Consider the following 230,686-nt stretch of genomic DNA (forward strand, 5'->3'; position numbering starts at 1 on the left):
CTAAAGAGCCTATCGCTGACGATGAGCCAGTTTTAGCTGAGATAGAAAAGCATGAAAAGCCTCAAATTAGTGAGCTTGATGAGCCTGCAATTGAAGAGCCTAGCTTTACTGCATCTTCATCGTTTGGGTTTGATGAATACTCAACTAAAGAGCCTATCGCTGACGATGAGCCAGTTTTAGCTGAGATAGAAGAGCTTGAAAAACCTGAAATTGACGAACTTGAAAAGCCAGTAATTGAAGAGCCTAGCTTTACTGCATCTTCATCGTTTGGTTTTGATGAATACTCAACTAAAGAGCCTATCGCTGATGATGAGCCAGTTTTAGCTGAGGTAGAAGAGCTTGAAAAACCTGAAATTGACGAACTTGAGAAACCAGAAATAGAAGAGCCTAGCTTTACTGCATCTTCATCGTTTGGTTTTGATGAATATTCAGCTAAAGAGCCTTCCGCTGATGATGAACCTGCAAAAGATGAGGTACCTGAGTATGACTTATCTTCATTAATGGATGATGATTTATCTTTTACTGATCATTTCACTGAACAAGATCAAACAGTCACTGCACCAAATACAACAGCTGTTCAAGACGATATTAGCGATGATGATTTAGCTAAAGCTTTACAAGCACTTGAGCAAGAGCTGCAAGATGAACCCGCTTCATTTAGTTTAGAAGAGCCGACACAGCCAATTGAAGAAACGGTTGATGTTTCTAAAGAGTTAAATGACGACGATGAGCTTAAAGAAGCTGATAAAGAGTTAGAGCAACAAGATGATAAGCCACATAACCCATTTGCCAACTTATCACTTGACCCTGCTTGGGATCCCAGTTCAGACGAGAAGCCTGTGATTGAAAGCAAATCCAAACAGCCAAAGTCACAAGCCTTGATTGACGCAGAAGAGCGCGCCAAACAGTTTAAAACGGATGAGTAATAAAAATTAGCAAGCTTCAAGGGGAAAGTTACAAGTTTCGAGGCTAAAGCCCGTAGGACTGGCTTTAGCCGGGAATTGTCTTAAGTTACGAGGGAAAAGTAGCGAGAAACGAGATGCGAGTCTGTAGCAGCGATTTTACATAGCGTCCTAGCGCCTAAACCCTTACGCCTATGCTTCCCCCGTAGGCGTGAAACTTGTTTCGCGCGTCTGAATATAGAAAATTTGAAAAGGTTTACATGGATTATGTTTGATTCTATTCGGCACTAAAGTACCTCCTACAAGGCTTAAATCGCTGAGGAGAACACCCGACCTAACCAACCCCACAGCTCGGCTGACACTTAACATCTAACGACTAAAAACAGTGTTTATCTTGCCTAGAACCTTTCTCCTTTACTCTCGCTAACTTCCCATTTGGCTCACTTTACAATTGGACGTGGGCGCATTATCCAATGAAACACAAATATCAAACCAAAAAACACCAGTACAGCTAAAACACACAACACAATAATGTTAGTTGGTAAAAACGAATCTGTACCATAACTGTAGCGCTTTAGCTCTTGTTCCATACTAATTTTTGCGCGCTCAGCTTTACTGGGTAATACAAACTCATGAAAAGGGTCAGTAGGCTTTGCTTCTGTTCGGGCAAGTTGAGCATTTTTTTGCTGCCATAACATATCAAACTGCTGAAACTGAACTTGCTTATTTTCAAAGCACGACTCTAGATTTTGCAGCTGTAGTGAGCGAGCAGCACAACGTGGCGGCATAACATAAAAGCGCTCCCATGCAGCTTGTTTGCTAATGTAGGCTTGCTCAGTTAGTGGCTCTGCCAAAGTGTTTTCAAGCTCATTAATGTCAGGGTTATACAAAGACGATTTAAGCTCTGCTATTTGCTCTTCACTAAAGCATGTTTCAGATATTCGTGCCGACAAGCTTTGAATGCGTTGTTTATAAGCTTCAATTTTGTCGAGAAGATTGGTTTTGCGCAGGGCTATTTGTAACTCTACACGTTCTGCTTGCATAGATTGGCAAGCTTCTGAAGGAGTTGATTGCTGCGCACAGACAAAACTAGGCAACAACAACGCTGTTGTCATTAAAATCCGTTTAATCATTAATTTACGTCACTGTAAAAGTTAGGGGTACAGATTAGCAGTTTCTAATAAAACTGCAAGAAATCTGCGCTAAACCCACCTAAAAGACTGATAAATTACCAGTGCAAGCTTTTACATATCCCACGAGCAATACTCATTAAAAGTCTTCAGATTGATTATTTCCACTATCAAACTGCTGATCATCCATAGCAAACTGCTCAAGCAACCAAGCTTTAAACAGCCGTACTTTTTGCCATTTAAAATGATCGGGCGGCGCAGCAAGGTAATACTTAAATTGGCATTGATATTCAAAGTTTGGATAAATCTCTAGCTGACCAAGTTGAAGTTGAGTTTCGATTAAGCGCCGTCTTACCAATGCAATACCTTGCCCTGCTAACGTGGCTTGAATAACCAATGCTGCATTATCGATTTCAAGTGCGGGGAGCGCATCTGGACTGACAGCTAGTTGCTGAGCCAAAGTTAACCAGCCTCTCTCTGCATCTGGGCACACATCTTTAATTAATTTTTGTGCCAGAACCTGTGGTTTTAGGGGCTTATGAACATCAATGGCACCAGGTTTATAAGCCAAAAATAGGCTGTCGTCACTGATAAGCTCACTATGCAAACCCGGGTAACTACCTTGCCCAAATCGAATACCTAAATCGACCTGTCCAGATGAAAAGTCAGCAAGTTGGTCACTAGGCTCTATACGCACTTTGATATTGGGGTATTTGTTTTGAAAATCGCTAATACGACCAAGTAACCAGCCACTGGCAAAAGAAGGTAACACAGTTAAGTTTAACGTATTTGGGTGGCTATCTTGACTAACAGCCTGTACGCCTGCCTGCAAATGACTAAAGCCCTTAAGTACATGGGGTAAAAGTTGTTCGCCTTGGCGAGTTAGTTCTACATAGCGGGTATGACGAGTAAATAAACTGCAATCAAGCTGTTGTTCTAACAGGCGAATTTGTTGACTAACCGCAGCTTGGCTAACAAATAATTGCTCTGCCGCGAGCTTAAAACTACCTAACTCTGCCGCGTGCTTAAAGTACCAAAGGCTTTTTAATGGAGGTAACTGCATACGCACTCATGGTTAATAAAAACTTAAGCATAGGGAATTTTTAATTGTTTGTCAGTAGTCGTAACACAAGTAATACTCATACAGCCAACCGCAACAAGACAAGGACAACCACCATGAAATACTTAATTATTTTATTACTTTTGTGTGCCTCAAGCTTTAGTTATGCCAATCAACCGGTAATAACGCAGCTTGATACCGATGAAGGCTACCCTTATAAAAACTTAATTCAAAAAGTAGAACGAGTAGAAATTCGTTATGTAGAAAACACAAATTCGGTGACCTGCAAAGTCAATGTGCAAACTCTGCACAACCAATACATGGGCAAAGAGCATACTGTCTCAGCCAAGCTGTTTGCAAAACGCCCAATGGCCGCTTGTTTAACCCGAAAAAAAACCAAGCAAATTCTCTATATGCTGTAACCCTTTCAACCTTGTTAAACTAGGCTACGAATAGCAGTACTTCCCCAGTAGCCTAGTTTTTTCTGTATGTATGAAACGTGTTTCGTGCGTTTAAATGAAGAAACGAGCGGTTTGCTAGATCTTTTTTCGAACCACAGAGGACATAGAGAGCATAGAGGAAGACAAGGAGTTATCTATAGCGCAGCGCCTCATAACCTCTTTGTGAAATTACCTTCTATATGTAGCGCAAAGCGCCTCGGTGCCCTCTGTGGTTCAATTATCTTTATTCACAAAGAGAAGTGAATGAGAAAACAATGAGATACTAATTAAGCCAATTAGTTAATTGTCTCTAAAGCGTAGCGCCTCATAATCTCTTTGTGCATTAAGTTTCTCTGTGTAGCGCGCAGCGCCTCGGTGCCCTCTGTGGTTCAAATATCTTTATACACAAAGAGAAGGGAGCGAGAAGACAATTAGTTAACCATAGAAGCCAGTTTAATCTTTCCTCTAAAGCGCAGCGCCTCTTATCCTCTTTGTGAATATTAAATCTAAAACTCCTCCACCACCTCTACCTCAACCGGCTCCGCCAAAGCATTTTCATAAAACGCGAACACCGCTTTGGTATAGGGCTGAGCATAATGCTCATCAAGGGCGGCTTGCGATTCAAACTGCTCAACTAAAAACAAACAACGCTGCTCTTTGCTCGCAAACAGCTCAAAACGGTTACAACCAGGTTCTGCGCGAGTGGCTGCTAATATGCTCTGTAAACGCCCTTTACAGTCGTCAAATAATGCCGCCTTTGGGGTAATTTTTGCCACGATATTAATCATACTGACTCCTCACTAAATAACTTTAAAACCAATGCCCGAATTGGCGGGGCGACCGTAAAAGCCACCACAAACGCAGCAGGCCACGCATTGGCAAACGCCTTCATCCAACTTAGAAAAAATGTATCGCTCAGCCCTAAGTTGACATAAGTGACCCATGCCGAAAGTAAAAACGACATTAAAAACGAAAATGCCGCAGTAAAAGTAAAATGAATTTTCATATGTCCTCCTTGGCGTTACTATATTTGTACAACGCAAGTGGCAACAGTCACGAAAATGCAAACTAAGATTGAGGGAGTCGTATGCTGGATGATCTGCATTTATTTATTGAAATAGCGCGCCGTAAAAGCATGAGCCAAACAGCAAAAGATTTAGGACTGAATCTATCGACCCTATCACGGCGCATTCAGGCGTTAGAAGAAAAGCTCGCCGAACCATTACTGCAACGCACAGCCCGAGGCATTGTGTTAACCGCCAAAGGCGAATCACTGTATAACGAGTTAGGCGAGCAAGTACTTGCTCTTAACATCCAGCTTGAGCAATTAAATAACTCGCCCGCCGCAAAAGAGTTTTACCTGTTGTGCCCACAAAACATCATTGCAGGCCCACTGATGGGTGCGGTTAATCAGTTTGCAATGGCAAACCCTGAGTTAAATCTCCACATTTACCCAAGTAATGCCAACAGCCAACTAAGCCAAAAACGCTTTGACTTAGCCATTCGCATTGGCGAACAACAAGACTCAAGCTATTTTCAAAAGCGCCTAGGCATGATCGCAATAAAGCTAATTTCAAAGAAAGATGCCCCAACATCAAGGTTGATACTGCCCTATTCAGAGTCACAACTACCCAGCGGTTTACTTAACAAATTAAAAACCGAGTATGAACACATAAGCTTTTGTTTTGATATTACAATCGCCAGAAAAATGGTTGAAGCAGGCTATGGCATTGGCTTGCTACCCATGAGTGAAATTTGCTGTATAGACGACACCAGCAACTTTAGTTATATCGACTCCCCCCATAATATTCCTGCAAGGCCAATTTACGCCCTTTGGCCACATTCACGCACGCCATCAGCAAATGCCCAGTTGTTGATAGAACAACTCCAAACCAGTATTGCAGACTCACCGAGTTTACAAGGAGAGGTGTTGAAACTGTAGTTGTTAGTCATCGTAAGTCGGGCTTTAGCCTGTATAACAACTCAATCTTTAAACCAACGATAAAGACCAAACACAAACAACATAGCCGCTAAGCCTGCCAAGGCTAATTGCCAAATTTTAAGATCACTCAACTTATTAGATTGCTGACTAACACTATCAGTTAAAGGTGCCGTAGCGTTTTTAACGGGTGCTTCGATTATCGGGCTTTTTATCACGTCTTGGTTTGTGGCTTTATTTGTATTTATTTCTGTAATCGTCGGCTTTACTGTAATAACAACATCTTTATTGTCTGCTTTTGCTTTACCGTTCCAAGCCGATTCAAATAGCGCCTTTTGCTCAGCTTTATTTTCGCTACACCATACAAAATCAGCCTGCTGAATATCCTTCGCTCTACAGCGATCAGGTAATTGATAAAATTGCCCCCAAGCATGGCGTTTTTTATCGTCATTATATGAATTTGAATACACCGTAGAGTTATGTACTTTGGTGTTTAAAAGTGAGGTAGGGTTTGAGCGATACGTATAATTACCGCCATTACCAGAGCTTCTTTTTGGGTGTTTGCAGTGTCTCGCAAGCAGCGTAAAAAGCTCATCTAAACGCTGATTCCAACGTTCACCTTGCCTTGCCGTGTAGCTACGATTCATTCTTTTACGAATACCCTCGCGCTCAGCCTCAATACTATCGCAGCGACTTTTTGAATATTGCTCATCAGCAACTGTGTTGAAACTCGCAATCAAAGTAGCGAGTAATAAAATCCATTTATTCATAACATTACATCTGTGTAATTTGGTTGTAATTACTCCCTATGTGTTAGCTAGGGAAGTACTTATTCGATAAAAGCTAGCTAAAACAATTGCTTTAGAAAACTTTCGATGCAAATTGCCTACTCAAACTAAGCATTAAATTTAGTCTCTATCAATTAAACCTTAGAAATATTTAAGCTTCTTTGCACAGCTTGATAGCAAATAGCTTTTTGCATAGCTCCATCTATTTGGTTTTGGCGCATCGACAGTATAGTTTTTGCTAACTGTCTATGGGAAACAATAGGAAATGGTGGTCGCTGCTTCAACTCTATAAACCAACCTGGAAAGCACAATATTGGGGTTATTTTTGTTTGAAAACCAGTTGCTTCACTTAACCATTTATAAACCCAATTTGCTTGTATTTCTGCTTGTTCAATTGGCTTGTTTTCATTCCAAGATGGAAAGGCTAGTAGATTATTTTCGAATCGGACTTTGTAGTTTGTATCATCTTTAATGCGCTTATGCCTTCCTTTTGTTTCAATCGCAAAAACACCATTAGGCCCAATAACTAAGTGATCAATATTAAACCCATCAGCTTGAATATCATGAAATATTTGATACCCATGAGATTGAAGCTCAATTAATTCAGATGCAACAGCTAACTCAGCGTCTCGCCCTAGTTTTAGTTTAATTAACTGGTCTGATTCAAACCACGATTTTCTGGCGGTGTAAATTAAACCGACAATAATTACAATTATAAAAAAGTAGTTCAATTGACCGCTTGCCAACATTTCGGTAATCCCTTTGAGGGCAAACGGCATTGTAATAATCAATGCAGCTAAACCTATGTAACCAACAACATTAAAGACCTTATCGTTTACTTGATCGTTAAGTGTTTGTGCGGCTACTCGAGTAAATTTTTTTCGATCTACAGGTAACTTGGCTTGCTTCTGATGAAGCCATACTCTTAAAAAAATAACACCTAATATTGAATATATTCCTCCTATTACAAATAAGAGGCTGAGTCCTTGTGCTATGAAGTTATCCATTTCAGGTCCTTGTTCTGTTAACTCCCTCTTTATACATCAATTATTTAATAATGTCGCGTTGGCGACGGCAACCAAAGAGAAGTAAACGCCGACTTCTCTTTGGAATCTCTCGGCGCCCCGAGGTTCACACTGTTCCCTCAATTTGAATTAATTAAATGAACGTAAACAGCGTAGATAGGCCATCCGTGGCCAAGCTACGCTTTTAACAGCATCCATGCTGTAAATTACTCATAATTAATTCAATTTCGGGTGTGAACACGGGAAAAACCTCAGCAATCGCCTACAACTGAACAATGAGTTATTTCTTGTTTTCATTAGCTATTTCAGTAAACTGGCTGTAAATAACAGGGAGTGGTTTATGGAACAGGTTGGCATTTACGAGCAGCTTATTACTCAAGTGATTGAGCAGAATTTAGATCGTAAGCAATTTTATGTAGGAGAACGCCAACTAGAATCTGCCGAAGCCGCAACTTGGTTAGCTCGATTTTTAGGAAAATTAGTCGCACATGCGATTGATGCCATCCCCAACTCTAAAGATCGATTAAGCGAACAAATTGATTTAGCTAATAACTTAGTTTTATGGCTTAAAGATCATATTAAAGACGATGAGCTAATCAATGAAAACCTCATAGATAGCCAAGGCAAAATTCTTACAGCTCTATTCAATACTGAAAACCCTGTAGCCACTAATCTCAAAGACTACTCAAGCAGCATTTTCCCACTAACAGGTCTTACACAAAGTGAGTTATTTAGTGGCGCAAATGCCGGCCTATCTCTTGAGACTGAGCTTAAAAGAGAAATTAAATCAGCTGATACCATTTATTGGCTCGTTTCATTTATCAAATGGACTGGACTGCGGATTTTTAAAAGTGAGCTAGAAGCCTTTACAAGACAAGGTAACAAACTAAAAGTTATCACCACCTCATACATGGGGGCAACAGATGCTAAAGCGGTTGAGTTTTTGGCAAGCCTGCCAAACACTGAAGTAAAACTAAGCTATAACAATCAGCAAGAACGTTTACACGCAAAGTCTTACTTATTTATGCGTAACACTGGTTTTCACACTGGCTACATTGGTTCGTCTAACTTATCGCATTCGGCTCTTACCAGCGGCCTTGAGTGGAATTTAAAAATCACCGCGCAAGAAATTCCTCATATTATCGCTAAAACCAAAAGCACCTTTGAAACCTACTGGCAATCACCAGACTTTGAGCTGTTTAGTGGTAAAGTTGAATGTAAAGAAAAGCTAATAAACTCACTGAATGAACAGCGTGGTAAAGGACAAGCAAGCAACCAGTTCTATTTTGATATAACTCCAAAAACCCATCAATTAGCTATTTTAGAAAAACTAAATGTTGAACGAAGCGTTCATAATCGATTTAGAAACTTAGTGGTGGCTGCAACAGGCACTGGGAAAACTATTATATCGGCATTCGATTTTAAAACTGTGTATGACAAAAAACCAAATGCCAACTTTTTATTTGTCGCTCACCGAGAAGAAATCCTCACTCAAGCACAAAGCGCATATCGTGGTGTGCTAAAAAATAATGATTTCGGCGAGCTTTGGGTTGGCAACTACAAACCTCAAAGATACAACCAATTATTTGCCTCAATTCAAACCCTTAACAACCAAATCGACAACATAAAATTGAGTGCTGATTTTTATGATTATATTGTTATTGATGAAGTGCATCACGTAAGTGCTAACAGTTACCGTGGCATTCTGAATTGCTTCAAGCCAAACATTTTATTAGGGTTAACGGCCACACCTGAAAGGCAAGATGGGGCAAATATTTTAGAAGATTTCTGTGGTGTTATTGCCGCTGAGATCCGCTTACCAGAAGCCATAAATCAGCGCCATTTATGCCCGTTCCAATACTTTGGCCTTGATGACGATACAGATTTAAGCACGGTAACGTGGCGGGGCGGTCGTTACGATATTAGTGAGCTTAGTAATTTATATACAGGCGAGAATAACCGCGCGAATAAAATCATATCGAGTCTCAACGACATCGTTACAAATATCAATGCTATTAAGGCATTAGCATTTTGTGTAAGCCAAGATCATGCTGAGTTTATGGCCAGTAAGTTTAACCTTGCAGGTATAAGTGCAGATATACTTACCAGTAAAAATACTAGTGAACGAAAACACAAACAGCAGGCGCTTAGACGAGGTGAAATACACATACTCTGCGTTGTTGATATTTTTAACGAAGGAGTCGATATTCCAGAAGTAGATACCCTGCTCTTTTTGAGACCAACCGAGAGCCTAACGCTATTTTTACAGCAATTAGGTCGTGGCCTACGTTTACCCGACAACAGTCAAAAGCAATGCTGTACCGTACTCGACTTTGTTGGTAACGCTCGCCCCGAATACGACTTTGCCAATAAGTTTCGCGCTCTAATTGGCAAAACTAACCAGCCAATAAAAACCGAAATAGAAAATAATTTTCCGCACTTGCCGCTGGGCTGTCGTATTGAGCTGCAAGAACGCACGCAAAAAACTATTTTACGTAATATACAACAAGCAACAAACAGCAAACGCCGTTTACAACAGCTTATAAACAGTTATTCTCATCATACAAGCGACAAGCTAACACTAAGTAACTTTTTACGCATAAACCCACAAGTCACATTAGAAGATATTTATAAACCGAAAGATACAAAGCATGGCGGTTGGCATTGGTTAAAAGACGATGATATTCCAGCAGATCAAGTTGATATATATAGTGCCTATTACAGAGCTATAAATACGCAATTACTTAGCTGTGATTCGCTCAGTTATTTATGCTTCTTAAGAGATTTATGCAATAACGACTTTAGCTTTATACCTACACAACAAAATCAACAATACGCTCTAATGGCTCATTACAATTTTTGGGATAACACTGGCACAAGTTTAGGATTTAAATCTCTTAAGCAAAGCTTACAAGCACTAAAAAACCCGCTATTACAACACGAGTTATCAGAAGTGATTACGCTTTTAATAAATCGTATTCACCAACAAGAAAGTGATTTAACGTGCCTCCCTAATCACGCAATAAAATTACACAGCCGTTACACTCGCCAGCAAGTATTAGCTGCATTTGGTGCACATACGTTTAATAAAAAATCGACTGCACGTGAAGGCGTATTAGAGTTCAAAAAACAAAATTTAGAATTACTTTTTGTAACTCTCAACAAATGCGAGAAAACCTATTCGCCAACAACGCTATACCATGACTTTGCGATCAGCCCCACTCTGTTTCATTGGCAAACGCAAAACAGCGCCCGACCAGAACACGGCCGCGGTCTAAGCTACATTCAGCACCAACAAACAGGCAAAACCATCTTGCTGTTTGTACGTGAACAAAGCAAAGATGAAAACGGCCGAACCATGGGATTCGTTAACTATGGCGAGGTTAAATATCAAAGCCACAGCGGCAGCCAGCCAATGAACATAACATGGGAATTAGTAAGCCCCATGCCAAGCGAAATGTGGCATGAAGCAGGGAAGTTAGCGGTTGGTTAAAGCATTAGCTTAAAGAATCATATTTGTACTTTGTCTGCGCGACTAGATCTAACGCGTGGACATTTTTACTTCCCGCCAACTCGAACCTATCCTTTGCTAGCCAGAGTTTAGCGCCATTGCTGCTGGCAACTTGGTATGCCCAGTTGCTTACTGCAAGGGATTTGTCTACATCACAATGAAAATAGCGAGTTAGTTCATCAGTGAGTAGCTGGCTGTGACGATCTAGGTTTTGATCTTGCCAACGTTCACGGTGCAGCTGGGCTGCTAAAAAGTCGCGTTTGCTGTTATTACAACTTCTATGGGCAGCAACAAAATTATGACCTAAATCGTTAGCGTAGCGGGCAAATGGAATAAAGTGATCAACTTCTATCGCGCTAGTGAGTGGCTTTTGACAATAAAAGCACTGGCCTTTTTGTATTTCGACTAAAACTGGTTTTGCTTTGTTAAGTGCTGCGCGGTCGAAACCAAATAAAAAGTCATGCAGTTGGCTTTGCGGGCCAATAAGTGCTTGATTGTGCTTAATGCTTTGAATCTTTTGTAGCCATGCATTTTTAGCTAAATAGACAACTAAATCGTAAAAGCGTCTAAAACAAGCGGCTATGCCTGCGTTTAGAGTGATATATCTTTTTCCTTTTGTGTGTGGGTATAAAAAGCACTCTTCTTGTTTGGCGAGAATTTGTAAGCGCCACAACGGGCCTGTTTTTAAAGTATCTAAAGCTGCTTTGTAAGTAGTGTGCCAGTAAGGGCTTAATTTGAGCTGGCGTAAGCTACGAATATTGTTTTGCTGGCACTCATATAGCACCGCAATTACCTTTGATTGCGCCCCCGAATTTTGTTTTAGTAAAGCACTTTCACCACTATGGGCAGAAGAAAATGGCACTGCATGGTGCCAATAAAGCTCTATTAACTTTTCAGCAAGCTTAGCAAGATCAATGTTTAACTCGCTAGCTTCATACATCATTGGCTGCTCAACACAAACATCAGCCAACGCATGCAATAGTGCAAACTTATAGGTAGCACTAAAATCACCTTCCACCAGCATACGCTGAATGTAAGCAATAAAATCGAGTTGCTGCTGCATGGCTATCATCAATCAAGCCTTGTATGTACTTTTGAATAGTGCATTAAAGTTCATGAACTGTTCCCTGTTTACGCCGATTTATTTGCCATTTATGCTCATAACGCATTGTTGTGGCTTGAATATTGGCTATTTAGTTTAGGAACAATCTAGCATGAAAAGCTATTGCAAATATAGGATTTTAGGTAGAGTCACTCTTTAAAACCCATACAATATTGGGAGAATTGCGGTATAACCTGCTATACCGCATTAAACTACTATATCGTTCTTCTGTGCAGAATGGCGTTTAGCCATGTTTCTGTGGCGCGCTCTGGGCGTTGATCGGCGCTTTGCCATGACTTGAGAATAAACAGGTCGGTGTTTTTAATAATGCTCTCAAGGGCTTGTTCGTTTACGTCGGTAAATTCACGGCCGTTGTGTTCGCGCTCGCCGTCGCCGTATTTAAACGATACATACACGATGCCTTGTGGCTTTAATGCACGGGCAAGGTTGTTGAATGCTTCGGTTAAGTCGTTTTTTGCTACGTGAATAAGGCTTGCGCAGCACCAAATGCCGTCGTATTTGGCAACGTCGTTTAGCTCTTGAAAACTGCTTACTGCAACGTCTTGGTTTAAGTATTCTGACGCCAGCTTTGCCATAGCAGGGCTGATATCGAATGCATCTACGCTATAACCACGCTCTTTAAAGATGAAAGCATCGCGGCCAGAGCCACAACCGGCATCAAGTAAAGCGCCTTTTTTTGGGATCAGCGGTAAAAATTCGTCGTAAAGTTCATTGAGGTCTACATCGAGTGTGGCATCTACAAATGCTTGTGCATTTTGGTTGTAGTATTCGACGGTTTTGGATGCCATTTTACTTCCTTTATATTGGCAAGATTGCTTGGCGCTAAAATATCATTAAAGCTAGGTACTAAAAAGATATCAAATTGATTTTAAGTATTTTTAACGGGAAATTTTTATATATTCAAGCGTAAGTAACGAAGCGCTGTATAGAAGAAATAATACTCACAAAGAGGATAAGAGACGCTTCGCTTTAGAGATTACAAAACAAGTAGCAGCCTATTTCGGTCACTCATTGCCTTCTCGTTCACTTCTCTTTGTGCGAAAAACAAAAGCTGATCGCTACACAGAGAAAAACTTCAGTTACGAATTTTCCCTATAGTTTTATACTTTTAACTCAACAACATTGCACAATTGACAATTTACTAGCACTATTATGTATTAAGAAGACTTTAGTCTGAGGTAAGCATGCACGACAAGCAAACTCATTGCCAGCCTACTGGTTGCAATAACTGTAAAGACAATTTAGAACTTGGCTTTGATTTTACAATGGCTTTTCAGCCAATTATTGATTGCACCGATAAACATATTTTTGGCTATGAGGCTTTGGTTAGAGGGCCTAATAATGAGTCGGCTTATTCTGTTATCTCACAAGTTAACGATGAGAACCGCTATACCTTCGACCAGCTTTGTCGCATTAAAGCTATTTCGCTTGCAGCTAAGCTGAAGCTTGATTCGATTTTGAGTATTAACTTTTTACCTAACGCGATTTACAAGCCTGAGCGCTGTATTAGAACAACCCTTGAAGCTGCTAAACAATATGGCTTTCCGGTAGAACAAATTATGTTTGAGTTTACCGAGGTTGAGCAAGTTGAAGACAGTACACATATCAAACGTGTGATCGAATATTACCAATCACTCGGATTTATTACCGCAACCGACGACTTTGGTTCTGGGTATTCGGGTTTAAACTTATTGGCTGATTTTCAGAGCAATATTATTAAACTGGATATGGAATTAATTCGTGATATTCACCTTAATAAAGCGCGCCAAGTTATTGTTAATCATTGTATTGCTATGTTTGAAGAACTCAACATAACCGCCCTTGCCGAGGGGATTGAAACAGTTGAAGAATATCAATGGTTACGCCAAGCCGGCGTAAGTTTGATGCAAGGGTATTTCTTCGCCCGCCCGGGGTTTGAGAGCTTGCCAGAAGTTGATTTTAGTAAGTTTGAGTAAGTAAGCACAACGAGAATCGAGTTGCGACAAAGCAAGAGCTTTCAGACGCGTGAAACAAGTTTCACGCCTACATGTAGCAGCGGGTTTATCCCGCGTCATTAGGTGCTAGGCTCTAGGACGCGATGTAAAATCGCTGCTACCTCGAATCTCGTAACTTTACTCTTTCCCCTTGTAACTTGCTAACTTAAGGCATTTCCCGGCTAAAGCCAGTCCTACGCGAGAAACATTAGGTTTTGGGCGCTAGGCTCTAGGTCGCGATGTAAAATCGCTGCTACCTCGAATCTCGTAACTTTACTCTTTCCCCTTGTAACTTAAAACTTGAAACTCGCAACTTTATCCACTTTTAGTCCCTTTTTTAGTAAAAATAGCAACTTATTCGTTGATGTAGTTACAAATTATCTGTAACTTGTGTCGCCCATTTCGCTACGCACGACTATAATATTAAGTGAAATCAACATTTCCATACTAAATACTAGGGATACACAATGAAAAAACTTCCTATTGCATTGGCTCTATGTGCTGCTTTTGTGTCTGCAAACACAATGGCAGAAGTTCGCATAAACGGCTTCGCTTCAATTGTCGGCGGTAAAGCCCTTGACGACAACGCAACCCTCTATGGTTACGATGATGATATTTCGTTTAAAAACGAAAGTATGTTCGCATTACAGCTCTCCGCTGACTTACAAGAGAAGCTAAGCGCTACAGCACAAATTGTGGCTCGTGGCAGTGATGATTTTGATGCTGAGTTTGAATGGGCTTATTTAACCTATGAGTTTACTGATGAGCTACAAGTCAGTGCGGGTAAATTACGCGTTCCTTTTTATCGCTATTCAGACTTTTTAGATGTTGGTTACACTTACCGTTGGGTTCGTCCGCCACAGTCTGTTTATAACTTACCATTTTCAACGTATGAAGGTATTAGCCTTTTACACAATACGCAATTAGGCGATTGGGACTCAACAGTCCAAGTTATCTACGGTAGCTTCGATGGCAATATTGCAGTGGTATCTGTTAATGGCGATACAGAACTTAACGATATTGCAGGTATTAACTGGACGATGAGCTATGACTGGTTCAGCGCCCGTGCTGCATATTTTGTAGCAGATACAAGCATTGCCATTGAAAACGACACTGACGCGGGTATTGCGCTTAATGGCCTAGAGCAAACACTGAGAGCCGCAGGTTTTGTTGATCAAGCAGATGATATTGCTGTAGACGAAGATGATGGCTCTTTCTTCGCAGTGGGCTTTTCGATTGATTACAACAACATTCTGTTTGACGCTGAATACACTGAGTTTGAAGTAGAAAACAGCGCTCTTGCTAAACAAACTCAATACTATACATCTGTTGGTTACCGTATGGATGAGTGGATTGTGCACTTAACTTACGAAAATAACGACGACAAACACGATAGCAACCGCTATAACGCACTACCTACAGTACCTGCTTTAAATGCCGGTATTAATCAGGTTCTTGAGGGCGTAAAAGCGAAAAGCAATGTGTATACCATTGGTACTCGTTATGACTTCCACCCATCAGCCGCTTTAAAAGTGGATTTCAGTCGCTTTAAAGATGACATTTCAGATACAGAAACCGACGTTGTTGCTGTTGCTGTTGATTTAGTTTTTTAATTGGAGTTCATGATGAAAAAATTATTAATCGCTACAGCGGTCACCTTATGTTCGCACGCAGCTTTTGCTGACGTTGCTGTAATTGTGAACCCTGCAAATGGCAATGCTATTGATGAAGGTACAATCAAAAAGATTTACCTCGGTAAAGCAAAATCGTTTGATGATGGCACGAAAGTAAACCCGGTAAACCAAGACGGCAACAGCGTAAGCGATGAGTTTAACGATAAGGTGGTTGGCAAGTCGAGCAGCCAGCTAAACGCTTATTGGTCAAAACTGGTATTTACAGGCAAAGGCACTCCACCTGAAAAACTTGGCAACGATCAAGCTGTTATTGACTTTGTTGCTACCAACAGCGACGCCATTGGTTATATTGATGCTGCAAAAGTCACAGACAAAGTAAAAGTGGTTGGTACTTTTTAAGTACCAACTCCTGATAATAAAAAACCAGGCATTGCCTGGTTTTTTATTCGCTTAAATTACTCAACTTTAAATTTTGCAGTGGCGTCGAGTAGTGAATCAGATAAGTAATGAAGATTCTTCGCGACATCACGTACCGCCGACAATGAGTCCATCGTTTCTTCAAATGACATATGCATGTTCGACACATTTTCGACTACCATGCTCGCAACCGATGTTTGCTCTTCAGTTGCTGCTGCAATTTGTGAGTTCATACCGTTAATTTCTAAGATCTGTTCAGAGATCTTATCAATAGACTGCCCAGTACTTTCAGCAGCCTCTGCATTATTTGTAGCCATGTCTCGTGCTGAATTCATCGCATTTACAGCATCACTTGCCGCAGTTGTTAAGGTAGAAAGTAGCTCTCTGATCTCGTTTGTTGAATGCGATGTTCTAGAAGCCAGTTCACGCACTTCATCTGCAACAACCGCAAAGCCCCGTCCTTGTTCACCTGCACGCGCGGCTTCAATAGCCGCGTTTAGCGCTAGTAAATTAGTTTGTTCGGCAATTGAGGTGATCACATTTAAGATTTGCGTCACATTTTTGGTGTCATTAGCTAGTTGATTAATCGTTGATGAAGCTTGATTTATTTCTTCACTCAATGTGCGAGATTCGGTTACAGAGCGCTGTATTTGCGTTTTACTCTGCTCAACCTCTCGCTCGGCTGTTTGCGCAGCTTGTGATGCGTTTGCCGCCGAATGAGAGATATCAGCAACACTTTGACGCATTTCTTCCATCGACTGCTTAACAATATCAGCATCTGATGTTTGTTTAGTTGTCGCGCGTTCAGCTCGCTCCATACCTTGCACTAGTCGCGTTGAGTTCTCCATTAATGGTTCACAAACAGCTATTACTTCAAGTACCGCAGCTTTTAACAGTTGAATAAACGCGTTGAAGTTAATCGATACCTGACCAATCTCATCTTTTGCATGTACTTCAAGTTGCGTGCTTAACGACCCTTTACCATCTGCTAATAGACGTAAGTTATTTGCTGCAGCACTTGCTGATGAGCCAATTCCACGAGCAATCCAAATAGAGGTAACAATTAGTAAGATCAGCGATACAACAGACACTACAAGCATTAAATTAAGTGCGTTATCTGAACGAGCTTTAGTTGCTTGAACCAGTTCAAAAAAACGATCATCTGCGCGAGTTTGTGCTTGTTTAAAGCCTGCTAGTACAGCCTCATATTGCTGTGTTTTTTGCTGTGCTTGCTGCTGAATTTTACTGAAATCGGCAGTACCATCGATCATTGAGGTTGCAATGCTCGACGAGGTTTGTGCGTAAAGCTCTAATTGTTTTTTGGTATCGGCATGCACATAGCTGTCGTTAATGCTGATGATATTTTGTAGATTTTCATTAATCGTTTTATACGTTTGCGCAGCACTATCAACTAAGTCTGATTCACCAAACGTGACCGCTTGAGTGTATAACTCATCTAGTTTTTCAAGTAGCGCAACGTTTGCAGATGTAAGTTTAACTACCTGATATGACGATTTCTCTAGCTCGTCGAGCGAGATTTTGTTGTCATTCATCGCTATAAAATTAGTTACTACTATGATCACGAATGCCGTTATAGCAATGCATGTTATGGCGTGTATTTTTTTTGTAATGCTCAAGTTATTGAAAGAAATACCTGCAGACATTGAATCCACCTCTACTGTCATATTACTTAGTATTATCGCCCGATTTCCCTAAAGTATTAACTATATTTATATATTTTCAGGTTTTTTTTCATATTTGTTTCATTTGTAGGAGGTCTTGTAGGAGGTACTTCAGTGCCGAACCAAAAATAAGAGCTTTAAGCCTTCAGCTTTTAGACGCGCGAAACAAGTTTCACGCCTACGAATGAAACATAGGTGCTAGGTTTTGGGCGCTAGGTTCTAGGCGCTGGGACGCGATGTGAAATCGCTACTACCTCGCATCTCTTATCTAGCAACTTTCCCCTTTACTCTTTCCCCTCGTAACTTAAGACACTTCCCGGCTAAAGCCAGTCCTACGAACTTCATTTTCGTAACTTTCTTCTTTTTAATAGCGTTCTTTGGGGCTGATCTGTATAATCCGCGGCCTATTATTTACCCTATTGCTTGTTTATTTTCGCAGTTGCTGCGCCCATAACCCTGTCAGTATTTTTCTAGGAACAATTCGTTGATTTCAACCGCAAATATCACCATGCAATTTGGTGCAGAGCCCCTTTTTGAGAACATTTCAGCTAAGTTTGGTAACGGTAATCGCTACGGTTTAATTGGCGCAAATGGCTGCGGCAAATCAACCTTTATGAAAATTTTAAGCGGTGCGCTTGTTCCAACCTCTGGTAATGTGTCAATTGCTCCGGGTTTAAAGCTAGGTACGCTAAGTCAAGACCAGTTTGCGTTTGAGCAGTACACAGTGGTTGATGCAGTGATCATGGGTGACGCAGAACTTTGGAAAGTTAAACAAGAACGCGACCGTATCTATTCACTACCAGAAATGAGTGAAGAAGACGGTATGAAAGTAGCTGAGCTTGAAAGCATTTTTGCTGAAATGGATGGCTACACAGCAGAAAGCCGTGCAGAAGAAATTTTGCTCCAAGCGGGCATAGAACAAGAGTTTCATTATGGTTTAATGGCAAACGTTGCGCCGGGTTGGAAACTACGTGTGTTATTAGCACAGGCACTGTTTGCAAACCCTGATATTTTGCTACTTGATGAACCAACCAATAACCTCGACATTCATACCATTACTTGGCTAGCTAACGAGCTTAACCAGCGTAAGTGTACGATGATTATCATCTCGCACGACCGTCACTTCTTAAACTCGGTATGTACTCACATGGCCGATATCGACTACGGTGAGCTTAGAATTTACCCTGGTAACTACGAAAAGTGGATCGAAGCTTCAAGCTTGCAGCGTGAACAACTGCTTGCTGAAAACGCAAAGAAGAGCGCTGAAATAGACGAACTACAAGAGTTCGTAAACCGCTTTGGTGCTAATGCATCAAAAGCAAAACTAGCTAGCTCTCGTGCTAAGCGCATGGATAAAATTAAACTTGATGAAGTAAAAGCATCAAGTCGTATTAGTCCATCACTACGTTTTGATGAAGGCAAAAAGATGTATCGCCAAGCGTTAGAGCTAACTAAATTAGGTCATGGCTTTGATGGTGAAACCCTGTTCAGTGGTGGTGAGTTATTACTTGAAGCTGGCGCTAAGCTTGCGGTTATTGGTGAAAACGGTGTTGGTAAAACCACCCTACTTCGTTGCCTAGTGAATGAATTACAAAGCAACGAAGGCATAGTTAAGTGGTCTGAAAATGCCAGCATTGGTTATTGTCCGCAAGACAGCAGCAAAGACTTTGATAACGACTTAACCCTATTCGATTGGATGTCGCAGTGGCGCACCGCTAAACACAACGATTTAATGGTACGCGCTATGTTAGGCCGTTTACTATTTACCGCAGATGACGCTAACAAAAAAGCGCGTAACTGCTCGGGTGGTGAAAAGAACCGTCTATTGTTTGGTAAGTTAATGATGCAAGACATCAATGTGCTAATTATGGACGAGCCAACCAACCACATGGATATGGAAGCCATTGAAGCACTCAATAACGCATTAAAAGATTACCAAGGCACACTGATTTTTGTAAGCCACGACCGTGAGTTTGTTTCATCATTAGCGACTCGTATCATCGATATTAAAGACCAACAACTTATCGATTTTCAGGGCACGTTTGACGAATATATGGACCATGTTGCGCAACAAGCGCAATAACCCCTTCTTCGAAAAGGTGAGCAAGTTAGCTCACCTTTTTTGTTTACGTTCAGTTATATATTCACTTTACTGAATTACCCATTTTAGGTAACTTAAATTTCTTTGACTTCAATAGAACAATAAATTTAAGGGACCTAAATGAAAAAGCTCCTCAGCGTATCGGCACTGACTCTGGCTCTAACAGCCTGTGGTGGCGGTTCATCAACAGATAAAACGCCTGATGTAAAAGTAGAGCAAAATACTGCACCAACGCTTTCTGGCTCGCTCACTCTCTCTACTAAAGCACTTGAATCAGCTAATTTAGTTGTTGATTTAAAAGATGAGCAAAACGACAGTGTTACTACAACGATTATTGATAAGCCAGAGTGGCTAAATGTAACCACCAGCAGTAATCAAGTAACTTTTAGTGCACAGCCAAGCCTATTCGAAGTAGCTAACCATGCTTTTACTGTGGAAGTCTCTGATGGTAAAGCAAGTAACCAATATACCCTAACCGTTAATGTTGCCGAAAACCGTGCAGCATGGCAACCGATTGAGCTTAGCAATAGCGAAGTAATGGGTAACTGGCAATCAAGCGATGGTAGCGTAAAGCTGGCATTTGCTACTGAAGATGCCGGGGTGATTGCTCAAAATGGTGAGTTAAGCCGTTTTGAATGGTCAAATCCTGATGTGATTGCATTAAATACCCAAGCGATTGATTGCTTGCATGAGTGTAATCAACAAGCTCTTCTTGAAATGGAAGTGTTGGCTAAGCGCGATGATGCTATTCGTGTTGAGCTTTTTAATGTTTCAACCGATAAAGGCGAAGTAGTTACCCTTTATAAATCAAATACAGAGCTTAGCTCTGCGTATTATGCTGATATGGATCACACTACTTTTCACACGGTGAATCATTTAAATACCGAAGGTGAAGAGAGCTATTTTGAAGTATCGATAGCAAGCTATATTTCGACGGCTTCAGGCAGTACCACATCATTCCCTTATGCAGAGTTTTCGGCGACCTTACAAGGTAAAACGTTAACGATTAATGGCGACAAATTTCTTACGAACACCTATGCAAATCAGCTAAATAAAGAAGGCTACGAGGTGAATGTAGAGTTTGACCTTAACCTCGTTAATGCCGAAGTTGTTGCGCAGTTCGATGATTTTGCGGTGCTAAAACTACAACATGTTCTTAGCTATCATGATGAAGCTGACGCTGCGAATATTGTTGAGTCAGAAGAGCTAACTGAAGCTATGAAGGTGCAAACATCGGTTGTTGCATTACAAAAACTGACACCTATTGCGGTTCCTGATCTTAAAGTGGGTAAAACGTATACTGGTCGTTTAAATAATAAAAATTCAGATACAGGCGAAGGGTTAACGATTCGTTATTTACCAACATTTTTCACCATCACAGCAGCCAACACTGCAACGGTAACATTCAATACGCCAAGAAGTACTGACTCGTTCAAGTGGCATTACAACTTAGACAATAATGGCGAAACCGTTAAGGTAACCGGCAATGGCCTAGATACCAGCTTACAATTTTTCACTCTGCCTGATGGTAAAACACTCATGGTGCGCGAGCGAAATAAAGAAGAGCGTCAGGCTCGCTTAGGGTATGAATTCATGGAAGTGATTGATGATTCAACCATCACTCTTGATGACTATAAGCACCTATTTAGCTACTTACGTCAAGGCTACACCAGCGGTAACCTGAAAACATACTGGTTTATAAATGATGATGGTAAAGGCAGCTTTTATTATGCTGATCAATATGGCCTTGAAAACAGAGCTAACTTTACGCCAAATACCTATTGGCAATTTGAAGCTGATAACAGTATTAGTTTTGCAATGATGTCTCAGTGCCCAAGTGCAGTTGATTACTCTAGCTGTAAGGATGATGTGTTAGGCGATGATGAAAATTTATATGCTTCTTTAATTAATTTTAAAATTATTCATAAAGATGCAGATAAATTCATTTTCGACCGCCTGTTTTGGCAACGTATCTATAACTACAGCGATAAAGAAGTTGAAGAAAACATATACCAAAACAGTTATTGGTTAGGTATTGAGAAGTAAAAGCACTTTCAGCTATCAGCCTTCAGTCAGACGCGCGAAACAAGTTTCACGCCTACATGTAGCAGCGGGTTTATCCCGCATCCTTGGCGCTAGGCTTTAGGTTCTAGGCGCTAGGACGCGATGTAAAATCGCTGGCTTTTAGTCGTCAGATGTTAGATGTCAGTCGAGCTGTGAGGCTGGTTAGTTCGAGAGTTTTTCTCTGCTATGAAAGCCCTGTACGAGGCATTGTAGGAGGTACTTTAGTGCCGAATCGGATGTCGAAAAGAGCTTGCAGCGCGCAGCCGCGCGAAACAAGTTTCACGCCTACATGTAGCAGCGGGTTTATCCCGCGTCCTTGGCGCTAGGCTTTAGGTTCTAGGCGCTAGGACGCGATGTAAAATCGCTGCTACTTGTTCGGCGTTAAAACGCCTCCTACATCTCGCAACTTTCCCCTCGCATCTCGCATTTCGTAACTTTACTCTTTCCCCTCGTAACTTTACTCTTTCCCCTCGTAACTTTCCCCTTTCCCCTTGTAACTCGCTAACTTCTTTAAATAAAAAAGGCCACACAGTTCAGCTGTGTGGCCTTTGTACTTAACGGAATTTTAAGTTAAATATCGAAACGGTCGGCGTTCATTACTTTCACCCATGCGTCGACAAAGTCTTTTACAAAACGTTCGTTGTTATCGTCTTGTGCATAAAACTCTGCGTATGAGCGAAGGATTGAGTTTGATCCAAATACTAAATCAACGCGCGTTGCTGTCCACTTAGTTACACCAGTACTGCGCTCAATGATGTCATAATAGCCTTTCGCTATTGGCTTCCAAGTATAAGCCATGTCGGTTAGGTTCACGAAAAAGTCGGTACTTAATGTGCCTACGTTATCTGTAAATACACCGTGTAAAGTACCATTATGATTAGTACCTAGAACACGCATGCCACCGACAAGGGCGGTCATTTCTGGTGCTGTTAAACCCATCAATTGCGAACGCTCTAACATTAGCTCTTCTGCAGATACCGTGTATTCTTCTTTGAGCCAGTTTCGGAAACCATCATGAATTGGCTCAAGTACGTCGAACGAGTCAGCATCTGTCATTTCGTCTGTGGCATCACCACGACCCGGCGCAAATGGGACTGTTATATCAACGCCCGCCGCTTTTGCGGCTTGTTCAACAGCAGCTGACCCACCAAGTACAATTAAATCAGCTAGGCTTACTGGTTTACTTAAACTCGCTTGTACTGACTCAAGTGCGCTTAATACTTTAGCTAAACGCTTTGGTTCATTGCCCTGCCAATCTTTTTGCGGCGCGAGGCGAATACGTGCACCGTTTGCACCACCGCGATGGTCTGAGCCACGATAAGTACGGGCGCTATCCCATGCTGTTGCAATTAATTCTGCTTGGCTTACACCACAGTTAAGTAGCTTAGTTTTAAGTTCACTAATTTCGCTGTCTGATAAGGTGTAATCTACCGCTGGGATCGGATCTTGCCAGATCAGATCTTCGCTTGGTACATCAGCACCTAAATAACGTGATTTTGGACCTAAGTCACGGTGCGTTAGTTTAAACCAAGCACGAGCAAACACATCACTAAAGTATTCAAAATCATCGTTAAAACGCTCAATGATCTTACGATAAGTTGGGTCCATCTTCATTGCCATATCGGCATCGGTCATAATAGGATTTAGACGAATTGATGGATCTTCAACATCAACTGGTTTGTCTTCTTCTTTAATATCAATTGGCTCCCACTGCCACGCACCCGCAGGGCTTTTCTTAAGCTCCCAGTCGTAGTTAAGCAGCAAGTAGCAATAACCGTTATCCCATTTTGTTGGGTGAGTTGTCCACGCACCTTCAATACCTGAGGTCATGGTGTCGCGACCAATACCACGTGAATTATGGTTGTTCCAACCTAAACCCTGCTCAAACACATCGGCCGCTTCTGGTTCTGGACCAACGTTTTCTTCGCTACCATTACCATGGGTTTTACCCACAGTGTGACCGCCAACTGTCAGCGCAGCTGTTTCTTCGTCATCCATTGCCATGCGGGCAAATGTTTCGCGAACTTGCTCAGCAGTTTTAAGCGGGTCTGGGTTACCATTCACCCCTTCAGGATTAACATAAATTAAGCCCATTTGTACCGCTGCCAATGGATTTTCCATGGTATCTGGCTTGGCTACATTTGAATAACGCCCATCACTTGGTGCTAACCACTCTTTTTCAGCGCCCCAGTAAACATCTTTTTCTGGGTGCCAAATATCTTCGCGGCCACCTGCAAAACCGAAGGTTTTTAAACCCATTGATTCGTAAGCCATATTACCAGCTAAGATAATTAAGTCGGCCCAAGAAAGCTTGTTACCGTATTTCTTTTTAATTGGCCAAAGTAATCGTCGAGCTTTATCTAGGTTAGCGTTGTCTGGCCATGAGTTTAACGGTGCAAACCGTTGGTTACCTGTACCACCGCCACCACGGCCATCTTCTAAACGATATGAACCTGCTGAGTGCCACGCCATTCGGATCATCAAACCACCGTAATGACCCCAATCGGCTGGCCACCATTCTTGGCTTTCGGTCATTAGGTTTTTTAAATCGGTTTTAACGGCTTCAAGGTCTAGTGATTTGAATGCTTCTGCGTAATTAAAGTCTTTGCCGTAAGGGTTCGTTTTGCTGTCGTGTTGATGAAGAATGTCGAAATTAAGTGCGTTTGGCCACCAGTCAGTGTTCGATTGAGCTGTGACAGTATTACTACCATGCATTACCGGGCACCCGCCCGTTTTTCCATTACTCATTGCGTGCTCCTAAAAAGCTAAAATATGACGAAACGCTAGAAATTACATTTATCTCTTTCGTCATAAAGAGAGATTTTCTACTAGTTATGAATAACTAATAGCGAATAAGTTCCTGTTGTTTGAAACTATAGGAGTTGTATTTAAATAAAGCTAGATGCAAAAGATGGTTTTAAATCGATTGCACCGATAGGAAAATTTGATTTGATTCATTTTATTAAAGCGTCCATTTTATAAGGGTATTTTTTACAGCGAGTAGCCCTTATGAAAACAATTAATCCTGAAGTTGCTAGACAGCTAAGTATTAACTTTTTTATCGCCCATTTACCTATTTGGATGTTATCGGGATTTGTGGTGGCGTCGCTTGTGGGGCTAATTTTCAGAAGCTCTGCATTGTTTTGGATAGCACTATTAATTACGCCTTTCAGCATTAATTATTTATATTCTAAAAAGCGTATTAAGCAATTTTGTAAAGACAACAAATGCACTGATATTTCTTGTCTTGCTAAGCAAACTGATTAATTTTTAATTTTATTACCCAGTCACCAGATTATTTAGCCTTCAATTTGTATAAATATTAATTAGTTATGCGAGTTTTTGCGGCAATTTAAAGGTTAGCGTAACACCATGATCAGGCATGCTATCAATGCTCACCTCACCTTGCAGTGCTTGGGTTGCAAGGTTATAAACTATCGACATACCCAAACCACTACCGCCACTACCACGTTTAGTAGTAAAAAATGGTTCGAACACTTTATGCATTACATCTTCACTCATGCCATGACCATTGTCTTTGTAGGTGACTGTGTAGCTGTGGGTGTCATCATCAATGCCTACAGTAATATCGATTCGATTTTGCTCACGCCCTATAAACCCATGAACACAGCTGTTATTCACAAGATTTAAGAATATTTGGCTAAGGGCTCCCGGAACGGTAATGAGCGAAAAATCATCAACGCAGTCAATGTTCACTTCAACATTATTACTGCGGGTTAGTGGCATTAGACTGTGTAAAATGTTTTCAAAATAGTCTTTAATATTCGTTTCGAGTAAATTGAGTGATGATTGATCAACCGCCGTTTGCTTAAAATCACTAATGAGCTTTGCAGCTCGCTCAAGATTCGCAAAGGAAATTTTGATGCACTCGTTTAAATGATTCATACCCTCAAGTAAGGCCACTTTTGTTAGCGTATTTGCCTCTATAAGTTGATTAAGGCTATTTAGCTTATCCTTAGCCGAGCTATTTGCTGTTACAGCGATGCCAATAGGCGTATTTACCTCATGAGCAATGCCCGCCACGAGATTACCAAGTGACGCCATTTTTTCGGCTTCAATTAGTTTTTCTTGCATTTCAGTAAGCTCAGATAAGGTTTTTTCAAGGGTACGAGTACGCTCTGCAACACGTTGCTCTAAATGCAGATTAGCACGTTCAAGCTCAGCATTCATGCGTTCATTCTCTTGTGCTGAGAGTGCTCTGCCATATAAGTCAGCTAATGCACCAATAAAGGAGCATTCATCTTCTGTCCATTGCCTTGGTCCACCTATATGCTCACAGCAAAATATCCCGATCATTTTACCTTTATAGCGAATTGGTGCATCTAACATAGCGCCAATATTAAGTGGTTTTAAGTAGCTTTCACTAAACTCAAAGGTGGCAGGGTCAGTATGAGCATCCTCTGCGGTGATAGTACGCTGGGTATCGAGTGCTTTGAAATAAGCTGGATATGCATCACGAGGCAATACTAACATTTGAATTTCTTTGCCGTTTTCTCTATCAAGTAGTAATCGGCACTCAATCGCGGTATTTTCGGCATTTAACAACCATATCCCTGCTCTGCCAATTTCAAGGCCATCTAGTACCGCATTCAGAATTAAGCGTTCAGCTAATTCAACATTGCCACTGTCAAGATCGGAAGAAATTGATACTCCATACAGCAGTTGGACTAGTTGTTGGCGCATACTCTCACCTTTTAGTTTTACGACACTTTAAGTCTAGACGAACATTATAAATCTGACAGAATGAATATAAGTTTTTAAAAACTCATTTAGTATTAAGTAGTTGTTCAGATAAATAAGAGTATATTGTACCCAACTCCTGTTAATACCCTTTACGACTTTATGTTGTTTAAGCAGTTTGGCCAGCTCTCCCCCGAGCTGGTTTTTTTTTGCCTAGTCCACAGTGCTAACGCATGTTACAGTTACCTTAGAAATCATCAAAAATTAATATCTCATGCGTTATACCTTAATTTTAATCACATTTTTAATGAGCTTTAGCACTTTTGCAGTTGCTCAAAATGAACCTGAAAACCGCCCTGCGTTAACCGATGTTGAGCAGCAACAAGCTCTCGATAAGCTTCAAGAACCAATGTATAAGCCATTGTTAGAGCGTTATATTCTTGATGAATTAAAAGCAGTGCGCCAAGACCAGCAAAAATTACGCGAAGACGTAACTAAGCAAGTAGCTCATACACAACTTGATACCGCAGATCGTGCGATTACTTATACAACAGACACCATTAATAATGTGTTTTTCATTATTACTATTACAGCTTCAATTTTGGTGTTAGTTGGTTGGAATTCCCTGCGTGACGTAAAAAACAAAGTAGAAGACATTGTAAACACACGTGTTAGTGCGATTACACAAGAATACGAAGATCGCTTGAAAGTACTTGAAGAAAAGTTACGTGAGCGATCTGAAGAGATCTTATTAAACCAACAAAAGATCTCGATCACTAACGAAGTTCATTCTTTATGGATGCGTGCCAACTTAGAAAGCGATGTTGCGAATAAGATCGAGATTTTTGACGAAATATTAAAGCGTAAACCTGAAGACGTTGAAGCAATTGCCTATAAAGCGGATGCGCTATTAGAAATTAACGAAACAGGTGAAGCCATTGAACTTTGTAATCAAGCGCTAGAAATTGATAGCGACTACGGCTATGCCTACTGGCAACGTGCTTGTGCGTATGCATTACTGCATAAACATGCTGATGCAATGGCAGACATTCGCATGGCACTTGAGTATTCTCCAAACCTTCGTAACGAGCTATTACACGAAAGCGCTTTTGCCAGCCTGCACGACAACGACAGCTTTAATTCGTTGTTAAACGAAATGGCTTAGCCGAAACCCATGTAGCAGCGGGTTTATCCCGCGTCATAGGCGCTAGGGTTTAGGTTCTAGGTTCTAGGCGCTGGGACGCGATGTAAAATCGCAGCTACCTAGTACCTCGTAACTTTCGCCTTTCCCCTTGCAACTTGAATTCAACTAACTTTCACCCATAAAAAAAGAGCAGCTAAGCTGCTCTTTTTTCTAACGGAAGAATAACACTTTGGTTATTTTACCATTTTCTATTTTATAGCTGGTGACAAACTCAGAGCGCTTGTCGACGACTTTGGGGTCTTGTGAACATGTTTCAGAGAGTTCATGATCAATCACGATGTTGCCAAGCACAATGCGTTTAATTGGTGATGACTTAATGCACTTTAGCTTTTTAAACATGATGCCATATCGAGCAATAAGCTTTTCTTTACCTTTAAACATCAACTCATTCGGGAATGTATAAAACTCTACGTTTTCGTCATACATCTTAATGAATGCATCGATGTTTCGTGCATTATAAGCTGCAATCAGCTGTTCAATCACCGCCATCGATTCACGTGACTGACGCGCTTTTTCTTGCTGCTTAGCTGTAAGGGCTTCTTTAGCTTGGTTAACGGCTTTTTCAGCTTCTGCAACTGCTTGCTGTTTTTCAGCAACTGTTTTTGGTTGCTCTGCAGGTGCGGGAGTTTGCGTGCCTAGCACTTTGCTGTCATCAACTTCTGCAGCCGCTTTTAAAGCTTCTGCGGTGGCTTTTTGCTCATCGCTGCTTTGAGTTTTTTCGGCTGTTGCTTTCGCTGTTTCAGTTTCAGACGCTGATTTTTGTTCTGTTGCAGGCTTTTCTTCAATAAACTCTAAGCTAGGTACGTCCTTCTTTTCGGCTTTTTGTTCATTGCTAATTTGAGGTTGGACTTGCTCTACTGTTTCGTCACTTGCAATTGACTGCCAAGAGAATAATAAACTGATTGCAAAAAATAACGGTTTCATAGTTTTCCTAAATGCATCATGCCTGATTGAGGCGCTAAGGTAGCAAATTATGACTGCTTGGCATAGTTTTTTACCAATATTGCTCTACTGTTATCTGCCCAGGTTCGCGGCGTCTGTTGCGGCTAAAACCCAGCTCTAATAAAATAGCTGTGGTGTCTTTTACCATTTTTGGATTACCGCAAATCATAAACTGTGCGGTATCAGGTACAGTAGGATGCCCTATTACATCAAACAAACGATGGTCTTTAATTACATCTGTGATCCGGCCATTAAAACCTACTTCGGCTGACTCTCGGCTGACTACGGGTGAATAGTAAAGGTTCGGGTACTGTTGCTGAAGCGCTTTAATACGCTCTTGATAGCTTAAGTCCTCGTTAAAACGAACACCATGCACTAGGTGAACATGCTCAAATTTTTGCCACACTTCACCCTGCTCTAATATTGAAATAAAAGGTCCAAGCGCTGTACCAGTACTCAGCATATAAAGTTGTTCGCTGCCAGGTACTTCATCAAGGGTAAAAAAACCTGTGGCGCGACGTTCAATTGTAACTGAGTCACCTGGTTTTAATTGTGCTAGCTGCTGAGAAAGTTGGCCGTCTTTGACGTTAATAAGATAAAACTCAAGATCGGGATTATTAGGCGCATTCACATAAGAGTATGCGCGTGCAACACGTTTATCACCCACTTGCATAGCTAACTTAGTAAACTGCCCTGCCGTAAATGGCTCAACATCGGCATTAACGATTAAGCTAAATAATGACTCAGTCCACCATTTAACGTCTTTAACCTTAGCTTCAACCCAATTAGACATACACATCCTCAATTGTTGTTCCTCTATTAAAAGTGGCAACAATTAGTTGAATTTTCAAGTTTTAAGGGGCGGTTGCAAGTTGCGAGCAGGATTTTACGCGAGGTAAACAGGCAGCTATAAAAAAAGCCGCATAAATGCGGCTTTGAGGTTAGTCTCACTTCACTTTGGGCGTGTTTCCAAATTTCAGTGAATACGTTACCAAGGAACTTATTTAAATTGATTCTAAAGCAATTTTAACCATTTCGTTAAAAGTGCTTTGACGCTCTTCACTTGGTGTTGCTTCACCAGTGATTACGTGGTCACTTACAGTAAATAGTGCCATCGCTTTTGCGCCGTATTCAGCGGCTACGCCGTACATGCCAGCTGTTTCCATATCAACAGCAAGTACGCCTAGCTTGTCTAATTCTTGATAAAAAGTGTTATCTGCTTGATAGAATGTATCTGTTGTAAATACATTACCTACCTTCGCTTCAATACCTAATTCTTTTGCTGCGTTTACACCATTTAGTAATAAACCAAAATCAGCAATTGCGGCAAAGTCGTAACCACGAACGCGCGCACGGTTTACGTTTGAATCAGTACTTGCACCTTGTGCAAAGATAACGTCACGGATTTTGATATCGCTACCAATACCACCACAGGTACCAATACGAATTAGATTTTTAACGCCGTAACTAACGATCAATTCACGGGCATAAATTGACATTGATGGAATACCCATCCCAGAGCCCATAATACTTACTGGTTTACCTTTGTAGGTACCGGTAAAACCATACATATTACGAACGCCTGTTACTTGTTTTGCGTCATCTAAAAAGTTTTCAGCAATGTATTGAGCGCGAAGCGGATCACCCGGCATTAATACCGTTTCTGCAAATTCGCCTACATCGGCGCTGATATGAGGAGTACTCATTATTGGTTTCCTTTTTTGTTCGCTAATAGCTTGTCGTTAAAGCTATCACCGTATTCAAGTGCAGGAAGATTAAACCACTGGGCAAGGGTTTGACCTATGTCTGCAAAACTAGCTCGTTCTCCAAGCGGGGTGTTTGTCATTCCCGGTTGGTAAGCAAGTACTGGCACGTATTCACGTGTATGGTCAGTGCCTGCTGCTGTTGGATCACATCCGTGATCGGCGGTAATGATTAACACATCATCGCTATTTAGCTGATTTAAAATGGTCGGCAGATAATCATCAAACTCTTTTAATGCTTTAGCGTAGCCAACTGCATTACGGCGATGACCGTACTTTTCATCAAAATCAACTAAATTTGTAAAAATCAAACTATGATCAGGTGCACTTGCGATAACTTCTGAGGTTTTCTCAAGTAAGTTCATCAGCCCTGGCGCTTTGTGTTTTTGGGTGATGCCTTGGTGCGCATAAATATCGGAAATTTTACCTATACTGATCACTTCACCACCGTCTTGCGATAATTTATCTAGCAAAGTTGGCGACGGTGGAAGCACCGAGTAGTCACGACGATTACCTGTACGGGCAAAATCATCGCTGCTCGAACCCAAAAATGGCCGCGCAATCACTCTTCCTATGTTCATTTCATCAAGCAGCGCCCGTGCGATTTCGCAAACCTGATAAAGTTTCTCCAGTCCAAATGATTCTTCGTGCGCGGCTATTTGAAACACGCTATCAACTGAGGTGTAGCAAATTGGCATGCCAGTTTGCATGTGCTCTTCACCTAGTTGTTCTAAAATGGTCGTTCCTGAGGCATAGCAGTTACCTAAGATGCCAGGAATACCTGCGCGAGCAATAAGCTCATCAACAAATTCTTGTGGAAAACACGGCTGTGTATTTGGAAAATAACCCCAATCAAACAACACAGGTACACCGGCCATTTCCCAATGTCCAGAAGGTGTGTCTTTACCACTTGATAACTCTTTAGCGTAACCCCACGCGCCAGTAGGTGCTTGGCGGTCACTTACTAAACAAGGTTCTTTACCTGCGGCTTCGCATGCATCAGCTAAACCTAGACGGGTAAGATTGGGCAGCGATAAATGCTCACCAGTTTCTTCTGCATAGGCTTTAAGTAAATGAGCAAAAGTATTTGCGCCTACATCACCAAACTTCTCTGCGTCAGGTGCTGCGCCTATTCCTAGGCTATCTGCCATTAAGATGAGTGCTCTTGCCATGGGTACCTCGTTATCAATATGTGAATACTTTATATGCTCTTCGAATTTTTGGTACAGGACATAAGTCCTGTTTCATAAAACAGAAACATTATAAATTTGCATCCCTAAGCGAAGCAAAAGAGATTAATCGTGTCTTTTTTGCTATTGTGATCTACCTAACAATGTTTCCTTCTGTGTGGGCGAGAACTTTAGTGACACGAACAATTATAGCTATTGCTGGCGCATCTGCGTCGGGCAAGTCTCTTTTTAGCAAGACAATTTATAACGAATTAGTCAATGAGCTTGAACCGGGCGCGATCGCAGTGATCGAAGAAGATGCTTATTACAAAGACCAGTCGCATTTGCCGTTTGACCATCGAACGCAAACCAATTACGACCATCCTGATGCTTTCGAGCATGAGCTTTTGCATGAGCACTTACTTCAATTGCGCGCTGGAAAATCGGTAGACGTACCAACTTATGACTATGCAATGCATACCCGTAGCGATGAAACGCGCCGAGTTGCATCTGCAAAAGTACTTATCGTTGAAGGTATTTTGCTACTGAGTGATCCGGCACTTCGAAAAGAATTTGATATTAAGGTGTTTATTGATACACCGTTAGATATCTGCCTTATGCGCCGTATGCAACGAGATATGGAGCAGCGTGGCAGAACATTACAGTCCGTTGTTGATCAATATCAAGCGACAGTGCGACCTATGTTTTATCAGTTTATTGAGCCATCAAAACACAAAGCTGATCTCGTAGTCACTCGCGGCGGTATGAATCGCGTTGCCATTGATATAATTAAAAGTAAAATAAAATATTTACTGCAACAATAACAACGGGAAATAGTCAGTATGACAACATTTATGAGCTTAGTAGGCATTGTTGTGCTACTAGGCATTGCTTTTGCGGCTTCAACTAACCGTAAAGCGATTAATTTAAGAACAGTAGGCATCGCCTTTTTACTACAAGTGTTAATTGGTGGCTTTGTCTTGTTCTTCGAAGTGGGCAAAAACGTACTAGCAAGTATGTCACGAGGAGTTTCATCGGTTATTGGATATGCCAATGACGGTATAAGCTTCTTATTTGGCTCACTGGCATCGCAAGATACTTTAGGGTTTATTTTTGCGATACAAGTATTGCCCGTTATCGTGTTCTTCTCAGCATTAGTTGCTGTGTTGTATCACATCGGAGTAATGGATTGGATAATCAAGATTCTCGGCGGTGGCTTACAAAAGCTATTGAAAACCTCTCGCCCTGAATCGCTTTCTGCAACCGCCAATATTTTCGTTGGCCAAACAGAAGCACCATTGATTGTTAAGCCATTTATTGCCAGCATGACTAAGTCAGAGCTGTTTGCGGTAATGGTCGGTGGCCTTGCTACCGTAGCAGGTTCTGTTATGGCGGGTTACGTAACAATTGGTGTAGAGCTTAAATACTTAATCGCAGCCAGCTTTATGGCGGCACCAGGTGGTTTCTTAATGGCAAAAATGATTGTGCCAGAGACCGAAACACCAAAAGAAGATTTAGCTGATTTAGACGTACAAGAAGAAAAACCGGTTAACGTAATTGATGCTGCTGCATCAGGTGCCGCAAACGGTATGCATCTAGCACTGAATGTAGGTGCTATGTTACTTGCTTTCGTAGCACTTATTGCACTTCTAAATGGGTTATTAGGCGGTATTGGTGGTTGGTTTGATCATCCAACATTAACGCTACAAGAAATTTTAGGTTACGTATTCGCGCCAGTTGCATGGTTATTAGGTGTACCTTGGAACGAAGCAGTAATCGCAGGCAGTTTTATAGGTCAGAAGGTTGTAGTAAACGAATTTGTTGCTTACCTCGACTTTATTAATTATCGCGATACGTTAAGTGCGCACACACAAGCGATTGTCACATTCGCGTTATGTGGGTTTGCTAACTTATCATCGATAGCAATTTTACTAGGTGGATTAGGCGGTATGGCGCCTAGTCGGCGAAAGGATATCGCACGCTTAGGGCTCAGAGCAGTGTTAGCAGGATCTATGGCTAACCTCATGAGTGCAGCAATTGCAGGTTTTTTCCTCTCGCTAGCTTAGAAACTTAATGAGATGAGCCGTAGTTGCAAAACAATAGGATAGGACTTTAAGGGGTTAAAGGTCTATCTGACTTGAACGATACTTCACCAAGGGCCGCAAGGCCCTTTTATCGTTTTATGTGCTAAGATTTAATTACTAAGTCTATTTAAGTACATAAATGAAATTTTTACGAGTTTATATACTAATCCTTTTCTTTAGTTGGCCAGCACTTTGCGAACCGACCCTGACCGTTGTGACTGAGCTGTCGCCACCAAACCAAACTTTAATCAATAACCAAGTTTCCGGTGAAAGCACCGAATTAGTTAAAGCTATTTTTGCCAAAGCAAACATAAACCCAAATATAGAGCTTTATCCTTGGGCCCGTGCCTACAATATGGCACTTAAGAGACCTAATATCTTTATTTATAGTATGGCGAAGACCCCTGAGCGCGAAAAACACTTTCATTGGATTGGTGAAGTGGCTACCTATCAAATGGGCTTTGTTAAATTAAGCTCTCGCACAGATATAAACATCACCTCAAACGAGCAAGCAAAAGATTACAAAATAGCCGTACAACGTAATGATTTAGCGGCACAGCGCCTAACAGACCGTGGTTACACTGTAGTCTATACTTCGGATATCAATAAATCATATCAACTGTTGATGTCGGGCAAGGTTGATTTAATTATCGATGATAAAAATTATATTGCAGCTATGGCTGAGCAGCTGGCATTAGATGAGCGTCGCTTTAGCTTTACGCATGGTATCGACTTTTTAACCATGAAAGGCTACCTCGCGGCAAATATTAATACCGAACAACGCTATGTGGATGCGTTAAAAAAAGCATTTAATGAAGTGATGGTGACGCCAAAATACAATACCGTGATGTTACTACAGCGACCTTAATTCGCCTTATATTGCTCAATATACTTTTCTAGTAGTCCTTGTTTACTCAGCTTGTTATAACTTGCTTGAAATCGAGCAACTAACTCATCAGGTAATGCTTTATTTAGCGCTAGAAAGTTACCCACGGCGCCATTCAGAGGCAATTCAACTAACTTAACCACTTCTCTGCCTTGGTGACCATACTGCATTAATTGATATTTAAACGATAGCTCTGAGCCTATGATCAGCTCAATTTTATTTTTAAAAAATAGGTTAATACATTCGTAATAGTGACTCACTTTTAGAAGATTTTTATCACCTTCATAGCCAATGCTTTCTACGAATTTTTCGTAAATGCTGTCTCTGACAACACATAAACTATGATCTTTTACTTGAGATAAGTCGATAGGATTAATGCGATCATTTGATTGTAAGCGATAAAAAAAGTTACGTGATGAAGCCAGTGGACCAACCCACTTGAATAACTCTTCTCGATCAGGAACTCGTGCCGTAGAGACTAGGCCTGATTGTGGTTTTTTCTGTGCAAAGTGATATGCCCTAGACCAAGGTAAAAGCTCGAAGTGACATTCAATGTCTGCATCAACACACATTGCTTTGACAAATTTAAGATTAATGCCTTCTAGGTGCCCTTTGTTTGAAAAATTATATGGCGGGAATTGCTCGGTGTAGATGGTGACACTATCCTTTGCCATTACTACGGGTGCAAAACTTAGGCATGCTAACAACAATAATTTTAAGATAATTAATACACCCTAATTAAATAGCTGCATTAAATATAGAAATTTTCATTAGCTCAGTCAATTTTTAAGCACAAAAAAAGCAAGCCGTAGCTTGCTTCTTCTTAATTTTTACTAAAAGTAAAAATTATAACGGAGTGATGTTATCCGCTTGTGGGCCTTTTTGACCTTGTGAAAGAGTGAACTCTACACGTTGGCCTTCAGCTAAAGTTTTGAAACCGTCGCTTTTAATAGCGCTGAAGTGTGCGAACACGTCTGGGCCATTTTCTTGCTCGATGAAACCAAAACCTTTAGATTCGTTAAACCACTTAACTGTACCTGATACGATGTTAGACATAGTATTATTCCTGATATAAAAAATTAAAAATGCCCTAATGGGCGGGTGTAGCAAAAAATGAGATGGTACTTAAAAACTTCAGGACGGTACTACAAGTATTACTTATACAACAACGAAATAAAGATTTATTAATTACACGCTTTCTTTCTAGCTGGTGCCCACTATATAGAGTTACTAAGATAAGTCAAACACTATCGTCATTAAAACTCAAATTCCAATGCTAAGCGAAAGCTATGATCTTTACCGGATTGACTCAGTTCGCTGATAAAACCAGCTTCCCATTTTAACTGACGTTTTGGACTAAACCTATGTAAACCAATAAAGCCGGGACCAACCCCAACAAAATCCTCACCAGCGTAAATTTCTATTGATGGTTGAAACGCTGATCGATAGCGATAACGATACTGCAAACGAAACTCGCTTTCCCACTCATTCTCGATATCTGCGCCCCATTCATACACTAAAAATGCATTCATAGTCAGGCTTGTACGGCCAAACTCTTTTTCCCATAAAAAGCCAGTCGTTGCTTCGTAAGCATCCACTGTATGTTGTTTTTCAAGCTCAAATAGTGCCCCCCAGTCAGCCCATAATCGTCCCTGTTCAACAAGCTGCCAACGTAACTCTACCTCGTATGAAGATAACCCAAAATCGCCGTTATCGTCTCGTTCGCCAACCAAATAACCTTCAAGACTCATGGTGTCATTAATTGCCCCACCAAAACCTGCACGCTGCGCTAACACATTGCCGCTATCAGTTTGTCTCGACACTAAACGCCACTCTACTTCGCGTTCAAAAGGCATTACATAAGGGTGATATACTTTATCGACCACCATGCCATCAGCATGTGCGACTTGACTAATAGTTGCTAACAGCAAACAGCTTAAGCTAATCATTAAGAACCGCATACTGGCTCCTCTGTCTTTTTAATTTTTAAAACACGCGCTAAGGCGATAAATACCAACGCTGCAACTACATACACCCAAAGCGCTGTTTTACTTGGTGTGGCTTCGTAACCCAATAAGGCTTTTAATACCCGCCCTAGTTCTGAGTTTTCAACTAGAAACCCACGCCAATCTAAATAATTTGAAGTCACATCGAGTAGGTCTACCTGACTTGCTAAATCAAGAAGTATCAATAACTTTGCTGTTGCATTTAAGGCAAGCAACACAACTAAAGGCTGCACGCCTGCGCGTTTAACAACACTTTCAAGTAAAAAGAACAGTAACACACCAAAGCTAATACAAATACCAACCCCTAATAAGGTACCAAGTATCAGAGGCTCAGCAGTATCTTTGCTGTGCCAGAAACTGACTAAATAAATCATGTAGTGACTTAAATACAACGTCATGGTAGCAACCAATGCGACAGCTGCGGCCTGACTTCGTTGCTGACAACTAATTAATGCAGCTGCAAAAATCACAATACACAGCAACATTTGCATGAACTCTAAGCCTCTATGATCAAATAACTGGCTCACCCATGCAGCGCCTTGTACAAACACTAAGCTCATCAAAATACCAATAACGGCATAAATACATAGCTGACGCTGATTTAACGGCACAATCAAACCCAAAAGCACAGCTAAAATCACCACTGGCAGAAGCTGATTTATACTCATCAGCAGACTAGTTATCAGCATCATCCACCTCCGTAGCCACAACAGTCCCTCGAGCAGTGTTAGGCGAAAATTCACCAAAAAAATCATAACGCCCAGGGCTTAATGGGCCGATATAAATCACACTGGTGCGGCCTGGATAGAGCACTTTTTCGCGGTTTAAGTCAAAGCTATCGAACTCTTCAGGAGTGTCATCTTGATTTTCGATTAAAAGTCGCAGCTTTTTATTGGCAGGTACTTTAATTTCAGCGGGGTAAAATAGATGATCTCTTAAGATCAGTTTGTACTCTTTGGCATAAGCAAGCCAAGACGACATACATAGTAGCAGCATAGAGAATGCCAAAATCCATTTATTCACTAATCTCTCCTTGCATAAAAGAGACGCTTACTCGCAAGCCACCGAGGTGACTATCTGCAAGCGCAATATCAGCGTTATAAATCGATACTATGTGTTCAACAATAGCCATACCAAGCCCGGCTCCTTGCTCACCGGATGGATGTTTATCGCCACCCACGCGGTAAAAACGGTTAAAAATGCGCTGCTTTTGAGCTTCATCAATACCTGGACCGGAGTCATCAATTTGCCAGATAAAACGATTACCTTCGGCTTTAAGAGTAATACAAATCTCTCCCACAGCTGGTGTATATTTTATGGCGTTACTCAGTAAATTGCCAAATAAAGTGATCAAAGTGAATTCATCACCAGCAATAATAAAATCATCACCATCTATGCTAATTGTATGCTCTTTTTCATCGATACGGTCATAAAGTTGTGCTACAACTTGCTGGCTAACCTCTAATACCGATACAGGGCTAAATTGCGCCTGCCACTGCTCTGGGTATGTTCGCCCTAAAATCAACATCTGCTCAACGATATTACTCAGTTTATCAACGCCTTTTTCCATCGCATCAAGTTCTACACTATCGACACCTTGGGCAAGTAAATTATGTACATTTATTTTTAAGCTACTAAGCGGTGTGCGCAGCTCATGGGCCGCATCTGAGGCAAAAAATCGTTCTCGTAAATAGGCACTTTCAACACGCTTAAATAGATCATTTAAGCGGCTGATTACGGGTTTAATTTCTTGTTCTGGGGTCTGCCAAGGGATCGCAGTAAAGTCATTTGCTTGTCTATGTTTAAGTTGATTAGATAACCGAGTGAGTGGCGCAAGCCCTTGTTTTACAAAAACACTAATAAGCAGTGCTAAGATTGGTACGCTCCATAACAATGGCGTCATAGCCGATAAAATCACTGTTTCTGTTAGTGCCACACGTTTACTCAATGGCTCAGCAATAAGCACCCGCTTATCTCCTTCGCTTAAACGGTATACTTTGACTCGTTGCCCTGCCAAATTCTCAACACTAAACCCGGTTTGCCAGTGACTTTGATTGATTGGGTTATTTTGTAATGACTTTGAGCTTGAGACCAAACTGTCATCCACCCAAACCTGAAATAATAACTGCGGTAAATTACTCGTATAGGCAGGAGTTTCTTTATTTAACGGCTGTTCAATCAACACATGCGCAAGCGTTACCAACTCATTATCAAGCAGTGCTTCAGCCTGATTCATACTTTCTCGATAACCTTTAGTAAAAGCCAAAAAGCAGGTTAAGATCACCATAGACAAGATAAGTAAGGTGAGTCGCTTACGAATTGACACTAGCGTTTACCTACCACATAACCAATGCCGCGTAAGGTTTTTATGAACTCTTTCGGAAATTTTTTACGTAAGTGATGAATATGCACTTCGATGGTATTTGATCCCACCTCTTCGCCCCACTCATAGAGTTTACTTTCTAGCTGCTGTTTTGATTGCACGCGGCCCTGATTTTCTAACAAAGCTTTAAGGAGCATGAACTCTTTACGCGGAAGATTAACGGGCTCTCCTTGATAACTCACGGTAAAAGCCGCGGTATCCATTTCAACATCACCGACTTTTAAGGTGCTGGTTTGTGCTTGTGTCAGGCGCCTGCTTGCAACCCGAAGACGTGCAAATAATTCAGCGGGATCAAACGGTTTTGCAAGATAATCATCAGCCCCTAAATCTAAACCCATAACTTTATCGTCGATACTACCCCTAGCAGTTAAAATCACTACAGGAATGTTTTTACGATGTTTTTTTATATGCTTTAAAATGTCGATGCCATCACCGTCAGGTAGCCCTAAATCAAGGACTACCAGCTCAATTTCATCGTTGTCCAGCCATTGCATCGCTGACTTAACGGTCGAACTATGTTCAACACTATATCCTTGTTGACGCAAAGAGCGACACAGGCCTTCAGCCACTAAATGGTCGTCTTCAACGAGCAATAAATGCATAGTTTATCTCTTTATTTTTTTCTCTACCTTAGCCAATAGTTTAGTAATTTCTTGTTGGCGGTAAAGATCTGCTTTTGGTCTATCAGGGCGCGCTGGCGCTTGCTGAGCAACCAATAAAAATTCTTTAGCTGATTTATACTTACGCTCGTCATATAGGAATGAAGCATATAAATAGTTACTATCGATACCACGAGGATTTAGCTCAAGCGCTTGCTGAAACAGCTTTTTCGCTTCATCATCATCACCAAAACCAATTGGCCAACCCGGCACTTTACCGTACAAGGTAGCAAGGCTGGTGTATGCTGAACCGTCGAGCGCTTTTGGATCTAAGCTTAGCGCTTTTTCAAATTGCGCTTTAGCATCTTTTGCAAGACCAAGAGCACCTAAGCCCCCTTTCGCTCCCGCATAACTCGATAGCACGATACCGTACCAAATATGACTTGCAGCCTGCTGGTCATTCGCTTTTGTAAATTCAGCCGTTTCGTTGGCTAGTTTTTCAAAGGCATCTAATTGCGCATCATCAACTAATTCGTAATTAACCACTGCCCACTTTTTTTGCACAGAACTTAAATCACTATTAAAGTCGGCTTTTGCAGGCGCGGCCATGATAACACCTAACATCATTAGGGCTTTAAAATTTAGTTTAGTCATAATCATTCACCTTAATCAATTTAGTTCGCAAAAAAACTTTTAATTTTAGGAAGTTGTTTTGCTATTGCGTTATCAACTAGTGATGGAAATGCGCCGTTAATACGGGCAAATAATGTTTCAGGGAAGCCGATAAAACGGCGACGTTTTTTTGATTTAATTAAATCTATTAATGCATCTGCCACTTTTTCAGGCGGATCCATCGTGTTACCAAGCTCTTTGTTCATCGCACGCACTTGTGGCGAGTTGATCGCGGTATCAGTCGCGCGAGGTGCTAAATACAATATTTTCACATCGCTGTGGCTGAGCTCTCTGGCAAGGGCTTCTGTCATACCTCTAAGTCCAAACTTGCTGGCGCAGTACAAGGTTTGATATGGATATCCGATGCTACCAAACGATGAACCTATATTCACAATCGTGCCTTTGTTGCGTGTAATTTGTGGTAAAAATAGCTGGCATAATTTAATTGGCACATGCAGGTTGATATTTAACAGGTGATCTATTTGCTGCTCACTGATTTCACTAAAGCCCTGCATCACATTGACGCCTGCATTATTGATAAGTAATGTTGCACCACCAATTTGCTGAGCAAACTTGGCAAGATCATCACGGGATTCACTGTTACTTAGATCAGCCTGAAAATACTCTGCGTCATTACCACACTCCAACTTAAGTGCAGCAAGTTGCTTAACATTTCTGCCTACCAGCAATAAACGCCACCCTTCTTTCACAAGGCTAAGAGCAATAGCACGGCCAATGCCCCCAGTTGCGCCGGTTAGCACACAAACTGGGCTACTCATGCGCTTTGCTCCATGTCCGCCTCTGTAAAGAAAGGCTCTGAGTCGAGGTCACGAAAAATATTGCCGTATAGTTTGTAAAAACATTTAGCGGCGTGAATAATGGCTTGTTGGTCGTCCTCGTTGTCTATTTTATTCATTAGTGATTCGAAGAACTTAACGTGTTCAATATCAAGTGCGCCGTGCGAAGTAAGGTATGAAAAAGCCTTTTTAGGTAGCCCAACAACCTCACGGATTTGTCCTGCAGCATTATCTGCTAATGCAATAGAAGTACCTTCAAGCACATGAACCATACCAAAGAAAGCTAAAGGATTACCGCGATTAATTGCATCATAGGCATACGACACCATTAATTCGGTCGAAAACTGTGGACGAGAATTACGTACCAACTCTTTATCAAAACCGCATGCAGCAATATCATTTAATACCCATTCTTGATGACCTAACTCTTCTTCAATGTATTCTGCAACAGCTTCACGCAGCCACTCTTGTTTATCGGTAAGCTTTGCACCCACAGCCATTAGTAGTGGCACTGTGTGCTTAACATGGTGATATGCTTGAGTTAAAAACGATGCATATTCACTAAGGCTTACTTCACCTTTAAAAACTCGGCCAATAATCGGCGCTGCTAAAAGATAGTCGCGCTCATTTTGTGTTTCGGCTTGTAATGTATTGAAAAATTGACTCATGCTCGTCGCCTCTTTGTAAAATGCTGAAATTTCTCTAGCAAAAAATTGGTTAATAACATCGCGTTTTGGGCGATTATTGCTAGTTAATAAACCTTGGGTTTGGCTCATTGGCTCTGCCAGACGATGCCATTTTTTTATCTGTGCGTATTCGGGTAACTGCGCGTTTTGTTTAGCAATGTGTGCTGCAAGCTCATTGTCACTCATCGCTTGGTTTGCAAAGATAAGCGCAGCTAAAAACGCTTGGCCTTCGCCAATAACGACAGCTTGCTGTACCTGACTGTGGCTGAGCAATAATGACTCCGGCCACTCAGCACTGATATTGCGTCCAAAGCTCGTGATAAGCTGATTTTTCAAGCGGCCTTGGATAACCAAACGGCCTTCTTGCTCAGTAACTAAGTCTCCAGTGGCATACCAATCGTCGGTATTTTGTGCAGCTTGACCTAAATAACCTAAAAATAATGAACCTTTGATATAAAGTTGGCCATTTTCAATTTTATATTGAATATGTTTAAGTACTCGGCCTGCAGTTTCGATGTCATCATCATTACTAGTGTTTAAACTCACCACGGATGAAGACTCAGACAAACCATAACCTTGATACACAGGTAAGCCACATTTACGGGCTTGCTTAATAAGCTGCTGACTTACAACCGCGCCACCTACAGCAATAAACTTTAAGCTTTTAGGCGCTTGCCAGCCTTGCTTTGCAAAAGCCACCAAACAGGTAAGAAGTTCTGGCACTAAAATAAGAGTATTTGGCTCAGTACGTTCAATTGCAGCAATCAATTTGTGAGGTTCAAGTAACTGCGCACCAGAAAAACCAAGTTCAGCTAAAGGGACCAAATTAACCGTACCACCAGCTAATAGCGGCGCATAAACACCTGCTAAGTTCTCAAGCAAAACCGGTAACGGCAATAAACACAAATGGTTTGGTTTTTCTAAACCAATGCTTTGATAGAGTGATGTAGCTACCTGCATTTGACTTTCAAGAGATAAACACACGCCTTTTGGTGTACCCGTTGAGCCCGATGTAAAGGTAATCTTTTGCGTGTTAGCAAAATAAGGCACAGGCTGTGTATTACTCAGTTGATAAACATATAAAGGGTAATGCTTACACACGTCAACTAACGCCACTAACTTAGCATGCTCACCTTCGTATGCGCGGTCACATACAAATAGCCCTGCCCCACTGTTTTGCAAACCAAATGCAATTTGCTGAGCAGTAAAAAACGTTGGTAGCGGAATCGCGACTCTTTTAAGATCGCTAATCGCGGCTTCCAATACACACCATGCTGGCGTGTTATCTAATTGATAAGCGATGCCTTGGGCATCAAATTCAGCTAAGGTTGGCAGTAAACGAGTTACTTGCTCAGTAAACTCTTGTTTAGTTAGTGAGCGTACACCATCACTTTGATGGCAAACCATCAAGGTGTCGCTATCCTTATGCGGTAATTGTGTTAACCAGCTCATAACGCCTCCAAAAATACAGCAAGCTCAAGTGATGACTGCAAACACTGCTGTTTGATATTGAATAAAACTGGGGTGTTTAATACACGTTGATGTGCTTCGTTTAGGTCAACCACACAAATGGTTGGTTGATTGTCGTAATAGCTACCCCAGCTAGCTGGATCTTGAAGTGCTTGTGCATTGGCAACACCGATTTCTTTGCAATTCACACCAAGCATTTTTAATAACGCTCTCACTTTACGGGTTGCGCAAAACACTAAATATTTTGCCCCTGCTTGATAAAGTGCTTCGTTCATTAAAACAAAATGTGCCAAGGTGGCTTTTCGATGCGTTGAGCATAAATTACCTAGCTCAAAAATGTGCTCACGCTTGGCACTGACAAAGTGCTCAATAGACGCAGGGAGGTATTGTTCAATAAACAAAGGCTGTGATGCAGAGCGAAGACCTAAAGTACATACTTCATCATCAACATTAAGCTCGCAAAGTAGCGGCATGAATTGCGAAATTTTCGCGTCATACGCAGCAGCAAAGCCTTGCTTGATATTGCTCTCAAGGCGGTCACGGAATTGACCTCCTTCACGAGTGCAAACAAAGGCTGGCTCTTGAACTTGAGTTTGTTGTAATTGTTGAACTGAAAGCATAATTGTTCGCTCCACTTAGGTTATGTGTAAAATTTATCGAGCGAAACTTAAATAAAACTTAAGAAAAATTAATTTTTATAAATATTTTTCAAACTAATGAAATTTAATGATTTTATTTTTATTAAAAACAAAAATGCCAGTCTGTTAGACTGGCATTTTAATGCTTAAATTAACGTTAAACTTAGATTACTTAACGATAGTCATCTCTTTCAGTAAATTTTGCGCATTATCAACTTTATCCATCACCCATAACATGTATCGTGAATCAACGTGAATTGAGCGATTTAAGTTTTCATCGTAATCCCAATCACCAATAATGCTTTCGTAAACACCATCAAATAATAAACCAACCAGTTCAGCATTACCGTTTAAAGTTGGTGAGCCTGAGTTACCACCTGTGGTATCTACATTTGATAAAAAGTTAACCGGAACAGTATTCATACCGCCAGTGTAATCGCCATAAAGCTTTTGCTTAATTAACTCATTTTGCTTTTCTGGTGAGTTGAATGGTTCAACACCGGTGTTTTTAGCAAGCAGTCCCTCTAAAGTTGTAAAGGGGGTTGCCACTAAGCCATCTTGCGGTGAATAGCCGCCTACCGTGCCGTAAGTTACACGTAGGGTGCTGTTCGCATCAGCATAAACAGGTTTATTAAGTGCCTTGTTATAAGCGATAATTGCTTCCATTAATGCAGGGCGAGCGGCTTGCTGTTTACCGGCCAGCTCTTTTTTCGCATCTTCTATATCTTTAGTGGCAGCAAAAATAGCCTGAGCGTACTGAATGAAAGGATCGCTACTTTGTTTTAACTGTGCAAGATCAAGGCCTGCCATCCATAAGCGTTTACTCTCATCAGCAAGAACAGATTTAGCATACATTTCATCAAGTAAAGCTTGTTGTTTTTGCTTGTCAAAACCGTTTGTTAAACCAAGCGCTTTATCAACTTCTGCAACACGTTGGTCCTTTGGTAATGCCGCATACTGCTCAATAAAGTACAGCAATATTGCTTTATCAACAGCTTCATCATAACGACGGCTCATGCTTTTTAAACGTGACTCGATACGTGGCATATCACGCTCTTGATAACCGCTTTCGCGCTCAGCATCTGGCTTTTGTTTTTCGTACGCTAAACGATATAAACGTCGAGCAGTTGAAATCATTTGTGAGCGGTGTACGTAACCTAACATACGGTCGCGCTGGTTATGCTCTTGCGACTGTGCAACTAGCGCTGATAAATCAGCAAGTACATGTCCGTATTTAGCTTTGCGCTTACTATCTTGATTGATCCACGCTGTGAGATCTTTTTCGAATTGTTGCTTACGGCTATACATTGAACCTTTATTAAAGCTCTCAATCATTGAGCCATAGTTTTTAATGTAATTGTTGTAACCCGCAATCGTGCTTTCGTAAGCGATACGTGCCTCTGAACCCTCTGGGGCATTTTCTTCAATTAACGAAACATATTTAGAATTATATTTACGCGCTAATGGGTAGGCTGTATTAAACACGTAGTCAACTTCAGGCGATATACGGTAACGGTTTGTGCTACCCGGATAACCGGTAACCATCACAAAATCGCCTTCTTGTACGCCTTTAGCACTTACTTTTAAAAACGCATCACTTTGGTACGGCACGTTGTCTTCTGAATATTCAGCAGGCTTGCCATCTTTGCCAACATACGCGCGATAGAACGAGAAATCACCCGTATGGCGCGGCCACATCCAGTTATCGATATCACCGCCGTATTTACCCACACCCATAGCGGGTGCATACGCTAAACGTACATCTTTAATTTCTAGTGATTTGATGAGGTAATACTCAAGACCACCATGGAAAGTGTACACATTACAGCGATAGCTTGGATCTTGCTCACATTCACTAACAAGTGCTTTTTCATTTGCTTCAATAGCATCAAAACGTGCTTTACCTGTTAGCTTTTCAGTCCCTTGGTTAACTTTATCAGTGACTTCGGTTACTTGTTCTGTCACATAAACACGAGACCCCGGCGCAGCAGGTACTTCTTCACCTGTTGACTTAGCTAAAAAGCCATTTTCTAAAATATTATTGTCGGTAGTTGAGTTATATTGAATCGAACCATAAGCACAGTGATGATTAGTTACCACTAAACCTTTTGGAGAAACAAACGAAGCGGTACAGCCACCAAGGCTAATTACCGCGTTCATCGGAAACTCAGTCAGTTTTGAAATTGATTGTACATCAATGCTCAAACCTTTCGCTTTTAATATAGATTCAAGTTCCGGTAGCTGGTGAGGTTGCCACATGCCTTCGTCGGCAACAGCAACATTTGCTACAGCAAGACCTACTGCAGCAGCAATAAATTTAAAACGCATAGTCATCCTTTTTGTTATGTTTATCATTTTTAGCGCTCATATAATTATCATGGTGCTAGTGAATAGCAATAATTTGCGACCGCTAATGTCAAAATTTGTAAACCACTCAGGTTTCATGAGCCTAATATTTAGACTCATGAACCACTGCATTATGGCCATGTAAGCTTTCTTGATGCTCAACTTTAAACTGATAATCAGTAATTACATCCATTGTTTCGAAGCACTGCTTTAATCGCCTTGCTGCATCTTCGCAAAACAGTAAATTTTTTGCGTTAAGAGCAGCAAATGCTTGTTCATCTTCACGCTTCACGGCGGTTTGTACTGGGGTGCCTATAGCTTGCTCACATACTGTGATAAAGCCGCCAATATCAGGTAGCTTTTCACTACTAAAAGTGACATCGACATACGCATAAGAGCGCTGGCTATGAGGGGTTGCAATTGAGCCCTGTTCACTTGCAAGCCAGTTAAGGAATGATGCTTTATCAATCGCTGCATCGTTAAATTGTTTATCAACCGCCTCGCTCAAAAGCTGCCTCGACAATGCCGCTGAGCACGGGCAAGTGCTGCTGTAGGTAATATCTACTTTTAAGTTAATAGTCAGTGATTGCTGCTTAGTAATCGTTAAAATAACAGGGTAAGCATTATAACCAGCGTTGTCGCTAAGTAATGCTGGTTTTAACTGAGGTAAATCAAAATCCAGCACCAGTTTTGCGCCTTTACTTAAGCCTTTTTGTGATGCTAAAACGGCCTCCATAAACTCGTTAACACGCTGAGTCGTTAAGCTTTGTTTAGCCAATAGCTGATTAAGTAGTAAATAAAGACGCGACATATGAATGCCTTTAGCATCGCTATCAAGGCTAACGAACACATCGGCTTTGGCATTAAGGTGCACATCAACATGAGTTTGTGCAAGCTTCAAAGGCAATGCTATTTTTTCCATACCGACCCATTTTAAAGGCGACTGAAAATCTACATTAGAGTGCGAGGTAATATCGGGTAATTGCATATCAACTTCTTTTAACGATTAAATGTTAAGGCCATAGCAGCCTGTTTGTGCGGGTATACGTGCTGCCCATCAAAGACACACTCCCCATTTACAAAGGTATGTGTAATTCGGTTTGAAAAAGTAGTGCCATTGAATGGCGTCCATTGGCATAAATAATGAGTGTTTGTGTGCTCAACGTGCTTTTCTGCATTTGGGTCAACCAGTACTAAATCAGCAAAATAACCCTCTCGTATAAAGCCACGGCCTTCAATAGCAAATCGCTTTGCCACGTTATGCGCTGTTTTTTCAACGATTTGCTCAAGGCTCAACGTACCGCGTTTTACCTGTTCAAGTAACATTAATAAGGCATGCTCGACGAGCGGAAGCCCTGCTGGTGCAGCGTTGTATTGTTGCTGTTTTTCTTGCCAAGTATGAGGTGCATGGTCGGTGGCAATAATATCAATGCGACCATCACGCACTGCTGCGAGCAGCGCTATGCGGTCTTGCTCTGATTTTATGGCGGGGTTACATTTAATTTGATTGCCATAGTGTGCGTAATCGTCTTGGTTAAACCATAAATGATGCACGCATGCTTCTGCGGTTATGTGCTTTTGCTCTATCGGGGCATTACTAAATAGTTCGAGCTCTTTTGCCGTTGTTAAGTGTAAAACATGTAGCTGTGAACCATAACGTTTTGCCAGTGATACCGCATACGATGATGATGCATAACAGGCTAACTCATCACGAATTAATGGATGATGTTCGATACGTAGTTCGCCAAAACGTTTTGCTAAACGGCGCTGATTTTGCTGAATAACCTCGCCTTGCTCGCAATGGGTTGCAATAAGTACTGGGCTTTCACGAAAAATGGCTTCTAGTGCATGCGGATGCTCAACGAGTAAATCGCCTGTTGATGCCCCCATAAATACTTTCACGCCGCAAACTTTTTTTGTATCAAGGGCTTTAATTTCTTCAAGATTGTCAGGGGTTGCACCAAAGTAAAACGCATAATTCGCAGCGCTAGTCTGAGCTGCTATCGCGTATTTATCTGCAAGAGCTTTTGCCGTGGTGGTCGACGGTGAAACATTGGGCATTTCCATAAAACTTGTAATGCCACCCGCAACTGCGGCGGCGGACTCTCTGGCAATAGTGCCTTTATGCGTCAGGCCTGGCTCTCTGAAGTGAACTTGATCGTCAATCATGCCAGGTAATAGCAACAGGCCGCTTGCATCAATCACCTGATCATTGGCCTTTGCAGTGATATCAGAATCGATTAGAACAATTCGTTTATCGACTATTTTTATATCGTTTGTTTTCCGCTGTCCTTCATTAACTACGCTCGCATGTTTGATTATGATAGCCATACTGCTCCTTGCTTATTCAGCAACATTTGCAACTTATCGTAAAAAAATGCACTCCATGGCAAGATTGATTGCAGATTAATATGTTACAATATAACATACCATAAAGTTTTTATTTGGTAACTGTTATGAGTCAAAAAGATCATTTTATCGGGCTATTTAAGCTGCTAAGTAATAAGCCGCTTTCCGATCTTAGAGAATTTTAACAGCTTATCGCAGCCAATAATCACCTTATCGCAACGTATGAGGTCAATTGTAATAAGACACAGTATGCTGGGCTCATTGATCACATGCTGATACCTACCCCATATGAGTGCATTTTTGTAATTCGTTTTAACCGCTTTTCAAATCAAGAGCTTATAAAGCGTATGTGCAAGGGTATATCGACACAATTTAATTTTAAAAATGACAAGAGAAATACTATGAAACACCTAATCGCAACCGCGATCAGTTCAGCGCTGTTACTCACAGCCTGTTCAGAACCACAAACGACAACATCAACGCCTAAATCAGAACAATCAGCACCAGCTGCTGCCGCAGAGCAAGCTAACCCACTGTTTGTAAAAAGCGTATTACAATACGAAACGCCTGATTTCAGTGCGATTAAAGATGAGCACTTTATGCCTGCTTTTAATAAAGGTATGGCTGAGCAAATGGCTGAAGTACAAGCTATCATCAATAACCCAGCAAAGCCTGATTTCGCTAACACCATTGTTGCTCTTGAGAAAAGTGGTGAGCTACTGACTCGCACACGCAGTATTTTTTATAACCTAGCAGGTACTGACTCAAACCCGGCTCGTCGTGAATTACAAAAAGAATTAGCGCCAAAACTAGCTGCTCATAGCGACAATATTTTCTTAAATAAAGCACTCTTTGAAAAAGTAGCCGCTATTCACAGCGAAGCTGACAACCTTGCCTTAACTGCTGAAGAAAAACGTTTATTAGACGTTTACTACAAACGTTTTGTGCGTGCAGGTGCAAAATTAAGTGCAGAGCAAAAACAACAAATTCGTGATATCAATACGAAGCACTCAAGCTTAACAACTCAGTTCTCACAAAACTTATTAGCACTGACTAAAACAAATGTTGTTTTAGTGGATGACAAAGCAGAGCTTGAAGGCTTACCAGCAGGTCAAATTGAACAACTCGCCAATGCCGCAGCAGAAGCAGGCCACCCAGGTCAATACCTAATTAAAATCACAAACACCACGCGTCAGCCAATTTTGGCAACACTGAAAAACCGTGATTTACGTGAAAGAGTATGGCGTGCATCGGCTGAGCGCGCATTATCGGGCGAAAATAGTAACCGTGAGATCGTGGCACAGCTTGCTCAGTTACGTGCTCAAAAAGCGAAACTATTAGGTTACGACAGCTGGGCTGATTTTGGTTTAGAGTCACAAATGGCGAAAAAACCACAAGCTGTATTTGATATGTTTGCGAGCATGATCCCTGCATTAATGCAAAACGTAAACGCTGAGGCCGCTGCAATTCAAGCTAAGATTGATGAATCAGGCGAGCAATTCAAATTACAGCCATGGGATTGGTTATTCTACGCAGAGCAAGTTCGTAAAGATAAATACAACCTTGACGAAAATGCAGTGAAAGAATACTTCGAGTTCAACCGCGTTCTAGAAGACGGCGTATTCTTCACCATGAACCGTTTATACGGCATCACCTTTAAACCACGTAACGATATTCCGGTATATCACCCAGATGTAAAAGCCTATGAGTTATTTGATGAAAATGGTAAGAGCTTAGCCATTTTCTTTGCTGACTACTTCGCTCGTGAAGGCAAGCGTGGCGGTGCATGGATGAGCTCATTCGTTAAACAATCTGGCCTTAAAGAACAAAAGCCTGTTGTTGTAAACGTTATGAACATTCAAAAAGGCGCGAATGGCGAACCTACGCTTATCAGCTATGATGAAGCAACAACGATTTTCCACGAGCTAGGTCATGGCTTACACGGCATGTTCTCAAACGTGAAGTACCCTACTCTATCTGGCACCTCAGTATCACGCGACTTCGTTGAGTTCCCATCAACATTTGAAGAAGATTGGGCAATGTACCCTGAAGTTATCGCTAACTATGCAAAACACCATAAAACTGGCGAGCCAATTCCTGATGAGCTACTGAAAAAAGTAATTCAATCGCGTAGCTTTAACCAAGGTTTTGATACCCTAGAGTACGTTGCAGCTGCACTACTTGATATGGAATGGCATTCACTTTCTGCTGATGCACCATTACAAGACATTGAAAAGTTTGAGCAACAAGCGCTTGCTAAACATGGTGTTGATGTACCATTTGTACCACCACGTTATAAGTCAGCCTTCTTCTCGCACTCAATGGGCGGCGGTTACTCAGCGGGTTACTACGCTTACATGTGGAGTGAAATCTTAGCGGCAGACGCCTTTGCTTATGTTCAAGAACAAGGTGGTTTAACTCGCGAAATGGGTGAAAAATACCGTAAAGAAATTTTAGAAGTCGGTAACTCCCGTGACCTGATGGAATCGTTCAAAGCGTTCCGTGGTCAAGAGCCAGACACTTCAGCGTTATTAAAACGCCGCGGCCTAAAAGCAACGGTTCAATAGCTTTAAGAGGAAAGCGCTAAGCCGAATTGTGGGGTTATCGAGTGTTGATAACCCCGCAACGATAGCAAAAGGAGCGGTCAGCCTTCAGCTATCAGCGGTCAGACGCGCGAAACAAGTTTCACGCCTACTTGTAGCAGCGGGTTTATCCCGCGTCATGAGGTGCTAGGTACTAGGCTCTAGGACGCGATGTAAAATCGCTGCTACCTCACATTTCGAAACTCGCTAACTTTACTCTCGCTAACTTTACTCTCGCTAACTTTACTCTCGCTAACTTTACTCTCGCTAACTTTACTCTCGCTAACTTTACTCTCGCTAACTTTACTCTCGCTAACTTTCCTCGCTAACTTAAAAACAAAAAAGCCCTTACAGTAAGCTGTAAGGGCTTTGTTATCACTATTTAACGTTATTATTTACGTTTACGGCGACGGCCGATAAGCGCTAATGGTGCAAGTAGTAGTGTTAAGAAACCAAAGCTACCATTGCTAGATTTAGTCACTTTCTTCTCTTCTACTGGCTCAGCTTCGTTAGTTACAGCAACAGTGAATTGCTCTGATACAGAGTCTGTACCATCATTAACTGTTACTTCAAATACCAACTCGTCATCGCTTGAGATAGCGCCTGGCGTGAAGCCTAAAGTAGCTGTATCAGCACCAGTTAATGTAGCAGTTGTACCGCTTAGTTGCGTCCATGTGTAGCTTAGTGCGTCATCATTACGGTCTGTAGCTGTTGCAGTTAATGTGCCTGAAGCAGACTCAGAAACTGACTCATCACCCGATACTGAAAGTAATGGTAATGCGTTATCACATGCTAATGCATCACCAGCAATCACATTTGAGAAGATTGGTGAAGTCACGTTGCTTACCGTAACGTTATCAATCCACCAGCCGAACTCACGTACTGCGCTGTCTGATGACATACGGAAACGTAATTTTGCACGGTTACCGTTTAGTTCAGTACCGAAACGAATTGTTTCGTAGTTACCATAAACACCGTTACCATCAACATTGTTACCTGTGAAGGTATCGCGATCTTGTAGTGCTTGCGCGTCGTTTTCGATTAGTGGGCCATCGTAACCTACATCAAAAGTACCGCCCATCTCAGTAACATCTACCCAGTTACCGCCGTTTACGCTGATTTCTACAACACCACCATCCCATTCGTTTTCGATTAGGTAGAAGTGCCAGAATGAAACTTCAAAGTCACCAGCAAAACCGATATCAAACTCTCTTGATTCAACCGCAACATCAGACTGGAAGTCATTGTTGTTTAGGTACATTGTTTGCTCGCCAAGACCGAAGCCAAAGCTGTTGAAGAAGTTAACATTACCGCCGGTTGCCATGCTTTGCGTGCCAACAGCTAAGTCATCACCTGTCATTACGTTTTCTTTCCAATCACGTAATGATGCACCTGCTACTTCCATATCGTCTGCCGTTTGTGAGCTAACTGGTGCTTTATCTTCAAAGTCCATATTCACAAGGTAAGATACTGTATCGCTTGCTGCTTCAACAATTTCGTCATCAGCAGAAAGCTCTGGGAATGACACTTCGATTTTAAGTGTATCCGCAGTGTCAGCATCATTTAACGTGAAAGTAATCGGCGCGCTTGTTTGTGAAGCATATGGGTTTGTATCGTCGAATGTGATTAAACCATCATTTTCGAAAGTTACATCGTGGCCACTTACAACCGTTAACTGAGCTTGTGTGCCAGTCAGTACTTCACTACCTGTGTTCATGATGCTAACAGTTAATGTACCTGTTTCACCTTTATCTAGCACGTTATCGTTTGAACAATAACCTAACTCAGCACCGTTATAGTTTGCATTCATTGCCACATCTTTAAATGTGAAGCTAGCAAGTTTCATTTTGTCTGATTCAACAACACCTGTTAAATCTTCACTGAAACGCTCTGGTGCTTTAGCTCCTAAGCCCATACCACGCTTAGCAAATGCACCTAAGATTAGTTTGTAATCTTCTGGGTCTACAGCATACGCTGCAGCTAAGATAGCATCACGTGCTTCTGTGTATAACGGTGCAACAGGAGTCAGCTTGTAACCAGCAACTAAGTAGTTAGCCATACGGTTTTGAGCATCTTCAAAGCCGTGCTCGTTGATAAGCGCTACATAGCTTTCCCAAAGCATAGTTGCCCAAATTTCACCTGCTGCGTGTGGTGAAGCAACACTTGTTGGTGAAATACCTACATCATCACCAGCATTTTCAGTAATGTGACGGAAAGACAATGGGTTTACTTCCATATTGGTAGAATATGGAACACGACGAATACCGTAGTAGAAGTCTTCTACGAAAGTACCGCTACCGTATGCTTTTTGGAACTTGTCGTTACCAGGGATGTTAATGTCACCTGCTTTAGCAATGAACATTAGAGAGTGGAAATCACCCCAACCTTCACCCATCGCGCGGCCCTGGAAGTTGATAAGGCCTGATGAGTTACCCACTAAGCGGTTACTGATATAGTGACCCCATTCGTGAGCAATAATACCGTTATCTAAAGTACCGTCTTTTAACGTTGCTTTATTGAACATATTAACAGTGACAGTTTCGCCTGCAGCGATACCATCGTAAAGCGCATGACCGTCAGCATAGTTCAGACCCATGTTAGGAATGATAACTGCATCGTCTTCACCGCCCATTGGCGCTGGCTCATCCGTATCTGGGTTGTTGTTTACAACGATTGCCCCAATTGCACCGGCTTCTTGTGCGTGTAGTACTTTTGCTGTGAAGTTACAAGAACCACGATCTACAAGCGCAATTTTGCCAGCGAGTTCTGCTGCATTTGTTGCAGGTTCACAACCATCGTTTACGCTACCAGAATCTACGTTATTACCGTCAACTAGACGAACAACTTCCCCTGCGATATCAGCAAATTGCATTTGACCAAAGCCAGATACTTTAGAAGATTCTAGAAGACCAATCGTTGCATCAGATGTTACAACCACACCGTAGTCAACGCCTACTTTTGCGTCTTTTGAGTTGTATAGATACATTTGCATGCGTGGGCTTGCACCGTCAGCAGGCGTAGACATGTTCGCGTTGTTTAAACCGCTATTATCTTGTGCTTGCGCTTCGATTGGATCGCCTTCAACACCACCACGACCGTAGTTAGATACTTGCGCAACATTTGATGTTTCGTCAAAACCATGATCATAGAAAAAATCGTGTAAGAAGTTGTTCATGTAGAACAAGTTAACGATCGCCGCTTTACGGTTGTCGTAGCTGTTTGCTACTTGATCAACTCGGTAAGGGTAATCGAATGTGTAATCTGATGTTGTTTCTGCAGTGAAGTCACCTTCTGTGTAACCTTGAGGTGCGATAACATCAGCATAAGCAAATACGTTGTTACCTGATGTTGTTGTAGCATCATCAGCAAGCCACGGATCCATCGTGCTTAATTTTTTGTAATAAGACAAGCTTACAAGTGGTGCATCAAGGATTTCTGTTTCATCAACTTGATCAGGGCCATCAGCTGGGATTACGTCACCGTGTGGGCCTTCCCACGGGTAACCATCTTCATCAGCCCAAACACGGTAGTTAAAATCTGCCGCGTGAGCTTTTAAGTCTTTCTTGAAGTAAACTTTGTTGTTTTGCGCGCCAATAACATAACTGAAGTAATCGCTTTCTAGGCTATTTTTGTCAGCTACTTCTACTTCAACATAGTATGCAGATTGCAACTCACCCGCTACTTCAAAGAATACTTTCTTAGCACGTGGCTGACCTAATACAACTTTGTCACCATTTTGGTTAGACACATTGTATTTAACATAGTCGCCTTGTTCAGTTGACTTAGTTAGCGATACATTGATATCTGCAAGCTCTTTAATAGCACGCTTGATACTTTGCTCAGCGCCTACAAAGTCAGCTAAAGGTGCAAATGATTGTGTTGCGTTTGAGCTTGTATTAGCGAAGTAACCAGAACCTGCAACTAGGTTGTACTCTTTGTCCATGATCAGGTTGTATTCACGGTTGAATACTTCAATGTCATGTACTTTTTGCTTGTATTTAGCAGTGATTGAACCAAGCTTTTGTTCAGATAAATCTGTTAATACAGCGCTTGATACACCTTTTTTAGCTGTGCTAACGCCAGTTAAGGCATTTAAATAAAAATCTGCGGCATAAGCATTGCGTTGCTCAGGAAGTACCATAGCCATATCTGGCTTAGCTTGACCTACTGCATTCCATAGGAACGTGGCTTTACCTAATTGCGCATCGAAAATAGATTTATGACCCGATACTGTGCGACGCTCAGCTAATGCACGTTGCTGAGATACTTGAGGATTAAATTGTACTTGCGAGCTAACACTTGAGGCATTATAGAAGCGAGTTTGTTCACTTGCCTGTAATTGAGATGATGCCAAGATAGCCGTTACCATGGTAGCAACAGCTGTTACTTTAAATTGAGACATTCCTTACGTTCCCTATTGTTATATTTTTATTTTCGGTTAACAATCATAACCGAGGCCAATGTACCCAATATGGCAATTAAAAAACAGAATTAATTGTAAAAAAAAGTAACAAACAAGCAGGAACATAATGAATCAAACAATTAAGATACAAGCACTTACACTAGCATTAGTACTAGTATCAGGCTGTCAAAAAAATGAAATAAGCGAGCAAAATACAGCACAACAGCCAACGACCAGTTCACAAAAAGAACAAGTTTTAGTTAAAGATGTTAAAAAAGCAGTCGAAATCAACAAACAAAAATCTACTAACGCTTTTAGTAATAATGGCGAAAAAATTACCTTTGATGCGCCTAATTTAGTCAAAGGCACAGAAGTCTTTAATCATGCAATGCAAGAGCGCGGCATCGCTACTGGGGCAATTTATTTAACTCTAAAAGAAAACAGTTTACCAATAGAGCTTAGCAGCCAATACACACTGAAAAAAATGACCAACAAAAATTATCGATACATTGCAGATAAAAACACTGATTTATTAAAAGTACAAAACGCTTTTAAACAAAATGCCAACGTAGATGTTGTTGAAATTAAAATTGATTATTCACCGATTAAAGAAGTGATGTAGGACAGGAGCTCTCAGCCTTCTGCTATCAGCCGTCAGACGCGCGAAACAAGCTTCACGCCTACTTGTAGCAGCGGGCTTATCCCGCGTCATCATGCGCTAGGTTCTAGGCCCTAGGCTCTAGGACGCGATGTAAAATCGCTGCTACCTCGAAACTCGCTAACTTTACTCTTTCCCCTCGTAACTCGCTAACTTACTACTCCACCACAAAGTCAAAATAGGTGGCTGGGTATGCTTGAGGTTGATAAGTAAAGTGCCACCACTCCATTGAATATGGGGCGAACCCGGCATCTGTCATAAGGGTTTTTAGTTTATACCTATTTACTTTTTGCTCTGCATTAATACGCGGATCGTCGGTGTTAGAAAGGGTATCGAACATATCAAACGGTGAGCCCATATCAAGCTCTTTGCCTTTTGTATCGACTAATGTTAAATCAATCGTTGAGCCACGACTATGGCCCGATTTAGCAGCGATGTAATCACCAAGCAGCTTATCTTTGCCTAAGTTTGGATAAAACTCAGCTTTAGTACCTGTATCCTCTAAATCGTTAACCCAACGCACAAAGTGGTCAACGGCGCGCTGTGGGCGGTAACAATCAAAGATTTTTAAATTAAGGCCTTGTGTTTGAGCTGCTGTTTGCACATTTTTAAGAGCGGCAGCAGCGCTATTATGCAATAAGCATTTAGGCGCGTTGTAGCCATCAACAGGTTTGCCTACAAAGTTATGATGACCAAAATAACGAATATCTAACACGGCATTAGGAAGTAAAGCACCTACATCCACAAATTCACTTCGCTTATCATCACTTGGGTTTGCATAATTTGCATAAGCAGTGCTTGTGCTAATAAGCGCTATACTTAGCAAAGAAGAAGGTATAGTTATACGTGCCAACATAGTGAATGCCATTTTAATTTCTCGTAAATAACTTAATACCACTCACTATTGCATATTAAATAACTTATTCCAAGATTAAAGACTCAGAAACAGGAGTAATATTTTGGCTATATAATTCATCTACAACTGAGCGGTTGCGACCCGTCTTTTTAGCCTGGTATAAAGCTTGGTCGGCAAGTTTAAATACTTCATCAATGTTTAATTGCTCGATTGGCCAGCCTGAAATACCAATCGATACATTAATGCAGCCAACAGGGTCAATGTAGCTTTCGGACACCCGCATACGCAAACGTTCAGCGAGTTGATACGCTCGTTTTGCTTCGACTCTTGGCATGATCACAATGAACTCTTCACCGCCTGTACGGGCAACCACATCACTATCACGAGTGACATCTAACAAAATTTTAGCTAACGACTGTAGTACCACATCACCAATGTCATGACCAAACTCATCGTTCACCCGTTTAAAATGGTCGATATCGATAGCCAACACAGCAAAAGGACAACGCTGAGCTATAAAATGATTAATTTGTATATCAAGGCTACGGCGATTGTGCAGGTTAGTTAATGGGTCTGTTTGCGCTTCTTGGCGCAATAAACCTATTTTACTTTGTAGTAGCCCCACTCCTTTTAACATGGCTTTTCTTAACTCATTACTTTCAAAATACCATGAGCGGATTTGTGTCAACTCTAGTGACGTTGAAGGGCGATCTAAGGTATTTGCAGTCTCAGCTAATTGCCTTAACGGCTGTGAAATTAAACGTGCTAATACCCAAATAAACACAAATGTAAGTAAACCAATTGGGGCTGTCTTTACAAACACTTGCCACATTAAGTCATCAAGCGGTGCAAGGGTGTTTTCAAGCGGTCGCTGAGTGACTACCCCCCAAGAGGCAACTGTCATTGGCGCGTAACCGGCAAGCATTCCAACGCCTTTGCTGTTGGTAACAATCTGTGTGCCTGAGTTACCTTTTAATACCTCATCAATTACTTGGTTATCATATACTTGCTCACCAATTCGGCTTTTATCAGGGTGATAAAGTAAGCGATGATTTTCATCAACCACATACAGATAGGAACCGTCTTGATAGTAATGAACTTGCAGCAATTCATTTAAAATACTGGTCCGCTTTAAGTAAAGGGTGCCGCCAACATAACCAATAAAATTGCTATTTTTGTCAAATAATGGCTGCGAAATAAAGATCAGTAAATTACCTGCCATCGAAATATACGGCTCACTGATCATTGGAATCCGATACGACAAAGCTGCCTTAGTACCAAAACTATCTACTTTTCGGTTTTGTAGTTTCAGTGACTTGGGCGAAACACCTAGAATATCGCCTTGTGCATTAACAATAATTGTCGAATTAAAACTATTGGTTTGTAGTCTTAACCTGTCTACCTCAGAATTAATTAACCCTTGATTATTAAAATCATCCTCAAGAATTTTACCGACATAAGCAAGTTGTTGCTGAGCAGCCAGTAAAAAGTTATCGGTCGCCGACACCAACTTAGCGGCATAGGCCTTATGATTATTAAGGGTTTTATCTATTAGTTGTTGCTTTTGAACTTGGTAGCTCGAGTAATAACTATTTAGAAAGGTAATAAGCGTTGCAGAAAACGCTAACAATAAAATTAAGCGACGTAGGTTTAAACCTTTACTTAGACTCTTAAGCACGATACTTCTCACATATGGGGCCCAAAGTCCATATCGGGTACATCTAATACCTTTATACTAGCAAGATGTTTTGTGTACCTCTATAAAACTTTTGTCATAATTTGATTTAGCGCAAATAAATGAGTGCAATTACTCTAATTAATTAAAGTAACTTTGTTTAATAACTTCAGCTACCAAGCACTCGTTGAACATGAACGGCATCAAAGCCTCTTACCAGCAACCTTCGTTATTTAACATGTTGAATTTAATAAACTATAAACTTAAGACAGTTAAAAGAATGGCTAATACATGCGATTTATATTGTTCAAAAGCAGCTTGCTTTGATGTAATAATTTATTACACTATAAAAACAAAATAACAATAAAGTTTTCCTATGCGTCAACACTGTGCTGAAATCATCAATAAACTCCCTTCACATCGACTTATGGCGTTAGATGTAATGCGGGGCTTGACTATTACTGCCATGATCTTAGTGAACAACCCGGGCAGCTGGAGCGCTATGTATTGGCCGTTGAAACATGCAGACTGGCATGGCTGGACACCTACCGATTTAATTTTTCCCTTTTTTATTTTTATTGTCGGCATGTCTATTACGCTATCTGTAAATAACCTGCGTGGTAAAGGGGTAAGTGATCAACAAATATTAAAAGCAGGTGTTATTCGCACCATTAAACTTATTGTGCTGGGTTGGTTTTTAGCCTTGTTTTATTACAATTTTCAAGACCCTTCTTTTAGCTGGGTTGATGACAAATTATTGCAACTGCGCGTGTTGGGTGTGCTACAACGCATCGGTTTGGTGTATTTAGCAGCCCTGTGTTGTTACCTCTATTTATCGCCGAAAAAAATAGCCATTACTTGCATCGCTCTTTTATTATTTTATGGCGCCGCCATGCTTTATATCCCGTATACCTTGCCAAACGGCGAGGTAGTGAGTGGCTTATGGTTACATGGCAATAACTTAAGTGCTTCCATAGACAACACCGTACTTGGTAGTCATCACCTGTATTATGCCAATGCTAAGCCACTGCCATTTGATCCTGAAGGGCTGTTCTCAACTCTTCCTGCGATTGCGAGTGCGCTCAGCGGCATTTTGACTGCAGTTTACTTAACCAAACAACTCGACCTTAAAAAGCAAGCACGTACACTAATCTTAGCAGGCATATTAAGCGTTATTGCCGGCTATGCTATTTCGCCAATAACGCCTATCAATAAAGCATTATGGACTCCTAGCTATGTGTTACTCAGCTCAGGGCTTGCTGCGATTTTTTATGCTTTATGCAGTACTATTTTAGATATTTATAAGCTGCGCAGCTGGAGTGCTCCATTTATTGTTTTTGGTGCTAATGCGATATTATTTTTTATGTTTGCAGGCGTGTTCGCACGCCTATTAATTATGGTTTCGTTAGGCGATAGCAGTTTAAAAGGCAATGTTTATGGTCTTATACAATTAGCGATCAGTGATGATTATTTGGCATCTTTTATATTTTCGCTGCTGTTTTTAGCAGTGTCTTATATTGTGATGTTCAGCTGCTACCGCAAAGGCATTTTTTGGAAGGTTTAGTCTTTGAACAGATGAGCCAGTCAGCAACTGGCTCATCTGTTCAGCAATTATGCCTGTGGTATTGCATGGCTTTGCTTATCGAGTAGATACAAAATTGACTGATAACTAATGCCACTGTGCTCAGTTAAACCAATTTCGCAGCTACGGCTATTAGATACGCCGCGACTACAATTTTTTGGCACTTGTTGTTTAAGGGTTTTTAGCGCGTTGCTATTGAGTTCTGGCAAGTTAAAACCCTTATCACCAGCAAAACCACAACACTCAATATCGGCTGGAATAATTACCTCATTACTACATGCCTTGGCAAGTGATACTAGGCTTTGCTCTTTACCTAATCGCTTTGAGCTACAGGTAACATGGAGCATCACAGGCTCATTCACAGGCGTTACTTGCAAATTAGGCAGTAAGTACTGAGCTGCAAAGTCGGCACTTTCGTAAATTTTGAGTGCAGTATTTTGCGCAGCATTAAGGGTGGTGAGCGCACAGGGGCTGGCATCAAAAACGATTGGATACAGGCCATTATTTGAAAGCGCCTCGAGCTTAGTAAGTAATTGCTCACTTTTATTTTTAGACTCTTGATTAAAACCTTTACTAGCAAATGGCATACCGCAGCATAGTGAATCAGCTTGTTTAGGTATCACCACTTCATAGCCTGCTTTTGCAGCTAATGAAAAGATTACATCAAGCAGTGGACGCTTATCATCGGCAAGTTTATCGGCCGCAAAAACCCGGCTTGCGCAGCTTGGCATATAAACTAACTTTTTCGCTTGTTGGGGTTGTTGACGTTTTCTATTAATTGGCTGCTCGGCCCTTGGCCATGCCGAATAATATAGCGGTGTACCAAGCAACTTATTAGCAGGTTTACTCAGGTTTCTTAAGTTACTGCTGCCAATTGCTTTTTCTAGCACCTGCATGACGGATAAGCCAAACCGAGCACCAGAGGCGACAACCGCAAAATGCTTGCTGGCAAAGCGTGATAATGACCGCGCTACCTTGCTTGAGGAAACTTGCTCAGCCCTAAGTGATTTTATAAATTCACCAGTGTTTATCCCCACTGGGCATTTAAGTCCGCAAAGACCGGTTGCTGCGCACGAATCAATACCAAGGTATTTAAAGTCGGCCTCGATAACACTGAGCTTTTGATTTAACTTCTGCTTACTCGCTAAATCATCGGTTGTTAGCAATTGATTGTGTAATTCGGTGCGGTGCCGCCATAAAGTAATACGCTGCCTAGGTGTTAAGGTAAGCCCTTTTGATGGGCAAACCACTTCGCAAAAGCCACACTCAATACAGGTGTCAATAATATCATCACTTTTTGGCATGACTTTTAAATGCTGAGTGTGAGCATTTTTGTCGTGATTAATAATAACCCCAGGGTTGAGAATATTCTGCTTATCGAATAATGCTTTAAGCGCAACCATCACCGAGAAGCCATCATCTCCCCATTCGGTGGCAACAAACGGAGCCATGTTACGACCTGTGCCATGCTCTGCTTTTAATGACCCTTTTAGTTCAACTGCCACTAAGTTCGCCACATCAGCCATAAATTGCTCGTAACGGCTTACTTGCTCGTGTGTGTCGAAGGCTTGAGTAAATACAAAATGCAGGTTTCCGGCCAGTGCATGACCAAAAATAATGGCTTCGTCATAGCCATATTTAATAAATAACTGATGCAGCGCATTTACGCCCTCAGCTAATTTATCAAGAGCAAAGGCGACATCTTCAATAATCACTGTAGTGCCAGTTTCACGCACCGCGCCAACCGCAGGAAACGTTCCTTTGCGGATATTCCAAAGTGCTGCATTACGGGCACTGTCAGCAGAAAACTCAATCGCTGCCAGCTGGCTTTGCTTAAACTGAGCAAGAAGTTGCTCGGTGATCTTAGTAAGTGCATCAAGAGCCTCTGCATTTTCAGCTCTTAACTCAATTAAAAGTGCCGCTGCTTGCTCTGGATAGTTGGTCACTTCTTTTGGCATTATGGCATGTTCAGACACCGACATCAGGGCACGTTTATCAAGTAGCTCAACCGCAGCAACATCAAGTTCACTCAGTCTTTGTACCAGCTCACAAACCTTACTGATATCGTCAAAGATAAAAAAACCTGTGTGTTTATACTTATGCTCGACCACTGTGTGGTAGGTAATATCTGCGATAAAAGCTAACGTACCCTCAGAGCCAATAATTAAATGTTTAATGATTTCGATTGGATCAGAAAAATCCAGTAACGCATTTAAGCCATAACCTGTGGTATTTTTTAAACGATATTTATGGGCGATGCGTTCACTCAAATCTGGGTTCTGCTTTACGCTATCAACAAGGTTCATTAGCTCATCAACCCAGCTACTATGGCTTTGCAAAAAGGCGTTACAGCTTTGGTTATCAGCCGTATTAAGCACAGTGCCATCGGCAAAAATTAGGGTCATATCTTTTACTGTATGGTAGCTGTTTTGCGCCACCCCACAACACATACCCGATGAATTATTTGCCGCCATCCCCGCTATTTTGCAACTATTAATTGAAGCGGGATCAGGGCCAATTTTTTTACCAAACGGGGCTAATACTTGATTCACTCTAGCGCCGATGATCGCCGGTTGTAAGCGTATTGCATCGGCATCATCAATAATCTCAAACTTGCTCCAACTATCGCACAATAAAACCAATACCGAATCTGTAATTGCTTGCCCAGATAAACTCGTCCCTGCAGCTCGAAATGTGATAGGTATTTGTTGCTCGTTTGCAGCAATGATCACTTGTCGTGCTTGATTTTGATTGCTAACTAATACAATTAACTCAGGAATTAATCGATAAAAGCTTGCATCTGTTCCATACGCATAACGGCGCGAGTAATCTTCTATTAATGCAGACTCTGGTAAAAAAGGTGCAATTTGCTGTTTGAATGCGTGCAATCTTGTTAAAGCCATCTCGCCCCCAGGCTTGTCATAGTTACGCTGATGATTATGGAATATATTATTACTTTAAATTGTACTAAAAAGCGACCCATTAAATTGATAAATTATCATCTTCAAGCATTTTCATCAGCATAAAGGTTTGGTTATTTAAGCATATCAGCCCTATTTGGTGATCTAACTTAGCTTTTTGCAGTCATGCAGAAAAACCGCTAGGGTAGCAAAAAAAGACTGTATTTATATTTAAAAACCCATTAATATCAAGAATAATTTATTCTAAAAACTAAATAAGCGTTTTGCTTTGGAGCTTGCTGTGTTAAATAAGTTTGCACTATCGTCACTGGTTATCGGATTAGGATGTTTCATGCCATTACAATCATCATTTGCTGAGTCTGCATTAACTTTAAAACAACAGTTAGGGCAAAAGCTCATGCTCGACCTGCGCTATTACTGTGAGCAAGACCCTGGCGAGCAAAAATGCCGTACACCGGTCACTCAGCTGCCAGCCGATTTAGCCAATATCATCACTAAACATAACATTGGTGGTGTGATTTTATTTGCTGAAAATATCGATACCGTGCCACAGGTGATCAAACTTAATAATGATCTACAAAAAGCTGCTGCTAAGTCTGAGTTAGGCTTACCGCTGTTTATTTCGATAGATCAAGAAGGTGGCCGAGTAGCCCGAATTCCTCGTGATGTAGGCACTTCATTCACAGGTAATATGTCGATTGGCGCAACCTACAAAGAACATGGCACATACTTCGCGACTGAGTCTGCGCGCATTATCGCCGACGAGCTTTTAGCACTGGGTGTTAATGTTAACTATGCACCCACGGTCGATGTAAACATGAACCCTGATAACCCTGTTATTAACGTACGTTCTTACGGCGAAGACCCGCAACTGGTTGCGAAACTAGGTGGTGCACAAGTCGCAGGGTTCGAAAATAACGGCGTTATTTCATCGTTAAAGCACTTTCCGGGGCATGGCGATACTAATGTAGATAGCCACACAGGCTTGCCAAAGGTAATGCATGATAAAGAAACCATTTGGCAGCAAGACCTACCACCATTTAAAGAAATTATTAAGAATCAACAGCCGGGTATGATCATGACTGCACATATCCAATATCCAGCCCTCGATGACACTACGTTTGTCAGTAAAGAAGGCAAAACCATGATCAAACCTGCAACAATGTCGCGCAAAATCATCACCGACTTATTGCGTGATGAACTCGGTTATCAAGGTGTTGTGATCACCGATGCACTTGATATGGCGGGGATTAGCCACTTCTTTGAACCAATTGAAGCAGTGATAAATACCTTTGCAGCGGGTGTTGATATTGCGCTTATGCCAATTGAAATAAGAAGCCCTAAAGACTTGGCGGTACTTGAAGCCCTAATTGACAGATTAGAGCAAGAAGTACAGCGTGGCACTTTAAATGCTGACGAAATGAGTGCTTCAGCAACGCGTATTTTAAGACTTAAAGAGAAGTTTAAACTCACCTCTTCACTTGACGACGAAGCAGCTATCAAAAAAGCGCAGCTTTTACTTGGTGATCAAGGTCACAGAAAAGTAGAAGCCGAATTAGCATTAGCAGCTATCACCGAAGTTAAAAACGAAAAAAATACCCTACCACTCGACATTAAATCAGGCAGCAAAGTGCATATTATTATGCCAGATACCCGCAAGTGCTATGCCCTACAGCAGGCGTTAGTTGATAACACTGATAAGTTAATCAGCTTTAGCTGCACTAGTTTGCAAGGCTATGAGAAGCTTGCCACGTTAAAAGAAATTAACGAAGCCGATATAATCATTGCCGCAAATGCGTCACCAAAACAAAGTGCTGTTGAAGTAGGTGGAATGGACGATTTAGCTGATAACCCAGAGTTTGCAATTGCTAAAGCAGATCAATCTGCGGCATTAGAATCATTGCTAAAACAAGCAAAATTAGCCCATAAGAAGACCGTATTTGTAAGCTTACGTGCCCCTTACGATATTGCTCAATTTGGAAAATTTGGTGATGCTGTACTTGCCACCTATGCTTACAATATAGATGTAGATACAGATGAAAAGATTGCTGGTCCTGCATTCACAGCGCTAGCAAAAGTTTTACTAGGGAAGGCCCCTGCTAAAGGGCAGCTGCCCGTTACTATTAATGACCTGAACTGAGTGTTATTGTAGCAACTATGGGCAAGTGTTAACTTCAAGGAGAGTCACATGCAAAAAAATGCATCTTTAACCACTCCTGCGGCTATTCGTAAAATGGTACGTGAGGGTGACTACAGTGGAAATACATCGGGTTTTGCACCGGGTTTTGTGCAAGCAAATTTAGTGATTTTACCTAAACAATATGCGTTTGATTTTTTGCAGTTTAGCCAAGCAAACCCGAAAGCTTGCCCGATTATTGCTACTAGCCGTTTACCGGGCGTTACCGATATGCCAACCGTTGGTGAAGATATAGATATTCGTAGCGACTTCCCTCGTTACCGCATCTTTAAAAATGGCCAAATGGTTGAAGAAGTAACTGATATTACAAGCCATTGGCGCGATGATTTAGTCACCTTTCTAATTGGTTGCTCGTTCTCGTTTGAAGAAGCGCTTATTGCCGCGGGTCTTGAGATCAGAAATATCAGCGAGCAAAAAAATGTGCCTATGTATGTAACCAATATGGCCTGCCAGAGTGCAGGGATTTTCCACGCCAATATGGTCGTTAGCATGCGCCCAATGAAACCTGCAGATGCTATTCGGGCAATCCAAATTTGCAGCCGTTTTCCAAGTGTACATGGTGCGCCAGTGCATTTTGGTGACCCTGTAGCAATTGGCATAAAAGATATTAACAAGCCTGAATTTGGCGATGCGGTTACCATCAAAGCAGGTGAAGTACCGGTGTTTTGGGCCTGTGGTGTTACTCCACAAGTTGCGATTGCCAACGCAGCACCTGATTTTTGTATCACGCATAGCCCAGGACACATGCTGATCACTGATATTCCAAATAGTAAAATGGCAGCGTTATAAATGACGATGAAACTAAATTGCGACCTTGGCGAAAGCTTTGGGATGTGGAAAATGGGCTTAGACGAGCAAGTTATGCCACATATTGATATGGCAAACATTGCTTGTGGTTTTCATGCTGGCGATGCCGATGTGATGGCAAACACCCTAGCCCTTGCCAAGCAATACAAGGTAATGGTTGGCGCACACCCAAGTTACCCAGATAAGCAAGGCTTTGGTCGCCGTTCTATGGCTATGAGTGAAAAAGAGCTTACCAATTGCCTGCATTATCAAATTGCTGCAATTGATGGTATGGCTGCGGTACATGGCTTAACGCTCGAATACGTAAAACCACATGGCGCCTTATATAACGATATGATGAGTGACGAGCAAACCTTGAATATCGTTATGCGTGCTGTGGCTAGTTATGCAAAGCCACTAAAATTAATGATTTTAGCCACCAACCAAGCAGCCGAACACAAAGTACAAGCAAAAAATCTTCAACTAGAACTCATTCTAGAGGCGTTTGCCGACCGTCAATACACAGACGAAGGTAAACTAGTCACGCGCTCTTTAGCTGGCAGTGTACACGATAAACCAGCGCTAATGGCGCAGGTTAAACAGTTAGTTGAACATGGCACAGTCACAACGCGAAGCGGTCAGCAGCTTGCGCTTGATGCCGATAGCCTGTGTGTGCACGGCGATAATGAAGCGGGTATTGCGCTCATTCAAGAGATCAAAGCACTATGTCAGCAAGCCTAAGTGACGCTGCGCTCAGCCAACAAATTGAAACCATGATGGTTGAACAAAACCCGCGTGGTATGCAGCATTTATATGCAAAACAACTAACGGGTACGTATTTACGCGCAGCGAAATACCTTCATCAAGCACAAGGTACTGTATTGATTGGTACAGGCTTTGCAGTCAACAATACCTTCGAAACCGACGGCCCAGTTGGAGCGATTGCACTTTACAAAGTACTCAAAAAACTTGGTAAACAGCCCCTTTTGGTTACTGGCAACCCCCTTTACAGTGCCCTTAAAAAAGACTTCAACTGCTTTGAGCTGCCAATTAATAGCATTGATAATGCCCACACTTTTAGCATTAAAGCCCTTGCACAGCTGAAACCTGATTGTGTTTTATCAATAGAACGCCCGGGGCTGAATCAGCATCAGCGTTATTACAATATGCGCGGTATTGATATTTCTGAGCATTGCGGCTGCTTTGATTTTTTTGTAACAGAAGCACGTTGCCCCACCATAGCGATTGGTGATGGCGGTAACGAAATAGGCATGGGTAACCTTGCACAGCACATGCAAGCGCTAAACATTACTCCTTGTTTAACTCCTTGCGATGAGCTTTTACTCGCCGATGTATCTAACTGGGCGGCGTACGGGCTGATAGCCTTTTTAAGTCGCTGGCATAACACCGATTTGCTGGCTGAAATTGAGCCACTCAATATTTTACATTATCTAAGTGAGCGCGGTAGTGTCGATGGTGTCACCCATAAAAACGAGCTCACCGAAGACGGCCTGCATGCAATGCATGGTCAACAATTAATAACTCGGCTTCGCCAACTTGGCGGCTTTACGACAGAGAATGAGGTTTAACAATGGGCACGGTATACCTAAATGGTGAATACCTTGGCGCTGATGAAGCAAAGATTTCACCAATGGATCGCGGCTTCTTATTTGGCGATGGCATTTATGAAGTGATCCCATCATACCAAGGCAAAATGCTAGGCTTTGGCGCACATATTGAGCGTATGAATAACGGTTTAAACGAGCTTGAAATTAAGCTCGATTACAATGCCGATACGTGGCGTAAAATCTGTAATGATTTATGTGAAAAAAACCAAGGTGACAACCTAGGGATTTATTTGCATGTGAGCCGCGGCGCTGATACAAAACGTGCCCACGGCTACCCAAGCAATATTACTCCGACCGTATTTGCGTTTGCTTTTGAAATTCCGGCAGAGCCAAAAAGCGACATCGATAGCGCAACAACTTACACCGTATCACTTGAGCAAGATCGTCGCTGGCAACGTTGCCATATAAAATCAACGGCACTGCTTGGCAACGTGATCCATTACCAACACGGTGCAGCAGCGGGTAATAAAGAAACCATTCTATTTAATCGTTTAGAAGAAATTACCGAAGCCAGTTCAAGTAATGTGTTTATCGTAAAAGATGGTGTGATCAGCACGCCACCACTTGATAACCAAATTTTACCGGGGATCACCCGCTGGTTAATCCTCAATATTCTTCACAGTTACAGTGATTTTAAAGTGCAAGAGCGCATTATTAGTAAAGAAGAGTTACTTGATGCCGACGAGGTATGGATCACCAGCGCCACTAAAGAAGTTGGCCCAGTCGTAAAAGTAAATGGCAAGTTAGTTGGCGATGGCAAACCAGGTGCAATTTGGCAACAAGTGCAAAGCCTGTTTACCAAGCATAAGTTTGATTACTAATTTAATCGCACTTTAAAAAAACGCCTACTTAAAGTAGGCGTTTTTTTTAGCTATTATTTAATTGCTTATTATATCAAATGGCCAAGCTTGCAGTAGGCCGTCACTGGTTTCTGAATATAGCAGGTTACCATCGTATGCCACACTCAGTACTGACGTACGCTGGCGCTGTTGTTTAGCTTCGTATTCAGCGATTAGTTCACCATCTGCAACGCGATATAAACGCATCTTCATTTTTGGCGAACCCGTTAATAGCCATTTATCTTGATTAATAAATTGCGATGCGGTGAACTCAATAAAGTTAGCGTATGAGGCCACTTCTGATAGTTCTTTTTTATTGGCTAAATCAAAAAATACTCGATCATCAACCGAATCAATTGCAAAGGCCAAGCTCGCTGTATCATTTAAAGTAACGTGATTTACTCTAGTAGCTAAACGCTCTTCAAAGCGAGTGCTGCCATCGCTCGTTGACCAAAGCTTTACGTATTTGTCGCTCGAGCCAGTAAACGCCCACTGACCATCAGCCGATAACGCCACGCTATTAATATCTAAGCGATGAATATCAAAACGCTTAGTATCACCTGTGCGGGTATTTATCACCTCAGCCTTACCGCTACGATAGGCTATAACCAAAGTATCGCCTACAGCTGAAATAGCGATGTCTCTGGCGATTTCTTGCCCAGTGAGCCAAGTGCCAATACTACGCCCGGTGCGAGTATCGTATAAAGTCACTGATAACCGGTTTGAAATGAAAAAACGAGATTTGTTGGCGCTAAAGCCCGCAAGCTCAACATGTTCAGCGCCCTGCCCTGTTATACAATCGTATAGACGCGCTTTTAACTGATTATCCCAAACGCACACCTCAGATTGGGTTGCCACTAACGCGTGACTAGCATCTTCACTAAGCGCCGTGGCACTTAATAGCTCATTGCCATGCGCAAATTCACTACTAGCAGAGGCAGTAAAAACCTCACCTCCACCACAGCCCACAAGGCTTAGTGCAAATACACAGCAAAGAGATTTAAGCAGTTTCGACGTCATGATCATTCTCATTTTTTATAATTATATTGTATAGGAGCAGTGTAATGAAAATAAGCGGAAGTTGGTAGGAAATCTCGCTGCCAGCTTTCAGCCGTCAGCCATCAGTTTTTGTAGGCGTGAAATTTATTTCGCGCGAAGTGCCGGCTGTTCGGCGATGCAGCGGCGCGCCATGCAAGCATGGCGCCTACAAGAAACGATTATTGGTCTGTTCTGCTAACGATTTCGTAGCCTTCAGCTTCATAATCATTGATGCATTTTTGAAATTTATTTTGAAGTTTTATTTCATCGAAATAGCCAAGTGAGTATACATCACACTTTACTTTCATATGTTCACTGTTTTCCAAAACCGCATTAAGTTTAAGCTCAGCAAAACCAAATTTATAGGCTAATTCTGTGAACTGTGAATACAGAACCAAAAGCAGTACAGCAAGAAGGGTAAGCGTTAGTGTATTTTTCATTTTTATTTCCTTTAAAAGTGTTGGTAAAAAGTCTGGAGCAATTATCGAACCAACAATATAACTTCATATAAATCAATACAATGAGAGATAAAAGCAAAAGCATAGTTGATATTTTCACCAATAAATAGTGAAAAAGACAACTTTTCCCTAAAATAAACACAATATGGTGATAATGCTTGTTTTAAAGTACTAGAAATGAGCTTCGAGGTGTGTGAAAGATAGGCGAGAAGCGAGATAGGAGGTGCTTTAGCGCCGAACAAAAGCCTCCTGATTCTCTGCTTAATGTAATCCCACGGTTTTCTTGTAAACGTGAAATTTATTTCGTGCGAGGGTTCTAACTTTCCCCTTGCTAACTCCCCTCACCCATGCGTAAAACAAAACACATTAAGTTTGTTACCGTCTAGGTCTCTAAAGTATCCCGCATAAAAGCCCGGCATTTCACGTGGGCCGGGAGCGCCTTCGTCAGTGCCACCTAGTTCTATGGCTTTTTTATAAAAGGCATCTACTTGGGCTGGAGTTTCGACTGCCAGAGCGATCATAGTACCGTTACCAACTGTGGCTTTTTCATCATTATGGGGTTTAGTAACCGCAAAACCGGGCTTATCTTGACCTGTACTCCATGCGACAAAGCGATCAGTTTCTAAAAAGCGCTCGGCGTTTAGAGTGGCGAACAATTCATCGTAATACTTTACTGCTTTAGCTAGGTTGTTAGTGCCTAACATGATGTAACCTATCATTGTGTGCTCCTTACATTTAAAAGTGTCTTTACTCAACATAAAAGGGAAATGACCATCTGTCTATTGATTTCTTCATTCATCGCAATGGACTATATTTCTGATGGTTGTTACTTTATAACAGGTCAACACGCCCTAATCTCTGCTCACTAACAAGGAAATAAAATGAAGTTTAAAACATCTTTAGCACTGCTTGCAGCAGCTAGCTTTTACAGCCACGCAGAAGCTAGCAATACCTTTGACCTCGAAAATGTTTTTGATCTTGAATACGCCAACCAAATAGAAATGACAAAAAATGGCGATACAATTTACTTTGTGCGTAATCGCATGGATATCAAAAGCGACCGTAAAGTCAGCAATATTTGGTCAGTAAACCCAGATGGTAAAACCATGCTACCGCTAACGTCTGGCGTGCATATGGATTACTCTCCGGTGCTGTCACCGGATGAAACTCGCTTAGCGTTTATTTCTACCCGTGATGGTAGCAGCCAAATCTATGTAAAATGGTTAAAAACCGGTAACGTAGCGAAAATTAGTAACCTAACGCAAAGCCCTGGTGGATTAACTTGGACACCAGATGGCAAGCAATTGGTGTTTAGCCAGTTTGTACCAGCAAAATCAGCAAGCCCTGTGTCATTACCGGGTAAGCCTGAGGGCGCTAAGTGGGCAGAGCCAGCTAAATATATTGACGATACCTATTACCGTGCCGATGGCGGTGGCTACTCTGAAAAAGGCTATCGTCACTTTTTTATCATCAGTGCAACTGGCGGCAATGCACGTCAATTAAGCTCAGGTGATTTTGATCACGGCGGAGCAATCAGCTTTAACGAGCAAGGCGATGCGTTCTATTTTTCGGCTAATCGTTATGAAAACAACGAACTACACCCAACTGAATCTGAAATCTATAAACTTAGTTTAGCGGATCGTTCAATTACCCAAATAACAAACCGTAAAGGCCCAGATTCACGCCCTAAAGTCTCACCAAATGGTCGTTACCTTGCATACACAGGCTATGACGACAAAAAGACTAACTATGAAAATAACGACATTTATTTACTTGATTTAAATTCAGGTAAAACCTCAGTGCTCACTGCTGATTTAGACCGTAGCGTCGAAAGCATAAAATGGGATGATAGTGGCAGAGGTCTTTATTTTAGCTACGATAGCGAAGGTAAAACACACCTAGCTTACCAACCTCGTAGTGGTAAACATAAAGTGATTACCTCAGAGATTGGTAGTGTCGCCTTTGGCCGTCCGTATTCGGGTGGTGACTTTGACGTGAGCGAAGATGGTGAAGTTGCATTCACACTTGCAGATACCCAACGCCCAGCTGATGTAGCACTAATTAAGCGCGGTAAAACAGCGCGTTTAACGCAATTAAACGAAGATGCGTTGGGCGACAAAGAACTCGCTAAGGTTGAAGAAATTTGGGTTAAGTCAAGCCACGATGGCTTGGCTATTCAAGGTTGGGTTGCTTACCCACCAGGTTTTGATAAAAGCAAAAAGTACCCACTTATTTTAGAAATCCACGGTGGTCCTGTTGCAAACTATGGCCCTCATTTTAGCCCTGAAGTGCAATTATATGCAGCCAAAGGTAACGTTGTGCTTTATATGAACCCACGCGGCAGTGATTCATACGGTAAAGAATTTGCGCAAACAATTCATCATAACTACCCAAGTAATGACTTTGATGACTTGATGACAGGTGTTGATGCTGTCATCAATAAGGGCTTTATTGATGAGAGCAAATTGTTTGTTACCGGCGGTTCAGGCGGAGGTGTTTTAACAGCATGGATTGTGGGCCATACAGACCGCTTTGCAGCAGCGGTAGTTGCTAAACCTGTCATCAATTGGATCAGTTTTGTACTAACTGCTGACTTCTACCCTTTCTTTGCTGATTATTGGTTCCCTGGTAAGCCATGGGACAACATTGAGCATTACATGAAGCGCTCACCAATAAGCTATGTTGGCAATGTTAAAACACCAACCATGCTGTTAACCGGTGAATCAGACTATCGCACCCCAATTTCTGAAACCGAACAATTTTACCAAGCCTTAAAGCTACAAGGTGTTGATACAGCGATGGTGCGTATTCCTAATGCCTCACATGGTATTACCGCTCGCCCATCAAACCTGATGACTAAAGTAGCCTATATTCAATGGTGGTTTGATAAAAACAGTGGAAATAATTAACGACATCGAGCGAAGCGAGAACATTTCGTTTGCACAAGGTGAACGAATTTCGTGACGCAGTTTCGTTTAACTTATCTCAAATTGCATTAAGCGCGGCTTTATGCCGCGCCATACACAAAACATAAAATAGTTTCACACTTACCTGTAGCAGCGGCTTTATGACACGTCATTTAATAAAACTATAACGCGAGGTAAACCCGCTGCTACTTTCTCCTTTCTAACTTTTGAATTTCAATCTGATAGCTGACGGCTGACAGCTTTCTTTTCTCTGTAAACCCCCTTTACACTTAAAATGTGATTAACTCCTTACATACTTTTCTCAAATATCGGACATTACCCAAAAAGCAGTTAGTAAAAAATCGGTTTATAGCCAAAATCAGTAACTTGAGTTAGTAAAAAATCGGTTTGTGCCGCTAAAAACCTAGCTTCAGTTAGTAAAATTTTGGTTTGTAAGGGTATGGAGTTGGTAAAAAATCGGTTTATGGCTTGGGTGAGTTAATAAAAAATCGGTTTATAAATCGCTAGATTCTACAAAACAACATTAAATTGCCGTTTATATTACCCATTTTTAACCATTCTAGAGGCTGTACTCAGGCAATAAGCCCTAAATTAAAGCTCATAAGACGGAGCTAGTTAAATCCTGATCTAAAATTATGAGGCTGGTAAATGCGTGATCTGTATTTTTATAAAGCTAGTAAATGGCTGATCCAAGACTTGGTTAAAGAGTGATCCGAACCTACGAGATGAGAGTCTGAAAGCTGATAGCTACAAATGAAAAAGGGCCCGAAGGCCCCTAACAACATTATTGAATAGCTATAAAGGAAATTACAACTTGGTTAGAACTGGTTCATGGTATTTGCTTCACCACCGGCTTTAAGCGCATTTTCACCAGAGAAGTACTCTTTATGAGTATCACCAATGTTAGAACCTGCTAGGTCTTGGTGTTTCACTGATGCTTGCTCACGGCGGATTTCTTGACGTTGTACGTCACGAACATACGCTAGCATCCCTAGGTCGCCGAAATAGCCTTCTGATAGAATATCAGTGCTTAGCGCCGCTGTATGGTATGTTGGTAGCGTGATTAGGTGATGGAAGATACCCGCTTCACGTGCACCATCTTTTTGGAAGTTTTGCACAAGTACGTCTGCTGCCGCTGCAAGCTCTGTGTCATCCATTTCTGGTGCCATTAATGCCTTATTATCATCGATGCTTGGGTAAGCAGATAAGTCTTTACCTTGCGCTTGCCACTCAGCATATACTTGCTCACGGAATTTAAGTGTCCAGTTGAACGACGGTGAGTTGTTGTATACCAGCTTAGCATTTGGTACTTGCTCTTTAACGCGGTTAACAAGCTCAGCGATTTGTTTAACGTTAGGCTTTTCTGTTTCAATCCACAGTAAGTCTGCGCCTGATTGTAAGCTAGTTACACAGTCTAGAACTACGCGGTCTTTCTCTGTGCCTTCACGGAACTGGTATAAACCATTATCTAAACGTGTTGGTTTGCAAAGTTGACCATTAAGCTTCATTGCTGTGTCGCCTTCGTTTAAGTCATCCACACTGTTTACTGGTGTTGTTTCAAGGAACGACGTGTATTGGCTAGCAAGGTCGCCAGGTGTTTTAGATACAGGCACTTTTTGAGTAAGGCTTGCACCTAGTGAGTCTGTACGAGCAACGATGATACCGTTATCAATACCAAGCTCTAAGAATGCGTAACGAACTGCGTTAATTTTTGCTAAGAAATCTTCATGCGGTACTGTTACTTTACCTGCTTGGTGACCACATTGTTTTGCGTCAGATACTTGGTTCTCGATTTGGATAGCACATGCACCTGCTTCAATCATCTTTTTAGCCAGTAGGTAAGTTGCTTCTTCGTTACCGAAACCCGCATCGATATCAGCAATAATTGGCACAACATGGCTTTCGAAGTTATCGATTTTATTTAGCACAGCTTGAACGTCACCGCCGTTTGTTTTCGCTTCGTCTAGGTCTTTATAAAGGTGGTCAAGTTCACGTGCATCAGCTTGCTTTAAGAAGGTGTAGATTTCTTCGATTAGCGCTGGAACAGATGTTTTTTCATGCATACTTTGGTCAGGTAATGGACCGAACTCAGAGCGAAGTGCCGCAACCATCCAGCCACTTAGGTAAACGTAGCTGCGTTTAGTTGTTTTGTTATGACGTTTAATTGCCATCATCATTTGTTGTGCAGTGAAACCATGCCAACAACCTAATGATTGTGTGTATTGGCTGTGGTCAGCATCGTATGCAGCCATGTCTGCACGCATAATGTCTGCAGTGTATTGTGCGATGTCTAGACCCGTACGAAAACGGTTTTGTAAGCGCATACGGCTTGCGTATTCTGGGTTGATTGACTGCCACGTTTTGCCTTGTGTTTGACATAAAGTAGCTAGGTTATCTGTTTCGCGTTGATATGTTGTCATAATAAAATCCTTCGAACGGGTTATCTATTTTTGTTAGTGAGAGTGGCTACTTGGCGTTTGCTTCGTAGCGCTTAATTCAACATTAGGCGGATTTTAAGGATTTAGTAAATTTATAGTTGTTATTGCCACTATATATCTAGTGAATGACAAATAGCCTGCTTATTAGCCTTTTTTACGATATGGTTTAGCCATGAATGATCAATTTAAGCTCGTTTAAAGGACATTATTATGACCACTCTCTCACTTAACGGTTTAAGCGTTGATCAACAACTAGCACAGTTTGTTGAGCAGCAACTTTTACCAGGAACAGGCATTAGCACAGACACCTTTTGGCAAGGTTTTGCTGAAATCGTCAATGAATTAACGCCAATCAATCGTGCGCTTTTAGAAAAACGCGAACAACTGCAAGCTAAGATTGATGACTATCACAAGCAGCAACCGGTATGGGATGCAGCTAACTATCAAGCATTCCTTGAGGACATTGGCTACCTAGTTCCCGAGCCAGCTAGCTTCAGCATAGAAACAGAACAGGTCGAGCCTGAAATCGCTAGCACTGCGGGGCCGCAGCTTGTTGTGCCTGTGAGCAACGCACGCTTTGCCTTAAACGCAGCGAATGCCCGCTGGGGCTCTTTGTATGATGCACTGTATGGCACTGATGTATTAAGTGAAGATGACGGCGCAGAGAAAGGCTCTACATACAACCCTGTACGTGGCTTTAAAGTAATGGCTTATGCCCGCCAGTTCCTTGATAAAGCATTACCTTTAGCAAATGGCTCGCATATCGAAAGTACTAGCTATTCAGTGGTTAACAATGAACTTTTAATAACATTACGTGACAGCAGCCAGGTTCGCCTAGCAAACCCTGATCAACTTATCGGTTACCAAGGTGAAGCGCAAAACCCAACCGCTATCTTACTGAAAAATAATGGCTTACATATTGAACTGCAAATCGACCATCATCACCCAATAGGTCAAGCTGATAAAGCAGGCCTTAAAGATGTACTACTAGAAGCAGCCCTCACAACGATTATGGATTGTGAAGATTCAGTTGCCGCTGTCGATGCCGAAGACAAAGTAAACGTATATCAAAACTGGCTTGGTTTAATGCAAGGTAACCTAGTAGAAGCATTTAACAAAGGCGGTAAAACCATTGAGCGTCGTTTAGCACAAGACCGCCAATATCAAGGTGTGAATGGTGAAACACTTACGCTAAAAGGCCGTAGCATGATGTTTGTGCGTAACGTTGGCCACTTAATGACAAACCCTGCAATCCAAGATAGTGAAGGCAATGACGTGTTTGAAGGCATTATGGATGCCATTATCACCAGCACAGCAGCTCTTCATGACTTAAAAGGTACAAATAGCCTAAAAAATTCAACGGCCAATAGCATTAATATTGTTAAGCCAAAAATGCACGGTCCAGAAGAAGTGGCATTCACTAATACATTATTTACCCGCGTTGAGCAGCTATTAGGCTTGCCAGCAAACACCATTAAAATGGGTATTATGGATGAAGAACGCCGCACTTCAGCTAACTTAAAAGCCTGTATTTTCGAAGCTAAAAAACGTGTTGTGTTCATTAATACTGGCTTCTTAGACCGTACCGGTGACGAAATTCATACTTCGATGCAAGCTGGTGTTGTACTGCCAAAAGGCGCTATCAAACTTGAGCCTTGGATCAGCGCATATGAAGATCGCAATGTTGATATTGGGCTTGCTACAGGACTAAGTGGTAAAGCACAGATTGGTAAAGGTATGTGGCCAATGCCAGATAAGATGGCATTAATGATGGAACAAAAAAGTGGTCACCCGAAAAGTGGTGCAAATACCGCATGGGTGCCCTCTCCGACAGCTGCAACCCTACATGCAATGCATTATCACGATATAGATGTGTTTGCCTGTCAAAAATCGCTTATGGACCGCAAAGAAGCAAGCCTTACCAGCTTACTCACTCCACCGCTTATGAAAGATGCAAGCAGCTTAAGCAAAGAAGATATTCAAGCCGAACTTGATAACAATGCACAGGGTATTCTAGGTTATGTTGTACGTTGGATTGACCAAGGTATTGGCTGCTCTAAAGTACCAGACATCAATCATGTTGGTTTAATGGAAGACCGTGCCACACTGCGGATTTCAAGCCAACACATGGCTAATTGGTTGTATCATGGCGTTTGCTCTGAAGAGCAAATTAGAAAAACTATGGCGCGTATGGCAAAAGTTGTTGATGGTCAAAATGAAGGTGATCCAGCCTACAAGAATATGGCAGATTCTGCCGAAACGTTAGCGCAAAGTGTGGCTTATCAAGCAGCGCTAGCCCTTGTACTAGAGGGAGTTAAACAACCTAGTGGCTATACTGAACCATTATTACATGCGTTCCGTATAAAGTATAAGTCGTTAAATTAGCCACTACACAACTCCCCTTCGAGTTTCATGTGTCGTTCCTAGCAGCCTAAGGGCTGCTTTTTTTTGACTAATATCAATTGATACCAATCCGCAATAATACTTAATTATTTTGAGGGATTAAACCTGTCGCTACCTGCGTTAAAAATTTCTGATTTAGAACAACTAAATAACGAAATTTTTGCCTTGTTATCAACGAGGTTTTATTGCCTAAAAAATAGACCATTAAAATAAGCGTATTGGTATAAACTCATAACGACAGTGAATACTCATCATTCATAGCATAATAAAAATCTATTAAAAAAGGGGGATTTGTTATCAAATCCCCCTTTTTTACATGCTAATTTCTTAAAAATTAGTTTTTGACAATCGCATTGTGATAAACGTTTTGAACGTCATCACAGTCATCAAGCATAGAAATAAACTTTTCAAAGTTTGCGATATCATCTGGATCAGTGATGTCAGTATGAACTTGTGGAACAAACGTAATCTCGTCTACTTCAAAGTTAATACCTTCAAATGCTTCTTCCAGTGCTGTTTTTGCTTTGTAGTACTCTGTATGAGGAGCGAATACTGATACTTTGCCGTCTTCTACTTCTACATCTGTTACGTCTACATCCGCCATCATCAGCGCTTCTAGCACGACTTCGTCGTCATCACCTTCAAAGCCTAAAACAGCTAAGTGATCGAACATATGGGCTACACAACCAGGTGTGCCAATTTTTGAATCTGTTTTTGTGAACGGTAAACGTACATCTTTGATAGTACGGTTAGGGTTATCAGTTAAACAGTCAACAATAACCATACAATTACCAGGACCGTAACCTTCATAACGTGCTGGTGAATAGTCTTCCCCTGCCCCACCGGCTGCTTTTTTGATCGCGTTATCGATTACATGTGCTGGAACTTGGTCTTTCTTGGCACGCTCAATAATACGCTTTAGCGCTTGGTTAACTTCTGGATCTGGTTCGCCATTTTTAGCAACTACGTAGATTTCTTTTCCGTATTTAGAATTTACTTTTGTTTTTGCATTGGCTGTTTTAGCCATGGCGTTTTTGCGGACTTCAAATGCTCTGCCCATCTTATGCCTCTATGAATACATTTGATAATTGCCGATATTTTAGCAACTCATGACCGCTTGGGCTAGTACTAGGACATTTTGAAAAATAAAAAACTAACAATTAATCTCGGGAAAAATAAAAAACAAGGCTATTTAACATAACACCTTATTTTCTTGGAATGAGTCAACCAAAATAGGTAGTTCTGAAAAGTGATGCATTACATAATCAGCTTGATTTGCGTATTCGGGAATTTCGTCTGGTGCATATAAACAAGCTCGCATATTAGCATTATGGGCTGCTTGTATATCAAATAAATAATCACCAACATAGAGTAACTCTGACTGGTCAAGTTCCCATAATGTAGCAATGGCATTTAAAGCACTTGGGTCAGGCTTAGCTGGCGCATCAGAACGAGTTAACACTGTTTCTATAGGTAAGGGGTTATTCTTTAATTTAATGGCAGCAGCCCGATCGTAATTACGGGTAACAATAGCCATTGGGATATTATTTTCTTTTAGCCTAGTAATAGCTTCAGCAACACCAGGCAATAAATGAGCGTGCTGAGCATCAATAAGTTCATGTTGATGGACAATATTCATTGCTTCTTCACGCATGTAAGGCGAAGGTAATGATGCAATATAAGCGAGTAAGTCATTCTCGATAGGACAACCTACCTGTGCTTTAATTAACGAAAAATCTAACTCCGATGAAACCAAAGTACCATCTAAATCAAAAATTACGCCACGGATTTTATTGTCATGGATAGTCATATAAATCCCTGTATATGAGAATTGGGAAAATTTTGAAGCCCACTAATAAGATAGTTTACGAAAGAAGTTAATTAAAGGATCAAAGGATTAAAAAAGTAACTTTTTTAATCCTTTAGGATTGCTATTACTCTGGATTTACCGATTCAAACCTTGCTTCAAGCCAGGTATCATCTTGGCTAAAGGTCAGTGTTTTTACCTTACCTTTACCTTCAATATTAACCATATTCACTTGTGCCGGCCAAAGATCGCGAAGTGCACCGTTGCTCATGCGTATGCCATGAATCCCTTCTGGTATCGTGACTTCTTGATAAACCCAAAAGAATTTACCATCAACTTGCGCACCTACATCTTTTAGCTCAAGTGGCTTGCCATCTAAAGTTTGCAGAGCAATATGTGACTCAACGTAGTCAGCAAAACGCTTCTGATCTTCTTTATTAGATAGGATATCAGCATTGCCATCAAATAAATGTTCAACGGCGTGCTCTGTATCGTGTAAATAAAAACGATGCATCAGCTCTATGTTGTTAGTGCGTTTATTAAATAGCACAGTTGTCACAGACGCTTTTAACTGGTGCGCCATGCTTGGCGCACTCAGTATTAAAGCAAGAATAATGGCCGCGAAGCGCATTATTGTTGCTCCTGGGCATCTTTTTCGTCGTCCTTTTTCAGCTCAGTTTTAATATCTTGCATGATATCGCGGCTAACTTTCGCTTTACTCTTTTCACGTTTGTACACTTCAATGCGTGATGGAATAATACGACGCGGGTAGTTATTGTTTTCTACATCAACGTCCGCTGTTTCCCAGCGCGGATCGACTGTAACAGACACTAGGTTTTTACCTTTATCGGTTACAATTAGCTTTTGTACATGCTTGTGGTTACGACGCCAGATTTCAGCCGGAATGTACTTTTCTTCTTTAGTACCATCTTCATAAGTAAGCTCTAATAAGATAGGCATTACTAAGCCACCTAAGTTTGAGAACTCAAGTACGTAGTAGTTTTTATCTTCTTTGATTGCACGCTCAAACGTTTTACGTTCCCAAGGCTCTAAACCTTTAAGGAATTTGTTATAAGCGTTACGCTCTTTGTTAGTTACTGTGAAGCGGTCGTTTTCGTCGTAGAAGTCAGTCACATCAGGATTTTCTTCAACCCATAGTTTTTTACCTTCTTCTTTATTACGTTTTACGAATAACGGCATTGGCTTGTCTGCTTCGATATCACGTAAACGATTAAAGTCGATATCAGGGTTTTTCGTATCTAAACGCAGTTGGTAAACCTTGTCTAGCGAGATATCAACGTGATCTGTGGTGTAGAACCAACCACGCCAGAACCAATCTAGGTCAACACCTGACGCTTCTTCCATTGTACGGAAGAAATCAGCAGGAGTAGGGCGCTTGTACTTCCAACGCTGTGCATATTCTTTAAATGCAAAGTCAAATAGCTCTCGACCAAGGATCACTTCACGTAAAATGTTAAGTGCGGCAGCAGGCTTAGTGTAGGCATTAGGACCTAAACGTAATACGCTGTCAGACTGGGTCATAACTGGTACTTGGTTTTCAGACTTCATGTATGCAACAACATCGCGAGGCTCAACACCCCAAGGAATTGTGTGGTCCCACTCACGACCAGCAACACCATCTAAGAAACTGTTAAGACCTTCATCCATCCACGTCCACTGACGTTCGTCTGAGTTAACTACCATTGGGAAGTAGATGTGACCTACTTCGTGGATAACAACGCCGATTAAGAAACGCTTTTCTGCTTGTGAGTAAGTACGAGTACCGTCGTCTTGTAAATCAGTTCGCGGACCATTGAAGGTGATCATAGGATATTCCATACCACCTACAGGGCCATTGACTGACTGAGCCACTGGATAAGGGTAGTGAAACGAGAAGCGCGAATACACTTCCATTGTATGAACTACAGCTTCAGTAGAGTACTTCTTCCAAAGGTCGCCACCTTCTTTCGGGTAGAAAGACATCGCCATAACTAATGGCTGATCTTTACCACCTTGATGATAGCCTTTGGCATCCCACATAAATTTACGCGAAGACGCCCACGCAAAGTCACGTACGTTCTCAGCTTTAAAATGCCATGTTTTAGTTTTATCGGTGCCTTCTTTCTCGTTTTCTAACGCTTCTTCTTCAGTCACGATGAAAACAGGGCGCTTAGCATCTTCAGCTTGCTCAAGGCGCTTACGCTGCGTGCTAGTTAGAACACGGCTTGGGTTATCAAGTTTACCAGTTGCAGATACAATGTGATCAGCAGGAACGGTTAACTCAACGTCATAGTTACCAAATTCAAGAGTAAACTCACCACTACCTAAGAAGGCTTTATTCGTCCATGCTTCATAATCAGTGTAAGCAGCAAGACGAGGGAACCATTGCGCTAATAAAAAGATATCATTGCCATCTTCTTCAAAATGTTCATAACCCGAACGTGCACCAACGGCATCTTCTTCAACAATGTTAAAGGCGAAGTCCATGCTGAACTCAACGTCTTTACCCGGTTTAAGCGGTTCGTTTAAGTCGATACGCATTAATGTATCTACTACAGTAACTTTAAGCTCTTTTCCGTCTTCGTCTTTAACATTGGCGATTTGATAACCCAGCTCGTTGTCGGCCATAAATTGCTGACGACGTAGCTGTCCTAAACTCAATTTAGTTGATTTTGGCTGAGGGTCACCTTGCAATGTTTTACCATTAAAAGTTGATGTCATTTCAGCAATTGAGTCAGATTTAAAGATATTTTGGTCTAGTTGTAACCAAAGATACTTTAAAGTGTGCGGCGAGTTATTTTTATACTCGATAGTTTGGCTTGCTGTTAAGCGGCGTTTCTTTTCATCAAGCTTTGCATCAATTTCGTAGTTTACTTGCTGTTGCCAGTAATGCTCAGCAGGTTCACCTGCTGCACTACGGTAAACGTTTGGAGTTGGAAGTGCTTCATCTAGCTGACGGAACTTGTCAACGAATGAGCCTTTAGTTTGCTCAACAGATGACGCCATGACAGCTGAAGATACTGCTAAAGGCAATACCAAAGCACTCAACTTGAGAACTGCTTTTTTCATTGTTAATCCTGTAATTAATTTGCAAGCATACCATCGCAAACTGCTAACAAAGTTGCAATAAAATAACGATAAAGCGCGGTATTTTTCGGGTAGTATTCGATGTTTTACTGAGGTCCTATTTTTCACAAAAAAAATAGCTTCGATTAACTTCCTGTAAACCCCCTTTACAAAACACTGGTTAATTTTAGTTCAGCACTAATTCATCCCAAAGTATTACAGTTAATAAGTAAATACTCTGCTTAAATTCTAGTTAATGATGAAAGGGTGATTAGATGAAGTTTTATATTGTAAAAAAAGACTCTCGTTTAGCAGCCATTCCTGCTCAAGAATCGATTCTAAACGAGTACAAAGAACGCGGATTTGAATTTGTTGAAGTCATTGCTGCATGCGATGAGTCAGATGCATTGTCTCGAACCACTCCAAGTGTAACTGGGTCTAAAAAATGGTTAATTTACCCTACTGCACTAGTAATTTTATCCTTAATTGCCATTATTTTTGCAATAAATTAAATTTTGCGACATTTGCTATTGAAATTCACTGCCATTTGTATTTAAAATCGCCCACTTTTTTGATTTTGGGGTCTGTTGTGCGTTTGTTCAAACCCCAAATGTTTTGGTAATCAGCATAGAATTCGGTGAGCTTATGGATTTCTATATCCTAAAAAAACAACAAGAACTAATTGCAATTCCAGCGGACGAACAAAATTGTAAACAGTACCTAGATTCAGGGTATTTTTATATCGACAAAGTAGCGGCATGTAATGAAACAAATGCCCTTAAAATATTGCAAGCTAAGCAAACAAAAGCACTTAAAGTACCTTTGATAATGGCATTATTAGCTCTGCCTATGGTGATTTTTGCTTGGTATAGCTTAAGTTAACAAACCAGGCTGGGCATCTTGCCTCAGCTTAGGTATATTGGCGCTCTTACTAAATAATAAGAGCGTTTAATGAAAGTCCTTCATACATCTGATTGGCATTTAGGCCAACAATTCTACGAGCACTCCCGATTCGATGAACATCAAGCATTTTTTGCTTGGTTAACCGATACGCTTGTGTCAGAACAGATCGACTTACTACTGGTTGCGGGTGACATTTATCATACGGCAACGCCACCTGCCAGCGCAGAAAACCAACTCTACCAATTTATTAAAACCACTAAGCAGCATTGCCCAGACTTACACATAGTGATTATTGCTGGTAACCATGATTCAGCAAATCGAATTATGGCGGCAAAGCCCTTATTAGCTCAGTTTGATACCCATGTTGTTGGCCGCTTTGATAGCAACGCTCCTCATGAAGTAGTACTGCCAATCAGCACAAAAAACGGCGATGCGAATGTTGTTGCCATGCCATTTTTACGTAGCAGTGATTTAAGCAGCTATAACCGCCAACAAGAGCAACCATTAAGTTATAACCAAGCAGTTGCCCTTGCCTACAAAGATGCATTACAAGCAACAAGCGAATTACCAAACGCGCCATTAATTGCCATGGGTCATTTACATGCAAAAGGCGGAGACATCTCATCTGACTCTGAACGTAACTTAGTCATTGGTGGTGAAGATGCGATATCGGCAAGCATATTTACTGAACAACCTGATTATGTCGCGCTAGGGCACCTTCATAAAGCTCAAACCGTCGCGAAGAAAGAGACTATTCGCTACAGTGGCACGCCATTGCCAATGTCATTTTCTGAAAGGCGTTATCAACATCAAGTTGTAATTGTTGAGCTTAGTGACTCAGGAACTTCTGTAAACCCCCTTTACATTCCTAGCTTTTGTAAAGTCATGTTGCTACCAGAAAAAGACTGTGTGCCACTGAACGAATTATGTGAGCTTATAAAACAGCTCGATTTAACGGATGAAGATTTAGCGCCGTATCTTAGGGTTAAATTGAGCGCCCATGACACTGACACCACTTTTAGAGAACAAATAGAACAAGCCCTTGAAGGTAAGCAGGTTAAGTTTTGTGGCATTGAAAGGGTGCGACAGCAAAGCAGCCAGCAAGACGATGAACAAACCTTATTTGAAGATGTCTCGCAAATTGAAGCGCTGAACCCACATTCACTTTTAGAGCAAGCATTTGCAAATAATAAAGATATGGCAGGGCAGGCTGTGCCAAAAGAACTAGAAAGCTTATTAAGCCAAGTGATCGATGAATTGAATGCGGAGGATCTACTATGAAAATTTTAGCGATTCGTGTTCATCAACTCGCCTCTATCTTAGACGCCGAAGTCGACTTTAGCACTTCGCCTTTAAAAGAGGCTGGGTTGTTTGCCATCACAGGTGATACAGGCGCGGGGAAAAGTACTTTGCTTGATGCTATTTGCTTAGCGCTTTATAACAAAACAGCAAGATTACGCGGCGATACAGGCAATAAAATTGACTTTAACGGCGACAATATCAAACTCAATGACTCGCGAAATTTATTACGCCGTGGGGCAGGGCAGGGCTTTGCCGAAGTCGACTTTATAGGCCAAGATAAACAGCAGTATCGAGCAAGATTAAGCTTTAGCCGAGCGCGTAATAAAGCTGATGGCAAGTTACAGCCCGCACAACATAGCTTGCACTCATTACCTGATGAAATCCTGATCGCTGACAGAAGCGCGGCAGGTAAAGAGATCGAGCGTATTATTGGTTTGAGCTTTGAGCAGTTCTCTCGAGCAGTGCTGCTTGCGCAACATGAATTTGCAGCGTTTTTAAAAGCAACCGGTGATGAGCGTGCGCAATTACTTGAATGTTTAACAGGCACAGATAAATTCAGCCGTATTGGTCAGCGTATTTTTGAGCGCCACCGTGAGCAGCAGCAATCGTTAGAGCAGTTAAAGTTAAGTTTAAGTAATTATCAGGTTTTAAGCCCTGAAGAGGTCGAAACTAAACAAGCTGAGCAAACGGCGCTTGAGGCAAAACTTGCTGAGTCACAAAAACAAATAAAGCAATTCGAACAGTACCAAACCTGGTATAAGCAAGCATCTCAGCAGCAACAACAGCTAAACCAAGCTGAGCAAGCAAAACAAGAGTTACAACAGCAATTAGAAGCCCTTGCTGAAAAAGCCACTGAAGCGAAACAAGCTCAGCAATGCCTTGAAATAAAAGATAACCGCGAACGCGCCGCTACAATTACAGCCCAACAAGGTCAGCTAACCCAAAATCGTGAGCAGCTATTAAACGTTGACCATAAAGCACTGATCAAAGATGCTGAGCAAACGCTTGAAAAGCAAACCGCGCAACTAAACCAAGCAAAGCAAGCACAAAAAGACGCGCAACCTCTTATTAGTCAGGCCCGAGAGTTAGATAAGCAACTTGCCGTATTAAACCAGCAAGCAGCGACGCAAAAAGTACAAGCGGATAAAGCAAAGCACCATCATAAAGAGCTGACTAATACACTAAATAGCCATAAAGCAGAGCAGCAAAAACAGCTTGAGCAACAAGCACACATTAATAGCTACTTAGAAACACACGCACAGTGGCAGCCTTTAGCGAAAGACTGGTCATTCTTTAAAAGTGAGCTAAGCCGCTTTAGTCAGCAACAGCACACAATTAGCCAATCACAGCAAAACGTAAAAGCTCTTCAACCTAAAATTGATGAGCAGCAAGCAGCCGCGCAGCAGTGCAAAACCCAGTTTCAAACCCTTGAGCAAGAAATTAAGCGCTTAAATGAACAAGATGCCGCCTTTAAATCGAGTTTAAATACCCAATCAATGGCGGATATTGATGCGGGGCTTGAGGCGATTAAGCACCTGATTGAAAAGCGCCAAGTGTGGCAAACTAATCAGCAGCAGTTAAAAAACTGGCAAGCCCAGCTAAACACATTAAGCCAAACTGAGCAGCAACTACAAACGGCATTAAAAGATGCACAGCAAGGGGCAGAGCAAGCACAGCAACAGGTTTCGCTTTGTGAGAAAAATTTACAGCAAGTGCAGCTAAGAGCCAGTGAGGGAGTCAGCCAGTTACGTGCCACTTTAAAAGCAGGGGAGCCTTGCGCGGTATGTGGCTCAAAAGAACACCCCTTTATGCATGAAGAAATGGTTAGCGAGCAATTTAGCCAGCTTATTAACGACTTTACCAGGGAGCTAACTAACGCCAAACAGCATTTAAAAGCTCAGCAAGCATTACAGCAAACTAAAAGTAATGAGCTGGCGGCATGTAGCCAACAGATAAGCTCGTTAAGCGGGCAAATCTCAGAACTGAGCGCTCAACAACAGAGCCTCAAAGAAACCATGGCAGCTAGCCGTACTGAGCTAAATGATTTAACCGAAGATCAGTTAAGTGAGCGTCAGCAACAGCTCAGCCTGCAAAAACAGCAATACTACAAAACCCTCGAGCAGCAACAGCAGCTGCAAAACACACTTACGGCTAAGCAAACTGAATATAATCAGCAAGGGCAAGCGCTACATAGCAAAGAGCAGCAATTAAACGAACTGCAACAACAGCTAAATAATCTGCAAACACGTTTAAATGAGCTCAATGATGAGCATCAGCAGCTCTATACAACACTAAATCAACAGTTCACCAGTGCACCTTGGTGGCACGCATTAAATGAACAAAGTATTTCTCTAGAGAACATCGCTGAACATGTTAAGGCCTATCAAGCTTCGCTACAAACTGCAGATGAGCTTAAAGCTAGCTTAAAAACGATTGAGCAGCACCTTGCTCATTTAACGCCGCAGCTTAACGAAGCAAATGCCTCTTTAACTCATTGCAACGAGCAACTAAGCCAAACTCAAAACGAACTAACGCAGATACAATCAAAGCGCGAGGGCTTATTGAGTAACGCTGCAATTTCGGTAGATGAGTTTATTGCAGAGCTAGAAAAGGCGATAGATTCAGCGCAGCAAGCACTGCAACTTGCCCAGACAACCCATAGTCATGCGGTAAAGGCGCGTGACGAACAAGCCATTCAAATCGCCAATATTGACGAGCGTGAGAAAGAACTAAACGCTGAACAAGCAGCGCTTAATGAGCGATTTTGCGTTTGGTTTGACGATTTTAAAGCGCAGCATCCAAACTTGGATGAGCAAGCAATTAGTAAGCTATTAACGATAAGCCCTACTGAAATCAAGCAAACTCTGGCTGAATATCACTCCGCCGAAAGCGGCTTAAAAGACGCTGAAGCTCTTTTAAAACAACGACAACAGGCTCTGGCTCAACATCAAAAAGATAAGCCAGCTCTGGGAGAAGGTGAGCTGCAAATACAACTTAATCAGGCCACAGAGCAACAAGTGCAAACGAATAACGCATTATTGCAAGTTGCGACGGAGCTTAAAACCCATCAACAAAATAGCCAAGCGCTGGCTGATAAACAAAAGCTATTAGTGGAACAACAAAAAAGCTATGAGCACTGGTATCTACTCAATAAGGTGCTAGGAGATGCAAGTGGTAAAACCATGCGTAATCTAGCGCAAACACAAACCTTAAAAATACTTCTGCACTACGCGAATAGTCACTTACAGACACTAAACAAACGCTACAAATTAACAGCCATAGGACAAACACTCGATATCGCAATTATCGATAAAGACATGGCCGATGAGCAGCGCTCTGTAAATACGTTATCTGGCGGCGAGTCATTTTTAGTGTCGTTAGCACTGGCATTAGGTCTTGCATCGTTGTCGTCAAATAAAGTGCAAATAAACTCTTTGTTTATCGACGAAGGGTTTGGTACTTTGGATAGTGAAACGTTAAGCATCGCGATGGATGCTCTTGATTCTCTGCAAGCACAAGGTCGCAAAGTGGGCGTTATTTCTCACGTATCGGAAATGACCGAACGCGTTGCCACGCAAGTGCATGTGGCGAAAAAACCAGGTGGTTATTCGACCATCTCAGTTATTTAAAGGATTAGCATGCCAACTTTTAATCACGAAGAAGCAAGTCACTACGACGAACGTATTTTGCGCCTAGTTCCAGGTTATGAGCTATTACATCAAGCAACCGCCGCCCAACTGGCAACAACGCTGAGCGATGATGCGTGCATTTTAGTTGTTGGAGCCGGAACAGGTAAGGAAATCATCGAATTAGCAGCATTAAACCCTAGCTGGCAGTTTATTGCTCAAGATATTTCACAAGACATGCTCGATATTGCCGAGCAGCAGTTTGGTCAGCATAACATCAGCGACCGCGTGACTGTACACTGCGGTGATATCAACGACATCGACAGCCAATGTGACGCAGCATTGTGTTTATTGGTAATGCATTTTGTTGAAGATAACGGCGACAAAAAAGCGCTATTAAAAGCGATTCACAGCAAACTTAAAAAATCGAGCAACTTATACATTGCCGATTTAATGCGCCCAGAATCTGCTTTTGAACGTGAATCACAGCTACAGCTTTGTACGCAGTTAGGTTTAACCGAAGCCGGCGTAGAGCACACGCGCCACAATCTAGAGCACGAGTTTTATCCATTAGACCGAATTCGTTTTTCAGAGTTAATGAATGAAACCCGATTCAGCACCCCAAAACAGTATTTTAAAGTGCTGGGTTTTACAGGGTATGTGGTTGGGAGTTAGCTACTTTACGGAGCTGACGGCTGATAGCTGACAGCTCTTTTAAATTCCGAGACTAATACCCCGCGGCCTGTCCGTCTTTGCGGGTTTCAGATGCGCCGTAATAAACGCCGGTTTTAGGGTCTTTCAATATAGCTTGATAACCACCGTATGGGCCAACGGCGTCTTGTAAGGTGTGGCCTTTTTTCATTAACTCGCGGCGGGTTTCCATCGAAAAGCCTGACTCTAAACTAACAAAACCACCGTCTTCCATAATCTCACCGGTTGGTTGCGATGAACCTGTGTGCAGAATACGCGGTGCATCACCGGCTTCTTGGAGGTTCATGCCAAAATCAATCATGTTGATCAGTATTTGAGCATGCATTTGTGGCTGTGTGGCACCGCCCATTACGCCATAACTCATATATGGCTTGCCATCTTTGGTGACAAACGCTGGAATGATTGTATGAAATGGTCGTTTGCCTGGCTCATATTGGTTCATGTGGCCTTTTTTAAGGGCGAACATTTCGCCACGGTTTTGCAATACAAAGCCTAATTTTGCCGGTGTCATACCTGAGCCCATGCCACGGTAATTACTTTGAATAAGTGAAACCATGTTGCCGTCTTTATCGGCGGTCGTCATATAAATGGTATCGCCTTCTACTGGGCCTGCATGGTCGCGTTTTGCGGCTTTGTTAGGGTCTATCAGTTTACGTCTTTGGTCAGCATATTGCTGCGAAATAAGTGTTTGTACGGGAATGGTGTTAAACGCTGGATCGGCGTAGTACTTTGCACGATCAGCAAACGCGAGCTTTTTCGCTTCAACAAAGGTGTGTACGTATTCTGGGCTATCAAAACCCATTGCTTTGATATCGTAACCTTCAAGAATATTCAAAATTTGCTGTGCAGCAATACCTTGACCATTTGGTGGCAATTCCCAAAGCGTATACCCCCTATAATCGGCGCTCACAGGCTTAACCCATTCACTATGGTGCGCAGCTAAATCTTCATAGGATAAGTAGCCGCCGTTTTCTTTCATGTAGCGACCAATTTCTTTAGCTATATCGCCTTTGTAAAAGGCATCGCGGCCGCCTTTGGCAATTTTGCGATAGGTATTTGCAAGGGCAGGGTTCTTAAATATATCGCCTTTTTCAGGCATTGCTCCATCAGGCATGTAAACATCTTTAAAACCCGGGTATTTACCACGCGCAGCTACACTTTTTTGCATGTAATAGGCAATCAGTTCCGACACAGGGAAGCCATTTTCGGCATAGTCGATAGCAGGTTGTAATAGCGTTTTCATTGGCGTTTTGCCGAACTTTTTGTGCAATTCAAACCAACCATCAACAGCACCAGGTACCGACACTGGCAAGGGCCCATAAGCAGGAATATAGTCCCCCTGTGCTTTTAAAGTATCAAAAGACAAGCCTTGTGGTGAACGACCAGAGGCATTTAAACCGTAAAGTTGCTTAGTTTTGTTATCCCAAACAATGGCAAACAAGTCGCCACCAATTCCACACCCTGTTGGCTCAACAAGGCCAAGCACTGCGTTTGCTGCAATCGCCGCATCAATGGCATTTCCACCATCTTTTAATACTTGTAAGCCCACTTGCGTAGCTAACGGCTGTGATGTTGCAACCATACCTGATTGTGCGATGACTTCAGAACGACTTGCAAAGTTATGTCCTGTGATGCGATCGTAAGCTTGAGTAGCGCCTGTTGTACCTAAGCATATAGCGAGCACTAAGCTTTTAATGAGTGGAGTTGGTTTCATAGTTTTTGCCCTTTTTATTGTATTAATCACTATAAAAAGCAATTAAAAATGAGGCAATGGCTTTGCGTTCGAGTGCGAAAAATCGCGATTGACTTCAAAAATAAGAGAAGTTGCGGATATTTTACCTAAAAACAATCCAAATTAGTAAATAGCAGAGCCATTTAAGCACGGCTGCGCAACTGTCGATACTTCGCCGTGAGAATGCATCTCCTCTGCTACAAACTCATCAACAATTCGGTCTATTTGATCTTCTTGCTTCATGGTATCAAGCGCTTTTTGCAGTGCAGTGATCACCTCTAGCGACGTATTTTTGTTAAGCGCTAAGTAATTACCCACTAAAGCAGGGTGCTTAAGCTCAAATACCGGTGTTACTTGTTCTGGATTCATACCCACATTCATCAATTGTGATGAAAGAGTAAGAGACGAGCCAATCAGCAAGTCATGCTTACCTTGCTTAAACATTTTTAGCTCTTCAAACTTTTTTGAGTAAGTTAAAAATTGCTGGCCTTCAGTTAGGTTAAAATCAGCTAGAACGGTTTGATATACATCACCACGAGATACGCCAATGGTGTAGTTTTGCAACGACTGAGTACTCGTTACTTTAATGTCGTTGCGGTTATTTAAACGGTATAAACAAGAATGCCCAGATACCAAAGGGCCAACCCAATAAAATTGAGTTTCTCGCTTTGCGGTACGCGAAGTAGAGTAAATTCCTGCATTCGGTTGGGCGAGCGTTTGTGACATTGCGCGCTTCCAAGGCAATACACTAAACGTACAGCTCAACTTGGCTCTTTCGCACAAAGATTCCATGATTTTGGTGTTAATACCTGTGATTTGATTGTGCTGCACAAAGTTATAGGGTGGAAACACTTCGGTGTATAAAGTCAATTGTTCAGCACTTGCCACTGCTGTGCTTACTGTGAATAAACTCACTATTGTTAAATGCTTAAACATCGCTCTTAACTCCAGTTTTTGCTGGTTATTCTGGTTTAACAATTCGACTTAACTGCTTTTGCAGCGTATTTAAACAAAATGGTTTGATAATAAAGCCGTTTACTCTTGCTGTAATCATCTCGTTGACCGTTTGCTTACTATCTTCGCACGTCACCATAAGTACGGGTAAATCTCTAAGTACAGAGGATTCACGAATATGATTAAGCAAGCATTTACCATCCATTTTCGGCATGTGTAAATCAGTTATTATCAGGTCAAAGCTTTGCTTTTCTAGTAAATCTAACGCTTGCGCGCCATCAGTCGCCTCTGTTATATCCTTATAGTTTAACCTACGCAACATGTTTATAAGCACATGGCGCATCAAGGGCATGTCATCGACGACCAGTATTTTCATCTGAAGTACTATTAATTTTTGCGGTATTCTAAGCTTAGTTTGCTAACTCAATAACGCAATAAACTAGAAACTAAGAGAAAATATCTGCGACTAACTGACTAAGACGTGCGATTTTAATATTGCTTAACTGACGGTAATCAAAATAAGGGCAGACAATCACTTTATCTGATTTACTAATAGCAAACTCATCATCAAGCCAAGTTAGCTGACTACTGAGAAGCCCATCATTGATAAGCTTTTTGGCATAGGTTCGCCCAGCAATAATATGTAATTGCTTTGGTTTGTCTAATAACGGCGGGCTAAACAGTAATGCCGTTTGACTATGTGCTTGTAGCAGTTGTTCATCGCGAAAAGTCTGCCAGTCAGGTGCGCATTTAGCAAAATCATAATATTCACTTGGTAGTGCAAACAGCACTTTGCCATACACGTTAAAAACTTTACGCCAACCATTTCCGCATGCTTGGTTTATTTCGTTAATTTGGCCGGTTTGCATTACATGTAAATGGTCAAGCTGTTGCCAAGCAGGCATTGGCGGGCGTTTTTCTATATAAACAGCGACTTTAAACGCCTCATCACCAAAACCGATTAGCGCTCTGCTATTAGCGACACTCATGACTTTTTAGCTAGAATTCGGTCTAGGTTATTAGCAAAGTTCTGGCGATCAGCTTGGCTTAACGGCGGTGGGCCGCCGGCCATTTCAACGCCACTAGAGCGCATTGTATCCATAAAGTCACGAACGTTTAAACGTGAGCGAATATTTTCAGTTGTATATAACTCACCGCGAGGGTTGAGCGCTTGGGCACCTTTTTCGATAACTTCTGCAGCCAAAGGGATATCACCGGTGATCACCAAATCACTCGGCTCAATGCGCTTAACGATTTCGTTGTCAGCAATATCAAAACCCGAAGATACCTGCAAACGGCTAATATACTTTGAAGGGGGCACTCGCATCGCATGGTTCGCGACTAATGTGGTGAAGGTTTGTGTGCGCTCTGCGGCACGAAATAATATTTCTTTAATAACGACGGGGCAGGCGTCTGCATCAACCCAAATCTTCATACTGTTCTCACTTTAATTTTTGACTTTAATAGTTTACCGTAATTGAACTAAATTAGTGCCATTAACGTATTAATTTGTTTGATTTTTAAAAGGGAGTAAAAGCGTGCAAACATCATTAAAGCTAATCGGAATTTTATGTATCACAGCTATTTTATCTGCGTGTACAGGAGTGCCAGACGATATCAAACCCGTCGATAACTTTGAGTTAAACAAATACACAGGAACTTGGTACGAAATTGCACGTTTAGATCATTCATTTGAACGCGGCCTAGAGGGTATTACTGCCGAATACTCGATTAACCCAGATGGCAGTGTGAAAGTTATCAATAAGGGATACAGCGCTGAAGATCAAGAATGGCAGCAAGCTGAAGGTAAAGCGAAATTTGTCAAGCAACAAGACATAGGCCACTTAGAAGTATCATTCTTTGGGCCATTTTATAGCTCTTATGTAGTGTTCGAATTAGATAAGCAAGATTATCAATACGCTTATATCACTGGCTATAACAAAGAGTATTTATGGTTTTTGTCACGCACCCCTAACGTTACAGAACAGCAAATGCAGGACTTTATAAACACAGCAAAAAAATATGGTTTTAAAACAGACGAGCTTATTTATGTTGACCATAAGAGCTTGTAAAGGGGCTTTACAACTGTCTTTAAACTATCACGAATGTGCAACACAACTGTAATGGAGGGTGAGCATAATACTCACCATTAAATTGTAGCAACATGTGATCCCCAATTTAATCCCCTGCTTGGGTAGGCATTGCCTACCCATTTTTTTATATCAATTCCTGAATTAGGTATTATTTCGAATTGGTATCAGATCAGTTTTTTACTAACTAAACTAGAAAATCATCACTGAAAAGCCACTTAACAGCAAGACAGACATAGTTAATAAACTGACATGCTTAACCCAAGAAACAGTAAAACTGAATAAAATCATTAATATAAGTACACTTAATGCCATATAGCCGCAAAACAGCAATGCGCCATATCCAGCATCTGACAGCACACAAAGTACTAAACTTAGTAAAATATTGATCCAGCCACTTAATAAAAAACTATTTCTTTGTTTTTCAGTCAATTTCTTTTTAAACACATCACGAAAATGATTAAATTTTGCAAGTGCAAAACAATTAAATCCTAAAAAGCAGAGACTAAATTGTAGTAATTCCATCATCCTTGTTGCTCCTTTAAAATCCTGTTTTTATTTGATCTACCTTTATTTGTAGTGGTTTTATGGCTTGGTATTTTTTTGCTTTGTAGTAAAAACAGCCCCCCAGCACAAATAAACGCACTATCAATACCAAATAAATCCCACTGTTTAGTTAGTAAATACGTGATCCAATTACCATCTGTTGTCAGCGCATTTACAATAGGCACTAATAAGCAAGTAGCAGCGTTTAACCATGCACTATAGCGCCAATGATGTTTTTCTCGGCCGATCACAGCAACAACTAGCGTCGCAAGCCAAGCTAAGAAAAACACGAGTATTTCTTTATCGGCACGCCCAGCTAACTCTAAAGGTAATAGTCGATTAGCAATGAAGAATGCTGCGGTTGCAAGGGGTAAACCCATCAGTGTGGCTAAATTTAGTGTCTCAACGAACTTAAGTCCAAAGCCTGGTTTTTGCTCTGCTTTAAGTCTCTCGCGTAAGCGCTTTGCCCACATGATGCAGCCTGTAGCTATCATGGCACAGCCTGCTACGCCACAGAAAAAATACAACCAACGCAGTAATGGCTCGGCTAAACGGCCGCTATGTAATGCTGTCATTGAGTCATAAAACTGCGCCGAAGCGCTCCAATCTTCACCTGAGCTCGCTTCGAGCTCACCTGTTACACCATTAAATAAATAGCGTGGTCCGTTATCTACAAGCTCTTTGCCGGTTGCCAAATAAACCACTATTTGTGAGGTCGCTGTATTCGCATTTCTCACAAACACGTGGCTAATGTCGGCATTCGGTGACTTAGTATAAATCTGATCTAATACCTCTTTGATTGCCACCATAGGGCGCTGCTCTTCACTGGGCTTAGCACGCTTGTTAATGGGCAATGCCTCTTCAAACATTTGTCTTAAGCCATTTTCATATACGGTTTCAGCGGGGTAGGGGAACAGCATAAATATCAGAGTAATAATACCCGTATAGGTGATCATAATATGAAACGGCAACGCTAATACCGACGAAACATTATGTGCATCTAGCCAACTTCGGCTGCCTTTGTTAGCTCTAAAGCTAAACATATCTTTAAAAATGCGCTTATGGATCACAATGCCAGTGATCAATGCTACAAGCATAAATAATGAGGCTAAACAAACAATTATCCTTGCAGTAAAAACGTCTATGTAATGCAAATCAAAGTGTAAGCGATAGAAAAAATTCCCCCCTTTAGTATCTCGAGGCGCTGGCAATTGCTCTAAATTATTAGGGTTCAAATAGGTATAATTGAAAGGCGCACGACGCTGCCCTGGCTGTTTAGGCTCAGCAAATCCATAGCTTAAAACTGGATTTCGAGATTCAGGTAAGTTTATTCGCCACGATAATGAGTTAGGTGCCTGCAACTGTAATTGCGCAAACACATATTTAATTTGATCGGCTTGAGACTGAATACGCTTAGGCTGATGCTGCACATGATGCGTTTCGGGCTTAGCCCAAATAGTAATTTCATCCTTAAAAAAGCTGATAGTACCAGCAAAAAATATCAAGAATAATAACCAACATACCAGTAAACCGACCCAGGTGTGCAGCCAAGTCATTGAGCGGAAAAAACTCTCTTTCATAACCACCCCTTAATCAATGAAAGGGCCAGTAATTGCCCACCAGTAGTTAGTAAAATTGTGATCCATACAGTCTTTAAAGACTTAACTGCAAACACCCAAATAAATACACAACAGTAAAAAAATACCGATAGAGTCGTAGTTAAAAGAACACTGTCGAGTTTATTAAGTGGTAATAACACAGCTAATAACGAAATAAGTACACTGGTAAAAGCGTAACCACCAATGATGGCTGCAACAAAACGCAAAAATACAGCGACACGATAAGATAGGCTCACAGAACCCTTTTTAGCTGTAATTTTAGGGTGATTGTTTGTCACTGCATCTAATGATTGAGAGTGCATGATAATCCCTTAAAAAATAACACGAGAAGAAAACCACATATTATATCGCCGCCAAACAGAAAAGATAGTAATTATCATTTGCGTAAGCGTATTTAATAATGAAACAAGTTCATCCTGTATTTTTGTTAGTAAAATAATGATCTGCTAGCTTTGTTCTGAGCATTGTCATATGGTGTTATGAAACTAAAAAGAGGTTGTAATGAAAACAATAGGCTTAATTGGTGGTATGAGCTGGGAGTCAACGCAAAGTTACTATCAACTTTTAAATCAAGGCATTAAAAATGAACTTGGGGGGCTACATAGCGCCAGAATAGTACTTGTCAGTCTCGATTTTGCCGAAATAGCAGAACTACAACAGCAACAGGATTGGCCACAGATGGCCGAAATACTGATAAAAGCAGCCAAACAGGTTGAAGCTGCTGGCGCCGATTATTTATTGATTTGTACTAACACGATGCACAAATTAGCAGAGCAAGTACAAGCATGTGTTTCTATTCCTTTGTTACATATTGCTGATGCAGTTGGTGAAAAGCTAATACAATGTAACCATAAAAAAGTGGCTTTGCTGGGTACTCAATTCACTATGGAGCAAGGCTTTTATAAACAACGCTTAGCAGATAAATTCTCTGTAGACGTTTTAATTCCTGATGCTCAGGAGCGTGAAATAGTGCATCGTGTGATTTATGATGAACTATGCAAAGGCATAATCAATCCAGAATCCAAAGCCGAGTACCTAACAATTATTGATAATCTAACTAAGCAGGGTGCAGAGTCCATTATTCTTGGTTGCACTGAAATAGCATTGCTAGTTCAGCAATCCGATGCCTCAATTCCATTACTTGATAGTACAGCACTGCATTGCGCCATGGCGCTCAAGAACAGTTTAAAATAGGAACAAATTATGTCGAACCACCATAGCTTAAATTATGTTGAGTTTGCAGCAAAAGATTTAGCTGCAACAAAAGCGTTTTTTCATCAAGTTTTTAAATGGCAATTTACCGATTACGGGCCTGAATACAGCGCATTTAGCGTTGAATCAGCGGGCCTTGACGGTGGTTTTTACCAAGCACCTCTAAGTAGCTCAACCTCTAATGGCGGTGCGCTAGTAGTGCTTTATTCAAATAATATTAAAGAGACTCAAGCACAGGTAGAAAAACACGGCGGCACAATTATTAAGCCTTTGTTTGATTTTCCTGGAGGCTGTCGTTTTCACTTCACAGAACCAAGTGGTAACGAGTTAGCTGTTTGGTCAAAACAAGCATAGATCATATTTTTACTAACTCATGACTACTCAATCATTATTAGAACAAGTTAGTAAATGCGTGATCTGCGAGACTCATTTACCACTTGGCGCTCGGCCCGTTATTCAATTTAATTCACGGGCTCGTATTTTAATTGCTGGTCAAGCGCCAGGGATAAAAGTACATGAAAGTGGCAAACCATTTGATGATGCTAGCGGTGAAAGGCTTCGCTCTTGGCTTGGCGTAAGCAATGAAGAGTTTTACGATAATAGTAATTTTGCTATTCTGCCAATGGGCTTTTGTTACCCAGGAAAAGGTAAGTCGGGCGATTTACCACCGAGAAAAGAGTGCGCGATTACATGGCGTGAAAAACTTTTAGCACAGTTAACTAATATTGAACTCACCATTATCTTAGGTAAGTACGCGCAGGCATATCATTTACCCCACACTAAGCAGTTACCCTTAACTGAGTTAGTAAAATCGTGGCGTGAATATTGGCCAAGTTACCTGCCATTACCTCACCCAAGCCCTCGTAATAATATCTGGCTGAAGAAAAACCCATGGTTTGAGCAACAAGTATTGCCTGAGCTTAGTAGTAAAATACGTGCAATTTTAGCAAGGTAAAAAATGGAAAATAACTTTTTTGCTGAAAACGGCTATTGCCATGTAAAGGGGCTTTACACAGCGAATGAACTTGGCAAGATAAGGCCCATTCTCGATAAGTTTCATTATAACTGGCTGCTAGAAAACCAACGTTTTTACCAATCCAGAGGGATTAATAGCTCAGGGTTGACTGGCGCTGCATGTTTAAGTACTGAAGAAAAGTTTACCCTTTTTGAATTTATCTGTGCCGATACTCTATTGAATCAGGTTAAAGGCGTTGTTGCTGAACCTCAGTTTATGAATACTCAATTATTTTTTAATCCTTACAATCCCAAACAAGCAAACTATTGGCATCGCGATATGCAATATCACTTAGAGCTTGATGCACAAAAGGCCGCACTTTATGGCCCTGAAGTTTTACATTGCCGAGTAGCTTTTGAAGATGAGCCGGGAATTGAGCTAATACCGGGCAGTCACAAAAACTGGGATTCAGACGAAGAACTAGCTGTAAGATTGGGGCAGCAAGGAGCTAAAAATAATGATTCGCTGAGACGCGGAAAACAAGTTGCATTGAAGAAGGGTGACTTACTCATATTTTCGGCAAATATGATCCATCGGGGCTTGTACGGCATGAATCGATTTGCCCTAGATATTTTGTACTTTGAACGTCACCCGAGCCTGAATGAATTTGTACAAACTGGATTTTTACCAACTGCAGAACAAATGCAGCATCTAAAAAACGCAATGGTATTCGAGTAAGTAGAAAAAAGCGGCTCACTAGCCGCTTTCTTTTTTTTGTGCTGTTACTGCAACATCGCGAATAACTCTTTTAACTGCGGCATGTATTGCTTAACTAAGTTAATATTACTTTCGCTAACATCTGCTGTTGCAGTACTTGCTTTAACACCTTCTAAAGCACCCGCCATTGAGCGAGCCCCCGCATTAGATGATGATGCCGTTAGGCTTTGTAAACCACTCATCGCTTGGTTTACACGTTGCTTGTTCTCTTCAGACATACCTGCTTTAAGGTTTTCTAAATAGGCAAGAGATACTTCTGAGCCAACTGTAACTAACTGCTCAGGAGTGAAACCGTATTGTTTGGTTAACGCTGCAAACTCAGTGTAAAGCTCATGCCTTTTAATGTGGCCTAATGCATCCATAACAGAGGAACTATCTGCACCATTAGAGCTTCCTAACATACTATCGAGATTCAAACTTTCAAGCTCTGGTTGGTTTTGCGACCAATTTACCACTGCTGGCAAAGCCCTGATATAACGCTGTAGCTGGCTTTCAGTAATATCTTCTGCGAAGCTAGAAAAACTCATCGCCAGTAGGCTTATTGAAATAAATAGTGCTTTCATTGTGATCTCCTTTCTTTCAAATTGGTTAGCAATCGGCTCACATAGTCGAGTAATTATGTTTGACCAATTACAAATGTTATAATCCTTTTTTTACCATAGCTAAATGAACCTGATGTTAACTATTTCTAATACTGTCACGATTGCTGAATGGGAGCTCGACTTTAGTGCGATCCGTTCTCAAGGTGCTGGCGGACAGAACGTCAATAAAGTGGCTACAGCAATTCACCTACGCTTTGATATTAACCGATCAAAATTACCTGACTTTTACAAACAACGTTTGCTTAATTTAAATGACTCTCGAATCACCAAAGAGGGCGTAATTGTCATTAAGTCGCAAAGTCATCGTACACAAGAGATGAACAAAGAAGATGCGCTTAGCCGTTTAAAAGAAATAATCGTAAACGCTACACAAGTACAAAAGAAACGTAGAGCAACTAAACCCAGCAAAAGCTCTCAGAGAAAACGTATGGACAGCAAAACCAAAAGAGGACAAACAAAAGCATTACGAAAAAACATAAAACCCTAACCTTAGCACCAGAAAACCGTGTCAAAAATGAGCGAAACTGTAAAGAAGTGTAACTTGTTAACAAAGTTAATTGATGGTTAATCCTGCCGCGTCTATAATAGTAATACAATTTCAGAATAATAAAGGAGGGGCGTATGGGCCAAAAATCACGTTTTTTTGCAGCTGCAATGATAACGCTGTCAACGATGCCTATTTCAAGCTTTGCTGTAGATTCTTGGCAAGCTGGAAGCGCGTATCCGCAAGGTAGTGAAACCTGTTATAACGAAATTCTTTATAAAGCCAGATGGTGGGCAACACCTGGAGAAGAACCAGGCAGTTCTCAATGGGGCGCTTGGGTTGCAGATGTTGCTTCAAAAACTTGCGTACAAAGTGTTGTAAAGAAGCAAGAGGATTTATTAAAGTCTTTACCCACAATTTTCGAACCAAATAATAAAAAAGGGAGTACTGAATAACTCCCTTTTTTGTGCATATTAGATTTTACTCGAATGTGTGATGCCTTGTCATTTCAAAGCGATTTAAAATGTGATGCATAATGTACACTGCACATAAGCTCAGCAGTATTGCCACTGATACTGACGAAAAGCGATAAAGTGCGCTGTATACTAGATCTTGCCCCGGCCCCAATGATTGGCCAAACAAAATACCAAATGTAGTAATAATACCAAAACCGACACCTGGAATACCCCCACCAATTATATGATAACGACTAAAGATAAAAGTTAAGATCCATAGAATTAACGCCGGAAATATCAAAATATCAGTATGGTTGTACAAGAATAACTGTGAAACTAAGGCCAAATTACAGCCAATTAAAGTGCCTATAGCACGTTGCCATGCAGCCATACCAGCCGCTTTCCAGCATAACGAAAATAAGATCAGAACAGATGCTGCTTGAGCAGAAATTGAATCTTGTAAATCAAAAACCTGAAAAACCACAAATGACAAGGTTGCCACCGTTGAGCAAAGTAATACCTCATGGCGTACACTTTCTTTTGCTTTTTCTGGCATCTGACGGCCTTGGCGCGGTGAAACATCTGGGAATAAACCATGCATTAGCATCGAAAACACCACAGTAACCACAACTGCAACGGCATTACTAATAATCAGCGGATAAATACTTACCCCTCCACCTGTGTAGGTCGAAAAATGCAATTGAATAGACAAGCTGACCACTGTTGTAGCGCCAAATAAAAAGTTAGCGCCACGACTCATTTGATAGAATAAAAAGGCAAATGCCACAAAGCAGATCATCGTCATAACAACAGGCAAGTGAGAGAACAGCCCTTGCACTACAAGTACAAATAATGCACTGAATACAGCGCCTGCGTAAAACTGTCGAATGATATGCATGTTTAACACAGGCACTAAGCCGAGCAATAGCATAGGGTAAACAGTAAAAAAGATGCCATTAGGCCAGTTCATCAATTTTGCCAGTGCAAACCCTAATGCTGAGCCCGTAGCAATGCGAAGCGCCTGGCGCAAGCCATTGCCATCGAGTTGCAATACAGACATAGCTCACCCAGCCTTAGTAAATGAAGTGCAGAACACTGATAAAACGGATTTGCATGCTCGCAAACCAGCTACCGATGCTAGAGTCAGGCAAAAGCTGTACGGTTGCACGAGCACCACTTGGGAACTTAGCTAGCATCTGGTGTTCATCAAGTTGAATATGAATACGTTGACGCTGTGCATCTCGTACCCAACGATTGCTGCTTTCTGTGGCACTGAGTAAACCGTTTGCATTGAGCTGACCGTCACTTACACCGGCTTCAAAACTAATAATTTTGCCAGTAAACACTTTTCCCGGTAGCGCATCAAAGCTTACTTTTGCAGTACTACCAATTTGTACGTGAACTAAAGACTTTTCACGAAAATCAGCCACTAAATCAGCCTTATTGGCAACAATCGCCATTAACGGCTGGCCCTTATTAGCATAAGTACCCGGTGTTACTTGTAAATTTGCTGTTTTACCGTCGGTATCGGCAGTCACTGTAGTGTACGACAAATTTAGTTTCGCTTGCTCAAGCTGATTTAGGGCATGGCGAAGCGCTAAATTGTCATCACCCTTTTTACCACGCGCTAATTTAGCCTCGCTAAGCTGCGCTTCAATTGCAGCTACATTCGCTTTGCTTGATTGGTAGTTTGCATTGATTGTTTCGTACTCTTGCTCTGAAATAGAGCGCTTTTTCAATAACGACTCACCGCGCTCGAACAGCAACGTTTGTTCATGCAGCTTAGCTTGAGCAGCAGCTAACTGCGCTTCTATTGCCTTGACACTACTATCTAAACGTTGGTTTTGTTGTTTCGCATCATCATAAGCAAGTTCAGCTTGTTGAACGGCAAGCTCAAAAGGCTCATCGTTAATCTTAAACAAGGCTTGCTGTTTTTCGACGGCTTGATTATTGGTCACTAATACGTCAGTCACACGCCCACTTACTTGTGGCGTCACTTGCACAACAGGGTGATACACACGGGCCTGTGGTGTGACAGGCATGTATAGATCAGCAATCACAAAATATAAAAATAAAACAATGAAACCCGCCAAAGAGATTTTTACGTAACGGGCAAATTTTTGATCTGGCGTCATAAAGTTACTTATCTCCTGAATAATGACGGATACACTGGCGAGCGTTTTGCTCCATCTGAATTAAACCATGTGCCATAGTATCGAGTTGTTCTGTGGTCAAATCGGCATAAAGATGCTCTTTCACATCAGCGATAATCACTTGTAATGTGTCTAACAATTGTAGACCCTGCTCAGTGAAGTACAGACGTTTACTGCGTTTATCTTCAGCATCAGCTTTGCGAGCAATAATCTCTTGTTGCTCAAGCTGCTTAATAGTGCGAGTCAACGATGGCATTTCAATACCTAAGCTGCTTGCCAACTCTTGCTGCGTACAACCTTGGTTTAAATGAGACAGGTGCATCATTGCAGTCCAACGAGATTGAGTGAGTCCAAGAGGTTCGACCGCCAAAGTTACTGCATCGCGACATAATCGATGCACACGGCCCATACTGCCGCATAATGTTAAATCAAGAGTTTCGTGAAAAGGGGGAGTAGAGGACATGATGCGCTCCATTTACTTAGCATGCTAACTATTTTAATGTAGTTAGCATGCTAAGTAAATATTAGTGCAATTAATAAAATAGATAGCAATGTTCGACAAAAACGAATAACAGCAAAAGTTATCTGCTTAATAATACTAATTAGCAATTAACTCTTTGATATGGCTTTCATAGAGGTCTAATTTATCAGCTAAAAATCCAGTGTGTTGATATCGAACTATACCTTCTTTATCGATTAAAAAGCTGCTCGGCATCCCTTTCAGTTGGTATTGCCTACCAATAACAGCATCAGGGTCGTAAATAATATTAAAGTTCACAGCAAACTCAGTTAAAAACACATCAGCATCACTGCGCTCAACATCAATGTTTACAGCTATCACTTTAAGTCCTTGCTCTTGATACTTACTTTGCATGGCAATAAACCAAGGAAATGACCGCCTACAAGGGCTACACCAAGATGCCCAAAAATCGAGTAACACGATTTTCCCTTTATATTGATTCAAAAGTTTAGACAATTGTTGCTGGCTTGCCGCTAAAGGAGCGGTAGAAGGGTGCTCTGCCGTAGCAGCAGAGCAAGCAAATAAAAGAAATGCAATTAAGCCGTATTTGATCATTGATAATTTAATAAGTTCGCTGGTGAATATTGGTCAGTGAGTACTTTAGTATCAGCAGGCCAATCTTGATTACCCTTAGTATAAAACAAATGCTCGCTGAGTAACTGCAAATCAACATCGTAAGGTGTTAACTTATTTGCTAGTTTGTTGGCTCGTTCAGCTAACTGTTGCTGGCTAGGCATAGTATCGAAGCCAGCTAAAATAATGCGATTAGAGTTTTCATCGGTCACAACATTGACAAAGTCACCAAACACATCGAAGTAAGTTGCTGACTCATGCTGGTAAAGTTTACTCGATGAAAAAGTATTTGCAGCGATAATTCCGCCATCAGCCAAAACACTTTTTACTTCCGTAAAAAACTCCTTAGTGAGTAGATGCTCTGGGATATAGTCGCCATTAAAAGCATCAAGAATTACCCAATCATACTTTTGTTTTTTAAGGGCAGCTCGTTTAATAAAAATACGACCATCTTGCACTTTAGACGTTACGTTATCAGTTTCTACAAAACTAAAAAAATCACGGGCAACTTTGATTACCGCGGGATCAATTTCGACGTTTTCGATACTAGCACTTGGGTAAAGCTCATGAATGGTATTAGAAAGCGAACCGCCCCCTAACCCAATGATCAATACATTCTGAGGGTCATCAATAAATAGTAAGCTTGCAAACGTCATTTTGGTGTAATTAAACACCAGCTTTTTAGGCTTACTTTTATACATACAACTTTGCGTACTTTTACGGGTTTTTTCGTTAAATTTTAAACACAATAAATCGCCAGACTTCTCCACTAAAATATTGCGATAAAGCGAGCGTTCTTTATGAATTACTTCGGCAAAGCCATTAAAGGGTAGTGTCATGATCAAACAAACCATTAAGACTCTAAACATACAGTACGCTCCTTCGTTTTTATTTGACTAACAACAATTGCAAGCAACCCAAGCAAGCCTAAAACCGCGGCAAAGGTTTTAATGATGTCGTTAACATCAAATGCTAGCACCATATAAAAAGAGGTAATAATCGTGCCAAGGGCGCTTCCTAGAGTGCTCACAAAATACAAACCACCGGCAACCTGACCACTTTTTTCATGATCGGTAACCAATAATCGCACTGAGTAAGGTGAGATCATGCCGAGTATTGTTGTTGGGATAAAAAACAATGCCGTTGAAGCCAGTAACGAGCCGTAACGACTGTCTTCAATATAGGTGAAAATAAAGGTCATAATTGGCTCAGCAAACAGTACGATCGGCACAACCATAATGCTAGCCACAAAGAATATTAGGCCATATTTAGTTAATGACGGGTTGCGGATTGAAAGCTTGCCACCAAGCAAATAGCCGATCGATAAGCTCAACATAAATACAGTGATGATACTGCCCCATATATGCACACTACTGCCAAAGTACGGCGCTAAAATTCGTCCGCCTAACAGCTCAATTCCCATAATACAAAAGCCGCTACTAAAGGCCAAAAAGTAGATAAGCGCATTGATATTATTCATTAAACACCCGCTGATTTTATTGTTATTTTGCCCATCTTAACCTGATGCTGATAAGGATGCTATGACTGTTTTTTAAGCTGTAAAGGCCGTTGACAAAATGAGGGGTAATAAAATAAATAATGAAAAAGGCTAGGTTAAAGCACATATGCTCTGGTATTTTAGCGGGAACAAAAAACAAGGATAAATGCAATGGATCAGCAAGTAACGAAAATCAATATCGACAACCCAACGACTTTATTTGGCCTCAAGGTTCGCACCAGTAATATGAACGAAATGAGTGGTAAAGGTGCCAAAATTGCAGGCTTATGGCAGCAATTTTACACAGACATAGCGCCAAATTTAACGCCATCTAGCAAAGTATATGGCGTATACACTCACTATGAGTCAGATGTCACAGGGGAGTTTGATGTATTTGCTTGTACTGACCAGCAAGTCACTTCACCAGAGACAGAACAAACTACACTTGCCACAGGTAACTACCTTCGCTTTAGCGCCAAAGGAGCCATGCCACAAACCGTTATAGATGTTTGGGGTCAAGTTTGGCAGTACTTTAGTAATGAACAATGCCCACACATCCGAGCATATAAAACTGACTATGAGTTTTATAAAAGCAGTGAAGAAGTTGAGGTGTTCATTTCGGTAGAATAACGTTAAATCGAATTTATAATGTAAAGCCCCATTACACAACAAAGCCGCTTATTGCGGCTTTGTTTTGTAATCTTAATTGATGTATCTCAGTGCTAACTGTTCAGCCTTAGCATAGGCATTAGTCAAAGAACGTTGATGCCTGCTGTCGTTAAATTCTTGATACTCACAAGCAATTTCATCAATATGCTGAACACCTAAATACTTACTCAACGTTTTAATGTGCGGCACTAAATGACTCATACTCTCTCGTATACCACCTGCCTCAAAGCCAAACTCACCCGTTGAGGTTATAACCAGCAAACGCTTACCACTTAATAATGGTTGCAAAGGGAAATCCCCCCGCTGCAAATCAAAGTCAAATGTTTTATTGATCCTAACGATTTGATCAAACCATGCTTTTAGTTGTGCGGGCATGCCATAGTTATACATAGGCGTTGATATCACTATGGTATGAGCGTTAACCAATTCATTTATCAATTCATCTGATTCGGCCAGTACTTCTTTTTGCTCTAGCGTTAACTTGTTGGCAGGCGTAAACACAGCACCAATCCAAGATTGATTAATAAATGAAGGTGGATTCATTCCAACATCACGGTAAATATACTCAGCTATAGCATTGTTTTGCTGTAAATGATTTACAAATTGCTTAGCAATATTTTTAGAGATTGAGTCGTGATTAGGGTTTGCATTTTTAGCTGAACGCACACTAGCATCAATGTGTAGCAGAGTAGTCATAGTAAATACCTCATTAGTTAATGTGTTGGTATCATCATTAAATGTGCGCCATTTAACAAACGAGTTATAATTCACTATAAGTAAGTTATACTCATCTATAAATTTAGGTGGGTTCAACTATGCATATATCATTACACGCTTTAAAAGCCTTTGAATCAGCTGCACGATTAGGTAGCTTTAAAGCAGCCGCCGCTGAGCTTGCGATTACGCCTACAGCGGTATCGCACCACATTGCTAATCTAGAAAGCCGCTTGAATACTGATTTATTTCATCGCGAAGTGAGAAAGATAACCTTAACTCCATCAGGCGAGTACCTAAGCCAAAACACAACTAGCGGCTTTAAGCTTATTTTTGCGGCAATTGAACAGGTGAGCCAAGCACATAACCAAGTACGTATCACCACAACATCTTCTCTAGCAGCCCTAAGATTAATACCCGCTTTAGAAGAGCTAAATAACAAAAAACCACATTTACAGCTTGATATATCAACCAGCGAAACTTTAGATAAGCAGCTTCATACCTTGCCTGTTCGGCTAGGAAATAGTGAGGAAGTAAACAAATCAGATATCATCAAGTATGAGCGCTTTGATGTGTTTGCAGCAAGCTCAGATAAAAGCCCCCCTTGGCTTGATGAACAGGTCACTTTATACACAAGCCAGTGGAAAAATAATGCGCTACCTGCTCCACCATTAGCGCAGTGGCTCAAAGTAAATAACCTAAATGACTCATGTTTCGAGATAAAAACATTTGATCAAGAGCTATTTGGTATAAATCAGGTGCTCGCCAATAAAGGCGTGGTGTTTTGCTCAAAAACCTTGGTTCAACCTTATTTAAATGCAGGGTTACTAACACCATTTAATAGCCAAGATGTTGAATCAAAACTATGTTACTACATCCCCGAAAAAAATCGCTTTGAAACATCTATACAAAAAGTTGTGATTGAGTGGCTTGAGCGTTTACTAAATTAATGTTGTACAAATAACCTTCATTTAAGTTACTGTGGTTTAGTAACTTTTAGCCACCAAAAAGGATGTTGTTGTGTATAAATTACTACTCTTTGCCAGCCTATCTCTTGCTGTTTTTTCTACCAGCGCAGCGAAAATTATCGATGATGAACACGTAACAAAAGAAACAGACTGCTTCACAGGCATCTTTGCTGACTATGATTCGTGGCACCAATTTATAGCGCAAAAGAATAAACGCAAAGCTAAAACCGAGACTGAGTACTTAAAGCGTATTAAAGCCTTTGAAGAAACCTTTCCACAAGATATGTTCGATAACTTTAAAACAAATTTAACCTGCCATAACTTTAAATATAAGGTTGATGATGTTGAAGTGCTTGGTTATATCATCAAACCTAAAGTCATCAAGAATAAGCTACCAGTATTAATTTATAACCGCGGCGGTAACGGTAATTTTGGCAGTGTTTATTTTGCAGCAATGATGCGAAATTTATTTCCTTTAGCAGAGCAAGGCTTTGTGGTTATCGGCAGTCAGTACCGCGGTACATTAACAAAAAATGATGATTTAGATGAGTTTGGTGGCAAAGATGTTAATGACGTACTTGCGCTTATTGATTTTATTCCTCACATAGCAAGTGCAGATGAAAACCGTATTGGCATGTTAGGAGTAAGTAGAGGCGGCATGCAAACCCACCTTGCGATGCAACACACAAACAAGATTAAAGCCATTGCAACCATTGCAGGGGCGACCGATTTAGTTAAAGAGCTTACGTTTAGACCTAACATGGAAAATAACGTGTATGTACGTCGTATCCCCAATTATAAAGAGAACAAACAAGCAAAGCTTGAAGCACGCTCTGTAATGAACTGGGTTGATAAGCTCTCACCTAAAGTGCCCATATTACTTATTCATGGCAGTGACGATAAACGAGTATCGGTCGATAACTCAATTCAATTTGCCAAAGCGCTAGATAAGCATCATATCCCCCATAAGCTTGTGGTGTATGAAGGTGACAACCACTTCTTAATGAGCCATAAAAAGCAACTAGAAGCAGAGCTAGTTAGTTGGTTTAACACTTATTTGTAACTTTTTTTGAAAATAAAAAGGGCCAAAAAGGCCCTATTTAATCATTACTTAGCCATATCAAAATGATTAAACGCCCCATCAAGCGCACTGCGAACGGATTGCTCTGCGTTTTGTTCATGGTCAGCTCCTTTGTTGATGTGGTGCTGCCAGGTAAGGTCGTTTGGTGCATGCTTTTGAAGAGCATTCACTAAGCCATTAAATGCACCGGTTATGATTGGATTCTCATCACCACCTAATGTGACATAAAAATAGTGAGTGCTGCCTGCTGTATTAGGTAAGCTTTTACTGAACTGTTTTACGACAACATTATCGTCATACCAAGCCGCAGGGCTAAAAGCAAAGTATGCATTAAATAACTCTGGTTTAGTAACCATGGTATATAACACAAAGCTACCTCCCGCCGAAAAACCTGTTAGTGTGCGCTCCCCGCTAATACGGTACTCTCCCTCTAAATAGGGTATTAGCTCTGTTTCAATAAATTTTAAAAACACATCAGCTTTACCAAATATTTCTCGTTGATTTTGATTAATTGGGCGAGCTTCTATCGCCACATCCTTACGGGCGTAAGGTGGCACTAAATCACGATTTCGTGTGTCATGCCAAAACAGGTTCGGGATGGCCACGAGAATAACCTCATGCTTGTCATCGGTGCTTTCAAGAAAACTTAAAGCGTCATCCCAAGTATCAAGGTTAAAATTGCCGTCAGTTTTAATTATGAGCGGATAAGCTTTGTTAGGGTTGTAGTTTTTGGGCAAGCGAATGAAAACTCGGCGCATTTCTGAAAGCGCATTCGACTTTATATCTATATCAATAAAGCGTGAACTATAGTGCTGTTGGTATTTCATCGCGATATACAAGCCTGTAGCTAACAAAACAAATGTAATAAGCCAAGCTAGATACTGAAATCTAAATTTTAGTAATGCCATTTTATATCCTTAATCAATAACTTAATGACACTACTTCAATTATAAATATTAGTTAATAAGACAATTGTAACAGGGTATTAGTTAGCCTCTTTCACCGACTTAACTGTGATACAAGATATTCATTATACGCTTGCTCGATAATCCAATAGCTCGCAGCCGCCATTGCCAGCACTGAAAATTTACATCGAACATTTGATAGCTTTCATCTAAACGCTTTCTTTGTGTAACGGGGGTTTACAGTTTGCATAAAAAGACCGCAGCTTAACGTTGAAGCTGCGGTATTTTTTATAAAGCATATTTACTTGTTATACCAATCCGCTTAATTAAGTAGTCTATTTTGAGGCAATTAAACCTCGTTGATAACAAGGCAAAAATTTCGTTATTTAGTTGTTCTAAATGAGAAATTTTTAACGCAGTTAGCGACAGGTTTAATCCCTCAAAATGATTAAGTATTATTGTGGGTTGGTATTAAGTAAATGCTTTTCGAAGAAGTTAGCCATCATAGTGTGGTAGTGCAGGGTAGTGCCTTTACCTTCTCGTAGGCTGTGAGAACGGTTCGGGTAAGAGAAAAACTCGAACTGTTTATTGTGCTTAACTAATTCGTTAATTAAACGCTCTGAACCTTGGTAGTGTACGTTATCATCTCCGGTGCCGTGGATCAGTAGCAACTTACCTTGCAGATCTTTTGCAAAAGTAATCGGCGACGTGTTGTCGTAACTTTCAGGATCGGTATTTGGGTTACCCGCATAGCGTTCTTGGTAGATAGTATCGTACAAGCGAATATCTGGCACTGGGGCTGAGGCAATACCAACTTTATATTTATCACCATGGCGGAATAACAAATTAAGTGTTGAACTACCGCCACCAGAGTGACCCCATACACCGACACGGTCGGTATCAATGACATCCCAACGTTTTGCCATTGCATCAAGGGCGTCAACTTGGTCTCGTACGGTAATAGAGCCTATTTTTTTGTAGATAGACTTACGCCAATCTCTGCCTTTTGGTGCGCGCGTGCCGCGGTTATCAACTGAGGCAACAATAAAGCCTTGCTGAGTTAGATACGACTTGTATAAGTAACTGTTACCTTCCCAGCGGTCTTGTACTGTTGAGCCCCATGGCTCACCATAAACATAGAAAACGATTGGGTATTTTTTGCTTTTATCCATATTCGCTGGGAACATGATGTAGCCATCAAGCTCAACACCATCACGGGCATTAACTGTAAAGAACTCGTGAGTCGGTAATTGCTCAGTCGCTAATTTCTCTTTTAATGCTTTGTTCTCAACTAAGGTTTTCACATTGCTATGATCGCTTACTTTGATGATCTCTTTCATTGGTGGAGTGCCAAATTTAGAGAATGTGTGCATCGCCCAAGAGGTATCTTTAGACATATAATAGCTGTTTGAGCCATCAAATGACGCTGGCGTTACGCGCATAGGTTTAGAGCTGCCATCTAACGACGTACGGAATAAATACCGCTGGCTAGGATCATCCGGTGATGCAGTAAAGTACATAACGTTTTTATCTTCGTTAAGCGCTAACATATCAATGATGTCATAGTCGCCCGGCGTTAAATCAACAACCGTTTTGCCATCGCGAGATACACGGTATAGATGACGCCAGCCATCACGCTCACTGTGCCAAATAAAGAACTTACCGTCTTTTGACCAGTTTGCTTTATAAAACCACTCAATAAAGGCATCGTCTTTATCTTCGAGGATTTTAGTTAGCTGTTGTTTTTGCCAGTCGAATAACCAAACCTTGTTGTGGCTTTGCGGGCGGTTAAGATCTTGGATCATCAAAGATTCACCAGTGCCTGCCCAGCTAATACGTGGAATATAGCGATCACGATTATCGCCACCAAGTTCAGCCCAGCGAGTTTTCTTGTCGCTAAGACTGACCACACCCACTTTAACCGCAGAGTTCATCTCGCCGGCTTTTGGATACGGGAATTCTTTAAGGGTAGGGTAGAGATCATCGGTGTTATTGATCATGGTGAAGTATTTCACGCCACTGGTATCAAGCTGCCAATAGGCAATTGATTTATTGTCTGGGCTCCAGCGAAAACCATCACGAATAGTAAATTCTTCTTCGTATACCCAGTCAAAATTACCATTAACAATGGTGTCGTTACCATCAGTGGTTAAAGCAGTCACAGCCTTGCTACCGACTTTTTCCATGTAGATGTTGTTATCACGCACGTAAGCTACTTTTGAGCTATCTGGTGAGAACTTAGCAAACATTAGCTTTTTCGCTTCGATGTTTTCGCCACCTAACTGATATAGCGAATCTGTTTCAAGGTTTAATAGCCAAAAATCACCACGGCTACGTGAGCGCCACACTTGCTCGCCATTGGTAAAAACCATCAGCCATTTACCATCTTTAGACCATTGATAGCTTTCAACGGTGAGTGGCTCTTTATCACCTTTGGGAATTAATTTTTCGTAACTAACAAGCACCTTACGACCCGTCCCATCGGCGTTATAAAACACAATATCATTGCCTTTTACGCCGTGTTCATCGTCTTTAGCTTTGTCGTCTTGAGTATTTTTATCGCTTTCGCGCTCTTCAAGTACTGTGTAGCCAGTACCATCATCGAGCCACGTAAAATAGGTGCTACGCTCAGCTTTAAAGTCTTTTTCTTTATAAATTTGTGCAAGCGAGAGTGGATTAGCCGTTGCGTTCACTGTTGCTGATGGGGTGCTAGCTTGCTCTGCAGTTGAGCATGCCTGCAAACCTAAACCCGCAACCACAGCAAACGCAAGGGTTGATGTTTTTATTAAATTCATTTTGTTGTTCCTAGGTTTTAACTTACCTAGCGTACCAAATTAGATGAATAAAATCTGAGCTTTTATCGTGTTATCAGGGGGGTTGAACTTAAACTCAATCGTCCCACAAAAACATACTGGCTTGCTTGTTGGCAATACGTAGCTCGTAAATATCATTACAAGGGCGCATCGCCGCACCATAGCAAACATGTAACGGCAATAAGTGCTCTTCACGAGGATGACTAAAACGCGCCGCAGGGGCCATTTGCCATTCTAATAGCTTAGCTTGTCGCTGCTGCTCACTCAGCTCAGTATTGCCACATACATCAACTAACCATTGCTCAAAAGCCATATTTTGCGCTTTAATTTCAGCGGTTTCAGGGGTGAAAAATGCGCGCATATTATGAAAAGTAAAGCCAGACCCAATGATCAATAAATTATCGTAATCAAGTTGTTGTAAAGCCTCACCTATCGCTAGGTGTAAGCTTGGCTCAAGGCTTGGGTGTAACGACAATTGCACACAAGGTATATCTGCTTCTGGATACATAATTTTCAAAGGCACATACATACCGTGGTCAAAGCCACGAGATGGGTTTAATGCGCTATCGATATTAGCTTTTGCCAATGCCTGATGTACTTTTTCGGCAAGGGCTGGTTCACCTGGGCTTGGGTACTCAATACTGTAAGCAGGCTCAGGAAAACCATAGTAATCATAAATTAGCTCAGGAGCAGCACTCGAAGTAATACTAATAGGGTTCGCTTCCCAGTGCGCACTCACCATCAAAATAGCAGATGGCTTTTTAATTTTAGCAGCAACGGACTGCAAACAAGTGACCATATCGGCATGACTTGGATCGCCAAGTAAAGGCATAGGACCGCCGCCATGTGAAACAAAGAAAACGCGTGGCTTTTGCATAAATGTACTCCTTAAATACGCTTTTCATACCAATTCGCTTAATTAAGTAGTCTATTGTGAGGCGAAGAAACCTCGTTGATAGCAAGGCAAAAATTTCGTTATTTAGTTGTTCTAACTCAGAAATTTTTAACGCAGGTAGCGACAGGTTTAATCCCTCAAAATGATTAAGTATTATTGCGGATTGGTATCTCTATAGTGCACGCACAGAGGTACAATAACTAGCCACAAAAACGCACAACTAGGGTGTGAATTTACACACCAATAGTTTGTAAGTACTAACTTAAATGCCAAGCTACGTTCATGGCAGGGACTTGCCCTTTTAAGCCACCTTCGAGAGGTTCTTTGCACAGTAATGTTAGTTGATAAAAAGCATCGTAGTGCTGATGTAGTTCATCGGCGACTACACTAAACGGCGGACCCGAAAACTCACTTTGCTGATACTCAAAGACCACCACTAACTGTTTAGCTCTATTAGTTAATTCAAGTAAATGCTGGGTATAGCGAATGCGCACTGGCTTTGGTAGCGCAACTAAAGCGGCACGGTCATAAACTGCGTTGATAGGGCCAAGATCAGCTGCAGTAAGTGCAAAAATATCACCCACCCAAACGGTTAGATTTGCGCCTTGGTAACGTAATAGTTCGCCGTGTTGGCTAATTTCGGGTTCTAGCTTTAACTCATCAAATAACTGCTTAATGGCTATCTCACTAAGTTCTGCCCCAACAACACGCATACCTTGCGCTAGCAAATAATGAATGTCGTGAGTTTTTCCGCACAGTGGTACAAAAACAGTATCGCCTTGCTGCAAATTTAAGTTAGTAAAATACTGATCTAGATAACGGTTAACGTCTCCTTCATGAAAACCAATTTCGTTATTTTCCCAACGTTGATGCCAATGCTTTGCGTCCATTACATACTCCTAAATAAATTGAATGAATTGAGCTGATAAATATATTCCGACACCAAAAAGTAGGTGAGTTACAGCACTTTTTAAGCGGGCTTGAAGTGGGTTTGCTGTTTTCGTAGCCATTATCCCCATCCCTAAAGCGGGCTGCATAACAAAAAATGGCATAGATACGCTAGCTAATCCATATATACATGCAGCGATTAAGGTGGGCTGTTCAAGCCAAGCAATACCGACCAATAATATAAATAGAAACGAAAATAAAACACCAATAAAGTAGTGTAAACACCAGCCAAACACGCACTCAAACTGCTTAACTGGACTAGTTGCTATATTCAGGTGCTTAAACTTTCCATCTAATAAACCCAAGCCCCAACGGCCAACTAAACAAAAGTTTAATGACGGTATCTTAAACACTTTAGCCAGCAGAAAAGCATAAAGATCAATGAACAAAGTCGCCGCTATGCCTACAAAAGTTATCACATAAATATCATTAACACTCATAATTAGATGCTCTTAAATGATTTAATAAAAGACATGATATCTAATTGCAAAAATGCTAAAAATAGCAAGATAAACAAACTATGATTGCATAAATGAGAACATGATTGACGATATTGCCCTATTCATACAGATTGTTAAACAAGGCGGCCTAAGTAATGCGGCTGAGAGCTTGTCGTTGCCTACCGCAACTGTATCGAGACGCTTGCAACGACTTGAGCAACGCCTAGGCGAGCAGCTTTTAAATCGCTCAGCAAGGCAATGCACATTAACGCAAGCAGGAGAGGTATATTTTCAAAGTTATGTTGAATTAATTGAGCAATTTGAACAAACCCATCGTCAACTTAATGAGCAAAAAGCACAATTGTCAGGGAAGCTGAAAGTTCTGGCACCTCTCAATATTAGTCATGGTTTCTTAAAGCCTATGTGGCTAGCATTTACTAAACAGTACCCTGATATTCAACTTGAGCTATTGCTTAATAATAAACTTGAAGATCTGAGTAAAAGCCAAGCTGATATAGCGATTAGAGTGGGGCCGCAGGTTGATTCTATGCTCCATCAAAAAAAGTTAGGCAGTGTTGATACCTTATTTGTAAGCACAAAAGCATACCTTGATTCAGCACCTATTATAGAAGAGCCAACTGATTTAAAACAGCATAGGTTAATTGGCACCACATTAAGAAATAAATGGCAGTTAACCAATACACACACGAATGCAACTTATAACCATATGTGCCGATTTGCTGCCACCTTTAACGATACTGGATTTGTAAAATACTTAGTTTGTGATGAGCAAGGTATTGCTTTGTTACCTCGGTTTGAGGTTATAGATGAATTAAAATCTCAGCAGTTAGTTCAAGTACTGCCACACTGGCGAGGGGAAAACCGCGACATTTATGCTATCTGGCCAAGCGCACGTTTACTGAGTAAAAAGGCTGTCTGTTTAAAACAGTTTATAACCGACTATATTGCTGAACAATTATAAAGTCTGCCATTGATATTCCATCTGTTTAGCAGTCAATAAGGCATGTTCGTAGCTAATAAGCTCAGCGACTAACACTAAACTCATATCAATGCCGGCAGAAATTCCACCTGAGCAGGTAAACTTATCGTCGGTGATCCAACGAGTATCGGCAATCACATTAAGATCTTTAAACATAGCAGCCAAATGGGTTTGATCTTGCCAGTGGGTCGTGACGTTTTTACCGTTTAAAAGCCCCGTTTTAGCAAGCAAAAATGCTCCTGTACAAACGCTGGCAACACGTTTGGTTTTAGTAGCAGTATTTTTTAACCACGCAATAACCTCTGCTTTTTCAAGTTCTAGAGTATGGTCGCCACCAACCACAATAAGTAAATCAAGCGAAGGACAGTCAGCGAAACTGTAATGGGGGTTTACACTATAACCACCACGGGCAAGAACAGGACCAGTAGTTTCGGCAATTAAACTCACTTGCCAGTCATTATCCGCTAGGCGCTTAGCGGTACTGAACACCTCAAATGGACCTGAGAAATCGAGCACTTCGGCATCATCATAAATGTAAATTCCAATATTCATACAATTGTTCCTGTTATGTTGATTTATTTCTCAAGCAAAAAAACGTACTATGCCATTTTTGCAGTTCGTTAATAACATATTATTAAATTGCGCACTGTATACAAACAAAACTTCAAGGCATTGTTAATGCGTTTTTTATTATTATTGAGCGTGCTGCTGGTTGGTTGTAAAACAACACAGCAAAACGTTGCTGAAATCAGTGAAGTATCGCCGAGCACTATTTATTTTCAGGGCGAAACATCAAAGCAAAATGTTGAAAAGTTCGAACAATTATTAGTAAGTAGCGATCAACAAATCAATACCTTGGTTATTAATAGCCAAGGGGGTGATGTGATGGCGGGTCTACATTTAGGTGGCTTAGTGCATGAGTATCAACTCAATGTTGTAGTACACGAGCTTTGTGCATCGTCTTGCGCCAACTACGTACTTACCGCAAGTCCACATGTTCTCGTTGAAGAACAAGCCGTTATAGGCTGGCATGGGGGCTCATTACAAGCATTATACGTGCCGATGGAGCAATCTCCCGAGGTCGCTAGCTATATTGCAAAATGGCAAACTGCAGAACGACAATTTTTTAAAATCATCAATGTTGAACAAGCGGTTACTATCATAGGTATGATGCCTGGCATTACCGAAAAACGTGATTCAGCTATTTATAGTTACGATGTCCAAACTCTGAAGCGTTTAGGGTTACATATCGAGTTTGCAGGAACGCAAACAGGGATGTCAGCAAGTGGCGAAAAAGTAGCGCAAGTATTCGAGCTTGAGGAGTCTGTACTTAACCACTTTTTGATGCTCAACGATATCGTGTCAGCTGAACTAATTAACTAATAAAAAGCCAACATGACGTTGGCTTTTTTGTATCGCATTTAATCTAACTCTAATTGGGCTTTTTCAACACTTTCCGCGGGTAACTCTTTTTGAACAGAAACCCCCAGCTCTTTGAACTCAGAGGCCTGCTTAATCAAGTTCCCTTTACCACGATACAGCTGAGAAAACGCTTTATCATAGCTTTCTTTGGCGCGGTCTAATTGCTTACCAACCCCTTCCATACTAGTAAGAAAACCATTTAGCTTGTTATAAAAGCGCTCTGCACGGGCAGCAAGCTCTTTTGAGTATTTAGTTTGCTCTTCAAAACGCCACAATTGTTTTACGATGTTCAAGCTAGTCAATAAGGTCGTTGGAGTAGCAACTAAGATATTTTTTTCGATTGCTTGCTGATAAATATCACTCTGGTACTTAAGCGCTTCAACAAATGCAGACTCTATCGGTACAAACATGATCACCACTTCAGGGGAGTTAATACCTGGTAGTCTATCGTAGGCTTTACTTGCTAACTCATTAATACGTGATTGAACAGCCGTTACATGCTCTTTTAGCGCTTGCTGTGCCTCAAGCTCTGAATCGGCATTTACGTAGCGTGTGTAAGCGTTTAACGAGGTTTTAGCATCGATAACTAAATGACGCTGTTGTGGTAAATACACCACCACATCAGGGCGTAGACGACCATCTTCGGTGTTAAACGACACTTCACGTTGATAATCTACACCTGCACGCAGTCCTGCGCTGTCTAATACATTTTCGAGCATTAACTCACCCCAATTCCCTTGGGTTTTCTTTTGACCTTGTAACGCAGTGCTAAGTCTATCAGCTTGTTCAGTAATAGCTTGGCTTTTAGCTTGCAAATGCAATAACTCAGTTTTAAGTGCAGCACGCTGTTTGAGATCTTCAACATGGATCAATTCCATTTTATCGCGAAAGCCTTTTAGCTCACCCTGAACAGGTTTTAATAATTGCTCAATGCTTTCTTGATTTAAGGTTTTAAAACGCTGAGATTTCTCTTCAAGGATTTGGTTAGCAAGATTTTCAAACTCTTTCTTAAGTTGCTCTTTGCTTTCTTTGATTTGACTGAGCTGTTCTTTAAAGTGCAGCTCTTTTTGCTCTACCGTGCTGCGTAAAGTACTTAAATCAATATCACGTTGATTGAGAGTCGCTTTGGTAGCAGCAAGCTCAGCCTCGACTTGACGCCAAAATTGGTTGTATTGCTGTGCTTGTTTTTCTTGTTCTACAAAACGGGTTTTAAAGTGTTGAGATTCATCACGTTGTTCAGCGTAATCTTGCTGCAATTGAGAAAACGAGAGTTGGCTTTCTTGTAATTGCAACTGCGTTTGCTCTAAATGGCTTTGCTGAATTTGATGACTATTTTGCAGTTCAGCTAACTGTTCTTTTAAGCGGCTTTTTTGCAGAGCAAAAATAACACCACTTGCGAGTGCACCTGTAGCAGCACCAAGCACCACACTTTGCCAATTAATCTGTGCAATTAGCTCTGTAATCATATCGAAAACTCAATAACTTAAAGACACATCATCATAACGAAATAGTTCTCAACAGAGTAGGGGGATCAGGCATAAAAAAAGCCAGCTCAAGAAGAGCTGGCTCTAACATTACTAAAATTTAGTAACCAAATGGGAAATCAACATAATGCTTATGTAAACTGCAATTTAACAACAAGCATAATAATAGACGCCCTAAAATTTGATTAGTTCAAAAAAACTTTAAAAAAATTTAATTTTTTATCAGCGCAAGCATTTGCTCTTCATCAAACTGAGTAAAACTCATTGATTTTTCAGTAAATAATGCATCAACAAGCGCTTGCTTGTGCTGCTGCATTTTAAATACTTTTTGTTCAATTGAGTTAGCCATAATCAATTTATAAACAAACACAGGATTAGTTTGGCCAATTCGATAAGCACGATCTGTCGCTTGTTTCTCAACAGCAGGGTTCCACCAAGGGTCAAAATGAATCACGGTATCTGCTTGAGTCAGGTTTAACCCTGTACCACCGGCTTTTAAACTAATTAAGAACACAGATGTATCACCTTGAGTAAACTCTTCGATAACACGATCGCGTTGTCTTGTTTGCCCTGTTAGCATACTAAAGCTGATGCCAAGCTCATTTAATCGCTCCGCAATCACATCAAGTGCCATGGTGAATTGACTAAATATAATCACCTTTCGGCCTTCACTAAGCATGATAGGTAAATGTTTAGAAAGCCATTCAAGCTTAGCGCTGCCTGCTTGAGATGTTGGATCTATCAATTTGGGGTGACAACAAATTTGTCTTAATTTTAATAATGCATCCAGAAAAGCCAGCTTACTTTTTTGCACACCCTGCTGAGCAAATAGATCGACCAATTTCTGCTCTAATGATTCAGTTATACCGGTATAAATTTCTTTTTGTTTAGTTTCAAATTCAAATTCTTTTACTAGCTCTGTCTTCTCTGGTAACTCTTGAGTAACTTGCGCTTTAGTTCGGCGTAAGATAAATGGCATGATCAATGACTTCAATTCGTCAGCGCGTTGTACATCGTTATCACGCTCAATAGGCGTTTGAAAGTAGCTTTTAAAATGTGTTTGCGAACCAAGTAAAGACGGCATAGCAAAGTCGAGCAAGGATTTAAGCTCAAATAGATTATTTTCAATAGGGGTGCCGCTTAAACACAATTTAAAGTCAGCATTAAGGCGCTTAACCAAACGTGAAACTTGAGCTGCATCATTTTTAATATATTGGGCTTCATCTAAAATGATATTTTCAAAATAAAGCGGCGAATAAAAAGCGATGTCGCGCTTAAGCAGTGGGTAAGTCGTTAAAATACAATCAGCTTGCGACAGCTGTTGTAATTGGTCGCTGCGAGCAGCACCGAATACTGTGGTGATTTTTAAGTTGCTAGCAAACTTATTAATTTCGCTTTGCCAATTACCAACAAGGCTTGTTGGGCAAACAATTAATGTAGGGCCTGCTTGTGGAGATTGCTTGGCGTTAGCTAAAAAGGCGATGACTTGTAAGGTTTTACCTAGTCCCATGTCGTCAGCCAAAATACCACCGAGCTGGTGACGTTTTAAAAAGTTGAGCCAGTCGACGCCAAGTTGCTGATACTCTCTTAGCTGCACACCTTTGTTTAAGCCTTGAATATCGGACTTTTTAATTAACTGTTGTGAGTCACTTAACTCAGCTAAATAAGCATCTAGCGCATCGTCAACAATATTCACCTTAATCGCTTTTTGCTCAATAAGCTTTGGCAAAAACGATAGCGGCATTAAGATTTCGTCACGCGTTTTGATATGCTCAAAACGTTCACGATAATCGTTAAGTTGCATCATCGCGACCTTTTCAACTACCGCAAAGCGTTTACCTACAGTAAAATAATAGAAACGCTCACTTTGTCTATTAAGTGACTGATAAATATTATTATCAGTGATAAATAGTTGTTGCGTTTTGACTCCAGAGATCACGATTTTACTAACTATCTGATGTCCTTTACCACGCTCAACTTGCAGTGAAAGCTGTTTTAGAGCTTTGCCGACCTCTAACTCATCATTAATTTTCCAACCACGCTTTAATAAGTTAGGAATAATTTCAAACTTTAGCCAGTGCTCATGAATAACTGATTGTTTATTAAAGATAAACTCAGTTTGTAAAGCCCCTTTACATAATTCAAAACCGAGATTAGTTAATTCATTTACAACGGTATTTTCTAATGACTGGTTGAGTATATCCGCTGGAGCTTGGCTTAAATCATACAAGGAGTTTTGATAATTAAACTGCAATGATAAGTGGATTGTACCCTCGTCATTATTAATACTGATGACTGGGAATACAGTTCGAGCTAGGCTTTTTTTACTTTGCTTAAAAGCATGCGGAATAACCCCTTCACCGAAGTTATCATTGAGTTGCTGATAAACACGGTCAAAGTTCTCAGTGTGAATTGCAGGCATATTTGCGAGTAAAGCTATTTCATCAGCTGTTAATGGAGTACGAATACGACCTACTTTTAGTTTTTCTGGATCAAGGTAGGTCGGAGGTGTTGTTTTTAATAATAACCAATTATCTTGGCCTGCTAGCGTCATACTCAATGAGGTTAAGTCTTTATTTTGTTTCCAATCAAACTCTAGAGCTTGCATGCTATCAGCTTTAATAGCTTGGCGTGAACGACCTAAGAACAAACGTTGCGTGGCGATTAATTGCTGTAGTGCAGCAAACCCCCATTGACCTTTGAGCTCTAATTTACCGAGTGCATTTTGTGAGCGTATCCAACTATATAAACGAAAGTCTGACTCTAGTAAATCAGTAGGAGTTACAAAGCTGTTTAATTGCTGCTCTGTAAGATTTCGACCTAGGGTATAATTATGTTCAGGGTCATAATTAGCAATCTTCGGGGTGATAGTTACTATAGATTTCTCTACATCAAGAACAAATAATAAAACCTGTTTGGCATCTTCGTTGGCAATCTGCTTAAGCGTCTTAAGTTCACTAAACCAATCGTTAATGATGTAGTCTTCACCGTAGTCTCCTGAATGTTCAATTTTGAGCTTAAGTAACACGGCGGCAATATGACGACATTTGGTTTTAGATCCGCAAGTGCAGTGTGAATCGACCGAAAATCCACTTGGTAATTTACTGATCTCAATATGCTGAGTGAAGGTATTTCCTTCGTTACCAAACATCGATGCATCAATAACACTAAAGTCACTGTTATGTTCTAACCAGTTTATTTGACCGTTCTGATGATACTCTTTTGCTTTACTTAACACATGTGGCTTAAACAGCTGTTTAATGAAGCGCTCAGACAGGGGAAACTGAGTTTCTTGCTCTTGTTTTATTTCTTCAAAGATAGCTAATAAGTCATTTTTGGATAAGTTAGCAGACATAACGCTTATGGCAGTAAAAACAAAAAATAATTCTGCCAGTATATGATCTATCGACCCAGAGCTAAAGCACTATTGAGCAATATTGGACTGGTTGGAGCTGATAACTTAGTAAAAAACTGCTTTAAAAGAAAATGAAAGTTGAAAATTGACATTCTGAGCATTTAACAAACAACAATCACACAAGATATAAACAGCTTAATAACAAGGCAGGGGCTTTACAGATCGCTTTTTTACTAAGTAAACAAATTTATGGAGTAAAAAGCCTGTAAAGGGGTTATTAGTTGGTAAAAAACTGATCTGAGAGGCTAATAAGTAGCTATTTTTACATTATTAGATCATTATTTTACTAACAAATGGGAGGTTGGGATCACGCTTTTACTAACAGTAAAAGCGCGATAGATCATTATTTTACTAACTAATTAAAGCTATTTAAAAGTTTAGTTAACTGCTCTAAACGTTTGTCTGTCATCACTTTATTATCGATTTTGACAGATAAATCGCCGCTTTTGATATTGCGCTGTACGCTAACAAACTCACTGTCGATGAGCGCTTCTCGGCGACTTGGCGTTGCAGGCTCAGCAGTTAATAATTTCGTAATTGCCAGAGCACGTTTATCATCACTACTAATTTGCGCTATTTCAGCATCACTACTCACATCATTTACTAACTTAGTGAATAACTGCTCATCACGTTCTTTGGCACTAATTAGCTTTTTGGCCACTTCACGGCCAACATGGTTAGCTGTAGGATAAAGGCTCAAAACTGTTGCAGGGAGATTCTCATAAGCTTTGATAGCATCAGCAATCGCAGTGTGAGATACCCCCTCAATTGCCGCAATCTCACGATAAGAGCCCTTTTTACCCTCAGCAATAAGTTCATCACGGGTTTGTTGATAAGCTTGACCAAGCTCCCACAGACTTGGGGCAATGTATTGGTCTGATGATACAGCAAGGATTTTAGCATCTTGATCTGTAAAATCTTCAGAGCTTAAAACTAAGTAATCAGAGTTACTCAAAATACATGCTTTACGACGACGAGAGCCTGCTAACACAAGCATTTCGTCACCTTTATCCCAACATAGTGCAGGGTGCTGGTTGCGGCCGTCTTCGGCAATTGCGGGAAGGATATCGGCAACTGACTTTTCATTTAGTAATGATTGTACGCGGCGGTTTTTACCATAGACCTTTGTTCTTGCTTCAATTTCTGAGCTAGGAATAACCTTACACACCAGGGTAATTTGGCGAGTAGGATCGCTAGGTGCTGGCATACTAATAACATCGCCAGCCGATGCCTGTTCAAGCAAAGCATCTAAGCTACTACTTTCAATTGAGGTTGAAAAAGGGTCTAAGCTGGTATCATTTTTACGTTTTTTAGCCATTTTTATTCTTTACCTTACTTAGCTGAATTTAGAGACGACTGAGTTGATTGCCAATTCGAGCGGATCAGCATTTCAAGCTCATCTACTACATCTTTGATATTTTCTTGAGCACGAAGTAAAGACTCACGACTAGCTAAGCTGTCAGAGGTTTTTTGATCAAAAATGGTGTTAAAAGATGATGAACTAGCTGTGATAGCAGAACTATGATTAATTGGATAGCTCATTACTTGGCGACCAAATGCACTACGAACATCTTTAACAATATCTCGTTGTGAGTGGTTACCCTTAACATAGTTAGTTACCAAGAATTGCATAAAATCCCAACCTTGGTGACCAAGTGCTGCAACTGTATGGTAAATCTCACCTAATCGTTTTAAGTATTTATTGTTTGCATCAAAGTCGACAGCTTCAGGATGAACCGGAATAAGCATCGCAGTTGAAGCCATTAATGCATTATAAAACATAAAGTTAAGGGATGGAGCTGTATCAATTAGAATAATGTCAAATTGGTCTTTTACTGGCTCGATAACTTTTTCTAGCAGCTTATGATAGTGACGTGTTTTATCGTAACTAGAGCTATCTTTTAATAAAGTTGCTGTTTCATGCTCAAAGTAAAAGTCATCCATACCTGAAGGTAAAATACGAATATTAGGAATGTGGGTAGGTAAAAAAGAATTACCTACTAGCTCATGCCAAGTTTCATTTTCTTCAAGCTCGATACAATCACGCATCAAGTCACCCACAGTGATCGGGTCTGGCTCACTTGGTGGGAAGAAACTTGACGAAGAGCCTTGTGGATCAAGATCAATAATACCGATTCGATAGCGTTTAATGTTGGTAGTAGCAAGTGCAGCGGCAATATTTACCATGCTTGTTGTTTTACCACAGCCACCTTTTAATGAATTGATAACGATAACTTGTAATTTATCGTCATCTGTACGGTGATCAGGCTTAATATCCATGATATCGGCCATAGCAAAAATATTTACTAAGGTATATGCATAGTGACCATTTGCACCACGTTTAATGTTAAGTTCATCAAAGTCACCATTATCATGGCGTCGTTTTAAGGTACGATTATTACAGCCTAATAAATCAGCTGCTGCTTTTTGGGTATAAGTTCGAAGTTCTTTTTCTTCAGACTTTAGATGAGCACGATAATGTTGAATACGTCCTTCTAGCGATTTTTCAGCAACTTCTGCTGTCGCTTTTAGTAACCTATAAGTGGCTAGCGCATTATTATTGATAGACATACTTTCTTCCTCAAAGTTATGCTTTAAGTATAATGTCCATTCAAATTGCTGTAAACAAGTATTTAAGACGACATACCTTTTATTTATAAGACATTTAATAAAAAATTGTAACTTTCTTGAAGCTAAGTATAAATAAATAAGATTAATATCGGTTAAATATATAGGTATATAAGGTTAAGATGCTAAAATATAGAAATATCTAACTGATTTTATTGAATATTTAGTAAAAAGCCAGATCATACTTTTACTTGGTAAAGATCAGATCTCTTATTACTCACAGATCAGCCTAATACTAAGCAAAAAATGAGCATTTGAGTTATGCACAGCTTAGTCACGAGTTTATTCACAAAACCATCGGTATAGATCAATTTTTTACTAACCAAATTATAAAGTTATGCACTGACAAGCTAATCAAATCAAGCAATAAGTTAGTATGGATCTGATCTATAGTTGGTACAGATCAGATCTATGCTAACTTGAAGTCGCTTTATCCACATGGTGTTTTGAAAATGGGATTTATGTCGTGTTAATTTGCTATAAAAAGGCGTTTTGCAGGACATAATTTGAACTGAGTTAGTAAAATCACGACCTATGAACTATAACTTAGTAAAAATCTGATCTGAAAATTAGCTAGTAAGAATTAGTTGGTATAAATCTGATCCAAAGAAATAAATTATGATCGGATCAAGTTTATACTAACTTAAACATTTAACTTTTGAAGTTTTATGTGTTGTTATTAACTGTCGAAGAAAAATTGGAAATAAGAACAATGAGCCGAAAGGTCAACATCTCGGTAGATAACTTACCCGATACTTTACGCGGGCAGATCCACGGGGTGGAAAGTGCGATTGATAATGAAAGTCTTGCACTATTTACAGACAATAAAGATGTGCGCGTTTCAATTGAAAATGCAGCACATGGTTTGAGAGCTTACTCGAATACTTTTAATCATTATGATTTATGGGGACGTTTTGTTCGTTCTGGTCATAAGAAGCTTCCTGTTGAAGAAGCACCAAAGAAAACAATTGTTACTCGAAAAATTTCTGAAAAAGTAGATGGCATTCTTTATGATGGCGAAATTAAAATAACACCTGCAGTGGTAAGTACACGTAAAGATGGTGAAGATGTAGAATACCTTGTTTGGCCATCTGATCGTGAAGAAAAGGTGGAACGAGCCTTAATTCGATTAGCCTCAAAAGGTAAGATTGTAAAAATTAATTTTAAATCGGGAATTCAATACGCGGTTGTTTTTTCGATGAATGAATTAGCGCAAGAATTAAAAGCGGTTGGTCAATCGATGCCGTATCCACAAATTAAAGAATCATTAGAGGCATTACAAGGTTCTAAACTTTCTTTTAAATATTCAGCGACAGATACCCGTAACTCAGATATTGATGATTCATTTTACGAATCGAACATGAACTTTTTGTCATCACTTCATTTTAGTGGCAAAAAAGGTCAGGGTGGTAACGTGAAATGTGTGGCATGTTTGAACGCATTTGTTCATAACATGATCGACAACCTTGAATATAAAGGCTACTACTTCAATAGTGCTCAAGAATTAAAACGTGGTTTATCTCGTTGGATGATGCTTCGTTTATATCATTTATGGCGCTACGCTGCTCCGGGTAAAACTTACCATTTCCGCCTTTTATCTATCATGGAAAAGTACGGCTCAATTTATTCAACCGACGAAATTACCGAGAATAAATTAAAAGCATTACGTCGTGATATGACAACTACAATGAAAGACTTAATTGAGAAAGGTGCAATTTCTGAATATAACATTACCAATGTTAAAGATGACAAAACCGGTAATATTATTGATTACACTTACGAGATGCATCCGTCTGATCAATTTTGCGATGAGATTCTTACGCTTAATAAGCATAATAAACGAATCGAAATTCAAGGTGGTAAACGTATTGTCGAGAATGCAGTTTTAATCGATGAAGATAAAATTGAAGAAATAGTAGAAGATTAATTTCATTAATAATACATACTATGAAAAAAGGCCACGCATGTGGCCTTTTTAACATAATCAATCTGTTACTTGTTCTAAGTAAAGTCTATCTACTAAGAAATCATATTCTCTTTTCCGAGGATGACTCTCCGGTTTTTGGTAATCTGATAATGTACCAAGTTTTACATCTGGTTCTGGGTTTATCAAAATAAATGGGAGAGCTGCACTAACATGATATCGGTTTTGCGCTGTGTATCTTACATTTACTTGTGGACTTACTCTTGTAGGCCTGCGAATTCGTAATTTTTCTTTATCACCCAAACTTGCAACACGACTTTGTTCTTGTGCTACAAGTGCTTGCCAAGAATGTTGGTCGATCATTCTTGGATTTGAATAACCTGCCGACTTTTCTAACATAGCTAACGCCATTTTTTTTGTAAGCGTTTTTGTTGCATGTTTGTGCATCCAGGTAAAACGAACAGAGTAGGGGGACTCAGTTTCAAAATGAATTTTACGATAAGCAGCTAAAGTAATAAGGTTTGGCACTGCGTTGTGAACAGCTTCAAAGCGTGCATCATTATTATCAATTGCTAACACACAGTTTTTAAAATCGGATTTAGCTTTATTTAACTGATTTATTCGTGCGGTAATAAACTGCTTATCGACATCTTTTAGTACTAACAACCCAGGATGCCTTTTTAATACACGGCTACTTAACCCCGTTTTCTTGTAAAAGTCCCCAAAAGAATTAAGAATTTGCTTTTGAGCTTCCTCTCCCTCAAATTTATTAACAGGGATATTAGAAGGAACTTGTTTTTCATCGTTAATATTTATATCTGGCAACTGATAATATGACGCTTTATAAAACCCCATCTGTTTTAATTCTTCACAAAATAAATGGGTTAGCTCACTTACCAAATCAAACTGACTGCGAATTTCTAGCTTTGTACTCATAAGAACACATCTTACATACTCATGTTTCAAGTTTAACCTTTTCTTTTGATAATTTGAAGTTTCCATTATGTATATTGCTGACCTAACTATAATCACGAATAAAGTATGATGTGTTCTTTATTGTATTCCATAGCACGCTTTTATTATTTTTCAATATAGTGCTAGAAAAGTGTATTTGTCTAGCGTAAAGCTGAGGTTACATAGATAGTAACTTATGGTAAGATGTGTTCTTCCTTTGTTGTAAAGAGTAAACGCATAAGAATAGTGATAACTATCTGTTTTAAATGGTTTAAACTCTTCGGTTTTAATCATTAATACTTAAAGAATTTATTAAATAACTAAATAATTACAAATACCTGAATATTGTCCTTGAACTTACTACGTGCAATAAGTTAGTTTTCGTTAACGGTCTATGTTAGGAATGAGGAAAGAACATGCAATCGTGGAACCCAGACAGCTGGAGAAAACTGCCGATACTTCAGCAGCCAGAGTACCCAGATCAAGAAGCCCTTAAATCAGTTGAGGGACAATTAAAAAGCGCACCACCTTTAGTATTTGCTGAAGAGACGCGTAGCTTATACAAACAACTAGAAGCTGTATGTGAAGGCAGAGCTTTCTTATTACAAGGTGGTGATTGTGCAGAGTCATTTAGTGACTTTAATGCTGCAAACATTCGCGATACATTTAAAACACTTTTACAGATGGCCGTTGTTTTAACTTATGGTGGTAAGTGCCCTGTAGTTAAGATCGCCCGTATGGCTGGTCAGTATGCTAAACCACGTTCGTCAGATTACGAGACAATTGATGGTGTGTCATTACCTTCGTACCGTGGTGATATCATCAATAATTTTGAATTCACAGAGCAAGCTCGAGTACCAGATCCACAGCGTTTAATGACGGCATATCATCACAGTGCAGCAACGTTAAATCTATTACGCGCATTTGCTCAAGGTGGCTTAGCGGATTTACACCAAGTAAACCGTTGGAACATGGGTTTTGTTGCAGCAAACCCACTTAAAGAGAAGTACCAACAGTTAGCGGATAGAATTCAAGATGCACTTGAGTTTATGGAAGTGTGTGGTATTGACTCAACTGTTGCTCCAAGCCTAAAAGAAACTGACTTATTTACATCACACGAAGCCTTATTACTAGGTTACGAAGAGGCACTTACACGCCGTGACCACTTATCAGGTGACTGGTACGATTGTTCTGCACACTTTGTTTGGATTGGTGAGCGTACTCGACAATTAGACCACGCGCATATCGAATTCTTTAAAGGTATTAAAAACCCAATAGGCGTAAAAGTTGGCCCGGGTATGGACCCAGATGAACTTATCAAGCTTATTGATGCAGTTAACCCAGATAACATCCCTGGTCGCTTAACTTTAATCACACGAATGGGTGCTGATGTTCTTCCAGAAAAGTTACCGGCTCTCGTCCGTAAAGTACAACAAGAAGGCCGTAAAGTTATTTGGAGTTCCGATCCAATGCATGGCAATACAGAAAAAGCGAGTTCAGGTTATAAGACACGTAGCTTTAATAATATTCTTCGTGAAATCAGCCAGTTCTTTGCAGTTCACAAGGCCGAGGGTTCTTACCCAGGTGGTGTTCACCTTGAGATGACAGGCCAACATGTAACAGAGTGTACTGGTGGTGCGTATGGATTATCAGATGAAGATTTAGCTCAACGTTACCGTACACAGTGCGACCCACGTTTAAATGCGGATCAAGTATTAGAACTTGGTTTCTTAGTTGCTGATTTATTAAAAGACGCACGTAAGTAACATCCTAAGTTAACCAAAAAGGCTGCAACGTGCAGCCTTTTTAATGTCCGATACTAAATTAAGTTAGTACTTACGTCTTTCAAGACCTGTATCAGATATAATTTTCGCAGATATTTCTTCAACTGAATGATGTGTTGAATTGAGATATTGAATCTTCTGTTTTTTATAAAGCATTTCTACTTCACGTACTTCAATACGACACTGTTTTAAAGACGCATATTTTGAATTCGCCATACGACGCTGTCGAATATCCGCAAGGCGAACAGGGTCAATAGTTAAACCAAATAGTTTATGTTTGTAAGCCTTTAAACATTCAGGCAAAGCGCCTCTTTCTAAATCATCTTCTGTAAGAGGGTAGTTAGCCGCTTTAATACCATATTGCAATGCTAGGTATAAGCTAGTCGGTGTTTTACCACTTCTGCTTACACCTACTAAAATAATATCTGCTTCTGAGTAGTTTTTAATATTAGCACCATCATCATTAGTCAACGCATAGTTAACTGCGTCAATGCGAAAATCATAACTTTTCTCGTGCATTGAATGAGTTCTATGTACTTTTGGTACAGGTGCAACTTCTAATTCTTGAGAAATTTTATCGCTATATTGTGATAAAAAGTCATAGCAAACCGCACAAGAAGATTTAATTATCTCACTTAGCTCATGATTAACAAAAGTAAAAAATACTAATGGCTGTTCGCCATCACGCTGTGCGGTTGAATTGATCAAGTTCTTAACTTCATTCGCTTTTTTTTCAGTTTCAACGAAAGGAATTGTTTTGTGATTAAAATCCACAGGAAACATTGATAAGGTCGCATGACCAAATACTTCAGAAGTGATTGCTGTTCCATCAGAAATATAAAATGCAGTTCTCATATTTAACCTTTTTATTACCTTTATCTGCAAAATAGGGGCTTCACGGTTTACGTGAGGTCTGTTGCCAGTGTAGAATGACTACGACCTTTTTAGAAGGTTTTCTTTCTTAACTCTCACAGTTAGTACTACAATTTGTTTATGGAGAAAGATCCGTGCAAGAATACGTTCTCTGGTATCAAGAGCTTGGTATGCAAGATGTTCCACGTGTTGGCGGTAAAAACGCTTCACTGGGTGAAATGATCTCAAACCTAGCTAACGCTGGTGTTCAAGTGCCAGGTGGTTTCGCTACAACCGCTGATGCATTCAACGAGTTTCTAGAGCAATCTGGGTTAAACTCAAAAATCCACGACATTTTAGACACATTGGATGTGGATGATGTAAATACACTCGCTAAAGTCGGTGCCGAAATCCGCCAATGGATTATTGATACACCATTCCAACCTAACCTAGACCAAGCCATCCGCGACGCATATAGCAAATTACATGGCGACGCATCACAAGATGTTTCATTTGCAGTTCGCTCATCTGCTACAGCAGAAGACATGCCAGACGCTTCATTCGCAGGACAACAAGAAACGTTTTTAAACGTACGTGGTATTGATGCAGTAATGACTGCCATCAAACACGTGTTTGCCTCACTATTTAATGACCGCGCTATTTCTTACCGTGTACACCAAGGTTATGATCACCGTGGTGTTGCATTATCAGCGGGTATCCAACGCATGGTTCGTTCAGATAAAGCAGCTTCAGGTGTTATGTTCAGTATTGATACTGAATCTGGCTTTGAAGATGTTGTATTTGTAACTTCAAGCTATGGTCTTGGTGAAATGGTTGTACAGGGTGCTGTAAACCCAGATGAATTTTATGTTCACAAACCAACACTTGCTAACGGTAAACCTGCTGTAGTTCGCCGTAATATTGGTTCAAAAGCAATTCAAATGATTTACTCTGCGGATGAATCACACGGTAAGCAAGTTGAAATTGTTGATGTAGATTCTTCGCTTTCAAACAAATTCTCAATCACAGATGCTGAAGTTCAAGAACTTGCAAAGCAAGCTGTGATCATTGAAAAACACTACGGTCGTCCAATGGACATCGAGTGGGCAAAAGACGGTAACGACGGTAAACTTTACATCGTTCAAGCGCGTCCAGAAACAGTTCGTTCAAACGAAGACGCTAACGTAATGGAGCGTTTCCAATTAAATGGTACAAGCACAGTTGTTGCTGAAGGCCGTGCAATTGGCCATAAAATTGGTTCAGGTACAGTTCGCGTACTAGATTCAATTGACGAAATGGACAAAGTACAACAAGGTGACATTCTAGTTACTGACATGACTGACCCAGACTGGGAGCCAATCATGAAACGTGCCGCTGCGATTGTTACAAACCGTGGTGGCCGTACTTGCCACGCAGCGATCATTGCTCGTGAATTAGGTATTCCTGCTGTTGTTGGTTGTGGTAATGCAACTGATTTAATTAAAGCAGGCCAAGATGTAACAGTATCGTGTGCCGAAGGTGATACAGGTTACATCTACGAAGGTATTTTAGATTACGAAGTACTTACTTCACGCGTTGATGAAATGCCAGAATTGCCAATGAAAGTTATGATGAACGTGGGTAACCCTGATCGTGCATTTGACTTTGCACGTTTACCGCATGCTGGTGTTGGTCTTGCTCGTGTTGAATTCGTAATCAACCGTATGATTGGTGTTCATCCTAAAGCGCTTCTTAATTTTGATGCGCAATCTGATGAGCTTAAAGCTGAAATTTCAGAAATGATGGCTGGTTATGAATCGCCAGTTGAATTCTATATTTCTAAGCTTGTTGAAGGTATTGCAACACTAGGTTGTGCGTTTGCACCAGAGCGTGTAATTGTTCGTATGTCTGACTTCAAGTCAAACGAATATGCGAACCTTGTTGGCGGCCAGCAATATGAGCCGGAAGAAGAAAACCCAATGATTGGTTTCCGTGGTGCAGCACGTTATATCTCTGAAGATTTCCGTGACTGTTTCGCGCTAGAGTGTGAAGCGATTAAACGTGTTCGTAACGAAATGGGTATGACTAATATCGAAATCATGATCCCATTTGTTCGTACACTTGAAGAAGGTAAACGCGTTATTGAACTACTTGAAGAACATGGCCTTAAACGTGGCGAAAATGGTCTTAAAGTAATCATGATGTGTGAATTACCATCAAACGCTTTACTAGCAGATGAGTTCTTAGAGTATTTCGATGGTTTCTCTATCGGTTCAAACGATTTAACTCAGTTAACATTAGGTCTTGACCGTGATTCTGGTTTAATTGCACATCTATTTGATGAGCGTAACCCTGCAATCAAGAAACTATTATCAATGGCAATTCAAACTGCTAAAGCAAAAGGCAAATACGTAGGTATATGTGGTCAAGGTCCTTCAGATCATGAAGATTTTGCAGCTTGGTTAGTTGAGCAGGGTATTGATTCTGTTTCTCTAAACCCTGATACAGTATTAGAAACTTGGTTATATCTTGCTAAGAAATTAGCAGACTAAGTACTTTATTTATCTAAAATAAAGATTCTAATATAAAAAATGCCAGCATTTAGCTGGCATTTTTGTTACTCAATTAGAAATCAGCGAGCAAGTTTTTTATCTATATAAGCACATGACTTAGTAAGTGCCTTTTGGCACAAGGCTAAATAATCACGCGCTTTAGGATAATAAAAAGATAAACAGAAAAGTCCGGCAATAAAAAAGATCAGCGACGGTCCGGGAATAATAACAAAAACTAATCCCAATAACATGCATAAAGCACCTAAACTGATTAATGCAATTTTTTTCATCTGTCTATCTCATTTGCTGCTTTATTACACAGTATAAAAGCATTACTCCCGAAATCGATAAAAAGAGTGTTACAAACTGTAAAATCTTCAATTTATCTTAGCTATTAGCATGATATAATTTGCAAAATGCCTTAATTTATCACCGTCATGATAGCAACAATAAGCCAACAACAAGCTGCCACAGAACTCGTATCTAATTACTTAGAAACAATTAAAAAACAAGGTTTTAGTGGTGATACCGATGCAAGCTTTTCTACACGTTTAAGTTTATCGACCGATAACAGCGTTTATCAACAAGTACCTCAAGGTGTCATCTTTCCAAAGTCAGCAAAAGACATACAACTTGCTATGCAAATTGCGTCACGTGATCCGTTTTTATCACTGACTTTTGGTCCACGTGGTGGTGGCACGGGTACTAATGGCCAATCGCTAACGCCAGGAATAGTTGTTGATTTATCTCGCTATATGCGTGAAATATTAGAAATCAATGTCGAAGAAAACTGGGTGCGCGTTCAAACTGGTGTAATAAAAGACCAATTAAATGACTTTTTACGTCCTTACGGTTTTTTCTTTGCACCTGATCTGTCAACTAGTAACCGAGCAACAATTGGTGGAATGATAAATACAGACGCCTCAGGTCAAGGCTCTTTAGTTTATGGCAAAACAAGTGATCATGTTTTAGGCCTTACTACTTATCTTGTTGATGGCACAGAAATGTCTACAACACCTATGAGCGTTGAAAAAGCAAAAATAATTGCTGAACAAAACACAACCATAGGTAAATTATATAAAACAGTTATCGATATTGGTCTTGAGAACCGTGATGCTATTTTAGAAAAGTTCCCGCGTTTAAACCGCTTTCTTACCGGCTACGATTTAGAACATATTTTTTCTGATGATTTACAAACCTTTGATATGAGCCGATTAATTACTGGCTCTGAAGGATCATTAGGTATTGTAACTGAAGCAAAACTAAACATTACACCAATTGCAGAATTTAAGACTTTAATTAACATTAAATATGATAGCTTTCATTCTGCTCTGCGTCATTCACCATTCTTAGTTGCAGCAAATGCAACTTCTGTAGAAACTGTCGACAGTAAAGTACTTAACCTTGCTCGTGAGGATATTATTTGGCACTCAGTATCGGACTTAATAACCGATGTTGAAAACAGAGAAATGCAAGGACTCAACATGGTTGAGTTTAATGCTGTTTCACCTGAAGATATTAAAGATAAAGTAGATACTCTTTGCAAGTTACTTGATGAATGTGTTGAAAAACAAACTAATGGGGTGATCGGTTATCAGTTAACGAATGACAAAGCTGATATTTTAAAAATTTATGCAATGCGCAAAAAATCAGTAGGCCTTTTAGGTAATGTAAAAGGCAGTCAAAAACCGTTAGCTTTTGCTGAAGATACTGCGGTTCCACCAGAAAACTTAGCAGATTTTATAGTCGAGTTTCGTGAACTTCTCGATAAACACAACCTACAATATGGGATGTTCGGCCATGTTGATGCTGGCGTATTACATGTTCGACCAGCTCTTGATATGTGCGACCCTGAACAAGAAAAATTACTTCGACAGATTTCAGATGAAGTCGTTAAACTTACTGCCAAATATGGGGGCTTAATGTGGGGTGAGCATGGCAAAGGGTATCGTAGTGAATATGGCCCTGAATTTTTTGGCGAACATTTATTTACACAATTAAGAAAAATAAAAGCGGCATTTGATCCAAATAATAGAGTAAATCCAGGTAAAATCTGTACTCCACTTGAATGTAAAGACTCACTAGTTTCAGTTGATGATCAAAAGCGAGCTTGGTTCGACAAAGAAATTTCTATCGATGTTAAAACAGAATTTAATAACGCTATGACCTGTAACGGTAATGGCCTGTGTTTTAACTATGATGAAAAATCACCAATGTGCCCATCTTATAAAGTTACTGGTGACCGCCGTTATTCACCAAAAGGGCGCGCAAGTTTAATGCGTGAATGGCTACGACTTCAAGAGTCAGAAAATATTGATTTGCTCAATGTTGAAAAAGAATTGATCAATGGCGAAGTCATCACTTGGTGGGAGCGCTATCAACATAGTCGTGATAAGAAAAAGGGCGTTTATGATTTCTCTCACGAGGTAAAAGAATCTATGGATGAATGTTTAGCTTGTAAAGCATGTACCACTGCATGCCCAATCAAAGTGGATGTTCCAACATTTCGTTCAAGGTTTTTAAATTTCTATCACAGTTATTATGCACGACCAGCTAAGGATTACTTAGTTGCGGGTATCGAGCAAACTGCACCTGTTATGGCAAAATTTGCTAAAGTTGTTAACCCAATAGTAAACACTAAACTTGTTTCTGGGTTAATCAAAAATACGATTGGTTATGTTGATACGCCCAGTTTAAGCGTCCCGCAACTTTCAAAACGTGTTTCAAAAAAGCAGCATTTCAATTTTGAATTACTTAATTCGCTTTCAAAAGAAGAGCAAGCCGAATATGTACTGATAGTACAAGATCCATTTACTAGTTTTTATGAAGCCGAATTAGTCGAAAGCTTTATTAAAGTAATTAAAGCGTTAGGCAAAAAACCAATGCTATTACCTTTTAAACCAAATGGTAAAGCACAGCATGTGAAAGGGTTTTTAAATGAATTTAGAACAACAGCAAAAAATGCTGCTGAGTTTTTAAATTCACTGAGTGAAATCAATGCACCATTAGTTGGACTCGATGCTTCTTTGGTTATGTGTTACCGAGATGAATATGTATCAATCTTAAAAGAAGACCGTGGTGATTTTAAAGTTGAACTTGCCCATGAATGGCTTCAAACGCAAAACTTCAAACAAGTTTCACTTACCACTAATATGACTTCGCCATTTAAGCTGTTAAGTCATTGTACTGAAACAACAGCAATGCCAAATGCGTCTAAAGTTTGGCAAACTATTTTTGCTGACCTGAATTTACAATTAGACACAACAAGTACTGGTTGTTGCGGAATGGCAGGAACCTATGGCCACGAAAAACAGAACCAAGAAAATTCACGCGCACTTTATGAAATGAGTTGGCAACCAATTGTTGCCGACAATGAACCTGAAACAATTTTAGCAACAGGGTTCTCATGTCGCAGCCAAGTAAAGCGCTATGAAAAATTCAAACCAAAACACCCATTACAATTAATTGCTGAGCTACTTTAAAAATTAAAGTGCTATTAAATTCATTAAAAAAATAAAGGCGCTTAACGCGCCTTTATTTTTGGTAACTTTTTGCAATTGGCTTGGTACTCATGCCATGAATAAATACGCTAAATAAAATTGTCGTTAATGTCACTGTAGCAATTTGTTCTTTGTTCACAATTGCTGTGTCCATAACCATTAAAGTAAAAACAATAGACGCTAAACCTCGAGGACCAAACCAAGCAAATGTAAATTTGTCTTTGAAATTTAAATTAGTGAATATAAGCGAAATTAAAACTGGCACAATTCTAAAAATCGTTACGCTTAGTAAGGCATAAAATACAATTGGCCATGTAATATCATTCACAATTAAGTGCCCACAAACAAAACCGAATAAACACCAAATAAGTAGTGCAACAAATTCAGCGATATGTTCAGAGTCTTTAACTAATGTTGAACGAATTTTTTTAGGTGCTAAGTAATCAAATAATAGTCCCGCTACAAAAACGGCAATAAAACCACTACCATGAAAATTTTGTGTTAAAGAGAAAATAGCCATTACCAAGCCAATTAATAAAAATGGGCTGCTGTTATTTGCAAAATAATGACGTGCTAATGCAATTTTTAAAAGAGGTATAAACACAGCCATAGACACGCCGGCAATAACGAGTGCGACTCCTAATTCTCGACCAAAAACGAGTAGGGTATCAATCGTTGTTACTGCACTCTCTGGATTTTGTGCTAATAAAAGTAGAACTAAAAATATTGGTACGCAAAGTCCATCGTTCAAACCACTCTCAGTATTTATACCTTCGCGAACATTTTCAGGTACAGATGTGGATTCTAAAATGCCTTTACTAAGAGCTGCATCAGTCGGCGTTAAAATAATAGCAATCAAAGCAGATTGAAAAAGCGATAACTCAGAAAAGAAAAACAACGCACCTGCAACACCTAATAGTAATGTCATTGGCAAAGCTACAAAAAGTAAAAAACTAGGATATTGATAACTATGTTTTAATACTGCCAGTTTTGATTTTGCTGCATCGGTAAATAAAAAAATACTTAGAGTTAATTCAACTAAAGGTAATATTTCACTGAGTCCCGCTTCACCTAACTTGAACTCACTAGGCAAAAAGTAAGACATAGCGATGCCAACTAGAACAAAAAACATTGGCCCGGTTATTTCTGTTCGTTCTAACTGACGAATTGTCAGTGAGTAAAATAACAAAGCTAAACCAACTAATGCGAGTATGGTATATTCCATTAAACTTTCCTTTTAATTCCAGACTTTGCGCGTTCTTTTATATTTGTTTGAATATAAATTTGATCAGTCGTAGCAATTTTTGCATGACCTAAATCTTCCGATAAGTGTTTAAGCGGTCTTGTTTGAGCATCATGGGTTGCACCTGTATGCCTTAACCAGTGAGCCGTTGCCGCTTCAAGTTGTTCCGCATCGTCTTTAAAACCATCATCTAATAATGATTGTTTTGCTAAATCAAAACTTTGCTGTACTAACCGACGAATTTGTCGAACAGTCATACCACCTTTACCACGAATTTTGTGTACTAATGGTTCGGCTTCATCAACACGGGGGAGGGCAGGTAAGCCTCGGTATAATCTGTAACGTTTTAGGTAAGTGATAAAATCTTCACTTAAAGTGACATCACGTAATTTATTACCTTTACCCATAATTCTTAAAAACCAAAAGCCATCATTGTCTTGCCAAAAATGTGACATCACCGGCGACCACTGTGGTCTTTCAGATAACTCAGAAATACGTAAATACAAACCTTTCAAACAAGCTAGTGTAAATAAATTTCTTTCTAAATCAGGCTGATGCTCACATAGGTCACGTGTTACACCAAACACATACTCCCATTGAATGTCACTCAGTGTATCTGGAATCTTAATTTGTGATTGCACTACTAAATATGGACTATTCTTTTTAACTACCGGTACAAAATTAGCAAACGTTTTTTCTTCTAAAATCGCAAATTTATAAAATACATTTAGTGCAGTAAACATAGCAGCTAGTGTTTGTTGGCTTGCTATATTTTCTTTATTAATGAAAGGGCGCCAATTTTTATTAAGCTTTCTTATACCTTGTTCATCTTTATAACGCCATTGCACTGAGTTTGATAACCAAGCTGAATCTGGCTCAACCATAAAATCAACATATGCTTCTATGTCTTCGCGTTTTAGTTCAAAAACCGATTTTTCAGCAATCAACCATGACCATAAACAAAATCGCTCAAGTTCATTTCGAAAGCGATTAAAAGTTGCTTCTGATTTTCGACCATACACATATAAAAATTGATAAACAAAAGATAAGTCACTTTTTGATTCAGCAACTGTCAATCCAACTTGTTGTATAAAGTTATCAAGTTCAGGATATTCTATTGCAAGAGTATCATCTTCTAGATGGGCAATTTGGTATCGCAGTTGTTTAAGTGTATCAACGAGAGCAACGAGCATAATAATGAAAAATCTTGTAAAATAACTAGTTATAAGACTACCATAAAGTCCGATACTGTCTAGTATTGGACTTAAGATATCTTAAATATTTGCAACAGTTAATCATTAATTAGATTGCCATACTAATATTCAAGGAATATGTATGAAAAAGTATATCGTTATTAGTTTAGTTTTAATGGCCACAATTTTAACCGGTTGCGCCACTACAGGTAGTGCGTCCCCTAATGAAAAACGTGCTTTAGTGCAAAGTATGAAAAATAACACATTGAGTGAATTGTACGCACAAAAGCCAGATGTTAAACAACAAATTGCTAACTCTGCTGGTTATGCCGTTTTTGATAATGCCAATGTTAACGTTGTTTTAGCCAGTTTTGGTGGCGGTTATGGTGTCGTTAAAAATAACCTAACTGGTAAATCAACTTATATGAATATGGGTGAAGCTGGTTTGGGACTCGGTTTAGGTGTAAAAGACTTTAATGTAGTAATGGTTTTTCATAACCAAGCAGCAGTAAATCGCTTTATTGAACATGGTTGGGCATTCGGTGGAAATGCTGATGCAGCAGCAAAATATGAAGAAAAAGGTGGTGCTTTAGTTGCCGAAGCAATTGCAGACCAAGTTACGGTTTATTCTTTAACCGAAAATGGACTTGCTCTTCAAGCAGTACTCAAAGGCACTAAGTTTTGGGTGGATTCTGAACTAAATTAACCTTTCAAAAACCCTTCTAAAAGTGGGCTAGTTAGCAACTTAACTCCCGCTTTTAATTATTTTGAGCTATTTAACATAACGTAATTTATGGGTAGTATCTAATAGGTTTACTTGTAAGCCCTAACATTTCATATCTTAAGAAGATACCTTCAGTTTGTTTTACAAAGACAGTATTTCTAATAATTAAATACTCGGAACATCTATTAAGTTCAAACTTTAGATTTATCTAACCTATCAGAAATTTCACATTTAACTTATAAGCCTCTTATTTTACTTAATATTACCTCTTCACCTTATTATAGTACGGCTACTGTATTGTACATATGGCTTACTGCCTCAAAGCCTATTCGCTCTTCACTTTAGTCTAAACAATAATAACAAGGATTTATAATGAGGAAATTTTTTCTAATTATCATCATTGGCTATTTTGCATGGGATCATTATGCGGTGAATTATGGTGGTATCTCACCGAAGGAAGCGATAAAAATAAAAATTATTGATCCTGTAAAATCAAAGTACAGCCATAATCGTGACATCACAATTTCTGATTACGAGAAGGCAAAATATGAGTGTGATGGCCGACAATACTGCAGCCAAATGAACTCTCTAGAAGAAGCGTTATTTTTTACTAAAAATTGCCCTAACACAAATTTAGATCAAAGACATGGTGAAGCCCCCTGCCAGAGTGATTTCATATTACGTGATTAGATTGTATAAAACTTTATGTGAACTAGTTGTTTTATATAAACTAATATGTTGATTTAACAAATGAATCAGCCTAATAAATAAGATGGAAGATAGGTAAGTTTTGACTATACTAAATTAGTAGTAGCTATATAGTAGCTTGTATCTTTTTTAGTAAGGAGTTCTCTTGCCGATTCCAGGATATAGTTTAGTTGATTGTATCGACAATAGTGGTTACTTCTTACTTCATAGCGCTAAGTCACTAAAAAATGGTGACTTGGTCCTTATAAAGTCACTAAAAGAAGTAAGTAGAGACAAAGATACAATAAACAAGCTTTTACTTGAGCATGCATTTTCAGATAAATTAGACCATCCTAATATTTTAAAACCTATTAATTTCATTAACGAAGATGACTGTACAGCCATCATTTATGAATATTTTCCTGCCAAGCTTCTTTCTAAACTTTTACAAAAAGCGACTATTTCGGTAAATGATTTTCTGCCATTAGCTGTTAAGCTCTCAGAAACGGTCAATTATTTGCACTCTAAAAAATTAATTCATAAAGATATTAACCCCCATCACATTTTGATTAGTGATGATTTATTTAGCTTTAAATTATTTGGTTTACATATTGCGACCTCTCTTTCGAAGTCTTCACAAAACTTAACTAGCCCGGCAGTTTTAGAGGGTACCCTCGCTTATTTATCACCAGAACAAACCGGGCGTATTAATCGAAAAATAGATTGCCGCAGTGATCTTTATTCTTTAGGCGCCAGTTTTTATGAAATGCTAACTAGTAAACCTCCTTTTAGTGAACAGGATCAACTAGCACTTGTGCACTGTCATATAGCTAAAAAAGTTGTGCCAGTTAATAAAATTAATACAAACATTCCAAAAGTTATTGCTGATGTTATTAGTAAGCTACTTCAAAAAAATGCAGAAGATCGTTATCAATCAGCTTGGGGGTTAGCAAAAGATTTGCAACTAATTTCAGCTCGGTTTGAGAATGATCCATCACTCACTAATTTTGAATTACCAAATGTAAACTTCTCAGCATCAGAGCAATTTAATATTCCGCAGAAGTTATATGGTCGTAAAAAAGAAATAGGTGATTTATTGCAGTCTTTTGAGCGTGTCGCCCAAGGTAGTTGTGAAATATTTTTAGTATCTGGTTATTCTGGTGTCGGAAAGTCTGCTCTGGTGAAAGAAGTCTATAAACCAATGACTGGAGAATATGGATATTTTAGTTCTGGTAAGTATGACCAGTATCAGAGAAATATCCCTTATTCTGCCATCACTGATGCCTTAAATAAATTTTGTCGTTACATTTTAACAGAACCTAATGATGAATTAATTCTTTGGCGTGATATTTTTAACAACCACCTCACTGATAAAGCAGTATATTTGTGTAACATAATCTCTGACTTAAACCTAATTCTGAAAATTAAAGATATAGATATACCGAAAAAAAATATAGATAAAAGTCTGTTACACAGTTTATTTCTAAGCTTTATGACTGCCATTTGCAGTAGAGACCGCCCTTTCATTTTATTTTTAGATGATATGCAATGGGCTGACTTAGCATCTTTAGAGTTATTAGCATCTTTATTTGATAATTTACAATTACATCATTTATTAATAATACAAGCATTTCGAGATAATGAGGTTGATTATCAACACCCATTCACTAAATTTATTACCGAAATTAAAGATAAAAATGTACCTGTAAACCAGGCTTTTTTGAATAACTTACCACAAGATGTAATAAATACTCTAATCAGTGATACAATAAATACCCCTGAAATAGAATGTCTTCCTTTAAGTGAACTCATATTCAAGAAAACATTAGGAAACCCCTTTTTTGTTTTACAATTTACGACAGAGTTGTATGAGAAAGGTCTGCTATATCACAACCTAGAAAAAGATTGTTGGTGCTGGGATAAAGAAACTATTTTGGCAGAAAACATCACCGATAATGTTGTTGATTTTATGGCAGGTAAAATTAATGAGCTACCAGATCAAGCCTGTGATTTACTTAAGTATGCTGCAAGTGTTAGTAATACATTCGACACTAATATGTTGGTAGCGCTTTCTGATAATCAATACACAGCCAAGCAGATAATTAATAATTTGATCCCTGCTATTGATAGAGAACTTATATTAACTCCGCAATCTATTTCACATGTCATTCCTTCACAAGTTACCGTTAATGAAAATGTGCAATTAAAATTTTTACATGACCGTGTGCAGCAAGCCGCCTACTCACTCATCCCTGAAAATGAGCGTCAGCAAGTTCATATTAATATTGCCAGACTGCTTTATCAGTATGCACTTAACAATAACATTCTAGATAAAAGCTTATTTGATCTAGCAAACCAATTTAATAAAGCAATAGAGCTTATATGTAACCCTCTTGAAATAAAGCAAGTTATTGAAATTAATTATTTAGCCGCAAAAAAAGCGTTTGACTCGGCGGCTTATAGCTCCTCTTATAATTATCTTAGCTTTGCTAAGAGGTTATTAAAGATAGAGCATTTTAAAGTTAACTATAGTGTAACGTTTGAGACCTTACTGTTGTTATGTAAAGTTAATTGTATTTTAAATAAATATAATGAATCCGATGAATTTTATAGTCTATTATTAAAATACAAACATACAGATTTAGATCATGCGCGCGTGCTGCTGGTGAAAATGGATGATTTCCACCAACAAGGACTCTATCAAGAAGCACTAGATACACAATATCTAGCGTTAAAAGTATTAAATTTAACCCCGCCTTCTGAGTTAGAGAATTTAGATGCTCAAATCGTTAACGAAATCATGCTAATAGATACATACCTTGCACAGCACTCTATTGATAGTCTCTATGATTCTAATGACTTAGAAGATGAACAAATTTTATTATTACTCGATATTCTGACCAGCCTTTGGATCACCGCATATTTATTATCAGATGAGGATGTTGTTCAATGGGCATCAGTAAAAATGTGTAGCCTTTGCCTTGAGCATGGTAGGTGTGAACAATCTGCCTTTGCTTATATTCTTTATGGTTTTGTTTGTGTTAATAGGCTAAATGAATTCAAAAAAGCGGATGAATTTGGCAAAGTTGCACTAAAAATCGCTGATAACTACCCAAACCTAGCGTTACGCGGCAAAGTGTACTTTATGTACGGCTTAACGATTTGTCATTGGAGTAATCACCTTTCCTTTTCTACCAAAAGTTTTCGGCAAAGCTATCAATTCAGTTGTCAGGCTGGTGATTGGACATACGCTAGCTATGCAGCAGTTAATATTATTTCAAACTTAATAATAGAAGGCCTGCCCTTCACTGATGTTTTAACTGAGGCCAATAAGTACTTAAGTTTTTTAAAGAAAAAAATGAAGAATCAACTAAAAGCTTTTTTATACCTGGCGCATATGTACCATTACTGCACTTAATGGATAAATGTGATAGCCATAATAGCTTTAACTGTGATGTTTTTAATGAACAGGAGCACCAACTTTATGCCAAAGACTCACCGATTATTCAAGCTTGGTATTACTATGCAAAAATCAGAGCGCTCTATTTAATTGGCCTATATGACGAAGCTCTAGCAATTATAGAGCATATTCATATCATCCCAATGGGTGTGCCAGGACAAATAAAAACACCTGAAGCCTATTTTTATTCATGTTTAATTCTGCTCGCTAAACCAGAAACTTATTTAGATTCTAGTAAATATCAGGACATGTTTAAGCACATGTTTGAACGCTTGAAAACTTGGAGTGACTCTTGTGAAGATAACTTCCTTCATAAGGTAAAATTGATAGAGGCTGAATTAGCAAGTTTGAATAACCAACCTTTCTATGAGGTATTTGATCTTTACCATCAAGCAATCGAGCTTGCTAAAGCTGCCGATTACAAACTGATTGAGGCATTAGCAAATGAGTTACTCGCAAATTACCTAGTGAAGCAAAGTAAACTTGAATATGTCATGCACCATCAGCAAATTTCTCAGACTATTTATAATCATTTATCAGTCAATGTTAAGGCGGCAAACTCATCATTACCAAACGATGAGATACCTGTTTTAACCAGTAATTCATCGATAGAAGTGTCGACTAGTTCAATTGCGCTTAATTCCATGATGCAGGCAGCTAATGTACTTTCAGAAGAAATGGTTATAGATAAGTTAATGAATAAATTAATTGCCATTGTTATGGAGTTTTCTGGTGCCTCAAAAGTTGCTTTGTTACTTAAGAAAAATTCAAAATGGTGGGTAGAAAATATTGGTATTTTGAATGAGCCAAATTTCCAGTTTGAACCTTTACCTTACTCTAAATCTACTGATATACCTGCCAGTGTTATCCGGTATGTGATTCGAACACAAAGTATGGCTTTAATTGGTAATGTGTCTGTCGATTCGGTTTTCACCAACGACCCTTACATTGAGAAGCATCAACCAAAATCTATTTTATGCTTACCACTTATCTACAAGAATCGAATCAACAGCATTGTCTATTTAGAGAATGAACTCACAACTGATGCCTTTGGCCAAAACCATCTAGATATGCTTAATTTATTGATTGGTCAAATGGCAATCTCAATCGAAAATTCAGTCCTTTATAGCCAAATGGAAGAAGAGGTTGTTGCCCGAACTAATGATTTAGAAAAATCACTAAAGCAATTAAAACAAACGCAAAATCATTTAGTCGAATCAGAAAAAATGGCTTCACTAGGTCGCTTAGTTGCAGGTGTTGCCCATGAACTTAATACCCCTTTAGGTGTGAGTGTCACAGCCTCTTCAAATCTGCTTGAATTAATAGAACAGCTACGCGTTGCATTTGAAGCACAAACTCTCACGCGTAAAGAATTTGTCTCTAGTATTGCAAATATTAACCAAGCAGGTTCTATTGTATACCGTAATTTAAATAGAGCTGCCGAACTTGTCGCTAACTTTAAACTAGTCGCTGTTGATACGAGTAACGATGAAGAGCGTGAAATCAATCTAAAAGAATATTTAACCGATTTAGTCAGCAGTTTATCTCCTGCTCTTAAAAAGGGTCATCATACTATCCAAATTGATTGTAGCGATGACTTAGTGATCAAGGTTGACCCTGGTGTTATCGCACATATATTCACCAATCTTATTTTAAATTCTTTAATACATGGCTTTGAAGATACACAAGAAGGTCAGATAACGATTACTGCAGAGCTTGAAGGCTCAAAACTTAGAGTTGATTTTCAAGATAATGGCAAAGGCATAACTAAAGAAGTACAAAGTAAGATATTTGAACCTTTCTACACGACTAAACGTGGGGCTGGCGGTAGTGGCCTTGGAATGAATATTGTTTATAATCTTATCGTTCAGAAGCTAAAAGGTACAATCAGCTGTCACTCTGAGGTTGGAAATGGCACTAAATTTACAATTTTAGCCAACTTTTAACCCATCTTCCTAACTTTTCTTAGTTAAATAATATTAACTTTTGTAACATAAAACCGGAATTTTCCTAGTTTTTTTTCATGAATTTATCGCTAAATTGTTTATAAACATTAGTAGCTAATTTAGCACTAACTTTCTTTTTGATTTTAGGTTGTTTTGTTAAAAGCTAATTTAACTTTCTGAAACCAAAGCTGTACTTGGATGATTTTGACGTGAAACATAGAATTAAAACCGATACCGAAGTTAAATTTTCTGAATCTGACATCCTCTTATCGACTACAGATTTACAAAGCTTTATTACTTATGCCAATGATGAATTTTGTAAGATAGCTGGCTATACACTTGATGAAATGGAGGGTAAGCCTCATAACCTCGTTCGCCACTCAGACATGCCAAAACTTGCTTTTGCTGATTTATGGACACACCTTAAAAATGGTCAATCTTGGATGGGGCCCGTTAAAAATCGTTGTAAAAATGGTAATTACTATTGGGTGAATGCCTTTGTAACACCAATTAAAGATAAAAGTGGTCGTACTGTTGAGTTTCAATCTGTAAGAACCAAGCAAAGTGATGATGTTGTACAAAGAGCAACAGCGGAATACGCTAAAATAAACGATAATCAAAAATCCCATGCTACTGCGGCAAAGTTCGATGCCACTCTTTACATAAGTGCCCTATTACTCATTAGTTTTTTAGGTTCGTTGGCTGGCGTATTTAGTTCTAGATTCGATATTTTTAACTGTTTACTTGTACTCCTCTTAGCATCAGCTAATGGGCTCATGTATTTTTGGCGTCAAAAATACTTAGCGCTGATCAGTAAAGCAAAACAAGTATACGATAATCCTTTAATGGCTTACCTCTATTCTGGTACCAATGATCTTTCTGGTTTTTTAAATCTTGCTTTAGAGATGCAACAAGCTAAATTAAAGGCTGTCGTTGGCCGTGTTAATGATGTGACCATGGGCGTTAATCAAAATGCTCAGCAGTGTGCAGAGTCCGGCCATAATGTTACTGAGCTTTTAAATAAACAAACGGATGAAGTTTCTCAAATTGTTGTCGCAACAGAACAAATGACCGCGTCTATTAATGAACTATCTTCAAGTACTAAACAATCTAATCAAGCTGCCGAAGAGTCTAATCAAGCAACCGAAGAAGGCTCACTTGCGGTCAAGCAAACCATAAACTCAATCAGCGAGCTTGATAAAAAGCTTAAGACAGCTAGTAGCCAATTAGAAAACTTAATAGAAGGTAACCAACATATTGTGGCAATTTTATCTGAAATAAACGCTATTGCTGATCAAACTAATTTACTTGCCTTAAATGCGGCTATTGAAGCTGCCAGAGCGGGTGATCATGGCCGAGGTTTTGCGGTTGTTGCAGGTGAAGTACGTGCACTGGCCTCACGAACTCAACAATCAACAGAAGAGATAAACAATGTATTGAATCAACTTACTCATGCTTCAAAGGAAGCCCAAGTTGCCATGAAAGACGGGCTAAACTTGTCAGCTAAAAGTGTAGAGCTTGCACATCAAAGCGGTGATAGTTTGGACCACATAAAAGCACAATCAATAAAATTAAGTGAGCTCAATAGTATTATAGCTCATGCTATGAATGAGCAACTAACTGCGAGTCAGGTTATTGCTACAAACCTAACCGCAGCACAAGATTTTGCTCACAAATGTACTGAGCTTGGCCATACTTCGCAGCAGTTATGCGAAGCGTTACTCAGTAAAGTTACTGAGCAGACTGCGCTGATTAATCAGTTTAAATAACGGCTATCAATGTTTTATTTTAATTGATAAGGTTTACTTTCGGTGTGTGCGTTTTAGTACACACTGCATCAAAAGCATCTGCTAGCCGTTCGGTTTCTTTGAATACCTGCTGCCAATATTTTATCCGTGTATCTGCATCAAGCTCAGTAAAATCCTTACGATCAGGGATTTTGCCATAGGGTAATGAAGCAACAAAGTCAGCTGATGGGGTGATCATCACCACCTTATCATAGTTACTTGAGGTTATACCGCGCTTTAAGCTTTTGTCAAACCACCCTGCTTTAGGGCTGCTATTAAAATGTGGATATAGAATAAGCCCATCATTATGTATATTTAAGTCAAAGTGATAATCGATGATACCACCATCGCGATACATACCAGGCGGTGTTCCTGTTATATTTTTAATGCCTTGCATTACTAATGGAATAGAGCCTGAAGCAAGTAAAGCATCCGGCAAGTTATCTTCGTTTAACTCTATAGTATGGGTATTAAAAGTATTGTTATCTGAAAATGATAACTTACTATCAGCAGGCTGAAACACATAACGCTCGTATTGCTTACTTAAAAAACGTCTATTCATTCTGTTTAGTAAGTAGCTTTTTGATAAACCCATTAATTGCATTACTTTGTTTTCTGATGCTGTAAATCCATTCGATTTTGCAACTATAAAGTGGGCTTTAAAAATTGGGTTATTAATAATTTCTTGAATGCCTTTTTCGGCAAACACATAGCGTAACAACTCTCGGGCTTTTGTTGTTATTTCTTCAGGCTTTGCTTTATTGGATGAATAACGTGTTTCAGAATATGACTTTGCTAATCTTGATATAGCAGCAACAGGATCGTTTTGTGCAAAACAGGCAGATCTAAACGCGCCAGCGCTTGACCCTAATAAGTTTAAAGGTGTGCTACGGTCTTTAAAAAATTCACCAAATAGATATTTATCCAGACCAAATAAAGTAAACCACTTTGGCCCGCCGCTTGCCCCTAAAAAGGTATTAAACAAATCGGCAGACAGGCCTTGCTCTTGAATAACTTTTGCAGCACTTGGCCCTGCGTAAATATCTATCATGGTTACTTTGCTCGTTATTGTTTTAGATTATTTGCGCCAAATTCCTTGCTCTGTTTGACCTTGAACCTGCACTTTTTCAGAATCAAAGCTCGGTTCTTGCCCTGCTTCACGTTGACTATGATAGTCTTTTGTCACAGATAAGATGGTTGGCGTTAAGCGTATAATAGCGATTACATTCACCACTGTCATTAAACCTAAAGCAATGTCTGCCAGATCCCACACTTGTTTAATAGTCGCTGAAGCTCCCCAAATCATCATTGATAAATATAAACATGTGTAAATGCCACGGCCAAGTTTATTATCAAGCTTAAATAAATGTAGGTTACTTTCTGCATAGGCATAATTTGCAACCACAGAAGTAAACGCAAATAAACAAATCGCAGCCGCTACAAAGTAAATGCCACCAGCAGCCATATGCGCCGTCATTGCAGATTGAGTTAAGCGTATTCCTTCCATTTCGCCGCTTATATCAATATCAGCCAGTAGAATAATTACCGCAGTACAACTACACAATACAATGGTGTCAAAAAACACCCCAAGCATTTGAATATAGCCTTGAGTGACTGGATGATTCGGAACTGGCGATGCGCAGCCTGATGCATGCGGTACACTACCAGCGCCAGCTTCATTAGAGTATAGTCCACGCTGAATGCCATTTTTTATTGCTGCGCCCATAGCCCCGGCTCCAGCTTCTTGTAAGCCAAAGGCTGAAAGTAAGATATCTTCAATCATCTCGGGCACTTTACCAATATTAAGCAAGGTGATAATGATAGCGGCTAGCACAAATAAAATGCCCATTACTGGCACAATTCGCTCAGCAAAGCGGGCGATCGCTTTAAAACCACCTAAAATAATTGAGCCTGCTAGTATTGTGATCACAATACCTGAATACAATGTTGGAATTTCAAATGCGTAATTGAGAGCATCAGTAATTGTATTAGTCTGCATAGCACTGAACGTAAAGCCATACCCAAGAAACAGGCAAAAGGCAAAACTCACCGCAAGCGCCCTACTACCTAACCCTTGTTGAATATAATAAGCTGGCCCGCCCCTAAATTCGCCATTAGCATCTCTTACTTTGTACACTTGCCCAAGTACGCTTTCGGCAAAGCCTGTGGCCATTCCCAAAATGGCAATCACCCACATCCAAAATATTGCTCCGCTGCCACCTAATGAAATAGCAACGGCAACCCCAGCAAGGTTACCTGTACCAACACGGGCTGAAAGACCAGTACATAAGGCTTGAAACGAGCTGATTGAGTTTTTATCTGTGCTGCTACTCGTCTTTAATAGGCTAAACATATGGCTAAATTTAACCAATTGAATCGCTTTAAGTCGCACCGAAAACCAGATTCCGGCAAACAGAAGAATATAGATAAGAATTTGGCCTTCTCCCCAGAGAAGACCATTGATTGTCGATACCAAAGTGTTAAACATGGCAAGCCTTTATTTTTCTTATAGAATAACAAATCACAAAAAGTGAATAGCTAACCACTTTAACTCTATTTACAAATATCTCAAGTAGGCAATGTGATTAATTAACCGAACTTACGCCCGACTAATTTAGCAGTTGTTGCTGTAAAAATTCACGACCCGCCGCTAATCCCAATTTGTGATCGTAGCGTAGATCATAGTCTGTACTACCAAGTAGCTTACTGCGTAGTTTATCGCCTGCAAAAATTTGCGTGATCCGCGCATCACTTGGAGGATTGGCAATAAAATCAAGTTCATCTTGATAAGCTTGTTCGTGCTGTACTAAATAATCGATTGTTTTAGGACAATAACCCGATACACGTACTATCGATTTTATCTTATTCATCCACTCTGACTGAACTTGAAAGTTTTCATCCACAGTGCGGATAACCACAATATCTCGGGCTCCCCGGTTATAGGCTTCTTTGACTGGTAATGGAGCTGCTAAACCACCATCTAGATACATATCATGAACTAAATCAGTATTAGAGCTCTGAATAATTGCATCGTTCGCAGCTTTAGTTGTCAGCCAAGGAGTTAAGTTAACCCCATCTTTATATAAAAACGGTAATGCGCTTGATGCTTTTAACAGTGCCAACCATTGCATATCTTCACCATTTGGGCTCAAGTAATAAGGTTTACGGTCAGCCGCATTAGTAGTTGTGATCAATAGTTCGCGATTGCCTAGGCTTTGCGTTGCTGTTTTAAAATCAAGGGCACGGTTTACTTCTTTGGTTTTATCAAAATACCAATCAAGATCGACAATGCTTTTACCAAACAGCCCACGGCCAAGTTGGAAAAAACGTTTATGACGAGAAAGCCCTCTGATCAAACGTTTTGCATAGCCTTTTTGACGCGCTAAATAACTCGTTAAATTTTGTGAGCCTGCCGATGTGCCAATGAATAAATCGAATGGATCGTAATTGTTTTCTAACCATGCATCGAGCACACCTGCTGTAAAAATCCCTCGTTGCCCACCACCCTCAGCGATTAATGCTGTTTTTGATTGGGGTTCTACTGCGGCAATTGTTTGAGATTTCACGGTGCACCTTCCTAGGGTAATAGTTTATAAATGTATTGTATAAAGTTAATTTCAATCCTTAAAACGGAATAATTAAATTGTTTCAATCTATAAAACCGTTTATTGCATGAGTGTCAGAGTCCAATTTATGCGTATAATAAATCGTTATACGCATCATGTTTTCATCATTCGTTTGACTGTATTAGTTCATGATGTCTGCTAAAATTTCTAGCGCATGTTGTCTGTCACTCAAATCATACAGGTCATTAGTAAAAATAAACTCATCAACCTGTAGCGTCTGTTTAATCATACTCAGCTTATGCTTAACGCTCGCTTGATCACCAACGACAGAAAGTCCTAAAAAGTTTTCTACTTGCATTTTTTCTTGCGCTGTCCATAAACCATCCATGCTTTTTACAGGTTCTTTAAGCCAAAGCGGCTTACCACGCATAAGTGCTAAAATGCGCTGTTTCGCGGTTGTTGATAAAAATCGTGCTTGTTCATCTGTGTCAGCGGCTACAACAGGTAAGCCCAGCATTACGTATGGCTTATCTAACACTTCGGATGGTTGAAACTCTCTGCGATATAATGCAATAGCATCTTCAACAAAACGCGGGGCAAAATGTCCTGCAAATGCATATGGTAAGCCTTTTTTAGCAGCTAATTGTGCACTATAAAGGCTTGAGCCAAGTAACCAGATAGGCACATTCGTGTCTTCACCTGGGATTGCACGTACTGGTGAATCACCTTTGTATGGGCCAAGCAAACCTTGAAGCTCAGTTACTTCATCATTAAAGTGTTCAGCGCGTTGTTCGTCTCGGCGCAAGGCACGGCTGGTAATTGGGTCGCTGCCTGGAGCACGGCCAAGCCCTAAATCAATTCGACCGGGATATAAACTTTCAAGAGTACCAAATTGTTCAGCAACCACCAGCGGTGGATGATTAGGTAACATCACCCCACCCGCACCTACGCGAATATTCTGGGTTTTACCTGCTATGTGACCAATCAGTACTGAGGTTGCAGCGCAAACAATACCGCGCATATTATGGTGCTCTGCCATCCAAAACCGATTAAAGCCAAGTCTGTCAGCTGTTTGTGCATAAGTAACGCTATTAGCTAATGTTTGCGAAACTGTTTCGTGCTCTTTCATTGGGCTCAACTCAAGCAATGAAAAAGGCGTGTTGGTAAGGTCAGACATTCGCTCTCCAAAATTAAACTCATTATATTTAGTAAATGAGAGCGAATGACTATTTTTCAAATGCTAATTAAGCACGACTTTGTTGCTGTTTTTCCACCTTTAGGCCATCGGCATCAATACCTCGCTTCCAATATGCTGATGCAACAATATGCTCATGATCAACAGCAAAGCGGTTTGTTATTAAGCGGCGCACAGATTTTACTAAGCTTGCTTCCAATGCCATAAATACCATAGGTTGTGTGTTATATCCTGCACAAAATCGTATTACTTGATCGAGTAGTTCTGTTTCAGGCTTTTTTGTAACTAGCCATTTAATGCTGTGCTGAGTGTTAGCTTTAATTTGCTCAAGCTCGATGATATCGGCTTTATCTGCAACGTGAATAATGACATCAACAATTGCGTCTTTCGGTAATACTTGTAAATAGCCATTTATTGCATTCACTGAAGTTAAATCAGCCAACATTAGATAATGTGTTTGAGTTAAGTCGGTGAGTTTTTTAGGCCCAGGTCCTGCAATACCTACCTCGTCGCCTACTACCGCATTTTGTGCCCAGTTGCTTGCCACGCCTATGTGCTGGTTAACTACAAAGTCGAGGGTAATTGCACCGTTAACAGGATGAATATTGCGAATAGTATAAGAGCGCATTAATGCAGGACGCTTAGCTTGTAGATCAAGTTCAACCTTAGATTCACCCGAGTGAGGTAGCAGTACTTTTACGTACGCACCTTTTGCGTCTTGCGGGAAATCGGCAAACTCATCTGATCCAACGACAATTCTTTGTAGATGCGGGGAAATACGCGTAGTACTTAATACAGTTGCACGACGAACTTTTCTAGCCATGTTGGTCTCCTAGCTGGTTAAATTGCACAACGCCCCAATAGTTGATATAGTCAACTATACGCTTTTAGTTGATTATGTCAACTAATGCCAACTAGCATAATTTAGGTAAGCCATGTCACAAACTTCTCTTTCTTCTGCTTTATTTACACTGGCACAAAGTTATCGTGTCACCGTACGAGAAGCAATTAACGCCAACGAGCTTGGTCTTAACGCATTGCATGTACGCTGCTTACATATTATTGCCCAAACACAGCACTGTACCGCGAATGATATTGTCGCCAAAACAGGCCGTGATAAAGCACAAATAGCACGCTTAGTAAAAGAGCTTATAAAGCTTGAACTGGTCTATAAATGTGCCGACGAAAATGACAAGCGCTGTTTAATTTTATCGTTTACTGATCAAGGTAACGCCCTGTTCTCGCGCTTAGAAGTTGCAGAGCAAGAGGTCGATGCTAAACTTTGCCAAGGTTTAACTGATAAACAAGTACGTAATTTTATCGCTATTGCCACAACCATGATCGAAAATATCAATAACAACACCCCGTGATCTTATTGGCAAGATAACCACAAACCACTATACTGTACAAACATACAGTATAGTGGTTTTGTTATGCGTGTTATTCCTATTTATATCGAAGCTGGCGTGTGTGGTTTTGAATCACCGGCAGCACAATACAAAGAGCTAGGCTTATCATTAGATCAACTATTGATTAAGCACCCTGATGCAACATTTATTGGTATTGCTTCTGGCGAATCAATGCAAGGTGTGGGGATTTTTGATGGCGACTTATTACTGGTTGATCGCGCCGAAGACGTTAAAAATGGCGATGTAATTGTGGCAAATCTAAATGGTTTATTTGTCTGTAAACTGTTAGATAAACACAATGCACAGTTATTATCAGCATCGCCCAAATACCCTGCAGTGCAACTACGTCAATCTGATGAATTTCAACTAGAAGGCGTGGTCACTCGCTCTATTCGCTTACATCGCAGTAGTAAAGAGTTATTATCATGTACGCCTTAGTCGATGCCGTAGCTTTTTATGCCAGCGCAGAAAAAGTGTTTGATCCAGCAATTCGCAGTAAACCTGTCGTTGTACTGACCAATAACGATGGCTGTATTTGTGCCGTGTGTCCAATCGCACGAAAGCTGGCTATTCCAAAGTTTCAGCCTTATTTTCAAGTAAAGAAAATACTCGAAGATAACCAAGTAGTGATCCGCTCATCTAACTATGAGCTGTACGCCGATTTAAGCGAGCGGATGATGAATGTAATTGGCCGCTTTTGCGATAACCAACATATATACTCTATAGATGAGTCATTTTTAAACTTTACAGGTTTCACCAGCTTTGTTCACGATTGGCATAGTTATGGCCATGATATTCGTCGTACCGTGTGGCGCGAAACAAAGCTGCCAGTCGGTGTTGGATTTGGCCCAACAGCAACCCTTGCTAAGGCGGCTAATCATGCAGCGAAAAAGCTACCCGGCTTTGATGGCGTTGCAGTGATTGATTCGGAACCTTCACGGTTAGCCATTTTAAAAGCGATGGATGTACAAGATGTATGGGGAGTTGGCAGACGCTTAGCTAAAAAGCTTAAAGCAATAAATATAAATACGGCTTTTGATTTAGCTGAGCAAGAGCCACGAAAAATGAAACGTTTATTCAGTATAGTCCTAGAGCGAACAGTGAACGAGTTACGTGGTAAAAGTTGTTTAGCGTGGGATGAAGTGCGCCAAGACAAAAAAGAGATTTTCTCGACCCGCAGTTTTGGGGAACGTATCACTGATGCCACAGCGCTAAAAACTGCACTGATCAATCACGGCACTATTGTGGCAAGAAAGCTGCGTACGCAAGGCTCACAAACTAAACGCTTATTACTGTTTGTCGCCAGCTCGCCTCATCAAGACGACTATTATAAAAAATCTTATATTTATGAGTTCAGTGTCGCCACAGCTGATAGCTGCGTGTTTGCGAATGCCATCAGCGAGATATTTAAACACCTCTATAAGCCTGGTGTGCAATTTTACAAATGTGGTGTGGGTGCACTTGAGTTATCAAGTCAAATGTTTCAGCAACCAGATTTATTTCAAGCACCTATAGATAACCCTAAACTGATGCAGTGCCTTGATAACATCAATGCTCGTTATGGGGTTGGTACGCTTGCGATAGCCAGCCAAACACCCACAACTCGTTGGCATATGAAGCGTGAGTATCTATCGCCTCACTACACAACTCGGTGGCATAACCTACCAAAAATACATTGCTAAAAATTAGCAAATTTAGCATTAAGTAAACTGCAAAGATCCTGCGGAGACAGGGCAATTTCTAAACCACGTTTACCAGCCGACACATACATAACATCAAATTCTTGTGCAGATTCATGAACATAGGTCACAAGACGTTTTTTCTGACCAAGTGGGCTTACACCACCTAAAATATAACCAGTCGTATTTTCGACTTTCTGTTGTGGAGCCATTTGCACTTTTTTAACGCACGCAGCCTTTGCCAACATTTTCAAATTAACTTGCTGACTAACAGGGACAATAGCAACTAAGAGTTGATGTTCTGTATCTTCGAATACTAAGGTTTTAAATACTTGCTCAGCAGGAAGATTCAATTTTTCAACCGCTTCAAGGCCAAACTGTTGTTGTGAAGGCTCATGCTGATAGCTGAGCACATCAAAACTAATGCCTTTCTTTTTTAATAAGTTTATAGCCGGCGTCATTGATTTTCCTATAACTGATTAATTTTCTGTAAATTATAAAACATATCGTGAAAAAGGAACATAAGGCAATAGAAAAACGACTTCAAAAAGCACTTAATGGCTCTAATTGAACTACACTTGAATAATGAATCCTGGGCAAGGTAACAAGTATGTCTAGACGCACAGGGCTGTATCTAGCCAAGCAATTATTCATCATACTCACCCTTTTGTATGCAGTTAATTTTGTGTGCAACGAATACCTCGCATGGAATGCCTACATGAATTGTCAAAGCAAATGCCATACGCTTGGCTTAGAAAAAGGTAAAATACAAAGCACAACATTTTCAGAAGATGTGACTTTATGTCGCTGTCTTGCCGATACAGACTACTACGTTGTGCTTAACTAAATCTGAAAATACCGACTAGGAATTAGATAAATTTCACGTATTATTAAATTGATTATAAGTTAAACAAAGGAAAGTACATGTTTTTAGACTACTTTGCGCTAGTCATGCTCGTGTTTGTGACGGTTGTAATATTTTATGGTGTAATCGCTATCCACGATATTCCCTACGAAATTGCGAAAAAACGTAATCACCCTCATCAAGATGCTATCCATTATGCAGGCTGGGTTAGCCTATTTACACTGCATGTATTGTGGCCATTTTTATGGGTTTGGGCCACATTATGGCGTGATGACCGCGGTTGGGGCTTCAACCAGATTCAAAAGGAACAAGAAGACTTAGCTGAGAAGGTGGCTAGTCTGACAGCCACAGTCGCAGCACTACAAGCACAGGTTAATGCTCAATCGAATAATAAAGAGAAATAAAATATGGATTTGTTATTAATACTCACATATACCGCATTGTGCATAGGCATATTTAAAGTTTTTAAGATCCCGCTTAATAAATGGACCGTACCCACAGCAGTACTCGGTGGTGTGGTGCTGATTGGCGCTTTAATTCTTTTAATGAACTATAACCACCCACATTCAAATATGGCTAGCAGTGCCTATGTCACAACGCCGATTGTGCCAAATGTACGTGGCACGGTAGAAGAAGTTGCAGTGAAGCCAAATCAGCCAGTTAAGAAAGGTGACTTACTATTTCGTCTAGACGACACCTTGTATCGAGCAAAACTAAATCAAGCAATTGCGGCTTTACAAGATGCAAAGCAGTCAGTTCTTGGTTTGGAAGCGGCCTATAAATCAGCGCAAGCAAGTGCTCTGATGGCTAAAGCTGAATATGACCGCAGCAAGAAAGAATACGAGCGCTATGAAAAAGGCGCAAAAAGCGGTGCTTACTCAAAAGGCCAAGTTGATAATAAATTAGGTGTATACTTAGCAGCAAAGGCAAGTTATGAAGCAGCACAAGCAGAAGAATTACGTCAGAAGCTGGCATTTGAATCAGAAATAAACGGCGAACAAACCAAAATCGCTGCTGCTCGCGCTAATTTAGAGCAAGCACAATTTAACTTAGATAGCACCCGCGTACATGCACCAACCGATGGCTATGTTACACAACTTACATTACGTCCTGGGATGATTGCGGTCCCTATGCCACTACGGCCGGTAATGACTTTTGTGCACAAAGAAGACACTGTTTATGTAGCTGCGTTTAGACAAAATTCGCTATTAAGACTTGAACCAGGCTATAAAGCTGATTTTATCTTTAAAGCAATTCCTGGTAAAACATTTGCGGGCGAAGTAATCGATGTGTTACCCGCTATTGGTGAGGGACAAGTACAAGCACAAGGCACACTTATGGGCAGTGAGTTTTTTGCCCGTCAAGGCCGCGCTATTGTCACCTTAAAAATTACAGATGATATGAGCCAGTACCATCTTCCACAAGGAACAAGCACTGAGGTAGCTGTTTATTCTGAACACTTCGAACATGTCTCAGTGATGCGTAAAGTGTTGATCAGAATGAAAAGTTGGCAAAACTACCTATTCTTAGATCACTAAAGTAGGCAATTACCAATAAAAAAAGGCGCTAATTAGCGCCTTCTTACTATCTAACTAAAGTTACTTAGTTAGGTCATCGAAGAATTTCTTTACACCGTCAAAGAAACCTTTTTCTTTTGGACGGTTTTTAGAACCATCTTTACCCATGCTTTGCTCAAGCTCTTCAAGTAACTCACGTTGACGTTCGTTTAAATTCACCGGTGTTTCAATAACTACTTTACAGATCAAATCACCTTGTGCGCCACTGCGAACCGACTTCACACCTTTGCCACGCATACGGAACATTTTGCCCGTTTGGCTTTCTGATGGAATCTTCAGCTTTGCGCGACCATCTAGTGTTGGCACTTCAATTTCGCCACCAAGTGCAGCTGTTGTGAAGCCAATAGGTACTTCACAATACAGGTTATTACCGTCACGTTGGAAAATAGGGTGTTCGCGCACAGACACTTGTACGTATAAATCACCTGCAGGCGCACCATGCATACCCGCTTCACCTTCGCCAGATAAACGAATACGATCACCGGTATCAACACCAGCTGGAATTTTCACTGATAAGGTCTTAGTTTTTTCTACACGACCTTGACCATGACAGCTGTCACAAGGATCAGAAATAATTTGACCCGTACCTTGACACGTAGGACAGGTTTGCTGAACCGCGAAGAAACCTTGGCGCATTTGTACTTGCCCTGCACCATGACAAGTAGTACACGTTTTTGGTTTAGAACCTGCTTTTGCACCACTGCCATCACACGGCTTACAGCTTACCCATGTTGGAACTTTAATCTCAACGTCTTTACCACGAACCGCTTCTTCAAGACTTAAATCCATATTGTAACGTAAGTCTGAACCACGTTGTTGACGAGATTGACGACGACCACCGCCGCCACCAAAGATATCTCCAAACACATCACCGAAAATATCGCCAAAATCACCCTGACCGCCGCCGAAGCCACCGCCATGGCCGCCGCCACCTTGTTCAAAGGCTGCATGGCCGTATTGGTCATACATCTGACGTTTTTGCGGATCAGTCAGTACTTCGTAGGCATCTTTTACTTCCTTAAATTTAGTTTCAAGGTCTTTATCGCCTGCTGTACGGTCTGGATGATATTTCATCGCTAAGCGCTTATACGCTTTTTTTATGTCTCGTTCGCTGGCATCTTTGCTCACGCCGAGAACTTCATAATAATCGCTTTTTGACATATCTATCACACTACTCTTTTTACTGCAGCTACACTGCGTAAGATAAATCGATTCATACCAATCGTGTTAAGTTAAATCTAAGCAGATTGGTCTCTTATCAATTTACCGTTTATATACATGCAAAAGGCGCGTCAAGCGAAATCGCTGGCGCGCCTCAATCATTTCATCCTAACTTAATTGGCTAAACAAAGCAGCCATTATTGCGTTAGGCAGAAGCGAAACAAGCAATTACTTGTCGTCTTTCACTTCTTCGAACTCTGCATCAACAACATCGTCGTCTTGTTTTGCAGAAGATTGCTGTGCACCAGCATCCGCACCGCCTTGTTGCTGCTGTGCTTTAGCTTGTGCAATTTCCATTAGCTTTTGTGATTTTTCAGCTAGAGCTTGAGTTTTCGCTTCAATCTCTTCTTTGTTATCACTCTTAATCGAAGCTTCTAGCTCAGTAAGCGCAGCTTCAATTGCTTCTTTATCTTCTGCTGGTAATGCATCACCCGCTTCTTCGATTTGCTTGCGTGTGCCATGAACCATTGCATCTGCTTGGTTACGAGTCGCTACTAGCTCTTCGAATTTCTTATCTTCTTCAGCGTGCGCTTCAGCGTCACGAACCATTTTTTCTACTTCTTCATCGCTTAAACCTGAAGAAGCTTGGATTGTGATCTTCTGCTCTTTACCTGTATCTTTGTCTTTAGCCGATACATGTAAGATACCGTCCGCATCTACGTCGAATGTTACTTCGATTTGAGGTGTACCACGTTGTGCTGGGCGAATACCTTCTAGGTTAAATTGACCTAGAGATTTATTGTCGCTTGCACGCTTACGCTCACCTTGTAGTACGTGAATCGTTACCGCTGATTGATTGTCTTCAGCTGTTGAGAAAACTTGTGATTTCTTAGTAGGAATCGTCGTGTTTTTCTCAATTAATGCTGTCATTACTTGACCCATAGTCTCGATACCTAGTGATAACGGAGATACGTCAAGTAGTAGTACGTCTTTAACGTCACCAGCTAGAACACCACCTTGAATCGCTGCACCTACTGCAACTGCTTCATCTGGGTTAACATCTTTACGAGGTTCTTTACCAAAGAACTCAGCAACTGTTTTTTGTACTAAAGGCATACGTGTTTGACCACCAACAAGGATGATGTCATTTACGTCGCTTACTGATAAATCAGCATCAGCTAGTGCACGCTTAAGTGGCTCGATTGACTTAGTTACTAAGTCTTCAACAAGTGACTCAAGTTTTGCACGAGTAACTTTAACATTCATGTGCTTAGGACCAGTTGCGTCAGCAGTCACGTACGGTAAGTTAACTTCTGTTTGCTGTGCAGAAGAAAGTTCAATCTTCGCTTTTTCAGCAGCTTCTTTAACACGTTGCATTGCAAGTGGGTCATTTTTAAGATCGATGCCTTGATCTTTCTTAAACTCTTCAACTAAGTAGTTGATAACACGGTTATCAAAGTCTTCACCACCTAAGTGAGTGTCACCATTAGTTGCAAGAACTTCAAACGTGTGCTCACCTTCAACTTCGTCGATTTCGATGATAGAGATATCGAAAGTACCACCACCTAAGTCATATACTGCAACAACGTTTTCACCTTTGTTTTTGTCCATACCGTATGCAAGTGCAGCGGCTGTTGGCTCATTGATGATACGTTTAACTTCAAGACCTGCGATACGACCAGCATCTTTAGTAGCTTGACGTTGTGAGTCATTGAAGTATGCAGGAACTGTGATTACTGCCTCAGTAACCGCTTCACCTAGGAAGTCTTCTGCTGTTTTCTTCATTTTTTTCAGCACTTCTGCTGAAATTTGTGGTGCAGCACGTTTTTCGCCACGTGCTTCAACCCATGCATCACCGTTATCAGCTTTTACAATTTTAAAAGGCATGATACCGATATCGCGTTGTACTTCTTCGTCTTCAAAACGACGACCAATTAGACGCTTGATTGCAAATAATGTGTTAGTTGGGTTCGTTACTGCTTGGCGTTTTGCAGGTTGACCAACTAATGTTTCACCGTCTTGCGTATAAGCAATGATCGATGGTGTTGTGCGATCGCCTTCCGCGTTTTCAATAACACGTGCTTTATCACCGTCTAGTACTGCTACACAAGAGTTAGTAGTACCTAAATCGATTCCAATAATTCTACCCATGAATCTTCTCCAACTTCAAAATTCGTTAAAACGTTCGATGACTAGTAAATAGGGGTGCAGGAAACTGAATTCAACTGTAAAAATGAAAAAAATATACTTTTTTTTGAAATATTTTCTAAATGGACATTTTTTCCTCAAAAAAATAAGTTTTCAGATACATTCTTAAAATCAAACAAACTGGTCTGATGAGCTTAGCTATGCTATAAGAAAATAAGTATGATAAATAACAAGGAAAATTATGCATTTTGAACAATTGCTCGCAATGGCAACAGAGCTTGGTAAAGACAACACAAAAGTGATGCAGTTTCCAGAAAATTGGTGCCAAGGTAGAACTGCCTTTGGTGGCTTATCTGCAGCACTACTCTACCAAGCAATTCGTCAACATATTGATAGTTCTCGTAGGCTACTTTCATTAAGCACTAATTTTGTTGGACCGCTTCTTGCCGAAACTGACTTTACTATTGATGTCGACGTATTACGTGAAGGAAAGAATAGCGCTCAAGTACTAGCAAAAGTGATTCAGGGTGGTGAAGTCTGTGTAATAACTCAAGCCTGTTTTGGCGCACAACGACAATCAGGAGTTAAGGTTGATGTTACAAAAACAATGCAACTAACTCCTGTTAATGAGCAATTTGTTCTTCCATATTTAGAAGGGCAGATGCCAGCTTTCTTCCAACATATTTCCCTTTGCTTACAACAAGGCAATATGCCATTTACTAACTCAGATACGTCTCACTTAGGCGGTTGGATGAAATTTAAGCACATACCAGAACAGATGCAAGAGGCACATATAATCGCGTTAGCAGATGCATGGCCACCCACCCTGTTGCAAATGTATAAGCAACCAGCACCGGCGAGTAGCATGTCATGGTACATTGAATTTGTAGAAGAACCTGCCATTGCCCATAACGGGTGGCTTGGCTATGAAGCAATTACACATCATAGTAAAGATGGCTACGGTCTAGAAGATGGCTGTATTTGGAGTGAAGATGGCAAACTTATCGCTCTCAGTCGCCAGACCGTTGCGTTATTCGCGTAACTTAGAATTTAAAAGCTGGGCATATTCAGTTCCATCAAGGCGAATAATAGCTTGATATTCGCCTGACTCAATGATCTCATCAAGACCTAAATTAAAGACATTCTTTAACGTTTTACTATGAAAATACGCAGGTCTTGGTGCTTCTTTAAATATTGCATGCACAACAAACGGTTTTACTTCACCGCTTTGTTTGTATTTTTCAAAATAATACAAAAACACTCGACGCTCTAAAATAATAACATCAACCCAGCCTTTCATAAGGTGATCAACTTGTGCTTCTTGATTAACGACTTCTTCGTATGAGCGTAAAATATTGGTAACCGATTTAAATGGTGCTTCAATAAAATTGGTTGCGTTTTGAAACGCCAAAACACTCTTTCCCGCTAAATCATAAATACTGTTAATTTTTAACTCTTTATTAGCAAGGCTGACCGCTACATTTTGGTAGCGCAGCAGTTCGTCACTTTTATAGACTCGTGTCGTAAGTGCATCAGGAAAGTTAAGTACAATATCAACCTTACCATGCATTAGCTGTTGCTCAGCACGCTTATTCGACATGTAATGGATATCGATATTAGAAATACCTTGAGATTTCAAAGCCGCTTTTAGTATTTCGAGTTGGATTCCGCTGTTCGTGTCTTCAATAACATAAGGAGGTAAAGAGGAGCTTGCAGCAACAATAATTGGCTTTTGCGTATTTGGCTCTGATAAACACTCGCCTTTAACACTAACAAACAACATTAAAAGGATAAATAATTGCTTCACTGCTCACCTTAAAAATTAACTGTATTAAAAAGCGTAATCACTTTGTACAAATATTAGCTTATATTGAACAAAGGTGCATTTGAATTTATACACTATTTGATGCAAACTAAACTAAGTTCTTGTTTAAGAGACCATAAGTTTGCAAACAGCCTGTCCTAGCTGCGATCTTGTTATAGAGATCCCACACTTAAGTGCAAAACAAGTGGCATTATGCCCACATTGCAATACAAAGCTTTCGGCGTCGCAAGCTAATCAAGATAGCATGGTTGTCGCACTGAGTTTAAGTGCTATCGTTATGCTCTTTAGTAGTATGTTTTATCCATTTCTATCTTTTACAAGTAGCGGTATTACCCAAACAATCACCTTACCCGATGCCGCACGAATACTCTTTAATTACGACAACGACTTTTTAGGTTTGTTCATTGACACAAGTATTATCGGTCTGCCCCTACTTTTATTGGTACTAATAATTCCTCTGCATTTAGGTTTACTAAAAGCGCTACCATACCAATGGGGAAAAAGAATATTAAAAATTACCTTTGCGTTAGAACCTTGGATCATGTCGGAAATTTTTTTAATAGGCGTAATGGTGAGCATGGTCAAAATTATGTCGATGGCCGATATCGAGTTTGGTGTGAGCTTTTGGGCTTACAGTGCTTTTGTAATTTGCTATGTAGCGGTTACAGCAAAATTAAATAAACACTCTTTGTGGCACCAACTAAAAGAGCCTGACTATATAGAACAAACACAACCGAATATGCGTGCAATTGATCAAGGTTTAAGAGCTTGTCATGTATGTGGACAGCTATGTGCAACAAAAACCTGTTCACGCTGCCACTCTAAAACATACAGCCGTAACCCATTTAGTGTGCAAAAAGCTGCAGCTTGGTTAATTACCTCAGTCGCCTGTTATATACCAGCCAATGTCTACCCAATTATGTATACAACGAGTCTTGGCGATGAGATGCCATCGACTATTATTGGTGGGGTTATGATTTTATGGAATAGTGGATCTTACCCCATCGCGATGATTATCTTTTTAGCGAGTGTAGTTGTCCCTCTAGCAAAAGCGCTTATTTTAAGTTTTTTGTGTTTTATGGTTATGAGGCCTGCAAACAGGCAAACAAAAAGTTATACACGCATATATCAATTGACTGAATTTATTGGCAAATGGTCAATGATCGATGTATTTGTTGTGGCGATTCTAGTAGCCTTAGTACAACTAGGAAACCTAATGTCGGTCACCCCTGGCATTGGCACAATATTTTTTACTACCATGGTTATTTGCCAGATGTTGGCAGCCCATGCGTTTGATCCACGTTTATTGTGGGATAACCCAGATAACTTAAGTACTGCGAAACAAGAGACCTTGGCATGAGCGAAACCGCTAAAATAAAAACAGCGCCAAATATATCAGCAATCTGGATCATACCAGTTATTGCCTTATTAATTGGCGCATGGATGTTGTACCAGTATCAAGCGAATAAAGGCACCACCATCTTTATAAAAATGCCACATGCAGAAGGGATTGTGGCTGGTAAGACAGAAATAAAAGTGCGTAGCGTGAAGATTGGCCAAATTGACCATGTACGTTTGTCTGATAAACAAAATAGTGTAATAGCACGTGCACAAATTGATAAACATTATGACAACCTACTCACAGATGATGCAAAAATTTGGGTTGTAAAACCACGTATTGATGATACCGGTATAAGCGGAATGAGTACCTTACTGTCAGGGGTGTATTTAGAATTTGCACCCGGAGAGAGTAAAAGACTTGCCGAGAGTTTTGAACTTCAGGATGAACCAGCATTAATTGGTAAAGATGTTAAAGGTGGACGCTTTACACTGCTTAGCTATAACGCAGAGGTGCTTGATGTCAGCACTGGCATTTACTTCAAAGATTATAAAATTGGTCAAATAGAAACAGCAACCTTTGATTGGAAAAACCAAGCGATGAAATATGGTATTTTCATCAAGGAGCCTTATCAAAATTTGATCACCTTAAATTCCATATTTTGGGTTAACTCAGGCATTGAAATAGACCTGTCGGCTGATGGTATTAATGTAAATACTGGCTCATTAAGCAAACTACTAAAAGGGGGAATTTCAGTTGGTATTCCTGAACAACAAGCACCCGGTGAAGTTGCCAGTAATGGCCATAGTTTTTCATTAAGTAATAGTTATAAAGCTGCTTTAGAGGAACGTTTTTATGATTTTGACTATTACTTAATAGACTTTGAACAATCAATTCGTGGCTTACGCCCAGGCGCCCCCGTTGAATACCGAGGTATGCGCATCGGTAGTGTGGTCGAAGCACCTGCAAGTGTAATCATAGATGGCAAACCTGCGCACTTTAGAACCGATAACACCGCAGTACCTGCCCTTGTGAAAATTGAATATGGTCGCCTATACCACGACAGCACTGCAGCGCGTGAGTTTTGGCATTCAAGTTTAGATGGCTGGATCAAGAGCGGCCTTCGTGCCTCGCTGAAACCAGGTAATTTATTGACCGGAGCTGTGTATGTCGACTTAGACATATATGATAACGCAGAACCCGCCGAATTAAAGACCATAGCTGAGTACACAGTATTCCCTAGTGTGTCGAGCGGCATAACAGTATTAGCCGACCAAGTATCTGATGTATTGAATAAAGTTAATAACCTTAAAATTGAAGATAGCTTAGCGCAAATGCAGACCACATTTGCCGAGTATCAAGCACTTGCTCAAGACATGAGAGAGCTACTGAATAAACAAGATACTCAAGACTTACCGGGTGATATTAATCGCAACTTTGCAGAAATGACAAAAAGCATGCAACAATTCGATAAAACCATGAAACAATTTGAAAAAACCATGGCAAGCTACGAGCAAGGTTCAACGTTCCACCAGCAGTTGCAAACAACATTGTCTGAATTTAAACGTTTAAGTGAAGAGCTCCAACCGCTCACTCGTGGCTTAAACCAGCAACCTAATATGTTGATTTTTGATAAAGAGCTACCAGCAGATCCAACGCCGAGGAAACAATAATGAACTATAAACTCTGTGCTTCAATTGCATCAGTGCTATTACTATCGGCCTGCAGCCAAACTTCGTTTTCAACTATTGAGTATTATCAATTTTCGCAACCAATAGTTGCAATGCAACGCTTAGCTGAGAATACTCAAGCTCAACTCAGAATTAACACGGTACAATTACGCGGTGCGCTAAATAATCGTGGTATTGCTATGGTATTAGATAACAACAGAGTGAACGCTGCTAACTATCACCTATGGAGTGAATCACCTGATTTAATGTTAACTGCAAGTGCCCATCAACAACTTTACACTGAACTTAATAATTGGATGGTAATAAAAGGTTTACCTGTAATTACTGATTTAGATCAGCAAAGCTTTTATGAATTAGAGTTTGAACTACATCACTTTAACGGTGATGAGAAAGGTAATGCCAACATCGCTGGGCTTTGGCGCTTGTACTATACAACGCCAGACACGGGCCGAAAATTAAAAGCTGTAAACTATTTTAATGAGCTTACGCCTTTAAAAGAGAGTGACTACGAAGGACTTGTTGCCACACTTGAATCTTCTTGGCTTAAAGTCAACAAACAAGTAGCAAACGACATTTCAAAGCTTGCTCTTTAATAAAAGTTTTAGTGGCTGATTGTCTTCGTTAATGATGACATCACCGATATACTCAAAACCAAGTTTTTGTAAAACTTTCTGCGAACCAATATTTGTTTGCGAGGTGATTGCTGTAAGTATACCAAACTCTAATACATGCTTTTTAGCCAGCAATAACTTTGCAGCTGATGTTGTTATACCCTTGCCTTCATACTTGGCTAGCAGTGCAAATCCTAAATCAGGAATAGCTAACGCATCTCGCTGAAAGAGACCCACCATGCCAACAGGTGTACCATCAGATAAACATACTATGTAACTACCAAACCCAAATTGCTGGTGGCTGTTAACAAAGTTTTGTTGAATATAATGTTCAGCTTGTGCTGGAGTATTTATATTTTTATTGCCGATATGCTCTAAAAATGTTGCTTGATTTAATAGCTCGACAATAAAGGTGGCATCATCTGGATGCCCTGCCCTTAAATATATATCTAACACTTGTTAAAACACCTTACTGACGACTTCATGAGTAAAATTAAGGCAATCAAGCACTCGCTCTTTTTGAACTGTTGAAAGCTCATCAATAGGGAAATAACGATATTCAGTATGCTCATTGCTTAACATTATCTCAGCATCATCATCCATATAAGCACGAAAAATAAACACATGAGAGTTGAACACAGTGTGATAATAGACACCACTTAAATAACCTATTTCAACGTCGCAATTAAGTTCTTCTTGGCATTCGCGCAGTAGCGCTTGATGAATGGTTTCGCCTTTATCTAAAGCTCCGCCAGGTAGCCCCCAACTATTTTGACCATAGTTAGCTTTTAGTAACAACACCTGACCTTGACTATTGGTGATAACTGCATGACTACTGAGCCTGTAAGTATCTGAAAAAGCCATAAACTCTTTGCTCAATTATAATAACTATGTGACATAATTGATGAGTGTAAAGTAATTATCCCCACAATAAAAATTCTTATTGACTAAAATTATATTCAGGATTATTTTCCATGCGATGTTTTGGGCAAAACAAAAGCAGTATACCCTCTATACTGTCTGGCGCCAGCCAACGCAGGCACTTCCCCTAACGGGTCCATAAAGTGTGTTCGCGTAAAGCAGTTACTTGAGTCTATAGACTTTTGATTTCTGTAAGCAATCTCGCATTGCTTAACTGTGTGAAAAATATAATGCAAGAACCTTCTGCGTTAAGTTTACTGCCACCAGTAGTTGTGGTTGTTTTGGCCGTATTTTTACGCCGCCCTATTTTATCTTTACTTATTGGTGCTTTGTTTGGTTTAGCCATGCTAGGGCCTGATGCTGTGCTATCTAATTTTGCTGATATATCATTAAAAGTAATGCAAGACGAAACCATTGCCTGGCTTATTCTTGTTTGTGGTGGCTTTGGCGCTTTAATTGCTTTACTGGTAAGAACTGGTGGAGCCAGTGCATTCGCCGAATTTGCGTTAAAGTTTGCCAAAGGTCAGCGTTCATCTTTGCTTATGACATTTGTGTTAGGCGTGATTATTTTTATCGATGATTACCTAAATGCATTAACAGTGGGTGAAACCATGAAGCGTATCACCGACAAGTTTAAAATAAGTCGCGAAATGCTCGCTTATGTTGTTGACTCAACAGCGGCACCTATCTGTGTGCTTGTGCCACTATCAACATGGGCGGTATTTTTTGGTGGCCTATTAGTCGATAACAATGTCGCACCTGAAGGCCAAGGTATTGCCGTTTACATCCAAGCTATTCCTTATATGTTATATGCTTGGTTTGCAGTAATTGTTGTATTACTGGTCAGCTTAAATGTAATACCGGCTTTTGGTCCGATGAAGAAAGCACAACTCTGTGCCATCAACAATCAAATCGAAATTTCAAATAACCAATACACAGATATTCAAACAGCTGATGAATATGCTGTAAAAGCAGCAGAAGAAAACTTTGAAACAGCAGCATCGAACGGCAAGCTATATAATTTTCTAGTTCCAATTATATTACTTGTCGCGTTTACCGTTTACTTCGACATTGATGTATACAAAGGATTACTCGCGACCTTTGCTGTGGTACTACCATTTTATATATTACAAAAGTTGATGACATTGTCAGAACTTATTGAGCGTATGTTGGATGGCTTTAAAAGTATGATCCCCGCTATAGGGACTGTAGTTGCAGCTTTTATATTTAAAGATGTGTGTGATCAATTAATGCTTCCGCAATATGTGATCAATACCTTAAGCCCTTACATGACCGCACAATACTTGCCTGCAGTGGTATTTTTAGCAATGGCAGTACTTGCCTTCGCAACGGGTTCTAGCTGGGGCATTTTCGCAGTAACGATCCCTATTGTGATGCCACTTGCTTACGCTATTGATGCCAATATTCCTTTAGTAATTGGCGCTTTATTGTCAGCATCGTCGTTTGGTAGTCAAGCGTGCTTCTATTCTGATTCCACAGTTCTTGCAGCACAAGGCTCTGGTTGTGATTTAGTCAGCCACGCTATTACGCAACTTCCTTACACCTTACTAGCAGCAACAGCTGCGTTTATTGGATTTTTACTTATTGCATAATAGAAAAGCCCAAGCAATTGCTTGGGCTTTTGTTTATCAACTATTAAGTTACTTTTGGAATTTAATTCCTTTGTAGTAAGTCTCTAAACTGTCGACTTTAGTTTGGTTTTTAAGATCTGCGAATGGTTTATCAGCAAACTTACTACCACGCATTTGAATGTTCAAACGCGGAGCTTGATCGTTTAGCATGGTTTTCTTGTAGTAGTCTTTAAGATCTGCCAAGGTTACGTTTTCAACTTCGGCGATAAGCTTTTCCTTAGAATCAAACTTAAAGTTCTCACGGTACCAATCAGAAATCAGAGGTGACATTTCATCACTTAGGTTCTTAGGTTGCTCTTTTAAAGACACAAGCGTTGCATTTTTAAGTTGTGCAAATGTTTCTTCTGTCATGTTATCAAGCTCTACAGCATATTGCTTCTTAAACTCATCAAAACGCGCTTGCATTTCTTTCGGGCCTTTCACTGGTGTTTGGATATAAAGGCCTAAAGCAGAATAATCTTCAATAGGACGAGCTAAAGCACCAACTGCATAAGCAAGTTGTTCTTCTGTTCGTAACTTATCGAACGCAACGGTTCTAAAGTGACTTTGTAAGATTTGCGCTTGCGCTTTTTGTTTATAGCCAGGAGTTGGGTGAACAACCATATCAATGATAGCCACATCAGCTACATCGATATCTTTTTGCAGCACAATGCGCTCACCAGGTTGAGGTAACCATGCTTTGCTTCTGGCAAACTCCGTTGCTTTATGACCTTTAGGCAGAATAGCTGTTAGCTTACTAGCAATAGATTCAACGTCATTTTGGTTATAATTACCAAACGTGAATACGCGTAAATCATTTGCAGCAAGAGTTGATTGCTTGATAGCAGCAAAATCTGCAAGAGTTAGCGCATCTGCCGCTGCAATCAAGGTTTCAGTATCAAATTTACCGCTACGAGTAAGCTTCGAGTACTCACCAAATGCTTGATAGAAAGGGAACTGCTTTTGCTGATTTAGTAAATCACGCTTAAAACGATCGATAGCTTGTGCAAAGCCTTCTTTAGACACATCTAACGTTAGATTTTCAAGAGCCTGAGCTAGAAGCACATCTTGCTTATCTGTAAAGCCACTAAGCGATAGCACAAGGCCATTACTTGGTTGTAACCCTAAACTCATACCGGCAACTGCTGCTTCTGTACTTAATTTACTTTGTTGTAAGTTATAAAGATCAGCCCAAATTGAGTAAAGAACTTGCGATTTTACATTCACAAGGGCATCTGGCGTATTGATGTAAACTTCTACAAGGCCTTTTGGTTGCTCAGCAAACTGCTGACTAGCTTGACGCCAAACTTTAACACCTTGCTTATCAAATACCAGTTCAGGGTGCGCTTGTTGTTTAAATTCAGCAGTCTTAATTGCAAAGCTTTCTGGTAATAAGCGGTTTACTGTTGGTAATGCTAAAGCGTATTCGCTTGGTTTGTTCCAACTAGCAACTTCTGCTTCACTGATGTCTTCTATACGATATTTACCATCATAGAAATGTAGCTGTGAATCTGTTTCTTCTTGCTTTGAAATATACCAAATACGTAAAGTATCTTCATTTAATTGCGAAAGTACATTTTGCACCGCATCTGCATCAAACTGAGCATAATAGTAAGGTGCGTTTATTGCGTTGTTCACAGGGAACTTTTGCATGCTATCAGTAAGGTTACTCACATAACCAAACTCATCACCTTTTTCGAGGAATTGAAATTCGTTATTTAGAGAGGTACGAATTTCATTAAAGTATTTGCTATCAACCCCCTGCTCTTTAATAAGCGCAATGTACTGCATAACCATAGCAACAATTTCTTCGCGGTTTTGCATGCCAGCATCAGTCAATTCAATATTAACCGTTAAGCTGCCGTAGTTACCATATTGTGTTGGTGCATCTGAAGCAGATAAACGTGATACCCAGCCTTTATCACGCAAAATTTGTGCAGGACTACCTTGCATTTCGTTACTTAAAAGGTAAGAAACAAAACGATTTGGTTTTACCGCAAATTGTGAACTGTTATCTGCAATTGTGAACTCTAACTGTAGCTGTTTTACATCTTCATTTGGTGAGTAGTAAACACGCTTTCCGCCAGCAACAGAAAAGTCTAACTTATCAGTCACAGTAGGTTTTTCGATGTTTTTATTTTCAATATCAGCAAAATACTGTTTAGCTTTTGCTTCCATTTCAGCCAGTGGACGATTTGAGATCATCGCCACTTTCATAATGTTCGATGAATAATATTTGTTATAGAAAGCAACGGTTTCTTTATGTAAATTGCTGCCTTCTTTATCTCCTAAGGTTTCTAGGTTACCAATCAAGAAGCGGTTTGCAGGATGTGAGCCCATCATTTGACGTGCCAGTTTAAACTGACCAAAAAAGTCCATTTCACGACGCATTGACCACTCAGCGTTTACCGCATTTTTTTCTTTGTCTGTGTATTCAGGGTAAAGCTTTGGTGATTTAAAGAAATCTGCAAAGCGGTCAAGTGCTTCGTCGTAGGCATCGTTATTAACTTTGAACATGTAGTTTGTGATATCTAACCAGGTGTAAGCATTATGTGCGCCACCATTTTTAGTCATAAAATCACTGTAACCTTTAGTGTCTGGGTAACGATCTGTACCAAGGAACAACATGTGCTCTAGATAATGAGCCATACCTTGTTGCGACATAGGGTCGTGCAATAAACCAACACCAACACTAAGTGCAGCAGCTGACTTCTCAGCACTTGGATCTGAAATTAGAATTACATCAATTTCGTTATCGAGTTTTAATGTTTTATATTCGCGGGTGTCGTTTGGACTGATTACCAACGAATCAGGAATAAGGTTAGTATTAGCAGCAGGAGGCGTTGTGGTAGAAGTAGAAGAACAACCTGCTAGCACTGCAAATGCGATTGCACTAAGTCCTATTATTTTTTTCATTATTTTGTATCCATTAGAAATTGAATAAATTTTTATTTATCATGTGTTTTCGAGCGCCGCAATTCAATGCTTTTCAGCTAAGTTACAGCAAAACTTTGTAACACATTGTGAAAATGCAGTACTTACGGTTAAGATTAATAGCAATAACTATAACAAAGGATGAGCTATGGAAAAGTGGCTAATTGTAGCAATGTTCACTCAGGTCTTTCTGACTTTTACTGTGATGTACATTATGGGTAAACGTCGTTTTCGTGCAGCAAAACAAAAAACTATTGAAATGAAAGACTTCTTAACAATGGAACTTGAAAAGGCTGGGGATAACGTTCGCGTAGCAGATCGTAACTTTATTAATCAATTCGAAATGCCTGTGCTGTTTTTTATTGCGTGTTTAACAGCCCTGCAAGTAAATGCTGTGGGCACTGTTTTTGTTGCACTTTCTTGGGTTTATGTTGCATTAAGAATTATTCATAGCGTAATACACTTAACATCAAATACCTTAAAATCCCGCTATTATAGTTTCGTTGTCAGTAGCTTTATTATGCTAATAATGTGGGTTCTAATTTTAGTAAGAATCTTCTAATAATCAGGAACATCAAAAAATAAGGCGCTTTTTAGCGCCTTATATATACCCAAGCCACCTCAAGATGCAGAATTCAGCGTTTCACAGGAGCTTAATATCAAGGCGTTACTTTGCAAGAATGGCATCCCCTTTTAAGAAGTAACAACGATGAGAGTAAGTGCCTGTGAAGCGTCCAAAGGGTTGGTTTAAAAGCGATTTATACTGCGTTATTGATTTTAACAATAGAACCACTATTACTTGCAATCAATGCCTTGCCTAAATCGCTTTTAATTCCAACTGAAACTCGCATCTTGAGGTGGTTTGGGTATACTTTGTTGGTTGGAATTATTTACGACGAGTAAAACCTGCTAGGGCCAATAAAGATAACATCCACGCAAGACTACCACCGGAACTACTTCCGTCGTTATCAGATGAATTATCTTGATCAATTAATGTATTTTCTTTTGGTGATAAAGAAGCAGAAGAATTAGGATCATCATCAACCACAGTGACACTATTTATATAAAATAAGTTCTCACCATTAAAACCTGATGTTGTAGTTGGGCACTGATCTTCATTTAAATTTACGACAGGAATTTCGCCGCAGTGGACTAAAGATGTAATTTGTTCTAAAACATCCATGCTTGTTACAGTAACTTCACCAAACACTGTAAAGCCGCCGTTTTGCAGGTCTAGATTAGCACTGTTATCTTTTAAGTTAAAAAACCACTGACTTGTCGCACTATTAGCATTGCCACCAATTTTGGCCATTGCAATAGTACCTTTAACATTCGATAGTTCAGGCTCGTTCATAATAGAGTCTTTGGTTTCAATTTCTGTAAAATCAGTTTCAAATTTAAAGCCACCACCTTGTAAAACAAAATTATCAACTGAACGGTGGATTACCGTACCATCATAGCTACCGTCAGCCACATAATTTAAAAAGTTTTCAACGGTAACAGGCGTATGTTGGTCATAAAGGTGAACAGTAATACTGCCAAGATCAGTCTGCATTTCTACAATTGTAGCATTGGCAGAGAAACAGCTTGTTAATAGTGCTGTTGCAAGTAAGTGTTTTTTCATTGTTTATCTTTCCTGATAATTTTTATTATAAAACTGCTTGAAGCTTAAACAAAAATAATATGCGCTTAAATAGCAAACAAAATAGTTACACAAAACACGCCAAAGCAATTACAACTCAGTTACATTTATTCACACGATGTATTCATTTTGGTTATAAAAAGTTTGAACATTAAATCAAAATCGTCTTATCAAATAGACAGAGTTTGTTAGTATTTGCACGACAACAATGAACACACAGGAAATAACCATGGCGAATGAAGAGAACGCGATATGCGATTTTGGCCTACACCAAGGTGAGCCATACAGTAAGTTACCAGCTAGTTTTTTAAACTGGATGGTAGGCAATAATCATCAGAAATCACACTACGCAGAACAAGAACTACAACGCCGTCAACTTGCCGCAACAGGGCAACTGAATATAGAAAATGACAATAAAAGTTTATAAAAGACATTTAATTTAAACTTAAGTCGTTTAAACTATGCGCATAATTAACCTACTGCTTTAATCAGGCAAACAATTATGCGCTTTTTTTTACTAATATCGCTACTGGTTACCTTAACCGCGTGTAGCTCATCCTCTAACAATACAAATTCAGTACAATATTTAACTCTGCTTCATACTAATGATAACCATGGTCGCTTTTGGCACAATGAACAAGGCGAGTATGGCATGGCAGCTCGTAAAACGTTGATCGATCGACTAAGAGCCAATGCTAAAGCACAAGGACATGCCGTATTACTTCTTTCTGGAGGCGATATCAACACAGGCATTCCAGAGTCTGACTTACAACACGCAGAGCCAGATTTTAAGGGTATGTCTTTAATAGGTTATGATGCCATGGCAATTGGTAATCATGAGTTTGATAATCCATTAACTGTACTTGAACAACAGCAACAGTGGTCAAACTTTCCATTTTTATCTGCCAACATTATTGATAAGAAAACAGGTGAGCCACGCTACCAAGCTTACGAAATCTTTGAGAAAAACGGTCTTAAAATAGCTGTCATCGGCTTAACAACAACAGATACAGCTAAAATCGGTAACCCGCAATATATTGGTAGCCTTGACTTTAAAGGACCTGTGACAGTAACAGCCAATCTAGTTCCTAAAATCAAAGCTAAATATAACCCTGATATTACGATTGCAGTGACACACATGGGTCACTATGTTGATGCAAACTTTGGTATTAATGCGCCGGGTGATGTAACAATGGCCCGTAACTTACCCGAAGGCATGCTTGATATTATTGTTGGCGGCCATTCACAAGAGCCTGTTTGTATGAAAGAGGCCAATGTGGCAGACGAGAGCTTCATGCCAGGGAAAGCTTGTAAGCCAGATCAACAAAATGGTACTTGGATCATGCAAGCTCATGAATGGGGTAAATATGTTGGTAAAGCCGAGTTTAAATTAGAAAATGATGAATTAACACTGCTTAATTACGAACTGATCCCAGTAAATCTTTATATCGATGATGAAAATGGTAATAAAAAGCTTGCTGCTGATTACATCGAACCTAACAAAGGATTACAAGATGTACTCGCGGTTTATCAGAAAAAAGGCGCAGCTCAAATTGCAGGTAAGATAGGTTCTGTTGATGCAAAGCTAGAAGGTGATCGTAACAAAGTACGCTACGAGCAAGTAAACTTAGCTCGCGTAATTATTGCAGCACAAATGCAATCTGTCGGAGCTGACTTTGGCTTGATCAGCGGTGGCGGTATTCGCGATAGTATTCAGGCAGGCGATGTCAGTTATAAAGATATTTTAAAAGTACATCCTTTTAAAAACCGTATCACTTATATTGATATGACAGGCCAAGAGTTATTCGATTACTTGTCGGTTGTCACTTCTTTCCCACCTGATTCTGGTGCCTACTTACAATACTATAAATTAAGCTTTAAGCGCGATGACGACACATTATCTAATGTTAAAATTGCCGGCAAACCGCTTGATATGGCAAAAACATATCGTATGAGTATTAACAGCTATAATGCCTCGGGCGGTGATGGCTACCCTACTCTTACAAATAAAGAAGGCTTTGTTAGCACTGATGATACGGATGCACAGGCACTAAAACGTTTCTTTGAACAAAATAGTCCTGTTAAAGCGGCTGATTACGCGCCTAAGTAACAATAAACATCTTGTAAATAATATCTCTATGTTAAAAGGGAAGTCAGTGACTTCCCTTTTTAGTTTACAATAAGATTAAATTACTTACCTATGACCTCGATGTCCGCGATCTCAATTGTTTTCAATCCATAATGATGTAACCGAGAACGCGAACCTTCACCATGGGCTTTTGGCGGATAATAGGTTTCTTTTATCTCAAGCTGATCTTGCCAAACTTCATCAAGGGCTGCTCGAATTTCACTTAAGGTTTTTTCTAAACTGTTAGTAAAGTTTGGTCTCTTTCTAATAGTATGCCCAAGTTCGACTAACCGGTAAAAATACTTGTTAGCAAGCGTCAGTAATTCTTCTGGAACATCTTTATTCTGATTGAGCACTACATCCGGGTGCTCTATACAAAACTCAACCAAAGCTAGATAGAAGCACAGTGGTTTATTAGCAAGTGCAACGGTTTTATCAATAGCACAACTTGCTGCCAAGGTTTTATTTTGCAGATCGACTATTAATCTTGGCTTTTCTTCAGCTTGAAGCTCAATTTCCGGTTCATGTTTTGCTATTTGAATCTTAGTACGCTCACTAATAAATAATAAGTAAGTTAAAGCCGCTGAAATTAAACATACAAGAATTAATACTGCGATATCGTTTTTAGAAAATAAAGAGGATGTCACAACAAAGCTAACCGATAAGGTTTTTTGTGGGGCATGTAATTGCTTGGTAATTAAGTCAGCACGCGCAGGGTAATCCGTTATACCCTCGATCGAATAGACCATCACTCCTGAGTCTGCCAGCTGTGCATTAAATCGTGCTATATAATTAAGTACCATATCTTTACTACCTGAATGCTTTAAAAAATCATCAGGTAAATTTAAATGGTTCAAGTCAAGAGCAATACGGTTTTCAACTTTAGCTAGGGTCAATTCATCATTACTTGTTGTCTGGTAGGCTTTTGCAGCAATAAAAGTAGCAAAAAATACCATGCAACAGGTAAGAAACACTGCGCTATATGCAAGTTTAATTCTAGTTGGTAGCATTGCTATCCCCTAGTTTAGCTGTCTGCTGTGAATCACAGCTCCAAAATGACTCTACATGATTAAAATAATGAGAATTCTGATTGTGAGCCAACTGTGTAAGGCGTGCTTGAACTGCACATAAAAGATCCGTGTTCTCGTCTTGCATTTTTAAATACCAACGACTTCCGCTTATATTATCGCGTATTGGTGTGATGTAATTTTTAGAAAAGCGTTGTTGATCGCTGTCTTGCCAATAAGAAGAAATTAAATCGACTTTACCACTGGCAAGCAATTCTCTTAATTCCGTATGCGAACTAGCATAATTAATATTTAGGTTTTCTAAGTTTATATCCAGGTTTTTAAATAATTGTTTGGGCAAAATGTGGCCTGAACGGCTGGTTGGATAGTCAAGCAAACCTATGCGTTTATCTAAAAAGTAGCTTTTTTCAATTCTTGGCTTTTCTTTACTAGAAATTAAATACGCTGTGTAATCAGGAAACCCTACAACAGCTTGGTAGTTATAGGTTGACTCGGCCATAAAGGCATTAATTAAGTTTTCTTTAGCAAGGATCAGATCAGCAATCCCTTTACCTAAAAACTCAATAGTGTCTGAGGTTTTATAGCCCCAATAAGATGTTACCTTACCATATTGTTTACTGATAGTGTCGTCAGAACATAAGGTTTTAGCGACTTCCTCAGCCAGCACTTTGCCAGATGAGTACACAACTAGCTCATTTAGATTAACACCTGATTTGGTATCACATTGGAAAGACGTTTCAATAAATGCATTGATATCAGAAACAGCTGGTTTACCCTGCAAAATTCCAATATAAAAAAACAAAATCAATGATAGAAACAAAAATGTAACAATCGACGATTTTTTTATTAGTATTGTTCTTAAATTCAATTTTAATAGCCAACAACGCTCCGTTGTCTCTATTTGAACAATTATTCTTACTCATTGCAATAGGTAACTTTACTTGAATAAATTAACCCATTGAAATATAAGATATATGAACAAGAAATTATGAATCTTATTGAGTCCTTTCTATTTGCTTTTAAATTCAGGAAAATACTCACCAAGAAATCGTGCTTCATGGCACATTCATTTTTGGACACTGAGTCAATGTTACAAAAAACAATAAAAATGTTGCTGTTATCGACACCTGTTATTTCAGCAGTGTTAAGTACCCCAGTTAATGCATGGGGTCAGAATGGTCACCGTATTGTTGGTGAAATTGCATCTAAGCATATTACTGATACGACTAAACAAGCATTAGTTCCATTACTTGATGGTGAATCATTACCTCAAATTGCGACTTGGGCTGATGAAATGCGATCTGCCCCAGAGAGTTTTTGGCAAAAGAAATCCTCGCGCTGGCATTACATTAATTTCAAAGAAGGCAATGCCAAACCTCATTACGACTCACACTCTCATCACAATAAAGAAACCGTGTCAGATATCCTAGAAGGCATGGAATATTCAATTTCTGTATTAAAAAATCAAAAAGCTTCATTAGCTGAAAAGCAATTTGCACTGCGCTTTTTGGTTCACCTAGTTGGTGACAGCCACCAACCTTTTCACGCAGGTCGCGCTGAAGATCGTGGTGGCAACAATATTTCTGTAACATTCTTCGGGCAAGATACCAATTTGCATAGTTTATGGGACTCAAAACTCATCGAGAATGAAAATTTGTCCTATACTGAGTTTGCGCAATTTATAAATACAACAAATCAAGCGTTAATAACGGACTACCTTGCCAGTTCACCTAGCGATTGGTTAATCGAATCAAATAATATTGCAAACTCTCTGTATAATGAAAATGAAACAAACGTAAGTTATAGTTATATCTATAAAAACTTACCGATTGTTAAAACTCGCCTACAACAAGGTGGCATAAGATTAGCTGGTTTATTAAATAATTTATTTGATAAATCGGCAAAACCGTTAGTAAAGGCGCTCAAGATGCCAACTGACAGCAAACTATAAATGAAACATAACCTCTAACACGGGAAATAACATAATGAAAATCCAACTCCGCAAAACAGCTCTATCACTTGCTATTGCAGCATGTGTTGGTGTGAGTGGTGCAGCGTTAGCAAATGAAACAACATCTGCTATCAAGGGTCAAATCAAAGGTCCTAGCGGCAACCCTGCTGCAGGCACTAAGATTACAATCGTTCACTTACCTTCAGGTTCAACTAAAGAAACTGAAACGAACGATGCGGGTTACTTCACAGCAAAAGGCCTACGTGTAGGTGGTCCTTACCGCGTTGTTGTAGATTCTGACGTTTTCGCAGATCAAACATTCAACAACATCAACCTACAAGTGGGTGCTGACTACCCAGTTAATGTTACGTTAGAGAGACAATCTGATGTAGAACAAATCGTAGTTACAGGTCGTCCTATCAGCCGTATGTCTGGTGGTACAGGTCCAGCTGCAACGTTCACACTTGAAGATTTAGAAAACCAACCAGCTATCAACCGTGACTTAAAAGATATCGTTCGTATCGACCCACGTGTAACAATCGATGATAGCCGTGGTTCTATCAACTGTGGTGGTGGTAACCCACGCTTTAACAGCTTAACGCTAGACGGCGTTCGTATGAACGATAACTTCGGTCTAAGCTCAAACGGTTACCCGACAATCCGCGCTCCTTTCTCTTTCGATTCAATCGAGCAGGTTGCCGTTGAGCTTGCACCTTTTGATGTTCAATACGGTGGTTTCACATCATGTAACATCAACGCTGTTACTAAATCTGGTGGTAACGAAGTACACGGTGGTATGTTCTTCGATTATACAAATGATTCAATGAAAGGCGACAAAATCGAAGGTGAAGACTACGACAACGGTAATTACACTGAAAAACGTTACGGCTTCAACGTTGGTTTACCACTAATCAAAGATAACCTTTTCTTATTCACATCTTACGAAAAACTGGAAGGTGTAAAACAATACAACTACGGCGGCCTAGACACAGGTAGTGTTACAGCTACTGACGTTGCTCGTGTACAACAAATCGCTCAAGACGTTTATGGTTATGATGCTGGTGGTATGCCATCAAGCGCACCAGTTGAAGATGAAAAAATCTTAGTTAAACTTGACTGGAACATCAACGATGATCACCGTGCTAACTTAATCTATAACTATAACGATGGTTTTACACTGTCTCAGTCAGATGCTTACAGCAACACTGTTACTTTAGATAATCACTTCTTCAAGCAAAGTGCTGAGTTTACATCAATCATTGGTTCACTTTACTCAGATTGGTCTGATGAATTTTCAACTGAGGTTCGTCTAGGTAAATCAGAATTAGACCAGACAGTTCGCTCTTTAGATGCAGCAAGTAGCTTTGGTGAAATGCAAATCCGCACAGAAGATGGCGGTACTATCTACATTGGTCCAGATGACTCTCGTCAATCAAATGCTCTTAGCTACGAAACAGTGACAGCAAAAATTGCGGGTACATACTACCTTGATCAACACACGATTACTGCTGGCTATGAGTTTGAAGAGTTAGACGTATTCAACCAATTCGTTCAGCACACTCAAGGTGAGTGGCGCTTTAAATCTGTAGATGATTTTGAAGCTGGTTTTGCAGATCGTGTTTATTACAACAATGCGGCTGGTACTAACGATCCAACAGATGCTGCGGCTAACTTCTCTTATGCACAACACACTTTATATGTGCAAGATGAGTACAGCTTCACAGATTTAGATGCAACATTAACGTTTGGTCTTCGTTACGACAAATACACAAGTGACGACAAACCTAACTACAATGAAAACTTTACTAACCGCTACGGTTTCAGTAACCAAGCAACATTCGACGGCATTGACTTAATTCAACCACGTGTTGGTTTTGAGTGGTATGCAACGGATGCATTAGAAGTTCGCGCAGGTGTTGGCCTATTCTCTGGTGGTAACCCGAACGTTTGGTTATCTAACTCATACTCGAATGATGGTATCACTAACATTGGTACATCAATCAGAGGTGGTGTTGACCTATTCGCTACGCCAAACGTAAACGGCGGCACGCCAGGTTACGAAGTACCACAAAGCTTGTACGATCAAGTTGCAAACACAGTTATTGGTTCAGGTGATTCATCTGTAAACGCTGTTGACCCAGACTTCGAAATGCCATCAGAGTGGAAATACTCAGTAGGTGCAACATACACAACTGAAGATGAGTATGTATTCTCACTTGATTACTTATTCACTAAACGTAAAGATGCTGCTTTCCTAGAAGACATCGCGTTACAAGATTCTGGTGAAACAACGTTTGATGGTCGTCCGATTCTTGAAGAAAAAGAAGAAGGTCGTTACGGTGATTTACTACTTACAAACGTAAGTGGCGATAGCGGTGAGTCTCATGTTATCTCTGCTGCAATGAGCAAACGCTTTGATAACGGCATTAGCGTACAACTAGCTTACGCTTACACTGATTCAACTGATGTTAACCCTATGACTAGCTCTGTAGCGAGCTCAAACTACGGTAACTTAGCGACATACGATCCGACTAACCCAGGTGCGCACACATCTGATTACGAGATCCCACATCGTTTTACTATGACATTAGGTTACACAACTGAGCTGTTCGATGGTTACAACACACGTTTCAACCTATTCAGCGAAACGTACAAAGGTCTACCTTACAGCTACACATTTGATAGTTCTGACGGTGTTTGGGGTGATAGCAACTCAAACCGTAGCCGTCAGCTAATGTATATCCCTGAAGTTGATGACTCTAACGTTGTTTACAACATGACTCCTGAAGAAGTAACTGAGTTCAACGAGTGGATCTCTGCTCAAGGCCTTGAACGCGGTGAAATCTCTGGTCGTAATCGTCAAAATGCTGATTGGTTCACTAAAGTTAACTTCAAGATGACTCAAGAGTTACCTGGTTTCATGCCTGGTCACAAAGGTGAAGTATTCTTCGTTATCGATAATTTAACAAACATGCTAAACGATGACTGGGGCGTACTTAAGAAAGGTAGTTTTGTTGGTAACAGCATGGTGACTGTAGACCTTGACGACCAAGGTCGCTACGTATACTCAGACTTTAACCCTAACAATGGTAAAACTGCAACTCAAAGCAGCGCATCAGTTTGGGAAATGCGTGTAGGTGTACGTTACACATTCTAATAACGAGTTAACCTTGTTATAAAGCAAAAGCCCGCCCCTACTGGCGGGCTTTTTACGTTTTGGAGAAAGTTAGCTGTTGCAAGCTACTAGGGGAAAGTTAACAAGGAACAAGAGTAAAGTTAGAAAGTTGCAAGGTAGCAGCGATTTTACATCTCGTCCTTGTATCTGAAACCTAGTGCCTAAATCCTAATACCTGATAAATTATTTCGTAGGACTGGCGTTAGCAGGGAAAAATAGTAGTTACGAGCTTTAAGAGGAAAGTAAGCAAGTTGCTAGGTAGCTGATTTTACTCACGTTTGATGGCTGACAGCTGAGGGCTGAAAGCTTTCTAAAAAATGCAGGCCAGTGAGACCTGCACAGATACTTTTATTTAAGCTGCGTAAACCGCAAGTGGGTGTGTTGTATTGATAGAAACATGAACTGCATCACCTGGGCGCACCACCACCTCATGACTCACTCGGCTTGTCACTACTGTATCACACGCTAATTTAACAGCGCATAAGCGGCTGCCACCTTCGTAACGGACCCACGTCACTTTACCATTGCTAGTACTCGCATTTTGAATAAGGTGAACATCATCGGGGCGAAGTAATACATCAACCTTTGCTGCATTATGGTCTACTTTAATAGCTGGCGCATTACCTAAATCAGTTGTGGCGATATCACCTTCACAATGGCCAGAGATAAAACTTGCTTCACCTAAAAAGCGCGCAACAAAGCGATTGCTTGGTAAACTAAAACAACGCTCAGGGGTGTCAATTTGTTGAATAATACCTTCTTTAAGTACGCCGACACGGTCACCAACAGATAAAGCTTCTTCTTGGTCGTGGGTTACCCAAATTGCAGGTACACCAGCATCTTTTAATGCATTACGGATATCCCAACGAAGGGTATCTTTTAAAGCTGCATCAAGGTTAGATAAGGGTTCATCTAGTAATACAAACTCAGGATCATGGGCAAGCGTACGAGCAAGCGCTACGCGCTGTTTTTGACCGCCTGATAATGTAGCTGGCTTTTTATTTCGAAAAGCTTCAAGACCCAGTAGCTTAATCCAATGATCTGCTTTTGAGGTATCAGTCAATCTAAAACAAATATTTTGCTGTACCGTTAAGTGCGGAAATAGCGCAAAGTCTTGAAATACCATACCTACTTTTCGCTTTTCAGGTGGTACTTTTAACTTTGGCGTTGCTCGCCATGAGCCTAAATTAATTTCACCTTCGCTAATGGGAATTAGCCCAGCTAACGCTTGTAAAATTGTACTTTTACCACAGCCAGTTGGACCAACTAGCATGAGGATCTCACTTTCCCCAAGTGATAAGTTAAGTTCACTTACCACACGATTGCTACCATAATCGATAGACAGCTTACTAACTGATAGCATTAAACTGATCCTTAATGTTCTAATTGACTGCGTTTTTCACCTGAGAGCATTATAGCTAAGCCACATGCTGATATCACTACCAACAATAAGCCAGGTATTGCAGCACGACCAAAGTAACCGGCTTCATAAACACGCCATAAATAGGTTGATAGGGTTTCGAACCCTGTAGGACCAAGTAACAACGTAGCTTCAAGTTCTCGCATTGATTCTAAAAATACCAAGGCGGCACCGGCAATGATACCGCGCATTGTTAAAGGCAAGGTAATACGCATAAATGCTTCGCGAGGGCTTGCCCCCAGAACGCGTGCTGATTTGATTAAGCTGGAATCTAAATGTTCAGTACTGGTACGCACAGAACCAACCGCCAGCGGTAAAAAACGCAATACGTAGGCAATCACTAATAAGGCTAAAGTTTGGTATAGAAGCGGCAATTGCAGGCCACCATACACAAGAGCAGTACCCATCACGATACCCGGAATACCAAAACCAAAATAAGTTACCCGTTCCATAATACGCCCTACTTTGCCACTTAATGCAGCATGGGCTACAGGTACTGCAACAACAACAGCCACAGTAGCTGCAATACCAGACGCATAAGCCGAATTCCAAGCTATGCTAAAATCAAAATCAGCAACACCATCACGGGCAAGCCAAAGGGTAAAAATGGCTAACGGCAAACAAATCGCAAGTAACAAAACAGGCAAAAAAGTCACCAGCATTGCTAATTTTTGACCGTTAGATGGGAATAACATCAGCGGTCTGCCATGGCGCTCAGATGCTGTTTTAATTTGTGACTCAATGAACAGTAAAAAGCCAACTATCACCATTAATTGTAGCGACAACATAGCTGCGCGGCTTAAACCGAATGCGTTATATTCAACATAGATTACACGAGTAAAGGTATCTAAACGCATCATAGCTGGTGTACCAAAATCTGATAAAGTATAAAGTGCAACCAATAATGAACCCGCAGCTATCCCATTTATTACGCGTGGCAGTATTACTTTAAATACACTCATCGGCATCGACATACCTAATGTACGCGCGGCATTAACCATGCTCGCATCAAGGCTCAGTAAAGACGAACGCGTTGTAAGCATTACAAACGGAAACGTATATAGCGTCATTACAATGGCAGCACCAGTTAACCCATACATAGGGGGCGTTTCAAAGCCCAACAGCTGATTTATCTCACCGCCGGGACCAAATGCAGCATACAAAGTAAACGCACCAATATAGCTTGGGATTGCAAGCGGAGCTGCAAACAGAACAAGCCAAAGCTTTTTAAATGGAAGTTGAACATAAGCACTAATAAACGCCAGAGGCACGCCAATTAAAATAGAGCCTATTACCGTTAACACCATAAGTGATAAGGTGTTACCAAGAATTTTTAAATTATGACTATCAAAAACAGCAGCCGCATCACTGGCTAAAGTGATTAAAATATATACTGGCACTAATGCCAAAAGCGCTGCAAGCAGCGCCATGGGATAAGAAGCAGGTATGCGCATTATAAAACACCGCTACTGCGCATAAGGTCGAGAGTTGGCCTTAAATCTGCCAATTGAGTTAAATCGATTTTCGGAGGTGAAATATCAGTTAACGCAGGTAGCCCAGCTGGCTGGTCAATACCTTGGATCAATGGGATTTCATATGCTTCACGAGCTAAGTAACTTTGTACTTCTGAACTTAGTAAGTAACGCATAAAATTCATTGCATTAGGATTATCTGTCAGCGATAAGACACCCGATGCATTAACTAAACAACCTGCATCTTGATTTGTAAAAGCAAGATCAAGGTTAGCATCCGGTTTACCTGCCTTAAGGCGTAATGTGTAATAATGGTTAGCAAAGCCAATATCCACTTCGCCACGTTCAACAGCCATGACGACACCGAGTTCACCAGCATAATTTTTAGAGCGTTTTTGAACTTTTTTAAGCCATTTAGCTGTTTTATCATCCCCCTCAAGTATGCGCATTGCCGTCACGAATGATTGGAAAGATGCGTAAGCAGGTGCCCAACCAATTGATAAATCACTGTCAGCAATTGCCATTATACTATCTGGGATCTGCTCTTTGCTTAGACGCTTAGTGTTATAAGGCAATGTACGAATACGGCCTGTCACTGGTGCCCAGCCAGGATAACGAAACTGCGGCTGTAACTGCGCTACTAAGTCAGATGGTAAAGGTTTAGCTAGACCCGCGTCTGTTACTAAGCCAATAGCACCTGAGTCAACCGCCCAAAATAAATCAGCACGTTTTACACCTGCTTTCGCTTCAGCCACAATCATGTTGGCTAATGCAGCAGTTGGCCCTCGTCGAATAGCTAAATTAAGTTTTGGGTTTTTCTTTTGAATTGATTGCAGTACGTTTTCGTACAAACCACCTTCACCACGGCCTAAATATAATGTTAGGTCACCCTCAAGGGCTGGTAAGTCTTTCACTGAAATTGGGCTTGCAGCAGAGGCTGCAAAGGCACGAGAAAGAGGTAGTGGCATTGCGCCCACTACCCCAAACGCAGCCAGGCCTTGAATAAAGGTCCTACGCTTCACTAAAATACATCCTTACGTGCTTTTTCGGCTTCTTCTAGTAACACCTTAGCGCGATCTAGTTTTTCTTGCATATCAACAACCACTGCACGTACTTGGTCAACAGACCCTTTATCAGAAATAGCTTTTGGCAGGGTTACATTAAAATCTTTTTCGAGAACTTCTACTAACTTCGCATCTTTTTCAATAAGTGTACCTTCAACACCCTCGAATAAATGAAGGTAAGTATCGTGTACGATTTGTGTTGCTTCATCGCTTAAACGTTCTGCATATTTTGCAACAACACGATCTAATTTGTGTTTAATCTCATCGATAGTAGCGCTTTGCGTCATTGTCTCAGAAGCAGTTGCTTTTACAGCTTTTAATAAGCCTTTTTGCTGAAAATCGGCAGCAAGTTTAACAGCTCCAAGACCCTGCCACAAGGCAGCATTTAAGGCCTTTTGGTGCTCACGAACTTCGCTTGCTGGCTTTTTGTCATCAATGGCCATTTTGATACCATAAATACCTTGCCAGATTGATGCATAAACCGGCACATAATTAGTTTCAATTGCACTGTGAAACTTAACTGACTCCCAGTATTCAATTAAATCATCGCTTTTAACCGCTTTTGCGCCTTTTGTTTCATAATCGGTAACCATGGTGTCAACTTTACCGATCATCCACTCAACGTCTTCTGAGTAATCTTTTAAATTTTCTTTTAGATGATTAACGTGCTCACCAATTGGACCATTTGCCAATACAGGTTGGGCAATAAAAGTAGATGCTAATACTAGGCTAAGACCTAGTGTTTTAACGGTGTTTAACGCTAATTTCATAGGGGGGACATCCAAGTTTCTAATTGTAAATGATAGCCATTATCATATACGTATCGATTGTCTAAATCAATTGCTATAAAGCCTTGATTACAGATTTACACATTTTTATTTAAGTGACTGGAAAGCTTACTAAGAGTGTTCATAAATTGTTTAATTTCTTGGCTATCTAAGCCACTGACTAAACTTGATTGCCACTCATTTGCTAGTGGAACAATTTGTTTATGCAAACCTACTCCTGCCTCTGATAACGATAACAGGTTTGCGCGTTTATCTGTTGGGTTCGCTTTTGCTGCAATAAGGTTTCTTGTTAATAACGACTTTACTGCACGGGACACCGTTGATTTATCCATTTGTGCCATATCACACAACTGTTTAGCAGTGCATTCACCGTATTGAGCAAGATTCGCGACTACTCGCCATTGTGGCACGGTTAAATCAAACTGCTTTTGATATAGCTTACTAAATTGCTCACTCATCTGCATTGCAATATTGGTTAATGAGTAAGGTAAAAACTGCTGTAAATCGAGCGTTGGCTGTTTATCTATTGTCATGGTTACACTACTGTCAAAAAATATTTACACAAGCAAATTCAATGCGGTTTGAATTTAGTCTCACATGAGAGTATCTTACCTAAAACCTTTCAGGAGTCTAGTGATGAATAACGAATTACAATATATGACAGGCTTTGGTAATGAATTTGAAACCGAAGCATTACCCGGTGCATTACCTATCGGTCAATTCAGCCCACAAAAAGTAAAATACGATTTATATGCAGAGCAGTTCAGCACAACTGCATTTACAGCGCCTCGTGCGGATAACCGACGTACTTGGTTTTACCGCATTCGCCCATCAGTAGTACAAGGTGATTATACGCCAATCGACAATGGCCTTATTCGTACAGCACCTATAACAGAAGTGCCAACACCACCGACAATGCTACGTTGGGATCCAATTGAAATTCCAGCAGAGCCAACTGATTTTATTGATGGTTTAGTCACTATGGCTGCCAACGGCAGTGCCAATGCACAAACAGGTATTGGTATTCATATCTATGTCGCTAATAAATCAATGCAAAACCGTTACTTTTATAATGCTGATGGTGAAATGCTGTTTGTACCGCAACAAGGTGAACTGTTACTAAGAACAGAGTGCGGTAAACTAACCGTTCGTGCTGGTGAAATTGCTGTTATTCCTCGAGGGATTAAATTTGCTGTTGATTTGCTTACTGATACAGCCCGTGGCTATATTTGCGAAAACTACGGACATGCTTATATTTTACCTGAGCGCGGCCCTGTAGGTGCAAACGGTTATGCAAATGATCGTGACTTCCACTACCCTGTAGCAGCTTATGAAGATATTGAAGGTGATTTCGAACTGGTTGCTAAATTCAACGGCAATATGTTCCGCTGTGATATTGGTCACTCTCCTTTAGATGTCGTAGCTTGGACAGGTAATAGCGCCCCTTATAAGTATGACCTTGCAAGATTCAATGTAATGAATACTGTAAGTTACGATCACCCTGATCCATCAATCTTCACCGTATTAACATCACCATCGGGAACAGAAGGGGTTGCTAATATCGACTTTGCTATCTTCCCTCCGCGTTGGATGGTGGCTGAAAACACATTCCGCCCACCTTATTACCACCGTAATATTATGAGTGAATTTATGGGCTTAATTGAAGGCGTTTACGATGCTAAAGAGCATGGCTTTGTACCAGGCGGTTCTAGCTTACATAATTGCATGTCGCCACATGGTCCTGAAGCCGATGTGTTTGAAAAGGCATCAAATGCTGAGCTTGAACCACAACGTTACGAAAACACCTTGGCATTTATGTTCGAATCGCGTTACGTTATTTCACCAACTAAATATGCCCTTGAAGGCAAAGAGCGTCAGCCTAACTACACAGACTGTTGGCGCACGATTAAAAAATATTTCACTGGTAAACAGGACGCATAATGAAACTTTATAGCTATTTTCGTTCATCAGCTGCATACCGAGTACGCATTGCTCTTAATTTAAAGAATATTGATCACGAGTTGGTGACTGTAAATTTATTAAAATCAGAGCAGCAAAGCGACGAGTATCTAGCAAAAAACCCTCAAGGATTATTGCCAGCACTTGAAACTGAACAAGGTGTACTTGCGCAATCACTGGCTATTTTAGAATGGCTTGAAGAAGCCCACCCTGAAACACCTCTTTTAACTGGAGATGCTTGGCAAAAAGCTCAAATACGCAATTTATGTTATGCCGTAGCATGTGATATCCACCCTATCGATAATTTGCGCGTATTAAAGTACTTAGCTAACGATCTTGGTGTTGACGAAGAGGCAAAAACCACCTGGTATAAACATTGGGTAGAAGTTGGTTTTGAGAGTATCGAAAAACTTCTCAATGAAGCGAACACCTTTTGTGTGGGCAACAAACCAACGCTTGCTGATGTGTGCTTAGTGCCGCAAGTATTTAATGCTCTGCGCTTTAAGGTTGATATGAGTAAGTACCCTAAAATTGCCGCAGTTTATGAGCAATGTAATAAGCTTGATGCATTTATTGATGCTGCACCACAAAATCAGCCGGATGCAATTTAAGCTTTTCGGTTATTCATGAAAAAGGCCCGAACACTTCGGGCCTGTATTTTTGTTATCTAAGCGCTGAGTTAATCACACTCACATGGTTAATTAAATCGAGTCCCAAATCAGTTAAGTAGCCTCCATCTGGGCTGTCAGTAATGCCCTTATCATAAAGACGTTGTGCTGCATCTCTAATTGAACTTTCGGCATCGGAGTGAATTTTAATTCCCTGCATTTGTGAATTACGAGGAAATTTTGCAAGTAGGGTTAGTTCGTCGATCATATTTTTATCAAATTGCATGTGTTCACCTTTTTATTATTTATTCCTTGTCATAAGCTTAGTGTAGTTATACAAATCTGCCCAACGGGAGAGGTATTTTGTTAAAGAAAATTTTACTGTTAAGCACTTTGTTTATTTTAGTATTTTTAAATAAAGCACTAGCAAAGGAAAATCCAGTGATTGTGCTCGACGGTCAAGAAGCATTGAACAACCAAAAAGTCTGTTGGTATGAAAATAAACGCTATACCGAAGGTGCTTATATTTCTGTTGGTGACATTACGTTAATATGCACCGCCAAACAGCCTAATTTTTCAAACAGTGATTTAGCTTGGCTAAGACTTAATGCTAATGGCGAGATTATTTATCCGAAACAAGCTAAAACGATTCATGTCAATTAGCTTAAAACCAGCATATAGGTTACTATTGCGCGGTTGCAAATAACCTAAGATTTATCATGGACAATCAACCAAACAATCCATTACATGGCGTTAAATTAGCTGACATTGTTACTAAACTGGTAGAAAAACTTGGTTGGGACGGGATGGCAGCGCACGTCGATGTACGCTGCTTTCAAAATGACCCAAGTGTAAAGTCGAGTCTTAAATTTTTACGAAAGACCCCTTGGGCACGTGAAAAAGTAGAACAGTTATATATTGATACCATTATCAATAGTGACCATGCCGATGATGGCTCTTTCCAGTGGAAAAGCATTAAAAAGTAATCATTGCTAATCTTCAGCAGCTACAATCACCGAAAGCGATTTCGGTGATATCTCAACATCTAGTTTATCCGCTGTTTTTACCTCACCATCAATCACGTAGCTCAAGCCACCTTCTGCGCTCACAGTCACTCGTTTAGCATTTGTGTGATGACTATTAATTGCGAAACTAGTTTGAGTTATACTTGAGAACACTAACTCTGCGATGCTTAAAGTACTCGCTTTAGAGTCGGCACTGGGTGTTAACCAGTTTACATCAAGTAAACCATCTTGATGATCTGGCTGCCCAGCAGATTGAGCAAGTAACGTGGTAAATGGCGCGGCATTGGCAATGATTAAACTTGTAGTATTAATGGTTTTCAGCTCGTTGTCGTCAATGGTAACATCGTAGTCTTGCGCTTCATGCTCGCCTAATGCTTGCCAAAAGCCCTGTAAATAAGCCAGTTGACCTGACTCATTTTTTGCATCTCGATGCGCTTTTTCGATCATCTTTTGTTCAAAACCGATGCCAACTAGTAACAACATACGCTCGCCATTACAAACTGCAGTATCAATACGACTATCTTGACCTTCAATAATGAGCTCACAAGCCTGCTCTACTGGTATAAGTTTAGACTTAATACCCATTAAAACATGGGCAAGCGCATTAGCAGTACCCAAAGGAATAATGCCTAGTTTACAATCAGTATTAACAAGCACACTTGCAACTTCAGTTACTGTACCATCACCACCACAAGCAATAACCACATCAGGGCTTAACTCTAGGGCTTCTTTTGCTAGTTGAGTACCATCGACTTCTTCTGAAGTTGTATAAACGGTTAAATCGTAATACTCAGATAAGCGTGATGTTATTTGCTTACGTTTTGATTCCCAAAGCTTTGTGCCTGATACTGGGTTAGCTATAAGTACGGCTTTATTCTTTATTAATAAGTCACCAGAGCGATGTCGGCGAACAAGATGACGCAGCTGACGCTTATTTAGATTGGCTGTTTGTCGAGTCTCTTTAATTTGTGCGAGAATTTGATGTACGTCTGCATCTTTATTTTGGCTAAGTAAGTAAGCTGCCATTACAAATACTGAGCGTCCTCGACCCAGTGCACAATGCACAACGACACGTCTATCTGCTTTTACTTGATGGTCAATCCAATTAATGGCTTGATGTAATTGGGCACGAGTAGGTACGCTGTGATCAAGTACAGGAATATTTAAATAACGAATATTCTCTTGTGTTGAAGACCATTCAAGGCCATCAAATTCGCATGTTACATCTAAAATAGCCGTAATACCCATTTCTTTCATTGAGTCTATATCTGAAGGAAATAACCGACAGGCTAAAAATAAATGTTCATTAATTTGTTGTAGTGGCGGAACTTTGTCGTGCTTTCTCGACCATGCGTTATAAAGTTGTGCTCCCAACAAAAAGGGAATAAATGCCCAACGGATGTAGATGGGTATCACTCCGTTTTCTCGTTTTCTGAAAATACGTGCGATATTAAAAAAGTAAGCGCCGCTAACTAAAAGCAACGACAGAGCAGTCCAATAAAAGAACAGCGCAAAATACACAGTTTCAACCATAATAGCCGCAATTATAAATACAATCGCTAGTGCCAAGTAACTAAAAGCTGCCCACATAATCACTCCTTGTTATTCTAATTGAATAGAACAATGCAAATTTCACTCCAGTTAAATCTACTTGTTAAACACTATTGGCTTTTTAAAATCAATGACTTAGATTCAAACTGAAAACTTACCCTTTAAGTTTAGGACATTTTTTCACAACTTTTTGAATAACTTACAATTATTTACATACGCAAAATATCATAAATTTTAAGGCTGGCTTTCTCTAATAGTCTAAAATTAAAGTTAAGCACACTAGACATTTATATTTAGTGAAGCTTATTTTAAAAACTTAAATCAATCCTGAGCCTAATTCGTTATGAAATACGATGACCACACGCTACTTAATTTTCTTGCAGCAGAATACGTTCTAGGCACATTACATGGCCATGCCCGAGATAGATTTAGCCGCTTAATGCGAACCTCACCAAGAGCTCGCTACGCAACCTCATTATGGCAAAGGTATATAAAAAATTTAGAAAACGCGATTGAATCTAACCCACCCGATCAACAAGTATGGGATAAAATATCAAAAAGAATTGACCCGATACTTTTACCGGCAGAAAAGAAAGCAAAAGGCTTTAACTTTGTAATTTTTAATGCTTGGGCTGCTATTGCCTCTGCGGCGTGCGTTGTATTGGTTTTGATTACTTGGCAACCGCAAGAGTCATTTAGCGATAAAATCAGTCATTCAGTTACATTTTATGATTCATCAAATAAGCCTCTTTGGAATTTAGATATAAGCGATCACAGTATTTTACTTAAAGCGGCTAGTGATATGAGTATACAAACTGATTATGACTACCAGTTATGGATCCGTTTAAAAGGCTACCCCAACGCTATTCCTATTGTTTTATTACCAAAAACAGATAGCAAAGAAATTGCCCGCAATGCATTATTTAAACCGCAAAATATTGCGTTGCTAGCAATAAGCCGCGAGCCGACTGGCGGTTCACAATCAGGCTCCCCAAGTGAAATTATTTATACAGCTAAACTTAACGTTAATTAACCATACACAGCCTAAAGATTCATTATTAAAACACGAGCAAAGCCACTATTTCTAAGACAGATGACCTAGCCGTTAAACCTTTGTACTTGCTATAGTAACAGCCCCTTTTTACTTATCTTAAATAAATGCGGTCATTCGAGCATAAGACTTGCCCGCCTGTATTATCTCAGGAATAAAAATGAAAAAGTCGTTGTTGTTTACGCTATTTCTATTGATTTTTAGTTTTACCAGTTATGCCCACCAGCAAAGCACCGCTTACCTTACTTTAGAACAACAAACGAGTCATACACTTTCATTAACTGGCTCTTGGCAAGCCTCTGTGACTGATCTCGATAAAGCAGTAAACTTCGATAAAAATCAGGATAATGTAATTGCATGGCATGAAATTACCTCTCAGCAGCAAGCAATTTTTAACTATCTAAATAGCCATTTGATTGTTTTACAGCAACAACTAAGCTGCAAGATCGCTTTTGAAGGTGAGCTCAGCGTGAATAACCACTTTAATCAATCGTACATTCATGTGCCACTACAAGTAGATTGCCCTTCTGATAGTTCAATAACGATTAATTACACTGCCTTGTTTGAATTAGATGAGCATCATCAAGCAATTGCTGCTATTGCTAACTCAAGCCGCGTGTTTACAGAAAACACGCCAAAACAAGTTATCAACTTTAAAGAGCAAAGCTTTATCACAACATTTGTTGAATATGTACAGCAAGGCATATTACATATTTGGATGGGCACAGATCATATTTTGTTTTTAATCGCTCTATTGCTGGGCTGTGTATTGGTGCGTAAGCAAGGTGAGTGGCAACGTGTCGAGTCAAAAAAACAAATCCTTGTCGATACAGCGTGGATCATCACTGCGTTTACGCTTGCTCACTCAATGACCCTCACAGCAACTGCAATGAATATCATATCGCCAAACACACGTTGGGTAGAATTAGGTATCGCGCTTTCAGTTTTATTTGCTGCCGTTAATAACATCTGGCCGGTGATTGTACGTTTAGGTTGGATCACCTTCTGCTTTGGTCTATTGCATGGTATGGGATTTGCGAGTGTATTAGGTGAGCTTGGCTTATCGAATGAATACCAGCTAATGAGTATTTTAGCGTTTAATTTAGGGGTTGAGATAGGTCAACTCGTTATTTTAGCCATTTGTTTACCGCTACTAATGCTGCTTAGAAATAATCCCTGGTATAAAAAAGCCATTATGCCAGCAGGATCAGTGCTAATTGCAATTATGGCAATCCAATGGTCTATAGAGCGCTTTTAATGAGCGCTCTATTCAAATGGTAACAATAGAGTTTTCATTGCGGGGCGAAGAGCTTTTAGTAACTCATCAGTATCGAGGTCAGGGTTGAGCATTTTACGCAGTAAAAGGCCGCCCATCACAGAAAACATAACTTCAATACGAGCATTCACTTCATCAAGTGCCGTCCCTTGTAAAGGCCCTCTGTCACCAACTAATAAGTCACGCATAGAATCACGAGCATGGCTATCTGACTCACGTAATAAGTTAGCCACTTTTTCATTGCGTGCAGCTTCTGCGAGCATTTCTAAATCAAGAGCACCTTGATTTAAATCGGTATGACGTTCAACACCTCTACCCAGGCCATCAAGCAATACAGTGACACGATCGCCAGGTTTATCAGCAAACTCTTTAAAGATTGAAAACATTTCTTCCATGTCACGTTCGACAATTGATTCTATAATTGCCTCTTTGCTGGCGAAGTAATTATAGATATGGCCAGCGCTCATGCCTGCGGTTTTAGAAATTTCCGCCATTCCTGCGCCATGGTAGCCCTTACGTCGAAAACAATCAGCCGCGGCACAGAGCACTTGATTACGTCTTGCTTCGGCAAGAGCAGGGTCATTGTGTCTTTTCGTTTTTTGCGTCATGGTTTCTCCAAGCTTTACTGACTACAGTTAACTTTAATTTAAACAAGGTTTACAGGATCTTAATCTTTGCGGAGAGTCAAAACAACTAAGAACCTGCAAAACCTTAAATAAATTATGCTTTTGCAGATTTATTGCACAGCTTTTTGTGCATTCCAGCCGCCACCGAGTGCTTTATACAAATGAATTTGGCTCGCCAGATACGCTTGCTTACCCAATATTAACTGTTGCCCAGCACTGTACCAATTTCGTTGTGCGTCCAATACTTGCAAGTAACTGTCTGCGCCCTTTTGAAAACGAGCATCCGATAAAGTAAAAGATAGCTCATTACTTTGATACAAGTCATTGAGGGCATCTAACTGATGCCTATAACCTTCACGATCAGCAAGGGCATCAGAGACTTCTTTGAATGCTTGCTGTATGGTTTGCTCATAGCTGGTTAGTGCTATTTCTTGCTGAGATTGTGCAACATCAAGGTTGGCTTGGTTGCGGCCCATGTTAAAAATAGGCAAATTGATAGATGGTACAAAACTCCATGTGCCTGAACCTGAATCAAAAAGATTACTTAAGTCAGCAGAAGCCGTACCCGCATTCGCGGTTAAACTGATGCTTGGATAGAATGCCGCTTTTGCCACCCCAATATTTGCATTGGCTGCAAGTAAATCATGCTCAGCAGCCTTAATATCTGGTCGTTGAGTAAGCAGTTCTGACGGCAAACCAACCGGCACATCTGGTAAGCTCAGTACATCATCTATACTTTCAGTTGGTAATAAATCCGCAGTGACGGTTTTACCCACTAAAAAGTCGAGCGCATTTTTATCGCGCTTTAACAAGCGCTGATAATTCGCAATATCGACCTTAGCCGTTGCCACAGTACTCTCAAGTTGTGATAGCGTTAACTGAGAAGCAGCGCCAAGAGCAAATGTTTTACGAGTTAGCTCTAAAGACTCTTGCTGAGACTTTAAAGTCTCGTTGGCGAGCGCCAACAGCTCTTTGTCCGTCGCACAGTTAAGCCATGCATTCACTAATTCTGAAATCAAACTAATGCGCACACTGGTTAAACTATATTCAGCTGCATAGAGGTTTTGTAAAGCTTGTTCAGATTGGTTACGTACTTTACCCCAAAGGTCAATTTCATAAGCAGTTAAGCCAACTGTAGCTGAATAATTTTCAGAAATAGTTGCTTGGCCAGTACCAGATAAATCAGCAGGAAGACGCTGACGCGTACCCGACGCATTTAGATCAATGCTTGGGTATAACGCTGAATCTTCAATCTGGTACATTGCTCTTACCTGCTGCACATTTAGTGCAGCAGTTTTGATGTCTTTGTTGTTTTCAAGTGTTAGCTCAATCAACTGTTGAAGTTGCGTATTACTGAAAAATGACTGCCAATTTAGTGCATTTATATCACCTGCTGTACCTTGGATATCATAGTTTTGTGCAACGGGTAATTCACGTTGCTCCATATCTGGCGCCATATTACAGGCAGATAACATAAGTGCAGCAACAGACACTGAGATAAGTTTTACTTTCATTATGCCTGCTCCTCATTGTTTGACTTTGTTTTGCCTGGGAATACACGACGCACTAGTACAAAAAACAATGGCACAAACAACACAACTATGGTCGATGACGCGAGTGTACCGCCAATAACAGCAATACCTAGCGCATTTTGTGCACCTGAACCTGCACTTGATGCAATTGCAAGAGGTAGTACACCACACACAAATGCCATTGATGTCATAAAGATTGGACGTAAACGCAGGCGAATGGCTGCCACTGCTGCATCGACAAGCTTCATACCTTCATCCATTTTATGAATAGCAAACTCTACAATCAAGATGGCATTTTTTGATGCAAGACCAATAGTGGTTAATAGACCAACTTGTAGATAAATATCATTTGATAAGTTAAATACAAATGAGGCAATCGAAGCACCAAATACCCCTAGTGGTACAATCAGCATAACCGCCGCAGGGACTGACCAGCTCTCGTATAACGCCGCTAGACATAAGAATACAACCAGCAATGAAAGTGCATAAAGTAATGGTGCTTGACCACCACTTAAACGTTCTTCATATGAAATACCTGTCCATTCGAACGACACACCAGGCGGTAACTTCTTAACCATTTTTTCAACTTCGGTCATCGCTTGGCCAGTACTGTAACCCGGCGCTGCAGCACCTTGAATTTCCATCGCAGAGAAGCCATTATAGCGCTCAAGACGCGGTGAGCCATAAGTCCAATATGAATGAGCAAACGCAGTAAATGGTACCATGTCACCATTTGCATTACGTACATACCACTTGTCTAAGTCTTCTGGCACCATGCGCGATTCAGGTGTGCCTTGTAGGTACACTTTTTTCACGCGACCACGGTCAATAAAGTCATTTACATAGCTACTACCCCAGGCCGTCGATAACGTGTTATTAATGTCTGCTTGAGTAAGACCTAACGCTTCTGCTTTCGCTAAATCTATATCAAGCTCAAGCTCTGGTTTATCTTCTTGACCATTAGGACGTACACCTGATAGCACTGGGTTTTGCGCAGCCATACCTAAAAACATATTTCGTGCTTCAAGTAATTTCTCGTGACCTAAGCCAACTCGGTCTTGAAGGTATAATGTAAAACCATTTGCAGTGCCAAGCTCGACAACAGCTGGTGGTGGAAAAGCAAACACGAATGCTTCTTTAATCGTTGAGAAGTACCCCATGGCTTTACCAGCAACCGCCCCCACTGATAGATCTGGGCGCTGACGCTCATCCCAATGTTTTAAACCAACAAAACCGATTGCCGCGTTTTGACCCGAACCTGCAAAGCTAAAACCTGTTACCGTAAAGATAGATTTAACCGCTTCTGATTGATCTTCTAAGAAGTGGTGTTCCATCTTTTCAACAACTTTTAAGGTTTGCTCTGTTGTCGCACCTGCAGGTAGGCTTACTTGGTTAAACAAAATACCTTGGTCTTCATCTGGTAAGAATGCCGATGGTAGTTGTGAGAAAATAAACACCATGCCACCCACGATTAAACCGTAAATAAGTAAATAGCGTTTACTGTGTTTGATCATGCGAGACACAAAACCTTGCGCACCCGAGTTTGTTTTATCAAAACCACGGTTAAAACCAAGGAAGAAACGACCAATAAATGATTTATTATTGTGAACATGGCTTGGTTTTAAGATGGTCGCACAAAGCGCTGGCGTTAAAATCAATGCAACCAGTACTGATAAGCTCATCGCTGTGACCAAGGTAATTGAGAACTGACGATAAATAACACCGGTTGAGCCTGGGAAGAACGCCATAGGCACAAATACTGCTGAGAGCACCATCGCAATACCAACAAGCGCACCTTTGATTTCGTCCATTGATTTACGTGTTGCTTCAAGTGGAGACAAGTTCTCTTCGGTCATTACACGTTCAACGTTTTCAACGACGACGATTGCATCATCTACCAGTAGACCAATGGCAAGCACCATAGCAAACATAGTTAAGGTATTAATAGAGAAGCCAAAAACCTGTAAGATAGCAAACGTACCTAGCAGTACCACAGGCACTGCAATAGTAGGAATAAGTGTTGCTCTGAAGTTCTGTAAGAATAAGTACATTACCAAGAACACCAGCACAACAGCTTCAATCAGCGTACTGACTACTTTCTCAATTGAAAGTGATACGAATGGCGTTGTATCGTAGGGAACAACCGTTTTTAAGCCTTCAGGGAAGAAAGGCTCAAGCTCTGCAAGTGCAGCTTTTACGCCATCTGCTGTATCAAGTGCATTAGCACCGCTGGCAAGCTTAACGCCTAAGCCTGATGCTGGTTTACCGTTAAAACGAGCTACAACACCGTAGTTTTCACCACCTAGTTCAACATCTGCAACGTCACTTAAACGAACAACTGAACCATCAGTATTAGTTTTTACAAAGATATTTCTAAATTGCTCAGGTGTTTGTAAACGGCTTTGTGCAGTCACTGTCGCATTAAGTTGCTGGCCACTCACTGCTGGCAAGGCACCCAGTTGACCTGCCGAAACCTGTGCATTTTGGGCACTGATTGCTGCACTAATATCAGCAGGAGTTAACGAGTACTTGAGTAATTTAGCTGGGTCTAACCAAATACGCATTGCATACTGAGAACCAAACAGCTGTACTTCCCCGACACCGTTAACCCGAGAGATAATATCAAGCACATTTGATGAAACATAATCACCGATATCGATGTTATTCATACTACCGTCTTCAGAAACAAATCCTACAACCATTAGGAAGTTGCGTGCAGATTTAGCAACGGATACACCTTGACGTTGTACTTCTTCTGGTAATAACGGTGTTGCCAACGACAGCTTGTTTTGTACTTGAACCTGTGCGATATCTGGGTCTGTATCCGCAGTAAAGGTTAACGTTAGAGTAGCTGAGCCATTAGATTCTGACGTTGACGACATGTAGAGCAAGCCATCTAGCCCTTTCATTTTTTGTTCAATAACCTGTGTAACCGTATCTTCTAGAGTACGGGCCGACGCACCAGGGTATGAGGCTTGAATACTAATTGCAGGCGGTGCAATTGATGGATATTGCGCAACTGGCAAACTTCTAATTGCTAAGATACCTGCCAGCATAACTACGATAGCAAGTACCCATGCAAATATGGGCCGATCAATAAAAAATCGTGACATTAAGTTTCTCCGTTACTGGCTGTTAGCTGCTGATTCTGCAGGCATTGCATTGACTGGTGCACCTGGGCGGATTTTCTGTAAACCTTCAACAATCAACTTATCGCCATTGTTTAGGCCGTCTGTCACTAACCAGTTTGAACCAACAGTACGATCAGTTTTAAGCACGCGTGCTTCTACGGTGTTGTCTTTGCTTACAACCATGGCAGTAGGCTCACCTTTGGTATTTCTACTGACACCGCGCTGTGGTGCTAAAATCGCATCATTTTTGACACCTTCAACAATCACTGCTCGAACATACATACCAGGCAGAAGTAATTTTTCAGGATTAGGAAATTCAGCACGTAAGGTGACTGAGCCAGTGCTTGGGTCAACCGTTACTTCTGAGAATTGTAACGTGCCTTTATGTTGATAAGTGCTGCCATCTTCCATCTTTAATTCAACTTTTGAATGTAAAGCAGCATCTTTATCAAGCTCACCGGCAGCGATCGCTTTTTTCAAACGTGTTAATTCACTGCTCGATTGAGTTAAATCAACATAAATAGGATCTAGCTGAGTAATTGTTGCTAACGCAGTTGCTTGATTAGCGCTAACTAGGGCACCTGCTGTTACATCTGATTTGCCAATTTGGCCGCTAATTGGTGCTAATACTTTGCTATAGTTCAAGTTAATTTCAGCTGTTTTAAGCTGCGCCTGAGCTGTTAGTAAGTCTGCTTTTGCACCTTTATATGCAGCATCGGCTTCATCATAATCTTGTTGGCTTACAGCTTTGATACTCAACAACTCTTTGTAACGTTCAGCTTTTGCTTTGGCATTAGCAATACTTGCTTGAGCTTTAGAAATAGCAGCTTTACTGGTAGCTACTTCAGCTTCAAATGTAGACGGATCAATTTGATATAAGGCTTGGCCCTTTTCAACTTCAGCACCTTCAACGAACATACGCGACTGGATAATACCGTTAACCTGAGGACGAATTTGCGCGATACGTGAAGCAGCAACACGACCTGGTAATTCTTTAGTTAGCGTAAGAGGTTTGCTTTGCATCTCAATAACGCCAACAGGTACAGCTTGAGCTGCCTGCGTTTGCCCTTGAGCCGATTCTGATTGGCCGCAGCCTGATAATAAAACAGCACCAGCCAAAGCTGACACTGCAAAAAATGGAATGCGAGAGCGCTGCATGTGTATTTCCTTAGTTTAGAGTGAACGATCATTCTAAACTAAAAAAGGCACAGATCAACCATATTTAAATAACTTTACATTAAATAAATAACTTGCTGTAAAGCATGTTTTGTTCAAAAGAAATAAAACGAATAGAAGGTTTGATATTATAACTGATAGCTTGTTAAAAAAATCGTTTTAAAACTATCAGTTATAGTAAATTCGCTTGATTAACTGAGCTCTTCGCCTAAGCACATACCCATTGCTCGAGCGCTTGAAATTAACGAGTGTTCTAAAGGAATAACACGATATTCAGAGGTAGCTTCTTTTAAACTGATTGGTTTAATTTCTCCGTCTTTACTGACAGGAATAAAACCAAATCGGCCATGTTTTACAAGCTCGAATGCTTGCACACCAAATTCGGCTGCTAATACTCTATCGAACGCATTAGGTGTACCACCGCGTTGAATATGGCCTAGTACTGTCACTCTCACATCTAGATCAAGTGCGACTCGTATTTGTGAAGCCAAATGCTCTGCAATACCACCAAGAATTGGGTTTTCATAACCAAACTCATTTGATTGTTTACTCACTACACTGCCAGCAAGTGGTTTAGCCCCCTCTGAAATTACGATGTTGGCAAATCCATGCCCTTTGTCAAAACGTGATTTAAGTTTTGCTTTAATCGCTTCAATATCGTAAGGAATTTCTGGAATAAGGGCTACTTCAGCGCCTGCTGCAATTGCTGAATGCAAACAAATCCAACCTGCATCGCGACCCATGACTTCAGTTACAATCACCCGGTTGTGACTTTGTGCTGTTGGTATTAATCGATCAATGGCTTCTGTGGCGGTGTCGACAGCAGTCTGAAAACCTATTGTGTAATCAGTGCCATATAAATCATTATCAATGGTTTTTGGCACGCCGACAATATTTAAGCCATGCTCAAATAGATGCTGAGATACTCTGTGTGAACCATCACCACCAATATTAATAACGGCATCAAAACCAAGTTGCTTAATAATACTGATTAACTCATCAGAGCGGTCAATAAACACTTGTTCACCTGCTATTTCAGCAGGAAATGCAGTTGGATTACCTTTATTAACTGTTTCTAGAATTGTTCCACCTCGAACATGAATACCAGCCACCACTTCACTAGTTAAGTGTATAATATCATTTGGTTTTTCAAGCACACCACAATATGCTCTTCGGCTACCATACACCTGCCAATTGCCATCATGTTCGGCTGCTTTAACCACCGCTCTGATCACTCCATTAAGCCCAGGGCAATCACCCCCACTTGTTAATAGCAGTAATTTTTTCATCGTGTTACCAACTTCGTTCACTGATTAATTACAGATTAGCTTATATATTGAACTTTCGCGTATGACTTACATCAACTAAAACGCGGTTTTTTATGTGTAGAAAACAGCGCCACAAAAAGCACTAGTAATACATACTTAGGCAAACTAGTCAGTAAAGTGGTGTTATCAATATTTGCAGAAAAGGTGTTAACAGCAAAATATAAATGCAGCGCTAAAAATGGTGTCAGCAATATAAAATATGAATACGCTTTGTCTCTAAGATACAGCGACTTACTAATAAGTAAAAACGCTAAAAGTAAAGCTAATAAAGGAAGGCCTAAAGTAACGATATCAACCATTGATAAAGCAAAGTTAGGTGACAAGTCATAAAGGGCTGAGAGTACTTCAGTTGGAATCGCAATAGCTGATCCATAACCAATAACGGGTATAGATAAATAGGCAAATAAACAGCCAAAAATAGATAAAAGTAGTACGTTATATTTCATAACTCCATTCCATGGTTTGTTCATTATTAGTCTTACGCTAACTAATAATGAACAAATAATCCACTACTTTTTCAGTATCTTATACTGTTAAAATGTCTTAACTTTAAAGGCTAGGTTTTCTACCGCACAGCCTGTACTACTTGTGTTTACACGGTAATAATGAGTGCTTTCAGTAGCATTTAAATCCAATAAAAACTCGTCATGCTGTGCTACTGCTTGTTGCTCTTGTGTTAAACACATAGCTTGTACAAGCGAGCGTAATTTAGCATCTGAAAATATGGTGCCGAAACGCTGCATCGGCAGTGGCGGAATTTTAATACTAGGGAGTGCATTATCAACAGTTCGTTTAGCTAAGTTAAAGCCATCCTTTGTTACATCAATAACCGTACCTACAGGCCAATAACTAATAGCTCCGCTATTTTTAGCGTCTGATTGAACATGCACAACACCGCTTTTACCAATCACTGTCATTAAGGAAGTTCCACCAGCTCGTATTGATACAAGCGCTGTAGTTTCATCAACCCCAAAGCCATGTTTTTGCCCTGTATCTGCCAATAATCTAGCTAAACGCATTGTTCTGTTGCGCTCGCTAAAGTGTGTATCAAGAACACCGTACGTAAAGCTACCTAGCCCACCTTGTTTTTCATAAGTTAGGCTATCAGACGAAAGCTTATTACTGCACTCATTTTCACAGCGCTCACTTGGAGGTGAAACAGCAAACGAGCCTTCTCTCATTGCCGCTAAACTTGTACCATTTGAAATCATCGGCACTGAACCATATTCATTTTTACCACCACTTTGCACAGCAGTGCCTGCACTTGTGCCAACAAGTAATGGTCTTTGTAAAATTGCGTGAGTCCAAGGATATTGCTTACCGTTATCATCAAACAGTACTTTTCTGGTTAAACTCTGATCGCCACCGTTAAACATCATCCCCGTCGCGTTTTCAATCAGTTTAACTAAATGATCTACCCCTTTATCACAAAGCGCTTTTTCGGCCTTAATTCGATCAGGGTAAATTGTCTCACGGTTAAAAACCCCCATAGAGTCAGTGCGTAAAGAATCCAAACTTTCACATTGCTTACTCGTAATCGCTTTTGCTAAGGCGGGGGTTAGAGGTAACCAGCTTGATTCTACCCCCTTAAAGTTTAATAGCCCTTCATAAAAGTCAGCTGATTCATATGGATCTCGGCTAGAGGCTGTAACAGCCAAAATTGTTGGTGATTTGGTGGTTGTTTTTAATGAAGCAGCAACAAAATCTAAAATATCTGAAGTAGAGGTTTCTGTAGTTAAGTCTTTATACACTCGCTCTGTAATTCTTTGTTTTTGTTTATTAAGAATAACAACTTCTAATATATCAAATACGTAATTAAATTCACTTTCAGATAGAGACGATAGCACCTGATTATCTAGATCTCGCCAAGCCCATAACAAAGTTGCTTTACTGACTTTTTGGAACTCTTTATGTGTTAATTTATTTAATACAGCAACAACATGGTCTCGGTGCTTTGTATTGTTGTTAGGCCAAAATTGGTCAATTTTTTTAATTGATTGTTTTGTTACGCTAAAAACATTCTCTTGCTTACCGATTATGCTTTCTTTTGTTGAGCAATTCTTTGGTTTGCTACTTGAACAGATTTCTAGGTCACTACCAACCATAACTAAGGTTTGATTTGCAGGCTCAGCAAAACATAATGACGGAAGTAACGCAGTACCTGCAAGTAATGCACTGCGAGAAAATAAGGATAACTTTTTAAAAATGCGCATGTATCGGTTTTTAGCTGTATAAAATAAACAAAAGTATACCGACTTTTTAGATTGCTGAAAATGAAAGATAGAGGCGCATTATGCGCCTTCATTGCTAGTGATTCTAGATACTAATAGTTGCTCAACTTTCACCCCTTCAACATCGACAACCTCAAACTTATAGCCAGCAAAGTTTATAAACTCTGCACGCTTTGGCAGGCGTTTCATGGTGTAGATCAAAAATCCTGCGACTGTTTCGTAATGAGACTGTTCTGGGAACTCTTCAATTTCAAGTACCTTTGCAAGCTCTACCACTGGGGTTAAACCATCAACTAACCAGGATGAATTATCACGTTGAATAATTAACTCTTCACCTTGATGGCTAATTAAATCGCCCATGAACCCTTTCATTAAATCTTTAACAGTGACAATACCGACCATTAGCGCATATTCATTAACCACAACGGCAAACGGCTCTGCCGCTTTTTTAAAGGTATTTAACGCCTCTGAAAGACTCAATGTTTCTGGCAGGTAGAAAATGTCGCGGCTTATCAATTCATTATCTATTTCGGCAGTTTGTCCTTTTAGTACTTTGCGCAAAATATCTTTTGATTCAACCGAACCAATTAATTTATCTAAACTGCCATCACACACTAAAAAGTGATTATGAGGGTGCTCAATTATTTTGGTTGCTACTTCTTGTGCATCTGCTTTGACATCAAAAAACACAATTTGATCACGAGGCGTCATCACACTCGATAAAAAGCGGGCTTCTAAATCAAATACATTGCCAATTAACTCATATTCTTGTTGCTGCAAGCTGCCGTACTCAGCCCCTGCATCCATCATCGCGACGATGTCTTCTGTGGTAACGATATCTTCTCTCTCTGCAGGCACTTTAAACGCGCGCAAAACCAAATTAGTAATACCATTAAAGAAAACAACAAAAGGTGTTAGCGCAAAAGTAACCCAGCGCATAATAGATACCACATTAACAGCAACCGCCTCAGGCATAATCATCGCTAAGCGTTTTGGTAACAAGTCAGCGAATAAGATAAACAAAGAAGTAATACTAAAAAACGAAATCAAAAAGCTAACTTGGCTCAGTAACGGACCTTGATAAATCATCCCTAAAACTTGTTCGATATAAGGAGATAATGCTTGCTCACCAACAATCCCCCCCAAAATCGCAATCGCATTTAAGGCTATTTGTATCATCGCAAAAAATGCTCCAGGTTGCTCTTGTAAGCTAAGCACTGCTTGGGCTTTTTTATTTCCTTCGTCCACCATAACTCGTAATTTGATCTTACGAGATGCAGCAATCGCTATTTCGCTCATTGCAAACAATGCACTGATCAAAATTAAAATCATAATAATGAGTAAATCACTCATTGTAGCTCCTAATAATTAAGCGCATTCAGAGTGTTGAATGCAAACAACTTTTTGCTCGTTTAGGCTAGCTAGAGTTTGGCGAGAATGGACAAAAAGCAGCTGATTATAGCCACTTTGTAGCATTCAACAAGTGCTATTTTTAATCGTTAGCAGCAAAGCCTTTGTTTAATTTTTCAAGAGTCACAGGGTTGATGTTTTTATTGCAAGCGAAGTATAACTGAGGTGTTCCGACGGGCAGTTTTAATATCGGTTTTAAATCTTCAAGCGTGTTATCGCCATCACGTTCATATTTAAACTGTTCATCGCTGAGGATGACTAAATCTATACTTGAGCGTCTGCTTTTGAGCACATCATAAATGTTGTCAAAACTATCAAGTAAGATCAGCTGATTGCGCTCATCAAAGCCATTCTCTTTTAAGTATATGTGTGAATAGTTATTTTTTAAAACTGCAATTCGGTATTTTTTAGCTTCATCAATATTAGCTATTTTTACTTGTTCAGATTTAAAAGAATAAAATGACGCCGAAAAACCACCAATGCGGGCTATCCAAGTAAATTTGTCTTCACGTGAAGGAAGCCTTGCCATAGAAAAGATACAGGTATTGCTGTCACGTAATGCTGCGTTATACGAAATTGACCAAGTGTTTACAGAAAGCTCATAATCCAATCCACTTTTTTCTAGACCTGATTTAACTTGATCAACCACAGTTCCAGTTAATACGCCGTTTTCATTTAGGTATTGAAAATTAGGGAAATTTTCGGTCACCACTGTAATTGCTGCAAAACAAGGTTGCAGAAATAGCAGCAATGACAGGGTTAGAATTGTGCGCATAATGAGCGATACCAAATAAATTATAATTATTTTTTATAATAATATAGCTCGAAGTTGCAGATATTGAAATATTATTTAGTAAAAAGGAATGAGCGGAAACGGGGTGTTTCCGCCCTAGAGTCAATTACTTATTTATTGCATTAATCAAAAATGCTGAGATTTTAGCACCTTCTCTAAGTGTTGTTTCAGAACTTGTTTGACCGATTAATGAGCTGTCTGTGAATGGCGCAATTTCCATCATGTCAGCACCAGTAATTGGGAACTCGTCAGCCAACGCAACTAGAATATCTAAAGCATGTTGTGGTGTTAAGCCACCCGCTTCTGGTGTCCCTGTCGCTGAAGCAAAACTTTCATCAAGTGCATCAATATCAAAGCTTACATAAAGCTCATCTACATTATCAGCCTTAAGTTGTGCAATTACCTCTTCAGCAACTGCTTTAGCACCACGTTCGATGATTTCTTGGGCCCAATGTTGTTTAACACCAAAAGTGTCTTCCCAATGTTGCTTAGGCTTACCACTAGAGCGAATACCAAATTGAATTAAATTACGCGGCGCCGGTAAATACTCAAGGATATGTGTACACCATGAACCAAAACATAAATCGATACCTAAACGTTCAACTAATAAGTCAGTATGAGCATCAAAGTGAATGATTGCGGTGCGTTTACCTGCATCACGTTTTGCTTTTAAGTAAGCTTTAGTCAGCGGGTAGCTAATTGAATGGTCGCCACCGATACCAAAAATACCCTTATCAGGATAGTTTGCATAAAAGCCATCACAAACATCTTCGGTGATAGACAAAGGTGATACATGGTATTCACTGTTTTCATCTGCATATAACGCTTTTTGGCAGTTTGTGATAGTCGCATCGTTAAGGTATTTATCATGTAATAAATGCGGGATTACACGTACATCACCCAAATCAAAAGCGCGAGCTTGAGGTTGTTGATCAATCAAAGTAGAGCGCAAAAACAATGGTCCCCAATTAGCACCACGTAAGATACCACCGCCACAGTCAGAGCTAATACCTAAAATAACGGCTTTGTGTTCAGAGTCAGTCAGTGTTTCAAGTGACTCTTTCCAAAGCACATCAACATTGTCTGTTTGGCCGTATAATTTAGTACGCAGCGCATCTTTACGTTCTTTTGCTGTATTGACTGTAAATACGCCATCGCCAGGAGGACAAAGACACTGACTTAGTTTTTCATGGAATGCTTTTTGTGTGTTACTCATCTCTACTCCGCTGATCATTATCTGCATATTCATGCGTAATAAAAAAAGTTACGCAATCAGGTTTGTGTATCGTTTAGATTTTTGAGGCTAAACAAATACTTGCCCAACCAAACTTATAACTATCTGAAATTAAAAGGTTATAATTTTAATGCAGAAGAATTTAAACTGCTCTAGTCAAATAAGAGCGCTGTATTTGGGCAGGTATAACATGCGCGAAAAGAAAGTCAAATTTTGCGGCAACCTACTCGATTGCCGCTATAGATTTATATTCAAGCGAAGTGAATACTCATTATTCATAGCCTCTTGGCTTCTTGGTTTTGATAACAGCAATATACGCATGCCAGCTGGCGTAGCTCAATAAAGGCATAATGACAATAAAACCAGCAGTGCCAGTAATAAAGCCTACAAACACTAAGCACAGAATTAACCCAGCCCAAACAACCATGGCACCAAAATTTGTTTTAACCGCGTTCATAGAAGAAATTACCGCAGTCATAATATCAACACGGCGCTCCATCATAATTTGCGGGGTAAATGCAGAAATAGCGAATACAGTCACCAGCAAGATACCGCCGACAATACTGCCGAGCGTTAAGAATGCAGATAACTGCTCAAAAGTCGGGTTAACAACGTTCGGGTACAATGCATGAATAAGAGCTGCTAAACGCATCCATACAATCATAATCACCATTAACAACACGGCAAAGCCCCATTCACCTGCAGGGTTTCTGAACATCGATTTAAGACTGTGCATTAAAGTGGGCTTGTGACCTTTTTCAAGCTCCCAAGCAACATCATAAAGACCAGCGGCAAATGCAGGGCCTATTAGTGCAAAGCCAACTACGGCAGGTAAAATAACTAAGTGTGTATCAAACTGATAAACAAAATACATGATAGTCGCAGGTATCAAGGTAAATACTAATCCGTATACTAGACTTAGTATGGGAGCATTAGCGATATCTTTAAATGCGAGTGCCAACCAGTGAAAAGGCGCACCGATTGAAATTTTCGAGCTTTCTAAACAGCGTGCAAACTCATGGTGTTTACTCATAGAAGATGAAGCAGGCATAATATATCCTCTTTTATCGTTACTTCTTTAGGTTTAGGTTATCTGTGCAATTCTTGCAACATTAGTAATCTAATAGGACATCTGTCCTGTACTTTAAACACATATGATTAAAGTATTACGCTTTAGACAAAAATAAGGTTTAATAATGGAAAAGGTATTTCACTTAGGGCTTACTCGTCAGGACTTAAACGGCGCAACCCTTGCGATTGTCCCAGGCGATCCTGACCGCTCAGCACGCATTTCAACACTTCTCGATAACCCAGAATGCTTAGCGAAGACCCGTGAATTTCATGTATACCGAGGTGAGCTAAACGGCCATAGCGTTGTAGTTTGTTCAACCGGTATTGGCGGACCATCTACATCAATCGCTGTTGAAGAACTTGCCCAGCTAGGTATAGATACCTTTTTGCGAATTGGCACGACCGGTGCTATTCAGCCACACATTAATGAAGGCGACATTTTAATTAGCCAAGCCTCAGTTCGTTTAGACGGCGCAAGCCAGCATTTCGCACCGCTAAGCTATCCTGCAGTGTCTGACTTTTTTGCTACTCAAGCTATGGTAAATGCGTGTGATAAGTTAGGGATTAGCTTCCATATTGGTATTACAGCATCTAGTGACACCTTCTATCCAGGACAAGAACGTTACGATACCTATTCTGGCTATGTTCCTCGTTCATTCCAAGGCAGCTGTGAAGAATGGCAAAAACTAGGCGTGATGAATTATGAAATGGAATCAGCAACACTATTTACTATGTGTGCAGCACTTGGCTTGCGTGCAGCGTGTGTTGCAGGTGTATTAGTAAATCGTACTAAACAAGAAATTCCTAATGTTGACCACGGCGAGATTGAGAAAAAATCAGTCGCCGTCGTCATTGAAGCTGCAAAACTATTGCTAAACTAATCGTTAACTAGTTTAGCAACACAGTGTTCAAATGCTGGTGGGTTTTCAAAACTTGCCAGCACACTTTTAGCCACCTCATACTGATTTTCAGCCCCTTGTGTTTCTAGCAAGGTTATTGACTTAACCGTTTTATCATCAAAAGTTAAACCCGCAAGATAAAACTGACTCAACGCACTTTGTAGCGGAGAAAGGCTTGGACTATAAGCTGCATTTTCTGCATAGCTTCCGTAAAAGTCACCTTCTGTATATGTACTTAATCTAACAGCACTAAAATTACCTGTATATGGTACGTATGCATTAAGCGCCAATTGAACTAGTTTTTCATCGTTAATACTCGTTTCTGCAAATTGCTTATCTCTTTGTTTATGTGAAAACAAGCATTCTTCATTACCTAAATCTTTTGGACCAAATGAATGTGGTAACAACTCATGTAGGTTAAAGTCCCGTTCTGGCAATAAAATCTCAAGTGAGTCTGCGGTGCTCAATTCATTCATAAATTGACGGCAATAACCACAAGGTGCATCACTGATAGCAATTTTTTGAACTGCTTGCGCGCCGTTAAGCCACGCATTATTAATCGCTGATTGCTCAGCATGTACTACCAAACTTAATGCTTGATGAGAAAACTCGACATTAGCACCAAAATAAAAGTTTGTTTCGCCTTGTTTGTTTAACCCAACTGCAACAGCACCCACATAAAATTTAGAAATAGGTGCGACAGAAAATAAACTTGCGACGGGTACACAGGCTTTTTGTAACTCAAGTTGGCTAACTTCGAACTGCTGACAAAGAGAAGAAATATCTGATTGAGATAAGATGCCACGCTGCTTTTTAAGCTGGGCAAAAAGAGAGTTTTTTTGTTGTTCATTGAAGCTAAACGGCTCAGATTTTTGAGCTAGTTTGCTTGCATCTATCCTAGTTGCTGTCATAACAAATTATAATTATTAATTGGCTAAACAGTTTAAAAGGTTACGTATTGAATTGCTAGGTTTTGGCGTTAAACATCCCGATTATTAGCACAAAAAAAGCTAAAAATTAGCGGTATTTGTAAGCCCAGATATACAAATATATTTCCAATAGCTAAGCTCAGCATTTATTGATGCACTAACCAGTTTTTAGCTTTGTTAAAACATTCAAAGTTTTCAGCCTGTAAGTTATAGCGCTTTGCTTTTTGCATAAATAAATCGTGCATAAATCCATCAAAACTTACCACAATAGCCACTACAGCTTCTTTCAAAGAGTTTGCCACTTCCGGCATGATGGTGAATAAATCAGCAGGTGCGAAGTTGTGAGTCAATTCAGACACGTCAACGAGTATTTTTTCTGACCCATATAATACCGAGTATTGTTGGGCAATTTGGTAAAAATTAATCACATCCTGTGCACTAGCAGTCCCTCTTAACGTCATCATCACGAGTGACGTCGATGCATCATAAGTGATGCAAGTAGACACGTTTGGCATAAGTTACTCTAAAAAAGTGTGGGAGTTGTTTTTGGATCAACGGTAGCTGATCTAAAAAGCTGGGCTATTTTATTGATATCGCCCTTCCAGTCAATACCTAGCAATAAAATAGGTATGACCAGTTGCATATTTCATATTTTAGGATTAGTTTTAATCTGAAAATCTGCCATTCGAGTTCACACCCTATTTACTTTATAAACATGTAAGAGATTTCCTCTAAACAAATAAGCAATTTCAGATAAACCTGTATTTAGTTAAAATTTATAATGTAAAGCGTTATTAAGACAGTAAAAGGAGTGAGTGCTTTATGTACTCATTTTTAAAATGGATTGGTGTGCCATGAAAGCGCGTTTGGTTTTGCTCATTAGCTTTATACTATTGATTTTATTATATTCAACAACAATTAATGCAATGCCTAACAAAGAGTTTAATGAACTCAGACTTTCAATAAGGCAAAGCTATGCAAGCTCACCACAAGAAGGCCTAAAGTTTGTCAATGCCCTCATAGAAACTACCGAGCTAACATTAGAACAAAAGATTATTGCTACTAATTATAAAGCTTGGTTCTTATTAGAGACAGACGAGCTAGAACAAGCCATGGAAACCATTGTTAAGTACATGAATATGGTTTCTCAGTCTGATGAAAAAGACCTCATGTATGGCTATTTCAATATTTCCGGGGGGATTTATGCACGCTTAGGTCTATATGAAGAAGCCTTAGCTTACTATCGCGATGCCATGCCATTTGCACAATCTCGAGATGAACGTTTAGTTTATCAAACCGAAAATAATATCGCTTTGGTAAAGCTACGTTTAAACCGTTACAAAGAAGCTGCTGACTCGTTCACATACTATCGAGATTATGCCCGCAGTAAAAATCAAACTCTGAACGAATCATTTGCTAGTAATAACTTAGCGCTTGCTTTAATTGGATTAAAACAGTATTCAGACGCACTCAAGGTTATCAATGAAGCTATAGGGTTACAAAACCAACATAACTACACCACTCACCTTGCTTCAAGCCTAGTTATAAAAGCCAAAATATTACGTTTTCAAGGTTTTTTAGAAGACTCAGAAAAGGTACTAAACGAGGCTTCGACTGTTATTGAAAATAAAAAGCTTGAAAATGAGCAACTTAATATCATTTTATGCTTAGCAGAAACGTATGAAGCACAAGGTCATACTGAGAAAGCGCTCGATACACTAGCATCCGTTAACATACAAGCTGTTAGCCATACTAATTTTGAAGCCCTATTATCGATTGCAAAATTAACTGCAGAGCTTTACGAACAACAAAAAATTTATGCAAATGCACTAAGCGCTTATAAACAATATTCGTACATTAATGAAGCTATTTTAACCAGACAAGCAAAAGTGAACCTAGCTAAAGCATTAGCGGAAGCTGATGTAGCCGCAAAAGAGGTCAGAATTTCTGAATTGACTCGTGCTGAACAAATAAAAGCGACGAAAGCCAATGCATTTAAAGATCTCACTATTGTTGTAAGCATATGTTTAGTAATTATTTTATTTGGCTCTTTTATCGCAATTAATAGTATAGACAAACAAAAACAAAAATTAGCTAAAGCATTAAAACAGTTAAAAGATACTCAAAATCATCTAATTGAAATAGAAAAAATAGCGTCTTTAACAGCACTAGTATCCGGTATGGCGCATCAACTTAATACCCCTATAGGCACCATAGTTACAGCAAGTTCATTAATAGATGATTACATGGAAGGTTTAGAAGAAAAATTTAAAGCCCGAGAGCTGTCTAGCAAGCATTTTCATAAATTTATTACCGATACCAATAGCGCTAAAGACCTTGTGATCAACAGTATTAATCGACTTGCCGGAATTGTAGAAGAATTTAAAGCGCTTAATGTGTCTATACACCTAGATAAACCGATGAGCAAAATACAGCTTTCAAGCTTTCTTAACCATCGTTTATGTCCTTTGAGCAAACATCTTGGTAAACAAATTGATTTTAAAATTCATGGCGATGAAGCAACTATTACATCTTATCCAACTATTTTAAGTGATGTATTAAAAACCTTAGTTATTAATTCCTGTGAGCATGGCTTTGTTAATTCGGGTAAGGGAGTGGTCGAAGTTTCAGTCAAAGCGTTTACGCATGTGGTTGAAATTACCTATCAAGATAACGGTGTGGGAATCAGTGATGAAATTCTACATGAAATATTTACCCCTTTTTACACCACTAATCTAGGGGGTAATCACTTAGGGCTTGGTTTAAACGTGGTATTTAACGCGGTTAAATACAACCTAAGAGGCAAAATCGGCGCCGAGTCATGTAAACACGGCGCACGATTTGTTATTAGCCTACCAATCGATGCTCAATTAGTAGATGACACTAGCTATTAACCGGTATTACGCATACCTGCTGCAATACCTGTCATCGTGATCATCAAGGCATTATCAATATCACTTGCAGAGTTTTCATCAGCTTCACGTGAACGACGCAGTAACTCAACTTGTAATAAGTTAAGTGGATCTGTGTAAGGGTTACGAAGCGCGATTGACTCTTTGATCCAAGGCTGGTCTGCAAGTAAGCTCTTTTGTGGGCTAAGCGATTGAACAAGCTCAATAGCCTCGCTCAATTCCTGACGTAACTTCACACCTAATGGCTTATATTGCTCAGTAACAAGTGCATCATCATAATGAGCACTTAACCATGTATCGGCTTTACTAAATACCATCTCTAGCATCTCTAAACGAGCACGGAAGAATGGCCATTTTAAGCTCATTTCGTGAAGTGTTTCGATGCCATATTTATCTAAAGCAGCTTTAAGGCCTGTTAATGCACCTAACCAAGCTGGCAGCATTAAACGATTTTGGCTCCATGCAAAGATCCATGGAATAGCACGAAGGCTTTCTACACCCCCATTCGGGTTACGCTTAGCCGGGCGAGAGCCCAAAGGTAATTTTGAGAGCTCTTGTTCTGGCGTTGCCATTCTAAAGTAAGGAACAAAGTTTTCATCATGACGCACAACTTGACGGTAATGCTCGCATGAGTCTGCACTAATAAGATCCATAACATCACGCCATTCGCTCTTAGGCTCTGGCGGCGGCAATAAGTTACTCTCAAGTACCGCACCGGCATAAATGTTTAAGCTTTGTAGTGCGACAGCAGGCAAACCAAACTTAAAGCGGATCATTTCACCTTGCTCTGTTACACGCAGGCCACCTTTTAATGAACCAGGAGGCTGAGAACGAAGCGCCTGTGCAGCTGGAGCGCCACCACGACCAACAGTACCACCACGGCCGTGGAATAAGATAAGCTCAATACCGCGCTCTTCGGCTAATTGAACGAGTTTATCCATTGCTTCATATTGTGCCCAACCAGCAGCCATCATGCCTGCATCTTTTGCTGAGTCTGAGTAGCCGATCATGACATTTTGCTGATTTTGAATATGACCACGGTACCAAGTGTTATCAAGTAAACATTCAATAACCTCTTTACCATTATTTAAGTCATCTAAGGTTTCAAATAACGGTGCAACCGGCAAGTTAAACTTGCAACCACTTTCTTTCAATAACAATTGTACTGCTAAGACATCGGATGCAGTGCGTGCCATGGAAATGATGTACAAGCCAAATGTTTGTGCGTCTTGCGCTGCTATCACATCAAACGTATCAAGTACTTCTTGTACTTCAGGGCTTGGCTGCCAATGTTTAGGTATTAGTGGTCTACGAGAGTTCAGCTCCGCAAGTAAGAATGCTTGTTTATCTTCTTCTTGCCATTGATGGTAATCTCCTAAACCTAAATAACGTGTTAGCTCTGAGAAAACATCACCATGACGTGACGAGTCCTGACGCACATCAAGTTTTGCAAGGCGCAAACCAAAGCTATTAATGCGGCGCAGTACATCAAGTAGCAAACCGTCTGCCACCACTTTCATGTTGGTTTTAATTAGCGAGCGATAACACACTTCAATAGGGTGCTTAATTTGCGCAATATCGGTAATTAAATCTTCAGAGTCAGTGCGCTTTTTCTTAATTTTAGCGCCCAAATGCGTCACGGTTTCGGCAATTTGATTCTTTAATTTTTTAAGTACCGCACGGTAAGGTTCAAAGTCTTGCCCTGCAAGCTCAACTAATTCATCGCTTGCATCAGACATAGATAACTCATTACTTAGCGTCTCAATGTCACGCGAATACAAATCAAGTGCCATCCAACGGCCATGGTCTAGCACTTGCTGAGTGACTTCAGCGGTTACAAACGGGTTACCATCACGGTCACCACCCATCCATGAAGTAAATTCAATTGGGCTGAAATCAATCGGTAATTCAAGATCAAGCTCTGCTTTTACGTCTTCACCAAACTCGCGTAGAAAACGTGGAACGGCATGCCATAAGCTATTCTCAATAACTGCAAAACCCCATTTAGCTTCATCGATTGGCGTTGGGCGCGAACGACGAATATCGTCGGTATGCCAAGCTTGGCTAATAAGTTGGGCAATGCGATTTAATAAATCTGCACGTTCACTTGGTAAATTGTCTTTACGCTCTAAAGAGGCAAGACAATCACTTAATTCAACGTGTTTATTGATCATTGTACGGCGTGTCACCTCAGTTGGGTGAGCCGTGAGTACTAAATTGATGTGGAGTTTTGAGAGTGTTTGTGCCAAGTGATTAGGGTCCACTTGACCTTGCTTTGATGCAGTTGCTAACGCTTTTAATGTTTGAGTGAGAGGGTTTAGTTGGCAAAAACCAACATCATTAAAGCGCGAAACGGTATGAAATTGTTCTGCAACATTAGCAAGATTCAAAAAATGATTAAATGAGCGTGCAACCGGTAATAGTTCTTCATCTGTGAGAGCGTGTAGTACTTCGATAAGCGCTTGTCTGTCGGCTTCGTTACCACTACGTGACGATTTAGATAAAGCGCGAATCTCTTCTACCTTATCTAAAATGGCTTGTCCTTGTGCATCTTTAATGGTTTGACCCAGCATTTGTCCAAGCATACTAACATTACCGCGAAGTGCAGCGTATTGTTCACTCATTCTCATACTCCTTTCTTTAACTAAGTTGAAAGTACTTACTGCACAGTATTTAACCAAGCACGAGCGCAGCTAAATACTGATCCCTTTTATTAATATCATTGTCAGCGTTAATTTAATAGATCGAATTTTCTAACATACTCGTAAAAAAGAATAACCAATCTGTAAACATAAAAGTGTAATGAATACGCAGCCTAGTCAGAGACTGTACTTTACAATATGGCCAATTGGTAAAATGGACTTACCAATTAAAATGATAAAATGCCTGTGAATTAAGGCATCTTTCATTTTTGTATGGTCAATTATTTATCAACCTATTTTATGTGTTTTAGTTTTGGCAAAAGACAACCAAGGTTACTAACACTTTATTAATTGGTGATAGTTTGAGCGAAAAAAATTTCGAATATTTTTATTACGGGTCATAAATGCAACTCTATATATTGTGTGGCACAAGCAGTGAAATCGCTAAAGCCTATTTCACTACTCTAAGAAAACAAATCAGAAGCGGTCATATCGTAACCATCAGTCGAAGTGAATTTAAGGCGCCTTTTGATGAAATATCAAACAATGAGATCAGCCACCAGCATTTTATAACTGATTACTCAGAGCAAAGCCTAAGAGGAATTGCCGTAGAATTAACTAGTAACCAATATGATTTAGCACAATTGATGATATTTAACGGCCTGCTGCATGATCCAGATAATGCGCCTGAACGTAAACTTGAGCAAATATCTGAGCAGCATTTTATAAATAGCATGCATACAAACGCCCTACTGCCGATTCGCTGCTTAACTTTATTTTCAACGCTTTTAAAGCCGCATGTAGCAACGGTTGTATGTGCACTGAGTGCACGTGTTGGCAGCATTAGTGACAATAAATTAGGCGGTTGGTACAGCTATCGCGCATCTAAGGCGGCACTAAACATGTTATTTAAATCGGCAGCGATTGAGCTAAATAGACGTTATAAAAAATGCCACTGCGTTTTATTTCACCCAGGAACAACAGATACGCCGCTATCTAAGCCCTTTCAAGCCAATGTGCCCGAAGGTAAGTTATTTACTCCTGAGTTTGTAGCCCAGCAGCTCTATTCATTTATAAGTGATACTGATTATTTACAACAATCACCCAGCCCAGCCTACTTTGACTGGCAAGGAAAACCCATAGACTGGTAACAGGACAATTATGCATTTTACAAAACAAGCCATTTCAGATCTAGAAAACCGCTACCGCGCCCATTTAATTAATAGTTTGTCTGGGTTTAAAAGTGCCAACTTAGTTGGCACACAAGATTGCAACGGCCAAACTAATCTAGCTATCGTGAGTTCAGTATTTCATCTCGGCGCGCATCCACCTTTGGTGGGTATGATAATCAGACCTCATTCAGTTCCTCGCCATACTCTAGAGAACCTATTAGCGACTAAGCACTATACGATTAACCATGTGAACAAAGATATCTATGATAAAGCACATCAAACATCTGCACGCTACGACAAAGACGAATCTGAATTTGATGCTACAGGGCTCTGCACTGAATACCTAAATAACTTCACAGCACCTTTTGTTAAAGAGAGCAAGCTTAAGTATGCTCTTGAGCTCAAAGAACACCACCACCTTGCCATTAATGGCACTGAGCTTATTATTGGAGAAATCACTGATATCTACTTAGATGAGGCTTGTTTGCAAGAAGACGGCTTTGTCGATATTGAAGCCATTGATACAGTCGCAGTTAGCGGGCTTGATAGTTACCATGTAACTGAACGTTTAGCCCGCTTAGCTTATGCTAAAAAGTAATCGCTAAATTTAAGCATTAGATTATGAATGGCTTAGGCGCATGGGTTAACACCTCAAAGCCAGACTCGGTGACAACTATGTCATCTTCAAGTCGCACACCACCATAGCCTGGTATATAAATGCCAGGTTCAATGGTGATCACATTACCTACTTCAAGGTTGTAATCTGTGAGTGTGTTAATAAATGGCACTTCATGTAAAAATAGCCCTAAACCATGGCCAAGGCCTTTACCCGCGTATTCACCAAAGCCCGCCTCAGCAATCATCTTGTTTGATATGGTATTTAAATCTAAACAATTAACACCTGGTTTAACCATTTCAAGTGCCGCATTTTGCGCATCAAGAACAGTATTATAAATACGGGTTTGTTTTTCTGACGCTTCGCCAATAATGTAACTACGAGTCATATCAGAGCGATAGCCATTTACAACCGCGCCAAAATCAAGGGTTACAAAGTCACCATGCTTTAAAACCTGATCTGATGGATTGCCATGCGGCAGTGCAGAACGTTCAGCAAACAGCATAATAGTTGCAAACGACATTCCTTCTGAACCTAGCTTTTGCATTCTATATTCAAGCTCTAAGGCAAGGTCTCGTTCAGTCACACCTGGTTTAAAATAAGGCAGCGTTTGTGCTAAGGCTTCATCAGCAATAGCTGCAGCAGCTTTAATTTGCGCAACTTCCCAGCTATCTTTAACGCGCCTTAGTTTTTCAATTAAGCCGTTTACCGCTGTTAGAGTGTGGCCGCTTAACTCATCTGCCACACCTTGCCAAATTGCTACCGTGACATAGCTTGCATCAAATGCGACATGGCTGTTTGGTTTAAGGTGCCTGTTAATACAATGACCAAGAGTTTCGTTGTCTCTATCTCTACAAACAACCTCAAATCCTGTTGTTTCAGCAATTGCACGTTGATGGTAACGATAATCTGTTATCAGCACACACGCATTTTGAGTAATTAATGCATAAGCAGCATTACCACTAAAACCACTTAAGTAACGAATATTTTCATGACCTAGTACTAACATGGCGCTGTAACCTTGTTGTTCTAGTAAGGCTTTAAATTCAGCTTGTCTTTTTAAGTAATTAACTTGCATTGTCGCTCCTTATTTTTTGCGCATGCTAACAGTTATGTACATAAATACGAATATTATGCGATTAGTCGCAGTGAGTTTGCATCAACTGTTTACTCAAGCCACAATGCACAAAAAACCAAGGAGTACACAATGACAACATACGGTATTGGCACACAAACGCCTGAGCAGGCGCTTGACTCTTTGTCAGATATGACAACAGATTTAACCCCTATTCAAAATGACGAATTTCATGCGCGTATCGCAAAAGCACAAGCGTATATGCAAGCAAATAACATTGATGCAATATATTTAAATGCAGGCACTAACCTTGCTTATTTTACTGGTATGCGTTGGTATGCAAGTGAGCGTTTAGTTGGCGCTATTTTACCTGCTAAAGGTGATGTGCAATATATCGCACCGTTTTTTGAAATCGGCAGTTTAAACGACTTTATGGTGATTGATGGCCCAATTCGAGGCTGGCAAGAGCACGAAAACCCATACCAACTATGTGTTGAAGTACTGTCAGAAATGGGGATTAGCAAAAATGGCACCCTTGGTATTGATGAAAGCGCACAGTTTTTCATCTACGACGGCATTAATAAAGCTAATGGTAATTATAATATTGTTAACGCACAGTGCGTAACAGCTCACTGCCGCATGCATAAATCAGCCAATGAACTTGCCTTAATGCAACGTGCTATGGACATGACTTTAGAAGTACACAAAGCAACGGCGAGTATGCTTTATGAAGGTATCACCACTACTGAAGTAGAAGCCTTTATTAAAAAAGCCCACCAAAAAGTCGGTGCACCGGGTAACTATTTTTGTATTGTGCTATTTGGTGTTGCGTCGTCTTTCCCGCATGGCGTTAAAAACCCACAAACCCTTAAAAAAGGTGATGTGGTACTGATTGATACTGGCTGTAAAGTACATGATTACCTCTCTGACATTACCCGTACTTATGTATTTGGTGAAGCAACCGAACGTCAACGTATGTTTTGGCAACACGAGAAAAATGCCCAACTAGCCGCTTTTGCTGCAGCAAAAATTGGTGAGCCATGTGGCAAAGTAGATGATGCTGCAAGACAGTACTTAGCTGAAAATGGCATGGGGCCAGAATATCAAACACCAGGTTGCCCACACAGAACTGGCCATGGCATTGGTTTGGATATTCATGAATGGCCATACCTTGTCGGTGGAAACCCTACCCCACTCGCAACAGGCATGTGTTTTAGTAACGAACCGATGCTTGTTATACCCGATGAGTTTGGTATTCGCTTAGAAGATCATTTTTATATGACAGACGCAGGCCCGCGTTGGTTTACCGAGCCAGCTCATAGCATTGACGACCCATTTGGCCTAGCTAAATAAAATCTAAATAACTATTAAAAGGTCAGCTATCTGGCCTTTTTTTGTGTCTAAATTATTACATTTTTTAACAGTGTATATATTTTTGAGACAATCTATCAGCTTTTATCATGTTATGATTTTAACAATTTAACCTAACATAATTACGGAGAATAAATGGGTTTACGTTTTAAAGTTCCACATACCTTGATACTGCTGCTTGGCATGATGGTTGTTGCGCTTATTGCTACATGGTTAGTACCACAAGGTTTTTTCAGCACGACACTGAGTGAATCTGGCCGCGAAATGGTCGTTGCGGGTACCTATCAAACGGTTGCTGAACGCCATTACTTAACCCCATGGGATTTATTACAAGCCATACCTCGTGCATTTGCTGCTGCTCAAGATGTTATTTTCTTTGTCTTAATCGTTGGCGGCGTATTAGCTGTTGCACGTGCCACAGGCACTGTTGATGCACTCATTGGTAGGCTTTTAGAGCGACACGGTAAAAAGCCGCAGCGATTAATCTTTATGGTGGTGTTTTGCTTTGCCTTAGCATCAAGCAGTATCGGTACCGCCGGTGAATATATTCCTTTTGTTATTATTCTCGTTGCGCTGTGTAAAGCAATGCGCCTAGACGCAATGACTGCTGTAGGTATGATAGTCGCGGGTTATGGTATTGGTTATGGGGTATCGGCATTTAACCCGTTTACCGTATTAATCGCACAGCAAATTGCAGGTATTCCAGTTTACTCAGGCTTGTGGTTACGTTTAGCTATATTTATTCCATTTGTGCTCATTGGTTTTCATCATGTTTGGCAATACACCAAAAAGGTAGCGAACGATCCGTCTAAATCGATGATGATTGGCGTGCCTTGCCCACTGGAAAATCAAACAGCAACAAGTTACCCAGCACTTGCCCTGCGCCATAAACTTATTTTAGGCAGCTTTATCATTACCCTTGCAATTGCAGTATGGGGTATAGCAACCAAAGGCTGGTATTTATACGAGCTAGGCGGTGTTTTTATCGCTTGGGGTGTCGTTGTAGCCATTTTAGGCAAACTATCTGCTGATGAAGCAGCAAACAAATTTATAGAGGGCGTGTCTGATCTTGTTACCACCGCAGTTTTAATCGGTGTTGCACGCGGTATCGCACTTATTTTAGAAGACGGTCAAATCCTGCATAGCCTTGTACATGGTATGTCGTTACCGCTTTCTTATGTATCAGCTGAAATATCAGCAATAGGCATGTTGGTTATTCAAACCCTACTCAATACTTTTATTCCTTCTGGTTCAGGGCAAGCTTATGTCACCATGCCACTAATGGCCCCACTAGGTGATTTAGTGGGCGTACCAAGACAAGTTGCCGTACTTGCTTATCAATTTGGAGATGGATTTTCGAATATGATCATTCCGACCAATGCTGTACTAATGGGCATTTTAGGGATGGCAGGTGTGCCTTACGGCCATTGGTTTAGATTCTGTTTACCACTGCTGATTAAACTAATGGTCGCAGCATCAGTTGTATTAGTATTAGCTGTAATGTTTGGCTATGGCTTAGATGTGCAGCCCACACTTAATTAAGTTTGTTGTGTTTTGAGTTCTTTTTAGCAACACATTTTTGGATCAAATGAGTTGGAAATAAATGACAGCTCTGTACAAAGTCAGAGCTTCATCCGTAACTCACTGCTGCCCCAAAACGTGTTTAGTCGAGCATCGCAAATGAGCGAACTAGAGCCTCTCATTGAATATTGCTAAGATGGGAAGCTCTGTTAATTATGCTCTTAAAAGCGCTCATCAAAATTGAAATACATGCTAATGCCCATATAATGATCATATTGAGATAAAAAGAATTGAAAACAGAGGATAAAATTTTATGCTAGAAGTCATACTACTAACAGCACTTACTATAGCTGGTGTGTTTGCCTCCTATTTTTTTATGTTCGATAAAACGCCTCTCAGAAAAGAAGACAAGCGAGACTAATTCTTAGCGTTGAGTTTAGTATAGTTTAGGTATAAAGAGGCACTGGAGCTATAGGCAAAAAACGGCTGGCTTTGGTTACACATTAGAGATTACTAATAGACTGCTATTGGCACACAACTTTCCTTCATCTCTAACACGCTTTTGTCCAGAAATGAGTTAAAACCTAGCGTTTTAACTCACTGAAATGAAAAGTCTAAGACTAACAACGTGTCTTTTTAAATTTAGTGTGGCTTTAAACTTTACGTTCTGTATAGCACTTTGATGACATGCCAACCAAAGCGCGTTTTAACTAGATGTGGCTCTAAGATTTCGCCGCTGAATGCTACTTTGTCAAACTGGGGCACCATTTGACCACGTCTGAATTCGCCCAAGTCGCCGCCTTTTTTACCCGACGGACAGGTTGAATGTTTTTTAGCTAAAGTCTGAAACTTAGCGCCTTTTTTAAGTTGCTTGATAATGTCTTCAGCTTGTTCTTTGTGCTTAACAAGAATGTGCAGTGCGTGCGCTGTATTTGCCATGGGAAATCTCGAAAATTAAAACGCGCATATTTTATCACGGCAATCACCACTGAGCCACTGCGGCTATTTATGTTTACCTGTTGCTTGCAAAAAACCTTTTACCAAACAAAATTGCGCTAAATAATAACTGCACATTATTGCGATATCTGCATGCGCTATTTCTAAATAAAAACGGTTAAGGCCAAGAATAGAGTCTGATATAACAAACACTGCCCCTCCTAACACTAAAAAACCGTTCGATTTATCAGTCATCCAAGTAAGGCTTGCCATTATGGTGAGCACCAACATATAGAAAATCACAGGAATGAGCAGGTCATTTAAGTTTGGATAGAATAAGCAAAAAACGATGATGGCCAAAAATAGATAAAGGAGTACAACGTCTAGTCGCCAGTTATTAATTGGCAACATAGTAATGATATAAAAAGCGTGGCTTACAAAAAAAGCCGCTAAACCGCCTATAAATAGTTGCCCCGTATCAAGGGCTAACAACACATCACCTAGTGCTGAAAAACTAAGAGCGAATAATAAAGTAATAAAAGTTCGATTTTGTAACTGACTGCGCCCTTTTAACACCATCACAATCAACACACCGATTGGCAACGTTTTAAATAGCGCCATAAAAGGCTGAGGCAATGCCGGCATAAATAGCAGTAAAGCAATGTAAACTGTACTTAAGATTAGAAAGAGAATGTTCATATTCTTATTATTGTTATTTGTTCCCAATAACGAGAATAGCAAGCTTTACTTTAAATGTTTATAAAAAATGCTGCTTTTGTTTTTCGGACAATAACTTACACTTTGTTTGTTTGCCGAAAAACCGATAACGATGACGGCCAACCCAATCATACACACGATCGCGAAAGCCTTTTGGCAGTAGCTTGAACACGTTAGCGACAGAGAATGGAAAACCTAATTTCGTTGCGATAAATAATACAGCATCACTTTGTTTATATAGCTGGTTTTTATCAATCACTAACATTGAGGAAAGTGGATCTTTGACTTTATGTGCCTTTAATAAACGCTCACCTTTATCGCTTTGCATGGGGCATAACTTAAAGGTAATTTGCTTATCAAAGCGAAGAATAAACCGCACACAAAAATGGCACAGATTGCACTGACCATCAAACAAAATGACTGGGCAGTGAGTACGCAAGTTTAACCGCTTACTTGTACAACTTGTTTACCTGTAAAACCCCCAGCAAGTTGTTTATTTAAAGCAGCTGAAACAGCCTCAGCGGTAAAGTCTACGGCATGGATTTGCGGCAATTTGATCTCGCCTCGCGCTGCATTATCAAGTAATAAGTTACCCATAAAGCTTAATCTTTGCTGAGCACATAAACTGTTTGCAAGCCATGCACCACCTAACGATACAATGCCAATATTGGGAGCGCGTCTAAACATAAGTTCTTGTTCAAACTTAGGTAATTCATTTAAACAGGCGATGCGACCACAAAAACGCATTAGCTCAACGTTGCGAATGGTGGTATCGCCACCGATACAATCAAGCACCGCGTCAAAGCCCTGCGGACCAAGTTCACGACGAATTTTATCCTGGAGTTTAGGGTCATTATAATCAAACACAACATCAGCGCCTAATTGCTTAAGTAACTTATGATTGTGTTTGCTGGCAGTGGTAAACACAGTCGCACCACGTTGCTTAGCAAACTGAATAGCGAATTGGCCAACGCCGCCAGCACCGGCGTCAATAAACAGTGAATCTCCTTCGCTTAGCTGCAATTTATCAAGGGCGATTAATGCCGTCATACCTGAACAAGGTAAGGTTGCAGCGTCTGCCGGAGATACATTATCTGGCACAACAGATACTGCATAGTTAGGCACTGTAGTGTATTCAGATAACACACCTTGGTCACCAAGGCTGGCATGCCATACAACACGCGCACCAACACCAGGGAATACACCTTTATTTGCTTGAACAACCACCCCAACAGCGTCATGGCCCAAAACATGAGGGTAATGCCATTTGCAAAAGCCTTGCTTTGCAAAGTTGGCATCACCATGATTTAAGCCCACATATTCAACTTTAATCAAGAGCTCATTGCCTTCAGGGCTCGGTACTGGCACAGAAAGCTCAGATAACGCTATGGCGTCATTCGGCTCAATCAGTGCAAGCGCGCGCATTGTTGACGGAAGATCTGTAGTTTGTTGAATATGTGACATTTAATACTCTGGGTTAAAGGTTGTTTAGTTCAAAGCTCCAACGACCATTAAACGCTTGATAAGCACTTACTTTGGCCTGTAATGAAGCAATTGTTGAATCAACAGCGTTCTCTTGCGCTATTAAAACATCCTGTCTCGCATCTAACAACTCTAAGTAAGGAATTTGTCCTTCTTGATACATTGCTTGAGCTTGACCAAATGCTTTATTCGCATAATTAAAACGCTGATCAGCATAACTTAACTGTTGCTGCTGTTTGACTAGCCTTTGTAAAGTAAGTTCACTATCGCTAATGGCTTTTAATACTTTACTTTGGTAGTTACTGTAAGCGGCTTCACTTAAAAATTGCTGTGCATCACGCTGAGCTAATAATGCAGGATAGCTGAGTAATGACCATTCAACTTTTGGCGTTACTTGCCATTGTTGCACAGTATCTTCTAAACCATTACTGGTTAAGCTCACCACACCTGCAAACCCTGCCAAACTAATATCAGGCAGTAACGCTTTTGAGGCTGCAACACTCAATGAATAAGCCTGACTAAATTGATACAAGGCACTGGTGATATCGGGTCTCAGCGCCATTGCTTCACTCGCTTTACTAAACGACACGCTAAATTGGTGGCTGAGTAACTCAGGCTCTTCGACCAATGTTATGTCGCTTGCAAGTCGACCGGTTAGCACCGCAAGGGTTGCTAAGTCGCGATATTGCAAGTAACTAAGCTCAGGAATAAGCGCTTGTTGTTGCTTTAACTGCGCAAGGGTGCGGTTAAGATCAAGCTCATTCGCTACACCCTCTTCTACTCGCGCTTTTAGTACATCAATACTTTGCTCGAGTGCCTCGATTTGCATCTCAATGATAGCTTGCTTTTGCACATTACCTTGATAGCTGACATAGCCTTGCACCACAGCTGAAACCACTTCAACCTGTAATGCTCTTAGCTGCTCTGCTTGGTTTAATGCCCCCGCATTAGCAGCATCGACTAACGCGGTAATACGGCCGAACAAATCAAGCTGCCAATTAACATTAACTCCAGCGTTTGATTGACGTGTAATAACGCCATCTAAGCTGCTGCGCTCTGCACCTACGCTTAGGCTGCCCTGCGGATAATATTCCGCGCGGGCTGCACCTAAACGGGCAATGGCTGCATCAAGTTGAAGTTGACTGGTTTTTAGGTCGTGATTCATTGCTAATGCATCAGTCACTAAATTATTTAACTGGGTTGAATCTAAACGACGCCACCAGTTATTCTCGCTCGCGCCTTCGTTTTGTTCACCAATTTGTGTATCACTTACAAATTGCGTCAGGCTAACTTGCTGCTCTTGCATATCTACGCTTTGTGCGCAGCCAGCTAATACGCCGGCTAACAGCATTGCACTCAAAACTTTGCCCTGTTTAAAGATTGCATGAAGAGGCTTATGCATCATCTTGCTCCTTCTGCGATTTTTTCGTTACTAACATATAAAACACCGGGGTGAACAATAAGCCGAACACGGTTACACCAATCATGCCTGAGAATACAGCGTTACCCATGGCATGACGCATCTCTGCACCTGCGCCTGTGGCTAAAACAAGGGGTACAACACCTGCTGTAAAAGCAATTGACGTCATTAAAATTGGACGAAGTCGTAAGCGACACGCTTTAATAATTGCTTCAAGATGTGTCATCCCACCTTTATGCTGATCTCGTGCAAACTCAACCATTAAGATGGCATTCTTACTTGCTAGTGCAACGAGTACAATTAATGCAATTTGCGTAAAGATGTTGTTGTCATCACCTACAAGCCACACACCTAACAAGGCCGAGAAAATAGTCATAGGCACAATCAAAATAATCGCCAGAGGTAGTCTTAAGCTCTCGTATTGAGCAGCAAGTACCATGAACACGAGCAATACAACGAGTGGGAAAACATACACCATGGTATTACCCGCTAATATTTGCTGATAGGTTACTTCTGTCCACTCAAACTCAATACCATTAGGTAATGTTTCTGCAAGAATTGCTTCAATCGCATGCTGCGCTTGGTCAGAGCTATAACCTGGCGCTGGGCTACCATTTAGTTCAGCTGTAGGGTAACCGTTATAGTGCATTACACGATCTGGCCCTGTTGTTGGCGTGACCGTTAATACAGAACCTAATGGCACCATCTCACCCATGCGGTTACGCACTTTAAGATTCAAAATTTGCTCAGGATCTTGGCGGTAATCAGCATCAGCTTGTGCATTAACCTGATAAGTTCGACCAAACAAGTTAAAGTCATTCACATACATCGAGCCTAAGTACACTTGTAAGGCATTGAATACTTCAACAAGTGGAATACCTTGAATCAGCGCTTGCTCACGGTCAATGTCGATATCCATTTGTGGCACTTGAATTCTAAAGCTTGAGTAAAGGCCCATTAATGCAGGGTCTTGCTGAGCTTTAGCAATGGTTGCTTGTAAGCTATTAAAGAGTGCTTCAAAGCCTTTATTAGCACGGTCTTCAATTTGTAGTTTAAAGCCACCAGTTGTACCTAAACCTTGAATTGGCGGTGGCGGGAATACCGCAACAAATGCTTCATCAATAGCGGCAAATTTTTGATTTAACTGAGCCGCAATCGCCATTGCTGACATACTCGGATCTTGACGCTCTTCAAAAGGTGCAAGCGGAGTAAACACAATGCCGCTATTAGGGCTATTGGTGAAACCATTAACAGATAAACCAGGAAACGACACCGTATTTGCAACACCTGGTACTTGTAATGCAATTTTCTCCATTTCTTGCACGACTTCTTGGGTTCTATCTAAGCTTGCCGCATCAGGTAACTGTGCAACAGCCACTAAATATTGCTTATCTTGCTGTGGAATAAAGCCACCCGGTACAGCATCAAATAATTTAACTGTGCCACCAACAAGCGCAATGTAGGCAACTAATACAATCACACTCATGCGAATCAGTTTTTGTACCAGCTTTTCGTAGCCATTTGCACCTTTATCAAACAAGCGATTAAAAGGCTTAAATAGCCAATTACCAAATACACGGTTTAATAGCTTAGTTAAACGGTCTGGTTTTGCATCATGACCTTTTAATAACAATGCCGATAACGCAGGCGATAGTGTTAATGAGTTAAATGCTGAGATAATCGTTGAAATAGTTATAGTTAACGCAAATTGCTTATAAAACTGACCAGATAAACCAGTAATAAATGCCGTTGGAATAAATACAGCACACAGTACAAGTGCAATGGCGATAATTGGCCCTGTTACTTCTGTCATGGCAACACGGGTTGCTTCGAGTGGCGATAAGCCTTGCTCAATATTACGCTCAACGTTTTCAACTACAACAATGGCATCATCAACAACAATACCAATGGCTAGAACCAAGCCGAATAACGATAAGGTATTGATTGAAACGCCAAGCCATTGCATAACTGCAAACGTACCAATTAAAGACACCGGTACCGCAATCAGAGGGATAACCGATGCACGCCACGTCTGTAAGAACACCACTACAACGATTACAACTAGCGCGATTGCTTCTAGTAGCGTTTTGATAACAGCATCGATAGAACCGCGTACGAAAATTGTTGGATCATAAACAATGTCATATTCAACACCCGCCGGAAAGTCTTTCGATAATAGCTTCATGGTTTCACGCACTTGATCCGAAAGCTCAATCGCATTAGAACCTGGGCGTTGAAATACTGGCATAGCAAGTGCTGGCTGACCATCGAGCATTGCTCTTAATGCATAGGTGTCTTGTCCTAACTCAAGGCGTGCAACATCACTTAAGCGTGTAAGCTGACCTTGTTCACCTACTTTGATGATCACATTTTCAAATTCTTCTTGTGAGCTTAAGCGCCCTTTAACGTTCATCAGAATTTGAAACTGATTTGTTTTCGATGTAGGTTGTGCACCTAAACTACCAGCGGCAACTTGCTGGTTTTGCGCACGTAGTGCATTAACTACATCCATGGCAGTTAAATCACGTGCCGATAGTGCATCGGGGTTTAACCATACGCGCATTGAGTATTGACCACCACCAAACATACGTACATCACCCACACCCGGAAGACGTGCAATTTGGTCTTTGATATACAAGTCAGCATAGTTCGCTAAGTAAGTTGTATCATGCGTTTTTTCAGGTGAGTATAAATGCACTACCATGGTTAAATCTGGTGATGATTTTTCTGCTACGACGCCTAAACGCTGAACTTCTTGTGGTAAGCGTGGCAGTGCACTGTTTACACGGTTTTGCACTTGTACTTGTGCTCGGTCTAAGTCAGTTCCTAACGCAAAGGTAACTGTTAACGTCATACGGCCATCACTGGTTGCTTGCGAAAACATATACAACATGTTTTCAGTACCATTGATTTCTTGCTCAAGAGGTGCTGCAACAGTCTCAGCAATAACCGTTGGGTTTGCACCTGGGTAACTTGCTGTAACAACAACTGTTGGCGGCACCACCTCTGGATACTCACTCACTGGCAATTGAAATAACGAAATTGCCCCTGCGATGAGAAAGATAAGCGACAGCATCGCTGCAAAGATGGGTCGCTGGATAAAAAAGTGTGAAAATTTCATTTTGACCTACTGTTTAGCAACCAAATCTGAGTGATTATTTGAAAGAGTGAATGCAATACCGTCGCTATTAATCGTTACTTTATTAGGCGAAATTGGCATACCTGGACCCACACGAGCAGGACCGTTCACTGCAATCACATCGTTTTCGTTTAGTCCCGATTTAATTGCTCGTAAGCTGCCATAACGTTCACCAACAGTAACTAACTTATACTCAAGAACATTGCCTTCACCAACGGTTAGAACAAAACGATTCTTTAAATCTGTGCCAATAGCACGCTCCGGCACGATGACCTTTTCGCTTACTTTATTCGCTGCAAGCTTAATGCGGGCGAATGAACCAGCACGAAGTTGTTGCTCATCATTTTCAAACACGGCACGAACACGAAGAGTGCCTGTAGTTTCGTTAATTTGGTTATCAATGAAATTAATTTTGCCATTAAAGTTAAAGCTGGCTTCACCCACTTTTTGCATCACAACCGCTTGTTCACTTTGTGCCGTTACATCAGCAAATGACTGATTCCACGTGCGCTCATCAATATCAAAATAAGCATACATTTGCTGATTTGATACGATATTTGTTAACACACTTTGTCCGGCAAGTACGTTATTACCTTTGGTGATGTTGGCGCGCGATACTACGCCATTTATTGGCGAGCGAACTTTCGTAAATGCTAAATCAAGCTCAGCTGCAGTTAGCTCAGCCTGAAGAGCGAGTAATTGTGCTTCTCGTTGTCTAAGGGTTGATTTACGAGACTCTGCTTGCTCAGTTGAAATCGCTTTACGCTCAGTTAAGCGCTCTGCGCGTTTTGCTTCACTTTTAGCTTGTTCAAGTGCTGCCTTGGCGCTTTCGATTTGCGCTTTTAAGCTATCAACCACTGCAGCAAAGGGACGTGCATCAAGGGTGAAAAGCAAATCCCCCTCTTTAACGCTATCACCTTCCTTAAAATTAATTTTGTCGATAACACCCGAAACACGTGGCATAAGCGCTACTTCTTGTGGTGCTTCTAAGCGCGTTGTATAGGTGTGCCAATTTTGTACGGGTTTAACCAGTACTTTTGCTACATCGATAGGTTGTAAATGCTGTTGCTGCGCTGCTTGGTTGGCTTCAGTACCGCACCCTGCAAGCGTTAAGCTCGCAATGGTGACAGCCACTGCAAGAATAGATTTGTTCATCACGACTCTCCTGTTAATAGATTGGAGACAATGTTACGGAACTAATTAGAGG

Annotated in this window: 194 protein-coding genes and 3 pseudogenes; 79 read left to right on the forward strand and 118 right to left on the reverse strand. The window is 40.3% G+C overall.

Annotated features, from left to right (window positions below; translation table 11 throughout):
* A pseudogene (locus tag J3455_RS00005) lies at positions 1-926 on the forward strand (hypothetical protein); the annotation flags it as partial.
* A 416-nt stretch (positions 927-1,342) separates the two neighbouring features.
* On the opposite strand, the gene J3455_RS00010 reads toward J3455_RS00005, so the two are convergent.
* Positions 1,343-2,035 (reverse strand): hypothetical protein, encoded by a 693-nt coding sequence (locus tag J3455_RS00010; RefSeq protein WP_130052952.1) that lies wholly within the window; start codon positions 2,033-2,035, stop codon positions 1,343-1,345.
* A 136-nt stretch (positions 2,036-2,171) separates the two neighbouring features.
* Positions 2,172-3,095 (reverse strand): LysR substrate-binding domain-containing protein, encoded by a 924-nt coding sequence (locus J3455_RS00015; RefSeq protein WP_130052953.1) that lies wholly within the window; start codon positions 3,093-3,095, stop codon positions 2,172-2,174.
* A gap of 113 nt (positions 3,096-3,208) precedes the next feature.
* On the opposite strand from J3455_RS00015, the gene J3455_RS00020 reads away from it, so the two are divergent.
* The gene (locus tag J3455_RS00020; RefSeq protein ID WP_349560705.1) at positions 3,209-3,514 is read left to right on the forward strand and encodes a hypothetical protein; all 306 of its coding nucleotides are present in this window, start codon (positions 3,209-3,211) and stop codon (positions 3,512-3,514) included.
* Between the two features lie 524 nt (positions 3,515-4,038).
* Here the strand turns inward: J3455_RS00020 and J3455_RS00025 are convergent.
* Both J3455_RS00025 and J3455_RS00030 read right to left on the reverse strand, forming a co-directional pair.
* The gene (locus J3455_RS00025; protein ID WP_297331695.1) at positions 4,039-4,320 is read right to left on the reverse strand and encodes a putative quinol monooxygenase; all 282 of its coding nucleotides are present in this window, start codon (positions 4,318-4,320) and stop codon (positions 4,039-4,041) included.
* Entirely contained in the window at positions 4,317-4,538 is a 222-nt protein-coding gene (locus J3455_RS00030; protein ID WP_348709262.1) for a DUF2798 domain-containing protein, read from the reverse strand. The genes J3455_RS00025 and J3455_RS00030 overlap by 4 nt, the downstream gene beginning before the upstream one ends.
* An 81-nt stretch (positions 4,539-4,619) precedes the next feature.
* On the opposite strand from J3455_RS00030, the gene J3455_RS00035 reads away from it, so the two are divergent.
* Complete coding sequence (locus tag J3455_RS00035) at positions 4,620-5,474, forward strand: LysR family transcriptional regulator (protein ID WP_349560707.1); 855 nt, start codon at positions 4,620-4,622, stop codon at positions 5,472-5,474.
* A 41-nt stretch (positions 5,475-5,515) separates the two neighbouring features.
* Here the strand turns inward: J3455_RS00035 and J3455_RS00040 are convergent, their stop codons facing one another.
* Both J3455_RS00040 and J3455_RS00045 read right to left on the reverse strand, forming a co-directional pair.
* Complete coding sequence (locus tag J3455_RS00040; RefSeq protein ID WP_349560708.1) at positions 5,516-6,241, reverse strand: hypothetical protein; 726 nt, start codon at positions 6,239-6,241, stop codon at positions 5,516-5,518.
* 152 nt (positions 6,242-6,393) lie between these two features.
* Positions 6,394-7,266 carry a nuclease-related domain-containing protein gene (locus J3455_RS00045; protein ID WP_349560709.1) on the reverse strand — a complete coding sequence of 291 codons (873 nt, stop codon included), beginning with the start codon at positions 7,264-7,266 and terminating at the stop codon, positions 6,394-6,396.
* A 358-nt stretch (positions 7,267-7,624) separates the two neighbouring features.
* On the opposite strand from J3455_RS00045, the gene J3455_RS00050 reads away from it, so the two are divergent.
* A complete protein-coding gene (locus tag J3455_RS00050) occupies positions 7,625-10,777 on the forward strand; it encodes a DEAD/DEAH box helicase (protein ID WP_349560710.1) in 3,153 nt (1,050 codons plus the stop codon).
* A gap of 4 nt (positions 10,778-10,781) precedes the next feature.
* On the opposite strand, the gene J3455_RS00055 is transcribed toward J3455_RS00050, so the two are convergent.
* The gene (locus J3455_RS00055) at positions 10,782-11,870 is read right to left on the reverse strand and encodes an HNH endonuclease (RefSeq protein ID WP_349560711.1); all 1,089 of its coding nucleotides are present in this window, start codon (positions 11,868-11,870) and stop codon (positions 10,782-10,784) included.
* Positions 11,871-12,112: 242 nt separating this feature from the next.
* Positions 12,113-12,706, reverse strand: a complete 594-nt coding sequence (locus J3455_RS00060; protein WP_349560712.1) for a class I SAM-dependent methyltransferase — start codon at positions 12,704-12,706, stop codon at positions 12,113-12,115.
* Positions 12,707-13,102: 396 nt separating this feature from the next.
* Here J3455_RS00060 and J3455_RS00065 point away from each other — a divergent pair, with 396 nt between their 5' ends.
* The 3 genes from J3455_RS00065 (at position 13,103) to J3455_RS00075 (ending at position 15,924) form a co-directional block, all read left to right on the forward strand.
* On the forward strand, positions 13,103-13,873 hold the full coding sequence (locus J3455_RS00065) for an EAL domain-containing protein (protein WP_167657347.1): 771 nt from the start codon (positions 13,103-13,105) through the stop codon (positions 13,871-13,873).
* Positions 13,874-14,358: 485 nt separating this feature from the next.
* On the forward strand, positions 14,359-15,504 hold the full coding sequence (locus tag J3455_RS00070; protein ID WP_130052963.1) for a porin: 1,146 nt from the start codon (positions 14,359-14,361) through the stop codon (positions 15,502-15,504).
* A gap of 12 nt (positions 15,505-15,516) precedes the next feature.
* A complete protein-coding gene (locus J3455_RS00075; protein WP_130053041.1) occupies positions 15,517-15,924 on the forward strand; it encodes a type 2 periplasmic-binding domain-containing protein in 408 nt (135 codons plus the stop codon).
* A 56-nt stretch (positions 15,925-15,980) separates the two neighbouring features.
* Here the strand turns inward: J3455_RS00075 and J3455_RS00080 are convergent, their stop codons facing one another.
* On the reverse strand, positions 15,981-17,606 hold the full coding sequence (locus tag J3455_RS00080; RefSeq protein WP_130052964.1) for a methyl-accepting chemotaxis protein: 1,626 nt from the start codon (positions 17,604-17,606) through the stop codon (positions 15,981-15,983).
* A gap of 502 nt (positions 17,607-18,108) precedes the next feature.
* Between J3455_RS00080 and J3455_RS00085 the strand changes: the two genes are divergently transcribed.
* A complete protein-coding gene (locus J3455_RS00085; protein WP_130052965.1) occupies positions 18,109-19,707 on the forward strand; it encodes an ABC-F family ATPase in 1,599 nt (532 codons plus the stop codon).
* Positions 19,708-19,845: 138 nt separating this feature from the next.
* Positions 19,846-21,771, forward strand: coding sequence for a hypothetical protein (locus J3455_RS00090; protein WP_349560713.1), 1,926 nt, complete (start codon positions 19,846-19,848; stop codon positions 21,769-21,771).
* Positions 21,772-22,359: 588 nt separating this feature from the next.
* Here J3455_RS00090 and katG read toward each other — a convergent pair.
* The gene (gene katG, locus J3455_RS00095; protein WP_349560714.1) at positions 22,360-24,537 is read right to left on the reverse strand and encodes a catalase/peroxidase HPI; all 2,178 of its coding nucleotides are present in this window, start codon (positions 24,535-24,537) and stop codon (positions 22,360-22,362) included.
* Positions 24,538-24,798: 261 nt separating this feature from the next.
* Between katG and J3455_RS00100 the strand changes: the two genes are divergently transcribed.
* Positions 24,799-25,056, forward strand: a complete 258-nt coding sequence (locus tag J3455_RS00100) for a hypothetical protein (RefSeq protein ID WP_349560715.1) — start codon at positions 24,799-24,801, stop codon at positions 25,054-25,056.
* Positions 25,057-25,119: 63 nt separating this feature from the next.
* On the opposite strand, the gene J3455_RS00105 is transcribed toward J3455_RS00100, so the two are convergent.
* Positions 25,120-26,493, reverse strand: a complete 1,374-nt coding sequence (locus tag J3455_RS00105; protein WP_349560716.1) for a GAF domain-containing sensor histidine kinase — start codon at positions 26,491-26,493, stop codon at positions 25,120-25,122.
* A gap of 271 nt (positions 26,494-26,764) precedes the next feature.
* On the opposite strand from J3455_RS00105, the gene J3455_RS00110 reads away from it, so the two are divergent.
* Entirely contained in the window at positions 26,765-27,655 is an 891-nt protein-coding gene (locus J3455_RS00110; protein ID WP_130052970.1) for a tetratricopeptide repeat protein, read from the forward strand.
* A 189-nt stretch (positions 27,656-27,844) separates the two neighbouring features.
* Here the strand turns inward: J3455_RS00110 and J3455_RS00115 are convergent, their stop codons facing one another.
* From J3455_RS00115 to J3455_RS00130, 4 genes are all read right to left on the reverse strand, one after another.
* Complete coding sequence (locus tag J3455_RS00115) at positions 27,845-28,618, reverse strand: nuclear transport factor 2 family protein (protein ID WP_254869043.1); 774 nt, start codon at positions 28,616-28,618, stop codon at positions 27,845-27,847.
* Between the two features lie 70 nt (positions 28,619-28,688).
* On the reverse strand, positions 28,689-29,429 hold the full coding sequence (locus tag J3455_RS00120; protein WP_130052972.1) for a ferredoxin--NADP reductase: 741 nt from the start codon (positions 29,427-29,429) through the stop codon (positions 28,689-28,691).
* Positions 29,430-29,640: 211 nt separating this feature from the next.
* Positions 29,641-30,342: a purine-nucleoside phosphorylase gene (deoD, locus tag J3455_RS00125; protein ID WP_130052973.1), complete on the reverse strand. Its 702-nt coding sequence runs from the start codon at positions 30,340-30,342 to the stop codon at positions 29,641-29,643.
* Entirely contained in the window at positions 30,342-31,571 is a 1,230-nt protein-coding gene (locus tag J3455_RS00130) for a phosphopentomutase (protein WP_130052974.1), read from the reverse strand. Before J3455_RS00130 ends, deoD begins: the two co-directional genes overlap by 1 nt.
* Positions 31,572-31,762: 191 nt before the next feature.
* Between J3455_RS00130 and udk the strand changes: the two genes are divergently transcribed.
* From udk to J3455_RS00145, 3 genes are all read left to right on the forward strand, one after another.
* Positions 31,763-32,392, forward strand: a complete 630-nt coding sequence (udk, locus tag J3455_RS00135; protein WP_130052975.1) for a uridine kinase — start codon at positions 31,763-31,765, stop codon at positions 32,390-32,392.
* Between the two features lie 18 nt (positions 32,393-32,410).
* Positions 32,411-33,634, forward strand: a complete 1,224-nt coding sequence (locus J3455_RS00140; RefSeq protein WP_130052976.1) for a NupC/NupG family nucleoside CNT transporter — start codon at positions 32,411-32,413, stop codon at positions 33,632-33,634.
* A gap of 157 nt (positions 33,635-33,791) precedes the next feature.
* Entirely contained in the window at positions 33,792-34,520 is a 729-nt protein-coding gene (locus tag J3455_RS00145) for a substrate-binding periplasmic protein (protein ID WP_167657342.1), read from the forward strand.
* Here J3455_RS00145 and J3455_RS00150 read toward each other — a convergent pair.
* The 15 genes and pseudogenes from J3455_RS00150 to J3455_RS00220 form a co-directional block, all read right to left on the reverse strand.
* Positions 34,517-35,212 (reverse strand): substrate-binding periplasmic protein, encoded by a 696-nt coding sequence (locus tag J3455_RS00150; protein WP_167657341.1) that lies wholly within the window; start codon positions 35,210-35,212, stop codon positions 34,517-34,519. The two genes, J3455_RS00145 and J3455_RS00150, sit on opposite strands and share 4 nt — an antisense overlap.
* A 172-nt stretch (positions 35,213-35,384) precedes the next feature.
* On the reverse strand, positions 35,385-35,594 hold the full coding sequence (locus J3455_RS00155; RefSeq protein WP_036972536.1) for a cold-shock protein: 210 nt from the start codon (positions 35,592-35,594) through the stop codon (positions 35,385-35,387).
* 200 nt (positions 35,595-35,794) lie between these two features.
* Complete coding sequence (locus J3455_RS00160; protein ID WP_239978019.1) at positions 35,795-36,487, reverse strand: hypothetical protein; 693 nt, start codon at positions 36,485-36,487, stop codon at positions 35,795-35,797.
* Positions 36,487-37,236: an iron transporter gene (locus J3455_RS00165; RefSeq protein ID WP_349560718.1), complete on the reverse strand. Its 750-nt coding sequence runs from the start codon at positions 37,234-37,236 to the stop codon at positions 36,487-36,489. The genes J3455_RS00160 and J3455_RS00165 overlap by 1 nt, the downstream gene beginning before the upstream one ends.
* Complete coding sequence (locus J3455_RS00170; protein WP_256854101.1) at positions 37,220-37,567, reverse strand: cupredoxin domain-containing protein; 348 nt, start codon at positions 37,565-37,567, stop codon at positions 37,220-37,222. The genes J3455_RS00165 and J3455_RS00170 overlap by 17 nt, the downstream gene beginning before the upstream one ends.
* Entirely contained in the window at positions 37,560-38,870 is a 1,311-nt protein-coding gene (locus J3455_RS00175; RefSeq protein WP_250662073.1) for an ATP-binding protein, read from the reverse strand. The genes J3455_RS00170 and J3455_RS00175 overlap by 8 nt, the downstream gene beginning before the upstream one ends.
* Entirely contained in the window at positions 38,870-39,529 is a 660-nt protein-coding gene (locus tag J3455_RS00180) for a response regulator transcription factor (protein ID WP_130052981.1), read from the reverse strand. Before J3455_RS00180 ends, J3455_RS00175 begins: the two co-directional genes overlap by 1 nt.
* A 3-nt stretch (positions 39,530-39,532) precedes the next feature.
* A complete protein-coding gene (locus J3455_RS00185; RefSeq protein WP_167657338.1) occupies positions 39,533-40,180 on the reverse strand; it encodes a hypothetical protein in 648 nt (215 codons plus the stop codon).
* Positions 40,181-40,200: 20 nt separating this feature from the next.
* On the reverse strand, positions 40,201-40,977 hold the full coding sequence (locus J3455_RS00190) for an SDR family oxidoreductase (protein WP_130052983.1): 777 nt from the start codon (positions 40,975-40,977) through the stop codon (positions 40,201-40,203).
* Entirely contained in the window at positions 40,974-41,663 is a 690-nt protein-coding gene (locus tag J3455_RS00195; RefSeq protein WP_205987957.1) for an iron-containing redox enzyme family protein, read from the reverse strand. The genes J3455_RS00190 and J3455_RS00195 overlap by 4 nt, the downstream gene beginning before the upstream one ends.
* A 12-nt stretch (positions 41,664-41,675) precedes the next feature.
* Positions 41,676-43,133, reverse strand: a pseudogene (locus J3455_RS00200) (AMP-binding protein); the annotation flags it as partial.
* Positions 43,130-43,771, reverse strand: a complete 642-nt coding sequence (locus J3455_RS00205) for a thermostable hemolysin (RefSeq protein ID WP_130052985.1) — start codon at positions 43,769-43,771, stop codon at positions 43,130-43,132. The pseudogene J3455_RS00200 and the gene J3455_RS00205, both read right to left, overlap by 4 nt.
* A gap of 186 nt (positions 43,772-43,957) precedes the next feature.
* Entirely contained in the window at positions 43,958-46,117 is a 2,160-nt protein-coding gene (locus J3455_RS00210) for a S46 family peptidase (RefSeq protein ID WP_349560719.1), read from the reverse strand.
* A gap of 121 nt (positions 46,118-46,238) precedes the next feature.
* Positions 46,239-47,123 carry a GTP cyclohydrolase FolE2 gene (gene folE2, locus J3455_RS00215; protein WP_349560720.1) on the reverse strand — a complete coding sequence of 295 codons (885 nt, stop codon included), beginning with the start codon at positions 47,121-47,123 and terminating at the stop codon, positions 46,239-46,241.
* 11 nt (positions 47,124-47,134) lie between these two features.
* Positions 47,135-48,466, reverse strand: coding sequence for a dihydroorotase (locus J3455_RS00220; protein ID WP_167657335.1), 1,332 nt, complete (start codon positions 48,464-48,466; stop codon positions 47,135-47,137).
* A gap of 419 nt (positions 48,467-48,885) precedes the next feature.
* Here J3455_RS00220 and J3455_RS00225 point away from each other — a divergent pair, with 419 nt between their 5' ends.
* Both J3455_RS00225 and J3455_RS19805 read left to right on the forward strand, forming a co-directional pair.
* Positions 48,886-51,051 carry a M3 family metallopeptidase gene (locus tag J3455_RS00225; RefSeq protein WP_349560721.1) on the forward strand — a complete coding sequence of 722 codons (2,166 nt, stop codon included), beginning with the start codon at positions 48,886-48,888 and terminating at the stop codon, positions 51,049-51,051.
* Positions 51,052-51,260: 209 nt separating this feature from the next.
* Positions 51,261-51,395, forward strand: coding sequence for a pentapeptide repeat-containing protein (locus tag J3455_RS19805; protein ID WP_502935086.1), 135 nt, complete (start codon positions 51,261-51,263; stop codon positions 51,393-51,395).
* 62 nt (positions 51,396-51,457) lie between these two features.
* On the opposite strand, the gene J3455_RS00230 is transcribed toward J3455_RS19805, so the two are convergent.
* Entirely contained in the window at positions 51,458-55,468 is a 4,011-nt protein-coding gene (locus tag J3455_RS00230) for a rhombosortase-dependent M36 family metallopeptidase (RefSeq protein ID WP_130052990.1), read from the reverse strand.
* Positions 55,469-55,595: 127 nt separating this feature from the next.
* Here J3455_RS00230 and J3455_RS00235 point away from each other — a divergent pair, with 127 nt between their 5' ends.
* On the forward strand, positions 55,596-56,090 hold the full coding sequence (locus J3455_RS00235) for a serine protease external chaperone (RefSeq protein ID WP_130052991.1): 495 nt from the start codon (positions 55,596-55,598) through the stop codon (positions 56,088-56,090).
* A 193-nt stretch (positions 56,091-56,283) separates the two neighbouring features.
* Here the strand turns inward: J3455_RS00235 and J3455_RS00240 are convergent, their stop codons facing one another.
* On the reverse strand, positions 56,284-56,982 hold the full coding sequence (locus J3455_RS00240; RefSeq protein WP_349560722.1) for a M15 family metallopeptidase: 699 nt from the start codon (positions 56,980-56,982) through the stop codon (positions 56,284-56,286).
* 64 nt (positions 56,983-57,046) lie between these two features.
* Positions 57,047-58,660, reverse strand: coding sequence for a sensor domain-containing diguanylate cyclase (locus J3455_RS00245; RefSeq protein WP_349560723.1), 1,614 nt, complete (start codon positions 58,658-58,660; stop codon positions 57,047-57,049).
* Between the two features lie 373 nt (positions 58,661-59,033).
* Between J3455_RS00245 and J3455_RS00250 the strand changes: the two genes are divergently transcribed.
* Entirely contained in the window at positions 59,034-60,221 is a 1,188-nt protein-coding gene (locus J3455_RS00250; RefSeq protein WP_349560724.1) for an acyltransferase family protein, read from the forward strand.
* 47 nt (positions 60,222-60,268) lie between these two features.
* Here the strand turns inward: J3455_RS00250 and J3455_RS00255 are convergent, their stop codons facing one another.
* Positions 60,269-63,142, reverse strand: a complete 2,874-nt coding sequence (locus tag J3455_RS00255) for an FAD-binding and (Fe-S)-binding domain-containing protein (protein ID WP_349560725.1) — start codon at positions 63,140-63,142, stop codon at positions 60,269-60,271.
* Positions 63,143-63,491: 349 nt separating this feature from the next.
* On the opposite strand from J3455_RS00255, the gene J3455_RS00260 reads away from it, so the two are divergent.
* Genes J3455_RS00260 through J3455_RS00280 form a run of 5 tightly spaced genes read left to right on the forward strand, consistent with a single transcriptional unit; the run spans position 63,492 to position 68,592 of the window.
* Entirely contained in the window at positions 63,492-65,300 is a 1,809-nt protein-coding gene (locus J3455_RS00260; RefSeq protein ID WP_130052996.1) for a glycoside hydrolase family 3 protein, read from the forward strand.
* Positions 65,301-65,348: 48 nt separating this feature from the next.
* The gene (locus J3455_RS00265; RefSeq protein ID WP_130052997.1) at positions 65,349-66,146 is read left to right on the forward strand and encodes a putative hydro-lyase; all 798 of its coding nucleotides are present in this window, start codon (positions 65,349-65,351) and stop codon (positions 66,144-66,146) included.
* 6 nt (positions 66,147-66,152) lie between these two features.
* A complete protein-coding gene (locus tag J3455_RS00270) occupies positions 66,153-66,884 on the forward strand; it encodes a 5-oxoprolinase subunit PxpA (RefSeq protein WP_349561100.1) in 732 nt (243 codons plus the stop codon).
* Positions 66,869-67,732 carry a glutamate cyclase domain-containing protein gene (locus J3455_RS00275; protein ID WP_250662083.1) on the forward strand — a complete coding sequence of 288 codons (864 nt, stop codon included), beginning with the start codon at positions 66,869-66,871 and terminating at the stop codon, positions 67,730-67,732. The genes J3455_RS00270 and J3455_RS00275 overlap by 16 nt, the downstream gene beginning before the upstream one ends.
* 2 nt (positions 67,733-67,734) lie before the next feature.
* Entirely contained in the window at positions 67,735-68,592 is an 858-nt protein-coding gene (locus tag J3455_RS00280) for an aminotransferase class IV (protein ID WP_130052999.1), read from the forward strand.
* A gap of 57 nt (positions 68,593-68,649) precedes the next feature.
* On the opposite strand, the gene J3455_RS00285 is transcribed toward J3455_RS00280, so the two are convergent.
* The 3 genes from J3455_RS00285 to J3455_RS00295 all read right to left on the reverse strand — a co-directional run bounded on the left by J3455_RS00285 (position 68,650) and on the right by J3455_RS00295 (position 70,825).
* Positions 68,650-69,630: a WD40 repeat domain-containing protein gene (locus J3455_RS00285; protein ID WP_297330918.1), complete on the reverse strand. Its 981-nt coding sequence runs from the start codon at positions 69,628-69,630 to the stop codon at positions 68,650-68,652.
* 197 nt (positions 69,631-69,827) lie between these two features.
* Positions 69,828-70,088: a hypothetical protein gene (locus tag J3455_RS00290; protein ID WP_130053001.1), complete on the reverse strand. Its 261-nt coding sequence runs from the start codon at positions 70,086-70,088 to the stop codon at positions 69,828-69,830.
* 359 nt (positions 70,089-70,447) lie between these two features.
* Positions 70,448-70,825 carry a VOC family protein gene (locus J3455_RS00295; protein ID WP_130053002.1) on the reverse strand — a complete coding sequence of 126 codons (378 nt, stop codon included), beginning with the start codon at positions 70,823-70,825 and terminating at the stop codon, positions 70,448-70,450.
* Between the two features lie 162 nt (positions 70,826-70,987).
* Between J3455_RS00295 and J3455_RS00300 the strand changes: the two genes are divergently transcribed.
* On the forward strand, positions 70,988-73,015 hold the full coding sequence (locus J3455_RS00300; RefSeq protein ID WP_130053003.1) for a S9 family peptidase: 2,028 nt from the start codon (positions 70,988-70,990) through the stop codon (positions 73,013-73,015).
* 836 nt (positions 73,016-73,851) lie between these two features.
* Here J3455_RS00300 and J3455_RS00305 read toward each other — a convergent pair.
* Positions 73,852-75,453 carry an isocitrate lyase gene (locus J3455_RS00305; RefSeq protein WP_349560726.1) on the reverse strand — a complete coding sequence of 534 codons (1,602 nt, stop codon included), beginning with the start codon at positions 75,451-75,453 and terminating at the stop codon, positions 73,852-73,854.
* A gap of 228 nt (positions 75,454-75,681) precedes the next feature.
* Here J3455_RS00305 and J3455_RS00310 point away from each other — a divergent pair, with 228 nt between their 5' ends.
* Positions 75,682-77,856, forward strand: coding sequence for a malate synthase G (locus J3455_RS00310; RefSeq protein ID WP_502935082.1), 2,175 nt, complete (start codon positions 75,682-75,684; stop codon positions 77,854-77,856).
* A gap of 352 nt (positions 77,857-78,208) precedes the next feature.
* On the opposite strand, the gene J3455_RS00315 is transcribed toward J3455_RS00310, so the two are convergent.
* From J3455_RS00315 to J3455_RS00330, 4 genes are all read right to left on the reverse strand, one after another.
* Entirely contained in the window at positions 78,209-78,934 is a 726-nt protein-coding gene (locus J3455_RS00315) for a YebC/PmpR family DNA-binding transcriptional regulator (protein ID WP_054553380.1), read from the reverse strand.
* A gap of 132 nt (positions 78,935-79,066) precedes the next feature.
* Positions 79,067-79,684, reverse strand: coding sequence for an HAD family hydrolase (locus tag J3455_RS00320; protein WP_130053006.1), 618 nt, complete (start codon positions 79,682-79,684; stop codon positions 79,067-79,069).
* 124 nt (positions 79,685-79,808) lie between these two features.
* A complete protein-coding gene (locus J3455_RS00325) occupies positions 79,809-80,312 on the reverse strand; it encodes a DUF6702 family protein (protein WP_349560727.1) in 504 nt (167 codons plus the stop codon).
* Positions 80,312-82,750 (reverse strand): M1 family metallopeptidase, encoded by a 2,439-nt coding sequence (locus tag J3455_RS00330; RefSeq protein ID WP_349560728.1) that lies wholly within the window; start codon positions 82,748-82,750, stop codon positions 80,312-80,314. The genes J3455_RS00325 and J3455_RS00330 overlap by 1 nt, the downstream gene beginning before the upstream one ends.
* 272 nt (positions 82,751-83,022) lie before the next feature.
* Between J3455_RS00330 and J3455_RS00335 the strand changes: the two genes are divergently transcribed.
* From J3455_RS00335 to J3455_RS00355, 5 genes are all read left to right on the forward strand, one after another.
* Complete coding sequence (locus J3455_RS00335; protein ID WP_167657327.1) at positions 83,023-83,259, forward strand: hypothetical protein; 237 nt, start codon at positions 83,023-83,025, stop codon at positions 83,257-83,259.
* A gap of 133 nt (positions 83,260-83,392) precedes the next feature.
* Positions 83,393-83,629 (forward strand): hypothetical protein, encoded by a 237-nt coding sequence (locus J3455_RS00340; RefSeq protein ID WP_130052326.1) that lies wholly within the window; start codon positions 83,393-83,395, stop codon positions 83,627-83,629.
* A gap of 69 nt (positions 83,630-83,698) precedes the next feature.
* A complete protein-coding gene (locus tag J3455_RS00345) occupies positions 83,699-84,931 on the forward strand; it encodes an exonuclease SbcCD subunit D (RefSeq protein ID WP_167657326.1) in 1,233 nt (410 codons plus the stop codon).
* Complete coding sequence (locus J3455_RS00350) at positions 84,928-88,581, forward strand: SbcC/MukB-like Walker B domain-containing protein (RefSeq protein ID WP_256854111.1); 3,654 nt, start codon at positions 84,928-84,930, stop codon at positions 88,579-88,581. Before J3455_RS00345 ends, J3455_RS00350 begins: the two co-directional genes overlap by 4 nt.
* Before the next feature lie 9 nt (positions 88,582-88,590).
* Positions 88,591-89,253: a class I SAM-dependent methyltransferase gene (locus J3455_RS00355; RefSeq protein WP_250662087.1), complete on the forward strand. Its 663-nt coding sequence runs from the start codon at positions 88,591-88,593 to the stop codon at positions 89,251-89,253.
* 52 nt (positions 89,254-89,305) lie between these two features.
* Here J3455_RS00355 and ggt read toward each other — a convergent pair whose 3' ends face one another.
* The 5 genes from ggt to J3455_RS00380 all read right to left on the reverse strand — a co-directional run bounded on the left by ggt (position 89,306) and on the right by J3455_RS00380 (position 93,410).
* A complete protein-coding gene (gene ggt, locus J3455_RS00360; RefSeq protein ID WP_250662088.1) occupies positions 89,306-91,003 on the reverse strand; it encodes a gamma-glutamyltransferase in 1,698 nt (565 codons plus the stop codon).
* A 141-nt stretch (positions 91,004-91,144) separates the two neighbouring features.
* Entirely contained in the window at positions 91,145-91,957 is an 813-nt protein-coding gene (locus J3455_RS00365; RefSeq protein WP_130052331.1) for a substrate-binding periplasmic protein, read from the reverse strand.
* Positions 91,958-91,982: 25 nt separating this feature from the next.
* A complete protein-coding gene (locus J3455_RS00370; protein WP_130052332.1) occupies positions 91,983-92,351 on the reverse strand; it encodes a response regulator in 369 nt (122 codons plus the stop codon).
* Positions 92,352-92,421: 70 nt separating this feature from the next.
* Entirely contained in the window at positions 92,422-92,964 is a 543-nt protein-coding gene (locus J3455_RS00375; protein WP_167657321.1) for a DUF6942 family protein, read from the reverse strand.
* A complete protein-coding gene (locus tag J3455_RS00380) occupies positions 92,961-93,410 on the reverse strand; it encodes a YaiI/YqxD family protein (RefSeq protein ID WP_130052334.1) in 450 nt (149 codons plus the stop codon). Before J3455_RS00380 ends, J3455_RS00375 begins: the two co-directional genes overlap by 4 nt.
* Before the next feature lie 103 nt (positions 93,411-93,513).
* Between J3455_RS00380 and J3455_RS00385 the strand changes: the two genes are divergently transcribed.
* Positions 93,514-94,047, forward strand: a complete 534-nt coding sequence (locus J3455_RS00385) for a lipocalin family protein (RefSeq protein ID WP_239977456.1) — start codon at positions 93,514-93,516, stop codon at positions 94,045-94,047.
* A gap of 210 nt (positions 94,048-94,257) precedes the next feature.
* Here the strand turns inward: J3455_RS00385 and J3455_RS00390 are convergent, their stop codons facing one another.
* From J3455_RS00390 to J3455_RS00400, 3 genes are read right to left on the reverse strand one after another with little or no spacing between them, the layout of a single operon-like run.
* Positions 94,258-94,593: a DUF3325 domain-containing protein gene (locus tag J3455_RS00390; RefSeq protein ID WP_167657320.1), complete on the reverse strand. Its 336-nt coding sequence runs from the start codon at positions 94,591-94,593 to the stop codon at positions 94,258-94,260.
* A complete protein-coding gene (locus tag J3455_RS00395; protein ID WP_349560730.1) occupies positions 94,590-96,191 on the reverse strand; it encodes a PepSY-associated TM helix domain-containing protein in 1,602 nt (533 codons plus the stop codon). The genes J3455_RS00390 and J3455_RS00395 overlap by 4 nt, the downstream gene beginning before the upstream one ends.
* Entirely contained in the window at positions 96,188-96,532 is a 345-nt protein-coding gene (locus tag J3455_RS00400; protein WP_175580338.1) for a hypothetical protein, read from the reverse strand. Before J3455_RS00400 ends, J3455_RS00395 begins: the two co-directional genes overlap by 4 nt.
* A 199-nt stretch (positions 96,533-96,731) precedes the next feature.
* Between J3455_RS00400 and J3455_RS00405 the strand changes: the two genes are divergently transcribed.
* From J3455_RS00405 to J3455_RS00420, 4 genes are read left to right on the forward strand one after another with little or no spacing between them, the layout of a single operon-like run.
* Positions 96,732-97,424: an aspartate/glutamate racemase family protein gene (locus J3455_RS00405; RefSeq protein WP_130052337.1), complete on the forward strand. Its 693-nt coding sequence runs from the start codon at positions 96,732-96,734 to the stop codon at positions 97,422-97,424.
* Positions 97,425-97,433: 9 nt separating this feature from the next.
* Positions 97,434-97,796, forward strand: coding sequence for a VOC family protein (locus tag J3455_RS00410; RefSeq protein ID WP_130052338.1), 363 nt, complete (start codon positions 97,434-97,436; stop codon positions 97,794-97,796).
* A 19-nt stretch (positions 97,797-97,815) separates the two neighbouring features.
* Positions 97,816-98,397, forward strand: coding sequence for a uracil-DNA glycosylase family protein (locus J3455_RS00415; RefSeq protein ID WP_130052339.1), 582 nt, complete (start codon positions 97,816-97,818; stop codon positions 98,395-98,397).
* Positions 98,398-98,400: 3 nt separating this feature from the next.
* Positions 98,401-99,135 carry a phytanoyl-CoA dioxygenase family protein gene (locus J3455_RS00420; protein ID WP_130052340.1) on the forward strand — a complete coding sequence of 245 codons (735 nt, stop codon included), beginning with the start codon at positions 98,401-98,403 and terminating at the stop codon, positions 99,133-99,135.
* Between the two features lie 44 nt (positions 99,136-99,179).
* Here J3455_RS00420 and J3455_RS00425 read toward each other — a convergent pair whose 3' ends face one another.
* Entirely contained in the window at positions 99,180-99,737 is a 558-nt protein-coding gene (locus J3455_RS00425; protein WP_130052341.1) for a short-chain dehydrogenase, read from the reverse strand.
* A gap of 112 nt (positions 99,738-99,849) precedes the next feature.
* Between J3455_RS00425 and arfB the strand changes: the two genes are divergently transcribed.
* Together arfB and J3455_RS00435 are read left to right on the forward strand one after the other, a co-directional pair.
* Entirely contained in the window at positions 99,850-100,263 is a 414-nt protein-coding gene (gene arfB, locus J3455_RS00430; protein ID WP_130052342.1) for an alternative ribosome rescue aminoacyl-tRNA hydrolase ArfB, read from the forward strand.
* Between the two features lie 134 nt (positions 100,264-100,397).
* Positions 100,398-100,715, forward strand: a complete 318-nt coding sequence (locus J3455_RS00435) for a hypothetical protein (RefSeq protein ID WP_167657316.1) — start codon at positions 100,398-100,400, stop codon at positions 100,713-100,715.
* 25 nt (positions 100,716-100,740) lie between these two features.
* Here the strand turns inward: J3455_RS00435 and J3455_RS00440 are convergent, their stop codons facing one another.
* The 6 genes from J3455_RS00440 to J3455_RS00465 form a co-directional block, all read right to left on the reverse strand.
* A complete protein-coding gene (locus J3455_RS00440) occupies positions 100,741-101,775 on the reverse strand; it encodes a DUF2955 domain-containing protein (RefSeq protein ID WP_130052344.1) in 1,035 nt (344 codons plus the stop codon).
* A gap of 13 nt (positions 101,776-101,788) precedes the next feature.
* Positions 101,789-102,850, reverse strand: coding sequence for an HlyD family secretion protein (locus tag J3455_RS00445; RefSeq protein WP_130052345.1), 1,062 nt, complete (start codon positions 102,848-102,850; stop codon positions 101,789-101,791).
* Between the two features lie 4 nt (positions 102,851-102,854).
* Positions 102,855-103,331, reverse strand: coding sequence for a MarR family winged helix-turn-helix transcriptional regulator (locus J3455_RS00450; RefSeq protein ID WP_294091600.1), 477 nt, complete (start codon positions 103,329-103,331; stop codon positions 102,855-102,857).
* A gap of 135 nt (positions 103,332-103,466) precedes the next feature.
* A complete protein-coding gene (locus J3455_RS00455) occupies positions 103,467-103,943 on the reverse strand; it encodes a TlpA disulfide reductase family protein (protein WP_130052347.1) in 477 nt (158 codons plus the stop codon).
* On the reverse strand, positions 103,940-104,830 hold the full coding sequence (locus J3455_RS00460; RefSeq protein WP_349560732.1) for a spermidine synthase: 891 nt from the start codon (positions 104,828-104,830) through the stop codon (positions 103,940-103,942). The genes J3455_RS00455 and J3455_RS00460 overlap by 4 nt, the downstream gene beginning before the upstream one ends.
* Entirely contained in the window at positions 104,815-105,441 is a 627-nt protein-coding gene (locus J3455_RS00465) for a fused MFS/spermidine synthase (RefSeq protein ID WP_349560734.1), read from the reverse strand. The genes J3455_RS00460 and J3455_RS00465 overlap by 16 nt, the downstream gene beginning before the upstream one ends.
* A 189-nt stretch (positions 105,442-105,630) precedes the next feature.
* On the opposite strand from J3455_RS00465, the gene J3455_RS00470 reads away from it, so the two are divergent.
* Positions 105,631-106,089 carry a GyrI-like domain-containing protein gene (locus J3455_RS00470; protein WP_167657313.1) on the forward strand — a complete coding sequence of 153 codons (459 nt, stop codon included), beginning with the start codon at positions 105,631-105,633 and terminating at the stop codon, positions 106,087-106,089.
* A 72-nt stretch (positions 106,090-106,161) separates the two neighbouring features.
* Here the strand turns inward: J3455_RS00470 and J3455_RS00475 are convergent, their stop codons facing one another.
* On the reverse strand, positions 106,162-106,824 hold the full coding sequence (locus J3455_RS00475; protein WP_130052351.1) for an FMN-dependent NADH-azoreductase: 663 nt from the start codon (positions 106,822-106,824) through the stop codon (positions 106,162-106,164).
* A gap of 119 nt (positions 106,825-106,943) precedes the next feature.
* On the opposite strand from J3455_RS00475, the gene J3455_RS00480 reads away from it, so the two are divergent.
* On the forward strand, positions 106,944-107,792 hold the full coding sequence (locus J3455_RS00480) for a LysR family transcriptional regulator (RefSeq protein WP_349560736.1): 849 nt from the start codon (positions 106,944-106,946) through the stop codon (positions 107,790-107,792).
* Positions 107,793-107,862: 70 nt separating this feature from the next.
* Complete coding sequence (locus J3455_RS00485) at positions 107,863-108,873, forward strand: alpha/beta hydrolase family protein (protein ID WP_349560738.1); 1,011 nt, start codon at positions 107,863-107,865, stop codon at positions 108,871-108,873.
* 44 nt (positions 108,874-108,917) lie between these two features.
* Here the strand turns inward: J3455_RS00485 and J3455_RS00490 are convergent, their stop codons facing one another.
* From J3455_RS00490 to J3455_RS00515, 5 genes are all read right to left on the reverse strand, one after another.
* Positions 108,918-109,799 carry an alpha/beta hydrolase gene (locus J3455_RS00490; RefSeq protein ID WP_130052354.1) on the reverse strand — a complete coding sequence of 294 codons (882 nt, stop codon included), beginning with the start codon at positions 109,797-109,799 and terminating at the stop codon, positions 108,918-108,920.
* 452 nt (positions 109,800-110,251) lie between these two features.
* Entirely contained in the window at positions 110,252-112,591 is a 2,340-nt protein-coding gene (locus J3455_RS00495) for a S9 family peptidase (RefSeq protein ID WP_167657308.1), read from the reverse strand.
* Positions 112,592-112,685: 94 nt separating this feature from the next.
* A complete protein-coding gene (locus tag J3455_RS00500) occupies positions 112,686-113,486 on the reverse strand; it encodes a DODA-type extradiol aromatic ring-opening family dioxygenase (protein ID WP_167657307.1) in 801 nt (266 codons plus the stop codon).
* Between the two features lie 275 nt (positions 113,487-113,761).
* Positions 113,762-114,394 carry a thiopurine S-methyltransferase gene (gene tmpT, locus J3455_RS00510; RefSeq protein WP_130052357.1) on the reverse strand — a complete coding sequence of 211 codons (633 nt, stop codon included), beginning with the start codon at positions 114,392-114,394 and terminating at the stop codon, positions 113,762-113,764.
* 9 nt (positions 114,395-114,403) lie between these two features.
* Entirely contained in the window at positions 114,404-114,892 is a 489-nt protein-coding gene (locus J3455_RS00515) for a DUF2938 domain-containing protein (protein ID WP_130052358.1), read from the reverse strand.
* 100 nt (positions 114,893-114,992) lie between these two features.
* Here J3455_RS00515 and J3455_RS00520 point away from each other — a divergent pair, with 100 nt between their 5' ends.
* Positions 114,993-115,874 carry a LysR family transcriptional regulator gene (locus tag J3455_RS00520; protein ID WP_349560741.1) on the forward strand — a complete coding sequence of 294 codons (882 nt, stop codon included), beginning with the start codon at positions 114,993-114,995 and terminating at the stop codon, positions 115,872-115,874.
* On the opposite strand, the gene J3455_RS00525 is transcribed toward J3455_RS00520, so the two are convergent.
* Positions 115,869-116,444, reverse strand: a complete 576-nt coding sequence (locus J3455_RS00525) for a DJ-1/PfpI family protein (RefSeq protein WP_250662100.1) — start codon at positions 116,442-116,444, stop codon at positions 115,869-115,871. The genes J3455_RS00520 and J3455_RS00525 overlap by 6 nt on opposite strands.
* 126 nt (positions 116,445-116,570) lie before the next feature.
* On the opposite strand from J3455_RS00525, the gene J3455_RS00530 reads away from it, so the two are divergent.
* Complete coding sequence (locus tag J3455_RS00530; RefSeq protein ID WP_349560742.1) at positions 116,571-117,275, forward strand: hypothetical protein; 705 nt, start codon at positions 116,571-116,573, stop codon at positions 117,273-117,275.
* 38 nt (positions 117,276-117,313) lie between these two features.
* Here the strand turns inward: J3455_RS00530 and J3455_RS00535 are convergent, their stop codons facing one another.
* From J3455_RS00535 to J3455_RS00550, 4 genes are all read right to left on the reverse strand, one after another.
* Positions 117,314-118,780, reverse strand: a complete 1,467-nt coding sequence (locus J3455_RS00535; protein ID WP_167657303.1) for a DNA recombination protein RmuC — start codon at positions 118,778-118,780, stop codon at positions 117,314-117,316.
* A 229-nt stretch (positions 118,781-119,009) separates the two neighbouring features.
* The gene (locus J3455_RS00540; RefSeq protein WP_349560743.1) at positions 119,010-122,153 is read right to left on the reverse strand and encodes a DEAD/DEAH box helicase; all 3,144 of its coding nucleotides are present in this window, start codon (positions 122,151-122,153) and stop codon (positions 119,010-119,012) included.
* Between the two features lie 415 nt (positions 122,154-122,568).
* Positions 122,569-123,531, reverse strand: coding sequence for a transcriptional regulator (locus J3455_RS00545; RefSeq protein ID WP_167657301.1), 963 nt, complete (start codon positions 123,529-123,531; stop codon positions 122,569-122,571).
* Between the two features lie 14 nt (positions 123,532-123,545).
* Positions 123,546-124,784 (reverse strand): AAA family ATPase, encoded by a 1,239-nt coding sequence (locus tag J3455_RS00550; RefSeq protein ID WP_294090664.1) that lies wholly within the window; start codon positions 124,782-124,784, stop codon positions 123,546-123,548.
* 769 nt (positions 124,785-125,553) lie between these two features.
* Here J3455_RS00550 and J3455_RS00555 point away from each other — a divergent pair.
* Positions 125,554-126,768, forward strand: coding sequence for a hypothetical protein (locus J3455_RS00555; RefSeq protein ID WP_054563104.1), 1,215 nt, complete (start codon positions 125,554-125,556; stop codon positions 126,766-126,768).
* Between the two features lie 57 nt (positions 126,769-126,825).
* Here J3455_RS00555 and J3455_RS00560 read toward each other — a convergent pair whose 3' ends face one another.
* Entirely contained in the window at positions 126,826-127,701 is an 876-nt protein-coding gene (locus J3455_RS00560; RefSeq protein WP_130052366.1) for a DNA replication terminus site-binding protein, read from the reverse strand.
* A gap of 434 nt (positions 127,702-128,135) precedes the next feature.
* Here J3455_RS00560 and J3455_RS00565 point away from each other — a divergent pair, with 434 nt between their 5' ends.
* The gene (locus J3455_RS00565) at positions 128,136-129,485 is read left to right on the forward strand and encodes a class II 3-deoxy-7-phosphoheptulonate synthase (protein WP_054563102.1); all 1,350 of its coding nucleotides are present in this window, start codon (positions 128,136-128,138) and stop codon (positions 129,483-129,485) included.
* A 63-nt stretch (positions 129,486-129,548) separates the two neighbouring features.
* Here J3455_RS00565 and ppsR read toward each other — a convergent pair whose 3' ends face one another.
* A complete protein-coding gene (gene ppsR / locus J3455_RS00570) occupies positions 129,549-130,358 on the reverse strand; it encodes a posphoenolpyruvate synthetase regulatory kinase/phosphorylase PpsR (protein WP_349560745.1) in 810 nt (269 codons plus the stop codon).
* A gap of 152 nt (positions 130,359-130,510) precedes the next feature.
* Here ppsR and ppsA point away from each other — a divergent pair, with 152 nt between their 5' ends.
* On the forward strand, positions 130,511-132,886 hold the full coding sequence (ppsA, locus tag J3455_RS00575) for a phosphoenolpyruvate synthase (protein ID WP_349560746.1): 2,376 nt from the start codon (positions 130,511-130,513) through the stop codon (positions 132,884-132,886).
* Positions 132,887-132,966: 80 nt separating this feature from the next.
* On the opposite strand, the gene J3455_RS00580 is transcribed toward ppsA, so the two are convergent.
* Positions 132,967-133,176, reverse strand: coding sequence for a PGPGW domain-containing protein (locus tag J3455_RS00580; RefSeq protein WP_130052369.1), 210 nt, complete (start codon positions 133,174-133,176; stop codon positions 132,967-132,969).
* A gap of 147 nt (positions 133,177-133,323) precedes the next feature.
* Between J3455_RS00580 and ydiJ the strand changes: the two genes are divergently transcribed.
* Entirely contained in the window at positions 133,324-136,368 is a 3,045-nt protein-coding gene (gene ydiJ / locus J3455_RS00585; protein ID WP_349560747.1) for a D-2-hydroxyglutarate dehydrogenase YdiJ, read from the forward strand.
* Positions 136,369-136,420: 52 nt separating this feature from the next.
* Here the strand turns inward: ydiJ and J3455_RS00590 are convergent, their stop codons facing one another.
* Together J3455_RS00590 and J3455_RS00595 are read right to left on the reverse strand one after the other, a co-directional pair.
* A complete protein-coding gene (locus J3455_RS00590; RefSeq protein ID WP_349560748.1) occupies positions 136,421-137,611 on the reverse strand; it encodes a cation:proton antiporter in 1,191 nt (396 codons plus the stop codon).
* Positions 137,611-138,822: a tyrosine-type recombinase/integrase gene (locus J3455_RS00595; RefSeq protein WP_349560749.1), complete on the reverse strand. Its 1,212-nt coding sequence runs from the start codon at positions 138,820-138,822 to the stop codon at positions 137,611-137,613. Before J3455_RS00595 ends, J3455_RS00590 begins: the two co-directional genes overlap by 1 nt.
* A 142-nt stretch (positions 138,823-138,964) precedes the next feature.
* Here J3455_RS00595 and J3455_RS00600 point away from each other — a divergent pair, with 142 nt between their 5' ends.
* The 5 genes from J3455_RS00600 (at position 138,965) to J3455_RS00620 (ending at position 147,408) form a co-directional block, all read left to right on the forward strand.
* On the forward strand, positions 138,965-139,528 hold the full coding sequence (locus tag J3455_RS00600; protein WP_349560750.1) for a lipid-binding SYLF domain-containing protein: 564 nt from the start codon (positions 138,965-138,967) through the stop codon (positions 139,526-139,528).
* Between the two features lie 390 nt (positions 139,529-139,918).
* Positions 139,919-140,236 (forward strand): hypothetical protein, encoded by a 318-nt coding sequence (locus tag J3455_RS19810; protein ID WP_502935083.1) that lies wholly within the window; start codon positions 139,919-139,921, stop codon positions 140,234-140,236.
* A gap of 163 nt (positions 140,237-140,399) precedes the next feature.
* Positions 140,400-143,651 (forward strand): AAA family ATPase, encoded by a 3,252-nt coding sequence (locus tag J3455_RS00610; RefSeq protein WP_349560751.1) that lies wholly within the window; start codon positions 140,400-140,402, stop codon positions 143,649-143,651.
* On the forward strand, positions 143,651-145,639 hold the full coding sequence (locus tag J3455_RS00615) for an ATP-binding protein (protein ID WP_349560752.1): 1,989 nt from the start codon (positions 143,651-143,653) through the stop codon (positions 145,637-145,639). Before J3455_RS00610 ends, J3455_RS00615 begins: the two co-directional genes overlap by 1 nt.
* A 209-nt stretch (positions 145,640-145,848) precedes the next feature.
* Positions 145,849-147,408, forward strand: coding sequence for a methyl-accepting chemotaxis protein (locus tag J3455_RS00620; RefSeq protein ID WP_167657295.1), 1,560 nt, complete (start codon positions 145,849-145,851; stop codon positions 147,406-147,408).
* 19 nt (positions 147,409-147,427) lie between these two features.
* Here J3455_RS00620 and J3455_RS00625 read toward each other — a convergent pair whose 3' ends face one another.
* From J3455_RS00625 to J3455_RS00645, 5 genes are all read right to left on the reverse strand, one after another.
* Entirely contained in the window at positions 147,428-148,477 is a 1,050-nt protein-coding gene (locus J3455_RS00625) for a patatin-like phospholipase family protein (protein WP_130052393.1), read from the reverse strand.
* Positions 148,478-148,504: 27 nt separating this feature from the next.
* Entirely contained in the window at positions 148,505-149,914 is a 1,410-nt protein-coding gene (locus J3455_RS00630) for an alanine/glycine:cation symporter family protein (protein ID WP_130052394.1), read from the reverse strand.
* A 121-nt stretch (positions 149,915-150,035) separates the two neighbouring features.
* Positions 150,036-150,992: a patatin-like phospholipase family protein gene (locus tag J3455_RS00635; RefSeq protein WP_130052395.1), complete on the reverse strand. Its 957-nt coding sequence runs from the start codon at positions 150,990-150,992 to the stop codon at positions 150,036-150,038.
* A gap of 181 nt (positions 150,993-151,173) precedes the next feature.
* A complete protein-coding gene (locus J3455_RS00640; protein ID WP_130052396.1) occupies positions 151,174-152,169 on the reverse strand; it encodes an LLM class flavin-dependent oxidoreductase in 996 nt (331 codons plus the stop codon).
* A 67-nt stretch (positions 152,170-152,236) separates the two neighbouring features.
* Positions 152,237-153,010 carry a siderophore-interacting protein gene (locus tag J3455_RS00645; RefSeq protein WP_130052397.1) on the reverse strand — a complete coding sequence of 258 codons (774 nt, stop codon included), beginning with the start codon at positions 153,008-153,010 and terminating at the stop codon, positions 152,237-152,239.
* A gap of 112 nt (positions 153,011-153,122) precedes the next feature.
* Between J3455_RS00645 and J3455_RS00650 the strand changes: the two genes are divergently transcribed.
* The 3 genes from J3455_RS00650 to J3455_RS00660 all read left to right on the forward strand — a co-directional run bounded on the left by J3455_RS00650 (position 153,123) and on the right by J3455_RS00660 (position 155,278).
* Complete coding sequence (locus J3455_RS00650; protein ID WP_349560754.1) at positions 153,123-153,557, forward strand: MarR family winged helix-turn-helix transcriptional regulator; 435 nt, start codon at positions 153,123-153,125, stop codon at positions 153,555-153,557.
* Positions 153,558-153,620: 63 nt separating this feature from the next.
* The gene (locus tag J3455_RS00655) at positions 153,621-154,034 is read left to right on the forward strand and encodes a LexA family protein (RefSeq protein WP_130052399.1); all 414 of its coding nucleotides are present in this window, start codon (positions 153,621-153,623) and stop codon (positions 154,032-154,034) included.
* Complete coding sequence (locus J3455_RS00660; protein ID WP_130052400.1) at positions 154,022-155,278, forward strand: Y-family DNA polymerase; 1,257 nt, start codon at positions 154,022-154,024, stop codon at positions 155,276-155,278. The genes J3455_RS00655 and J3455_RS00660 overlap by 13 nt, the downstream gene beginning before the upstream one ends.
* On the opposite strand, the gene ybaK is transcribed toward J3455_RS00660, so the two are convergent.
* Entirely contained in the window at positions 155,275-155,736 is a 462-nt protein-coding gene (gene ybaK, locus J3455_RS00665; RefSeq protein ID WP_349560755.1) for a Cys-tRNA(Pro) deacylase, read from the reverse strand. The genes J3455_RS00660 and ybaK overlap by 4 nt on opposite strands.
* Positions 155,737-155,885: 149 nt before the next feature.
* On the opposite strand from ybaK, the gene J3455_RS00670 reads away from it, so the two are divergent.
* The 3 genes from J3455_RS00670 (at position 155,886) to J3455_RS00680 (ending at position 157,678) form a co-directional block, all read left to right on the forward strand.
* The gene (locus tag J3455_RS00670; protein WP_130052402.1) at positions 155,886-156,122 is read left to right on the forward strand and encodes a hypothetical protein; all 237 of its coding nucleotides are present in this window, start codon (positions 155,886-155,888) and stop codon (positions 156,120-156,122) included.
* A gap of 77 nt (positions 156,123-156,199) precedes the next feature.
* A complete protein-coding gene (locus J3455_RS00675) occupies positions 156,200-156,544 on the forward strand; it encodes a DUF3302 domain-containing protein (RefSeq protein WP_063703726.1) in 345 nt (114 codons plus the stop codon).
* 3 nt (positions 156,545-156,547) lie between these two features.
* Positions 156,548-157,678, forward strand: a complete 1,131-nt coding sequence (locus J3455_RS00680; protein ID WP_130052403.1) for an HlyD family secretion protein — start codon at positions 156,548-156,550, stop codon at positions 157,676-157,678.
* A gap of 60 nt (positions 157,679-157,738) precedes the next feature.
* Here J3455_RS00680 and dnaJ read toward each other — a convergent pair whose 3' ends face one another.
* Together dnaJ and dnaK are read right to left on the reverse strand one after the other, a co-directional pair.
* The gene (gene dnaJ, locus J3455_RS00685) at positions 157,739-158,878 is read right to left on the reverse strand and encodes a molecular chaperone DnaJ (RefSeq protein ID WP_130052404.1); all 1,140 of its coding nucleotides are present in this window, start codon (positions 158,876-158,878) and stop codon (positions 157,739-157,741) included.
* 228 nt (positions 158,879-159,106) lie between these two features.
* Positions 159,107-161,029: a molecular chaperone DnaK gene (dnaK, locus tag J3455_RS00690; protein ID WP_130052405.1), complete on the reverse strand. Its 1,923-nt coding sequence runs from the start codon at positions 161,027-161,029 to the stop codon at positions 159,107-159,109.
* 238 nt (positions 161,030-161,267) lie between these two features.
* Here dnaK and J3455_RS00695 point away from each other — a divergent pair, with 238 nt between their 5' ends.
* Complete coding sequence (locus tag J3455_RS00695; RefSeq protein ID WP_130052406.1) at positions 161,268-162,068, forward strand: acyl-CoA thioesterase; 801 nt, start codon at positions 161,268-161,270, stop codon at positions 162,066-162,068.
* Here the strand turns inward: J3455_RS00695 and J3455_RS00700 are convergent.
* Positions 162,057-162,833 carry a substrate-binding periplasmic protein gene (locus tag J3455_RS00700; RefSeq protein WP_239977856.1) on the reverse strand — a complete coding sequence of 259 codons (777 nt, stop codon included), beginning with the start codon at positions 162,831-162,833 and terminating at the stop codon, positions 162,057-162,059. The two genes, J3455_RS00695 and J3455_RS00700, sit on opposite strands and share 12 nt — an antisense overlap.
* A 139-nt stretch (positions 162,834-162,972) precedes the next feature.
* Between J3455_RS00700 and J3455_RS00705 the strand changes: the two genes are divergently transcribed.
* From J3455_RS00705 to J3455_RS00715, 3 genes are read left to right on the forward strand one after another with little or no spacing between them, the layout of a single operon-like run.
* Positions 162,973-164,211, forward strand: a complete 1,239-nt coding sequence (locus J3455_RS00705; RefSeq protein WP_130052407.1) for a PqiA/YebS family transporter subunit — start codon at positions 162,973-162,975, stop codon at positions 164,209-164,211.
* Positions 164,208-165,863, forward strand: coding sequence for an intermembrane transport protein PqiB (pqiB, locus tag J3455_RS00710; protein WP_130052408.1), 1,656 nt, complete (start codon positions 164,208-164,210; stop codon positions 165,861-165,863). Before J3455_RS00705 ends, pqiB begins: the two co-directional genes overlap by 4 nt.
* The gene (locus J3455_RS00715) at positions 165,863-166,474 is read left to right on the forward strand and encodes a PqiC family protein (RefSeq protein WP_349560756.1); all 612 of its coding nucleotides are present in this window, start codon (positions 165,863-165,865) and stop codon (positions 166,472-166,474) included. Before pqiB ends, J3455_RS00715 begins: the two co-directional genes overlap by 1 nt.
* Here J3455_RS00715 and J3455_RS00720 read toward each other — a convergent pair.
* Both J3455_RS00720 and J3455_RS00725 read right to left on the reverse strand, forming a co-directional pair.
* Entirely contained in the window at positions 166,457-166,948 is a 492-nt protein-coding gene (locus tag J3455_RS00720) for a GNAT family N-acetyltransferase (RefSeq protein ID WP_130052410.1), read from the reverse strand. The genes J3455_RS00715 and J3455_RS00720 overlap by 18 nt on opposite strands.
* A 3-nt stretch (positions 166,949-166,951) precedes the next feature.
* Positions 166,952-167,356 carry an NUDIX hydrolase gene (locus tag J3455_RS00725; RefSeq protein ID WP_349560757.1) on the reverse strand — a complete coding sequence of 135 codons (405 nt, stop codon included), beginning with the start codon at positions 167,354-167,356 and terminating at the stop codon, positions 166,952-166,954.
* Between the two features lie 287 nt (positions 167,357-167,643).
* Between J3455_RS00725 and J3455_RS00730 the strand changes: the two genes are divergently transcribed.
* On the forward strand, positions 167,644-169,026 hold the full coding sequence (locus J3455_RS00730; RefSeq protein WP_130052412.1) for a Na+/H+ antiporter NhaC family protein: 1,383 nt from the start codon (positions 167,644-167,646) through the stop codon (positions 169,024-169,026).
* Positions 169,027-169,074: 48 nt separating this feature from the next.
* Here J3455_RS00730 and J3455_RS00735 read toward each other — a convergent pair whose 3' ends face one another.
* On the reverse strand, positions 169,075-171,960 hold the full coding sequence (locus J3455_RS00735; protein ID WP_349560758.1) for an insulinase family protein: 2,886 nt from the start codon (positions 171,958-171,960) through the stop codon (positions 169,075-169,077).
* A 166-nt stretch (positions 171,961-172,126) separates the two neighbouring features.
* Between J3455_RS00735 and J3455_RS00740 the strand changes: the two genes are divergently transcribed.
* The gene (locus tag J3455_RS00740) at positions 172,127-172,540 is read left to right on the forward strand and encodes an MAPEG family protein (protein WP_349560760.1); all 414 of its coding nucleotides are present in this window, start codon (positions 172,127-172,129) and stop codon (positions 172,538-172,540) included.
* A gap of 324 nt (positions 172,541-172,864) precedes the next feature.
* Here the strand turns inward: J3455_RS00740 and J3455_RS00745 are convergent, their stop codons facing one another.
* Positions 172,865-173,602, reverse strand: a complete 738-nt coding sequence (locus J3455_RS00745; RefSeq protein ID WP_349560761.1) for a peptidylprolyl isomerase — start codon at positions 173,600-173,602, stop codon at positions 172,865-172,867.
* A 247-nt stretch (positions 173,603-173,849) separates the two neighbouring features.
* On the opposite strand from J3455_RS00745, the gene J3455_RS00750 reads away from it, so the two are divergent.
* Positions 173,850-174,047, forward strand: a complete 198-nt coding sequence (locus tag J3455_RS00750) for a hypothetical protein (RefSeq protein ID WP_130052416.1) — start codon at positions 173,850-173,852, stop codon at positions 174,045-174,047.
* A gap of 75 nt (positions 174,048-174,122) precedes the next feature.
* Positions 174,123-175,730 (forward strand): bifunctional UDP-sugar hydrolase/5'-nucleotidase UshA, encoded by a 1,608-nt coding sequence (ushA, locus tag J3455_RS00755; RefSeq protein ID WP_167657285.1) that lies wholly within the window; start codon positions 174,123-174,125, stop codon positions 175,728-175,730.
* A gap of 80 nt (positions 175,731-175,810) precedes the next feature.
* Here ushA and J3455_RS00760 read toward each other — a convergent pair whose 3' ends face one another.
* Positions 175,811-176,704: a hypothetical protein gene (locus J3455_RS00760; RefSeq protein WP_349560762.1), complete on the reverse strand. Its 894-nt coding sequence runs from the start codon at positions 176,702-176,704 to the stop codon at positions 175,811-175,813.
* Between the two features lie 40 nt (positions 176,705-176,744).
* Positions 176,745-177,644 (reverse strand): type 2 periplasmic-binding domain-containing protein, encoded by a 900-nt coding sequence (locus J3455_RS00765; RefSeq protein ID WP_349560763.1) that lies wholly within the window; start codon positions 177,642-177,644, stop codon positions 176,745-176,747.
* 219 nt (positions 177,645-177,863) lie between these two features.
* On the opposite strand from J3455_RS00765, the gene J3455_RS00770 reads away from it, so the two are divergent.
* The gene (locus J3455_RS00770) at positions 177,864-178,727 is read left to right on the forward strand and encodes a S1/P1 nuclease (protein ID WP_130052420.1); all 864 of its coding nucleotides are present in this window, start codon (positions 177,864-177,866) and stop codon (positions 178,725-178,727) included.
* Positions 178,728-178,761: 34 nt separating this feature from the next.
* Positions 178,762-181,884, forward strand: a complete 3,123-nt coding sequence (locus tag J3455_RS00775) for a TonB-dependent receptor (RefSeq protein WP_167657283.1) — start codon at positions 178,762-178,764, stop codon at positions 181,882-181,884.
* Between the two features lie 370 nt (positions 181,885-182,254).
* Here the strand turns inward: J3455_RS00775 and J3455_RS19815 are convergent, their stop codons facing one another.
* The 6 genes and pseudogenes from J3455_RS19815 to J3455_RS00800 all read right to left on the reverse strand — a co-directional run bounded on the left by J3455_RS19815 (position 182,255) and on the right by J3455_RS00800 (position 187,179).
* Positions 182,255-182,761: a TOBE domain-containing protein gene (locus tag J3455_RS19815; RefSeq protein WP_502935087.1), complete on the reverse strand. Its 507-nt coding sequence runs from the start codon at positions 182,759-182,761 to the stop codon at positions 182,255-182,257.
* Between the two features lie 30 nt (positions 182,762-182,791).
* Positions 182,792-183,265: pseudogene (locus J3455_RS19820) on the reverse strand (ABC transporter ATP-binding protein); the annotation flags it as partial.
* Between the two features lie 11 nt (positions 183,266-183,276).
* Positions 183,277-184,776 carry an ABC transporter permease gene (locus tag J3455_RS00785; protein ID WP_256854140.1) on the reverse strand — a complete coding sequence of 500 codons (1,500 nt, stop codon included), beginning with the start codon at positions 184,774-184,776 and terminating at the stop codon, positions 183,277-183,279.
* The gene (locus J3455_RS00790) at positions 184,776-185,816 is read right to left on the reverse strand and encodes an extracellular solute-binding protein (RefSeq protein WP_130052424.1); all 1,041 of its coding nucleotides are present in this window, start codon (positions 185,814-185,816) and stop codon (positions 184,776-184,778) included. Before J3455_RS00790 ends, J3455_RS00785 begins: the two co-directional genes overlap by 1 nt.
* Positions 185,816-186,628, reverse strand: a complete 813-nt coding sequence (locus J3455_RS00795; protein ID WP_062565497.1) for a hypothetical protein — start codon at positions 186,626-186,628, stop codon at positions 185,816-185,818. The genes J3455_RS00790 and J3455_RS00795 overlap by 1 nt, the downstream gene beginning before the upstream one ends.
* A gap of 95 nt (positions 186,629-186,723) precedes the next feature.
* Entirely contained in the window at positions 186,724-187,179 is a 456-nt protein-coding gene (locus tag J3455_RS00800; protein ID WP_349560764.1) for a MarR family winged helix-turn-helix transcriptional regulator, read from the reverse strand.
* Positions 187,180-187,282: 103 nt separating this feature from the next.
* Here J3455_RS00800 and hmgA point away from each other — a divergent pair, with 103 nt between their 5' ends.
* Both hmgA and maiA read left to right on the forward strand, forming a co-directional pair.
* Entirely contained in the window at positions 187,283-188,587 is a 1,305-nt protein-coding gene (gene hmgA, locus J3455_RS00805; protein ID WP_167657278.1) for a homogentisate 1,2-dioxygenase, read from the forward strand.
* The gene (maiA, locus tag J3455_RS00810) at positions 188,587-189,216 is read left to right on the forward strand and encodes a maleylacetoacetate isomerase (protein ID WP_167657277.1); all 630 of its coding nucleotides are present in this window, start codon (positions 188,587-188,589) and stop codon (positions 189,214-189,216) included. The genes hmgA and maiA overlap by 1 nt, the downstream gene beginning before the upstream one ends.
* A 52-nt stretch (positions 189,217-189,268) precedes the next feature.
* On the opposite strand, the gene J3455_RS00815 is transcribed toward maiA, so the two are convergent.
* Entirely contained in the window at positions 189,269-189,499 is a 231-nt protein-coding gene (locus J3455_RS00815) for a TIGR02647 family protein (protein WP_130052429.1), read from the reverse strand.
* Positions 189,500-189,576: 77 nt separating this feature from the next.
* Between J3455_RS00815 and J3455_RS00820 the strand changes: the two genes are divergently transcribed.
* A complete protein-coding gene (locus tag J3455_RS00820; protein ID WP_167657275.1) occupies positions 189,577-189,876 on the forward strand; it encodes a DUF1496 domain-containing protein in 300 nt (99 codons plus the stop codon).
* 56 nt (positions 189,877-189,932) lie between these two features.
* Positions 189,933-190,199: a VF530 family protein gene (locus J3455_RS00825; RefSeq protein WP_130052431.1), complete on the forward strand. Its 267-nt coding sequence runs from the start codon at positions 189,933-189,935 to the stop codon at positions 190,197-190,199.
* Between the two features lie 6 nt (positions 190,200-190,205).
* Here J3455_RS00825 and J3455_RS00830 read toward each other — a convergent pair whose 3' ends face one another.
* Entirely contained in the window at positions 190,206-191,828 is a 1,623-nt protein-coding gene (locus J3455_RS00830; RefSeq protein ID WP_130052432.1) for a diacylglycerol kinase family protein, read from the reverse strand.
* Between the two features lie 304 nt (positions 191,829-192,132).
* Here J3455_RS00830 and J3455_RS00835 point away from each other — a divergent pair, with 304 nt between their 5' ends.
* Both J3455_RS00835 and J3455_RS00840 read left to right on the forward strand, forming a co-directional pair.
* The gene (locus J3455_RS00835) at positions 192,133-192,822 is read left to right on the forward strand and encodes an anti-sigma factor (RefSeq protein WP_167657273.1); all 690 of its coding nucleotides are present in this window, start codon (positions 192,133-192,135) and stop codon (positions 192,820-192,822) included.
* Between the two features lie 178 nt (positions 192,823-193,000).
* Positions 193,001-194,098 (forward strand): HupE/UreJ family protein, encoded by a 1,098-nt coding sequence (locus J3455_RS00840; protein WP_349560765.1) that lies wholly within the window; start codon positions 193,001-193,003, stop codon positions 194,096-194,098.
* Positions 194,099-194,106: 8 nt separating this feature from the next.
* Here the strand turns inward: J3455_RS00840 and J3455_RS00845 are convergent, their stop codons facing one another.
* The 11 genes from J3455_RS00845 to J3455_RS00895 all read right to left on the reverse strand — a co-directional run bounded on the left by J3455_RS00845 (position 194,107) and on the right by J3455_RS00895 (position 208,628).
* Positions 194,107-194,724, reverse strand: coding sequence for a TetR/AcrR family transcriptional regulator (locus J3455_RS00845; RefSeq protein ID WP_130052435.1), 618 nt, complete (start codon positions 194,722-194,724; stop codon positions 194,107-194,109).
* 128 nt (positions 194,725-194,852) lie between these two features.
* A complete protein-coding gene (locus J3455_RS00850; protein ID WP_349560766.1) occupies positions 194,853-196,256 on the reverse strand; it encodes an efflux transporter outer membrane subunit in 1,404 nt (467 codons plus the stop codon).
* A complete protein-coding gene (locus tag J3455_RS00855; RefSeq protein WP_239977616.1) occupies positions 196,256-199,387 on the reverse strand; it encodes an efflux RND transporter permease subunit in 3,132 nt (1,043 codons plus the stop codon). The genes J3455_RS00850 and J3455_RS00855 overlap by 1 nt, the downstream gene beginning before the upstream one ends.
* Positions 199,388-199,399: 12 nt before the next feature.
* Positions 199,400-200,563 (reverse strand): efflux RND transporter periplasmic adaptor subunit, encoded by a 1,164-nt coding sequence (locus J3455_RS00860; protein WP_349560768.1) that lies wholly within the window; start codon positions 200,561-200,563, stop codon positions 199,400-199,402.
* A gap of 209 nt (positions 200,564-200,772) precedes the next feature.
* Positions 200,773-201,870: a 6-phosphofructokinase gene (locus J3455_RS00865; RefSeq protein ID WP_349560769.1), complete on the reverse strand. Its 1,098-nt coding sequence runs from the start codon at positions 201,868-201,870 to the stop codon at positions 200,773-200,775.
* A gap of 71 nt (positions 201,871-201,941) precedes the next feature.
* Positions 201,942-202,355: a hypothetical protein gene (locus tag J3455_RS00870; RefSeq protein ID WP_349560770.1), complete on the reverse strand. Its 414-nt coding sequence runs from the start codon at positions 202,353-202,355 to the stop codon at positions 201,942-201,944.
* A gap of 87 nt (positions 202,356-202,442) precedes the next feature.
* Positions 202,443-204,122 (reverse strand): cyanophycinase, encoded by a 1,680-nt coding sequence (locus J3455_RS00875; RefSeq protein ID WP_349560771.1) that lies wholly within the window; start codon positions 204,120-204,122, stop codon positions 202,443-202,445.
* Positions 204,123-204,200: 78 nt separating this feature from the next.
* Entirely contained in the window at positions 204,201-205,493 is a 1,293-nt protein-coding gene (gene paeA / locus J3455_RS00880) for a polyamine export protein PaeA (RefSeq protein ID WP_130052442.1), read from the reverse strand.
* 139 nt (positions 205,494-205,632) lie between these two features.
* The gene (locus J3455_RS00885) at positions 205,633-206,325 is read right to left on the reverse strand and encodes a substrate-binding periplasmic protein (protein ID WP_130052443.1); all 693 of its coding nucleotides are present in this window, start codon (positions 206,323-206,325) and stop codon (positions 205,633-205,635) included.
* A gap of 124 nt (positions 206,326-206,449) precedes the next feature.
* A complete protein-coding gene (locus J3455_RS00890) occupies positions 206,450-207,559 on the reverse strand; it encodes an arginase family protein (RefSeq protein WP_349560772.1) in 1,110 nt (369 codons plus the stop codon).
* A 289-nt stretch (positions 207,560-207,848) separates the two neighbouring features.
* Positions 207,849-208,628: a DUF2189 domain-containing protein gene (locus tag J3455_RS00895; RefSeq protein WP_130052445.1), complete on the reverse strand. Its 780-nt coding sequence runs from the start codon at positions 208,626-208,628 to the stop codon at positions 207,849-207,851.
* Between the two features lie 145 nt (positions 208,629-208,773).
* Here J3455_RS00895 and udp point away from each other — a divergent pair, with 145 nt between their 5' ends.
* The gene (udp, locus tag J3455_RS00900) at positions 208,774-209,529 is read left to right on the forward strand and encodes a uridine phosphorylase (RefSeq protein WP_130052446.1); all 756 of its coding nucleotides are present in this window, start codon (positions 208,774-208,776) and stop codon (positions 209,527-209,529) included.
* Here udp and cdd read toward each other — a convergent pair.
* Both cdd and J3455_RS00910 read right to left on the reverse strand, forming a co-directional pair.
* Entirely contained in the window at positions 209,526-210,458 is a 933-nt protein-coding gene (gene cdd / locus J3455_RS00905; RefSeq protein ID WP_130052447.1) for a cytidine deaminase, read from the reverse strand. The two genes, udp and cdd, sit on opposite strands and share 4 nt — an antisense overlap.
* 164 nt (positions 210,459-210,622) lie before the next feature.
* Entirely contained in the window at positions 210,623-210,991 is a 369-nt protein-coding gene (locus J3455_RS00910) for a hypothetical protein (RefSeq protein WP_130052448.1), read from the reverse strand.
* Between the two features lie 339 nt (positions 210,992-211,330).
* On the opposite strand from J3455_RS00910, the gene J3455_RS00915 reads away from it, so the two are divergent.
* Positions 211,331-213,370, forward strand: coding sequence for a tetratricopeptide repeat-containing sensor histidine kinase (locus tag J3455_RS00915; protein ID WP_349560773.1), 2,040 nt, complete (start codon positions 211,331-211,333; stop codon positions 213,368-213,370).
* On the opposite strand, the gene ppc is transcribed toward J3455_RS00915, so the two are convergent.
* The gene (gene ppc, locus J3455_RS00920; protein ID WP_167657264.1) at positions 213,367-216,012 is read right to left on the reverse strand and encodes a phosphoenolpyruvate carboxylase; all 2,646 of its coding nucleotides are present in this window, start codon (positions 216,010-216,012) and stop codon (positions 213,367-213,369) included. The two genes, J3455_RS00915 and ppc, sit on opposite strands and share 4 nt — an antisense overlap.
* Before the next feature lie 422 nt (positions 216,013-216,434).
* Between ppc and J3455_RS00925 the strand changes: the two genes are divergently transcribed.
* Together J3455_RS00925 and J3455_RS00930 are read left to right on the forward strand one after the other, a co-directional pair.
* Positions 216,435-217,181 (forward strand): SDR family NAD(P)-dependent oxidoreductase, encoded by a 747-nt coding sequence (locus J3455_RS00925; protein ID WP_349560775.1) that lies wholly within the window; start codon positions 216,435-216,437, stop codon positions 217,179-217,181.
* A gap of 10 nt (positions 217,182-217,191) precedes the next feature.
* Positions 217,192-217,800, forward strand: a complete 609-nt coding sequence (locus tag J3455_RS00930) for a flavin reductase family protein (RefSeq protein ID WP_349560777.1) — start codon at positions 217,192-217,194, stop codon at positions 217,798-217,800.
* A gap of 16 nt (positions 217,801-217,816) precedes the next feature.
* On the opposite strand, the gene J3455_RS00935 is transcribed toward J3455_RS00930, so the two are convergent.
* Positions 217,817-218,896, reverse strand: a complete 1,080-nt coding sequence (locus tag J3455_RS00935) for a M24 family metallopeptidase (protein ID WP_349560778.1) — start codon at positions 218,894-218,896, stop codon at positions 217,817-217,819.
* A gap of 129 nt (positions 218,897-219,025) precedes the next feature.
* Here J3455_RS00935 and J3455_RS00940 point away from each other — a divergent pair, with 129 nt between their 5' ends.
* Together J3455_RS00940 and J3455_RS00945 are read left to right on the forward strand one after the other, a co-directional pair.
* Entirely contained in the window at positions 219,026-220,246 is a 1,221-nt protein-coding gene (locus J3455_RS00940; RefSeq protein ID WP_349560780.1) for a M24 family metallopeptidase, read from the forward strand.
* Positions 220,247-220,399: 153 nt separating this feature from the next.
* Positions 220,400-221,806, forward strand: coding sequence for a YfcC family protein (locus J3455_RS00945; protein WP_167657259.1), 1,407 nt, complete (start codon positions 220,400-220,402; stop codon positions 221,804-221,806).
* A gap of 639 nt (positions 221,807-222,445) precedes the next feature.
* On the opposite strand, the gene ppiC is transcribed toward J3455_RS00945, so the two are convergent.
* The 7 genes from ppiC to J3455_RS00980 all read right to left on the reverse strand — a co-directional run bounded on the left by ppiC (position 222,446) and on the right by J3455_RS00980 (position 230,634).
* Complete coding sequence (gene ppiC, locus J3455_RS00950) at positions 222,446-222,724, reverse strand: peptidylprolyl isomerase PpiC (protein ID WP_055021968.1); 279 nt, start codon at positions 222,722-222,724, stop codon at positions 222,446-222,448.
* Between the two features lie 63 nt (positions 222,725-222,787).
* Positions 222,788-223,420 (reverse strand): lysoplasmalogenase, encoded by a 633-nt coding sequence (locus J3455_RS00955; protein ID WP_349560781.1) that lies wholly within the window; start codon positions 223,418-223,420, stop codon positions 222,788-222,790.
* A gap of 58 nt (positions 223,421-223,478) precedes the next feature.
* Positions 223,479-223,877: a thiol-disulfide oxidoreductase DCC family protein gene (locus J3455_RS00960; RefSeq protein WP_349560782.1), complete on the reverse strand. Its 399-nt coding sequence runs from the start codon at positions 223,875-223,877 to the stop codon at positions 223,479-223,481.
* Between the two features lie 2 nt (positions 223,878-223,879).
* Entirely contained in the window at positions 223,880-224,902 is a 1,023-nt protein-coding gene (locus tag J3455_RS00965; protein ID WP_130052463.1) for a zinc-binding dehydrogenase, read from the reverse strand.
* 13 nt (positions 224,903-224,915) lie between these two features.
* Entirely contained in the window at positions 224,916-226,322 is a 1,407-nt protein-coding gene (locus J3455_RS00970; protein WP_256854162.1) for a TolC family protein, read from the reverse strand.
* Complete coding sequence (locus tag J3455_RS00975; RefSeq protein WP_349560783.1) at positions 226,315-229,461, reverse strand: efflux RND transporter permease subunit; 3,147 nt, start codon at positions 229,459-229,461, stop codon at positions 226,315-226,317. Before J3455_RS00975 ends, J3455_RS00970 begins: the two co-directional genes overlap by 8 nt.
* A gap of 6 nt (positions 229,462-229,467) precedes the next feature.
* On the reverse strand, positions 229,468-230,634 hold the full coding sequence (locus J3455_RS00980; protein WP_349560784.1) for an efflux RND transporter periplasmic adaptor subunit: 1,167 nt from the start codon (positions 230,632-230,634) through the stop codon (positions 229,468-229,470).
* Between the last annotated feature and the right edge of the window lie 52 nt (positions 230,635-230,686).

This window comes from Pseudoalteromonas sp. NFXS39, from assembly GCF_040148775.1.
Taxonomy (GTDB): domain Bacteria; phylum Pseudomonadota; class Gammaproteobacteria; order Enterobacterales; family Alteromonadaceae; genus Pseudoalteromonas; species Pseudoalteromonas apostichopi.

Coding starts and splice junctions, on each gene's coding strand:
- J3455_RS00010 (WP_130052952.1), bottom strand. CDS start 2,035: ATGATTAAACGGATTTTAATGACAACAGCGTTGTTGTTGCCTAGTTTT.
- J3455_RS00240 (WP_349560722.1), bottom strand. CDS start 56,982: ATGTTGGCACGTATAACTATACCTTCTTCTTTGCTAAGTATAGCGCTT.
- J3455_RS00760 (WP_349560762.1), bottom strand. CDS start 176,704: ATGGTATTTTTTGCTACTTTTATTGCTGCAAAAGCCTACCAGACAACA.
- J3455_RS00080 (WP_130052964.1), bottom strand. CDS start 17,606: ATGTCTGCAGGTATTTCTTTCAATAACTTGAGCATTACAAAAAAAATA.
- J3455_RS00345 (WP_167657326.1), top strand. CDS start 83,699: ATGAAAGTCCTTCATACATCTGATTGGCATTTAGGCCAACAATTCTAC.
- J3455_RS00770 (WP_130052420.1), top strand. CDS start 177,864: ATGTTACAAAAAACAATAAAAATGTTGCTGTTATCGACACCTGTTATT.
- J3455_RS00070 (WP_130052963.1), top strand. CDS start 14,359: ATGAAAAAACTTCCTATTGCATTGGCTCTATGTGCTGCTTTTGTGTCT.
- J3455_RS00390 (WP_167657320.1), bottom strand. CDS start 94,593: ATGATGGAATTACTACAATTTAGTCTCTGCTTTTTAGGATTTAATTGT.
- J3455_RS00440 (WP_130052344.1), bottom strand. CDS start 101,775: ATGTCTGTATTGCAACTCGATGGCAATGGCTTGCGCCAGGCGCTTCGC.
- J3455_RS00210 (WP_349560719.1), bottom strand. CDS start 46,117: ATGCGTTTTAAATTTATTGCTGCTGCAGTAGGTCTTGCTGTAGCAAAT.
- J3455_RS00625 (WP_130052393.1), bottom strand. CDS start 148,477: ATGATAGATATTTACGCAGGGCCAAGTGCTGCAAAAGTTATTCAAGAG.
- arfB (WP_130052342.1), top strand. CDS start 99,850: ATGTTAACTATTTCTAATACTGTCACGATTGCTGAATGGGAGCTCGAC.
- J3455_RS00595 (WP_349560749.1), bottom strand. CDS start 138,822: ATGCTCGTTGCTCTCGTTGATACACTTAAACAACTGCGATACCAAATT.
- J3455_RS00535 (WP_167657303.1), bottom strand. CDS start 118,780: ATGATTACAGAGCTAATTGCACAGATTAATTGGCAAAGTGTGGTGCTT.
- J3455_RS00815 (WP_130052429.1), bottom strand. CDS start 189,499: ATGCAATTTGATAAAAATATGATCGACGAACTAACCCTACTTGCAAAA.
- J3455_RS00525 (WP_250662100.1), bottom strand. CDS start 116,444: ATGAATATTGGAATTTACATTTATGATGATGCCGAAGTGCTCGATTTC.
- J3455_RS00150 (WP_167657341.1), bottom strand. CDS start 35,212: ATGGCAAAGGATAGTGTCACCATCTACACCGAGCAATTCCCGCCATAT.
- J3455_RS00415 (WP_130052339.1), top strand. CDS start 97,816: ATGACTACTCAATCATTATTAGAACAAGTTAGTAAATGCGTGATCTGC.
- J3455_RS00105 (WP_349560716.1), bottom strand. CDS start 26,493: ATGCGCCAACAACTAGTCCAACTGCTGTATGGAGTATCAATTTCTTCC.
- katG (WP_349560714.1), bottom strand. CDS start 24,537: ATGAGTAATGGAAAAACGGGCGGGTGCCCGGTAATGCATGGTAGTAAT.
- J3455_RS00980 (WP_349560784.1), bottom strand. CDS start 230,634: ATGAACAAATCTATTCTTGCAGTGGCTGTCACCATTGCGAGCTTAACG.
- J3455_RS00795 (WP_062565497.1), bottom strand. CDS start 186,628: ATGAAATTAGCGTTAAACACCGTTAAAACACTAGGTCTTAGCCTAGTA.
- tmpT (WP_130052357.1), bottom strand. CDS start 114,394: ATGGACGCAAAGCATTGGCATCAACGTTGGGAAAATAACGAAATTGGT.
- J3455_RS00230 (WP_130052990.1), bottom strand. CDS start 55,468: ATGTCTCAATTTAAAGTAACAGCTGTTGCTACCATGGTAACGGCTATC.
- J3455_RS00315 (WP_054553380.1), bottom strand. CDS start 78,934: ATGGGCAGAGCATTTGAAGTCCGCAAAAACGCCATGGCTAAAACAGCC.
- J3455_RS00975 (WP_349560783.1), bottom strand. CDS start 229,461: ATGAAATTTTCACACTTTTTTATCCAGCGACCCATCTTTGCAGCGATG.
- J3455_RS00365 (WP_130052331.1), bottom strand. CDS start 91,957: ATGTTTAAGCATTTAACAATAGTGAGTTTATTCACAGTAAGCACAGCA.
- J3455_RS00190 (WP_130052983.1), bottom strand. CDS start 40,977: ATGAGTAGCCCAGTTTGTGTGCTAACCGGCGCAACTGGGGGCATTGGC.
- J3455_RS00580 (WP_130052369.1), bottom strand. CDS start 133,176: ATGAAAAAAATTGCATTAATCAGTTTAGGTGCTTTATGCATGTTATTG.
- J3455_RS00590 (WP_349560748.1), bottom strand. CDS start 137,611: ATGGAATATACCATACTCGCATTAGTTGGTTTAGCTTTGTTATTTTAC.
- J3455_RS00655 (WP_130052399.1), top strand. CDS start 153,621: ATGCGTGTTATTCCTATTTATATCGAAGCTGGCGTGTGTGGTTTTGAA.
- J3455_RS00965 (WP_130052463.1), bottom strand. CDS start 224,902: ATGTCACATATTCAACAAACTACAGATCTTCCGTCAACAATGCGCGCG.
- J3455_RS00825 (WP_130052431.1), top strand. CDS start 189,933: ATGGACAATCAACCAAACAATCCATTACATGGCGTTAAATTAGCTGAC.
- J3455_RS00310 (WP_502935082.1), top strand. CDS start 75,682: ATGACCACTCTCTCACTTAACGGTTTAAGCGTTGATCAACAACTAGCA.
- J3455_RS00895 (WP_130052445.1), bottom strand. CDS start 208,628: ATGCCTGCTTCATCTTCTATGAGTAAACACCATGAGTTTGCACGCTGT.
- ydiJ (WP_349560747.1), top strand. CDS start 133,324: ATGATAGCAACAATAAGCCAACAACAAGCTGCCACAGAACTCGTATCT.
- J3455_RS00680 (WP_130052403.1), top strand. CDS start 156,548: ATGGATTTGTTATTAATACTCACATATACCGCATTGTGCATAGGCATA.
- J3455_RS00130 (WP_130052974.1), bottom strand. CDS start 31,571: ATGGCAAGAGCACTCATCTTAATGGCAGATAGCCTAGGAATAGGCGCA.
- J3455_RS00030 (WP_348709262.1), bottom strand. CDS start 4,538: ATGAAAATTCATTTTACTTTTACTGCGGCATTTTCGTTTTTAATGTCG.
- J3455_RS00435 (WP_167657316.1), top strand. CDS start 100,398: ATGGGCCAAAAATCACGTTTTTTTGCAGCTGCAATGATAACGCTGTCA.
- J3455_RS00715 (WP_349560756.1), top strand. CDS start 165,863: ATGAACTATAAACTCTGTGCTTCAATTGCATCAGTGCTATTACTATCG.
- J3455_RS00355 (WP_250662087.1), top strand. CDS start 88,591: ATGCCAACTTTTAATCACGAAGAAGCAAGTCACTACGACGAACGTATT.
- J3455_RS00735 (WP_349560758.1), bottom strand. CDS start 171,960: ATGAAAAAAATAATAGGACTTAGTGCAATCGCATTTGCAGTGCTAGCA.
- J3455_RS00745 (WP_349560761.1), bottom strand. CDS start 173,602: ATGAAAAAACACTTACTTGCAACAGCACTATTAACAAGCTGTTTCTCT.
- ggt (WP_250662088.1), bottom strand. CDS start 91,003: ATGAAACCAACTCCACTCATTAAAAGCTTAGTGCTCGCTATATGCTTA.
- J3455_RS00500 (WP_167657307.1), bottom strand. CDS start 113,486: ATGCAAAAGCCACGCGTTTTCTTTGTTTCACATGGCGGCGGTCCTATG.
- J3455_RS00855 (WP_239977616.1), bottom strand. CDS start 199,387: ATGTCACGATTTTTTATTGATCGGCCCATATTTGCATGGGTACTTGCT.
- J3455_RS00465 (WP_349560734.1), bottom strand. CDS start 105,441: ATGAATAATATCAATGCGCTTATCTACTTTTTGGCCTTTAGTAGCGGC.
- J3455_RS00195 (WP_205987957.1), bottom strand. CDS start 41,663: ATGAGTCAATTTTTCAATACATTACAAGCCGAAACACAAAATGAGCGC.
- J3455_RS00185 (WP_167657338.1), bottom strand. CDS start 40,180: ATGACTAAACTAAATTTTAAAGCCCTAATGATGTTAGGTGTTATCATG.
- J3455_RS00425 (WP_130052341.1), bottom strand. CDS start 99,737: ATGAAAGCACTATTTATTTCAATAAGCCTACTGGCGATGAGTTTTTCT.
- J3455_RS00090 (WP_349560713.1), top strand. CDS start 19,846: ATGAAAAAGCTCCTCAGCGTATCGGCACTGACTCTGGCTCTAACAGCC.
- J3455_RS00660 (WP_130052400.1), top strand. CDS start 154,022: ATGTACGCCTTAGTCGATGCCGTAGCTTTTTATGCCAGCGCAGAAAAA.
- J3455_RS00730 (WP_130052412.1), top strand. CDS start 167,644: ATGCAAGAACCTTCTGCGTTAAGTTTACTGCCACCAGTAGTTGTGGTT.
- J3455_RS00120 (WP_130052972.1), bottom strand. CDS start 29,429: ATGTCTAATTGGGTTGAAGCTAAGGTTAAAGACGTTAAATGGTGGACT.
- J3455_RS00255 (WP_349560725.1), bottom strand. CDS start 63,142: ATGGCTTTAACAAGATTGCACGCATTCAAACAGCAAATTGCACCTTTT.
- J3455_RS00925 (WP_349560775.1), top strand. CDS start 216,435: ATGCAACTCTATATATTGTGTGGCACAAGCAGTGAAATCGCTAAAGCC.
- paeA (WP_130052442.1), bottom strand. CDS start 205,493: ATGAGTGATTTACTCATTATTATGATTTTAATTTTGATCAGTGCATTG.
- J3455_RS00940 (WP_349560780.1), top strand. CDS start 219,026: ATGACAACATACGGTATTGGCACACAAACGCCTGAGCAGGCGCTTGAC.
- dnaJ (WP_130052404.1), bottom strand. CDS start 158,878: ATGTCAAAAAGCGATTATTATGAAGTTCTCGGCGTGAGCAAAGATGCC.
- J3455_RS00220 (WP_167657335.1), bottom strand. CDS start 48,466: ATGGCTATCATAATCAAACATGCGAGCGTAGTTAATGAAGGACAGCGG.
- J3455_RS00270 (WP_349561100.1), top strand. CDS start 66,153: ATGAAACTAAATTGCGACCTTGGCGAAAGCTTTGGGATGTGGAAAATG.
- J3455_RS00645 (WP_130052397.1), bottom strand. CDS start 153,010: ATGGCTAGAAAAGTTCGTCGTGCAACTGTATTAAGTACTACGCGTATT.
- J3455_RS00545 (WP_167657301.1), bottom strand. CDS start 123,531: ATGGCTAAAAAACGTAAAAATGATACCAGCTTAGACCCTTTTTCAACC.
- J3455_RS00180 (WP_130052981.1), bottom strand. CDS start 39,529: ATGCATTTATTGCTCGTTGAAGACGACCATTTAGTGGCTGAAGGCCTG.
- J3455_RS00380 (WP_130052334.1), bottom strand. CDS start 93,410: ATGAAGATTTGGGTTGATGCAGACGCCTGCCCCGTCGTTATTAAAGAA.
- J3455_RS00455 (WP_130052347.1), bottom strand. CDS start 103,943: ATGATCAAATACGGCTTAATTGCATTTCTTTTATTTGCTTGCTCTGCT.
- J3455_RS00340 (WP_130052326.1), top strand. CDS start 83,393: ATGGATTTCTATATCCTAAAAAAACAACAAGAACTAATTGCAATTCCA.
- J3455_RS00750 (WP_130052416.1), top strand. CDS start 173,850: ATGGCGAATGAAGAGAACGCGATATGCGATTTTGGCCTACACCAAGGT.
- folE2 (WP_349560720.1), bottom strand. CDS start 47,123: ATGCAATTACCCGATATTACCTCGCACTCTAATGTAGATTTTCAGTCG.
- J3455_RS00155 (WP_036972536.1), bottom strand. CDS start 35,594: ATGTCTAACATCGTATCAGGTACAGTTAAGTGGTTTAACGAATCTAAA.
- J3455_RS00100 (WP_349560715.1), top strand. CDS start 24,799: ATGAAAACAATTAATCCTGAAGTTGCTAGACAGCTAAGTATTAACTTT.
- J3455_RS00065 (WP_167657347.1), top strand. CDS start 13,103: ATGCACGACAAGCAAACTCATTGCCAGCCTACTGGTTGCAATAACTGT.
- J3455_RS00410 (WP_130052338.1), top strand. CDS start 97,434: ATGTCGAACCACCATAGCTTAAATTATGTTGAGTTTGCAGCAAAAGAT.
- J3455_RS00475 (WP_130052351.1), bottom strand. CDS start 106,824: ATGACTACTCTGCTACACATTGATGCTAGTGTGCGTTCAGCTAAAAAT.
- deoD (WP_130052973.1), bottom strand. CDS start 30,342: ATGAGTACTCCTCATATCAGCGCCGATGTAGGCGAATTTGCAGAAACG.
- J3455_RS00835 (WP_167657273.1), top strand. CDS start 192,133: ATGAAATACGATGACCACACGCTACTTAATTTTCTTGCAGCAGAATAC.
- J3455_RS00400 (WP_175580338.1), bottom strand. CDS start 96,532: ATGCACTCTCAATCATTAGATGCAGTGACAAACAATCACCCTAAAATT.
- J3455_RS00650 (WP_349560754.1), top strand. CDS start 153,123: ATGTCACAAACTTCTCTTTCTTCTGCTTTATTTACACTGGCACAAAGT.
- J3455_RS00115 (WP_254869043.1), bottom strand. CDS start 28,618: ATGAAACCGTTATTTTTTGCAATCAGTTTATTATTCTCTTGGCAGTCA.
- J3455_RS00145 (WP_167657342.1), top strand. CDS start 33,792: ATGAAATTTTTACGAGTTTATATACTAATCCTTTTCTTTAGTTGGCCA.
- J3455_RS00405 (WP_130052337.1), top strand. CDS start 96,732: ATGAAAACAATAGGCTTAATTGGTGGTATGAGCTGGGAGTCAACGCAA.
- J3455_RS00235 (WP_130052991.1), top strand. CDS start 55,596: ATGAATCAAACAATTAAGATACAAGCACTTACACTAGCATTAGTACTA.
- J3455_RS00375 (WP_167657321.1), bottom strand. CDS start 92,964: ATGAGTGTCGCTAATAGCAGAGCGCTAATCGGTTTTGGTGATGAGGCG.
- J3455_RS00865 (WP_349560769.1), bottom strand. CDS start 201,870: ATGAAAAAATTACTGCTATTAACAAGTGGGGGTGATTGCCCTGGGCTT.
- J3455_RS00460 (WP_349560732.1), bottom strand. CDS start 104,830: ATGTTTAGAGTCTTAATGGTTTGTTTGATCATGACACTACCCTTTAAT.
- cdd (WP_130052447.1), bottom strand. CDS start 210,458: ATGACAGCAACTAGGATAGATGCAAGCAAACTAGCTCAAAAATCTGAG.
- J3455_RS00260 (WP_130052996.1), top strand. CDS start 63,492: ATGCCATTACAATCATCATTTGCTGAGTCTGCATTAACTTTAAAACAA.
- J3455_RS00050 (WP_349560710.1), top strand. CDS start 7,625: ATGGAACAGGTTGGCATTTACGAGCAGCTTATTACTCAAGTGATTGAG.
- J3455_RS00915 (WP_349560773.1), top strand. CDS start 211,331: ATGAAAGCGCGTTTGGTTTTGCTCATTAGCTTTATACTATTGATTTTA.
- J3455_RS00530 (WP_349560742.1), top strand. CDS start 116,571: ATGCGTTTTTTATTATTATTGAGCGTGCTGCTGGTTGGTTGTAAAACA.
- J3455_RS00305 (WP_349560726.1), bottom strand. CDS start 75,453: ATGACAACATATCAACGCGAAACAGATAACCTAGCTACTTTATGTCAA.
- J3455_RS00165 (WP_349560718.1), bottom strand. CDS start 37,236: ATGATGCTGATAACTAGTCTGCTGATGAGTATAAATCAGCTTCTGCCA.
- J3455_RS00045 (WP_349560709.1), bottom strand. CDS start 7,266: ATGGATAACTTCATAGCACAAGGACTCAGCCTCTTATTTGTAATAGGA.
- J3455_RS00285 (WP_297330918.1), bottom strand. CDS start 69,630: ATGACGTCGAAACTGCTTAAATCTCTTTGCTGTGTATTTGCACTAAGC.
- J3455_RS00160 (WP_239978019.1), bottom strand. CDS start 36,487: ATGATTAGCTTAAGCTGTTTGCTGTTAGCAACTATTAGTCAAGTCGCA.
- J3455_RS00930 (WP_349560777.1), top strand. CDS start 217,192: ATGCATTTTACAAAACAAGCCATTTCAGATCTAGAAAACCGCTACCGC.
- J3455_RS00910 (WP_130052448.1), bottom strand. CDS start 210,991: ATGCCAAACGTGTCTACTTGCATCACTTATGATGCATCGACGTCACTC.
- J3455_RS00035 (WP_349560707.1), top strand. CDS start 4,620: ATGCTGGATGATCTGCATTTATTTATTGAAATAGCGCGCCGTAAAAGC.
- J3455_RS00630 (WP_130052394.1), bottom strand. CDS start 149,914: ATGTTTAACACTTTGGTATCGACAATCAATGGTCTTCTCTGGGGAGAA.
- J3455_RS00640 (WP_130052396.1), bottom strand. CDS start 152,169: ATGTCTGACCTTACCAACACGCCTTTTTCATTGCTTGAGTTGAGCCCA.
- J3455_RS00555 (WP_054563104.1), top strand. CDS start 125,554: ATGAGCCGAAAGGTCAACATCTCGGTAGATAACTTACCCGATACTTTA.
- J3455_RS00330 (WP_349560728.1), bottom strand. CDS start 82,750: ATGAAAAAAGCAGTTCTCAAGTTGAGTGCTTTGGTATTGCCTTTAGCA.
- J3455_RS00350 (WP_256854111.1), top strand. CDS start 84,928: ATGAAAATTTTAGCGATTCGTGTTCATCAACTCGCCTCTATCTTAGAC.
- J3455_RS00480 (WP_349560736.1), top strand. CDS start 106,944: ATGCATATATCATTACACGCTTTAAAAGCCTTTGAATCAGCTGCACGA.
- J3455_RS00870 (WP_349560770.1), bottom strand. CDS start 202,355: ATGAAATATAACGTACTACTTTTATCTATTTTTGGCTGTTTATTTGCC.
- J3455_RS00935 (WP_349560778.1), bottom strand. CDS start 218,896: ATGCAAGTTAATTACTTAAAAAGACAAGCTGAATTTAAAGCCTTACTA.
- J3455_RS00670 (WP_130052402.1), top strand. CDS start 155,886: ATGTCTAGACGCACAGGGCTGTATCTAGCCAAGCAATTATTCATCATA.
- J3455_RS00490 (WP_130052354.1), bottom strand. CDS start 109,799: ATGGCATTACTAAAATTTAGATTTCAGTATCTAGCTTGGCTTATTACA.
- J3455_RS00560 (WP_130052366.1), bottom strand. CDS start 127,701: ATGAGTACAAAGCTAGAAATTCGCAGTCAGTTTGATTTGGTAAGTGAG.
- ushA (WP_167657285.1), top strand. CDS start 174,123: ATGCGCTTTTTTTTACTAATATCGCTACTGGTTACCTTAACCGCGTGT.
- dnaK (WP_130052405.1), bottom strand. CDS start 161,029: ATGGGTAGAATTATTGGAATCGATTTAGGTACTACTAACTCTTGTGTA.
- J3455_RS00075 (WP_130053041.1), top strand. CDS start 15,517: ATGAAAAAATTATTAATCGCTACAGCGGTCACCTTATGTTCGCACGCA.
- J3455_RS00370 (WP_130052332.1), bottom strand. CDS start 92,351: ATGAAAATACTGGTCGTCGATGACATGCCCTTGATGCGCCATGTGCTT.
- J3455_RS00110 (WP_130052970.1), top strand. CDS start 26,765: ATGCGTTATACCTTAATTTTAATCACATTTTTAATGAGCTTTAGCACT.
- J3455_RS00265 (WP_130052997.1), top strand. CDS start 65,349: ATGCAAAAAAATGCATCTTTAACCACTCCTGCGGCTATTCGTAAAATG.
- J3455_RS00445 (WP_130052345.1), bottom strand. CDS start 102,850: ATGACGCCAGATCAAAAATTTGCCCGTTACGTAAAAATCTCTTTGGCG.
- J3455_RS00785 (WP_256854140.1), bottom strand. CDS start 184,776: ATGCGCATACCTGCTTCTTATCCCATGGCGCTGCTTGCAGCGCTTTTG.
- J3455_RS00830 (WP_130052432.1), bottom strand. CDS start 191,828: ATGTGGGCAGCTTTTAGTTACTTGGCACTAGCGATTGTATTTATAATT.
- J3455_RS00675 (WP_063703726.1), top strand. CDS start 156,200: ATGTTTTTAGACTACTTTGCGCTAGTCATGCTCGTGTTTGTGACGGTT.
- J3455_RS00845 (WP_130052435.1), bottom strand. CDS start 194,724: ATGACGCAAAAAACGAAAAGACACAATGACCCTGCTCTTGCCGAAGCA.
- J3455_RS00850 (WP_349560766.1), bottom strand. CDS start 196,256: ATGAAAGTAAAACTTATCTCAGTGTCTGTTGCTGCACTTATGTTATCT.
- J3455_RS00600 (WP_349560750.1), top strand. CDS start 138,965: ATGAAAAAGTATATCGTTATTAGTTTAGTTTTAATGGCCACAATTTTA.
- J3455_RS00885 (WP_130052443.1), bottom strand. CDS start 206,325: ATGCGCACAATTCTAACCCTGTCATTGCTGCTATTTCTGCAACCTTGT.
- J3455_RS00725 (WP_349560757.1), bottom strand. CDS start 167,356: ATGGCTTTTTCAGATACTTACAGGCTCAGTAGTCATGCAGTTATCACC.
- J3455_RS00205 (WP_130052985.1), bottom strand. CDS start 43,771: ATGCTTTCAGTTCAACAATTACAACAAACTCAAGTTCAAGAGCCAGCC.
- J3455_RS00225 (WP_349560721.1), top strand. CDS start 48,886: ATGAAACACCTAATCGCAACCGCGATCAGTTCAGCGCTGTTACTCACA.
- hmgA (WP_167657278.1), top strand. CDS start 187,283: ATGAATAACGAATTACAATATATGACAGGCTTTGGTAATGAATTTGAA.
- ppc (WP_167657264.1), bottom strand. CDS start 216,012: ATGAGTGAACAATACGCTGCACTTCGCGGTAATGTTAGTATGCTTGGA.
- J3455_RS00300 (WP_130053003.1), top strand. CDS start 70,988: ATGAAGTTTAAAACATCTTTAGCACTGCTTGCAGCAGCTAGCTTTTAC.
- J3455_RS00250 (WP_349560724.1), top strand. CDS start 59,034: ATGCGTCAACACTGTGCTGAAATCATCAATAAACTCCCTTCACATCGA.
- J3455_RS00015 (WP_130052953.1), bottom strand. CDS start 3,095: ATGCAGTTACCTCCATTAAAAAGCCTTTGGTACTTTAAGCACGCGGCA.
- J3455_RS00450 (WP_294091600.1), bottom strand. CDS start 103,331: ATGTCCTCTACTCCCCCTTTTCACGAAACTCTTGATTTAACATTATGC.
- J3455_RS00020 (WP_349560705.1), top strand. CDS start 3,209: ATGAAATACTTAATTATTTTATTACTTTTGTGTGCCTCAAGCTTTAGT.
- J3455_RS00040 (WP_349560708.1), bottom strand. CDS start 6,241: ATGAATAAATGGATTTTATTACTCGCTACTTTGATTGCGAGTTTCAAC.
- ybaK (WP_349560755.1), bottom strand. CDS start 155,736: ATGACGCCGGCTATAAACTTATTAAAAAAGAAAGGCATTAGTTTTGAT.
- J3455_RS00515 (WP_130052358.1), bottom strand. CDS start 114,892: ATGAGTGTTAATGATATTTATGTGATAACTTTTGTAGGCATAGCGGCG.
- J3455_RS00335 (WP_167657327.1), top strand. CDS start 83,023: ATGAAGTTTTATATTGTAAAAAAAGACTCTCGTTTAGCAGCCATTCCT.
- J3455_RS00840 (WP_349560765.1), top strand. CDS start 193,001: ATGAAAAAGTCGTTGTTGTTTACGCTATTTCTATTGATTTTTAGTTTT.
- J3455_RS00540 (WP_349560743.1), bottom strand. CDS start 122,153: ATGTCTGCTAACTTATCCAAAAATGACTTATTAGCTATCTTTGAAGAA.
- J3455_RS00875 (WP_349560771.1), bottom strand. CDS start 204,122: ATGCGCATTTTTAAAAAGTTATCCTTATTTTCTCGCAGTGCATTACTT.
- J3455_RS00955 (WP_349560781.1), bottom strand. CDS start 223,420: ATGAACATTCTCTTTCTAATCTTAAGTACAGTTTACATTGCTTTACTG.
- J3455_RS00395 (WP_349560730.1), bottom strand. CDS start 96,191: ATGAAAGAGAGTTTTTTCCGCTCAATGACTTGGCTGCACACCTGGGTC.
- J3455_RS00775 (WP_167657283.1), top strand. CDS start 178,762: ATGAAAATCCAACTCCGCAAAACAGCTCTATCACTTGCTATTGCAGCA.
- J3455_RS00890 (WP_349560772.1), bottom strand. CDS start 207,559: ATGAGTAACACACAAAAAGCATTCCATGAAAAACTAAGTCAGTGTCTT.
- J3455_RS00695 (WP_130052406.1), top strand. CDS start 161,268: ATGCATTTTGAACAATTGCTCGCAATGGCAACAGAGCTTGGTAAAGAC.
- J3455_RS00740 (WP_349560760.1), top strand. CDS start 172,127: ATGGAAAAGTGGCTAATTGTAGCAATGTTCACTCAGGTCTTTCTGACT.
- J3455_RS00295 (WP_130053002.1), bottom strand. CDS start 70,825: ATGATAGGTTACATCATGTTAGGCACTAACAACCTAGCTAAAGCAGTA.
- udp (WP_130052446.1), top strand. CDS start 208,774: ATGGAAAAGGTATTTCACTTAGGGCTTACTCGTCAGGACTTAAACGGC.
- J3455_RS00470 (WP_167657313.1), top strand. CDS start 105,631: ATGGATCAGCAAGTAACGAAAATCAATATCGACAACCCAACGACTTTA.
- J3455_RS00420 (WP_130052340.1), top strand. CDS start 98,401: ATGGAAAATAACTTTTTTGCTGAAAACGGCTATTGCCATGTAAAGGGG.
- J3455_RS00800 (WP_349560764.1), bottom strand. CDS start 187,179: ATGACAATAGATAAACAGCCAACGCTCGATTTACAGCAGTTTTTACCT.
- J3455_RS00495 (WP_167657308.1), bottom strand. CDS start 112,591: ATGAATTTAATAAAAACATCAACCCTTGCGTTTGCTGTGGTTGCGGGT.
- maiA (WP_167657277.1), top strand. CDS start 188,587: ATGAAACTTTATAGCTATTTTCGTTCATCAGCTGCATACCGAGTACGC.
- ppiC (WP_055021968.1), bottom strand. CDS start 222,724: ATGGCAAATACAGCGCACGCACTGCACATTCTTGTTAAGCACAAAGAA.
- J3455_RS00565 (WP_054563102.1), top strand. CDS start 128,136: ATGCAATCGTGGAACCCAGACAGCTGGAGAAAACTGCCGATACTTCAG.
- J3455_RS00550 (WP_294090664.1), bottom strand. CDS start 124,784: ATGTCTATCAATAATAATGCGCTAGCCACTTATAGGTTACTAAAAGCG.
- J3455_RS00945 (WP_167657259.1), top strand. CDS start 220,400: ATGGGTTTACGTTTTAAAGTTCCACATACCTTGATACTGCTGCTTGGC.
- J3455_RS00325 (WP_349560727.1), bottom strand. CDS start 80,312: ATGCGCTTCGCGGCCATTATTCTTGCTTTAATACTGAGTGCGCCAAGC.
- ppsR (WP_349560745.1), bottom strand. CDS start 130,358: ATGAGAACTGCATTTTATATTTCTGATGGAACAGCAATCACTTCTGAA.
- pqiB (WP_130052408.1), top strand. CDS start 164,208: ATGAGCGAAACCGCTAAAATAAAAACAGCGCCAAATATATCAGCAATC.
- J3455_RS00615 (WP_349560752.1), top strand. CDS start 143,651: ATGGATAAATGTGATAGCCATAATAGCTTTAACTGTGATGTTTTTAAT.
- J3455_RS00290 (WP_130053001.1), bottom strand. CDS start 70,088: ATGAAAAATACACTAACGCTTACCCTTCTTGCTGTACTGCTTTTGGTT.
- J3455_RS00970 (WP_256854162.1), bottom strand. CDS start 226,322: ATGCATAAGCCTCTTCATGCAATCTTTAAACAGGGCAAAGTTTTGAGT.
- J3455_RS00025 (WP_297331695.1), bottom strand. CDS start 4,320: ATGATTAATATCGTGGCAAAAATTACCCCAAAGGCGGCATTATTTGAC.
- J3455_RS00280 (WP_130052999.1), top strand. CDS start 67,735: ATGGGCACGGTATACCTAAATGGTGAATACCTTGGCGCTGATGAAGCA.
- J3455_RS00520 (WP_349560741.1), top strand. CDS start 114,993: ATGATTGACGATATTGCCCTATTCATACAGATTGTTAAACAAGGCGGC.
- J3455_RS00060 (WP_349560712.1), bottom strand. CDS start 12,706: ATGGCATCCAAAACCGTCGAATACTACAACCAAAATGCACAAGCATTT.
- J3455_RS00320 (WP_130053006.1), bottom strand. CDS start 79,684: ATGACTATCCATGACAATAAAATCCGTGGCGTAATTTTTGATTTAGAT.
- J3455_RS00275 (WP_250662083.1), top strand. CDS start 66,869: ATGTCAGCAAGCCTAAGTGACGCTGCGCTCAGCCAACAAATTGAAACC.
- J3455_RS00860 (WP_349560768.1), bottom strand. CDS start 200,563: ATGCAGCGCTCTCGCATTCCATTTTTTGCAGTGTCAGCTTTGGCTGGT.
- J3455_RS19810 (WP_502935083.1), top strand. CDS start 139,919: ATGAGGAAATTTTTTCTAATTATCATCATTGGCTATTTTGCATGGGAT.
- J3455_RS00140 (WP_130052976.1), top strand. CDS start 32,411: ATGACAACATTTATGAGCTTAGTAGGCATTGTTGTGCTACTAGGCATT.